The sequence below is a fragment of the Thiorhodospira sibirica ATCC 700588 genome (genome assembly GCF_000227725.2).
Taxonomy (GTDB): Bacteria; Pseudomonadota; Gammaproteobacteria; order Ectothiorhodospirales; family Ectothiorhodospiraceae; genus Thiorhodospira; species Thiorhodospira sibirica.
Genome location: NZ_MU255056.1, coordinates 2,158,511 through 2,339,068 on the forward strand (window position 1 = coordinate 2,158,511; position 180,558 = coordinate 2,339,068).

A 180,558-nucleotide genomic window follows, 5' to 3' on the forward strand; every position below is an offset into this window, starting at 1 on the left:
CTGGGGCTGGTGCTGGCCGTCGTTGTCACCGCCGCCAGCGTGCAAGACCGTGATGGGGCGCGCCAACTCCTGCGCCATCTCCCCGGTCATTGCAAAAAGCTGCGCAAAATCTGGGTTGACGGCGGCTACAGTGGACGCCTGGTTGACTGGGTTGCCCAGCGCTTTCGTTTCGTCTTGACGGGGGTCTTGCGTCCCAAGGAGCGCCGAGGGTTTGTTTTGTTGCCGCGACGCTGGGTTGTTGAGCGGACCTTTGGCTGGCTGAACCACTCACGCCGTCTGAGCAAGGACTACGAGCGCTTGATGTCGAGCAGCGAAGCCTGGATTTATCTCGCAATGAGTCGACTGATGGCTAACCGCTTGGTTTGAGGCGGTAGTTTCCAAACAGCTTCTTAGTCATGCTTGCGTGGCGACACCTTCCCGGTGTCGCGCCGGGAGCGAGCGCCAAGTCCCTGCCTGGCGGTTTTTTCCGGGCGGATATCCGGCATTTCATAAAAGCGGCGGCATCTGCATGATGTCGCCATACAGCATATACAGCATCCGGTAAATCTGATGACCGAACAAATTGCGGTGATCGGCTTGGGCTATGTGGGCCTGCCGGTTGCCTTGGGCTTTGCCCGGCATTACCCCGACACCATCGGTTTTGATATTGACCCGCAGCGGATTGCGCAGCTGCGCGCCGGGGTGGATCATACCGGCGAGGTCGGAAGCGAGGCATTGCACGCTGCCCCGCTGTGTTACACTGATTCACTGGAAGACCTGTGCGGCTGCAGTTTTTTTATTGTCACCGTGCCCACCCCCATAGACCAAAATCGCCAGCCTGATTTGCGCCCCTTGATCCGTGCCTGTGAGATGCTGGGGCCGGTGCTGGGCAAAAATGCGGTGGTGGTGTTTGAATCGACTGTCTATCCCGGTGTGACCGAGGACATCTGCGGCCCGATCCTGGCGCGCACTTCTGGACTGGTGCAAGGGCAGGATTTCAGTCTGGGCTATTCCCCCGAGCGCATCAATCCCGGTGACAAGGAGCATACCTTCGAGCGCATCGTCAAGGTGGTAGCCGGTGAGGATGCCGCCACCCTGGCGCGGGTGGCGACGGCTTATGGCCGGGTGATTGCGGCGGGAATTCATCAGGCCCCCAGCATCAAGGTTGCAGAGGCCGCCAAGGTCATCGAAAACACGCAGCGTGACCTCAATATCGCCCTGATGAATGAGCTGGCCCTGATTTTTGACCGCATGGGGCTGCGCACGCACGATGTCCTGGCGGCTGCACAGACCAAATGGAATTTCCTCCCGTTTACGCCGGGCCTGGTCGGCGGGCATTGCATCGGGGTTGATCCCTATTATTTGACCGCCAAAGCGAAAGCCTTGGGCTATTATCCGCAGGTCATCCTGGCGGGACGGCGCATCAACGATGGCATGGGGGCCTATATCGCCCAGCGCACCGTCAAACTGCTGATTGAGCAAGACCGCCCGATCAAACAGGCGCGCCTTGGCATTCTCGGGCTGACCTTTAAAGAAAATGTCCCTGATCTGCGCAATTCGCGCATTCCCGACATCATCCGGGAACTCCAACAATTCGGCATTGAGCCACGGCTGCACGACCCGCTGGCCAACCCCCACGAAGCGCAACGCGAATATGGGCTAACGCTCAGTCCGTTGGAGGACTTTGCGGCCCTGGATGGACTGATTTATGCCGTCACCCATCAGGCCTATCGCGATTTAGGGGCTGCCGGACTTTCGCGGATGCTGGCCACAGGGGCGGTGCTGGTGGATGTCAAATCGGCGCTTGATCCGCAGCATATCCGCGCCGATCTGGCCTACTGGAGCCTGTAGGATGCGTCGCCTAGTGGGCGTCTATCTGTGGCTGTTCAGCCGCCTGCCCTTGCGCTTGAATCATGCCGTAGGGGCCACTTTAGGCTGGCTGGCCTGGGTCTTGCCCACCCCGCTGAAACGTCGCTCCCTGGTGCATCTGGCCCGCGCCTTTCCAGACCGTGATCCGGCCTGGCATCGGCGTATCGCCCGCGCCAGCCTGCTGGAAACCGGCAAAGCCTTCAGCGAGGCACCGTTGTTGTGGCAGGCGGATAGCGCGCAATTAAGCCGCTGGCTCCATGGCATCGAAGGCAGCGAAGTGATATCTGCCGCCATCGCCCAAGGGCGTGGGGTCTGCTTTGCGGTGCCGCATCTGGGAAGCTGGGAGTTTGCCGGTTTATATGGCACAGTATTTGGTCCGCTGACCACCGTATACCGTCCACCACGCCAGGCCTTTCTGGAAAGCGTGCTACGCCAAGCGCGGGAACGCACCGGCGCCCGGCTGGTACCCGCCAATCGCAGCGGTATCAAAGCACTCAAACAGGCCCTGCAGAGCAAGGAACATATCGGCATCCTGCCAGATCAAGCGCCCAAGGGTAACAGTGGCATCCTCGCACCGTTTTTTGGCCAACCCGCCCGCACCATGCTGTTAGTCTCACGCCTCACCCACGCCGAACGCATCCCGATCGTGTTCGCCTTTGCGCAACGCCTGCCCCAAGGCCAGGGGTTTCGCTATCACTTTGTCAGCGCCCCTGACACGCTCTATAGCACAGACCCCGTCGAAGCGGTGACTGCCCTTAATCAACGTCTGGAAGAGCTCATCCGCCGCCACCCCGAACAATACCTCTGGAGCTACCGCCGCTGGCCGCGCACACGGCCTGATTCATCAGTTTGCGCGGGAAACCCCGGCCGCAAGGCCAAGGAGGGATAGCGCAGCACGCAAAGCGTGCTCCTGTTCCCGACGCCTCCTCTTTGGTAGCTTGCTCTCTTTATACATTGATGCTATCTATATTTTAACCGGCGGGCTGGCGGGGTTAGTCTGTGGAGAAACTGTAAGTCCGGTGTCTCTTTGAGGCATTTGGCAGGTCTCGGCGAAGCAGAAAGCGCTCAGCAGCAATGCTGGGAATCCCCCTCCTTCCTGCCTGCCGCGACGCACGCGGCTCAGGCAGGTAGGGCGGGGAGGATGTCAAAAGTGATACGCAGCGTGCGCCGCTTTTAGTGCGCTGCATACCTTAAATGTGGCGGTCAGGATGACAGTATGCTCATGCGCATTGATCGTGTGAGCCGCGTAACGCTTCAAGACGCTGAGACTTCAAAACAGGCTTTGTCTTGTTTGCCTGCCACGCGCTATACTATGCACCAGTGGGTTTGCTTTTTGCCCCTGACACGCACAGCGATCACAACCTTGATTCCCTCCTTTTAGCCATTTGTCCATGACCGAACGCTTTACCGTATCCCTTGAGGCAGAACTTGCCAACGCATTTGACGAATACCTCAGACGTTTGGGCAGCCGTAACCGCTCTGAAGCGGTGCGCGACTTGATCCGTGAGGCGCTCGTGCGTGAACAACTGGAAGCCCAGCCCATTCAGCCCTGCATCGGGGTGTTAAGCTATTTTTTTGATCACCATGCCCGCTCCCTAAGCAAACGCCTCACCCAAAGCCATCATGCGCACTATGATCTGACCCTGGCAAGTGTGCATGTCCATCTGGATCAGGATCATTGCCTGGAAACCGTTTTACTTAAGGGTAACAGTGATGCGGTGCAGGCGTTTGGGGAGTCGGTGATGACGCGCCCAGGGGTGCATCACGGCCATTTATATCAAATTCCTTTCGGCAAAAAGGGCACATAGTGCATGTCATGTCACGATGTTGTCCCACGCCGTCTCTACCTGTCATTGAACATACCGCCTGAGTGCATCCGAAATCCCCTGGCGCCGACGCGCCACACTAAACACTTATGAAAAACAAACAATTACGCAATATCGCCATCATCGCCCACGTCGATCATGGTAAAACTACGCTGGTGGATCGTCTGCTCCAGCAGTCCGGCACTTTTTCCGAGCGTGCGACCTTAAGTGAGCGCATGATGGATAGCAATGATCTGGAAAAGGAACGCGGGATCACCATTCTGGCCAAAAATACCGCGATTGAGTGGCGCGATTACCGTATCAATATTGTGGATACGCCGGGACATGCGGATTTTGGCGGCGAAGTCGAGCGCGTGTTGTCGATGGTGGATTCGGTGCTGTTGCTGGTGGATGCGGTCGATGGGCCGATGCCACAGACCCGTTTTGTTACCTCCAAGGCTTTTGCGATGGGATTCAAGCCCATTGTGGTGGTGAATAAAATCGACCGCCCCGGCGCCCGGCCTGAATGGGTGGTCGATCAAGTGTTTGATCTGTTTGATCGTTTGGGCGCGAGCGAAGAACAACTGGATTTCCCGGTGGTGTACTGCTCGGCGCTGAAAGGTTTTGCCGGACTAAGCCCAGACATCGAGGACGGCGACATGACGCCGCTGTTTGAGACCATCCTTGAAAAGGTGAGTCCGCCGGACGTGGATTTTGATGGCCCCTTCCAGATGCAGATCTCTTCGCTGGATTACAACAGTTTTCAGGGCTTGATCGGTATCGGGCGGATTACCCGTGGCCAGATCAAGAGTAATTCCCCGGTGAAGGCGATTGATCGGGAGGGCAATGTGCGTTCCGGGCGTATTTTGCAGATTCTGGGCTTTAAAGGGCTGGAGCGGGTGGAAGTGCCACAGGCCAATGCCGGTGACATCATTGCCTTTTCCGGCATGGATGAGTTGTATATCTCCGATACGCTGTGCGCCCCGGCGGCGGTTGAGGCGCTCAGAGCGCTGACGGTCGATGAACCCACCATGAGCATGACCTTTCAGGTGAATACCTCGCCGTTTGCCGGACGCGAGGGCAAGTATATTACCTCGCGCAATCTGCGTGAGCGCCTGTTTGAAGAGGTCAAGCATAACGTTGCCCTGCGGGTGGAGGAAACCGCTGATCCAGACAAGTTCAAGGTCTCCGGGCGTGGCGAGCTGCATCTGTCCATCCTGATTGAGAACATGCGCCGCGAAGGCTATGAACTGGGCGTCTCGCGTCCTGAAGTGATCGTGCGTACCCTGGAAGACGGCAACAAGGAAGAACCCTATGAAATGGTCACGGTGGATGTCGAGGAGGCCCATCAAGGCGCGATCATGGAAAAACTCGGCAGTCGGCGGGCGGAATTGCTCGACATGATACCCGACGGCAAAGGGCGGGTGCGGCTGGATTACAAGATCCCTTCACGCGGCCTGATCGGCTTTCAAACCGAGTTTTTAACCACCACCTCGGGCACCGGCATTCTCCACCATGTCTTTGACAGCTATGGCGAATATCGCCCCGGTCGGGTCGCCAAGCGCAATAATGGCGTGCTCATTGCTAACGGCGTGGGGAAATCGCTGGGCTATGCACTGTTTAATCTGCAAGAGCGCGGGCGCTTGTTCATCGGCCCCGGTGAAGAGGTGTATGAGGGCATGATCATCGGTATCCATTCGCGTGATAACGATCTGGTGGTTAATCCGCTCAAGGCCAAGCAGCTCACCAATATTCGCGCCGCCGGTTCGGATGAAAATATTCTGCTGACCCCACCCATTCGCTTATCGTTGGAGCAGGCTCTGGAATTTATTGAGGAAGACGAGCTGGTTGAGGTGACGCCTAAGTCCATTCGCCTGCGCAAGAAATTGTTGTTGGAGCATGAGCGCAAGAAGGCCTCGCGCACGGCGGCCTGAGAATAGCTTGCTGCGTTTGCTTGAAACGATTGCTTTGCCTCTATCACGAGTTTTTCCATGATGACGCACGCGCTGCACACCTTCCTTAAGCCATCGGCATGGTCGCTGTCCGCTGTGACGGGGATTTTTGGGGGAATGGCTTTATTTTTGCTGACCGGCTGTGCTCCCGGCCATCTGCTGGTTGAGCAAGGTGATCTCAACCAGCTGGATGCGCGCCTGAGTGTGGTTGATGAGGGTCTGCTTACGCTGTCGCAGGCACAGCAGCAGGCTGTGGAGGCATTGAATGCCCAGTGTCTGCAGGCGCAACAGGAACTGCAACACGCCTTTGCGCAGAATCTTGATGAGGTGCTGGCGAAAATTCCGGTGTGCCCGCCGCCGCCGGTTTGTCCACAACCGCTGCCGCCACCGCAAGCACAGAGTACCGCCCCGCCGCCCGCTCCAACCAGTCTGGGTGACAAGCAGATCATCGGCGCGATTGAGCAGGTCAGTATCTCGCCGCCCGGCATTGTTTTTACCGCCCGCATTGATACCGGTGCCGAATCGGCCTCGCTGGATGCCCGCGATATTCAGCCCTTTGAACGCGACGGACAGCGCTGGGTGCGCTTTGTGGTGGTTGATCGGGAGAGCCAAAAGCGCATTGAGCTGGAGCGGCGGGTATTGCGCTATGTGCGCGTGGTGCAGGCGGTGACTGACGAGGCAGAGCGCCGTCCGGTGGTGGAATTTCATCTGCAGCTGGGCACACTGTCGCAAACTGCCGAGTTTACCTTGTCTGATCGCAGCCATTTGCAGTTTCCGGTGTTGATTGGCCGCAATGTCTTGCAAGATATGATGTTGGTGGATGTGGCGCTGGAATACATCGCCCCCCTGCCTTCGCCCACGGATAACCCGACGCAGCCTTAAATGTCCCGGCCCCTGTTTTATTCCCTGATCGCCTTTCTTATCGTCACCGCCATCGGTACCGCCTGGCTGCGTCATATTTATACGCAGATTCCCTTCCTGCCCGGCGAACAAACCACGGCCTGGATTGTGGAGGCGCGCATTGATTTCAGCGCCCAGGGCGAGCCGGTGTTGCTGAGTCTGAATATTCCCGAAGATCCGCCGGGTTTTCAGATTGTCAGCGAGCAGACCGCCTCACCGGGTTATGGTTTCTCCATTGTTGAATATGACGGCGATCGGCGCGGCGAGTGGTCGATCCGCACGGCCTCCGGGCGCCAGACGCTGTATTACAAGATCAAGATTATCCCGGAACGCAGCGGCTTGAGCGGACCGCATGAACCACAAGCCAAACCGCGCATTGAACCGGTGTTTTGGGAAGAGTCCGCCGTTGTTGCCGCCGAACAGCTTCTGGGGCGGGCGCGTGCCCTTTCCAGTACACCACAAAGCATGACCCGCGAGCTGATCAAGCTGCTTAGCCAGCCTGAACCGGGACAAAATGCGGCCTTATTATTGACGCATCACCCGCGTGAGGTATTGCTGGAAAAATTACTCAATCAGGCGGGGGTTCCCACCCGCCTGGCGATGGGCTTGTGGCTTGAGGATGCACGACGCAATCAAACACTCACGCCGATGCTGGAGATTTATGTGGAGGGTCGCTGGATCATGTTTGATCCGCGCACCGGGCGTCAGGGTGTGCCGGAAAATCTGCTGCTGTGGCAGCGTGGCGGTCCCTCGCTGATTGATCTGATGGGCGGTGCGCGTTCGCAGGTCAGCTTTTCGATGATTCGCCAGACCATCCCCACGCTGGAACTGGCACATACCCAGTATCGCGAAAGTGGCTTTGACATTCTGGGGATTCACCGCCTGCCCATTGAAGAGCAGGGGGTGTTCAAATTGCTGCTGTTGTTGCCGATGGGGGCGCTGGTCACGGTATTTATGCGCATCATTATCGGCCTGCGCACCTCCGGCACCTTCATGCCGGTGCTCATCGCCCTGGCGTTTTTACAGACCTCCCTGCTGCAGGGGCTGATCAATTTTGTCGTCATTGTCGCCATTGGGCTGCTATTGCGCAGTTATCTTTCACATCTGAACCTGTTGCTGGTGGCGCGCATTGCCACAATTATTGTCATCGTCATCTTTATCGTCGCCCTGATCAGCCTGCTGGGCTATCAGTTGGGATTAAATACCGGCATGACGGTCGCCTTCTTCCCGATCATTATCATCGCCTGGACCATTGAGCGCATGAGTATCCTATGGGAGGAGGAAGGCCCGTGGGAGGTTCTGGTGCAAGGTGGCGGCAGCCTGCTGGTCGCTGTCGCCGCGTATCTTTCCATGACTCACCCTTTGGTCGGACATCTAAGCTTTAATTTCCCGGAGCTGAATCTGGTGCTGGTGGCGCTGATCATGCTCATGGGTCAATACACCGGCTATCGCCTCTCGGAGCTGTATCGTTTTCGTGATATTGAGCAGCATGTGCGTCGATGAACTGGCTCAGACATCTGCGCTGGCCGCTGATCAGCCCAAAGCGCCTCGCAGAGATCGGGATTTTGGGCATGAACGGGCGCAATATCGACTTCATCAGTCGCTACAATCCGCGCCACTGTTATCCGCTGGTCGATGACAAGCTCAAGACCAAACTGCTGGCGCAACAACATGGCCTGTCCACGCCCCAGCTGCGCCTGATCATCCAAAGCCAGCACCAGGTCAACCACCTTGCCCAGGCGCTGGCTGATTTGAGCGCCTTTGTGATCAAGCCGGCGCGTGGCTCCGGGGGCAAAGGCATCACCGTGATCACCCAGCGTGACGGCGAACAGTTCCTCAAAGCCTCCGGTCAGGCGCTGAGTCTTGGCGATCTGCAACGCCACCTGTCCAATATTCTTGCGGGCATTTACTCACTGGCTGGCGCCCCGGATATCGCCATCATTGAAGACCTGATCCAGCCTGACCCTTATTTTCGTGATTATTCCTATGAAGGCGTGCCGGATATCCGCGTGATTGTCTTTAAAGGCTATCCGGTGATGAGCATGTTGCGCCTGTCTACCCACGCCTCCGATGGCAAAGCCAACCTGCATCAAGGCGCCGTCGGCGTGGGTCTGGACATTGCCAGCGGGCGCGCCATCTATGCCGTACAGTTTGGGCGGCGCGTAGAACAACACCCCGACACCCAGCGCCCCTTGGTCGAAATCTGCCCGCCGCACTGGTCTACCATTCTCACCCTGGCCGTGCGCTGCCAGCAAATGACCGGCCTTGGCTATCTAGGCGCTGATATTGTGCTGGATGCCCAACATGGCCCCACCATGCTCGAACTCAATGCCCGCCCCGGACTGGCCATACAAGTCGCCAATGGCTGCGGCCTGCTGCCCCGCCTGCGCCACATCGAAGGCCTCAGCCAAGCGCACAACACCCCGCACGACTGCGTAAATTACGCCATGCAGCAATTTGCTACCTTCAAATAACCGCCGTCGCTTGGGGCGGCGCCCCAGCCCAGGGGCGGATCTTAATCTTTACCCGCCAGCAGGCGATCCAGGCGCTGTTGTTCCTCGGGGGTTAAGGTTGCTGCGTTGTGCGTCTGTGCGGTTTTATCACGGCTGCGGCTGCGCAGTACCCAGAATAAGGCGCCCAGGGCGATGATGAGCAGGATGATGGGGCCAAACCACAGGGCATAGGTCAGCGGACTCATGCGCGGACGATACAGGACAAATTCGCCGTAGCGGCTGACCATGTAGTCCACCACCTGTTCGCGTTCGGCGCCTTCCTTGACCATGCCGTAGATCTGGTTGCGCAGGTCGATGGCCAGCGGCGCGTTGGAATCAAACAGGCTTTCATTCTGGCAGACGGTGCAGCGCAGCTCACGCACCAGTGACTGATAACGCATTTCCTGTTCCGGATTCTCAAAGATCAGGATTTCGCGTGCGCCCAGCGGCTGCATCAGTACACCGATGACCAGCAGCAGAGCGCTTAACAGCAGGAGGGATTTCACGAGGAGGGCACCTCTTCGGCCAGTAGCTGGTGATACAGAGGGATGATGGTGTCACGGGCAATCTGTGGACTGATCGGGCCGATGTGTTTGTAGCGGATGATGCCCTGGCTATCCAGCAGGAAGGTTTCCGGGGTAGCGTAGACCCCCCAGTCAATCCCCACCAGGCCGCGCTCATCAAAGGCAATCGCGGTATAAGGGTCTTCACCGGCAGCGCGCAGATAGCGCAGGGCGTCATCGCGGGTATCGCGATAATTCAGGCCGTAAATGGGGATGCCGTATTTATCCAGCTCAACCAGTACGCCATGCTCATGGCGGCAGGATACGCACCACGAGGCAAAGACATTAAGCAGCACCGGCTCGCCGAGTAAATCGGTATGACTGACCTGTTTTTCCGGGTCATGCAGCTCGGGCAGGCTAAACGCCGGCGCTGGTTGGCCGATCAAGGGCGAGGGAATCTCGCGGGGATTGAGGCTTAAGCCCACCCACAACAGGGCTACGAGTACCACAAAGGCCAGCAGCGGCCACACAAAACGTAAACGCATGGGATTATCCTGTGCCTGAGGGCTTGGCGTTCGCCAAAACAGCGGGATCGGGGTGAGCAACGCTGGCCTGTGCGGTCTTGAGGCGATAGCGTCGATCTGCCGCCGCAATCAGTCCACCGAAGGTCATCAACAGACAGCCCAGCCACACCCAGTTCATGTAGGGCTTGTAGTAGACCCGCGCAATCCATGAACCATCCGGCAAGGGTTCGCCCAGTGAGACATACAGATCACGAAAGATGCCGCGATTGAGCGAGGCCTGGGTCATGGGCATTTCCTGGCTCGGATAGTAGCGTTTTTCCGGGTACAGGGTAGGGAGCTGGCGTTCGCCATCAAAGACCGTGACCTCGCCCCGGTCGGCGACATAATTCGGCCCCTGCACACGGCTGATGCCTTCCAGACGGAAATCATAGCCCGCCACGGTGATGGTTTCGCCGATGCGCAGATGCACATCACGTTCCTGATCATAGCCGATGACGAAGGTGATTCCGACTACCATCAGCGCCATACCAAAATGCGCCAACTGCATGCCGACATAGCCAAGCCCAAGACGGCGCACGCGCGGACTCTTAGCCTCATCATGCTCAGGCACAGGCGGTGTCTGACGCAGGCGCACAAAGACATCATGCACAATGGTGGCCATGATCCACAGGCCCAGGAAGGTGCCCATCGCCGCCAGCAAAGACCAGCTTCCCACCGCCAGCGGCCACAGCATCCCGACGACCAGACTGAAGGCCAGAATCAGGCGCAAACGCCGCAATACCTGTAGCGGATCGTCTTGTTTCCAGCGCACCGTGGGGCCAAAGCCCAACAGCAGCATCAGCGGCAGCATCAATGGCAAAAAGACACTTTCAAAGTACGGCGGGCCGACCGAAATCTTGCCCAGCCCCAGGGCATCCAGTACCAGCGGGTAAATGGTCCCCAGCAAGACCGCCGCACAGGCAACCACCAAGATGACATTATTGAGCAACAGCCCGGTTTCGCGTGAAAACATCCCAAAGGAGCCGCCCAGGCCGACTTTGGGGCCGCGCCAGGCAAACAGGCTTAAAGAGATACCGACCACCACCGCCATATAGCCCAGCAGATAGCTGCCGCGACTGGGGTCTACCGCAAAGGCATGTACTGAGGTGAGCACGCCGGAGCGCACCAGAAAGGCCCCGAGCAGGGTTAGCGAAAAGGTCAGAATGGCCAGCATCACCGTCCAGTTTTTGAAGGTGCCGCGTTTTTCGGTCACGGCCAGCGAATGCAGCAGGGCCGTGCCGGTCAGCCAGGGCATCAGGGAGGCATTTTCAACCGGGTCCCAAAACCACCAGCCGCCCCAGCCGAGTTCATAATAGGCCCACCAGCTCCCCAGCCCAATGCCCAAGGTGAGAAAGGCCCAGGCCACCGCCGTCCAGGGTCGCGACCAGCGCGCCCACGCCGCATCCAGGCGACCACCCAGCAGGGCCGCAATGGCAAAGGCAAAGGGCACCACAAAGCCCACATAGCCCATGTATAGGGTCGGGGGATGGAAAATCAAACCAGGGTCTTGCAGCATCGGGTTGAGATCGCGGCCATCCAGCGGCGCGGGGATTAAACGCTCAAAGGGGCTGGAGGTGAATACCATAAAGCCGATAAAACCCACGGCAACCAGACCCATCACCCCCAGCACCCGTGCCAGCACATCGGCGGGCAGGCTGCGGCTGAATATCGAAACCATGACGCTCCAAAAGCCCAGCATCAAGGCCCACAGCAGCAAGGATCCCTCATGACCACCCCACACCGCGGACAGCTGGTACTTCAAGGGCAAGGCCAGATTGGAGTGCGAGGCCACATAGGCCACGGAAAAATCATGGGTCAGGAAGGCGTGGGTGAGAATCAGGTAGGCGATGAACAAAAAGACAAACTGCCCCCAGGCTGCACTGCGCCCCACCGCCATCAAGGCCTGATCGCCACGCGCTGCACCCAGCAAGGGCAAGACGCCTTGTAACAGTGCTAAAATCAGCGCCAGAATCAGCGCCAGTAAACCAATCTCTGGCAACATTTACAGTTCCTCAGGCGGCATCACGCGGGCCTGCTCACGCTGCGCCTGCTTGATGGCCTCAGCCGCTTCAGGCGGCATATAGGTTTCATCGTGTTTGGCCAGTACCTGATTGGCGTGGAAGACGCCTCCTTCCAGCAAACGCCCCACGGCAACCACCCCTTGTCCCTCACGAAACAGGTCCGGGAGAATGCCGTCAAATACTACTGGCACCACCGCCGCTGTATCGGTGACATTGAAGCTGACACGGATACCCTCGCGCTGCACACTGCCATCCTCGACCAGACCGCCGATGCGAAAGGCCCGATCCAGCGGAGCTTCTTGCGCCAGCACCTGTGAGGGGCTAAAGAAAAATACCAGATTATCGCGAAAGGCATTGAGGGTTAATGCCACAGCCAGCGACACCCCACCAAGCCCGACCAGTACCGCGACCAGGCGTTTAGTACGTTGTTTCATTGTCTTTTTTCTCCTGATCTATAAGCCGTGCCATGCGCTGCAAGCGCTTCGTAACGGCTTTACGCCGAGAATACAAAAACAGGATTTCGCCGATCAGCAGCAGCGCGGCAACACCATACGCACCCCAAACATAGGGCGCATGAACCCCCATCTGCAAAAACTCAGGCATGTGGCGTCTCCTTGGTACGGGGAAGATTGAGGCGTTCGCTGACCCAGGCGGCATGTTTTTCCCGTTCCAGCAACTCCAGGCGGGCCCGCGCCAGCACGGCGGCAATGGAATACATCCAATAGGCAAAAACCATCACAATCACGGTGAAAAACATGATAGCCGCCATGCTCGGCGCACTGGTGGCCTTGATGGTGGCACCTTGGTGCAGGGTATTCCACCAATGCACGGAAAAATAGATGATCGGCACATTGATAATGCCCACCAGCGCCAATACCGCACTGGCATTGGCGGCACGCTGGCGATCCTCAATGGCCGCATGCAGGGCGATAAAACCCAGGTACATAAAAAACAATATCAATGAAGAGGTCAGACGCGCATCCCAGACCCAGAAGGCGCCCCAGGTCGGCTTGCCCCAAACGGCCCCGGTCCACAACGCCAAAAAGGCCATCAGTGCCCCGGTGGGGGCAATGGCCTTGGCCATGATTTCAGCGGTTTTGATGCGCCAGATCAGACCCACGGCGGCATAAATCGCCATCACTACATACAAAAACATCGCCATCCAGGCACTGGGCACATGGATGAAGATGATGCGATAGCTGTTGCCTTGCTGATAATCCGGCGGCGCGAGAACAAAGCCCATATACAAACCGACGACAAATAACACCGCTGCAAGGATGCCAAAGCCCCACACCAGCCGCCCGGTCAGATCATAAAACCGCGCCGGTGAGGCAAATTTAAACCATTGAATGGATTTTTCAGCCACCAATCACCTCATCAAATCATGGAACGCCGCTTACCAGAGTGGCGGCATCTTCCAGATGCCGCTTCAAAAAAAGCGACAGCTAGACGCTGACGCTATATTACGCGGCGGCATCTTCCGGATGCCGCTTCAAAAAAAGCGACAGCCAGAAGCTGCCGCTAACGTGTGGCATAACCAACCGCACTCAATCAAGCATGATACGCAAGGCTGCTGCGGTGGCCCACGGCGTGAGCATCACCGCCAGAATCAGCAAGGCCCCCAGCAGGGACAAATGCGCCTGTGCGCTCAGGCCATGCATCACCGCATCCACCGCCCCTGCGCCAAGAATCAACGTGGGCACATACAAGGGCAAAATCAGCAGCGAGATCAGTACCCCGCCGCCGCGCAGCCCCAAGGTCAAGGCCGCCCCGATAGCCCCAATCAGACTGAGAATCGGGGTGCCGATGAGTAAGGCGATGGCCATCATGAGAATCTCCTCGCTCTGCAGACCCAGCTGGATTCCCAAAAGCGGCGAGATCAAGACCAGAGGCAACCCCGTGATCAGCCAGTGCGCCAGCACCTTAGAAAGCACCAGGAAGGCCAAAGGTTCCGGCGCGATCAATAATTGTTCCAGTGAGCCGTCGCGGTAATCGTCCATAAACAGGCGCTCCAGCGCCAGCATGGTCGCCAGCAGCGCGGCAACCCACAGCACCCCCGGTGCCAGAATGCGCAACAATTGCGGATCCGGGCCAACGCCCAGCGGAAACAGCGCAACCACCACCACAAAGAAACCCACGACGGTCAAGGCATCCTGCGGACGGCGCAGCGCAAGGGTCAGGTCACGACGCAGCAAAGGCAGATTGATCAGCATTGTGCCGCACCCAGGTTAAGGGTTTTCACCGGCACGCCCACCTCAATGGTCTGATGGGTGGTCAACACCACCATTCCGCCCTGCCCCAGGTGATTTTGCAGCGCCTCCAGCACCAGGTCGATGACCTGCACATCCAGTGCCGTGTAAGGCTCATCCAGAATCCACAAAGGCCGCCCCTGCAAGAGCACACGCGCTAAGGCGACACGCCGCTTCTGACCTTGCGAGAGCACTTTAATCGGCAGGTCGGTGTACGCCCCCAAACCGATGCGCTCCAGCAGATCCTGCACCTTCTTTAAGGCGATATGCCCACCGTTTAAGCGATGGCCAAACAACACATTTTCTTCAGCGGTGAGTTCATCTTTCAAACCGTTGTGATGACCCAGATAGGAAAAGCTGCCGGCAAATTCCGTGTCAGTGGCACGAACATCACTGCCATACCAGCATACTCGGCCCGCCACCGGGCGTGTCAGACCGCACAGCACACGCAGCAAGGTGGTCTTGCCTGCGCCATTGCGCCCGCGCACATGCAAAATTTCGCCGGGATGGAGGGCAAAATCCAGTTGGCGAAACAAGGGGCGTTCACCGCGTTCTGCGGCCAGATCAATGGCGTGCAAGGCTGGCGTCGGCGCCGTGCCTGAAGCATGTAGCATATGAGAAGCATCTTGAAAATGGCAAAGAAGCGGAGCAAGCGGCATCACACCCAAGCCCCGGATCATCGCCCGAGGCTAGGGTGTGGCGTCGGGCATTGCGCGTATCGAGTTATTGCGGTGCGACAAACTCATCGGGCAAGGCAGAGCCGCTGCCGAAGAAAAATTTCTCCATCTCTTCTTCGATGAATTTGCGTGCCTTGGGGTCAATGGGGGTGAGACGATATTCATTGATCAGCATAGTCTGATGTTTGATCCAGCGCTGCCAGGCTTCTTTTGAAACCTGTTCAAACACGCGCTTGCCCAATTCACCGGGATAAGGGGGGATTTCCAGCCCCTCGGCTTCTTTGCCCAGGAGTACACAATTCACCATACGCGCCATTGCATCAAACCCTATGTTTATCAATTATTTTGAAAAAGTTGTGCCAACAGATTGGCCACCGGGGCGGGGACCCCCACGGCGATGGCATCGCTATAGTTATACCAGAGCCAACCGCCCGCTTCCATGATTTTAGCCGGATCGTGCGCAAGCCCAAGCCATACCGGGGTGATTTTCCAACGAAAATGACTGAACACATGGGTAAAAGGTTCCCAGGCTTGCAGCGTCTGCGGCGCCGTGCCCAGATGCGCAAGACACCACGGCGTGACCTCATCGAGCTGTTCTACCTGCGGAAAGGCCCACAGACCGCCCCACAAACCGACCGGTGGGCGCTGCTGCAACAACACCCCCTGCGGCCCCTGAATCATCAGCATCACCGTATGGCGCAGCGGCTGAGCACGCGCCTTGCGGGGCGTGGGCAGGCACTGTTGCTGTCCCGTAGCGCGAGCCTGACAATCCGCGTGGATCGGGCAGCGTGCGCACTGCGGACGGCTACGGCTACAAACCCCTGCCCCCAGATCCATGATTGCCTGCGTATACTCCGCAATACGCACCGTAGGCGTGTATTGCTCGGCCAAGGCCCATAAGGTATTCGCCACTGCCGTCTCGCCCGGCCAGCCGACAATCCCGCCATGTCGCGTCAACACCCGTTTCACATTGCCATCCAGAATGGCATAGCGCTGTTCAAAGGCCAGGGCCATGATCGCCCCGGCGGTTGAGCGCCCGATCCCTGGCAATGCCTGCACTTGGGCAAAATCTGCCGGCATCTGTCCGGCATACTGATCGCGTAATTGCTGTGCCGCACGGTGCAAATGCCGCGCACGGGCATAATAGCCAAGCCCGCTCCAGTGCTCCAGCACCGCATCCAGTGGCGCATCCGCCAAGGTGATAATCTCGGGAAAACGCGCCATAAAGCGCTCAAAATAGGGGATAACCGTGCGCACCTGGGTTTGCTGCAGCATAATCTCGGATACCCACACCCGATAAGGTGTGCGCGGCTGCTGCCAGGGCAAATCATGGCGCCCGTGCTGATCAAACCAGGCCAGGATCTTGGAGGAAAAACTGAGTTCGTTGGTAAGCATGGCGAGAGGCAAAAATATCCGCTCCTTGAGAAATCGTTATACACTATTGTCATTATCGCACTAAATCCGGAGGCGCTAGATGACGACGACTCAGACATACGGCTTGAGACAGCAAATCATTGAAATTTATGCCGGCGTATGGGGGGCGGCCCCTGATTGGCAGGGTCTGGATTATTGGTTTGAGGCTATAGACAGCGGCCGGATGAGCCGCATTGATATCGCCAGCAGTTTTTTTGAACAACCTCTGATTGCGGAAAAATATCAGGGATTGAGCGGCGATGCGCTGTTATTGGCCCTGTATCGTAATATCTTCAGAGTAGAAAGCCCGGATGCGGATGGCTTTAGGTATTGGCAGGGCGAGATCACTGCAAATCCGACCTTGCTGGGGTCGCAGATCGGTACCCTGGTTATCCAGATGCTGGACGGGATGCGCGCCAACGCCGAGGCTGCAACGACCCAGACGTTGTATGATCGCTTTATCAGTGCCAGCGAGCAGTTTTATACACAACAAAAAGCCGCCAATATTCCGTCTTATGCGCAGATGCGTGATGCCGAGCAGGGAGCGTTTTTGCACATTGCGGCACAACTGACGACGGCGCTGGATGCCCAAAGCACCCCGGCACAAATCAACGCCTTAATCGCTAGCGCCATGGATGATCTGCGAGGGCTGTTTGATCAAGCGCCTGGGCCGGTGGCGATTCACATCGCACACAATGGGGTTGCCAACCAGACCTTAACGGGCAGCCCGGAACAAACAGACATCTTTGTATTTTCAATCCATGCGGATAACAGCGGGGCTTTTGCCGCGTTTGGACAGGCGCGCATTGCGCAGTATGAGCTGCGAGACGGTGATCTGATCCTGTTGATTGATGAGCAGAATCAGTGGAATCAGCTGGCACAGATTACCAATAATGTGCAACCGCAGGCGGGTAATGCCTTGATTGAATTCAATCATGATGTCGCGGAGACTGCGCATACACAGTCTTTGCAGATTCTCGGCGCCCAAACCAGCGGGCCTTTCGGGCAGCGTCTCACCGACATTCATAACGTGACATTTGTGCTGGAAACGGCGCAGGCCATTGAGGCCGCAGGCGGTGTCAATGCATATATCAATCATGTACTTATCTAAGGGATTGTGGCATGTCTCATCTTGATAGTATACCGATCAGTTTACTGGAGCGCTTATATCCTATCAGTGAGTTATCATCTGAACATCAAAAGCACATCAGCGGCAAAGCCCAGATTGTGCCGATAAAAGCCGCACAAACTATATATGCTGCTGAGCAGCATCGCTGGCTTTTGTATGTTCTGGATGGGAAGGTGACCTTGTTTGCTGATGGGAAGGAAGAAACCATTGAACCCAACACGCTGCGAGCACGCTATCCCATTTTTGAGGAAGGCCGTCTCAAGGGGCACCTGCAAGCGGCCTCAAGCGGACGCTTACTGACACTGGATCGTAATCTTTACCATACCTTACGCGAACATCAAAGCAAACACAGTTATGAAGTGGAGGATATGGAACTTACAGAGATAGAAAATCAGATTTTTGTCGAGATGTATCATTGCTGCTTGGGTAAGGTATTGCGTTTGCCAGTATACCCGGATGTCAGTCGCAAACTGATCAGTGTTATCGATAAGCCGGAGCTTGAGGCGGCTTTATTGACGCGCATTGTGCAATTTGATTTAGGATTAACGGCTGGATTATTACGCACCGTGAATGCCAGTCTATATGGCGGAATCAGTCCTGCTGTACATACCCGTGAGGCCATCAGTCGTCTTGGCCTTGATAATACTCGCAAGACACTCAACGAAATAGCCTCCGTTTATCTGTTTAAAACCCAATCAATTTTACTCAAAAAACTAGCGCATGACCTCTGGAAAAGTAGCCTGCATATTTCAGCACTGAGTTATGCGATAGCCCGTCATGTGAATGTGGCGCATTTAGACCGAGAGCGTGCCATGCTGACCGGCTTTTTGGCAGATATTGGTAAATGGGGATTGATTGATTACCTGGCTCGCAAGGAGGCTGATTTTCCCGATGAAGAGCAGGCTCAGATAGTCGAACGACTGAATCTGATGGTTGGAGAAATGATCGCTGCCAAATCCTTAGGCCTGGGAGATGATATGGTGCAGGTGATCAAGGAATCACGTTGCTGGCAGCGCTTAGGCAGTGGTCCAGCGCCGGATTATACTGATGTCGTTTTGGCCGCCCGTTTTTATTACCTGACGACGCATGCCCCCAATATATCACTACCGCCCGCTAACACAGTCTCAGCCTTACAGCGTCTATCCCTGGATCATAATAGTGCAGCGTTGAGATCAACGCTATTTAAAACCGCGCAGCTTGAGATTAACCGTGTGACTACGTTTTTGAAAGAAAAAAGAACGCAAGGTAATTAAAAGCAGGATAGAGATAAAACGCTCTACCCTGCCTTTTCGCGCATCTTAATCCATATCCAAAAAGCTGCGTAGCATTTCTGAGCGTGAAGGATGACGCAGTTTACGCAGGGCTTTGGCTTCGATCTGGCGAATCCGCTCGCGGGTGACATCAAACTGCTTGCCAACCTCTTCCAGGGTGTGGTCGGTGTTCATGTCAATGCCAAAGCGCATCCGCAGTACCTTAGCCTCGCGTGGCGTCAGGCTGGAAAGCACATCGCGTGTGGTTTCCGAGAGGCTTTCGCGGGTAGCCGATTCGATGGGTGACATGACATTGCTGTCTTCGATAAAATCGCCCAGATGTGAATCTTCGTCATCGCCAATGGGTGTCTCCATCGAGATCGGCTCTTTGGCAATTTTTAGCACTTTGCGTACCTTATCCTCCGGCATTTCCATACGTCGGGATAACTCTTCAGGCGTGGCCTCGCGCCCCATTTCCTGAAGCATCTGCCGACTGATGCGATTGAGCTTGTTGATGGTCTCAATCATGTGTACCGGAATGCGAATCGTGCGCGCCTGATCGGCAATCGAGCGGGTAATGGCCTGGCGAATCCACCAGGTTGCATAGGTCGAAAATTTATAACCGCGCCGATATTCAAATTTATCCACCGCCTTCATCAGGCCGATGTTTCCTTCCTGAATCAGATCCAGAAATTGAAGGCCGCGATTGGTATATTTTTTCGCAATAGAGATGACCAAACGCAGATTGGCCTCGACCATTTCCTTTTTCGCCCGCCGCGCCTTGGCCTCGCCAATCGACATGCGTCGATTGATATCCTTGATTTCAGAAATGCTTAAGCCGGTTTCTTCTTCAATGGCAACGAGCTGTTTCTGAATCCGCAAAATTTCGTCTTTGTTTTGCTGTAAGGCCGCTGCATACGGTGTTTTTTCCTTAACCAGCCCGTCTAACCATTTGAGATTGGTTTCATTTTCCGGAAAGGAGTGTATGAAGTCTTTGCGCGGCATTTTGCAGCGATTGATGCAGGTATCCATCACGGCCCGTTCGTGACTGCGAATCCGTTCTACCACGCCATGCAAGTCGATGGTTAATTGATCGACCAGACGCGGTACCAACTTCATTTCCATGAAATAATGCGCCAATTCTTCGCGTGCCTGGCGATACTTTTCCTTTTGTTTTTTCTCGGCAAAGCCGACAGCGCGCTCATACATTTCACGCAATTTGCTAAAGCGCTCCTGTGCTTCTTCAGGATCGGGGCCGGCATCGACCAGATCATCTTCAGCGCTGGCGACTTCTTCGTCTTCCTCATCATTGCTGACGCTATCTACATCATCATCGCTGGCTTCCATCGCGGTGACGTTGTTTTCATCGTCGAGTAATTCGCTGTCAGGCGCTGAGGAATTCACCACATCACCCGTCGTTATGTCCATAAAGCCGACGAGGACATCGCTGAGCTTGATTTCCTCGCTTTGTACCTTTTCGTATTCGGCCAGCAAGGAGGCGATGGATTGCGGATAATGCGCTAAAGCAAACAGGACCTGCGCCAGCCCTTCTTCAATCCGCTTGGCAATCTGAATCTCGCCATCGCGGGTCAGCAGCTCGACAGTTCCCATTTCACGCATGTACATGCGCACCGGATCGGTGGTACGACCAAATTCACCATCTACCGAAGCCAGTGCTGCCGCCGCCTCTTCAGCGGCATCATCATCTGCGGTAACGCCGGTATCCGATAACAACAAGGTATCGGCATCGGGCGCCTGCTCGTGTACCGCGATCCCCATGTTGTTGATCATGAAGATAATATCTTCAATCTGCTCAGGGTCTACAATGGTGTCCGGCAGATGATCATTGACCTCTGCATAGGTCAGGAAACCTTGCTCTTTGCCTTTGGCAATAAGCTCTTTGAGTCTGGACTGCTGTTCTTCTTGATCCATAAACACCCGCTTGATCTGCAAGATCCACAGATTAAAATGAACCTGATAGTTTATCACACTTCGAGTTTTTTGTTTGCAAAAAATTCCGTCATTGTCAAGTTTTATCGTCTGCGGAGAGCGCATGGCGGACACTGACATGTGGCGAACGCATCTTGCGTTCGCCGTTTTAAAGCAGCATCTGGAAGATGCCGCCACAAAGCGACGACTGGAAGTCAGCGTCACCTTATGGGTGAGGGAAGTTGTCTTTGGGGGTGTTGGGTGAGGCGAAGCTGACGTGGATGTCGCGTTGCGGGAAGGGGATTTCCAGGCCGTGTTGGCGCAGCGCGGCTTCGATGTTCATGTGCAGTTCGTGCATGAGGGGCATGCGGTCGGCGAGTTCGCTGGCAAAGACGTAGACATCGAAGTTCAATGCGCTATCGCCAAAGCCGGAGAAGTAGACACGCGGTTCGGGGTCGTTGCGTACCAGGGGGTTGGTGCGCACGGCCTCTAAAATGGTTTGATAGGCGAGTTTGGTGTCTGAACCGTAGGCAATGCCCACGCGCAGGGTGACGCGGGTGATGGCATCAGAGAGCGTCCAGTTGATGACGCGCTGGGTGATGAGTTCTTTGTTGGGGACGATGATTTCTTTGCGATCCCAGTCGGTGATGGTGGTGGCGCGGATCTGGATGCGGCTGACGCGCCCGGTAAGGTTGCCGACGGTGACGGTATCGCCTACGCGCACCGGGCGTTCAAACAAGATGATCAAACCGGAGATGAAGTTACCAAAGATTTCCTGCAGACCAAAGCCCAGTCCCACGGTCAGCCCGGCAGCCAGCCACTGGATTTTCGACCAGGTAAAGCCCAGGGTACTAAAGACCAGCCCCAGACCGAGCAGGGCGATGCCGTATTGCATCAGGTGGGTGACGGCGTAGCGGCTGCCCGATTGCAGCGAGGTGCGTTGTAATAAAATAATCTCCAGCAGCGCGGGGAGGTTACGCCCCAAAACCAGGGCACCAATCGCAAACACCAGCGCCAGTAACAGGTCAGCCAGGGTGATCGGTTTGACCAGGGTTTCGTTGCCAACCTTGACTTCATGGCCCCACAGGTGAACGGCATCAAGAAATGACAACGCGGGCAGGACATCTGACCAGATCATCCATAGACCGCCAAAGGCCAGCAGGTATAAAAAGGCGCGCAGCAGGCGGCGGGTTTTTTCGTCCACCAGATCGAGGTCAATCGCCGGGGTTTCTGAGGGCGGCGCTTCGGCTTCTTCATGCGGGCTGCCGCTGTCGCTTTGGCCTTGTTTGGCCCGCGCAGCGCGGGCAGCCTCGCGGCGTTCCAGGGCCTGTTGAAAGGCAACCCGGCGGCGGGTCAGGGTGAGCCAGCGCAAGGTCAGATCGTGCAGAAAGATACCGGCGACCACCAGCCAGAAGGTGTTGACCATGCGCAGGGAGAGGGCCTGGGCGCTGTAGTAATAACCCAGCCAGGCCAGCACGGCCAGGGCCAATGGAATGCCAACCCCCAGCAGATACCAGAGATAACGCAACCGCACCAGCCAGCCCTGACGTTTTGCGTACGTAGGGGCTACGGCGCCGCCGCGGGGTCTGAGCATGTGCTCCATGAACAGGGCAAAGGCCAGCAGGGTGATGATGAAGGCAATGCGTCCCAACCCGGCAGCATAGAGCTCTGGGGCGTATGCGCTTAGCGTCGTCGCCACAAAGACTGCCGGGACGGCAATCAGGGTGAGCTGTTTAAGTTGGCGGCGTAAAATCCCCAGCGCATGGCTATTCCATAGAAAATGGCGAGTGGCTACGCCACGGGCATTGCACATGCGCAAAAACAAGGCCAGATTGAACCAGATCGGTGCTGCCCATAAAAAGCCCAGACCTGCGGCGCGGGTGAAGTCATCGGCCTCGGAGGCTGAGTACATGAGCCAGCCGGCAAAGCCTAACAGCCACGGGCCGGGCAGCGTCAATAGCAGGGTGAGCAGCAGGGCAAAGAGGGTGTGGCTGAAACGATCCAGATGCACACGTCCTACCTTGGCACCGACCTTTTCCAGGTGCGCCATCATGCGCGTGCGCAGCCATAACAGCGGTATGGCGACCAGCAAGGCCAGCAGCGACAGATGCGGACGCGCCCAGATTTCCAGTCCAAGATGATCCAGCGCCACCGACCAGTTGCGCGGCGATAACAGCCAGGCCGCCGCCTCAGCCACATCCCAGGCCATGTGCGGGATCAGGATGGCATGACTGGGTACCCACAGCAGGTGTTCGGCAAGAAAATCGGCATATTCAGTGGCGCGCTCAATCAGCAGGCGTTCAGCAAAGTCAAGCTCGCTCAAGGCGCGCAGATACATCGAGCGGGTGTGCGCCAGGCGTTCCAAAAGATCATGCTGGGTATGCAGCAAGGTGGTGAGTTCTTCGCGGATTTGCGCTATGGTCTGGGCCTCCGGCAACGGCGCCAGCTCGGTGTCCATCAGCCGCTCGACAGTGGCAGAAATCGCGCCCATTTTGCGCCGTTCATCGGCGGCCAGCAGATCAGCCAGACCCATGTCGGCAATGAGCCTGACCCGCTGGGCAGCGGCGGCGCGGTATTGGCGGATATCGGGGAGCGCATCGCGCTGCTCCAGTAGCACGCGCCCCAGGGTGACGCTTAAACCGGCGATGGCCAGTTTTTGCTGGGTATTGTGGAAGTCCTTTTCCAGGATTTGCACCTCGCGCTCCACCGCTTCACGCTGGCGGGTCGCTGCTTCCAGTTCGTGGGTGAGAATGGCCAGCTCGCTACCCAGGGCGGCATTACGTTCCGCCAGTTGGCGGATCACCGCCGGTCGATCCGCCAACGCACGCTCGGCAGAGGCGACCTGATGCAGCGCCACGGCGGCTTGGGTGCGGCGCAGTTCGTTGAGCGTTTCTTGCACCCACTGGACGCGCAATTCAGCCTGCTGCACCTCGCGGTTGGTCTGGTCGCGGCGCAGGGTGCTTAACTGGATGCGCAGCGGCAGGCTGGCGATTTCCTGTTCCAGGCGGCCAATTTCGGTTTCGCGATGATATTGGCGGGCCAGCAATGATAGACGGCGCGCCTCGCTGAGCTCAGCCGTCTCACCGGGCAGCGGTGTAGCACGCAGTTCGCTTTGGATTTCTTGCAGCGCCTGGCGGGCATCGGCGATACCTTGGCGGGCAGTGCTGGTACGCGGCTGAGCCTCGCGCAAAATCCGCTCCTGTTCGGCCAGGCGGGATTTGGCGGCGTTGAGCTCGGTTTGTTCAAGGCTTAGGCGCTGTTCCAGTTCGCTGATGGCCAGCGCTTGCAGGGCCTGGGTCTGCTCAGGCGTGGGTACGGTGGCGGCAGGGCTGCGTTCCTGTTGCTGGCGCAGGGCCTCGATTTCCTGCGGCGCGGTTTCCAGCGCATTGAGGTACATGGCGGTCGCCCGCGCATGGGTGCGCGCACTTTCCAGATGCCCTTTGGCGCGGTTAAGCAGCTCTTTGATCTGGGTCCGCACCCCCTCATCCAGGGCTGTATTGGCCTCGATTTCCTGCAGGCGTGTCTCAAGGTGGGTGACGCTGACGGTGTTTTCATAGGCCGTCTCTTGCGCCTGCGCCGCTACCATTAGCAACAGTACCAGCACACCCACCCACAGCGCGCAAAACCTCAGCAAAACCACCCCGCTTTGCATAGATGGGGTGGTTTTAAAGCGCGACACAGGCCAGATCCAGCGGCTGATCCAGGCGCTGCTGATCCAGCCATACCGTGTTAGCCTTAAGTTGCAAACGTCCCTGACAGAACAGCCGAACCACCGCCGGATAAAGGCGGTGCTCCTGGATCAAGACACGCGCTGCCAAGGTCTGCGGGGTGTCATCGGGTAAAACGGGGACACGCGCCTGCATGATCACCGGGCCGCCGTCGAGTTCTTGATTGACAAAATGCACACTGCAGCCGTGGACGCTCAAACCCTCTGCCAGTGCCCGCTCATGGGTATGCAGACCGCGCAGGGCGGGCAATAGCGAAGGATGGATATTCACCAGCCGCCCGAGGTAATGGGTGACAAACACGGGGGTGAGGATGCGCATAAAGCCCGCCAGCACCACCAGCGTCGGCTGATACGCCTCAATGGCCTGAATCAGCGCCTGATCAAAGTCTTCACGTCGGGCATAGGCGCGATGCGCGATCACTTGGGTAGCAATGCCTGCCTGCTGCGCCCGCTGCAAACCTAGGGCATCAGGCTGGTTGCTGATCACGGCGGCAATGCGCCCTGGGATAAAACCGCTGGCGGTGGCGTCGATCAGTGCCTGCAGATTACTGCCAGAACCGGAGATCAACACCACCATCGTCGGCGGGGCCGGGGTTTGTAACTGCTGGCTAAAATCTATCATTTTTTATAAAAACCTTGTCTTTTTGCGCCCGGTTGAGCTGTGCTTTGTTATGTAGTAGGCTGTCCTTGTGCGCTTTTGCACCGTCCAGACAGGCTACGGCTGGACGTTAATCCGTACGCAAGAGTTATGTAAGACCCGGTTTTTCCTGGCAATAGCAGTGACGGCGTATACAAATCCGTGAAATAGATTTTTAGTAGCGGTTGTACGGTCCATTGGCAAGCTTAGGCCAGCTGCACAGCAGGCGGGGTGTCTGCTGCGGTGGCCATGATGTCGCCGATATGAAAGGCACCAATCCCGGCCTGTTCAAAATGAATGCGGGCAGCCTCAATGCCTTCTTTGGGTAGAATCACCACCATGCCAATGCCGCAGTTGAAGGTACGCAGCATTTCCTCGCGGCTCACCTTACCGGCACTGCGCAGCCAGTCAAACACCGCCGCACGCGGCCAGGCGGCCTCATCAATCAGGGCTGCCGTGCCCTTGGGCAAGACACGCGGAAGGTTTTCCAAAAGCCCGCCGCCGGTGATATGTGCCAATGCATGAATGCGGTGGTGCGCGAGCAGTTGCAGCAGCGGCTTGACATAGATGCGCGTGGGCATCATCAGGGCATCGGCCAGGGTGGTGTTGCCACAGGGTGAATCCATATTCACCGAAGTGCTCTCCAGAATTTTGCGGATCAGGGAGTAGCCGTTGGAGTGCGGCCCGGAGGATGCCAGCCCTAGCACGGCATCACCGGGACCAACCCGCGAGCCATCGAGAATCGCCGCTTTTTCGACAATCCCTACCGCAAAGCCAGCCAGATCATACTCACCGTTGGCATACATGCCCGGCATTTCAGCGGTTTCCCCACCTACCAGGGCGCATCCGGCCTCGGTGCAGCCGTGGGCAATGCCTTGTACCACCTGCGCGGCCTGCTCCACATCCAGCTGGCCGGTGGCAAAATAATCCAGGAAAAACAACGGCTCAGCGCCCTGCACCACAATATCATTGACACACATGGCGACCAGATCAATGCCGATGGTGTCATGACGCTGCAGGCGCTGCGCTAGCTTGAGCTTGGTACCCACGCCATCGGTTCCAGACACCAGCACGGGCCGTTGATAGCGCTCCAGCGGCAGTTCAAACAAGGCCCCAAAGCCGCCCAATCCGCCGAGCACCTCCGGTCGCAAGGTGGCTTGGGCAAAGGGCTTAATGCGCTGCACCAGGGCATTACCGGCATCAATATCAACACCGGCATCGCGATAAGTCAGGCCGGGGGTTTTTGGTGCGTCAGGAACTGAAGGCATGGCGATGGTCTTTTATCATTGGGTTAGGGTTGGCAAGCGGCAAACGCCAAGGGATCATGCTGAAGTTTTTGGCGGCTGGCAAGTGAGGGCGTGTGCACGTCACGGCAAAAGACGATACCCTGACCGTTACGCGCTTTGTGTGCTATTTTAGCGAAAAACCGCGTGAGGTTATAGCCATTTGCGCCCGATGTACACCCCATCTCCCATCATGGCCTGCGTGCTCAGTCTTTGCCTGAGTGTCACCGCTTCGGCGGCCTTTGCAACAGAGCCTGCGTCTGTACCCGGTGACAGCACTACGCTGACCGCCTTAAGGCCCATCGCAGCAGACCCGCGTCCCTTATGGTTGTTATGGGGCACAGCGCTGCATACCCAGGCCCAGACACATGGCTTTATTCAGTCCCCGCCACCAGAAGAGCTGCCCTGGATGACGCCCTTGTATGCGGCGCTTAATGCCGGTGAAGTGCGCTGGTTATGGCCGCTGTTTGACCTGCAAGATCAGCTGGCAGTGCCATTGCCAGTGCTGGAAGCAGGTCACGAAGCGGCGGTTATGGACGCCTCGGTACGCTATCACGCCGATGGCGTGGTTATGCTCAGGCTGGAAATCGACGAGCACGGTGCCTGTCAGGCGCGCTGGCAAGCACACACGCAGGCGATGACGCGGCGCTGGCACACGCAAGGCCCCACCCCCCCGGCCTGTGTGCAGGAAGGGCTTGCATTACTGAGCAAACCTGTAGATGCCCTGTTTGCACCGATTCTGGCCGAGATTCCCGCCATTTCCGAGGACTCGCCGTCCGCTGACGAGCAGGTGATTCTCATTGCGATTGACGGCGTTCGCCATTATGGTGATATGGTGCAGCTGCGTCAGCTGATGGCAAGACAAGCGTCGCTGCATACCGTTAAAATCAGCGCAGTTTATCCGCAGCGGGTCATTTTCCAGGCCGTTGCAGCGCTTGCCCCCGAAGCGCTTGCGCAGGTACTGGCAACCTCGCCCACGCTCGAACCACTGCCGGAACATATAAATACCGATGCTCTGGCGGGGACACATCATCATTTTTTAGGTTTTAGGCTCATCCCGTGAATTGGCATTATCTACCAAACGTCATTACGATAGCGCGTATCGCCCTGGCCTTACCCATTGTCTGGAGCCTGTGGCAAGGCCAGTATGCGCTGGTCTTGTTACTTTTATTCATCGCTGGCCTCTCGGATGCGCTGGATGGCTGGCTGGCAAGGCGCTATGGCTGGCAAAGCCCCCTGGGTGCCTATCTTGATCCTCTGGCCGATAAGGTCTTGATGGTGGCAACCTACTTTACCGTAGCGCTCACCGGGCTGTTGCCGTGGTGGCTGGTGCTGGCGGTGGTGGTGCGTGATCTGGTCATTGTTGCCGGGGCCATCGGCTATCGCGGTGTCACCAAACAACTGGAGATGCAACCGCTGCTGATCAGCAAGCTCAATACCTTCATGCAGATTGTGCTGGTGTTATCAGTAATCATCAACGCCGGGGTATATCCCTTGCCGCCGCTGTTGCTGCACAGCCTGATCGGTATCGTACTGTTTACCACCTTAAGCAGCGGCGCGGCCTATGTCTGGCTGTGGTCACGCAAAACCGTGGTGTATCGCCGAAAAAAAAATGCAGCTCCTTTGCAAGAAGATGAGCCCCGCTAGCGAGACAGGTTACAAAACGCTGCATCAACCCAACAAGGAGGCCTTTTTTGCCATGAGCACTTCACACACTCCCGCTCCCACGCTTGACGATGTGTGGCGCGCATTTATGGAAACCGACCGTCGTCTTGATCAACGATTCCAGGAAACTGAGCGTCTGATAAAACAACTTTCGAAAAATCTGGATGAAAAATTTCAGGAAACTGACCTGAAATTTCAGGAAACCGACCGAAAATTTCAGAAAACTGACCTGAGATTCCAGGAAACTGAGCGTCTGATAAAACAACTTTCGAAAAATCTGGATGATAAATTTCAAGAAACTGACCTTAAATTCCAAGAAACAGACCGAAAATTTCAGAAAACTGACCTTAAATTCCAGGAAACTGATCGCCTGATCAAGCAACTTTCAAAAAACCTGGGCGAGCTAGGCAATCGACTCGGCGAGTTTGTCGAGCATCAGGTCGCGCCCGCTGTGGTGCGCTTGTTTCGCGCCCAAGGGATTGAGGTGCATGAGGTTTATCCAGGGGTGTCTGCCAAGCGCAACGGCGAGGCGCTGGAGATTGATCTGTTAGTGGTCAATGATGGGGCGTTGGTCGCGGTGGAATGCAAAAGCAAGCTCAGCACTGAACACATTGACGCGCATCTGATCCGTTTGGAAAAGCTCAAACGCGTATTGCCTTTATACAAAGATCATCAAGTGATGGGCGCCGTGGCCGGGATGGTCATCCCCACCTCTGTCGCAGACGAAGCCATCGCTAAAGGGCTATATGTGTTATGTCAAAACGGCGAACATATCGAGGTACGCAACCCGGCGGTATTCACTCCGGCGGTGTGGTAGTGTTGCGGGCGAAATTTTCGGCGGGAACGCCGATCGCTTGGCCGGGTGTGACTCGGCGCTTGATCAACCATCATCCCGCATGAACCGATGACTACCTACATTCTGCGCCGTTTATTATTGATGATTCCCACCTTGCTGGGGATTACCCTCGTGGTGTTTGTGGTGATGGCGGCGGCCCCCGGCGGAATCAGCTCGCAATCGTTGGTGGACGGGCTCAATCTTGAGCCGCAGGCCAAGAAGGCCATGGAAGATTACTATAACCGCATGTATGGGCTGGATCAGCCCGCCCCGGTGCAATATCTGCGCTGGCTGAACAACGTATCGCCCGTGGGTTTTGTGTTTGATGCGCAGGGACAGATGAGCGGGTTTTCCTGGGTTAAAGGCGTAGATCTAGGCCTAAGCTTTCGCTATGGACGCCCAGTGACGGATCTGATTGCCGAGCGCTTGCCCATTACCTTATTACTCAATGTGATCTCCATCCCGATCATTTATGTGATTGCCATTGCCGTGGGGGTCCATGCGGCAACCCGTCGGGGCAGTCGTTTTGATGTCGGCTCCGGGGTGGTGCTATTGGGCTTGTGGTCAGTGCCGACCATGCTTACCGGGGTGCTGCTCATTGGTTTTTTCGCCTCTGATCAATTCTGGCGCTGGTTTCCCACCGGCGGCATCAATCGGCGCGAAGCTCTGGACATGCCTTTTTTGCCGCATTGGGGCGCCTTGGGCGATGTCTTTGGGGTGCTGTTATTGGCCGGTCTAGGGGCCAGTGTGCTGGTTTGGCTCAGTCTGTTTGCCCGCGCCCGCTGGCGCGCATTGGTCATGGGGGGAATCGGGCTTGTGCTCGGTGGCCTCATGGCGCAGCAGTTGCAGCCAGATCATCTGGGGCTGTTGCATATTAGTCTGGCTTTGGTGTTTGCCCTCAGCCTTGGCGGGATTGCCGCCAGTGAGTTTGCGTGGTTACGCACCCTGACACTGGGCTTGCTCGGCTGCGCGCTCGGCGTGGCCCTGGCGGCACAGTTTAGCCAAGGCGTCTTTGTGCGCGGTTTCTTACTGGACCGGCTGTGGCATCTGGTATTGCCGATCATCTGCCTATCCTATGGCGGTTTTGCCTTTTTAGCCAAACTCACCCGCTCAGCCGTGCTGGAAAATCTCCTGGCGGATTATGCACGCACCGCCCGCGCCAAAGGCGTCGCCGCGCGGGATGTCTTATGGCGCCATGTATTTCGCAACTCCCTGCTGCCCTTGATCACCGTCGCTGCCACCCTGTTACCCAGCTTACTGGCCGGTTCTGTCATTGTCGAAACCATTTTCAGCATCGACGGCATGGGCAAGCTGGCGGTGGAGGCGGTGCGCACCCGCGACCGCGAACTGGTGCTCTCCATCACCTTAATCAGCGGCTTACTTACCCTGGCAGGCTACCTGCTTGCAGACCTGTGCTACGCCATCGCCGATCCCAGAGTCACCTATGATTGAGCCCTATCCTAAAATTCAGGCCCTACGGTGAAGTGGATGCGGAAGCGATCCAGCGCCTCTTCATCTAAGGGCACGGCAGTATCCAGGCGCACCAGACCGATGATGGGGGAGCGCCAGCGCAGGCCCAGGCCGATACCGCCTTTGATATCCATATCATTGAAGTCATTAAAGGCATTCCCGCCATCTACAAAAGCCGCCGCGCTGAAGTCTTTAAACAGGGTGCGTTCATATTCCAGGCTTATTACGCTGAGGTGTTTACCGCCGGTAATGCCCTCTCGGGGCAACAGGCTTTCGTAGCGATAGCCACGCACGCTGCGATCTCCGCCAGTGCGAAACTCATAATCCTCCGGCAGACGATTCAGCGAAGCCCCCAGCACAGACGCCGTGGTGGCATCGGTATAGCCCCAGTCGCTGCGGAAAATCAGGCGATCATTGCCAAAAACCGGACGGATGTGCATGGCCGCCAGGCGGGTTTGCCAGAAGCGCACATTGGAGCCCAGGCTTTCATGGGCACCGTGCAGGCTGAGATTGAGATAATTGCCGTGTGTGGTATGCAAGGGGTTGTCGGCCTGGCGATAGGTCCATTCGACGCCGGGTACCAGCGCCTTGAAGGCGGGCGCCAGCAGCGCCCGATCACTGCCTAATACGCTGGCGATATGCTCTTGCGATAGCGGTGGCAGGTTGCCAAACAGCACCTCGAACAGATCATATTCCTCTTCCACCCAGCTCAGGCTCAACCGCTCTGACCAATGCTGGCCGCGCAGACTGCGGTTACGGGGCAGGCGCAGACTGATGGCCTGGTGGGTGATGCGGGTTTGTCCACCCTCATCCAGCGAGACATCACCGTAATTCAAATCCTTGCCCTGGCGGCGGGCGGCCAGTTCCAGGTGATAACCCAGCCAGGGGTCTGCAGGCAGGGTGTATAAAAAATCCAGGGCGGCTTTGTTGCGCTGCTCGACCCAGACCCCGCCGAGGCGCATTTGGTGGCCGCGATCCCATAGATAACGCCGCGTCCAGTCCAGTTGTGTACCCACACCGCTGTCAGTACCCCAGCCCAGGCGTGCCCGGTAGCGGTTGCGCTTGAGCGGCTGCAGGCGGATCAGCAGCGGAATCAGGTCAGGCGTGGCCGGATCGGGGCTGAGGCGCTCGATTTCCACCTGGGCAAAATAGCCGCTGGCGCTGAAGATATGGCGCAATTCTGATTGCAAATCCAGGGTGAGCGGAGCCCCGCGCCGCACGGGAATCAGGCTGTGCAGATAGGCTTCATCAAAGCCTTCCTGCTCAATGTGAATCTCACCCACACGCAGCAGGGGGCCGGTTTCCACATGCAAAATAATCTGTGCGACATAGGTGTGCAGATCAACCGCCACCCGCTGTAGGCGGAACTGGGCCTGCAGATAACCGGCCTGTTGCAGACCTTGCAAGAGCTGTTGCTTGCCTTGTTCATAGCGCCGATGATCCAGCGTCTTGCCAAGGCCGGAGTGCAACTGCTGGCGCAGCTGCCTCAACAGCGGGGTGTCCTGGGCATGATCCACAAAGCGCAACTCAATCTGGTCAATCGGTATGGGCTCGCCGGGCGTAATCTGATAGTGTGCCTGCCAGGCCTGTCCCGGCTGTGACGGCGGGGTGAGGCTTCCAGTGATCTGTGCCTGATAATAGCCAAAGGGCTCCAAGGCACGGCGGATTTCTGCAAAGCCGCGTTGATGCAAGCGCTCGATCAATGGCGGCGATAATACCGCTTGTGTCTCTTGCGGCGCTTGCTGCTGGGCACGAACCAGACTCAACAGCCCTTGCACATTGCGCAGGGCTTCACCGCTTAAGCCCTCAAGACGCACTTCGATGCGCTCATTGAAGTGTTCTGCAAAATGCGCTTCATCGGCCCACGCGGGCCACCACAGCAGCATTGACAGGGCTGCGGTGAGCAGCAGGCAGCAGTAATGCACGCGAGGGTCGGACATCATCATCAGCGCTCAAGAATGTAGGAAAAGCTGAAAATCTTGTCAGCCTCGCTGATGTGTACATCCAGGCCCAGTTGCCGCAAGATGTCGTAGCGCAGGTTGAATTCATGACTGCGTTCCAGCAGGTTGACACCATAGCCCACATAGATGGCATCACTGAGATACACCCCATGTCCCAGCACCAGGGTCCCGGCATCCAGCCCTCGCCCGGAAATCAGATAACTGCGGATGGTAATGGCATCCAGCTGGGCGGGGCGGGAAAACAGGCTGATCTGGGTGCGCTCCAATGGGCCGCTTAGCTGCACCCCAACCGCTTGCACGGCATCGGCATCACGAATCCAGCGCACCGCATGGATATCCAGTTCCGGCGCTGTGACTAAAACCTCATTAAACAGAATACGCCCCCATTCCACCGCCAGATCCTGACCAAAGGCGCGAAAGGTGCCATCCACCACATACAGAATGCCTTGTGCCGTTGGAATCAGGGTGTTGTTATCCGGCGCATGCTGTAGCCGCACATGCCCCCCGAGGCGGCTTTTGAAACCGATGGCATCCACATGCACCGCCCGCCCGAGTACCACATTGATATCAGTGCGCAAGCGAAATGGGGTTTGCGGAGAAAGATCGGGTGCGCTGTCTGTTTGACCGCTGATAACCACATCCGGTGAGGCGGTGATCAGTGCAGGGCTGTCACTGCCCCCGGCCACTCCCAGCCCGGGCGTGATGGCGGCTACCGGAATAAATAACTCTCCTTCGATATGCAGGGCCTGCCGATCGGCCTTCAGCTCAAGTCTGGGCACTACGGTGGCACGCAGACTGGGCGTGTGCAACACGCTGAAGGCATTGCTATGGGGATTGGCGCGCAGGCGTTCATCCGCATCAATGCGCAGCTGTAGCTGCTGCTGGCGCAGATCGGCCAGCCCGGCCAGCACCACCCGCCCCTGACCGGAGCGCAGATGGCCATGGATGTTTACCTGCTGCGCCGGGGTGGTGCTGGGGGTGAGGGCTACCGTGATCTCGCGCAGCGCCACCCCCAGCAGCGGGATATCCGCCGCGCCTTCGTGTAGCTGAATATCGCCCCCCAGCTGCGGGTTGGCAAGGGTGCCACCGATGGAGATATCCGCCGCCAGACGCCCTTGGGTATTGCTGACGTTGGGCAAAAACACCTGCAGGACTTCCAGCGAAGGCAATTGGGCGCGTATCCCCGCCTGTATCGGCTGGGTCGGCGGCGGTGGCCAGTGCCGTAAACCCGGCAGGGCGAGCACCACCTGTGCCCTGCCTTGCGGCAGAGGCGCCAAAGACAGCTCCGCCGCCAGACCCGCCTCGGTCATCAGGGCCGTCAGCCAGCCGCCTTCATGCGGGATGCGATGCTCACGCAGCCCCACCGGCACGCGAATCACCCCTGAGGTTAAGCCCAGGCGGGCATCCACACGCAGCTGCCCGTCGGCATTCTGCTGACCTTCCAGGCGACCACTGAGGGTCCCGGTTATCGCGGGATGAAACAGGCGGGCAGGCAATTCAGATAAGTGCGCCTGCAGCTGGCTCTGTCCCTGCGGGATCCACTGCAGGCGCGTACACACGGTGGTGGCAACGGACTGGCGACCCGGATTGCAGCTGGGACATTGCACACAGGCTTCTTCCAGCGCAATCCCCTTCACACCCACGGCCAGCGCTGCCGGGGCCTGCATTTGCCAGGCGCGTAACCCATCGCTATCCAGATCAAGCTGCTGCACATGTCCCTGCCACGTCCAGTCCGGCAGTCTCAGGCCGCCGTGTAATTGCGTGCGCAGATGCGCGGTGGGTGATTGCAGTGCCAGCTGGATATGATGCGCCTGTACCTGCCCCTGGCTGTCGGCCTGCAGACGGCTCACTCGCTCTAATCCTGCCTGTTGCAGGCCCGTGGCCTCAAGCTGCCAGTTGAAGGCGCCTTGCGGATGCGCCCCTAGTGACACCTGCGCGTTTAGCTGCTCCAGCGCTACATCGGCCCATTGCAAGGATTTTGCCTGAATGCGGGCGTCAAGCTGTGGGCGTGATAATGTGCCATGAAACTGCCCCTGAGCATCCACCATGCCCGCAGCTTCCGGTAGCCACTTGGCCAAATCAAGCTGCGCCCGCCACTGCGCCACCGTGATCACAGGCTCAACGGCTTGCGCCTGGCCTGCGCTGCCGGGAAGCTGAAGCGTGGCGTTGTCTGCCTGTAACTGCCAGCTTTGTTGCGGATCACTCAGACGCAGATGCGCGATCTGATACGCCGCACCGCTGGCCTGTAGCTGTCCTGTGGCCTGCAGTGCCTGCCCGGCCACCTCGGCACTCAGCGCCGTCAGTGCCAGATCCCACACCGCTTGGCCACGCTCCAGACGGCCAGCAGTACGGGCCTGCAGCGATAGCTTTTGAGGCCAGGCGGCCTCCATGGCCTGAAGATCCAAATCCTCGGTCTGCACCTCCAGCGCCCAGCGCAATTCCGGTGCCCAGCCCAGCTCACCCGTGGCCGCAAGCGTACCATCCAACAACTCAGCGTGAAGCGCCTGAATCTGCATTCCCTCAAGATTACCCTGAGCCTGCAACGAGGCGGCAGACACCGCCAGCGTCGGGGTATGCACTGCCGTCTGCAGATGCAGGGTGTAATCGGAAAGCGAGCCTGTCAGGCGTAATTGCCCGTGTGGACTATCTGCCACCGCCAATGAGGCTTCAGCCTGCAATGGCCAGCGCAGCCCTTGCCAGCTCAGCGCAAGCGCCACCGGGCTTTGCTGCCACTCCGGCTGCAATAACCACTCGCCCCGCAACGTCACCTGCCCGGAATGCTGCGGACTGTGCAGACGCAAACCAGAGCTGGTCAGCTGGGCACCGTGCAACGCCACCTGACCGGATAAATGCGCCGAGTGATCTGTCGGCCACACCGCCAGATGTTGCGCCAGCCCGTCAAGCTGCGTGTGCAGGTTTAAGGTCATCTCCAGGATCGGCGACCAGACCAACGCACCACTGAGCGACACCGCGCCGTGCAGCCCCCATGCCGCCAGCGAATCCACATGCACCACATCCATCTCCAGACGGTTGCTGTGCGTCAGATAAAGCTGCGTATGCACCGGGCCATTGAGCACCGCAGGAAAGGCCGGAACCAGCGCCGCCAGTGCCAAATCCGCTGCCTGGGCATTCAGGGTCATCTCCAGCCGCTGTCGCCAGCGCAATTCACCGTCTGCCAGCAACGCCCCCTGTTCGGTTTGCACGCGCAAAGCCTGCAGCACGGCCCCGTCACGATCACCGTGCAACTGCGCCTGCCAATGCCCGGCGGGCAAATCCCCGCCACGATGCTGCAACTGCGCCCTGAGCTGATAATCCTGAGTATGCCCATACAGCAAAAGTTCAGCCTGTGCGACATGCAAGGCCTCAGCCGCTCCTCGCTGCACCACGGCATCCTCAATCAATAGCTGCAGATCAACGGAAAACGGGAGCAGCGGCAGCCTGAAACCGCTCAGCGCCTGGGGCTGGGATACCTCAGAGGTCGTTGTTTGCAGCGAAAGCATTGCTCCTTTAACCATCACCCGCTCAAGGTGTAGATGACGACGCCATAGCGCCATCGGCTGCCAACGCACCTCCAACCGCTCAATGTGCTGTTCCTGACCCTGTTGCACAAAGCGCAGGCCATTGAGCGCAAACGCATCCGCCAGACGCCCTTCCACAGATTCCACCTGCAACACCTCAGCCGGCACATGATGCTGCAACACATAAAAGACCACAGCATTGCCCTTTTGCGTCCCCACCAAAAACGCGGCACTGCCGATCAACAGCAGCACCAAGCCCAAGGTCACAGCCAACAGATACCACAGTGCGCGCGCAAGCATGTCGTGTTTTCTGGATATAAGGATAAAAAAAGATCAAAGGAATACGCCAGAGCGCACAAAGCCGCCCAGACACAAAAATAGCAGCCCATGTTAGAGCCAGATCAAGACCAAAGCAATCCGCTGTACGCGCTATTGCCTTGTCTTTGGGGCCCTTGTATTGTAGCAATGATGCGTATCATGACTTTCAATGCCAATGGCCTCCGTGCCGCCGCCCGCAAGGGATTTTTTAGCTGGTTTTTACAGCAGGATGTCGATATTTTGTGTTTGCAGGAGACTCGCGCCCAGCCCGAGCAGCTGCGCGACCCCCTGTTTCATCCACCGGGTTATCAGATACTCCATCATCCTGCCGAGAAAAAAGGCTACAGCGGGGTAGCGCTGTTTAGCCGTCTTGCAATCACGCAGACGCAAACCGGTATCCCGACAGCACCGGAATTTGATAGCGAAGGCCGCTGGCTGGAGGCGCATATCGGCCCGCTGACAGTGGTTTCCGCCTATCTGCCCTCGGGTTCTTCCAGCGAGGCGCGTCAACAGGCCAAATTCCGCTATCTGGAGGCGTTATTGCCCTATCTGCAAACACTGCACAAGGCGCAGCGCCCCTGCATTGTGTGTGGTGACTGGAATATTGCACATAAAATCATTGATATCAAAAACTGGAAAGCGAACCAGAAAAACTCCGGTTTTTTACCCGAAGAGCGCGCCTGGCTGGATCAGCTGTTTGATGAGGTGGGCTGGTTGGATGCCTTTCGCCTCAAGCAAACGGCGGGGGATCACTATACCTGGTGGTCCAACCGGGGGCGCGCCTGGGAAAATAACGTCGGCTGGCGCATTGATTACCAGATCATCACCCCTGATTTGGCACCGTGCGTAGAAGCGGTGACGATTTACACGGCGGCGCGTTTTTCCGATCATGCGCCTTTAATCATTGATTATGCGTTAAATCCCGACCCATTTACCCGGATAGCTGACCCTGCATGAATGCTTGGCTTGAGAGCCTAAAGAGCTATTACGACCGGCGTATGCTCACCCTGCTGGCGCTGGGTTTTTCCTCGGGCCTGCCGGCGCCGCTGGTCTTTGCCAATCTCTCCATCTGGCTGCGCGATGAGGGCGTAAGCCGCACCGACATCGGCCTGTTTGCCCTGGCCGCTACACCCTATGCGCTGAATTTTCTGTGGGCGCCGCTGGTCGATCGGCTGTCTTTGCCGTGGTTTAGCAAAACCTTTGGACGGCGGCGCGGCTGGGCCTTGTTTACCCAGCTCTGGCTGATGCTGGCGATTGGCCTGATGGCGCTGACCAGTCCGGCGCATAATCTGATGATGGTGGCGCTGGCGGCCTTGTTTGTGGCCTTTGTTTCGGCCACGCAAGACATTGTGATTGACGCCTATCGCATTGATATTCTGGAGCCGGAAAAGTACGGCAGCGGCTCCGCCGCCACCATCTGGGGCTGGCATTTAGGCGGCACGCTGGTCGGCGGTGCGGGGGGGCTTTATCTGGCGGCCACCTTTGGCTGGAATATCGCTTATGCGGTGCTGGCGCTGGCCGTGGGAATCGGGATGCTGGCGATCCTGCTGGCCGAAGAACCCAAGATCAAGCCAACGGCACAAACTCTGGAGCGCGAAGCGCAGTTGTTGGCGCAGGCGCGAGGCTGGCGCTTTATGGGGGGGCGCCTGCGAGAGGTCGTCGCCTGGCTCTATGTCAGCGTGATTGCGCCGTTTTGGGATTTTATGCAGCGGCGCGGTTGGCTGCTGATTTTAGTGTTTATCTTTGTATTCAAGCTCGGTGATGCCCTGCTCGGGCGCATGTCCGGGGTATTTTATCGGGAACTGGGCTTTGAACTGACCGAAATTGCCAACGTCGCCAAGGTCTATGGCCTCGGTGCAACCGCCATGGGCGTATTGATTGGCGGCTTTCTGGTGCATCGCTTTGGCTTGATGAAATCGCTGTTTGTGGCCGGCTTTCTGGCAGCAGCCACCAACCTCACCTATTCCTGGCTGGCGATGTCTGGCAAGAATCTGCTGATTTTTAAAATTGCGGTGATCACCGATAACTTCACCGGCGGCCTGGCAACCGTCGCTTTTGTGGCCTACCTGTCAAGCCTCACCAATGTCGCCTATAGCGCCACCCAATATGCCTTACTCGCCTCCTTGGGCAATCTGGCGCGCATCTGGTTTTCGGCCGCCAGCGGCTGGATGGTTGATCATCTGGATGGCGACTGGGCAGTATTTTTTGCCATGACGGCAGGCATTGCCCTGCTGGGCATTCCCTTACTGCTACTGCTTATGTGGCTTTTTCCCGCTCCCAAGCCCCAACGATAGGCGTCGCCACTGAAAGCGGCCCCGCTCAAGCTCGAGCCTGGCGGATCAGGACACTACCCGCAGCCTAAATAGGGTCGATGCTGGCCGCCAGTGCTTCCAGTTGTTTAATCTCGGGGTTCAACAGCCCTGCAGTCCGCGCCCGCTGCACGCTTTCCGTAGACAGGTACAAGGCGGGCTGCGCAAACCCGCCCGGTGGTTGCGCAGCGAGGGTGATCAAGGCTTTTTGCAAACGGATTTGCACCTCAATCAGGCCCGCCCCATCACGCGCCAAAGGACGCAGCGCATCTTCAAGCATCTCGCCTTCGCGTACCGGGGGCAGATGCAGGCGTGGATAAACAACGTCCGGGGTCTGTGCGGGCTGCCAGTGCGACAACACCCTGACCAATCGCCCGATGACCTCAATCGCCGTACCTGGATCATTCACGGCGGGAGATAAGGCCCGCGAGGCAATTTCAGCCAAGACAATCAGCCCAAAGCGTGGATCCTGGTCAAAGGTGCGGGCATTGGCACAGCTAAAGGCGGCGCGCACAGCCTCCGCGTCTTCATCCGACACGCTCGCTCCTTCGATCCATAGCAAAGGCACCCGCTGATGCACAAAGCATCCCGGCAAGGCGGCAAGATAAAACTGTGCTTTCAGCGTCTCGGCAGACAGCGACAATGCCGCCAGATCAATATGTTGCACATAGCCCACCTTCACCGCATACAGCGGCGTGGCCGTTGGCGGGGGTGCGGTGTGCAGCGGATGCCCGCCCAGATAGGGATTGGCGGCCCGGGCGGTGAGCGCCTTGATACTGACCTTTTCGACCCGATCCAGGGTATCGCTCAACCGTCCAAAGCGCATCAGATGCGTCATCCAGCGTAACAGCGCAATGACCACCAGACTCACCACGGCCACCGTGGCCACAAACAGCAACAACCGCCCGCCGCCATCATAAAACCCGGCTTTAAGCGCAAGAATGCCGACCAGACTGAACAAAAAAGCCCCGAGAAAGGTGGCCAGTACATATTGCGTGGTGCGGTCTTCTTGCAGCAATTCCGTGGCTCTGGGGGTCGCATTACCAGCAGCAGCGGCAAAGGCTGAAACCGAAATAGACAAAGAAAAGGTGGTCACTGCCAGCATGGAAGACGCCAGGATATTGAGTACCTGGTTCACCGCCTCCATACTAATCACCTCTTGCAGCGTTTCAGGCATCCACGGCGAAAGCCACTGCGCCAGGATGGCGATCAACACCGCCACTATGGCATAGCCTACAACACGCACCCAGACCTTGCGCAGATGTTGCTTTAAAATCCAGCCCGTTTTGGAAACCATATTCACTCAATATCGTTACTTGGAAAGATCTCTAATAGTGCCCAACTCAAAACCGGCCAAGACGACTTTAAGGAGGGGCTCCGTAGGAGCGGGGTGGTTCTTTGTAAAAAAACCTTACCCCCTCCCCGCCTGCGGCGGGACTCCTCCTTAACAGGGGGAGAATCTTTAACCGCTACTGAGTGCAACTCGGCGCTCCGGCTAGGCAGGTGTCAGCAACATGCAGTCGCCGTAGCTGTAGAAGCGATAGCCCTGGGTGACGGCGTGGCGGTAGGCGTGCATGACGTTTGTATAGCCTCCAAAGGCGCAGACCAGCATCAAGAGGGTGGATTCGGGGAGGTGAAAGTTGGTGAGCATGGCATCGACCACATGGAATTCAAAGCCAGGGGTGATGAACAGTCGAGTATCGCCGGATAAGGGCTGCAAGGTGCCGTGCTGGGAGGCGGCTTCGAGGGCGCGTACGACGGTAGTACCGACGGCAATGACCCGCCCGCCTTGCGCTTTGCAGTGTTCGATCTGTGCCAGCAGGTCGGCGCTGACTTCTACCCATTCCGGGTGCATGATGTGTTCTTCAATCTGCGCGGTGCGTACCGGCTGAAAGGTGCCGGCGCCCACATGCAGGGTGAGAAAACCCTGGGCAACGCCCTGCTGTTTCAGCGTTTCGAGGATGCCTTCATCAAAATGCAGGCCCGCCGTGGGGGCGGCCACGGCACCCGGAATGTCGGCATAGACGGTTTGATAACGGCGCTGATCGGCGGCTTCATCGGCGCGCTTGATGTAGGGCGGCAGGGGGACATGCCCGTGGCTTTCCAGCAGTTCCAGCAGCGGTTTGCTGTCAACGAAGTTGAGCTGGAAGAGATCACCCTCGCGACCTTTGACCACCGCTTCGATGGCATCTTCCAGCCACAGGCGTTGTCCTTTGCGCGGGGCCTTGCTGGCTTTGACATGCGCGAGCGCGTCGTGTAACCCGGTGATGCGCTCAATCAAGACCTCGACCTGACCGCGTGAATCCAGCTTGTGGCCATGCAGACGGGCGGGGATGACGCGGGTGTTGTTGAATACCAGCAAGTCGTGCTTGCGCAGTAACTGGGGCAAGTCGGTAAACGTTCGGTCACTGAGCGCACCACTGGCCCCATCCAGGCAGAGAAGGCGCGATGCGGTGCGGGTTTTGAGGGGAAACTGGGCAATCAATTCAGGGGGGAGGTCATAGGAAAAATCGGTCAGTTGCATGCGCGTACGCCTTCAAGAGGTAAGAGATAAGCAAGCCTTGCCACCGGCTGCATGGCATGGCGGCAAGGCTTGGCAAAGTGGGTGCGACAAAAAAGAGGGTCAGCGTGTTGTGATGGCGTGTGTGCCTTGAAAAATCCAGGTGCGAATAATCCAGAGCTGATCATAGGTCTCTTTCATGTCCGCAGGAAAAGGATCAAAGGGCTTGGCCAGATCCACAATCCGGCGGGCGGCATCATCCAGCACCTGTTCGCCGGAGCTGGTGGCGATGCGGGTTTCCAGCACCTCGCCGGTGTGATTGAGCAACACATTGACGACCAGGGTTCCGTGCAAGCGCCGCCGCCGGGCATCGTCGGGGTAATTCAGATTGCCGATGCGCTCGACGGTATTGACCCAGCTATCCAGGTAGGCAGCTTCTACGGCGGTTTTGGTGCTCACGGAATCCATGAAATGCACTCTGGGGCGCTCCGCATAGCGCTGATCCCGTTCAGCAATTTCAGCGGCGAGGCGCGCCATTTCCAGGCTGCGTTCGGCAAAGCGGTCAGCAGGCGGCAATTCATGCGGGGCCTGCTGTTGGCGGTCTTGTTGGGCCAGCAGTGCCGGCGCTTGTCCGACCAGCACTTGCTGCGCCTGTGGATCGGTTGCCCTGGGGGTTGTGGCCTGAGCCGCCTGGGTGTGCGCCAGGCCGTCTGTGGGTAGTGGCTGCACGGCGCTCAACGGGGCACTGGGGCGCAGGCTTTCTTCCAGCGTACCGCTGCCGAGTTGATCTGCCTGGGCAATCAGCTTTGCCTGTTCGGGCGACTGGTCGCTGGCGGTTTGCACCAGGGTGACATCCAGATGCGCGCTGTGCGCAGGCGCCCGCCCTTGGGCAAAGCCAAAGGAAACGCCGAGAATCAGCACCGCATGTACCGTGGCCGCCAGAAACAAAGCCAGCCCCAGACGATCAACCGGTGTCACGGAATCCGCAGCAAAGGTGTTCATGGGCGCGTGATTAGCTCAGCAACACGGCAAGCACCAGACCCAGCAGGGCCAGCCAGAGATACCATTGCACCTGTCCGTTGTGCAGATAGGCCAGCAGGCGCGCGGTCAGGCGGGCGGTGGCGGCGGCCAGATGCAGGCTGCCATCCAGCAGACGCTGATCACTCCAGCGCCACAGCAGGTGTTGCGCGATAAACTGCAAGGGGGTGCGCAGGGTGCGCTGATAGAGCGCATCGACATAATAGGCATTGGTCAGCAGATTCTGTAGGCCGAAGGCCATTGGCGCGCCTGCCGGGGCCGGTTGATAACGCGACCCGCCATAGCGCCAGACGGCCAGACCCAGACCCGCCAGCGCCAGCGCAATGGCTAATCCGGCAACCCCGCCATGCCATCCCGCCAGCGCGGGCATGATGGCGGGAGCGGGTAACAGGGTGTGCAGATAGCCGGGAACTGCCCAGAATCCGGCGACGAGCGAGCCAGCGGCCAGGAGTAATACCGGGATATTCATGTTCCAGGGGGCCTCATGCAGCTGTGCCCTGAGTGCAGGCTCAGTACGAGGTTGCCCTAAAAATACCAGCCACAGCAGGCGGAACATATAAAAGGCGGTCAGAAAGGCACTGAGCGCCGCCAGACCCCACAGCACGCCATGTCCGCCCTGACTACTGGATAAGGCAAACCAGAGGATTTCATCCTTGGAGAAAAAGCCCGCCAGCGGGGGCAGCCCGGCAATGGCGGCGGTGGCGATGGCAAAGGCGATAAAGGTCAGCGGCAAAGCCCGCGCCAGTCCGCCCATTTTGCGGATATCCTGCTCGCCCTGCAGGGCATGAATCACACTGCCCGCCGCCAGAAACAGGCAGGCTTTAAAAAAGGCATGGGTGAACAGGTGGAAAATCGCAACCCCATAGGCGCCCACCCCCAAGGCGATAAACATAAAGCCTAATTGCGAGACGGTGGAATAGGCCAAGACCTTTTTGATATCGGTTTGCACCAGGGCCACGGTGGCGGCAAACAGGGCAGTTGCCACGCCGATACTGGCAATGATGGCCAGGGCCAGCGGTGCGGCTTCATAGACGCCGCTCAGTCGCGCCACCAGATACACCCCGGCGGTGACCATCGTGGCGGCATGAATCAGGGCCGAGACCGGAGTTGGCCCGGCCATGGCATCAGCCAGCCACACATGCAGGGGAAGCTGTGCGGATTTACCCATCGCGCCGATAAATAACAGCAGGCCGATTACGGTGGCGGTGATGACCGGAATGTCTTCGTGGAGAAAGTGTTGCTGGATGATGTCCAGTTGCAGGCTGCCCACCAAGCTAAACAGGGCAAAGATGCCCAGCAAAAAACCGGCATCGCCGATACGATTGACGATAAAGGCCTTTTTCCCGGCCTTGGCATTGAGCGTGTCCTTAAACCAAAAGCCGATGAGCAGATAGGAAACCAGCCCCACGCCTTCCCAGCCAACAAACACCACCAGCAAGGAATGCCCCAAGACCAGCAACAACATGAAAAATAAAAACAGGTTGAGATAGGCAAAATAGCGGGCATATCCGGCATCGCCTTTCATATACCCGCTGGAATAGAGGTGGATCAGGCTGCCGATGCCGGTGACAATCAAGGCCATCAAGGCACTCAGGCGATCCAGATAAAGATCAATGGCAAAGTGATGTTCGCCGATCACCGCCCAGGTGAATAAAGGCTCAATGAGCGCCGCTTCCGGATGAGCTTCCAGGGCCCACAGCGCCCGCACGGCAAAGCCAAAGGCCAGCAGCGGCAATACACAACCAATCAGCGTCACGGCTCGCAAGGCCACAGGATCACGTCGCCCGGAAAGCGCGATCAAGCCGTTGAGCACAAAACCCAGCAATGGCAAGACAACAATCGGGGAAAGCAAGGCCATCAACAGATCACCCCTTCAGATCGGCATACAGGCCGGGATCAAGGCTGCGCTTCTGGCGCACCAGCAGCACCACAATGGGAATCGCCAAGGCAATCTCGGCAGTAGCGACCACAAACAATAAAAACACCAATACCCCGCCGGATACGGCCGCCAGCTGATAGCTAAAGACCACCAGACTCAATAACACCGCATTCAGCATCAACTCCATAAACATCAGCATAATCAGCAGATTGCGGCGAATCATCAGCCCCAGCAGGCCGATGGAAAACAGCGCCAGACTTAAGCCCAGCAAGAGATTGAGCTTATCCATCGTGGCTGACCGCCGGGGCTTTAAGCACTGCGACCACCGCCACCACCGCCACCACCAGCAGCACCGAGGCCAGCTCAAAATACAGCCAGTAGTCATTGAGAAACACCTGCGCAAACTGTGCCAGCGCAAAGGGGTGTTCTTCGCTGGACAGCGTGCCTAAGCCCTCGTGCAGACTGGGTTGCAGATGCACAGAGAGCACCAGCAGCACGGCCACAAAGCCCAGGATACCCGGCCATTTCATCTTGGATAGCGGCAGGCGCAGCACCCGGTCTTGCCGATCCAGCAGCATGATGGCATACACCATAAACACCATCACCGCGCCGACGTAAATCAGCACCTGGAATATCGCCACCACATGCATGTACAAGGCCGCATACAGCGCCGCCAACGACAGCATGGTGGCAATCAGCGCCAGGGCCACGCGCATCGGATGCGTCTGGGTCAGCATCAGGGTGGCGCTCCCCAAGGCCAATAGTGAAAATAGCACAATCACCAGGGTGTGTAAGCTCAGCATGATCTTTATGTCTATCGGGTTAGGCGGAGGCGGCCAGCAGACGCTCGATATCCGGGGCGATTTTTTCCGGGGTGGTGGCCGAGGCGTAGCGTTTCACCGGCTGGCCGGAACGATCCACCAAAAATTTCGTAAAATTCCATTTCACCGACGCAGAACCCAAAAAACCTTTGGTCTGCTGTTTTAGAAAGGCAAACAGCGGGTGAGTCTGTGGCCCATTGACTTCAATTTTGGCAAACATCGGAAAACTGACCCCATAGTTTACCTGGCAAAACTGACCGATGTCCTCGGCACTGCCGGGCTCCTGATGGCCAAATTGATTACAGGGAAAGCCCAGCACCTGAAAGCCCTGCCCGGAAAAACGCTGCTGTAAGGCCTCAAGCCCGGCATACTGCGGGGTAAAGCCACAGCGGCTGGCGGTATTGACGATCAGCAATACCTGCCCCTGATAGGCACTCAAGGCCTGCGGTGTACCATCCAGACGTTCGGCACTGAAGGTATAAATGCTTTGCTTCATCAGCGTTCTCCAGATTAGGATTTGCCAGACTATCTGGCCAATCACGACGCCTGTACAATAGCATATTGCTTCGATTCGTTAAAAAACATCAAATACACCGAATGCCGACAGGCCCGCAACACCGGCTGCATTGATTGACTCGTTGCTTCTGCCATTTATTGTAGAGACACATACGCTCATGTTTTCCTTGCTTTTTTGGCGTGAAACCCTCACGCACATCCGGCGCAGCACCGTCCCTGTGATGCTTTTAGCCGTGCTCTCGCCCAGTCTGTGGGCCCAGGCGGCGCCAATCCAGACCCTGCCGGCGCCGATTGCGCAAGCCATGCAGCGGCATAATATCCCCGCCAGTACGGTGGGTATCTGGGTACAGGAAATCGGGGCCAATGCCCCCATCCTGGTGCATAACCCCGATACGCCACTGAATCCGGCCTCGGTGAGCAAACTTCCGGCAAGCTTTGCCGCCCTGGCTGAGCTTGGTCCCAACTATACCTGGAAGACCGAATTTTATACCAACGCCCCCATTCGCAATGGCGTCTTGCAGGGGGATTTATGGATCAAGGGGCATGGTGATCCCTTCCTGGTGGCCGATGAAGTTTGGAAAATGCTGGGTGCCTTACAACGACGCGGCATCCGGCGCATCGAAGGCGACCTGGTGTTTGATCTGAGCTACTACAACCTGCCTTATGAAAATCCGGGGGCCTTTGATAATCAACCGTATCGCGCCTATAACCAGACACCCCATGCGCTGCTAACCAACTTCAATACCATCACTCTGGAGATGGAACCCGAGGGCACACAGCTACGCGTGGTCACTGATCCGCCGCTGGATGGGCTGCGCATCGATAACCGCGTACAACTGACCGATAGCAAGTGTGAAAGCGGGCAAAACACCATCAGCTACAACGTCGTGGAATCAGTCAGTGGGGTGCGCCATATCGTGCTTGAAGGGCGCTATCCGCGATCCTGTGGGCGTTATCGACTGGTACGCACCGCACTTGCGCCCGAGGCCTACACCAATGCCTTGATCCGTGCCCTCTGGAAGCAATGGGGCGGGGAGATTCAGGGCGGCTGGCGTACCGGCACCTGGTCTAATCCGCGCAGCCGTCCCTTGCTGGTGCATGAATCGCGCACCCTGGCCGAGGTGATCCGCATGGTCAACAAGTTCAGCAACAATGTCATGACCCGGCAAATGGCCCTGGCGCTGGGGGCTGAAATGTACGGCGCCCCCGCGACCTGTGACAAGGCCTCTCGCGCCGTCCTCAAAGTGCTCAACGATCATGGCATCGATACCCAGGGCATGGTCATGGACAATGCCTCAGGGCTTTCGCGCAATAATCGCATCAGCGCCCGTCAACTGGCGCAGCTTTTATGGATTGCCCGTGAACACACCTTCATGCCCGAGTTTGTTTCCTCGCTGGCCCTGGTCGGTCAAGATGGCACGGTGCGCCGTCGCTTCCAGAGCGGCCCGAAAAACGGGCGCATGCATCTTAAAACCGGCACCTTGAACGGCGTGTCTGCCGTCGCGGGCTATGTGCGCAGCAACAGCGATAAAAACATGCTGGTGGTGGTGCTGATCAATCACCGTGAGGTTCAGTGGGGCAGCGGTCGCGAGCTGCAAAATGCGGTGCTGGCGTGGGTCTTCAATCACTGAGTCGCGTGCAAAAAACGGTGACATCGTGGGATTTTTTGTTAAGATTCCCTCTCAATGTCTCTAAAAACCATTAAGGTCATCACCCTATGCAAGCAGAAGAGAAGCAACTTATTGACGGTCTTTTTGATCGCTTACGTCAGGCGGAAGAGCAAACCGGGCCACGTCATGCCGAAGCTGAGGCCGTGATTCAGGACGCCGTGCGCCGCCAGCCCGCTGCACCCTATTACATGACCCAGGCCATCCTTATCCAGGAACATGCCCTTGAGCAGCTTAACCAGCGGGTACAGGAACTGGAAGAAGAACTCAGCCGCCGTCCACAACAAGCCAGCAGCGGCAGCTTTCTCGGCGGTTTGTTTGGCGCGGGCAAGGCAGAGCCTGCCGCCGCCGCCCCGGCAGTGCCACAACGGCGTTTTCAGCCACCACCCGGCGTGACGGTTGGCGGACAACATGCACCGAATGCGATGGCCGCAGGCACACCCGCCGCCGGCGCTCAACCGGCCCAAGGGGGCAGCTTCATGGGTTCGGCCATGCAAACCGCCGTCGCAGTAGCGGGCGGTCTGGTGATCGGCAGTATGCTGTCCAATATGCTATTTGGCGATGATGGCGCGGATGCGCTGGCAGAAGGCGCTGATTTAGCCGGCGATACGCTGGCAGACGCCAGTTCTGCGGTGGAATATGATGATATTCCGAATACCTCCCTGCCTGAAGACGATGGCGGCGGCTTTGCCGATATGGATTTTGGAGATTTTGAGGACTAAGCCAGCGGGTATTGCAGTTCCCCTCCTTGCAGCATGGTGACACCTTTCCGGTGTCGCTTTAAAACCGGCGAACGCAAGCTGCGTTCATGACACAAGGAGGGGCGTCTTTTTCAGCGGTATTCATCCCTTTGCATCGGTGGCCCGATTTCCCCATGTTTCGACCCCTTGAGCTGTATATCGGCCTCAAATACACCCGCGCCAAGCGGCGCAATCACTTCATTTCCTTTATCTCCTTGATCTCCATGCTGGGCATTGCCCTGGGGGTTACGGCACTGATCACCGTGCTATCGGTGATGAACGGCTTTGAGCGCGAGCTGCGTGAGCGAATTCTCGGCATGGCCTCACATGCCACTATCTCGGAATTTAATGCCCGCCTGCGTGACTGGGAATCGCTGCTGGGGAGCGTTGCACAGCATCCCCGTGTGGTTGGCGTGGCGCCCTATGTACAGGCGGAAGGGATGCTGTCCAGCGGGCCGCAGGTCAGCGGTGTTTTGCTGCGTGGCATCCTGCCTGAATGGGAGAAACAGGTATCCGATGTGGATCAGCACATGGTGTTTGGTGCCATGGAGGATCTACAGGGCGGGGCTTTTGGCATTGTATTAGGGCGTGAGCTGGCGGTTCTGCTGGGGGCGGGTGTAGGGGATCGCGTTACCCTGGTCACGCCACAGGCCGCCGTGACCCCGGTGGGGGTATTGCCCCGCCTGCGGCGTCTGACCGTTGTGGGCATCTTTGAGATCGGCATGTATGAATATGATCGCGGCACCGCCTTTTTACACCTTGACGATGCCCGCCTGCTGTATCAGATGGATGAGGAAATCAGCGGGCTGCGTCTGAAACTGGATAATATGCTGCAAGCCCCGGCCATTGCCCGCGAGGTCGCCGCCACCCTGCCGGGTTATTATTGGGTCAATGACTGGACCCGCCAGCACGCCAATTTTTTCCGGGCGGTGCAAACCGAAAAAGTGGTGATGTTTGTGATTTTGTCGCTGATTGTGGCGGTGGCCGCCTTTAATATTGTCTCCACGCTGGTGATGGTGGTCACTGACAAACAGGCCGACATTGCCATTTTGCGCACCCTGGGACTTACACCGCTGTCGGTGATGGCGGTGTTTATGGTGCAGGGTACATTGATTGGGTTGATCGGTACGCTGCTCGGGGTGCTTGGGGGCATCAGTCTGGCTCTGAATGTGGAGGTGATTGTGGCGGGCATCGAGCAATTATTTAATGTCCACTTTCTGCCGCCGGATGTGTATTACATCAGCCGCTTTCCCTCGGAATTGCGTCAGTTTGATGTGTTGCGTGTCGCCGGGCTGGCCTTTGCCTTGACCGTGATTGCCACGCTGTATCCGGCCTATCGTGCCTCGCGCACCCATCCTGCCCAGGCGCTGCGCTATGAATAAACACCCAGACCCAGGCCAGGCCGTTTTGCAGTGCCAGCAGCTGGTCAAGACCTTTCGTGAAGGCCCCTTGCATGTAGAGGTTTTAAACGGGGTAGAGCTGTGCGTGCAGGCCGGAGAAAAGGTCGCCATTATCGGCGCCTCGGGCAGTGGCAAAAGCACCCTGCTGCATCTGTTAGGCGGCCTGGATACCCCGGATCGCGGTGAAGTGATCATCTGTGGTCAGGCCATGCACCGCCTTGGATCCGCGCAGCGCGGCCACCTGCGCAACCGCCATGTCGGCTTTGTCTATCAGTTTCATCACCTCCTGCCCGAATTCACCGCCCTGGAAAATGTCGCCATGCCGCTGGTCATCGGCGGCAGCTCCGCCAAAGGTGCCAAGGCCGAGGCATTACAGCTGTTACAGGCCGTAGGCATGGGCGAACGCATCGCCCACAAACCAGCAGAGCTTTCCGGCGGCGAACGGCAACGCGTCGCGATTGCCCGCGCCCTGATCACCCAACCCAAGATCGTGCTGGCGGATGAACCCACCGGCAACCTGGATCGAAACCGCGCCAAGGCAACCTATGAACTGATGCTGGAACTCAACCAGCGCCGGGGAACCGCCTTATTGATGGTCACCCATGACCCGGAACTGGCCGCCTGCATGGATCGGGTGTTATTACTGAGCGAGGGCCGCTTACAGCCCACGAGCATACAAAAAAACACCGCGCACCCGGAATAAATCGCCATCCTTCAGGGCGGCGCGGCGGTCAATGCGATGGCGTCTTGATCAGCGTTTGTGCATGGCGCATGAGAGAGATCACCGCATTCCCCTTAAAGGCGCTGTCAGGGCGATCATAAATATTCAGCGTGCGCTCGTCACGATGTTGACTCTGGCGCATGATTTGCCAGTTTTGTGCTTCAAGCTCACGCGCTGCGGTGATAAACCCGGCGCGCAGAGAATGCGTAGACAGTTGCGCCCAGTGCGCAATGCCAGCAGCGCGGGCGCGTTCTTTGATGATCCGGTTCGCACTGGGGTGCGTGAGTGGCGTGTGGCGCAAGGTGCGATTGCGATCAATCCCGCGAAAAACATAACCCTCATGGATTTGGCTGGCCGCCAGCCAGGCGCGCAGCGCCGCCAAAGGGCATAACTCAGGCGCGCCCTCGACAAACGCCTTGGCGGCGCGGTGTTCATTGAGTGGATCCGTCTTGGTCGGCCCCATGTGAATCAATAACCCCTCATCCACCCATTGCAGCTGTGCCACCTTAAGCGCGCTCAATTCCGATTGGCGAAAAGCGCCGAAAAAGCCCAGCAACAGATAACAGCGATCCCGCAAAGCCCGTTGATCCTGCCCACAGCCTTGCACCATCTTCCACAACTGCTCCAGCTTCAGCGGCGGCACCTGCTGCGTTTGCCAGCCCTGCTGTTGCGCATGATGGCGATGAATCCCACGCAACACCGCCCGCACCTGAGCATCTTGCGTGGGATCGGGGGCGTTGAGCAGCCGATGCGCAAAGGACAGCGCCGCCACACGGTGTGATAGAGTGCTGGGTGCCAGACACTGGGCATGATCGCTGAGATACGCAGCAATCATACGGCTGGACGTAGGCAAAGGCTGCGCAATCCCGCACCAGGCGCAAAAATGCTCAAGCCCGGCGCGATAGCCGCGTAAGGTATTGTCCGCCCAGGATTGGCTCAGCCAGTATTGCGTATTCTGCGGATTCACCTGCCGGGCCTGCGGCATCATCTCCACCAGCCAGGCGGGAATATCTCTTAGCGGTTCAGTGGTAGACATAAAGCTAACCTGCGATGCGTTGAATGTTTGCACATCATCGAGCTGTATTTGGATATAAACATAAAGAAGAAAATGGCTTATAGTGCCTAAACGGCGTTGTGTAAACAATGCCAGGTACACTCTAAATTGCGAGGTTATGCCCATGTATTACATTGTCAATACGACCCAATCCTTTGCTCATACGGTCGCTGCCTTGGAAGCGGCGGTCAAGCGTCACCACTTTGGTGTGCAGCATATCCATGATATCGGCACCACCTTGAGAAACAAGGGGATGGAGTTTACCGAGGAGTGCAAGGTGTTTGAGGTGTGCGATCCGGTCTATGCGACGCAGGTCCTGGCGCTGGATTTGCGCATCAATATGGCATTGCCGTGTCGTATTTCGGTCTACACTGAAAACGGGCAAACCCGCGTCGGCTTTATCAAACCCACGGATATGCTTAGCAGTTTGTCAGATCATCCGGCATTGATGGACATCGCCACCCATGTTGAAAATGCCATGATGCAGATGGTGGATGATGTCCGTTAGGCATGTTACCAGCCGCCTTGTCGATCGGCTTTGTTGAGTTCGATGAGGTTCATCAGTTTGCGCGGGAAACCCCGGCCTTCAGGCCGGGGAGGATGTCAACTGCAGGATGTTCCCAAAGGTCACATGCGGCTGTCTTTTATCGCGCATTTCAAAGCGCTATAGCGCTTGGTGACGTTCGCTTTCCGTGGGAGCGCGCAGCACCCGCTCCGCCCTGGGGTGGGAGCCCCAAAACTCTCCCCCTGCCAAGGGGGAGTCCCGCCGCAGGCGGGAATGGGGTTGGTTTTTTAAACACATAACCACCCCGCCCCTGACGGGGCACCCCTCCTTGAAAAGGAGGGGAGTTTTTGACGTGACGGCCACCCTGGGAGCGCGTAGCACCAGCTACGCATTAAATACGCTAAACCCCACGAGGCCTGCGGCCTCGATGCGCAGCTGGTGCTGTGCGCTCCCGGTTACTCCACGTCCCACGCTTTTAACTGTTTGAGCACATGAAGATTCAAGGCGCGCAGGTTGGAAACCCGCCGTCCGTCGATGTTGCGCTCGTGGGGTTGGTCACTGAGCAAGATGCCATGCGCCCGCAGTTCCCGTTTAAACGCGGGGATGGAGTATTTCATTAACCCCTGAGCGGTGTCGCGCTGTTCTCCCAGATATTGCAGGATGTGGTTTAAACGCACCAAAACCACGGGTTGATCTTCGATGCGATCTCGGTGGAAGGTGGTGAATTCGCCACGGCTGACGGCTTGTGACCAGTGTTTGAGAATGGCCAGCCACGGCGGGTCTGCGGGGGTGAATGCGTCTGTGGGGATAGCGTGTGGAACATCCGTGGAAGGCGGTGGTGGCGGGGGTGTGGATGAAACGGGATGGGCGTTTATATCCGCTTCCACAGCTTTTCCACAGCGGACAAGGTCATGGTTTTTTAAGTCAATGACGGTTTTCAGTAAGGCGATCTGCTCCTTGAGTCGCTGGTTTTCCTGGTCGAGCTGCTCGCAAAAAAACGAGATTGGAGAATGCTTTAGCTTGGGTTTTGGAGCGGCAATTAGTCTGAGATGATGTTCCCGAAACGCCTGAATCACCCGCAATTTGAACGCTGGACTGATCCACATGGCGTAGTCAATCAGCAGGTCTTTATCGGCATAGGTACCGGGATGATTGCCTCCGTTGATGGTTTTTACCGGCTCAAATGGCGCTGCGTCATCATTACTCAGATCTGTGTAATGTATAAGCGCCTGGATTAAATCTCGCGTCTGCTGTAGCCGCAGCCATAAAAAGGGTTCGTGCCTACGTTCGCCGCCCGAGGCTTTATGCAGATCAGTGATGCGGTAACGGCCTGCGCTGTCTTGCGCGATGGCTACGCCGTTAATGGTCAGGGAGATATGAGGATTATCAGAGGTGTGAAACATTGTATTGCCAACTCCATACAGATTCGGGAAAACCCGGCCCAGATGGGCGCGGGGACTGTATGGGTTAGCAGACCGGGCACAAGTAACCGGCGCACCTTGCGGCGCCCCACACACTCACCCGCATGGAGAGGTGCGCATGATGGAACAGGAAAAAACCGCAATGCGGTTTTATTGCATGTCCACTTGTGCTGAAGGGCTGCTAAACCCGCGCAGCGGTAAACCGCCACCGCGCTACTTTACCCAAGCCCCCGGCCTAAAGCAACTTCCATGGCCGGGTCTGCGTAGGCGAACCACGGCGGCATGAAGGAGAGTCGGGATCGATCAAGGCCACCCGCCGGGACCAGGGCTCCACTTCGTTAAACTTTGCCTTGCGGGTCTTCTTGGCGTGCTTTACAAAGCCCGCCTCGTTCAAGCCCAACGGTTTCATCGTGCGCTCTGTTGCTCCGTGAGGTGGGTTCAGTGATTATCCCAGGCGGCGGGACTTAATCAGAGGTTCCTTAGTGGTAATCAGTTCATTCTACTTCGTCGGGCCCAGCTTCAGTCCATTTAAAGCAGATCCTGTATTGATCGTTCACTCGAATCCTGTGTTGCCTCTTTTTGTCGCCAGACAAAGCTTCCAAACGTTTACCCGGAGGAACTTTCCTATAACATACCCTAGTGTACGCTTCCCCTCTTTTGTTCGCGTGTGCCGTAGCTTGCACCACAGTCTCCGCTCCACCAGAAGCGCAACACTCGGTAATGGTGGGTGGTTAACCCTTACCATGCCGGGACTTTCACCCGACCAGATGCGCCACGCTTTGCGCGGCGCGCTAACGCCTAGCTCAGCCGAGAAGCGCCGCATCGCGGCCCGACGTCGGCTGGAACGCCGTGTTATGCCTGTTTTTAGTTAATCGGCGCATCTCATATTTGGCGTAACTATTCTGTGCCATTTTGAGTGGCACTCCTGACAGAGGTAAGAGCGTGGCCATTTTTCGGACTCACCACCAAATAAAGCGTATGGCGCCCAATGGTGATTCTCTGCGCCTTCTTTACCGCACACCTCACAACTTGGAAGCTTCCAAGTTGTTTTTATTTCGCACGGTTCAACTCCTGCGTCAATCACAGACTGGCACGCAACGAAATGCGTTGTTCTGTGAGAGCAGTATCCACAATAGAACACACAGACATTGTGGCCCCCTGAATTCTTGGCCTTGCCTACCAGCCATTGTTTCTCAAACCCGCATTCAGGGCAAGGATAGTCGGGCCACTCAAAAGGTTTTTTGCCATGAAAAATTTCCCGTTCCGCGCTGGAATCACTATTGGCCCATGCAGTAATACTTATCTGCATGGACATGAAATTATCATGATCTTTTGCAATGACTGTGGAGCAATCGATCCTGTCATTATTTATAAATTACCTGGTGAAAAAGAGACGGCTATTAATGCTTGGAATCATAGGCAGTCGCAGTAGGAACGCCGGTTACCCGACGTGCGGTTTTCCCGCACCGGGCTCCTCATTCATACTCACACGCGCAGAGGGTACAATGTACCCTGTAGATATTTTCGCCAGGAAGGTTTGCCTCTTATAATCGAGCCCTACATTGTCCCGAAGAGGTTGTCTTTGACGAATATGCATGACTGTCACCCCCTTATCGAGTTCGATCGCCTCTTGGATGAGATCAAGAACCTCTTCTTTGGTTTCCGCTGCCGCGATGCACCCCCGGAAGATCAGGGACATATGCACCAAAACTGCTCGGGCCTTTCTCAATACTAACATCGTCAGAAAATACCCTGCCCCGACATTCCGCATCAATTTTCATGACATACTTAATACGCGGGTAGTCCTGAAAATGGTAGTGCTGGATGTGGTAAGATGTAGTAAGATGTAGAGGAAATGGGTTCTAAAGAGCAAAAAGCCATGCAGTGTCCTTCGTGTCATTCAGAGAATGTGATTAAAAATGGCCGTATCCATAACCACAAGCCGAAATTCGCGTGCAAGGCGTGTGGTCGGCAATTTGTCGAAAATCCCCAGAATCGAATCAGTGAGGATAAAAAAGCGCTGATTGATAAACTCTTATTGGAAAGAATTTCACTAGCCGGTATTGCTCGGGTGGTTGAGGTTTCAGAGCGTTGGCTACAAAGCTATGTGAATCAAAAATATAAAGAAACCCCTCGAAAGGTGCAGGTAAAAAAAAACCTAAAGGGAAGCTTGTGATCCAATGCGATGAACTGTGGTCTTTTGTAGGAAATAAGCATAACAAACAATGGGTTTGGTTAGCAATCGATCAAGAGACGGGCGAAATTGTTGGCGTGTTTGTCGGGGATCGAAGTCGGCAAGGGGCCCAAGGGCTTTGGGAGTCGTTACCTGCGGTGTATCGTCAATGTGGTGTGTGTTACACCGATTTTTGGGAGGCCTATCTGGGGGTATTGCCTACACAACGCCATCGGGCCGTTGGAAAAGAAACCGGCAAAACCTCTAAAATTGAGCGCTTCAATGCCACATTAAGACAACGTGTATCTCGCTTCGTCAGAAAAACCCTGTCATTTTCAAAAAAGCTCGAAAACCACATCGGCGCTATCTGGTATTTCGTTCACCATTACAATGAAACCTTGTCTGTCGCTGCTGATTGACTATTCACTATCTTGTGCAGGACTACCCGAGGTGTTTGTGGTGAATTTGATAGTGGCTATATCGCCTGATACCTCAATCGAGTACGTGTAAATGAATACGTTCGGCACCAAGACTTCCCCGCTGGTCGTTGCCACAGGTGAGCTGAGGTCAGCAATCAGTGGATTGCCACCGACGAGCAGTGATTCCGTGTTCCCATTGACGAATTTGGTTTTGTCAAAACTGAGGTAGACCCCATTGTCAAGACAAAAGGTGGCCGAGTTAAAGTTATCGCCTGCCCCTCACTCTCAGCTGCACAGCGCTGCCCTGATGCCGCAGATTCACCGTCGGTAGGCGTCACCGCCCCGGGCCGTATTTGTCTACGATCAATGCACCTCCTCCCTGCCGGGTCCTGTAGACCGTTGCTGGCGTCTCGTCGGCCTGTGCTTGGTGCGGGCGCTCTTCGTTGTAAAATGAGAAGTCTTCCAGTAGCCCAAGAGTCACCTCACGCAGGTCAGCGTCGCCTTTGAGGTCGGTGTCCTCATGCTTCACCGTTCGCCAGAGCCGCTCTACGAAGATGTTGTGAAAGGCTCGCCCTCGGCCATCGATGCTGATCGTCATGCCTTCACGCTTGAGCACGCTGGTGAATGGCTCCGCCGTTTTCTGAGCGCCTTGGTCGCTGTTGAAGACTTCAGGAGGGCGGTTCAGCCGCAGGGCTTCCTCAAGACAGTCGAGGCAAAAGCTCGCATCGATGGTGTTGCTGAGCCGCTCACTCAAGACCTTTCGGCTGTACCCGTCGATGATCGCGACCCGGTCGCAAAAGCCTCGCGCTAGCCGCACGTACGTGATGTCAGTGCTGCAGGCCTGGTTGGGCCGAATGACCTGAATGCCACGCAACCGGTACGGATAGACTTTGTGCTGCGGGTGCGGGCTGCGGGTGTGAGGGCCCGGCGCGATCGCCGCCAGTCCCATCCGGCGCATCAGTCGCTGCACGCACTTGCGGTTGACTTCATGGCCCTGTGCCCGCCGCTCGGCTACTATCCGGCGGTTCCCGTAGAGCGGTCGCCGCGTATAGATTTCGTCGAGCAGACGGCACAGCAGCAGCGCCGTCGCGTTCTCCTGTGATGGATGGCGATGCGCGTATACGGTCGCTCGAGCTACCTCCGCCCGCTCACACTGCCGCACGATGGAGCGCGCACCCTCCGCCTCAATCCAGCCCTGGCGGCTCATGGCAGGGTGATCCCTGTTTTTTTTGAGCCAGTCCCCGTCCAGCTCCATCTTCAGGCGGCCCATCTCGCTGTAGAGCCGATCCGGCGAGTCCTGCTCCGCTGCCGGTTTCGGACCACGCTTGCCCTCAAAGCGCGTACCTGCCTGCTCAACGATTGCCTTCTTCCACTTGCTGACCTGCACCGGGTGAACCCCGTAGGCTTGACCCATCTCGTTGACGGTCTTGACCCCATGGATCGCCTCACGCCCGACCTTGGCCTTGACTCTCGGCGTTGTATGTGTTCCGCTTCTTCTTTTCGCTCATCTCTTCGCTACCCCATGCTGGAGGCTTTGTCATCGCTTAAGCTGTTGTCCAGATTTCGGGGTCCACTATCTTTGTCGGCATCCCTGGCCAGCCAGACACCTGCAACACAGGGTCGTAAGTTAATGGCGGCAGCGGTGTTGTATGTGGTGGCGGGGTGTCGATCAGGTTTTGTGCATAACGCGCCAGAATCACCAGCTCATCTTCGATGGTTTTAATGTGTAGGTTGATTTTTTCACTCACCGAGTGGGTGGAGTGAGTCAGCAAGGATTCATAAACTGCCTGCAGTTGTGTGGCAGTAATCTGGGTTGATTGCTGACTGAAGCCCTGCAGCTTTAAGTGAACTAACGCCAGTGAAAATACAGAAAGCAACACCACCGTCAGGGTGGCAAGCAGCATCATGCGCTGGCTGTAGTTGGCCTTTTTGAGAGGTGGTATGGTTTTCATTGCCAGGCTCCTCTGGCCTTTTTTCTGTTGGTATCAGGCACAGAGATGGCTAAAATGACGGCAATTTATCCAAACCCGCCGCCAGCGAATACACAAAAAACGAAATGGGCCTGCACTGAATACGAAAATGCCTCTTCGGGGCTTTGTTTTCCCTATATTTTGCTAATTCAATCCTATGAATGCTTGCTCCCAGCCTGCACCACGCCTTTTGTTTGGTGATGCCAAAGCCTTGAGTCAACGTAACTTTCAGGCGTTGGCTGATCAGTTTTCTCCCACGAGCACACGGGATGAGTACGACACTTCCAGCACGGCAAACTTTTTCTACAAAGGCAGTTCGCTGGCCATGGACGGGCTCATTTTTTACCATTCCGTCATCAGTAACTTGTTTGTCAGCACTCGCCTTGACCATTACACGTTGAGCCTTGTCTTTACAGGTAAAAGTCATGTGCAAGAGGGTCGCCGTGGGTATGCCATTACTGCTGCTCCTAAAAACCTAAACAAAGTTGCTTATGCGATTTTTAGGCACTTCGCTCTCCGTTGATAACACCCTTGCGGGCGAGCAACTGGAGTCCTGGTTGAGCAGTCCCAACCGAATGGCCGGTCAACACCGGCAACATGGGCGGTTTCAGCCGTCGAAACCCAGCTTGCGCCATAAAACTTGCCTCGGCGTTCATCCTGAACAGAGAACAACTTTGCGATTCGACTTAGACCCCGACCATGGAACGCGAAACCTTCGCGCTTGTAGATAACCTATCTACAATGGAGAATTCTGATAAAGAATGAATAAAAAATCAAGAACTGTTTTTTGCTCCCACTAAAGCCGTGCTGATACCGCCAGGCATTCCCTTGCAGCGTTGGATCAGCCCGGAATGTCTGGCCATAAACCTTTGCATTAGCTTTGACCTTAACCGCCTGAATCGTGTCAGCCTCGCCATGCAAGGTGGCGAAGGTTTACCGGTGACACCAACTCACTTGAGCACCGTAAAGCTCCAACATGGCCCCATCAACTTGCGGCAACTGTTCCAGCAATTGATCCAGAAAATTGACGCCCTGGATGCTAATCCTGCATTACTCGCTGCTTCAGGCTTTGATGACCAGGTTTATCGTTCATTGGTGATGGCCCTGCAACCGAAAGTATTCCTCAAGGAGTATGTAGCGGAAACAGACGGTCTTGCAGCACAAAGGATCAGTGCGCTGAGCGCCTTTGAGCGTTATGTCGAGGAGTATCTGTTAAGCCCCTTGTCATTGACTGAAATGGAAATCATGCTCGGTATTTCAGCGCGTGCGCTGCAGTACGCCTGCCTCAAACGCCACGGTTGCTCACCGATGACCTACATACGCAACCGCAAACTGGATTATGCCTATCAACAGCTGCTGCACCGCCAAGGCAGTACCAAACTCGCGGATCTTGCGGCGGAGTTATATTTTTCCAGTCAATCCCGGTTCACCCGCTATTTCCGTGAGCGCTTTGGCATAAAACCATCAGAACTGCTGGCAGGCCCTGGCAATCTGTCGGATTTAATGCCCGAGATGAGATAATAACCGTCAGTGCATATGGCTCGTGGATTGAGCATGAGCAACTGCCGCTGATGCCGTTGCCTTGCGTTTCATGGTGTTTTTGCTGGCCGGTACGGGGTAGGTCAAGGCATCCCATAAACTCATGTTTGACATGAGGTTGCGAAAGGTTATAACCGTTGCATTCAAGCTGTTTTCACTGCGGTCTGCCCAATCCCTCTGGGGCGCCTTATCAGGCGGTGATTCTGGGGGAGTTGCGCACGTTCTGCTGTCCCGGTTGCCAGGCAGTGGCGCAGGCCATTGCTGCTGGGGGGCTGGAGGCTTATTACCGTCAGCGCAGCGCAAGCGCTCAGGCCGTGCCTGTGCCGTCTGCAGAGCAACAGCAGCGTCTAGCGCTGTATGACCATCCGACGCTGCACGCCCGTTTTGTGATCTCGCAGCCCGATGGCACGCAGGAGACGGCGCTGCTGCTGGAAGGGATTGTCTGCCCGGCCTGTATCTGGCTCAATGAGCGCCATATCGGTGCATTGCCAGGGGTGCTGGAATTTTCGATCAATTACACCACGCACCGGGCGCGGGTGCGCTGGGACCCACAGCATATCCGCCTGAGCGAGATTCTCGCCGCCATTCAGCAGATTGGCTATCAGGCACACCCTTATGACACTGAGCGCCGCCAGGCCGCCTTTGAGCGGGAACGCAACGCGCAGTTGCGCCGCCTGGCGGTGGCCGGACTGGGCACCATGCAGGTGATGATGCTGGCGGTGGCCTTGTGGTTTGGGGCCAATGATCCTACGCAAGGCGAGATCATGCAGTTTTTACGTTATACCGCGCTCGTCATCACCACGCCGGTGGTGTTTTATGCCGGGAGCATATTTTTTCACAATGCCTGGCGTGATCTTCAGGCCCGGCGAGTGGGCATGGATGTGCCCATTGCCCTGGCGATCGGCTCAACCTATCTGGCCAGTGCCTGGGCCACGCTGGCCGCGCACGGTGAGCACGTCTATTTTGAATCGGTCAGCATGTTTGTCTTTTTTGTGCTGCTCAGCCGGTATCTGGAGATGATGGCCCGCCAGCAGGCCGCTCAGGCCAGCGAGGCGCTGGGCAAGGCCGTGCCCGCCATGGCATTGCGGATTCAGGCCGGTGAAGAGTGCTGGGTGGGGGTTGCCGAGCTGCGCGTCGGGGATCAGCTGCGCATCCGCCCCGGCGACCCCATTCCCGTCGATGGGCGGGTGCTTGAGGGGGACTCGGCAGTCAACGAGGCGATACTTACCGGCGAATCCTTACCGCGAAGGCGACGACCGGGAGATGCTCTCATCGGCGGCAGTATCAACATGAGCAGCCCGCTGGTGATGGAAGTTACGCATGTGGGTCAAGACACCGTGCTGTCGGCAATGCTGCGCTTGCTGGATCGGGCGCAGAGCGAAAAGCCCCATCTGGCCCAATGGGCACAGCGCGGCACCGGCTATTTTGTCAGTGCTGTGCTGCTGCTGACGGCCGTCGTTGGCCTGATCTGGTTTTTGTGGATTGATCCGACGCGGGCGTTTTGGGTGATGGTGGCGATGTTGGTGGTCAGCTGTCCATGCGCCTTGGCGCTGGCCACACCGGTGGCGATCACCGCAGCGGTCGAACGACTCGCCAAGCAAGGGGTCTTGGTCACGCGAGGCCATGCCTTGGAAACCCTTGCGCAGGTGCAGCAGATCATTTTTGATAAAACCGGCACCCTGACCACCGGCCAATTACAACTTCAATATGGCCATTACTTTGATCCAGCGCACACGGAGCCCTATTGTCACGCTCTGGCCAAGGCGCTGGAACACGGCAGTGAACATCCGGTGGCCCAGGTGTTTCAGGCTCTGTCGCCTGAGATAACCATCCGGCTGGACGATCAGCAGCGCGCCGTGACCGGCGCCGGCATTGAAGGTCGGCTCAACGGTCAGGCCATCCGCATCGGCTCCCCGGCCTTTGTGCTGGAATTGGCGCCCCGCAGTCCGGCACTGATCCGCCAACTGCATGAATATGCACAACAATACCCCGCCGCTACGCCCGTCCTGTTGGGCAACCGTCAGCAAGTGCTCGCTCTGTTTGGTCTGAGCGACACCTTGCGCAGTGATGCCGGGCAGGCGATCCGCCAGCTTCAGGCACACGGTTTGGCGGTGCGCATCCTCTCCGGCGACAGTCATGCCGCGACCCAGGCCATCGCCCAACGCTTGCAGATTGCGCAGGCTCAAGGGGAATGCACACCCGAGGATAAAGTCCGCGCCCTGCAGGCCGCCCAGACACAGGGCCACATCGTGGCCATGGTCGGCGACGGCATTAACGATGCCCCGGTACTGTCACAGGCCCATGTTGCCATTGCCATGACCAGCGGCGCCCATCTGGCACAAAATAACGCCGATATGCTGCTATGTTCTCAACAGCTGAGCGCCTTGCCACAGGCGGTACACAAAGCCCGGCAAACGCTGCGCATCGTGCGCCAGAACATCACCTGGGCCATCGGCTATAATCTCATCGCCATCCCTATTGCCGCCACCGGCCTGCTCACCCCGTGGCTTGCCGCCCTCGGCATGTCCGCCAGCTCCCTGCTCGTCGTTCTTAACGCCTTACGCTTGCGCAAATGATCCTATAGAAGGTCGCTATCGCCGATAGCAAAGTGGCCCATGGGATACAGCGGCTAAGCCATTACCGTGATATGACTGCCGGGAATATTGGGGCTTGGAAACATCGCTTGGATGCGTTCCAGCAGGCTTAGCTGTAATTTTTGCGCCCCAAATGTGCGCACTTTGGTTTCATGAAAAATGGTGTGCAGATTGAAGTCAGTATTGCCTGACTGCGCTTTTTCGCGCTGTTTTTGTAAATTTTCTTCAGCCAGCTCGCGCCGCGCCTGCAGTTCCATGGCCCCGGCTTTGGCGGCAACCTGATAATCTTGCGGCGAGGGATCGACCGGGGCCAACGCCGCACGACGAATCGCCTGAGCCTTGGTGATGGTGGCTTGCGGATCATTGGGCACCGGCGAGACATTGATACTGACCTCACCACCGACCGCATAACGCCGTCCATCTGGGCCCACCCTATATTCATAGCTGGCCGGCTTGGTGACATATTGCCCGCCAGCGACCACATGCGCCATTTCATGCGCCCGCACCGCCTGATCACGCACCCGCAGCTGCTCCACCTCGCGCTGTTCCTGTGGGCTTAGCTCGCTCAGGATGCGCTCGCCGGGCGTTTGTGCCTGCTGTTCTTGCGGCTCTTCTTCTGCAGACGCCTCAGCAGGACTTTCTCCTCCCGGCTTTTCCGTCTCGGCACGCTGAGGCAGCGGTGGTGCCAGGGAGGCACTCTGCTGCCCATGTGGATGGTCAGCCGTTTGCTCTGGCGATGTCACCTCTGGAGGTATCACCGCTGAGGATGTGACCGGTTTGGGAGCGGGGCCGCGCAATAGGTGCGGCATGGCGCTGACTGAATAGATTTCCATGGAAATGACCCTCCGCTAAATCATCAAAGCGTTATCGCTACACTGTGGGACGTTTTAAAGCTTCTTCAACCGCCATGCGGCTGGCCTGACCCTGTAACACTTCAATCAAGGCCAGCGCAAAATCCATCGCCGTACCGGGACCCCGCGAGGTAATGACATTGCCATCCATTTCCACCGGCGCGCCGGTCAATTCGGTGTCTGCCAGGTGCAGCGATTCCAGCACACCGGGATAACCTGTGGCACGACGCCCATCAAGCAGGCCCAAGGCCGCCAGAACTTTGGGCGCCGCGCAGATGGCAGCGACATAGCGCCCCTCGTGATGCAGCTTTTGAAGCAGCGCCCGGATGCGCGGATCATGGTTGAGATAATCCGAACCGGGCAAGCCACCCGGCAACACCATCAAATCATACTCGCCGCTGGCGGCCTCTTCGAGCGTGGTATCCGGAATCAAAACGGTCTGATGCGAACAGGTCACCGGCCCGCCTTCCAGGCCAGCGGTGACCACCTCAATGCCTGCACGGCGCAACAGATCAATCAGGGTAACAGCTTCAAGTTCTTCACAGCCTTGGGCGAGGGGGATAAGGACGCGTGCCATAGGGTTTTCTCCGGTTTGCTTTGATATAGACAGTTTTTGCCACGGTTTTGATCGGGGTGCGGCCATCGACAAAATACAACAAAGCCTCACGATATTCATAGATCCCACGTTCACAAAGGCTTCAGCGTTATGGTCATCCGTGCAGACCACGATACGAGCGCGAGCACGCACCTCTCGTATAGAATCCTGAGCGCGGTTTGTCCAGTACATGCGTCATCCCCGTTTGGTGTTGCGCAGGAAAAAACGCGGCTTCTTTGGGCATTAGGCGGTGCAAGGCCTTATAATAGGCCGCATTTGCGCGCAGGCGGCGCGTGGTGTCTTTAAATTTTAATTTTCAGGAAAGCAAACCATTATGTCCGATATTCAGGCCCTACCTAAAACGAAAGATGCCTTGCATGCCCTGGTCGAGCAGGTCTTGCACGAGGCCCGGTTGGCCGGTGCAACGGCGGCGGAGGCGGCGGTAAGTTGTAATACCGGGCTTTCGGTGAATGTGCGTCTGGGTGAGGTGGAGACGCTGGAATATCATCAGGATCAAGGGGTGGGGGTCACGGTGTATCTGGGGCAGAGCAAGGGCAGCGCCAGTACCTCGGATCTCAGCCCGGCGGCCTTGAAAGAAACGGTGGCAGCGGCCTGCAGGATTGCCCGCTATACCGCCAATGATCCCTATGCCGGTTTGGCGGATGCAGCGTTGATGGCGTATACCTATCCGGATCTGGATCTGGATCATCCGTGGTCGTTAAGCGCAGAAGAGGCGATTGCCTTGGCACGTGCGTGTGAAGATCATGCGCGCAGTGTGGATGCGCGCATCACTAATTCTGAGGGAGCGGGTGTGGATTCTTTCCGGGGGACGGCCGTGTATGGTAATTCCCACGGCTTTATCGGCGGCTATACCAGCACGCGCCATGCGCTATCGTGTACGGTGATTGCGCAGCAGGATGAGGATATGCAGCGCGATTATTGGTACAGCGTTGCGCGCCAGGCCGAGGGTCTGGCGTCTGCCCATGAGATTGGCAGCAAGGCCGCCCAGCGGGCGCTGAGTCGTCTGGGAGCGCGGCAGCTGTCCACCCGGCAATGCCCGGTATTGTTTAGCCCGGAGGTGGCGCGCTCGCTGATTGGGCATTTCATCGGTGCGGTGCGCGGCGGCAGTTTGTATCGCAAGGCTTCATTTCTGCTGGACAGTCTGGGGACGCAGGTCTTTCCGGCGCAGGTGCGTATTCATGAGGCGCCGCATATCCCCATGGCGTTGGGCAGTGCGCCCTTTGACGGTGAAGGGGTGGCGATTACGGCGCGCGATCTGGTGCGTGATGGTGTGGTGCAGGGCTATGTGCTCAGCGCCTATTCGGCACGGCGTCTGAATATGCAAACCACCGGCAATGCCGGCGGCGTGCGCAATCTGAGCATCGACCCCACACATCTGGATCAGGCCAGTCTGCTGGCGGAGATGGGCACCGGCCTGCTGGTGACGGAGTTGATCGGCCAGGGCGTCAATAGCGTTACCGGGGATTATTCGCGGGGAGCCTCGGGCTTTTGGGTGGAAAACGGGGTGATCGCCTACCCGGTGCATGAGATTACCATTGCCGGTAATCTGCGCGAGATGTTTATGCACCTTGTCGGCATCGGCGGTGATATTGACCCGCGCGGCAATATCCGCACCGGCTCGCTGTTGCTGGAACGCATGACCCTGGCCGGGGAATAACGGTGGCGGATGCCTGATACGTTCGCCAGGACAGCATCACCGCGACATCGGGTGCTATTACACACTATCTGAGTGAGGCTTTAAGGTGGAATTTTTAGTTAAAAGTGGTAGTCCGGAAAAACGCCGTACCCCAGCCCTGGTCGTTGGGGTGTTTGCCAATCGCAGCCTGTCGGAGAGCGCTGCGCTGCTGGATCAGGCCTGTGGCGGTATGATCACCTCGGTGTTGCGCCGGGGCGATATGGAAGGGGAAACCGGCCAGGTTTTATGGCTTTATGATCTGCCCAATATCAGCGCCGATCGGGTGCTGTTGATCGGCTGCGGCAAGGCCGAGGCGCTTAATGAGGCCACCTTTGCGCGCATTCTGGCGGCCATGACCCGCGCCTTACAGCAAAGCGGAGCGGCTGAGGCGGTAAGCTATCTGTGTGAGCTGGCGGTCAAGCAGTATGATATGCAGTGGAAATTGCAGCAATCGGTGCTGGTCATCGAAGACACCCTATACCGCTTTGATCAGTTCAAGCAGAAAAAGGAAGATACCAAGCGCCCGCTCAAACGGGTGATCTTTGGTCTGCCTACGCGCAATAATCTGCCCCAGGGGGAACAGGCGGTGCGCGAGGCCAGTGCGATGGCCACCGGGATGCGTCTGACCAAGGATCTGGGCAATCTGCCGGGGAATATCTGCACCCCCAGCTATCTGGCCGAACAGGCGCAGCAGCTGGCCAGGACGTATACAGATCTTGCGGTGAGCGTACTGGAGGAAGCTGAACTTGAAGCGCTGGGGATGCAGGCGCTGCTGGCGGTCACCAAAGGCACCGAGCAGCCGGCCAAGTTCATCATCGTGGAGTATCGCAAGGGTGAGGCCAAAGACAAGCCGGTGGTGCTGGTCGGCAAAGGCGTGACCTTTGATAGCGGTGGCATCTCGCTCAAACCGGGGGAGGCCATGGATGAGATGAAATACGATATGTGCGGTGCGGCCAGTGTGTTGGGAACCCTGCTGGCCTGTGCCGAGCTGATGCTGCCGATTAACCTGATCGGGGTGATTCCAGCGGTAGAAAATATGCCCAGCGGCAAGGCCACCCGTCCGGGCGATATTGTCACCACCTTATCCGGACAAAGCGTGGAAATCCTCAATACCGATGCCGAAGGGCGCCTGATTTTGTGCGATGCGCTGACCTATGTCGAGCGTTTTGAGCCGGAGGTGGTGATTGATATTGCCACCCTCACCGGGGCGTGCATTATTGCCCTGGGGCATCAGGGTTGTGCCTTGTTCAGCAATCAAGCGGCGCTGGCGCAGGATTTGTGCGAGGCCGGGCAGCAGATGTATGACCGCGCCTGGGAGATGCCGCTGTGGGAGGAATATCAGGAGCAGCTCAAGAGCAATTTTGCCGACATGGCCAATATCGGTGGCCGTCCTGCTGGTAGCATCACCGCCGCCTGCTTTCTGGCGCGCTTTACCAAAAAATATGCCTGGGCGCATCTGGATATTGCCGGGGTAGCCTGGAAAAGTGGCAAGGAGAAGGGGGCAACGGGGCGGCCGGTACCGCTGTTATTGCGCTATTTGCTCAATCGTTTGCACAGCCGCGCACACGGATGACCCGCGTTGATTTTTATGTGCTGCGCTCACATGATGAGCACAGCCGTCTGCTAACCGCCTGCCGCCTGATTCACAAGGCGTTTACACAAGGCTTGCGGGTGCATGTGTATACTCAGGATGAGGCCCAGACCGAGGCGCTAGATCGGCTGTTGTGGAGTTTTCGCCAGGATGCCTTTATTCCACACACCCGCGACCCGGCCAGTGCAGACGAGTGGGTCTGTCTGCATCATCAGCAGCCACCGCAGCACCCGACGGCGGTGCTGCTGAATCTGGCGGTGCAGCGGGCACCGTTTGCCGTACATATCCCGCGCATTATGCATATTGTCAACGAAGCGCCCGAGATCCGTGCCTCCGGGCGCGAATACTACCGCTTTTACCGTGATCAAGGTTGTGAACTCAACCATTATCCCCTGGAATCATAATGGAAAAGACCTACGACCCCCGTACTATTGAACAAGCCCTGTATCAGGAATGGGAGCGTGCCGGGCGTTTTCGTCCCACCGGGCAAGGCCAGGCCTATTGCATCATGCTGCCACCGCCCAATGTCACCGGCACCTTGCACATGGGCCATGCCTTTCAGGATACGCTGATGGATGCGCTGATCCGCTTTCAGCGGATGCAGGGTGCTAACACCCTCTGGCAAGGCGGCACGGATCACGCCGGTATTGCCACGCAGATGGTGGTGGAGCGCCAGCTGGCCAAGGTCGGCAAGACGCGCAACGATCTGGGGCGCGAGGCCTTTTTGGAACAGGTGTGGCAGTGGAAAGCCGAATCCGGCGGCCAGATTACCCGCCAGCTGCGCCGCCTGGGCGCCTCCATTGATTGGGAGCGGGAACGCTTTACCATGGACGAGGGCCTGTCACACGCCGTGCAGGAGGTCTTTATCCAGCTGTATCGCGAAGGGCTGATCTATCGCGGCAAGCGCTTGGTCAACTGGGACCCGGTATTGCATACCGCCGTTTCCGACCTGGAGGTAATCTCTGAGCCTGAACAGGGGCATCTGTGGCATCTGCGCTATCCTCTGGTCGAGAGCGAGGGCTATCTGGTGGTCGCTACCACCCGCCCCGAGACCATGCTGGGCGATACCGCTGTCGCGGTTAATCCGCAGGATGAACGGTACCAGCATCTCATCGGCAAACGGGTCAAACTCCCGCTGACCGGGCGCGAGATTCCCATCATTGCCGATGATTATGTAGACCCCGCCTTTGGCTCAGGCTGCGTAAAAATCACCCCGGCACATGATTTCAATGATTATGCCGTCGGTCAGCGCCACGATCTGCCCCTGATCAATATCTTCACCGTCGATGCCAGCCTCAATGATAACGCCCCGCCTGCCTATCAAGGCCTGGATCGTTATGCGGCGCGCAAGCGCATTGTCGCAGATCTGAAGCAGCAGGATTTGCTGGAGCGCATCGATCCGCACAGCCTGACGGTGCCGCGTGGGGATCGCTCCGGCGCGGTGATTGAACCCTTTTTGACGGATCAATGGTATGTGCGCGTGGCGCCTCTGGCTGAACCAGCGATTAAAGCGGTCGAAGACGGGCGGGTGCGCTTTGTGCCGGATAACTGGAGCAAAACCTATTTTGAATGGATGCGCCACATTGAAGACTGGTGCATCTCGCGCCAGATCTGGTGGGGACATCGCATCCCCGCCTGGTATGACGAATCCGGGCAGGTGTATGTCGGTCACAGCGAGGCCGAGGTACGCAGCGCGCATGGGCTACCTGCCGAGAGCAAACTCAGCCAGGACCCGGATGTGCTGGATACCTGGTTTAGCTCGGCGCTGTGGCCCTTTTCCACCCTGGGATGGCCTGCGCAAACCGAGGAACTCAAAACCTTCTACCCCACGCAGGTATTGGTCACCGGCTTTGACATCATCTTTTTCTGGGTGGCCCGCATGATCATGATGGGGCTGAAATTTATGGGCGAGGTGCCCTTTCGCGAGGTCTATGTCACCGGCCTGATCCGCGATGCCCAGGGGCAGAAAATGTCCAAATCCAAGGGTAATGTGCTTGATCCCATTGATCTGATTGACGGCATTGATCTCAAATCCCTGCTGGCCAAACGCACCACCGGCCTGATGCAGCCAGAGATGGCGCCTAAAATTGAAAAAGCCACCCGCAAGGAATTTCCCCAGGGCATTCCGGCCTTTGGCACCGATGCGCTGCGCTTTACCCTGGCCTCCCTGGCCTCGACCGGGCGTGATATTAAATTCGATCTGGGACGCATTGAGGGCTATCGCAACTTTTGCAACAAGCTGTGGAACGCGACGCGCTATGTGTTGATGAACACCGAAGGCCACGATGCCGGGCAGGCGGGCGGTGAGATGCACCTCAGTCTGGCGGATCGCTTCATTCTCAGTCGTTTGCAACACACCACCGCCGAGATGACCCGGCAACTGCAAAGCTACCGCTTCGATCTGGCCGCGCAGACCGTGTATGAGTTTACCTGGTATGAATACTGCGACTGGTATCTGGAACTGTCCAAGCCGATTCTCAGTGGTGAGCATAGCCGCGAGGCCGCCCGGCGGGGCACCCGTCACACCTTGCTGGCGGTGCTGGAAAGCATTCTGCGCCTGCTGCACCCGCTGATGCCCTTTATCACCGAAACCCTGTGGCAGCAGGTGGCCCCGCTGGCCGGGATTGAGGGCGACTGCCTCATCGAGCGCCCCTACCCGCAGCGCGACGAAGCCCTCATCGACCCGCAGGCCGAAAGCGAGATTGAATGGGTCAAAACCTTCATTCTGGGGATGCGCCGCATCCGTGCGGAAATGGACATCTCGCCCGGCAAACCTCTGCCGGTGCTGCTGGCAAACTGGCGTGCCGAAGATCAGCAGCGCTTCAACGCCAGTCAGGAATTTATCGAATTTCTCGCCCGCCCGGCCTATGTGGACTGGCTTGAGGATGATCATGCGCCGGAATCGGCCATCGCTCTGGTCGGCGAGATGCGCCTATTGATCCCGCTGGCCGGGTTGATTGATAAAGATGCCGAGATTGCCCGCCTGGATAAGGAAATTGCCAAGCTTGAGAAAAACCTGCAACAAAGCGAGGCCCGGCTTGCCAGCAGCGGCTTTGTGGATCGCGCCCCTGCGGAAGTGGTTGCCAAGGAACGCCAGCGCGTCGCCGAGATGCAGGCCGCCTTGCGTGAACTCAAGGCCCAGCAAGAAAAAATCAGCCAGCTTTGATAGCTGCAAGACTCCCCTCCTTTTCAAGGAGGGGTGCCCCGTAGGGGTGGGGTGGTTATTTGAAGCGCCGAGTTGTACTCGGCCCATCGGAACACGGGCTAAAAGCCCGCCGAGTAAAACTCGGCGCTCCCCTCCCCTTGGCAGGGGGAGAGTTTAGTGAAACCAAAACCCAGCAAAAAACACCATGTCAAGCTTATGTGAACGTCTCAGCGCGGTACAACAACGCATCCAGCACGCGGCCATCGCCTGTGGGCGTAAGCCCGATGAGATTCACCTGCTGGCGGTGAGCAAAACCCAGCCGGTTGAGGCCATTGCCGCCGCCTGGGCCTGTGGACAACGCGCCTTTGGGGAAAACTATGCCCAGGAGCTTTATGCCAAGGCCACGGCCTTAACGCCAGAGATGGGGATTGAATGGCATTTCATCGGCCCCGTGCAGGCCAACAAAACCCGTTTGATTGCGGCAGTAGCTGATGTGGTACATGCGGTGGAGCGTGAACGCATCCTGCAACGCCTCAACGACCAGCGCCCGGACGACAAAGCCCCGTTACAGATCTGTTTGCAGCTCAATGTCAGCGGCGAGGCCAGCAAATCCGGGGTCAGCCCCGCTGAACTGCTGCCGCTGGCACAGACCTGCATGGCATTGCCCCGCCTGCAACTGCGCGGCCTGATGGCCATCCCCGCTCCCAGCCCCGATATACAACAGCAGCGCCAGGCTTTCGCCCAGCTACGTCAGGCCCTGGAAGCACTCAAGGCGCACGGCTACCCGCTTGATACCCTGTCCATGGGCATGAGCGATGACCTTGAAGCCGCCATCTGCGAAGGCGCCACCTGGGTACGCATCGGCACGGCGATTTTCGGCCAGCGCAGTTATCCCCAGGCCTAAGCGGCGCAAATCGCCCCACTGCTCAGGCCAGCAAGGTCGCCTTGAGTTTTTTCATCGCGTTATTTTCCAGCTGGCGAATCCGTTCAGCCGACACGCTGTATTGCGCCGCCAACTCATGCAGGGTCGCTTTTTCATCACCCAGCCAGCGCTTGGCGAGAATATCGCGGCTGCGCTGATCCAGATTGTCCAGCGCACGATGCAGACGTTGTTGATAATGCTGCGCCCACTCGGAGTGCTCCAGACTCAGCGCCGGATCGGCCTGCTCATCGGTCAGCCATTGGGCCGGGGACAAATGCTGCGCATCTTCCTGCTCTGGATCAGGATCAAAGCTGACATCCTGCCCGGCCAAGCGCGATTCCATCTCCATCACCTGCGCCTCCGAAACTCCAAGATCGGCGGCCACCGCAGCCACTTCATCCTGACGTAGCCAGCCGAGGCGCTGCTTGGCACCCCGCAGATTGAAAAATAATTTACGCTGCGCCTTCGTCGTGGCCACCTTGACAATGCGCCAATTGCGCAGAATAAATTCGTGAATCTCGGCGCGAATCCAATGCACCGCAAAGGAAATCAGGCGCACGTTTACGGATGGATCAAAGCGTTTCACCGCTTTCATCAAACCGATATTGCCTTCCTGAATCAGATCACCCAACGCAAGGCCATAGCCGGAATAGCCACGGGCGATATACACCACAAAGCGCAAATTGTGTAATACCAAGGCCCGCGCAGCATCCAGATCATTGTGTTCACGCAACCGCGTCGCCAGGTCCTGCTCCTGTTGGGCATCCAGCACCGGTAACTGATACACAGCGTGCATATAACTGTCCAGATTACCGACTGGCACCGCCAAATGGGCTTGCGTGCGGCTCAGGGCTGTGCTCATAAACGACCTCCGCCTCTCAGATAACTTAAAAAACCATTGCAAACAACGCAATCGGCGCGCTCAGCGCATACCGTATAACGCGCTATATTAGCACTCACTGGCAAAGAGTGCTAATAAAATCCAAAGTTCCCTCATTGCCCACTCACTACACATCCGCCGTACTGCGCGGTTCATTGCATGTTGGTTTATGACATTGAACCGACAAAGCCCCAAAATAAAAAAGGCCACGTATTGACGTGGCCTTGGGTACTGGCTGGGGGACTAGGATTCGAACCTAGGTTGACGGAGTCAGAGTCCGTAGTCCTACCGCTAGACGATCCCCCAAAAATTGATCAGCGCTTGCTGTACTGCGTTGCGCGACGGGCTTTGCGTAGACCCACTTTCTTACGCTCAACTTCACGCGCATCGCGGGTCAGGAAACCGGCGGCGCGCATTTTACCACGCAGGGTTTCGTCATACTCAACCAGAGCACGGGCGATCCCCAAACGGATGGCACCAGCCTGACCGTTAGCGCCACCCCCGGTGACGGTCGCATAGACATCAAAACAATCCTGGGATTCAGCCACATGAAAGGGTTGACGTACGACCATGCGTGAGGTTTGACGCCCGAAGTATTCATCCAGCGGCTTGTTATTGACAATGATTTTGCCATCGCCTGGACGAAGGAAAATACGTGCAGCAGCGGTTTTACGTCTGCCGGTGCCGTAGTTTTGGGAAAGAGCCATGGTGCTTTGTTATCCTGATCAGAGTTCCAAGGGTTGCGGCTGCTGCGCGGTGTGTTTGTGGTCAGCGCTTGCAAAGATTTTCAGCTTGCGCATCATTGCACGCCCCAAGGCATTTCTGGGCATCATCCGCTTAACCGCAAGCTCCAGTGCCCGCTCCGGCGCACGTTCCATCAACTGGCTGAAGTTCATCGACTTCATATTACCCACATAACCACTATGGCGGTAATACATTTTGTCGTTGGCCTTGTTGCCCGAGACGCGAACCTTAGCCGCATTGACGACCACAATGTAATCACCCGTATCCACATGCGGCGTGTACACCGGCTTGTGTTTGCCACGTAGGCGCGTTGCGATTTCGCTGGCAAGCCTGCCGAGCGTTTTGTCGCTGGCATCGACCAAAAACCAGTCACGTTTGACTTCAGCGGGTTTTGCGCTAAAGGTTTTCATCGTCTTTAAGTTTTACGCGAGAAAATCTGGGCTACAACAGCCTTGGACATCAATGGCCACCGGCTGCACAGCACAAAAGCCTTCCCGCTTCCTCCGTTAACAGTCTTGGGTTGAAAAATCTTTTCCCCCGGCCCTCGCGCAAAGGCTAAGGTCACACTTCCTGGGGATATGCACGAACCAAATATCCTTATGTTTTCAGGCAAATAAACCCGATACACAGCGCGTGCCGATATTACTTTATGATAGGGCTAGCAAACATCGCCCCACACAGAATCGCGAATTTTAAACATAAATACCGCATAAGGCAATCATTGCCGCGTTTTCTGAGTAAACCCGCCAGGTAAAATGAATCAGCCCGCCTTGCAAAACACCTCGGCAGTCGCGTGAAGCCCGGTGCGCCATGCTCCCTATTAAAATCCCGCACGGCACAGCGCCGACCTGTGTCGAGGTTTTATGGCATCGCCTGATCCATCAATGTCCGTGGTAATACGGCGTACCGGCGCCGAATTGTCCGGTTTTCGGGGTGTTTTTCGTGGCGGTGATGCAGTCCCTCAGTGCTTTTGCCAGTGCGGCGCCGGAGGGATAGCGTTTCTCGGGGTCTTTTTGCAGGCATTTGTTAATGATCAGGTTGATCAGTGGCCCAAGTTCCGGGCGCTGTTCGGTGATTGGTACATGCGGGGTTTGGGTGATTTGATAGACCAGCCCGGCCATGGTCTCGGCGGTGAAGGGGAGGCGGGCACAGAGCAGATAATACAGGGTCACGCCCAGCGAAAAGAGATCACTGCGCCCGTCCACCCGCTGCCCCGAGATTTGCTCAGGAGACATGAAGGCGGGGGTGCCGAGCACGGTGCCGGTGCGGGTTTTGCTGTTATCCAGCAGGCTGGCGATGCCAAAATCGGTGATTTTCACCACGCCGGTGTCCGGGTTATACATCACATTGGCGGGTTTGATGTCACGGTGGATCACCTGCTGCTGATGGGCGTAATCCAGCCCGTCGGCAATCTGGGCGCCGATGTCTAACACCTCGGCAATGGGTAGCAGGGTTTCGACTTTGGTGTAGGTGTCCAGCGCCACGCCTTCGAGAAAATCCATGGCGATAAAGGCAAGATCATGCTCTTCGCCCACATCGTAGATGGTGACAATGTTTTTATGTGTAAGGCGCCCGGAGGCCTCGGCCTCACGGAAAAAGCGCGTTTTCACCTGATCCAGCACTTCCGGATCAAATTCACGGTTTAATGCCAAGGTCTTGATGGCCACTTTGCGGCTGATCTTGGGGTCAGCGCCGAGATAAACCACGCCCATCGACCCGCGTCCCAGTTGTCGCTCAATCTGATAGCGCCCGATCATCGGTTTTTCCAGGCTTTTATCGTCAAGCACCAGATCTTTGCCGCGATGCTGATGCACGGTCTCGGGACTGAGTTTGGGGGCGCGGCTGTCTGCCAGGGGTTTGAGGCGCTGGAAACGCACCGTGATGTCGCGATAGTGCGGGTCCATGGCGCTTAAATGGCGGTATACCTCCAGGGCGCGGCCATACAGGCGACGCCGCTCAAAATCCTGTCCTAGCAAATAGAGCTGCTGCTTGATCATCTCATCTTGCTGGGTGCAGCGTTGATACAGTGCAAAGGCTTGCTCCAGTTGCCCCTGTGATTGCAGATGGGCGGCGAGTTGCCGATATGCCTCGGATGCGTTGTTACGATCGGCATACAGGACCGCGTGGAGCCTTGCGTAAAGTTGCCAGCTTCCCAGCGCCAGCAGGATCAGCAAGGCCGGCAATAACAGCGGCACCATCACCTGTGCCCACAGCATCAGCAGGGCGCTGCACAACACCAGCAATAACGACACTCCCAGCGGCGCCAAGGCATCGGGCAGGCGGGTGTAATAGGACAGTGGCAGCAGTAACAAGGCCAGTGCGGTGGCGATGAGCAATATCCGTTGCAGTCCTTCGCCCCAGGCAGGCTGATATAGCACGGCCCCGGTGGTGGCGGTGTGTACGTTCCACGCGCTCCAGATGGCGGCAGGCAGAGTGAGGCCCTGATAGGTCAGATAATGCGCCTGTGGGCCGCTCACCGGGCCGATGATGACGCTACGATCGCGCAGTTGTGAGGGATCAATGCCGTGAGTCAATAAAGATTGCAGCGTGTGCGTTTTGAGCAAGCCGTAACGCGGATCACGCTTGGGCGACAGCGGACGTAACTCCATTGCGGCCCCCATTGGTAGCCAGTGCGAGCCTATACGCACTCCACGCCCTTGGCGGAATTCAATATTTTGTGGTGTCTGGTGCAGGCTCAAGGCCGTCATCAATACATCAAATCCAGCCAACCAGTCGTGATCGGTTGCGATGAGGCCGGGAAAGCCACGAAACCCAGGATAATAACTGCCGACGATGCCCACCCCGCTGACGGCGGTGAACAGAGGCTCTGCGGCGGTTGCAGGTTGCCAGCTCAATGGCATTTCACGATGGGCGGTGAACAGTGGCCCAAGCCAGGGACTTGTGTACCAGGCGCGTTTGACAGGGCTGCTGAGGGGGGGCAGGACGCTGGCAATCGGGCTGTCTGAGGGGGTGGGGTGGGCATAAACGGCCAGCACTACCTGCCCATGTTGCTTGATCTGTGCAGACAGGGCCTGCTGTTCGGCGGGGGTGGCGTGTAAATGTAGCGGCAGATGCAGGCCGATCACCCTGGCTTGGGCCTGATGCAACACCGCCAGTGCCTCGGTCAGGCGCGCATAAGACCACAGTCCCTCCGTGTGTGCGTGCAGGTCACGTTCATCCAGCGCGATGAGCACAAGCTGCTCAGCCGCATCGGGGACGGGCAATAAGGTGCTGGTTATGGCAAAAAAACCCTGATCCAGCCCGCGCAAAGGGCCGTAACTTCCCAGCAATAACAACACGCCCAGCGCCACCACCATCACGGAGCGGGGGCTGTATGTTTGTAATTGCCTGAGCAGCGGTTGCTTGATCATAAAACCATTTTCGGGGTGAGCAATCCGCCCATAATACAAAAGCTTTGGGATCGACGCTACCAGCCAGCGCGTCAAAGCCTGAAAACGCCGAGCGGTATTTCTGTGGCTGTGTTGTAGAAAGCTAAAGCACTCCTGCAAAAAACCTTCAGCTTTTTCTTTCCCGGCCGATATATCTGCCAAGCCGTTTTGAACATTGCGCGTCTCGCGACGCATGACCGCCCGTCCAACACTTTGGCTTTTTCGCGGAGTCACCGATGAACCCCCTATCCTTGCTATCCTCCTCGCCGCCCGGTTTGCCAAGCTTGGGTAAACGCCCGGCCCAGGCCCCCGGCCTTGGCATTGCACCCGGCTTGCAGCTGCGCCCACCGAATACGGCGTTCACGCCGCAGACGTCCCCGGCTGCTGCAGACCTCCTGGCAAAGGCTTATGAAAAACTGGCGACCCGCTTTCAACCGCCGCAAGCCGCACAGCATGAAAGCGCCGCGCCGCAGCCACCCGCCACGGATTACTCCCCCGATGCCGTCGCACAGCGCATTCTGGGCTTTGTCGGCCAGCGCCTGGAACAGGAAAAAGCCAATGGCGCTGATGTGCAGCGCTTGCAAAACCTTTATGAGCAGGCCACCAAGGGCATAGCGCAAGGCTTGCAGGAGGCGCGGGGCGTGTTGTCCAAGGCCGGTGTATTCAATGGCGACATTCATAAAAACTACACCGCCACGGAGGAAAAACTCAAAGAAGGTATGCAGGCATTGCATGAGCGTCTGTTTGCCCCACCGCCACAAGCGGGTGTGTCTCAGGGAATACATAAGCACAGCGCCCTGTATGAATCACGCAGCTTTAGCCTGGAGGTCAAAACCCAGGAAGGCGATGTGATCAAACTCAATGTAAGCAGCGCCCAGGGGCAGGCGATGACACACTCCGCCACGCAGCAGGCTGGGCTTGCCGGAATGCAGCTCAACATCGCGCAAAGCAGTGCCTTCCAGCTTGATTTCAGTGTCGAGGGTGATCTTAACGACAAAGAGCAGCGCGCCTTGACCGAGCTGTTTGGGAATATCAATAAGCTGGCGGATCGCTTCTATCAGGGCGATATCGAACAGGCTTTCAAAAAGGCGCTATCCATCGGCTATGACGGCAGCCAGATTGCCGGTTTTGCGCTGGAATTGCGCCAGACCCAGGTCTATCAGGCGACCGCCGCCTATGGCAACGTGGCTAAACTCGGCAATTCGCAGGCCAGCGCCGCCCAAGGCTTCATGCCCTTGGCCGATTTTGCCCGCGACATCATGGGCACTGCTGAGCAATTGCGCCAGAGCCAGACCTTCGAGCAACCTCATGCTATGCTCAACACGCTGCTCAAGGAAACCCTGCCGCTGCATGGCCAAGACAGCGAAGGCCCGAAGCAGCACCTTAATCAATTACTGGATACCCTGCTTAAACCCAACACACTCAGCACTTGAGCGCGGCAAGTTGTGGCTGGGTGAGTAGCCATAGCAGTTGCGCTTGTGACTGATCCAGACCTTCGCTGAAATGCAGGGCGCAGGCGGCGCCCTTTTTCATTTCCACCGTCACCGGGGCGTGCGGGCATAGCAGCCAGGCAATCCATTCCGAGAGGTTGGGTTCATGGCCCACCACCACGACAATGCCGCTAAAGCCTGCCGCTTTGAGCCAGCCGATTTGATGTGCGGGGTCGGATTCCGGGGCGAGGTGTTCGGATTTCAGAGACTGCTGCACCGTGAGGGATTGGGCCAGAATATCTGCAGTTTGCGCGGCCCGCACATAGGGGCTGGTGATCAGATAATCCACCGGCCCCAAGAGCTTGGCTAAACTGGCACTGGCCAGGCGGGTGCGCTCCATGCCTTTGGGGGTCAGCGGGCGCAGGGAATCGGCCTGACCCGTTTTGGCAAATTCCTCACGTTCCTGGGCCGGGCCATGGCGAACCAGAATCAAAGACAGGGCCTGTGGGTGGCCGCCGGTATGTCGTTTGGCGCGCACTGTTTTCATCATCAAAAAACCATCTGCTTATAGTGATTGATCAAGCCGTTGGTGGAGGCATCATGGCTGTCGATAGGCTGGGGATGTTGCAATTCGGGCAAGATGCTATTGGCCAGTTGTTTGCCCAGCTCAACGCCCCATTGGTCAAAGGAATTGATGTTCCAGATCACCCCTTGCACAAAGATTTTATGCTCATACAGGGCAATCAGGCTGCCCAGGGTACGCGGGGTGAGGCGCTGAAACATCAGGGTATTGCTGGGCCGATTGCCCGTAAATACCCGATGCGGCGCCAGTTCGCGGATGCGTGCCTCGGGCATACCTTTGGCGTGCATCTCGGCGTACACCGCCTGCAGGCTACGCCCTTGCATCAGCGCCTCGCTTTGTGCCAGACAATTGGCCAGCAGGATGGCATGATGTGCGCCCTGCGGGTTGTGTGACGCGCAGGCCACCAGAAAATCACAAGGAATCAGACGGGTTCCCTGATGCAGCAGTTGGTAGAAGGCATGTTGTCCATTGGTGCCCGGCTCGCCCCAGATCACCGGGCCGGTGTCATAGGCCACAGTATGCCCATCACGGCTGACACTTTTGCCGTTGCTTTCCATATCCGCCTGTTGCAGATAAGCGGGAAAGCGATGCAGATATTGATCATAGGGCAACACGGCATGACTGCTCGCGGCAAAAAAGTTGTTATACCAAATCCCCAATAGCGCCAGAATTACCGGCAGGTTGTCATTCAGCGGGGCGTGTGCAAAATGCTGATCCATCGCATGGGCGCCACTGAGCAGGGCCTCGAAATGTTCAGGCCCGATGAACAGGGCAATGGACAGACCAATCGCCGACCACAGGGAATAGCGCCCCCCCACCCAATCCCAGAATTCAAACATCTGCTGCGGGTCAATGCCAAAGGCCATCACCCCCTCGCGATTTGTGGACACCGCGACAAAATGGCGCGCAATCGCCTGCTCATCGGGGCAGGCCTTCAGAAACCAGGCACGGGCAGTATGCGCGTTGGTGAGGGTTTCCTGGGTGGTAAAGGTTTTGGAGGCAATGATAAACAGCGTCGTCGCCGGATTGAGCGCTTTGAGTGTCTCGGTGATATGGGTGCTGTCCACATTGGAGACAAAGTGCATCCGCAGGCGCGGGTGTCCATAGGGCTTGAGCGCCTCACACACCATCAGTGGCCCCAGATCCGAGCCGCCGATACCGATATTGACGATATCGCAGATCGGCTGGCCGTCAAATCCCAGCCACTGACCACCGCGCACCGCCTCGGCAAAGGCCGCCATGCGTTTGCGCACCGCCAAGACCTCGGGCATCACGTCTTGTCCCTGCGTCATGACCACCTGCCCCGGCGGACAGCGCAGCGCCGTATGCAGCACCGCCCGCTGCTCGGTACAGTTGATGGCTTCCCCGGCAAACAGCCGGGCCCGCATCCCTTCGACATCGGCCTCCCGTGCCAACGCCAGCAAATGCGTGAAGGTGGTTTCGGTGATACGATTTTTGGAAAAATCCAGCAAAATATCTTCAAAACGCCGCGAAAAGCGCGCAAAACGCTGCGTATCCTGGGTAAACAGCTCGCGCAGATGCAGGTCTTTTATGGCATGGTAATGTGTACTCAGGGCCTGCCAGGCAGGGCTTTGATGTATAGGCATAGCATGTGATCCATTCAGGTTTTAACATTCCGCATGAGGCGCGTTCAACGAATTAACGATGCACGTCCTGAGTGTTTGTATCTGGCATGACCTTGGGGTTAGCCCGGTTGATGATGCGGGCACTGATCGGGACTTGCTGGGTATCCAGCGCCTGCTGATTACGCCGCCGCGATTCGTGACGCAGACGCCAGACATAGCCACCCAGCGCCCCGCCAGAAGCAGCCATCAAGACCACCCCCAAAGACATCAGCTGGGTTAGCAGGAGCATCCCCCCCAGGCCCACCACCCCCACCACCGCTGTGCCGACCTTCATATTGGCCTTGGCCTGAATCCGTCCGGTTTCCTTGCTGGCCGCCTTGCGGGCCTGTTCCACCGCCTTGGCGGTTTCCCGCTCGACCTGCAGCTTTTGGCGGTCGCGCTCACGGCTGAGATCCTGTTTCGCCTTGGCCAGCGCGTCCTTATGCTCGGTTTCCATTTTCAACAGGGTTTCGCGGTGTTCGGCGCGGATTTTGAGGATTTCCTCTTTATATTTGGCATCCAGCTTGGCGCGAATCTCGCGGGCATCCCCCCAGGCCAGACTGGAAAGCCACAGGGTCGCAAAAAAATTAGTGGTCAACAGCAGACCAGCAAAGATTACCGCCATCTCCAGCGAAGGCATCTGCCACCAGATAGCCATCATCGCTGCGGCAATGATTTGCATCAAGGTCAAACCCAGGAAGTATTTCACCGCCATGGACACTCTGAACCGGATCAAGGTCATTCTCCACGCGCGCGCTGCACGCGGCTGGTTTAGGTTTAAGAAGTAGTATGGCACCGTTATTGATCAACATGGCATCGTGGCCCGTTTAGTTTAGCAAAACTTGACCCTTACGCCGCTCACCCCAGCGCCGATGTATACGATCATCAGGCGTGGCATGGGGCCAAGTGTGCCAAACCGTGTGATTATTCAGGAGGACGCCATGCCCTCATGCCACTCATTCGCCGGATTCAATCACGCGGCGCAAACGGGCGGGAAGGTACAGGCGCATCGCTGCACCGATGCGCTGCTCGTGACGTTGCCATAAAATCCCCAGACCGATGATGAGCAAGCCGCTGAAAGAAAGAAACACGGGGAACAGGAGGCTGTCAGCAAAGACGCGATAGGAAAGATAACCCAGATAGCTGAATACGCCGATGGCGCCAAAAATCACAAACACCCGGCGGCGCAGCATGGTGCCGATCAACAATAGCCCCACATTGATCAGGCAATAGGCCAGTTTGGCCAGTTCACTTTCCGAGCCGCGCAGGCTCAGGCCAAACCAGAAGGCTAGCATCCCAAACAGATACAGCCAGAACGCATAATCCAGGTCGCGGCCATAACGCATATCCACGCCAAAGGCCAGCAGCAGCATCCCCAGACCAAACCAGAGGGAAAAATCGCGGCGCAATTCCCAGTTCATTTGCATATCAAACAAAAACGGCACCAGATCCATGCTCAGATACCAGAGCGTAATTGCCACCGGAAAAATCAGAAAGGGCAGGCGATAGCGCCAAAAAGCAATGGCGGCTGCGACCAGGGTGGCCAGTTCCATAAAGATCCAGCGCCAGGAGATGATCTCGTGATAATTGCGATAGATCGCATCATCGGGCCACAGCGAAAGGGCTTTTTGCAGGCCATAGACCGCCAGCGGAACCAATGCCACGCCAAGTGCTGCGGTCAATCCGGCAGGAATGCGCAGATCCCGCGCCAATAAATATTCGGTCAGGGCAACGGCGAGGACGCCATATAATAGCGCAATGATGAACAGCCCCAGACCGCCGAGCAGCTCCCAGGCCAGGGTCATAAACAAGGTCATGGCACTGATGGCCATCATGCCGCCGAGATAATACAGTACATGGGAAAGCTGCAAGGCGGGGCGGTGACGTCCACGTGCCTGCCAGAATTGCCACAACGCCTCGGCTTGTGAAGCCTGCAGCAAGCCTTGATCTACCGCACTGTCGAGATCACCCCGTTGAATACGCATCGCTCGCCCCTCTCGCAATCACTGTGCTGCCAAGTCTGCACCGCAATACACAACGGGCGCAATCTTTATTTTTAAGAGGAATACATGATGTTTTTCTCCATCCGCACCAAAGTTTTTCTGACGCTGCTGCTGGCAGTGTGTCTGGTGGTGTTGGGAATGCTGGCACTGATGCGCTGGTCGTTTGAGGCAGGCTTGGTGGAACTGGCTGAAACCCGCCAGCAAGAACGCATTACACACATCCGCGAACGCTTGAGTCAGCTGTATTTGTATCATGGCAGTTGGGAGCCCTTGAAAGCCAACCCCGCGCTGTGGCTAGGGATTCTCAGTGGGCGTGGTGAGTTTTTGCACTATCCCGGCTGGGCGCATGACCCGCCGGCCAGAATGCCCGGCTGGTTACGCTATCATCCGGAGGACCCCCCGCATGCCTGGCCGCCGCAGCGTACCCTGCAGGCGCAACAACAGGGCAGACGGCATCGCCCCCTGGAATTGCGCCTGATGTTACTTGATGCACAAGGGGCTATCATTTATGCCCGCCCGGAATTGTTGCGCGAGGCTCGACGCATCCCCATTGTGCTGGATACGCAGCGCATCGGCGAACTGGCCTTGCTGCCTGGGCCTTCCATTTCTGAATTGGGCGAGCTGCGCTTTCGTGAGCGTCAACGCAATGCCTTGTTATTATTTGGCCTCTTTATGATGATGCTCACCGCCGCCCTGGCCTTTCCGTTGGCCAAACATCTGGTGCGCCCGGTGCTGGAATATCAACACACCACACGCCGCCAGGCCTGCGGTGATTACAGCCAGCGCGTCGCCGTCCACAGCCGCGATGAGTTGGGACAGCTAGGACGTGATATCAATGCCTTGGCCGAGACCCTGGCGCGTAATGAATTGGCCCGGCGGCGCTGGATTGCCGATATTTCTCATGAATTACGCACCCCCTTGAGTCTGTTACGGGCACATATCGAAGCCTTGCAGGATGGCGTGCGGCCTTTGGATCAGGCGGCGCTGGACTCACTGCATCAGGATGTGGAACGTCTGGGGCGACTGGTTAATGACCTGCATGAGCTGTCATTGTCGGATCTGGGGGCTTTAAGCTATCGCAAGGCGCACATACAACCGGCCGTGCTGCTGGCCGAGGCCGTCGATGCCTTGCGCCCGGCCTTTGCTGAAGCTGGGCTGGCACTCGCACTTGAGATCACACAGACCCACCCCGTCAGCGTGCTGGCCGATGCGGGGCGCCTGGCACAGCTGTTTAACAACCTGCTACATAACAGCCTGCATTACACTCAGCGCGGCGGACAACTCCTCATCCGCCTGCACCACGACAAAACCACGCTGTCTATTGATTTTCAGGACAGCGCCCCCGGCGTTGCCGACAGCAGCTTATCGCGTCTCTGTGAACCGCTATACCGGGTAGAAAACTCACGCAATCAACAAAGCGGCGGCAGCGGCCTGGGCCTGGCGATTTGCAAAAACATCGCACACGCCCACGAAGGCACGATCCAGGCACACCACTCACCACTGGGCGGCGTCTGGATACAGCTGCAACTGCCGCTTTGCAGTGCATCTTGATTCGCAAAGGTGGCCTTGACTGTAAAACGGTTGGCGAGCGGCTGTCAACCCAATTCAGAAAAGTCTGTCAACCCAATTCAGAAAAGTCCCCTTTTGTGCAAAGCAGAAGTGTCCCCCGTAGAATGCGTGGTTATGGTGTTTGGGCTGGTGCCGGAGTGATGTTGCCCCGACCTCTCCAAGGGTGGTCCGGCGCCGGTTTGTAGGTTGGCTTGGCGGTCTGTTTTGCCTTGGCCTGGTCGACGCTGTGGTGGACACTTTTTTCATCATCCAGCGGTGTGGGCGGTTCGCCCTCAGCCAACAGACGGTAAGGCATGATGTGCCCCTGGTGCAGGAGGGTGATGGTGCCGTCGAAGGCCTCGCAGACGGTGAGGGTGGCACCCCGCAGGCGGTAGCCCTTGCCCTGTCCCTGAAGCTGATATTCCCGGTTCTTGAACTGGAAGCAAAGGTTCTTGGAGAGCTTACGGGTATGGTGCAGGCAAAGGATGAGGGCCTGCTCCTCGGGGCTGTGCAGCACCGGTCGGTGGGCATCCTGGGGGCTTTGTGGCTCGACGGCGAAGCGGGCGTTGAAGTCGGCCATGAAGGTGGGGAGGAAGGCGTTGGCGGCGTCGATGTCCGAGATCTCACGCAGGCGCAGCTCCTTGACCAAACGGTCTTGCAGGGTCTGGTTGGCCCGCTCCACCCGCCCCTTGGCCTGAGGCGTGTTGGCATGAATGGCGGCGATGTCGAGGGTCTTGAGGGCGCGGGAAAACTGGGTCAGCTCCCCGTCGTGCTCAGGATGATTGACACGGAAGATGCTGTGTTTGTCTGAGTAGAGGGCCACCGGACGTCCGTGCTGATCCAGGTATTGCTGTAGGGTCTCCATGTAGGCCTGGGTGGTCTCGGCGGGCACGAAGCGCAGGGCCATCAGGCGCCCTGTGGCGTCGTCGATGAACACAATCAGGGTACAGCGCGGGCCGCGCACCTCAAACCAGTCATGGGGCGAGCCGTCGATTTGAATGAGCTCCCCCAGGCAGGGGCGGCGTGGACGGCGCTGATGAATGCGGGCTTGCTTGCGTTGCTTGGGCTGCCATAGCCCATCGGCCACCATCCACTGGCGCAGGGTCTCGACCGAGAGATGATGACCATGGCGCTCGGCCAGCTTTTCGCAGGCCAGGGTGGGGCCAAAGTCGGTGTAGTGCGTCTTGACCAAGGCGAGCACCTCCTGGCGTACTGTCTCGGCAATGGCGTTATTGGGACGTCGGCCACGGTGGCCACTGCGTAGCCCTGTCGCCCCATGCTCACGATAGCGGCGAACCAGGCGCTTGACCTGGCGCACGCTCAACCCCAGGCGCTGGGCCGCCTCGGCCTGCCGCAGATGCTTGTTCGCCACCGCCTGAATCATCTCTAGTCGGTCAATTTCTTTGTGACTCATCGTAATGTGCTCCTTCGTCATGCGTGCCCCTCCCGCTTAAATATAAAGGGGACATTTTAGAATTGGACGAAGGGGACATTACTGCTTTGGGCTAACACATTGGCGAGCGGAGTCTTGAATTTTCTCTGGTGTTTCGTATATGATACTGCGCCTTTCCTGCAGCAAGGCCGACGTAGCTCAGATGGTAGAGCAACCGATTCGTAATCGGTAGGTCCGCAGTTCGATTCTGCGCGTCGGCACCATACACACAGCTATACATGCCTTCCATTTGATGCGATCTGACGCCTTGCTTCTGGCGTTGTCTGCGTTTTACCTGATCAGGCCCTCGTCATGTCATCTCTTCATCCCACTCCAGACTATATTTCACTGGCGCACGGTAACGGCGGGCGCTTGATGCAGGCGTTGATTGCCTCGGTGTTTATGGCGCCTTTGGGTATGGATACGCCAGAGATGCAGAGTGATGCGGCGCCGCTGGTATTACCGGAGGGGGTTGTGGTGGTGACCACCGATGGGTTTATTGTCAAACCCTTGGAGTTTCCCGGTGGAAGCATTGGTTCGCTGGCGGTGCATGGTACGGTGAACGATCTGGCGGTTGCCGGGGCTGATCCCTGTTATTTGACCCTGAATGCCTTGATTGAGGAGGGGCTGGAGTATGCGCTGCTCAAGCGTCTGATTGAGGATTTGGCGCAGGCGGCAAAAGCCTGCGGGGTGCAGGTGGTGGCTGGGGATACCAAGGTATTGCCCAAAGGCGAGGGCAGTGGTTTGTATCTGGCAACCACAGGCATCGGAGTCAGGCCGGTCGGGCTGCATTGGAACATGGCGCAAATTCAGCCCGGTGATGTGATTTTAGTCAGCGGGCCGGTGGGCGATCATGGCACGGCGGTGATGCTGGCGCGTGAACAATTTGGCCTGCGCGGCGAGGTGTATTCTGACTGTGCCAGCGTGGTGCCATTGGCGCGGGCATTGCGCGAGCTGCCGGGGGTGCGTTTTCTGCGCGATCCGACCCGTGGCGGTGTGGCGACGGTGGCCTGGGAGGTGGCCAAGGGCGTGGGATGCACGGTACATTTGCAGGAAAAGGCGATTCCACTGCGTGATCCGGTAGCAACCGTGTGCGAGATTTTGGGCTACGATCCCTATTATCTGGCCTGTGAGGGGCGGGTGGTGGCGGTGGTGGCGCCAGATCAGGCGGCCACGGTGCTGGTACGCTGGCAGGCGCTGGCGCAAGGCGCAGCGGCGGCGATCATCGGCACGGTGGAGGCGGGACGACCACAGGTAATTTTGCATACAGCGCTGGGCGGGCAACGTATTTTGCCCGAGCTGGAAGATGATCCCTTGCCGCGTATCTGCTGAGCATTCATCCACAAAGAAAATCCAAGCGGTGGGCAGTTGGCTACACCGCCAGCGCGGTGGGGCGCTCTTTGAGCAGGGTCTGGACGTGCTGGAGCAAGTCGGCTTCCTGGTAGGGTTTAGCCAGATAGCGGTTGACGCCGATTTCCAGGGCGCGGGCGCGGTGTTTTTCGCCGGTGCGTGAGGTGACCATGATGATCGGCAGGTGGCGCAGGCGGCTGTCATTGCGGATATGGCTGGCCAACTCATAGCCATCCATGCGCGGCATTTCAATGTCGAGCAGGATGATGTCGGGCAGGCTTTCCTGTAATTGCGCCACAGCATCCAGCCCATCCTTGGCGGTTAAGACCTCATAATGATGGCGTTTGAGCATACGCGAGGTGACTTTGCGAATGGTGATGGAGTCGTCCACAACCATCACGGTGCCTTGTATCGCCATCTCGATGCTCGTTTCAGAATTGGCAGGGGCCAGGGCCTGGCGATAATCCAGACGCAAACCGGAACCCATGCGCACCAGGGCCGGAATATCCAGAATCAAAATGACCCGTCCATCGCCTAAAATCGTGGCCCCAGAGATGCCCTTGACCTTGCCGATCTGTGGCCCCACCGGTTTGACCACCACTTCCCGACTGCCGAGCAGGCTATCCACTTGCAGGGCGATGCGGTTTTCGCCAGAGCGCACCAGCATCATCGGAAACATCGCCTGCGGATACAGCAAACGCGGCTGCGAAACGCCCAACAAAGCCCCCAGATGTTTGACTTCGTAGCGATGCCCGGCGTAGGGATAAAGCGGGTTTTCGCTTTGATAATAGGCGGTGAGTTCATCGGTGCGGATGCGCACGATGCCTTCGATGCTGGATAGGGCAATGGCATAAATATCTTCACCGGCCTGTACCAGCAGGGCCTGATTGATGGCCAGGGTAAAGGGCAGGCGAATGGTAAAGGTGGTGCCTTGGCCAAGCACCGTATCAATGCTCATGACCCCGCCGAGTTGCTTGATTTCGGTATTGACCACATCCATGCCCACGCCCCGCCCGGCAATTTGGCTCACTTTCTGCGCGGTGGAAAACCCAGATTCCAGGATAAACTGCATGATCTCCTGATCGGGCAAGACCTCCGCAGGCGAGAGCAGTCCCAGCTTGATGGCCTTGGCCCGCACCAGTTCCACGCTGATCCCGCCGCCGTCATCTTGTACCTGAATGACGACCTCAGAACCTTCGCGGTTAACCCGCAAACGCACACTGCCCACGGGCGGCTTGCTGCGCTGGGCGCGAATGTCCGGGGCTTCAATGCCATGAGAAATCGCGTTGCGCAGCATGTGTTCCAGGGGGGCAATCATGCGTTCCAGCACAGAACGATCCAGCTCGCTGTGCTCGCCATCAATGAATAATTCAGCCTGCTTGCCCAGCTCGCCTGAGGTTTGCCGCACGATGCGTCGCAAGCGGGTGGTAAGGGTGCCAAATTGCACCATGCGGGTGCGCATCAGGCCCTCTTGCAGGTCGGTGCTGATGCGTGATTGCTGCAACAGCAGGGTTTCGGTGTCACGCACCTGTTCGGCCAGGATTTCCTGAATGCTGCTGAGATCACTGACGCTTTCGGCCAAGGCACGGGAAAGCTGCTGAATGTTGGAGTAGCGATCCATCTCCAGCGGATCAAAGGTGGGTTTGCTTGCCTGGGTCACGCTGGCAGAAGAGGCTACCGGCGGTGCTGTGGGCGTTTCGCTGGGTTTTTCACTGCCGGGCAGGTGCCCGGCGTTCAATGGTGCGGAGCTGGGGCTCGGCGCGCCCAAGGCGGGTGGCAAGGCTTCATGGCGAAACAGAATCTGGGATTCGGTTTCCATCTCCAGCTTGCGCAACTGCTCACGCAGGCGCAACACGGTTTGCGCAAATTCGGCCAGATTGAAGCCAAAGCTGGTGATCTGCTGCTCCAGGCGCGAGTGATAGATGTTCACCTCGCCGGCATAGTTGACCAGATTATCGAGCACATCAGAACGCACCCGCACCAATTCTTGTGCGTTAGCGCCCTTGGTTGCCGTGTCCCCCCGGTCGGGGGTGGCAACTGTTTCCCCGACCGGCTCAGATTTTCCCGGCGCGTGCGCACCAGGAACAGCGATTGTAGGTGGTGAGGCACCCGCCGGAGGGTGCGTCGTCGTTGCTGCCTGACCGCTGCGCACGCCTTCCAGCAGGACAACCATCGCGGTGTCTGGATAGATCGGCTGCTTTTTTTGTGCCTGTTCAAGCATGGCGCTAAGACTGTCCATCGCTAGATGAATCACGTTGAGCAGGGCTTTATCGGGCGAGCGCTGACCTTCAGACACGGCAATCATGAGGGTTTCCACACTATGGCTCAGGGTGCCAATGTGGGTAAAGCCGGCCATGCGTGAGCTGCCCTTGAGGGTGTGCAACTGGCGCTGTAAGTCGGTGATGATGTCACGGCTGCCCAGATCCATGGACCAGGCCTGCAGAATCTGTTCGGTTTTTTCCAGAATCTCGACGCCTTCTTCCAGAAAGATATCGACCAGTTCCTGATCTTCGTCGTAGGGCTGGTTAGGTTCGTGTGCCGGTGAAACCTCTGCGGCAGGGGCAACCGCAGGGGCAGAGGCTTCCGGCGCAGCCACCGGTTGCGCTACATCCGCTGGGGTTGCCGGTATTGGCGCTGCGGGTATTGCGGCGGCGGCTGGCGGTGTCTCAGGGCTTGCCGGGGGCGGCGGTGGTGCGGGCGTGGCTTTGGTAGCCGTCGGCGCCGGGGCGGTATAGGCGATATGGCTGTGACTGGCCGGCTCGGTCAGTTCAGGCAAGGGCTTGAGCCAGCTTTCCACCGCTGACCACGCGGCATGGTCATGTTCCTGGCGCTTGAGTTCCGTCTCCAGCAATTGATCAATGGCCTGCTGCAGCTCGGGGTTTTGCGGGATGGGGGTGTCGGTACTGGCCAGCGCGGCCAGCACCTGACGAATATAGGTGATGACCTGCTGTAATAAGGGAAAGGCCGTATCGGGAAATGGCAGGCCGACTTCCGCTCGCGCCTTGGCATAGCGTTCAATCGGCGCACACACCACAGAAATCGAGGGCACCTCGGCGGTGCGCGCACTGCCATTGAGGGTATGCAAGGCGCGCAAAAATTCCTGCTTGATGGGTAAATCACCAAGACTGGCAATGGAATCTTCCAGCAGCACGGACAGGGTTTGCAGATGCTGCTCGGTCTCGTTACGGAAGATGTCAAACAGGCCAGCATCCATTTGCGGTGTTGGCGCGGGGGGGCTTAAGGTGGCTTTTTCACTGCCGGGCGGGTGCTCGGCGTCCCATGGTGCGGGCGCTGCCGGGGTGGCAAGGGCAGCCGCTGCTTCGGGCGATACCTCAAGCAACGCTGCGGCTTCGGCGTCTGCTTCGCCCAGTGTCGCGGCATCCCTGTTTATATTCCCTAGATCACTGGGCGGCTCCGCGTGATCCCTTGTCGATAGGGCTACCTGAGGGGGTTGCGTATCCATCAATACAAAGGGCGCATCTTCCAGATCGCTGCCCAGGATCAGGGATTCGCTGTGCGGCGTGGGCGCTTCCTCTGCAGTGGCCTCAGCGGGCGCTGTTGTGGCGCTGACCTCGGCGCTGCTGTCTGGAGTGTCGCTTGTCGCTGCAGCGGAGGTAACGGCAGGGCTGTCGTCTTCTGTGGTTTTCGCCGCGGCTGGAATAATTCCCGCCAAGGTGCGGGCACTGATGATCAACTCGCAGGCCCGTGGCAAAGGTACGCTGTCTGCGTGCTCCAGTTGGGCCACCAGCTTGGGAAGGGTGGCGAGGGCTTCATCCAGGAGCTCAAAAAGCGCCGGGCTGGGGCTTAGGGATTTATCAATCACCCGACCCAGCAGATATTCCAGGGCGTAGGAAAACTCACCGATGAGCTGTGCCCCGACCAGACGGCCACTGCCCTTTAAGGTGTGAAAGGAGCGCCGAATCGTATGCAGCGCCTGTTCATCACTGGTATTGACACGCCAGCGGGGCACGTAGTCATACAGCCGCTCGATCTCCTCTTGTACTTCTTCCTGGAACACTTCCAGGATTTCGGGATCGGCATCCCCAGCCAGCACGGCATATTCCGCCGGAAAGGTGGTGGTGGGTTGCGACATGGCAAGGACTCCAAGCTGATCCTGTCGATAGGCTGAAACGCTGGCTGCATCCGACTCAGGCACCGCCGTGGCGACCGCAGCGCGGGGGCTTGATGCGCTTAAGTGCGCCAGACTCTCGCGTAAAAACGCAAGCCCGATATCCGGGTCATCATGGCCCTCGGCCAGGGCCTCCAGATAAAAATCAAGGCCGGTGATGGCATCTGCCAGGGTATTGAAGGTGGTTTCATTGAAGCCGTCCGGACCACATAAGACCAGCCCTTGCATGGCTGTTTGCAAGGTGGCCAGAAGCTCGGCACCGCCTTGCAGATTAAGAATTGCCAAGGCCCCGCGCACCCCGTTAAGCAATACCGGAACCTCCGCCAGCAAGGCAAACTGCTCCGGGCGGCCATAAAAGCCCAGCATCAGGGCCTTGGCCTTGTCCATGTCCTGACGCATCTCTTGCAGCAGACATAAAACCACAGCGCGTGATTCCCCCGCCGACATGCCGACCAGGGTTTCTGGCAGCGTCTGCTGATAGGGACTCGGTGCCCGGCGTGAGGCCAGCAGGGTATTGATCGCGGCCTCAATATTGAGCATCTCGCCGGCGGCCTGCATCAACAAGCGTTCATCAAGCTGCTGGCTTTGGGTAAGTCCTTCAATGATGCGCGCTTCACGCAAGGCCAGCTCTCGGGTTTCCTGCATCCCCAGCATCTCCAGGGTATCGGCGATGCGTTTTAATCGGCCCACCAAAGGCAACAGCTCATCCACCGGGCGCTGTGAGCTGTGCATGAACATATCCAGCATATCCTTGACCTCAGTGAGGTCTTCGCGGATGGCCTGGGAAACGGTGGAGAGCAAGGCCAGATTCGGGCGACGGATGCTTTCCATCAGCATCTGCAGATTTTCGCCCTGGGGGAGCAGATCATGCAGACGGAAGGCCTGCTTGACCGAGCGCACCCGGGGCCCTTCTGAGGTACTGCGGGCGATGTAATACAGCAGGGTTTTAATGAGTTCTGCAGAGACCGAGCGGGCAAGCTGTGCCTCTCCCTCCTCCGTGAGCAGACGCAAGGCACGATCAATATGGCTTAGCAGCTGCTTGACCGTGGCATCCAGGGCCAATCCCTGTTGGGCCAGTGATTCCGCTAAGGCGCCGCCAATCCAGAACAGGCGACGGGACGGCGTTTCGGCGGCGGCACGAAAAAGGTGATCAAACACTCCCACCATACGCCGCAAGGCGGTGTCTACCTCTTCATTGCGCAACACACCGAGCAGACTCAGCTGAAAGGCACTGCGGGCGCGCTTGGCCAGTTCCGGCATCGGGCCGCTGGGCACAGCGGCCTGCGCCTGGGGAACCTTGACCGTCTGAATATCCGGGAAAAATAGAACGTGTGCAGAAAGGGGTGAGACATTGCGCAGGGTGCGCAGATCGTTGAGCAGTGGCAACAGCACAATGGGGGCGTCCTGATGCCCCATCTGGATATGTTCCAGATAATCAGGCAGTTGCAGGATGCCGCGCATCAAGGCCTCAAAGGCATCGTCGGGTTGCGTGACCTCGCCACGGCGCACGCTATCGAGCAATAGCGCCATTTCCTGCACCAGCATCGCCGCCCCGGAAAGCTCCAGCATCTGCAAAACGCCGTGGCCCTGATTGAGCAGCAGCAGGGCCTCATACAGACGATCGGTCTGGTGGGTATCCTCCAGATAACACTCAAGCGCAGCACGCGTCTCATCGAGAAGCGCGTCAAGCTCCTGCCGTACAAAATGCAGGGGATTGTAAGCTGTGCTTGCGTCCTGGGTCACGGCAATGGGTGTGCAGTTATCAGCAAAATTAAGGGTGTCGTTATCGTTGTTGAAATCGCAAAATCACGGCTTCTTGCGCGGCCCGCTGATGGTATCCAGTACCACCGTTTCCAATTGCGCCGATTGCGGTAATTTAAAGCCCGCAACGGATTTGCGCAACTCCGAGGCCAGATTCGCCAGATTACCAATCGACAAGGCGGTTTCATTGGTGCCATCCGAGGTTTGCATGGTAATTTCCTGAATCACATTCATGGTAGCAGATATATTTTGCGCGACCAAGGTTTGCTGACGCGCCGCCTCGGTAATGGTGGCAATCTGCTGGGCCAGCTGGCGCGAGACGCTTTCAATTTCGGCCAAGGCATCACCGGCATTGAGCGCAAGTCCGGTACCGCTGACCACATCCGAGGTAGAACGCTCCATCGAGATCACCGCCTCGCGGGTATCGGCCTGAATGGTCTTAACCAGCGCCTCGATCTGTTTGGTGGCATTGGTGGAACGCTCGGCGAGGCGCTGCACCTCATCGGCCACCACGGCAAAGCCACGCCCGGCCTCCCCGGCGGAGGATGCCTGAATCGCCGCGTTCAAGGCTAGAATATTGGTTTGATCAGCAATGTCGTTGATCAAGCTGACAATATCGCCAATTTCCTGCGAAGATTCCCCCAGCCGCTTAATCCGTTTGGAGGTTTCCTGAATCTGCTCACGGATGGTATTCATGCCATCAATGGTCTTATGCACGGTCATCGCGCCCTTGCTGGCCAGGGTCACGGATTTGGTCGCCACTTCGGCAGAAATCTCGGCACTGCTGGAAACCTGCTTGATGGATTGCGCCATATCGCTCACCGAGGAGGAGGCCATGGCAATCTCACGCGCCTGATTATTCGAGGCCTCCGCCAGCCGCAAGGCGGTGGCCTGGGTCTTGACCGCCGCCGTGGAGACCTGCATGGCGGTGTGGTTAATGGTCAGCACCAGACTGCGCAGCGCGTCAATGGCATAGTTCACCGCATCCGCAATGGCCCCGGTAATATCTTCAGTGACGGTGGTATGCACCGTCAAATCTCCTTCGGCCAGATTGGTCATCTCATCGAGCAGGCGCAAAATCGCCCGCTGATTGCGGCGGTTTTGTTCGGTGGTTTCAGCCAGACTACGGCGAGCATCCTGATACAGCAGATAGCCCATCATCAGCAACACCACAATGGACAACACCCCAAAGGCAAAGCCGGTGAGCATCCAGCTATCCAGTCGCCGCCCCGAAACGGTCAGGGCGCGCTCCAATTCCGTGGTAGAAGCCAATAATTCGCTACTGAGCTGCTCGATCCGGCGCACACTGTCATTGACCTGCGACATCTGCGGGGCAATATCGGCAATGGTGCGGATGCGCTGGCGCAGCCCCACAAAAATCGCCTCGGTTTCGCGCAGGCGGTCGCGCACCCCTTCATCCTCAATCCGGCTTACTCCCAGCTCCGTTGAACCCTGCAACAAGGCCTGCAAAGACTGCACAAACAGCGCCAGATCACGCTCGAAGCGCTCAGCCGCCTGGGAAACCCCTTCCCCCCCGGCCAAAACCTGCCCCAGATCGGCCTCCATGCGCTGAATGAGCATCAGCTGCCGGGTTGCCAGATACAGCTGCTCGCGATTGGCATTGGTACGCAGCAAGGTCGCCACCACCGCCTCGGAACGGCTAAACAGCTCCGGCATGTTGTTGCGTACCACCAAGGTATAATCCGCCACCGAGGTGACGCTGGCCTGTCCGGTGATGATGGCATTGATGCTGGCACGATAGACCTGCCAATGACCGCGCACCTGCTCAAGCGCCTGATTGACATGATGGCGCGGCGAGGCTGGGGCATGGGTCGCCAGTTCGTTTAAGAGCGTGTCAAAGCGATTGCGCAAATCGCGCAATTCCACAAAGGCATCGGGCACCCCGCGCGCAGATTCCAGCGCAAGGGTGGCAATGCGCTGCGATAACAGACGTTGTTCCGAGGCCAGCAGGATTTGATGACGGTTTTGATGGGTCTGCGAGGTATAAAAAACAAAGGAGAGAACCGTCACCAGCATGGAGATGAGTAACAGTCCTAACAGGGCAATCAGCGAGCGATTAATCCCACCGCTTTGCAGCTTAGCACTTAAGGACCATTTCTGGATCGTATCTCTTAACGCCACATATCACCTGCCTGTTAACAACGGAGGAAGCTCGCCCGGGTCTAAGCCGATGTTCAAGCCGATATATTGAGAAAGTCGGTATGCCTGACCAGACGCCAAGGACTAAAGACAGGATAATGCTGCTCGGCCTGCTGATACGCCCCCACCAAAAAGGCCTGCAGTCGTGGGGCATCCGCCACCGCAGGAACCTGCGCCAGACGGTCTTTTTCACGAAAACGTTTCATGCCAATCACCGCCTCCACCAGCAGCCCCACATACACCCCGGCATGTTGTACCACCAGCAGGCGCTGGCGTCTGGGATTTAACACTAAATTCTCGCCAAACAAAAAGCCCTGCAAATCCATCACCGGCAAGAGATTACCGCGCATATTGCCAATCCCCAAGGCCCACGGCTTGACACTGGGAACGCGGGTCAGCTGTGGCGGAGTCACAATCTCGGCAATCTCATCCATCGGGGCAAGCAGCTCATGCGCGGCGACGCGAAAGGATAACCCGCGAAAGGACAAAACCCCTTCATCGGGGGTCGGATGGCGCGCCACCCGTTGCCGACACAGCGCATCCAGCTGGCTTAAATAATCAAAGGGATGGGAGCTTACACCTAGGTTTCGATTCGCTAACATTTACATACAAACCCTCCTAGAAAGTTCAGTTAGAAATAGGGTTTACATACGCTTTAGCATACCCTACTATGGCCTTAGCCCGAGAACCAAGGGCTGTTCTAGTTCTTTAATGAGTTTAGGTTTGCGGTTATCTGGGCAAGTCTCAGATGTAAAACCTAAAGCGTACTCAAGAACTTAGCGCTAGATGTTTATTCATCTGGCTTTGGCGGATCGGCCCATCCTCACTTGAGGGTGCGCGCTAATGTTTGTTAGCGAAACTCGATCAGGTCACACCAAGACCCTAGCCAAGCAGTGTCTTAATCCGCTCAATCAGGTCAGCTTCTTTGACTGGCTTGATCATGTAATCCTTCGCCCCCTGACGCAGCGCCCACACCTTGTCGGTTTCCTGATCCTTGGTCGTCACCACAATCACCGGAATCGGCGCCGTCTGGCTATCCTGAGCCAGTTGCCGGGTGGCCTGAAAACCATTAAGCCCCGGCATGACGACATCCATTAAAATTAAATCCGGCTTTTCTGCCAGCGCCTGCGCAACCCCCTCCTCGCCATTGCTCGCCGTCAAAACCGTATAACCATTGCGCTCCAGCAAGGTTTTCAGCACGTACACCTCGGTTGGCGAATCATCGACCACTAAAATGCGCTTCATGATTTTATTCCGGGGCTTTTATCGTCACGCTTGACATGCTGCTTGATGGCATTGAGCAGATCATCCCGGGTAAACGGTTTGGTGAGGTATTGCTCCGAGCCGACAATGCGCCCCCGCGCCTTGTCAAAAATACTGTCTTTGCTGGACAGCATGATCACCGGCGTTTTGCGATACAGGCTGTTATGTTTGATCAACGCACAGGTTTGATAGCCATCCAGACGCGGCATCATGATATCGACAAAGATGATGTCGGGCTTGTGTTCGGCAATCTTGGCCAGAGCCTCAAAGCCATCAATGGCGGTAAACACCTCGCAGCCATTTTTGCGCAGCAGCGTTTCAGCCGTGCGCCGGATGGTTTTGCTATCATCAATGACCATGACCTTCAGGCCGGTCAGATCAACGGGCGTATCAGTGCTCTCCGTCGTCATCTCGTTCACACATCCCCCACAAAATGGTTTTGCAACTCACCCAAGACCGCCCAAGCGATACATTCACCGTTTGGCCTACCCTGCCTATGATAGTGCATAAACCGTATCATGCCAAAGCCTGCATGGTGAAACCAGCGGTCCATGAAAATCGATCCGTGAATCCGTGTATTATAATCACCGGCTATACCCCGGTCTGATCGACTCACCTTCGGCTAAACACACGGCGGCTCCTTGCCGGTGTTGTGGGCAGTGAACCAAGCATAATGAGGATATCCGTGAAGCTTAAGTGGCGCTTGATGATTTTACTGATTTTTGTGGGTGCGTTCGCTTCGGTGATTTTTAGCGTGGCCGCGTATCAAAGTTTACGCCACAACCTGATCCATGGTGCGGACAAACGCCTGGAAACTGCAGCGTATGCGGTCGCCGAGCTGTTTTCGCCACAATATCACCGTGCGATTACCGATGCCGGCTCTGTCGATAAAGCCCAGTTTCTCACCGGCATCCAGCAGCTCTCACGCTACGCCAATCGCACGGGCATGGCCTACGTCTATACCTATATGCTGTTTGACGGCAAAGTGGTCACCACCGCCACCTCCGCCACCGCCGAGGAGCTGGCCGAGGGCACCCATGATGTTTTCTTCCAGCACTATCAAACCGCCCCGGATGAGGTGTATGCCGCCTTTGCCGATGGCCTGGTTCGTTATCTCACCTATGAAGACCGCTACGGCGAGTTTCGCTCCATCTTTTTACCGATGGAAACCGGCGATGGGCGCTATTTTCTCATCGGTGCCGATCTCGACCTTGAATACCTGCAAAACAATCTGCGCATCCTGCTGCTGATCGCCATCGCCATTGGTACCGGCGTCTTCATCCTGACCTTGCTGCTGGCCTTTATCGGCGCCCGCCCCTTGGTACAGCCTTTGGTCACCTTGTGCAATTTGACCGAACACCTGATGGAAAACAGCTTTCAGCTCAACGCATCAGAGGAAAACGCCTTACGCCAGATGGGACAGCGACGCGACGAAGTGGGAACGCTGGCCAAGGTGCAAATGGAAATGGTGCTGCGCCTGCGCCGTTTCTTGCAGGAATTGGAAAAAGAAGTAGCGGCCCGCGAACGCACGGAAAGCGAGCTGGCCATTGCCCGCTCCATCCAGCTCGGCATGCTCCCGCAAAAAGGCCTGAATGCCTCCGCCGCACAGCAATGTGAGCTGGATGCGCGCATGATCCCGGCGCGCGAAGTGGGGGGAGATTTTTATGATTACTTCATGCTTGACGAACACCGCCTGTTCCTTGCCATCGGCGATGTTTCCGGCAAAGGCCCTGGTGCTGCATTATTCATGGCCGTCACCCGCACCCTGATCAAAAGCCACGCGCTCAGCGGTGGCCTTAGCAACCCGGCTGCCCTGCTCAACCTCGTCAATAACGAACTGGTGGAAGACAACCCCAAGAATCTCTTTGTGACCGTCATCGCCGGTGTCCTTGATCTGCAAACCGGCATCTTCACCTATGCCGACGGAGGCCATGATGCCCCCCTGATCGTGCGCGCCGACGGCCATATCGAAGATGTCTGCAAAGCGCCGGGGATTGCCCTGGGGGTTTTCCCTGAATTTAGCTACCAGGAAACCACCCTGCAACTCTACCCCGGCGATGTTCTCATCCTCTTCACCGACGGCGTGACCGAGGCGATGGGACCACAAGATACGATGTTCAGCCGCAGCATCCTGCGCCAAACGCTGGCGCGCATTGAGACCGATCCGGTCACCGCCGAAATTACGCTAAACCGTATCCTCGAAACCCTGGAGCAGTTCTGCGCCGGTGAAGATCAATCCGACGACATCACCCTGCTTGCCGTCAATCGACACGGGGCACTGGCCTTAAGCAAGCTTTCCAACAAAGCGCCATTGCAACCCGCTTGGTCTTGAAAATAACAGAAGTTGAGCAGCGCTCAGGATCACTGCTCCAGCGACTTGTGTGATTTGAGGTGAGGATATAGCGCCGCCAGATGTGCGATCAAGGCGGCGCTGAGCCAGCCAGCGATGAGCGGCCAGGCGCTGTCAAGTAAGGCGCTGCGCAGTGCCAGCAGCAGACAAAGCCCGGAGACGAGATTGCTGAACAGATCCCAGGGAATGGCGCGCCCCCGAAGCCGGAAATAAACGCCCAAGGCGATGATCTCCACCACCACCAGGCCCGCAATCAGTTCAACGATGCGGGCATTGGCGAACAGTGCGGCCATGATGGTGGTCGGCTCAGCCATCGGTTTTCTTGGGTACGCGAATCAGGCCCAGCAGGTGCGCCGTATCTTTGAAAAAGATTTTGATATGCGCCAAGGGGCTTTTGCGGGTGAGTTTTTTGTGCATGTACGATTCCCAGGTCAGGCGCTGGACATCGGGATCTTTGCACATCATGACAAAGCGCTCGCGGCGTTTGTCGTTGGCATACCAAAAATGCTGCATGATGCCTAGAATCCAGAAAACACGCCCGTGATCCTTGTGGAAACGCTTGCGCGCCAGTTTGAGCTTGCTGGCATCCCCGGTGGTGAGATAGGCATCGACCGACTCTGCTGCCAGCCGCCCGCCAAGCATGGCGTAATAAATACCTTCGCCTGAGGCGGGGGCCACCACCCCGGCGGCATCGCCTGCCAGCAGCACATCACGCCCATTATCCCAAACCCGCAAGGGCTTGAGCGGGATCGGTGCGCCTTCACTGCGCAGGGTTTCGGTTTGATCCAGGCCCGTATCCTTACGCAATTCGGCCACCGCCTGACGCAGCGAAAACCCCTTGTGCGCGCTGCCAACACCGACGCTGATGGTGGTGCCATGCGGGAAAATCCAGGCATAAAAATCCGGCGAGAGCTTGCCCTGATAATAGACATCACAGCGGGTCGGATCAAAGTCCACCGCCTCACTGACTGTTTCAGGGGTCTTGATGATTTCGTGATAGGCAAACACATAGCGCATTTTTTCAGCCCCTGGGATGCACTGGCGGGCCACCGTGGAATTAGCCCCATCCGCCCCGATCACCGCCCGCGCCCGCACCTGTTCAGGCTCGCCGGTCCGGGCGTGGTATTGAATCACCGCCGTGCCATCGTCATCGCGCAACAGGCGGTCAAAGGTTCCGGTGCATCGGACGGCGCCATTTTCAGCGGCGCGCTCGCGCAACCACTCATCAAAAGGCTCACGATCCACCATGCCGACATAGCCATTTTCAATGGGCATATTCACTTTATGATTCGACGGTGAGATCATCCGTGCAGAGGCCACCGTGGCGACCAGCATATCCTTGGGAATCTCAAATTCTTCCATCGCCCGTGGCGGAATCGCGCCGCCGCAAGGCTTGATCCGTCCGCCGCGATCCAACAGCAAAACAGAACGTCCCAGGCGGGCCAGATCAGTTGCAGCAATCGCCCCGGCGGGCCCACCACCGATCACGACCACATCAAAGGTTTGTGTAGGATTGCTCGACATTATTCTCACCGTTGTTGAAATCATGCAAAAAATTCTCTATGGGTTAAGCCGCAACCCATCCGCTGGGGTGCGTGTTTGGGCGGCACTGACACGCGCAGCGAGTGCCCCGGCCAAAAGAAAAAGCAGCGCCTCTGCGGTAAATACGGTGGCATAGGCCAGTACGACGGAATCGAACAGATAGCGCGTCAGGTCGATGGCGGTGGTGCCCAAAAGACTGCCCAGGCCAAAGGCTACGGCCTGCGCCGCACCCCATAAGCCCATGCGCAAGCCTTCGCGGCGCTCGCGTCCCCGGCCGACCAGACCCATCATTGACCAGATGGCCGCCACGGCAAACACTCCCAGCCCCGCTCCCAGGAGAAACACACTCAGACGCAAAGGCCAGGCCGGGCCGATAAAACCGGCCAATGCCAGACCAAACAGCCCCAGCGCGGAGGCCAGACACCCGGCAATCATCCAGCTACGCATCGAACCGATGCGAATAAAGCCCAGCGCGCCACCGACAAAGGCCACCAGAATCATCCCCGTCAGGATGCCGATGTTTTGAATCCCGGACAGCGTGGTGGATTCGCCAGGCGTATAGCCAAATACCGCCCCGGCAAAGGGTTCCAGAATGAGATTTTGCGCGCTGTAGGCAAACATGGAGACAAACACAAACAGCGCAAAGACCCGCGCATCTGGCTCTCGCCAGACCTGCATAAAGGCCTGACGAAACGGGGTCTTGGCCGTTTCGGGCGTTGGCGGTGCGCCATCCGTCGGCGCTACGGCAGGCGGACGCGCCGAGCCCTCAACCCCCCACAAAGCCAGCACGGTGATGCTAAAAGCGACAGCCCCAACGCTGGCAGTAATCATGAATAAGCGCTCATAACTAAAGGGGTCAAGGATTTGCCCTACCACGATGGTCGTCACAATAAAGCCTGTCAGCGTCATCAACCACACAATGGTTGCCGCCCCGGAGCGTTTGTCCGGATGCACCCGCTTGGCAATCAGTACCAATAACGACGTTCCTGCTGCCCCAACGCCCACGCCAATCACCACAAAAGACAGCACTGCCAGGCCAATCCCTAAGCGGGTATTGTGTTCCATCAAGGCAATCGCCGCCGCCGCGCTCGCCGCCCCCGCCGCCAACAACAACATCCCACCCAAAATCCACGGGGTACGCCGTCCGCCCAAATCCGAGCCATAGCCCAGGCGCGGTCTGAGCATCTGCACGCTGTAATACAGTGCCACCAAGGCCCCCGGCAACATCGCCGGGAGCATCAGCTCCACAATCATCACCCGGTTAAAGGTCGATGTGGTCAACACCACCACCGAACCGAGTGCGGCCTGCACCAGCCCCAGACGGACGATGCCGCCCCAGCCAAGCAGTGACTCTGGTGCGCTCATACCACCACGTTGCGCAAGGCAAAGGCGGTGACCATCATCCCCAGCACATACAGGCTCACCCCGGTGGCGTTATACCACGGTGCCAGCTCCCGCGGCTGGCGCAACAGACGCACCATCAGCACCGCCTGCACCGCCAAAAGCGCCGCCACGGCAGCGGCATGAACCGGCTGATGCCAATAAAACAGCAGCCCCACCACCACAATCTGCGGAATGGCCATGGCAAAGCAGGCGACAATCCCGGCCTTTTCCGGCCCCAGACGCACCGGCAGCGAACCCAGCCCCATGCGGGTATCGCCCTCAATGGATTTGAAATCATTCAGGGTCATAATGCCATGCGCCCCGGCGCTGTACAAAAAGGCCACCAGCAGAATCGGCCAGCCTGGCATCCCTGCCGTGCCCAGGGCCGCCGTCAACATCACCGCCGCCCCGGTCACCCACGCCAGGCCCTCATAAGAAATCGCCACTGCCGAATTGCCCCACCAGCCATTGCGCTTGAGGCGAAACGGCGGCGCGCTATAGGCCCAGGCCAGCGCCAGACCGATCACCGTCGCCACCAGCACCACCGGCCCCAGCACCGCCGCCAGCAACAAAGACAGCAGCGTCCAGATAATCGCAATGTACAGCCCCCAGCGCCCCGGCACCCGGCCGGAAGGAATCGGGCGATTGGGCTCGTTAATCTTATCAACGTGACGATCAAACCAGTCATTCACCGCCTGACTGGTGGCACAGACCATCGGCCCGGCCAGAATAATACCCGCCACAATAAACAGCCAATGCGCCTGCAACGGCATCCCGGAAGACACCACGCCACAGGCAAAGGCCCACATCGGCGGAAACCAGGTAATGGGTTTTAACAGCTCAACAACAGCAGAAGGTTTTGGATACGCCATGAGAAAACAGTTCTAGTGATGACTTGATAGAGAAAACGGGCACAGCGCCCACGAGAGAGTGCCACCGACAACCACCGGGGCACACAGCAATACCAGCCGCATAACAACGCAAACCGGGGTAAACTATACAGGCTTTTTTTGCGAGTCAACCAAAACTTTGTTAACTCTCATGGGAGCGCCGAGCCCCGCCCGGCACAGTGACACAAACGCCGGTTAGCGCCGTGCCTGCAGGCGTGTGGCGCGCTCCGGATAGTTCAGCTCCAACACCCGCAAGGCATCATCCGCCAGCGCATACATGGCCAGTTTGCGGTACGCCTTGACCATCGTATCCAGCGCATCAGGAATGGACTCAGAGCCCTGAAAATTTTCGATCACATAGCGGGCACGCTGCGCGGCTGCCAGATAGGCACCCCGGCGCATATAATAATCCGCCACCTGGATTTCATAGGCCGCCAGCAGATTGCGCAGATAGATCATGCGCTGGCGAGCATCCTCGGCATAGCGGCTCTCGGGATAGGTGCGTACCAAGGTGCCAAAATCCTCAAAAGCCTGGCGCAATGGGGTTGGATCGCGGCGGGCAGAATCCTGCGCCACAAAGCGATTGAGCAGGCTTTGATCCCGCTCGAAATTAGTCAGCCCCTTTAAATACCAGGCATAGGGAACGTGCGCATGGCGCGGATTCATCTGGATAAAGCGATCCAGTGCGGCAATCGCCATCTCTGGCTCTTTTGCCTTATAGTAGGCATACGCCACCTCAAGCTGCGCCTGGCTGGCATAGCGGCCAAAGGGAAAGCGCGCTTCCAGAATTTCAAAATATTCCACGGCCTGCGTGTAGTTGCCGCGATTGAGCGCGCCTTGGGCCTCATGATAAAGCTGGCTTGCAGACCAGTTTTGCGTGGGATCATCACGCAGTGAGGCACATCCGCTAAAAAAAAGCGTCAAAGCGAAACATGATATGGTGAGATAATAGACAGAAGCTAAGCGGCGCATAGTGTGTATCAGGTTAGACCCTTGGGATAATGTTGCTTTTGAGTATAACCCAGCTTTTAAATTTTCGCTCTGCCCACCCATAGATCAAGGCTGCATATTCCATGTCCCGACTCATTTTGGCCTCGGCCTCACCGCGCCGCCAGCAGCTGCTCGCCCAGATTGGCGTTCGCTGTCAGATGTATCCGGTGGATCTGGATGAAACGCCGCTCGCGCATGAAACACCCGCTGCCTTGGCAACCCGTCTGGCACTGGCTAAGGCCAGCGAGGCACAACGGCGCTTGCACACCACTGAAGTGGTGTTGGGCGCAGATACCGTGGTAGCCATCGACGGCGAAGCTCTGGGAAAACCGGCACAGCAAGCCGAGGCCATCGCCATGCTAACGCGTCTGTCCGGGCGGGAGCATCAGGTGTTTTCTGCAGTCGCTGTGCGTTATGAAAAACACGAGGCGGTTTGTCTGGTGACCACACAGGTCCATTTCAAATCGCTAACATTGCAAGAAATCACTGATTACTGGGCCAGCGGTGAGCCAATAGACAAGGCCGGCGCATACGCCATACAAGGTTTAGGAGCATTATTTGTGAAGTCGCTTACAGGCAGCTACAGCGCGGTGGTTGGGCTGCCGTTATTTGAAACCGGTCAATTGCTGAACTCATTTGGCATCCCCGTGGGAAAAGGATATGCAAGCCAATGATAGGCACCGAATTGATCATGAATGTAATGCCCCAGGAAACCCGCGTGGCCCTGGTAGAAAACGGCATGTTGGTGGAGCTGCATATCGAGCGCTCGCGCCGCCGTGGCCTGGTCGGCAATATCTATAAAGGGCGCGTGTGCCGGGTCTTGCCGGGCATGGATGCCGCTTTTGTAGACATTGGCCTTGAGCGGGCCGCGTTTTTGCACGCCTCCGATGTCGCACCCATTGAGGAAGAGGAATTTCCCGATGGCAACGGCCACGGCAACAAGCGTGGAGAATCCATCCAGCGCCTGTTGCGTGAAGGCCAGGAATTGCCGGTACAGGTGATCAAAGATCCCCTGGGAACCAAAGGCGCCCGCCTCACTACCTACATCACCATCCCCTCACGCTATCTGGTGTTGATGCCCGGCAGCGGCAATATTGGCATCTCCACCCGCATTGACGAAGAAAACGAACGCATCCGGCATCAAAGCCTTGATGCAGGAACTGGCCATCGAAAGCAATGATCATCACGGCTACATCGTGCGCACCGCCGCCGAGGCCGGCGATGCCGAACTGATCCGCAAGGACATGGCTTTTCTGCGCAAACTCTGGACCTCCATCAACGAACGCTTGGCCGGTGCCAAGGCAGGCACCGAAATCCATGTTGACCTGCCCCTGGTCTTGCGCATCATGCGCGAATTGGTCGGGGTAGAAGTCGAAAAGATTCGCATCGATTCCGCCGACACCGCCCGCAAAGTCATCGCCTTTGCCGAGGAATATGTGCCGGAAATGGCCGCTCGCGTGGAAATCTATGCCGGTGAGCGCCCCATCTTTGACCTGTACAACGTCGATATCGAAATCCGCAAAGCCCTGGAGCGCAAGGTTGATCTCAAATCCGGGGGCTATCTGATCTTTGACCAGACCGAGGCCATGACCACCATCGACGTCAACACCGGCGGCTTTGTCGGCCATCGCAACCTGGAAGAAACCATCTTCAAAACCAATCTGGAAGCCGCCCAAGCCATCGCCCGCCAGCTACGCCTACGCAATCTGGGCGGCATCATCATCATCGACTTCATCGACATGACCGAAGAAGAGCACAAACGCCAAGTGCTGCGTGCCCTGGAAAAGGGCCTGGAACGTGACCACACCAAAAGCCAGATCTGCGAGGTATCTTCACTGGGCCTGGTAGAAATGACCCGCAAGCGCACCCGCGAAAGCTTAGAGCATGTGCTCTGTGAACCCTGCGCCACCTGCGGCGGACGCGGCTATCTCAAATCTGCAGAAACCGTGTGCTATGAACTGTTTCGGGAAATCCTGCGCGAAGCCCGCCAGTTTGATGTCAAAGAATTTTTAGTCCTGGCCTCACACTCAGTCGTCGATCTACTGCTCGATGAAGAATCCGCCAGCGTCGCCGAACTGCAAGCCTTCATCGGCATCCCCATCCGCTTCCAGGCAGAAAATCTCTACACCCAGGAACAGTTTGATGTGGTCTTGCTATAGCCTGCCTTGCAGATCCATCTCGAGTGGTCGCACCGAACGGGAGCTTACACCTAGATCGTCCCGTTCGCGCTCATCAGTTTGCGCGGGAAACCCCGACCTTCAGGCCGGGGAGGGATAGCGCAGCACGCAAAGCGTGCTCCTGTTCCCGACGCCTCCTCTTTGGTAGCTTGCTCTCTTTATACATGGATGCTATCTTTATTTTAACCGCCGGGCTGGCGGGGTTAGTCTGCACAGAGAACGTAAGTCCCGTGTTGCTGTAAAGCGGCATCGGCTGGTCTCGTTGAAACAGAAAGTCCTGATCGTGAGGTTAGGAATCCCCGTCCTTTAGGGCGGGGAGGATGTCAACACCCGGATCAAGCGCCGATCTTTAGAACCTGTGCAAATTGTAAAAGACCTTGGGGGGAGCGCCTGCAGCGTACAAATCGCCAAGCGCAGCGAATTGCATACCTTCAAGGTCATCCCCACGCGCTGGGTGGTAGAGCGCAGCTTCGCCTGGCTGGAAAAGCACCGGCGACTTTGGAAAAACGCTGAGCGCAAGCTCAACACCCGCTTACCATTTATTCACCTGGCCTTCCTGTGCCTCTTGCTCAAGAGACTTTGAACAGGTTCTAAGCTCTCGAAGTAGACTGGATGGATAGATCACCGCCACACAAAAAACGCCAGGGATCACCTGGCGTTTTGCGTTGTGTGTTAAAGCACGCTTAAAAACTCTGCCACTCCTCACCACCGCGCTCAGAGCTTGCACTCTGGCGATGGGATGGCGAGGGTTTGGGCAGGGCAGCGGTTTTGGCTGGGGTACGTGCAGGCACAGCGCCGGTGTGAGCGTTGAGCTTGAAAAAGCCCATCATTTCTTGCAGGTTTTGCGCCTGTTGTCCCATGTTTTGGCTGGCCGCTGCTGTTTCTTCGACCAGGGCTGCATTTTGCTGGGTGACTTCATCGACTTGCATGATGGCCTTGTTGACCTGTTCAATACCCCCGGCCTGTTCTTTGCTGGCGGCGGCCATTTCGGCCACGATGTCGCTGACTTTTTTGACGGCGGTGGCGATGTCTTTCAGGGTTGCGCCTGAACGCTCGACCAATTCGACCCCATCTTGCACTTTATCCACACTGTCGGTGATCAAGACCTTGATCTCTTTGGCCGAATCCGCACTGCGTTGAGCGAGGTTGCGCACCTCACCGGCAACCACCGCAAAGCCGCGTCCCTGCTCGCCCGCCCGCGCCGCTTCTACGGCGGCATTGAGTGCCAATAGGTTGGTCTGAAAGGCAATTTCATCAATGACGCTGATGATGTCGGCAATCCGCCGACTGCTGGCGTTAATCGCCCCCATCGCGACAATGGCCTGATCTACCACTTCGCCGCCCTGTTCGGCATGGTGACGGGCCACTCGGGCCAGTTCATTGGCCTGTTCGGCATTTTTGGCGCTTTCTTTGACGGTGCTGGTCAGTTCTTCCATGGAGGAGGCGGTTTGCTCGATGGCTGAGGCCTGTTCTTCGGTACGCTGGCTCAGATCAGAGCTGCCCTGGGCAATTTCTGCGGCGGCTGAGCTGACCTGTGCGGTTGAATCAGTGACCTGCATGACCATGGCTTGGAGTTGTGCCACCATTTCATCCAGGGCTTTGGCCAAATCGCCGATTTCATCGCTGCGCTTGAGATATTGCGGCTCAATGCGCTGGGTCAGATCGCCCTCGGCAATGGTTTTGGCAAAATTGACGCCATAAATAAGCGGTTTGGAGATCATGTTGGATAGGATGATGCCAATCAAAATCCCCAGGACGATGGTGATGACAACCCCGCTGGCAATCACCTGGTTGCTCAGATTCTGCGTGGCGATCATGCTATCGGCGGCATCGCGGGCGGCTTCAAAGGCCAGCTTGATAACATCTTCCCCCAGGCGTTGCATGGTTGGCAGAATTTCCTGAGTCAGGCGGTCGTCATTGACGATCCAGGTCGCGGCTGCCTCAAAATAGGCCTCGGTGGCACGCCGGGCGGCATTGACCTGGGCATCACGCCCCTGCGGGTCGAGCTGGTTATAGTAGCCGTCCAGCTGGGTGCGCATCACCAGCATTCGCTGATAAAACTCGCGATTGCGATACAGCCGCTCCTCTTTTTCGGCATTCATGATCTCCAGGGCGGTGATATACACGCGCAGGGCTACTGACTCCTGGGTGTTTTGGTAGTATTGTTCGGCCAGCGTTACCACCGTCTGGCCGTTTTCGGCCATGCGGGTGACGGCGGTGGCATTGGCACGCAAGGCCGCCACGCCCGCCTCATAGCCTTTGCGATATTCCAGGGTGGCACGCCGTGCCTCGCGGGAACGTGCCAATAAATCGGCATCGCGGGAATGCCTGTCAATGGTATCCAGCGCCTTGATAATCGTATCGATGTTTTGCATGGCCTGCTGATAGCTGCTGTCTTGCTCATTGAGCAGGTAATTTTTCTCTTCCTCAATGGTGCGATAGGCATAGCGCTCTACCTGCGTGGCCTCAACCAGCCCGTCAAATTTAGCGCGGATATCGTTTAGATTAACAATCGCGGTTACGCCCAGAATTGACAAAATCACCAACACCGCCAAAAATCCCGTCAGGATTTTTAAACGGATGTTCATGCGCAGCGCCCGAGCGCCTGGTGCAGAGTTCATGGAAGCCATCCTCTCAAGATAAAGCAGTTTTTTATTTGCATTGGTTTGGGGGAATTGTGTGGTGTGCGAAAATCTCAATATTGTCCAGTATGACGACCCCTAAATTAAACCAGCAAACAAAATGCCATCTTTTTGAGCGCCGGTGGCGGTACCTTCCCGGTTAAAAAAAGTGGCCTCAAGAAGAGGCCGCTCTATGGCAGGCCGACCGACTTCCGCCTTTTAACGACGGCGGGCCGCTAACAGTGCCTGCTCAAAGCTGCCGGTGTCGGAGAAGTGCGCTTGTGCCGCCTCCCAGCTGCCAAACACCTCCTCAATGCGCAGCAGTTCTACACTGGGGAACTGTTTGGCATGGGTGGCGCTGACCTGTGGATCAGTGACCCGATAATAAAAACCTGCCAGAATTTCTTGCGCCGGTGGGCTGTAGAGATATTGCAAGTAGCGTTGTGCCAGTTCCTGGGTGTTTTGGCGGGCGACGACACGATCAACCACCGCAACCGGAAACTCCGCTAAAACACTGCGCGAGGGGACGATGACGGTAAAGCGATCGGCGCCGTGCAGCTGGCGAATCAGGTTGACTTCGGCTTCAAAGGTGATCAGCACATCGCCGATGCCACGCTCGGCAAAGGTGGTGGTGGCACCGCGTCCGCCGGTGTCAAAGACCTGCACATTGCCGACGAAGCGACGGATAAAATCCTCAATTTTGGCTTGATCATCGGGCCATTGCTGTTGTGCAAAGGCCCATGCGGCAAGGTAGGTATAGCGGCCATTGCCAGAGGTTTTGGGGTTGGGGAAAACCAGGCTGACATCGGCACGCACCAGATCATCCCAGTCTTTGATGCCTTTGGGATTGCCCGCACGCACTAAAAAGGCGGGCAGGGAGTAATACGGCGAGCTGGCATTGGGCAGGCGCTGTTGCCAATCCGGGGCAATCCATCCGGCGTTGACCAGCGCATGAATGTCGGTTATCTGGTTAAAGGTGACAACATCAGCGGTCAGTCCCTGCAAAATCGCACGCGCCTGCGCAGAAGAACCCGCGTGAGATTGGCGAATCGTGACGGTTTTGCCGGTTTCTGCGGCATAAGCCTCCACAAAGGCCGGGTTAATCGCCTGGAATAACTCCCGCGCAATGTCATAGGAGGCATTGAGCAAACGATCCTCTGCCTGTGCCGTTGACAGCATGATCAAGCCAAGAAACACACTGAGATAAATGCTTTTTTTCATACATAATTCTCACGATTTGATGATTAACAAAGCTCTGCACATTGATGTCTTAGGCACAGCGCAAAGCGGGTGCGTTACAACCGGTGAGCAGGACGCGCAAAAAGTTCATGCCTTGTGGCCAGGGACCAAAACCCGAGGCTTCGTTGATATGTCCAGCGGCACCGATATTGACCATCGGGCATTGCCAGGTTTTGGTCCAGGCGTGGATGCGGGCAGGATGCATCCAGGGGTCATTTGTGCTGGCCACCAGCAGCGCCGGAAACGGCAAGGGGTGTGCCGGGAGAACGGACGTTAAATCCGCCTCAGGGGATGCCGGTTCACGCAGCCCCTTCGCGCTAAAGTGCTGCGGATCGGCCGGGGCCACCAATAAAACCCCGGCCATGCGCTCGCTGTGCTGATAAGCCGCGCTTAAGGCGACCAGACAGCCAAAACTGTGCGCCACCAGACATACGGAGGATGCAGACTGGGCTATCGCGTTTTCCAGAGCATGTCGCCAAAGATCGAAGACGGGCTGTTCCCAGCACACACCGCCTAAGCGCCGTGTCCCGCTGATATGCTGCTCCATCCAGGTTTGCCAGTGGCCAGCACCGCTGCCCTGATAGCCTGGAACCATCAAAATCTGTATTGCCATCATCACACCTCATGCCACACGTCTGGATCATTCATAAAGATAAGAAATGTAACAGCATTCGCCGGGTGGAGAAAAAGAAGAAATCCTGCAATGCTTTGCAGGCAGGGGAATATTGAATTTTTCCCGAGTCGTGGTCATTTTGCACAAAAAAACCGCTATCAACGGCGGCGTTTTATAAAAACCTGGGGGTTGATATGCGATGGCTTAAAGGCGGTCACGTCGCGCCTGTGCAATGGTTTTTAGCAGGAGGGTGAGCAGTGCCAAGGAAGCTAACAGCGAGGCGGCAGCAAAGGCCCCGGCAATGTTGTAATCATCAAAGCTTTGCTGCACATACAGCGGCAGGGTATTGGTTTCTCCACGAATATTGCCAGAGACCACGGCAACCGCGCCAAATTCTCCCATGGCGCGGGCATTGCACAAAATCACACCGTAAATCAGCGCCCATTGGATGGTGGGTAAGGTGACGTGCCAGAAGGTTTGCCAGCCGTTGGCCCCCAGGGTTAGTGAGGCTTCTTCTTCTTCGCGTCCCTGGGCCTGCATGAAGGGAATCAGTTCTCGCGCTACAAAGGGGCTGGTGACAAATACCGTGACCATGACAATGGCGGCAACGGAAAACACCAGTTGCACATTGTGATCATACAGCCATTGCCCAAGCCAGCCGCTGGTGCCATAGAGCAGCAGATACATGACACCGGCAACCACCGGCGAAATCGCAAAGGGGATGTCGATGGCGGTTTGCAGGATGCGCTTGCCACGAAACTCAAAGCGGGTAATCGCCCAGGCGGCGGCAACCCCAAAGGCCGTATTGACCGGCACGGCAATGGCGGCGGCAAGCAGCGTCAGTTGGATGGCGTGCAGCGTTTCGGGATGAGTGACATTGCTGATATACATTGCCCATCCGCGACTGAGCGCCTGGGCAAACACGGCCAGCAAAGGGGCGACAATCAGCACCAAGGCTAGGGTCACGCCGCTAAAGATGAGCAGGCGTCGTCCCCAGGGATTGTCAGGGCAGGCCTGATGGCGGGCGTTGTGAACCACAAAAAGTCTCCTGGGCGGGTGTTAACGCTGGCGGTAGGCCCAGCCTTGCAAGAGGTTGATGACAAATAACATCACTAAGGCAGCTGCCAGCACCACCGAGGCTATGGCGGCTGCAGCGGCATAATGGTATTCCTCCAGGCGGATCATGATCAGCAGCGCCGTGATCTCGGTATGGTAGGGCAGATTGCCGGCGATAAAGATAATCGCCCCAAATTCACCCAGACTGCGCGCAAAGGCCAAGGCAAAACCGGCCAGTAAGGCCGGCACCAATAACGGCAGAATAATCCCGCTAAAGATTTGCCAGGGGCTGGCACCTAAACTGGCGGCGGCTTCCTCAGCGGCTGTGTCCATGTCTTCAAGCACCGGCTGCACTGCCCGCACCACAAAGGGGGTACTGGTAAAAATCATCGCACTGATGATGCCCAGCTGGGTATAAACCACCGTGATTCCCAGTGCCTGTAACCATTGTCCAAACCAGCCATTTGGGCCTAGCAGATAGGTCAGCGACAAGCCTGCCACCGCCGTGGGCAGGGCAAAGGGCAGATCTACCATGGCATCTAGCAATCCCCGCCCCCAAAATTCATAGCGGGTGAGAATCCAGGCCAAGAGCAACCCTAAAAACAGGTTAAAAATCGAGGCAATCAGCGCCGAGCTGAGTGTGAGTTTATAGGTTGCAACCGCCCGTTCGCTGCTGATAATACGCCAAAACTCCGCCCAGCCGGGACTGGCGGCCTGGCTCAGTAAAGCGGCCAGGGGCAGCAAGACCACCAGACTGATAAACAACAAGGTGGTGCCCATGGTCAGACCAAAGCCGGGCAACACCCCGCGCACCCAGGGCTTACGCCGTGCAATCATGCCTGCAATCATTCTCCGCCTGGCGTGCTTGTTTCAAACCTTAAACAAATCGTCAACGTGCCCTACCGTCAGGATACTTTCTGCCCAGTGTTCCAGCTCGTCCAGACTGGCAGTCTCAATACGTGCGTGGGCCCACGCGGGGATCTCGCCAAACTTCAGCACCATCAATTTCTGCAACAGTTCTTTTTTTCCTTGATGCAGGCCAATTTCAACGCCTTCTTCGCGGCCTTCCTCGCGGCCTTCCTCGCGACCTGCCTGACGACCTTCATGGCGTCCTTGATCAATCAGGGCTTGATTCCAACGATCTACCTTATCTGCCAACATGTCATACACTCCGTAAAAATCATCGGTCTGTAGGTATTCTTCTTCCCATTGCAGGCCCAATGAGCGGCTTTTGCGCAGTAAAAAGCTGTGTTTGAACCACAATGCAAAATCTTGTTTGAGCTGTTGATCGGCCTCGCGTTTGAGGACTTCAAGGAAAGCCAGGCCCTTGGCTTTGAGTTCTGCCTCACTGTTGACCTGTTCGAGTTCAAACAGTGCCTGCACGCAGTTTTGCAGGGAGCTGGAATAGTGGGGGTGGCGGATGATGGCGCCTTGGTCCAGGAGCAGGTAGTGTGTTTCCGGGCAAAAGCGGTGCAAGCTTTTGGGGGTATGCGGGTCCAGTAAATTGCGCACATTTAAGGCGGCATTCCAGGGTTTTTCGCCGCTGTAGATGACGATAGGCAAAACCGGCGGCAGGTGCTTTGGGGCGGTTTTGCCGTTTTCTACGGGCGTGTTTTTGCGTTGCTGTTTTTCCAGATCCTGATACAGCAGGGCCAGATAGCCCATGATGCGCACCGCCATCATGGGGTCAATGGTGCTTTGAAATTCCAGCAACAAGACATACAGCCAATGGTCGGCCAGGCGCACTCGCCAGATGAGGTCGCTTTCGCGGGTTCTCAGGTCGTCACTGACGAAGCTTTTATTGATCAGCTCCAGGGTGTTGAGTTGCAGGTGTGTCAGCAGGGCTTTGGGGGCAAAGCCTAACAACAGGTCTGTCATCATCTGCGGATGCGCAAACAGGCGTTTGTAGCTGTGGTCGTGGGGGGTATGTGACCAGGCTTTGTGGTTAGGATCTTTGCGCATGAGCCTTGATGATCGTGTGGCGCGGGCGGTTTGCTACGTGTGCTCAGAGCCTGCCCGCGCCGTGCCGGGTTATTCAGGGTTGGTGATAACTGGAAAATAGCTGTGTATTGCCTTCCAGATCGAAACTGAGCACATGATATGGATCAAAGCGCTCGCCCATTTCCATGCCCGGTGAGCCGATGGGCATACCGGGCACCGATAAACCGCGCACCATGGGTGCTTCTGTCAACAGGCGCTGAATATCTTGTACCGGGACATGGCCTTCGATCAGGTATCCGTCAATAAAGGCGGTATGACAGGAACCGAGTCCTGCCTGCAGACCGCCTTGCTGTTTGATGCGATCCAAGGCGGCATGGCTGACATCGACCGCCTCAACGCCAATGCCTGCCGCTTCTACATGACGAATCCAGTCATCGCAACACCCACATTGCGGCGTCTTAAAAACTTTCATGTCCTGTGTGCTGTGAATCATTTGTCCAAAGCTGGATTGGGGATCAATGCGCAGATCCGCGCTGGCGGTGGCACCAACACAAAGGCATACGAGCGCGACAGCGCATAAACGACGGTAGCGGTACATGATGTATAAATCCTCATGAAGAATGGATGAAAACAGGGCTATTTAGACAAACACATGGGGCTTACGGATGACAAGCTGCACCGTGTTATCCGCAGCTATATGCAGGGCCGCAAAACGCGCCTGCGTCATATCTGCCGGGATAAGTGCCTGGGTTGCGTGCAGACGCAATGCCAGACGCACATAAGGCCCGATCATGGCGATTTGCTCCAGGGTGGCCGTTAATGCCGATCGGGTATCATCAGGGGGCAGCACCTCGATGTCATGCGGGCGAATATACACCCTCACCGCGCCCTCATGCGAAAGCCCTGGTGCGGCGGTGCCCACAACCTGATCGCCGCAATAAATTACTCCTTGCCGGAGGTGGGCAGATATTTGATGTGCCTGACCCAAAAAAGTGCAGACAAAGGGGTTCGCTGGTTGATCATACACCTGCTGCGGGCTACCGCTTTGCTCAATACGCCCCTGATTCATGATCACGATATGATCCGAGATTTCCAGTGCTTCTTCCTGATCATGGGTGACAAACAGGGTGGTCACTGCAATCTCACGGTGTAGCTGTTTAAGCCAGGCACGCAGCTGTGCACGCACCTGTGCATCCAATGCCCCGAAGGGCTCATCCAGCAACAACACCCTGGGTTCAACGGCCAAAGCCCGGGCCAAGGCGATCCGCTGGCGTTGCCCGCCGGATAGCTGCGCAGGTAAGTGTTTGGCCGCCCATGCCAGCTGTACCAACTCCAGCAGCGCCATGACCCGCTTGCGAATCACCGGCTTACTGGGCCGTTCGCGCCAGGGTTTGATCTTAAGTCCATAGGCGACATTATCAAACACCGTCATGTGCTTAAAAAGCGCATAATGCTGAAAGACAAAACCCACCTGGCGGCGACTGACATGCAGATGGCTGACATCCTCACCGGCAAAGCGAATCACCCCCTGATCAGGCGATTCCAGCCCGGCAATAAGGCGTAGCAAGGTGGTTTTACCCGAGCCAGATGGCCCCAGCAAGGCACTCAGACGACCGGCGGGAAAGCGCAAATGGATATGATCCAATACCTGAAAACGGCCAAAGTGTTTGCCCACATCACTGAGCTCAATGGACAATAACGCATCCCCGCTCATGCTACCCCCCGGCTTGGGTGATGTTTGGCCAGCGCCTGTAAGTCGGTATGCGTGGGGGGATGTGGCCAAACCTCAATCTGCGCCGAGCGGATATGCGAAAAACACAGCTCGATAAAACGATAGGCAAATCCACGCAGATAATAGCCACGTCGCAGGGCAATGCGCGTGGTATTCATATCAAACAGCGCCGCGCTCTCCAAAAGATGCAAACCATCATCGCGCAGGCTGCTGTAGGCCATCGGCGCGATGATGCCAATGCCTAAATCCAGGCGTACATAGGTTTTGATCACATCGGCATCCATGGATGATAAAACAATATCCGGTTTCAGGCCGGCCCGCGCAAAGGCCCGGTCAATCTGCGAACGTCCTGCAATGCCTTCGTGATAGGTCAGAATGGGGTATTGGGCCAAGGCCTCCAGACTCAGCTCAGGCAGCTGCGTCAAGGCATGCTCACGCGGCACCACCACACAGTGTCGCCAGCGATAGCACGGAAACGATCCCAAATCAGCGACATCCGCCAGGGCCTCAGTGGCCACCCCGACATCCGCCCGGCCCTCAACCAGCATGGCCTTGATTTCACGCGGATTGCACTCATGCAAGACCAAATGTACCTTGGGAAACAGGGTTTTAAAGGCAACCACCACCTGCGGCAAGGCATAACAGGCCTGGGTATGCGTGGTGGCCACAATCAGCTCGCCTTGCTCGCAATGCCTGAAACGGCAAGACAGATTTTTGATGTTTTGGGTATCAAGCAACATCCGCTCGACGATTTCCAAAAGCTCCCCACCGGCCTCCGTCAATCCCAGCAGGCGCTTGCCCTTGCGCACAAAAATCTGCACGCCCAATTCCTCTTCCAGATCCCGGATATGCTTGGAAACGCCCGATTGTGAGGTAAACAAGGCATTGGCAACCTCGGTCAGATTGAAATTGCGCTTAACCGTCTCGCTGATGATCCGTAATTGCTGAAAATTCATAAAATTCCTGTCACGGCGATGCGGCGCCCGGCGGGCGCATCCATTGGGCCAGATAACGCGGCGAGGGTTCGCTCAGATAAGACGCCACAAACTGCCCCAAACCCTCGGGATTTAGCTCATCTAGGCGTCCCTCCAGCACGCTTTCGGGATAAGCCCGCGCCCACCTAAACACGGCGCGATCCGTCACCTGCGTGACCCACAAACGCACCGAGTGCGCGTGTAGTTGCGCCCATGGGCTGGCCGATTCCTGCGCTGTGCGGGCCAGGGTATCTTTATCCACACAGACCCAGCCCACGCCAAGTCGCGCCAATAAGGACACATCAAGCTCATCGGGTAACCCGGCAGCCGCCAGGTGATACCCGCGCGCCACAAAATTTTGCGCCGCATAACGCACATGCGGGTCCTGCTGCAAGGATGCTGTGGGTAATTTAAGAATGATCTGCCCAGGCGCCATGCCTAATTTTTGCAAAAGCGCTTCAAAGATCAAACCATGCTGGTCCTGCACCGCACCCACATGACGCAAATGTACGGCCAGCGCCAGATATTCGCGCCGATCGCGTGTTTGATTGAGGTGATAGAGGGTATGCAAGGTGCGCAGGAAACGATCCAGAAACACAATATCATCGACATCGGTGGCATGGATATAAATCGATTCGGGGTGCATCCAGCCGCCGTGCCCGGTTTCAATCATGAAATGCCCAAACCGCCCAAAGAGCGGATACCCCCTCGGTGTGGCATACACCAAGGCCAGCTGATAGGGAATCAGGGTAAATCCGGCAACCTGGGCACCGATGCGCCCGTGGCTGTAAACAAAGCGGCTATGACGACCCAGGGCCGCCTGTGGATGCTGTTTAGGCAGGTGTTGGTTTAGGTAATGGACAACCTCGGTCAATGGCATGGCAACGTGCTCTCGTCAAGAATCTATCAGAATTGCGATCAAATAACCGGCCGGAGTAACACCCGGCATCCACACAACAGACTCGACAAGGCATAAACATCATCAAAACTCCGAAAAAACGAGACACAGGCTCTGCATGGAACACCTAACTATTTAGCCACAGCGGCCTGTGCCACACAACGCATAAATCCTGCGATCTTTATCACTTTTTTTGCTAAAGACGCCGACTCGTTACCCGAAAACGGGCGGCATCGCTACCGGGAGCGCGGAGCACCCGCTCCGCACCGGGGTGGGAGAGCTCCAGCGCTCCTGTTTTATTATAAGACGTGGCGGCAAAGACTCTCCCCCTGCCAAGGGGAAGTCCCGCCGCAGGCGGGGAGGGGGTCAGTTTTTTAACACATAACCACCCCGCCCCTGACGGGGCACCCCTCCTTGAAAAGGAGGAGAGTTTTTGACGTGGCGACACCTTCCAGGTGTCGCTTGAAAACCAGCGAACGCAAGATGCGTCCGCCACGCTGTGGCGGCATCATCCTGATGCCGCATGAAAAACACAGCGACGGCTGCCTGCCTGCCGCCACGGTGATGACTACGCCGCTTGCTGGCCTAAGGCCGCGTCAATGCGCGCCAGTAATTCCGGGAAGTGTTCTGCATAATACAGCGGCTGGGTTTCTCGCGGGTTTTGTGCGCTGGTTTCGTTGCGTCCATAGCGTAAACCCGCTTCGGTGAGATGTTTAAAACGCTTGTTGTCGCTGCGGCTGTAGCGGCTATGGTGCTGTTTGAGCAGGGCGGTAAGGGATTGCACCACGGGTTCTTCGCTGTAGGCGGGGAGAAATCCGGTATCCAGTCCTTCACTGGCGCCAAGTTCATGGAGCATTCGCAGGATGCTGGGTTGGGAGGGTTTGAGAATATGTACCGAGGTTTTGAGTAATTCGCCCTTGGCGCAAACCCGCTCAATTAGGGGTGTCACCGGGCTGGGTGGGAAGAAGACGGTGGCGGGTGGGGAAAATGGCGGTGAGGCGGTGGCTGTCTGCTGGGCTTCGAGTTCTTGCCAGCGTTGGATGACTTTGAAACGGGCTTTGGCGTCGTAGCCGGTGAGCAGTGTCAGGGTGTGGTTTTTGTCGAGGTGGTAGGCAATAACGTAATTTCGCGCATCCCGATCAAGGCTAATGCCTTGAATTTCCTCATGGCTCAAAACTGAGCCATCCTCTTTGTAAATATGATCCAACATTGTGCGTATATCGCGGCAAGCATTTTTATATGGCTTTTTACTTTTTGATCTAATGACCGCTACATCATTATTCACTACCATTTGTGGGGCTACCAAATATCCATGTGGAACATCACCGCACTAAGCCGCCGCCGGGCCAGACATTTAGCCCGAATGATCGGCGTGCTGGGGGTTTGCAGCCTGATCATTTTGCCGGTCGATGAAGATGCAGGGCTTTATAACCTCTACCAGCGGCTGCAGCTGATGGCCTATGACCAGACGCTGCAGTGGCTGCCTCGCCCGCACGCTACGTGCCGCTGTTCCGCCGCTGGTGATTGTAGATATTGACGAACGCTCGCTGCAGCGCGAGGGACACTGGCCCTGGCCGCGTGAACGTCTGGCGACGCTGCTGATGCGTTTGCAGGCTGCCGATGTGGCGCTGGTGGTCTTTGATATCCTCTTTGCCGAGGCCCAACACAACCCGGTGGAGCAAATATGGCCATATCTGGATAATCCTGGCCTGCAGCAGGCCCTGGAGGCATTGCGCCCACAGCTGGATCAGGAGCGCACATTCAGCGAGGCTCTGGCACAGCAGCCCAGCGTACTGGGCTATGTCTTTCGCCCCCTGGATCAGACCCCGCCCACAGGCCAGCTCCCCGCCCCGCTAGCGCTTGTCCCCCCTATTGACACATTGCAGCTCCCTATCCCCCCCATGCAAAGCTATTCCGCACCTCTGCCGATCTTAATGCAGGCCGCCGGAAGCGCGGGCTTTTTTAGCTTGCATCCCGACCGATGGCCAGGGGCAAATGCTGGTGCCCTATCGTGGGCCATTTGGCCACTTTCCCTATGTCTCCGCCGCCCACGTTCTGGCCGGTGAGGTTGACCCGCACATGCTGGCCGGGGCCATCGTGCTCGTGGGCACCACCGCGCCGGGTCTGTTTGATCTGCGCGCCATCCCTCTGCAAGCCGCCTATCCCGGCGTAGAAATCCAGGCCAACGTACTCACGGCCATTCTGGGCGAAGCCTATCTGGTGCAACCCAGTTGGGCGCCTGGCGCACAAAACGTGTATTTCCTGATGGCCGGGCTACTGCTGGCACTGTTATTGCCGTCATTGAGCGTCGTGTGGCAACTGGCGCTGGCTGTGTGCGTGGGGCTGGTGATCGTAGGGCTTAACACCACGCTGTGGATCTGGCACGGCCTGGTGCTTGACAGCGCCGGGCCGCTGCTATTGATGGCAGTCTTGCTGGTCTTCAACATGGGTTGGGGCTTTTTCTTTGAAACCCGTACCCGGCAACGCCTTAAAAATATGTTTGGGCAATACGTGCCACCCGCGCTGGTCGAACACATGAGCGAGCGGCCGGGGCAATTTGGCTTTGCCGGACAGTCCCGCGAGCTGACGGTATTATTTGCCGATATTCGTGGTTTTACCCAGCTCTCCGAGCAACTGCGCGCCGATGCGCTCAAACAGTTTCTCAATCAGTACTTTACCCCGATGACGCGGATCATCTTTGCCCAGCAGGGCACCATCGACAAATACGTCGGCGATATGATCATGGCCTTCTGGGGTGCCCCGGTAGACGACCCCGAACACGCACACCATGCCATCGAGGCCGCCCTGGAAATGCTCAACGAAACCCAACGGCTCAGCCAGAGCTTTATCCGCAAAGGCTGGCCACAGGTGCGCATCGGCATCGGCATCAACACCGGCCTGATGAATGTCGGCGACATGGGCTCCCAATACCGCCGCGCCTATACCGTCCTGGGTGATGCCGTCAACCTCGCCTCGCGCCTGGAAAGCGCCAGTAAATATTACGGGATTGATCTACTCGTGGGGGAGCGCACTCACACGCTGGCACAGCCGCATTTCCTCTGGCAAGAAGTAGACTGGGTCCGGGTCAAGGGCAAGCAACAGGCCGTCCGGATCTATCAGCCGCTGTGTCGTATCGCCAAGGCAAGCCCGGCACAACACGCACAGGTCCAACAATTCCAGCAATTTTTACACGCCCTGCGCCAGCAACATTGGCAACAGGCCAGCACCCACCTGCACGCCCTGCAACAAAACCACCCCACAAACGCCCTATACAGCCACTACCAGCAACGCCTGCACACCCTGCACACCCTGCACACCCTGCACACCCTGCACACCCACCCCCAGACTGGGACGGCAGCTTGACCTTGCACGAAAAATAAAACATCGCAGATGTGTTCTGCGGCTTCATGCGAGGCTGCCGCCACATGTGGCGGACGCATCCTACGTTCGCGGGGTATTTATGCGGCATCAAGATGATGCCGCCACCACCCCCAAATCCGCTATACTGCTGCTGTTTTTTGCTCCCCCCAACAACACCCCCGACACGGAACACGGAGAAGCAAACATGTCAAACACCCCCAACCACCTCTTCCAACCCAAACTGCTCGCCCGCCACATAAACCCCAACGCCACAATCCCTGCCGCCCACCTCGAACAACTACACAACTGGCAAAGCCACATCGAACAGGGAGCCATCGCCAAACAAAAAGAAGAAGCCCTGCAAGGCGTCTTCATCGAACGCATCCTCAGCGGCATCCTCGGCTACCAATCCTTCGGCGGCAAAGGCCCACACTACACCGTCGCCAAAGAATACTGGCTCGGCCGAGGCAAAGCAGACGCAGTCCTCGGCCACCTCCACCACGACAAACAACACGACCAAATCATCGCCGTGTGCGAACTCAAAAGCGCCAAAACCCACAACCTCGACGCCATCATGTCCGGACGTGGCAAAACCCCGATACAACAAGGCTGGGAATACGCCCACGACGCCAAAGGTTGCCAATGGGTCATCGTCAGCAACTACCTCGAACTACGCCTCTACGCCGTAGGCGAAACAACACACGTCTACGAACACTTCGCCCTCAACCGCCTCACCGACCCCGCAGAATACACCCGCTTCATACTCTGCCTCGCCGCCGACCAACTCCTCACAGGCCGCACCCGCGAACGCCTAACCCAAAGCCAACAAATCGACCAAGACATCACCGCCCAACTCTACCGCGACTACAAAAACCTGCGCGAACGCCTCCTCACCCACCTCATCCACGACAACCCCGGCCACGCCCCCGCCAGCCTACTCGCCCCGGCGCAAAAACTACTCGACCGCGTCCTCTTCATCGCCTTCGCCGAAGACCACGGCCTCATCCCCGACAACAGCATCCACAACGCCTACACCCACGCCAACCCCTACGACCCCCAACCCATCTACCAAAACTTCAAAGGCCTGTTTCGCGCCATCGACCAAGGCAGCCACCCCCTCAACATCCCCGCCTACAACGGCGGCCTCTTCGCCGACGACCCCCAACTCAACCACCTCATCATCAGCGACAGTCTCTGCGAAGGCTTCAAAGTCCATGTTACGGATAAACACGCAGCTGCATATTGAATGGATCCCGGCCTGGAAATAGCTCGCCACCCGCTTGGGCAGCTTTTGCAGTTTGCGAAGATGGGACAGTGCGTTCTGTTTCAATATTTGGATGCTTTATGCCCCGCTTAATGCTGTGAGATGACCCGTGAGAGAGGCTTGAACCCCTTTTCCCTGGCAAAGTGACCGACGGTGGTGTGAGCGCCAAAGACAAGCGATTGTTGGTAGTTCCCCAAACTTGGTGTGCCGCAAGCAGATGTTACTGCGGACTTTTTGAACTATACTAAGGGTGTCAGTCCAAGTAATACGATCCACATTAAACGCATGATGGCCAACGAGAAGCTGACCCGTGCCATCAGCGGCGTAGGCTTTGGGATATTTCGCTGGCAGATGGAATACAAGGCCAAGCATTGCAGGACGCATTTGTTGATAGCGGGCCGCTGGCGTACAGGCAGCCCGGTGTTCGGTGTGTGGCTGGAAAACAAAGCGTTGATGCTGCAAGACCAGTACTGGACGTGCCCGCATTGCGGTACCCACTATGATCGAGACATCAATGCAGCACGAAATTTAAAACGGCTGGCAACCGAAACTGCCCTACCCGTGGCGAGTCCGACCGGCAACGGCGGCGCTGCTTCTGGAATGGTTCCAGGCGTAGTCGGGGAAGTGACGCCTGTCAGAGACGAATTCGGTCAACAAGACGGTTCGGGGCAGGAAGTGAACGGTGCGCACTTTGGCGCACGTTTTTGAGGGCAGGATTCGTTATGGTTATCACACCTGTTGTTGTTGACGCCCCGATGTTAACCCCGCCGCCGCTGGCAAATGCTAACGAGGCTGAGGTGCAACGGGTTGGTGGTGGGGGCACTGAGATGAAAACCGAGGCTCCGCGCCCGGTGGTCAGTGCGCAAGAAGGCGAGGCCTCGCGCCGCAGTGAAACCGATGCGCCTTATGAGAGTGGCATCAACCCCAATGTTGATCAAACCCCGCAAACGCTGGCTGCCGAGGCGCGGATGAATGCCGCCCGGGAGCAGGCCTTTGCTGGTTATAGCGAGGCCGATAATGCCCCGCCGCCAGCCAGTAATGCACAGATCAATCAGCAGCTGCAAGGCACCTTGGCCGCGTCAAATGCGGATAATGGCAGTGTGATTGATATGATTGCCTGATTTTTGCAGGCTTTGGCGGATCATTGATGACAGCTGGCGTTGTTGCTGCGTTTCTGGCGCTTTTCTTACCCACAGCAAGTGTCTTGCTGTGGGTTCGTTGTTTTTGGGGCAGTGCTCAGCCGGGGGCGTGGGCCTTGGCGCTGGCATATAGTTATACCTTGGGGCTGTTGCTCAGCACCGTGTTATTGCGGGTCTGGGATTTTATCGGTCTGGGCGTGTCGGTATCGTTAAGCCTGGCTTTCTGGGCAGTGCTGGGGCTTGCCGCGCTATGGTTCCGGCGCCGCTGTTTGCTGCGTTTGGCGCGAGCGATGGCGTTGCCTTGGCGCGGCGTATCCACTGCAAGCCTGTGCGTTGGCAGTTTGCTCCTCGCGCTGATTGGTGTACGGCTGATCTCGCTGGCGCTGGAGCTTTGGTGGCAGCCGGTGTTTGCCTGGGATGCCTGGACCACATGGACACTGCGCGCCCGCGTGTGGGCTGAATATGGGGCGCTGGTGCCGTTTATGTCGGTAAGCGCTTGGCTTGAGCAAGCTTCGCCGGTGGGGTATCCGCTGGATGCCGCCCATTATCCCCTGACGGTTTCCCTCATCACGACCTGGATGCTTTTGGTGCTCACGGAGCCCCATGCGGGTCTGATGCATCTGCCGTGGCTGGGGGCATGGCTGGCGTTATTGCTGGGCGTTTATGGCCATGCCCGTTATTACGGCCTGCCGGGCTGGCTGGCGCTGGTGTTGATCTATGTGCTGGCCTCCTTGCCCTTGTTAGGTATGCATGTGGCATTGGCCGGCTATGCTGATCTGTGGATGGCGCTGGTGTTGCTGCTGGGAGGGCTTGCCTGGTGGCGGTGGTTGTGGCAAGGACAGGCCGTGGATTTCTGGCTGGGCTTGGGGCTGCTGCTTTGGCTGCCGCTTCTGAAAATTGAGGGCTGGGTGTGGTTATTGCCGTTTGTGGCGGCATGGGGGGTGGCCCGTGTACCACGGCGTTTTTATTTAATTACCGCAGTGGGTGGGTTGCTGCTGCTTGCCGGGTGGCTCAGTGGCGGAGTGCAGTTGAGTCATGTACCGATCATCGGCACGCTGCATCTGACGCCTTCACTGATTGCGGTCGGCGAGTCCTTCCAGTTGCAACTGGGCTTTAACCGTCCGGCACTGGAGGCGCTGATACGGCATCTGTTTTTGTGGGGACAGTGGCATCTGCTGTGGTATGGCCTGCTCCCTGGCGCGGTATTGCTCATGCTGGCCAGTGTGTGGCAGCCGACCTTGCGGGCGGCGAGTGTGACGGTGTTTGCGCTGTGGGGATTATTGCTGTTGCTGTTTTTATATACCCATGCCTCCATGTGGGTGATCAGCGGTACGGCGGTTAATCGTCTCTTGTTACACAGTGTGCCCCTGGCAAGTTTTTTTGTAGTGTGGGGCATCTGGCACCTGAGGCATGGCAGGCTCGATGCGAATGCAGCCCGCCATACCTCGCCCTGACCCGTTGCGCGACAAGCCCCGCCGTTCAGGGCGGGGAGGATGTCAATCAGGTTTTGTTCATGTTGCGCCCATAGAAGATCTCAAACATCTCCCGCTTGAGCAGTTTTTCAATGCGCACCAGTTCACGCGGGGTGTAGTCATTGACCCCCATCCCAAACAGATAATTATTGATGTCAAAGTTTTTCAGCAGCATCTTGGTGTGAAAGAGATACTCCTGATACACATTCACATCCATGATCTGGTAACGCTCCTCGGTATCCTTGGACAAAAAGTTTTGAATGGACGTGATTTTGTGGTCAATGAAGTGCTTTTTGCCGCGAATGTCGCGGGTAAAGCCGCGCACCCGATAATCCATGATGACAATATCAGACTCAAAACTGTGGATCAGGTAATTCAGCGCCCGCAGCGGTGAAATGCGTCCGCAGGTGGACACATCAATATCTGCCCGGAAGGTGCTCAGGCCGCTTTGTGGATGGCTTTCCGGGTAGGTGTGAACGGTGATGTGACTCTTGTCCAGATGTGCCAGCACCGTCTCGGGCAGCGGGCCGGGGCCTTCCTCGGTGTAGCCGATTTTTTCGGTGGCAATCGGCTCCTCAGAGATCAGCATGGTGACGCTGGCCCCTTGCGGATCGTAATCCTGGCGCGAGATATCAAGCACATTGGCGCCGATGATGTTAGCGACATCCGTAAGAATCTGGGTGAGCCGGTTGGCGTTATAGGCCTCGTCAATATACTCAATGTATTCGCTGCGATGCTCCTCGGTGCGGGCATAGCAGATATCGTAAATATTGAAGCTCAAGCTTTTGGTTAAATTATTAAAGCCGTGTAGCTTCAAGCGTTTACTCATACGTCCAACCATTGATAACTACCTCTCCACCGCGCAAAAACGCGCATTGTAGACGCTGGGCGCTGTCAGTCAACACGCCAGAACGGCATTAATGTTTTTATTCTGCCTTGGGGAGCGTGCTGTCTTGAAGGGTGAACTCATGCGTGATTTTGGCGGTGGCCCCGAGCATGATGGAGGCTGAGCAGTATTTTTCGATGGAGAGGTTAATCGCCCGCTCAACCTGTTTTTCTGACAGGCCCTGTCCGGTGACGGTGTAATGGGCATGGATCTGGGTATAGACTTTGGGCTCGGTATCGGCGCGCTCGGCGCTGAGCGATACCTCACAGCCGGTCACCGGCTGGCGTGCCTTTTGTAGAATCTGCACCACATCAAAGCCGCTGCAGCCGCCCATCCCCAGCAGCAGCATTTCCATCGGGCGCGGACCAAGATCGCGGCCTCCGACCTCGGGCGGGCCATCCATCACAACGGCGTGTCCACTCCCGGTTTCACCGACAAAGGTCATGTGATCCAGCCATTTGATGCGTGCTGTCGTAGTCAATGCAGAAATCTCCAAAGCGTCGTTAGTGTGATAAATGATGTTTAAGAACAAAGCGCAGGGTGTTGCATGTGTTAACACATGGGCCTTAAGCGATGGGTACGCCTCGCAAGCATTGCGCCCAGAATGGTCCCGCTGCTCATGCCCACGGCGCAGGCCAGCAGATCACCCACCGAAAAAACACCGGGGATCAGGCCCAAAAACTGCAAACTTTCATAGCCCAAGGTCAGCAGCGGGATACTGCCAAGCCACAGCCAGGCGCTATAGCCGCGTACACCCCACCAGATAAAACTGATCAACACGGCATAGGCAAACGCCCACAGGCCATTGGGCAGGGCAAACAATATCCAATCCGGCAGTGTTGGAATCCAGCGCTGCGCCATCTCACGCCCGATCTCCAGCCATGATCCGAGACCGATGTCTTTGAGAAACCGGGTGAAATAGATGTCGTGCGGACGCCAGAAAAGATAAATTATACCACCGAGTCCCAGCGCCACACCGCATAAAACACCGATGAGCACTAAGGGCCGCGTCTTTTGTCCAAGGCCCGGCGATGCCTCAGCGGGCGCGGTAAGCATACCGGGCAAGCCACACAGACAACAGCAGTGCGCCGAGAAAGGCTAGTAAGGCCCAGGCGGCCAGGGACAAACCCAGAATGACCGCGCCGTCATCTTCACACAGTCCAGTGGCCATAAACAGGCTGGGAGCATAGAGACTGAGCCATTCGACAAAACGCTCCAGCAGGGTCAATTCTGCCCCGGCACACGACACGGTACCCGCCGGTTGTTGTTGCAGCCAGACCTGATAAGCGGCGACCCCCGCGCCTAATACCGCAAGCCCGCCGGTGAGCCACGCAATGACACGCCCCCCCATCGCGCCCAGCAGCAGCGCCATGAAGGCCAGCGCGGCCAACAGCATAAAGAGGAGGCGCTGAAAGATACACAGGTGGCAGGGATCAAGGCCGGCCCAATGCGTCAGGGCAAGGCTGAGCAAAACGATCACCGTGCTGATCAGGGCAAACAAAGCCCAGAGCGGTCGGGGACGAAGTAGATTGATCATCATAAAACGATTGAAGCTTAAATCCGGTTGCGATTAAAATGCGGGCATCATGTAAAATATTAACTAACTGATAATAAATGAAATTGAATCTAAATACCACTCTTGTGCAGAGCGCGGCTGGGTGGTTTTGCTAACATTTTCCTTGAGTTTTATCTCGCTGGAGTCGTGTGCATGTCTGTTGTTGCCATCTATCCCGGAACCTTTGACCCGATTACCCACGGGCATACGGATATTGTACGGCGGGCGGTGAAGCTGTTTGATCGGGTGATTCTCGCGGTGGCGGCCAGTCCGTCCAAACGCCCCACCTTTTCGCTGGAGGAGCGGGTGATGCTTGCCAAACAGGCCCTGCAAGGATTTCCCCAGGTTGAAGTGCTGGGCTTTGAGGGGCTGCTGGCGCATTTTGCCGCACAACATCAGGCGCAGGTCTTGTTGCGCGGCTTGCGGGCGGTGTCTGATTTTGAACATGAATTTCAGCTGGCCAGCATGAACCGGCGTCTCGCCCCTGAGCTGGAAACCTTGTTTTTGACCCCGGCAGAGGCCTTAACCTATGTGTCTTCCAGCCTGGTGCGCGAGATTGCCTCTCTGGGCGGTGATGTGTCCGCGTTTGTTTCTCCCGTCGTAGATGCTGCACTCAAGGCGCGCTTGCGTTAAGATGCGCACCCTGCTTTAAACACATACTGTCTGCTTCTCACAATTGTTAATGATATTTATTATCAATTAACTAACGGATGGCTGGCTCGGCGCGTTTATCAGGCTGAACCTTTTATGTTGGCTTCTTTCTCTAAAATGAAAATCACGACACGAGGATATTGATCATGGCTTTGATGATTACTGATGAATGCATTAATTGTGATGTGTGTGAACCAGAGTGCCCTAATGGCGCTATTTCACCGGGCGATGAGATCTATGTGATTGAGCCGTCGCTGTGTACGGAGTGCGTGGGTCACTACGATACCCCGCAATGCGTTGAGGTGTGTCCGGTCGATTGCATTCCCAAGGACCCCAAACATGCCGAAAACCACGATGAACTAATGGCGAAATATCAGCGTTTAAACGCCGCAGATTAAGGGATGGATCAAATGGCACAGGTTTTGGCCTGTGCCTTGTGCGCAGGATGCCCGTTCAGCGCATGCGTGTTCAGTCAGGATTCAGGCTCACTGTGTTAGCGTGTCACGATCTATCATAAAACCGTGATCGGAGGTCGCTATGATGACTACATCCCGCTATGCTCTGAGTTTGGGCTGTTTAATCCTTGCTGTGCTGCTGTTCTCGCCGTCCAGTATTGCCAGCCCCAGAGGCGGCTATGGTGCGGGTGATACTACCATCATCCATATCTATAACTACCCCGCGCCTTCGTCATCATCACGGCGCGGGCCACCCCCGCAGGCGCGTGATTTTTCCCGCCATGACACCTGCTATCGCGGACGCGATTGCCGCCCCTCTCGGCAGAACAGCTATCGCCCGCAGCGGCCTTCCACCCAATATTTTATTTACGAAGCGCCCCGCCCGGGCAGTCGCTCCTCGGTTGACCTCAATATGCGCTATCGTTCCACCTACTAATGCGGGTGACGCCCGATGAACCGATCTATTTTTGCAGGACTTGTTGTGATCATAGTTGCCAGCCTGTGCATGACCAACGCACAGGCGTATGAGCGGCGCTTTGAGCGTGGCTACGAGACAAGCCGCTCGGCGGTACATTATGATCGGGCGCGGGTGGTGGCAGTGCGCCCGATTCGCCAAGTCACCCGTACCGCCATACCCCGTCAGGTCTGTCATCACCAACAGGTGCAGCGCAGTTATCGCGAAGGGGCTGATCCTGGGGCTTATATGATTACCGGCACCATTATCGGCGGAGTGTTAGGTAACCAGATTGGCCGGGGTAGCGGCAGAAAAGCCGCCACCGTCGCGGGAACGGCCCTGGGTGCCGTGATTGGCCATGATATGGGCCGCCAACGGGGTCATGCTCAGGTGCATGAATACTACCCCCAGCGCCACTGTTATACCGAACACCGCTATCTTGAAGAAGAGCACATCGTCGCCTATCGCCTCACCTATGTGTATCGTGGTCGGGAATACACCGAGGAAATGGATTATGATCCAGGCCCCTATGTTCAGGTGCGCGTCAATGTCGCACCCGTGCGTTAACCCTTTGTTTTGGTGAAATCAATATGCAAACACAGCATGAATCCACTCAGTGCAGACCAGCGCCCTGGCTTGCGTACATGCTGTGTGCCTGTTTGCTTATCCTTGCCCCAACGCTGTCTGCAACCCCCGCTGAACCCACCGCACTACACCTCGCCCAGGCCGAGCTGTCGCTGGATCAGGCCGTAGCACAGGTGCAAACGCAGGTCGAAGGGCGCGTCCTCTCCGCACAAACCCTCTCCGGCCCCCACGGGCCGGAACATCACATCCGCATCCTCACCGCAGACCAGCGCGTGCGCAACCTGGTGGTCGATGCGCGCACCGGCCAATGGCGCTGAACGCTCACCGTTACACCACCGCACACGCCGACCAAAAAACCACCCCGCAATCCGTATAAAATACAGGTTGTAGCCAAGGTGTGACGGCGGTTATATACTTTATCGCAGCGCCACGCGCCAGCGTGGGATCCATGGAAAACTCTGCCGGGCGGGTGAGCGGCGATCCATGATCCCGGGCTGGTGAGCGGCGATCCATGATGCCGGTCTGGTGACCGGCAATCCCCAGCTGACCGGCGTTCCATGAGGAACTGATGATTCCATACACAAGCACCGCGTGCGTGCCCAATGCCTTACTTCCCCAGCAGTCTTTGTCCCAGCTTTGTCAGTTACTCGAATTGCCGCCGCCGCTGCAGGAGGTTATGTTGAGCGGTTTGTGTCTGGATTCGCGCAAAATTGTGGCGGGTGAGGTGTTTTTGGCACTGGCGGGCAGTCAGCAGCATGGCTTGCAGTATGCTGCCCAGGCGCAGGCGCTGGGTGCCAGCGTGATTTTGTGGGAACCCGCCGAAGGGGTGAGTGCGGAAGCGGCGCAGGCGCTGGGGATTCCTTGCATGGCGGTGCCGGAGTTATCCCGGCGTTTGGCTTTGCTGGCGCATCGTTTTTATGGTGAGCCATCACAGGCGCTTAAGCTGATTGGCGTTACCGGGACCAATGGCAAGACCTCGGTGACGCAGTTTTTAGCGCAAATTCTGGATGGTGAGCATATCCGCTGTGGAGTGATCGGTACGCTGGGTGCCGGGGTGCCGGGTGAGTTACAGGATACCGGCCACACTACGCCCGACAGTCTGAGTCTGCATAAAACGCTGGCGCTGTTGCGCGCTCAGGATGTGCGCTATGCCACGATTGAGGTGTCTTCTCATGCGCTGGATCAGGGGCGGGTTGAAGGCGTTGCCTTTGATCTGGCGGTGTTGACGCAATTGGGACGCGATCATCTGGATTATCATCTCACCCTTGAACAGTATGCGCAGGCCAAGGCGCGTCTGTTCCATTGGCCGGGGCTGGAAGCCGCTGTGTTGAATCTGGATGATCCCTTTGGTCAGCGGCTGGCGCAGGCGGTGTGTCATAAAATCCCGGTGATCGGCTACGGTTTGCAGGCCAATACACAGGGGCATGAGCAAATTTTGGCGCAACAGATTCGCTATTTACCGCAGGGTATCGCCTGTGAGATCAGCAGCCCTTGGGGCAGCGGGGTGCTGGAAACACCGCTGTTGGGGCGTTTTAATCTGTATAACAGCCTGGCTGTGCTGGCGGTGGCCTTGCAGTTGGGGATGCGCTTTTCCGATGTGATGGAGCGGTTGCATCATCTGCATCCCCTGCCGGGACGCATGGAGGTTTTTCATCAGCCGGGGCGTCCGACGCTGATGGTCGATTATGCCCATACCCCGGATGCGCTGATTCAGGTTTTACAGGCCTTGCGCGATCATCAGCGCGGCCGGATCTGGTGTGTCTTTGGCTGTGGCGGGGGACGTGATCGTGGCAAACGCCCCTTGATGGCCCAAGCCGCGCAGGCCTATGCCGATGCCATTGTCCTCACCAATGACAACCCGCGCCATGAAGACCCGCAGCAGATTGCGCAAGAGATTTTGCAGAGCTTTAACGGACAGGTTCCGGTGCTGTGTGAGCTTAACCGCGCCCGGGCCATTGCGCTGGCCTTTAGCCAGGCCGAGCCATCAGATACGGTGCTGATTGCCGGGAAGGGGCATGAGAGCAGCCAGTTTATCGGCGATCAAGTGTTCGCCTTCAGTGACCGCGCTATCGCCGCGCAGCTGCTCAGTTAAGCACATCATTCATAACAGGACATTATTAATCATGTATTTTCATCCTGCTGAACTGGCGCACCATACCCAGGGACACTGGCTGTCACCCCCGGCCGATGTGTGCCTGCAGGCGTTGGGCACCGATACCCGCAAGCCAGCACCCCCAGTCCCGGCCCTGTTTGTGGCGCTGGCGGGCGCACGGTTTGATGCCCATGCCCTGCTTGAGCAAGGCCCAATCCCTGAGCGCTATGCGGCAGTGATGGTGTCGCGGCCCTGTGCCATCGCGCTGCCGCAGTTACTGGTTGCCGATACACGCCGGGCCTTGGGGCAACTCGCACGGGCCTGGCGGGCGCGTTTAGCGCTGCCGCTGGTCGCCCTCACCGGCAGTAACGGCAAGACCACGGTCAAAGAGATGCTCGCCACTATTTTGCGCCAGCGTGGCCCAACGCTGGCAACTCAGGGCAATCTGAATAATGACATCGGGGTGCCGCTGACCTTGCTAAGCCTGCAGGAGCAGCATCAGTATGCCGTGATTGAAATGGGAGCCAATCACCCCGGCGAAATCGCTTACCTGACCCAGCTGGCACAGCCTGAAGTCGCGCTGATTACCAATGCTGGCCCGGCGCATCTGGAAGGTTTCGGTTCCATTGAAGGAGTGGCACACGCCAAAGGAGAGATATACGGCGGTCTGGGAGCCTCCGGGGTGGCGGTCATTGCCCTGGATGAACAGTACGCCCCACTCTGGCAAAGCCTCAACACCCAGCGCCGCTGGCTGGGCTTTAGCCTGCGGGGGCATCCACAGGCCACGGTTAGCGGACAACGACTCAGCGAACAGCAGCTCCAGCTGTGCGTTGATAGACAGACGGCGGCGCTGCGCTTGAGCCTGCCGGGACAGCATAATCTGCATAATGCCCTGGCGGCGGCCACGGCGGCACATGCCTTGGGCATCGACCTCGCGCATATTATAGACGGGCTGGAGACGGTTGCCGCCGTGCCGGGGCGGGTGCAAATCCAGCACCGCTCGCTTGACCGTATCCACGGCGGGGCGCTGTGCCTGGAAATCATTGATGACAGCTATAATGCCAACCCGGCCTCGGTGAAAGCCGCGATTGATGTACTCAGCCAGCAAACCGGAACGCGGATGCTGATTCTGGGCGATATGGGCGAACTGGGAGCGCAGGGTGAGGCCCTGCATCATGAAATCGGCGTGTATGCGCGCAGTCAGCAGATAGACCACCTCTGGGTCACCGGCCCCTTATCCGCACATACCGCACACAGCTTTAAACAGCCACAGGCACACTATGCCAGCAAAGCCGCGTTGCTGGAAGCCCTATGCGCAACCCTGGAAGCACAATTGCATCAGCCCGATGGCCCCAGCCACATCAGCCTGTTGATCAAAGGCTCACGCAGCCAGCAGATGGAACAGATCGTGACAGCCCTTTTAACGCATGACTTCAGGAGCGCGGACCATGCTGCTCATCTTGATTGATTACCTGAGCCAGTATCACACCGGCTTCAATGTCTTCCAATACCTCACCCTGCGCGCCATTCTTGGCGTACTCAGTGCCTTGATCATCGCCTTTATCATCGGCCCCTGGATGATCCGCCGCCTCACCCGCTACAAAATCGGCCAACAGGTGCGCACCGATGGCCCCAACAGCCACCTCAGCAAAGCGGGAACGCCGACCATGGGCGGAGCCTTGATTCTGGTGGCGGTGGCCATCAGCACCCTGCTCTGGAGCGATTTAAGCAACCGCTTTGTCTGGGTAGTGCTGATTGTCACCCTCTTATTCGGCCTGATTGGCGGCTGGGATGACTACCTCAAGCTCCGCTACGGCAACAGTCGCGGCCTCAGCGCCCGCCACAAATTCTTCTGGCAAAGCCTCATCGCGCTGATCACTGCGGTTGTGCTGTATCACACCGCCCAGACCCCGATTGAAACCACCCTGATTGTGCCGTTTTTTAAAGACGTCTTAATCCCGCTGGGTCTGTGGTTTATTCCGCTGACCTGGCTGGTCATCGTCGGCTCTAGCAATGCCGTCAACCTCACCGATGGCCTGGATGGCCTGGCCATCATGCCCAGCGTACTGGTTGCCGGGGCCTTGGGCGTATTTGCCTACGCCACCGGGCACGCCATCTTTGCCAATTATCTCGGCATACCGCATGTCCCCGGCGTGGGCGAGCTGGTCGTGTTTGCCGGGGCCATCGTCGGAGCCGGGCTAAGCTTTTTGTGGTTCAATGCCTACCCCGCACAGGTTTTCATGGGCGATGTCGGCGCCCTGGCACTGGGTGCGGCGCTGGGCGTACTGGCTGTCCTCACCCGTCAGGAAATCGTCCTGATCATCATGGGCGGAGTGTTCGTCGCCGAAACCCTCTCCGTCATCCTGCAAGTGCTCACCTACAAACTCACCGGACGGCGCATCTTCCGCATGGCCCCACTGCACCATCACTTTGAACTCAAAGGCTGGCCAGAACCCCGCGTCATCGTGCGCTTCTGGATCATCACCGTCATCTTAGTACTCATCGGCCTGGCCACCCTGAAAATCCGTTAAACAGCGGCGTGCGAGGGGAGCCTTTTTGGGAAAAGCCTGTATCGGCGAGGGGACGAGCAGAGTGCAACAGATAGCGGCATATTGAGAATGCCGCTACGAAAAAATGGAAAAATGGCGTGAACCTAACCTGCCAGAGCGAAGCGTTGACCGACCTCGTGTACAGTATCGACCAGCACAGCGACGTTTTCGGGGTCAATGTGCTGATGAATGCCATGTCCCAGATTAAAAACATGACCGCTGCCGGGTCCAAAGCGTTCGATCACCGCGGTGGCCTGTTCGCGCACCCGCTCCGGTGAGGCATACAGCACACAAGGGTCCATATTACCTTGCAGGGCGACGTTGCTGCCGACCCGCGCCCGTGCCTGAGCGATATCCACGGTCCAGTCAAGGCCCAGGGCATCGCAGCCGGTATCACTCATAGCCTCCAGCCACTGACCACCGCCCTTGGTAAACAATACCACCGGCACTTTGCGCCCGTCGTATTCACGGATCAAGCCCTCGACAATGCGCTGCATATAGGCCAGCGAGAAGTCCAGATAAGCCTGATGGGCGAGATTGCCACCCCAGGTATCAAAGACCATCACAGCCTGGGCACCGGCCTTGATCTGAGCATTGAGGTAAACAACCACCGAATCGGCGACCACAGACAGCAGATGATGCATACTTTCAGAGTCGTTGTACATCAGCCCCTTGATGCGGGCAAATTCTTTAGAAGAACCGCCTTCCACCATATAGGTGGCCAGGGTCCAAGGGCTACCGGAAAAACCGATCAGCGGCACCCGGCCATTGAGCTCGCGGCGGATCACCCGTACAGCATCAACCACATAACGCAGCTCCTGTTCTGGATCAGGCACACCCAAGGCACGAATCTGAGCAGCGGATTGCACCGGCTTTTGAAAGCGCGGCCCCTCACCTTCGGTAAATTCCAGGCCCAGACCCATCGCATCCGGAATGGTGAGAATATCGGAAAACAAAATCGCGGCGTCCAGGGCGAAACGATCCAGCGGCTGCAGAGTCACTTCACAGGCCAGCTCCGGGTTTTTGCACAGATCCATGAAGCTGCCCGCACGGGCCCGCGTGGCACGATACTCTGGCAGATAACGGCCTGCTTGACGCATAATCCAGATGGGCGTGGTGTCTACGGGTTGGCGCAGCAAGGCGCGCAAAAATCGATCATTTTGAAGTGGGGGCATCGGCTTTATACTTTTGCTCGTGGATATAAGGTTATTGATAAGCTCAACAGGAGCGGCGAGGGGTACTTGGCAGGTTTTCAATCCATAAACGGGTTGCCCGACCCGCCGAGAACAACTCGGCGATCCGACCCAGTACCCGGCGGCAAGCGATGTTTAGTACAAACGCTCGCGGCGGGAGACCTCCTTGGCAACGCGCTTGGCTTGACGCTTGACCGCAGCAGCGGCTTTGCGCTTGCGGACTTCGGTGGGCTTTTCGTAAAACTCGCGGCGGCGTACCTCGGTCAATACACCGGCTTTTTCACAGGTCCGCTTAAAACGGCGCAGGGCAACTTCAAAGGGTTCATTTTCTTTGATGCGAACGTGAGGCATCAGATCACCGTATCCTTAAAAATAGAGAGATGTTTTTACCAGGGTTGCACCTTGCCAGGCAAGGTGTTAACCGCTAATTGTACAACCCGACGGGATAAAATGCCAAACACAAGAATCCTGGGAATCGAGACCTCTTGCGATGAAACCGCTGTGGCGGTATATGATCACAGGCAGGGGCTGCTGGCCCATGTACTGCATTCGCAGATTGATTTACATGCCTATTATGGCGGCGTGGTACCAGAACTGGCCTCGCGTGATCATATTCAGCGCCTGCTGCCTTTGGTGCGTGAGGCCCTCAGTCAGGCGCACACCCAACCTGCCGAGCTTTCTGCGATTGCCTATACTGCCGGGCCGGGCCTGTTGGGGGCTTTACTGGTTGGCGCTGGCGTGGCCCGCAGTCTGGCCTGGGGTTGGGGGCTGCCCGCCTTGGCGATTCACCATCTAGAAGGGCATCTGCTGGCGCCGCTGTTAGAACCAGACCCGCCCGCCTTTCCGTTTTTATGCCTGCTGGTTTCCGGCGGCCATACCCTGCTAGTGGATGTGCAGGCGCTGGGGGTTTATCGCATTTTGGGGGAAAGCATCGACGATGCGGCGGGGGAAGCCTTTGATAAAACCGCTAAACTGTTAGGGCTGGGCTATCCCGGTGGGGCAGCACTGGCGGCGCTGGCGCTGCAGGGCGAGCCGGGGCGTTTTAGCTTCCCGCGCCCGATGACCGACCGGCCAGGACTGGATTTCAGCTTTTCCGGCCTGAAAACGCACGCATTGACCACCCTGCGCGGGCTTGCCGGCACAGATCAGGACCGGGCCGATGTGGCGCATGCCTTTGAAGCTGCGGTGGTCGATACCTTATGCATCAAAACCCGGCGGGCACTGCAACAGATTCAGGCGCAGCGCGTGGTGGTTGCCGGTGGAGTCGGCGCCAATCAGCGCCTGCGCCAGCAGTTGGCAGAACTGGCACACAGCGAAGGTGCCAGCGTACATTATCCGCGCATTGCCTTTTGCACCGATAATGCCGCCATGATTGCCCTGGCAGGCTGCCTGCGTCTTGCGCATGGCAGTGATCCTGATCTCAGTATTTGCGCTCAGGCGCGTTGGGATCTCAGCAGTTTACGCGTCTAAATCGCACGATGTGCATTCAAAAACTAACGGTGGAGGCTGTATCTGTGAAACGTTTATACCCCATGACCCTGGCCGTCCTGACGGCCCTGTTTTATGCCCTGCCTGCACTGGCCGATCTGCAAATGACGGTGCAATTTACCGACCACCTTTCCGGTGAGAACGAGACCACCGTGTTATATCTGGGCAAGGATAAAATCCGCGCCGAACAGCAACACGATGCGCTGAATCTGGTGCATATCACCCGTGCAGACAAAGAACTGATCTGGATGCTTAACCCGGAACAAAAGCGTTATGTAGAAATCAGCATGACGCAGATGCAGCGCATGGAGCAAGAAGCCCAGACCTATCAGGACGCCAGCCGGGCCATGCTGGAAGACTACATGGAAGGACTGAGCGAAGAAGAAAAAGCCCAATATCGTCAATACCTGGGGATGGACGAGGAAGAAATCACCCCCACGGAATACCGCAAAGGTGCTGAACAGACCATTGGCGCATGGCGCTGCACCGTCTATGAGGGATTGCACAATGGCCAACGCATCGAACAACTCTGCACCGTACCGCTGCAAAGCCTGAGCATCACCAAAGACGATTTTGAAACCTTCTATGCACTCTATGCCCATTCGGGCGAGGACAAGTCCTATGGCTGGGACTGGGCCAAGATGGAGCGCATCGGCTTTCCGGTCAATACCGTGCAGTTTGAAAATGGCCAGGCCGCTGCAACCACCACCTTTCTCGCCATCGAGAAGAAAAATCTGCCCGCCAGCCTGTTTGAAATCCCCAGCGGCTACAGCAAGGTCTCCATGATGGAGTTTTATACGGAATGATGAATCCAAACGACCAGCGCTATGTGGGCATTCATGATGATCTGTACGGTGGCATGACGCCGATTGGCGGTATTATCAAGGATGCCTGGGTGTTTGGGCTGATCCCTGAAACGGAAAGTGGCGCGGGCTGGACAGCCGCTGACATGCAAAAAGTATATGATCAGGTCAGCGCGGCCTGGGCACCCTATGGCCATCTGGTCAGTCAATTGCCCGCTGACCTGCGTGAGCGTCATGCGCGCATCCACGAGGCCGCCATTGCCACGGCCAAGGCGCAGGGCTGGGAGCCGGGGCGTGACTTGGATAGCGAGATGGAATCGTGACGGTGACGCGTACTGATACCATATCCGCCGCCTGGCTTAAGCGGCTTGGCCTGGCGGGGCTGCTGATCATGGCGCTGGGCTTTAATTTTGGTGCCAGTATGCACAGCATCGGCCTGGGGCTGGTGTTGCTCGCTTTTGTAATACAGCCCGCAGCCTGGGGCTGGATGCTGCGTCAGCCGGAGTTTTGGCTGGCGGTGCTGATTGCCGCGTATGTGCTTAGCAGCGCCTGGCTGTGGAGTCTCAGGCTGCCAGAGACTGCAGCCCTGCAATGGGAACATGCGGAAAAATGGCTCAAACTGCTGCTGTTTTTGCCGCTGGCGTGGTTTTTGAGAGGACAGCGCGAGCTGATCTTCGTTCTGGGCCTAGTCTTTGTGCTGGGGATTGTGCTCAGCGGGGTGGCTGTTTTCTGGAATGTCTGGCTCAACGATGCGCCGTGGCCGTTTCGTTTTGGCGGCTATCAGGATCGCCCCATTGCCTATGCCTTTTATGCCGTCATCGGCCTATTGATTCTGCTGGCCAGCCTGCCGGAGCTGTTTGTGCGTCTGCGCGCCAGGCACTTGGGGCTGCGTCTGGCAGTCTATGCGCTGCTGGTGGCCATTGCCCTGTTTTTGCTGTGGGCCATTCTGGCGAGTCTGTCGCGTGGCCCGGCGTTGACCTTGCTGGCGGCGGCGGCGAGCCTGATGTTTTTCTGGCCCATATTGCGCAAACAAAGCCGCATCGCCAAACCGCGCCGTTTGGCCCTGATTCTGCTCTTGCTGCTGCTGAGCGCGGGGCTTTTATTTCACGGTCTGGTGCGGGATCTGGGTGAGCGCGTGGTGGGTGAGGCCGATACCCTGGTGCATGTGGTACGCGGGGCCGAGCTCAAGGCGCAGGATCGTGATAACACCTCCCTGCGTCTGGGCATGTGGGCCTTTGCCTATGCGCATTGGCAGGAGCATCCCTGGTTGGGCAACGGCCCCGGCAGCCTGCGATTCAAGGCGCTGCAAGACGAGGCACAGCATCCGCTGATGATGCATGCCCCCGGTGAGCCCTTCGACGATCTGCACAACGCCTATATGCAGCTTTTATTTGAATTTGGGCTGATCGGGGTATTGCTGGCGCTGGCCATGCTGAGCTGTCTGCTGTATCGCATCTATCTGGCCTGGCGTCATGCCCAGCTAGACGGCCTGTTTTTCGCGGCAGTGCTTGCCGGTATCGTCGCGATGCTGGTGTATAGCCTGACCGATTTTCGTCACCTTAACCACGACTGGCGCGCCTTCTGGCTGTTAAGCAGCGCGGCCATGCTGGCTTTAGGTAGCCACTTACCTCTCCAAAACCATCGCTAAAAACGCTTCACGCAGTTGCCTACATGGGGGTGTTTGGTGGAGCTGTGGCGCATTTCGCGGGCGTGGGCGAGAGTTTGTTCGGTGATGTCAATGCCGCCGAGCATACGCGCAAGTTCTTCGATGCGCTCGGCCTCGTCCAGGCTGCGTAGCTGGGTATGTGTCTGGCCGTTGCGGTGTTGCTTGCTGACATGGAGATGATGATGCGCCTGTGCGGCCACTTGCGGCAGGTGGGTTACGCAGAGCACCTGGCGGTGTTCGCCCAGGGCGCGCAGTTGGCGCCCGACGATTTCAGCGACTGCGCCACCGATACCAGCATCCACTTCGTCAAAAATCAGGGTCGGGGTAGCCAGCACATGGGCGGCCACCATCTGGATGGCCAGACTGATGCGCGACAGTTCACCGCCAGAGGCGACTTTGGCTAAAGGGCGGGGGGCCAGGCCGGGGTTGGCGCTGACGCAAAAACTCAGCGCATCCAAACCCAGCGGGGAAAAGCGCTCGCGGCTCAGGGGGCTAAGCTCAATGGCAAAGCAGCCGCCGGGCATTCCCAGCCCTTGCATGGCCTCCGTCACCGCCGTCTCCAGTCGGGCGGCGTGCAGCGTCCGTGACTGGCTCAGAGCCTGGGCGTGGCTGAGATAGTCCTGCTCGGCCTGCGCCGCTGCTTGCGTCAACGCCTTGAGGTCATGGGTGTGTGCATCGAGCGCGGCCAGTTCGCTGCTCAAGATCTCCTGCAGATCGAGTAATTCGGCGGGGTTGCGCTGATGCGTGCGGGCCAGGGAATGAATCTCCGCCAGCCGCTGTTCGATCCATGCAAGCCGTGCCGGATCAAGCTCCAGACGGTCCAGATAGCGTCCCAGATTTTGCACCGCTTCGTTAATGTGGATCAGGGCCTCACTGAGGTTTTGGGTCATGGCGGCCAGAGTTGGATCAAACCCTGCGGCTTCACCCAGCAAGGCATGGGCCTGATGCAGGCCGCGCTCAATGCTGTGTTCGCCGACACTTAGCAGCGCATAGGCGCCTTGTGCGGCGGTTAATAAGGTTTGCGCATGGGCCAGGCGATGATGTTCCTGATTGAGTTCGCGCAGTTCGTCGGCAGAAATTCCCAAGGCGTGCAGTTCGGCAAGCTGCAAGGCCACCCATTCGCGCCGCGCCTGCTGGTCTGCCTGACGGGCCTGTCGCTGGCTCAACTCGGCGTGCAGCTGTTGCCAATGGGCGTGGGCGCTTGCCGTGTGTTCCAGCAATGTCTTGTGTGCGGCGTAGGCATCCAGCACCTGGCGCTGCATATCCTGCCGCAATAGCGATTGATGCGCGTGCTGGCCGTGAATATCCACCAGCCATTCACTGAGGGTCTGCAGATTTTGCCGGGTGGCGGGCGTGCCATTGATCCAGGCGCGGCTTTTGCCATCGCGGCTGATGCTGCGCCGCAGGATGCAGGTCTCCTCGGCCTCCATGCCTTGAGTTTGCAGCCACGCCGGTATGCTGTGGGTTTCAGGTAACGCCAGCGTCACGCTGATTTCCGCCTTCTCGGCGCCTTCGCGCACCATACTGCTATCCGCCCGATCGCCCAATACCAGTCCCAGTGCATCAATGAGGATGGATTTACCCGCCCCGGTTTCGCCGGTGAGTACGGTCATGCCTTGCGCCAGCTCAAGTTCGAGGGTGTCGATAATCGCAAGGTCACGAATGTGCATTTGCAAAATCAAGGACGCTCTCCCCAGCCCAGTTTGGCACGTAAAATACTTAAATAATCATAGCCCACGGGATGAATCAGGCGCAGTTTGCGCGGTTTTTGGGTGATCAATAAACGATCCTGGCGCTTGAGCTTGATGTCATTTTGTCCATCGAAAGACACCTGAGCACGGGTACGGCTGTCATGATTGACGCGGATTTCGATGCAGCTTTTAGTGTGCACGACTAGGGGGCGGTTACTCAGACCCTGCGGGCAGATCGGCACCAATACCATCGCATCCAGGCTGGGGGCAATGATGGGGCCGCCACCGGAGAGGGCATAGGCGGTAGAGCCGGTGGGGGTGGCGATGACCATGCCGTCGGCCCGCTGGGTATTGACGAAATGGCCATCAATCCAGGTGTCAAAATCAATCATTCTCACTACCCCGCGAATGTGCAGCACCACGTCATTGAGCGCGCTGTAGCGGGCAATGCGCTGTTCCTCGCGGTACACCTCGGCGCACAGCATGGCCCGATAATCCTGCACATATTCACCCGCTAAAATCTCATCCAGGCGGGAGGCCATTTCATGCGGCGAGACATCCACCAGAAAGCCCAGCCGCCCGATATTGATGCCCAGCAAGGGCACCCCGGCATCGACGAGCGCCCGGGCCGCCATCAAAAACGTGCCATCACCCCCAATGACAATGGCAAGATCGGCCTGTTTTGCCAGGCGAGCCAGGGTGGTCGGCTCCCCCCCTAATGGCTGCCTTAGCACCGTGACCGCGCTGGCATCCAGGAGAATGTGGCGGTGATGGCCTTGCAAATGACGGATCAGGCGCGGCAAAAGGTGCGCAAGGCGCTCATCGTCACGCTTGGCAATAATCCCAATGGTTTGAAAATGCGGTATCGCCATACTCAAGCTAAATCAATTATGAAGCGTGGCGGGTGCTACGCGCTCCCAGGATACCGCTACGCCCGGGCGGCATAAAAGTTCTGAATGTAGGCTGCAAGGCGTTTTTCGGCAATCGCCTCACGCAGTTCATGCATCAGGGTCTGGTAGTAATGCAGATTATGCAGGGTATTGAGCTGGGCACCGAGAATTTCCTTGCATTTATCCAGGTGGCGCAGATAGGCGCGTGAGTAATGGCGACAGGTATAGCAGGTACATGATTCATCGATCGGGCGGGTATCGTCCTGATAACGGCTGTTGCGAATGCGCATCACTCCCTGGCGGGTATATAAAAAGCCGTTGCGGGCATTGCGCGTCGGAATCACACAATCAAACATATCCACCCCCCGGCGCACCGCTTCGACAATATCTTCAGGGCGTCCCACCCCCATCAGATAGCGTGGTGTCTGCGTTGGCATCTGTGGCATTAACGCATCCAGCACCGCATGGCGCTCCTCGGTGGTTTCACCCACGGACAGACCGCCGATGGCATAACCGTCAAAACCGATGGCCTGCAAGCCTGCCAATGACTGCTGGCGCAAGGCGGGATACATTCCGCCCTGCACAATGCCAAACAAGGCCGCCGAATGATCCCCGTGCGCCTGGCGTGAACGCTGCGCCCAGCGCAAAGATAACTGCATGGACTGCTCAGCCTCGGCATAGGTGGCCGGATAGGGGGTGCATTCATCAAAAATCATCACCACATCGGCACCCAGCAGGCGCTGCACCTCCATCGAACGCTCCGGGGTCAGCCACACCACCGAGCCATCGACTGGCGAACGAAAACGTACCCCTTCCTCAGACAGCTGGCGCAGCTTGGCCAGTGAAAACACCTGAAAACCGCCAGAATCGGTCAAAATTGGCCCCGACCAGTGCATAAAATCATGTAAATCACCATGCGCCTGAATAATCCCGGTCCCCGGACGCAACATCAAATGAAAGGTATTGCCCAGAATGATTTGCGCCCCGCTGGCCTGTAACTGCTCGGGTAACATCGCCTTGACAGTGCCATAGGTGCCCACGGGCATGAAGGCCGGCGTATCCACGACGCCACGGGCAAAATGCAGCCGTCCGCGTCGTGCCGGGCCATCACTGCCGAGGGATTCAAAGCTGAGATACGATCTGTGCATGAAAAATCTACTAAGGTTGGAAGTGAGGTTAAAGGCCATCGCCTGGGAGCAGGAACAGACACATCCATGCAGACAGCACGTATGCATGATGAACCGCCCACGGCGCAGCAGCCACGGCCGGGGCTGGCACACGCAGACCATGGCATCGCCGCTGCGCCTTGATGATGGCGGATGGCGGATGGCGGCGCGGCAACCTTAGCAACTCAGCGGCGCGCAAACAAGGCGATCAGGCGTTGCGCAATCACCTGATAAACCTCCAGCTGGGCCTGTTGTTGCAAGCACTGGGCAAAACGCGGCACCCATTGACTTAAATGGCTCCAGATCTCCAGCCATTGTGCGGAATCATGGGCGGCCTCTTCTTCCAGATACCAGGCGGCGTAAACCAGCTGCAAGGCCAGATGATCCGGCGGACAGCCCTGCGTTTTAATGCCTGCCTGATGGTAATACTGCGCCAACGCCGCCAGCGTGCCACCGAGCACCGGCTGTTGCCAGGCAGATTCACACGGCGAACACAGCGCCTGCTTTCCAACCAGTAAGCGCTGATGCTCAGTCTGCCACAGCGCCTGCATCTGACAGCTTAAATCCTGGGCTGCAGGTATCAACCAGCACCAAGACTTTGCCAGCTCGGCAATGGCCTCGGTGGTATCCGGGCGCGGCGCATACAGCAAACCGCTTAGAATATATAGCTCATCGACATCCAGATGATTACCAGGAAAACGCTCTGCCACTGTAACCCCTCACACTGATTAACCTCAGGTTGTATTGAATATTGCAAGACGCCATGAGACTAAACTATGGAGTGTTACGTTCATTATGAACATCAAAAAACCACAGGAACTTGAGTGCCGTCAAAAAATCCTTTCAACGGCTTGCCTTGACGCATCAAATAATCTGCTTGGCTGGAATACCTCCTCATTGATTCAAACCCGCTGACACGGCGTCATTCAGGCAGTGGCCTGAGCAGATGGGGATGGGCGGCGTCATAAGCGCGCTGCAACAGACCATCAAGCGCCTTGCGCAAAAAGCAAAGCGCAAAAATTAACTAAATTATTGATTTGTAATACATTAAAAGAAAGCTTAAGCTTTCCCACAGGATTTCAGGAAGCGGGTTAATGTTGCGGTCTGCGGTTTCTGGGGCCTGCCTCACAGGCCGTTCATTCGCGTTGTTTGTTCAGCGTACATTAAGGAAGCGTCTGCTAATTTGCGTATCCAAGAGCGCTGTGCTATATCAAACATAAGGCGCTTTTGGTTTTTGGTGTGGCGTTGATTTGGTGCTTCGCCTTTAACGGAAAGCAGCCTGATCAGACCCTTGGGGGTCAGGGCCGGATGCCCGGTGGGTGGAAGGCTCGTTGTTAGCAGTCGCTCAGTATGCGACAAATATCCTTGATATTTCGGCACGTTCGCCGAATTTTTGCGGAGTTGTAAATAATGAAAACTATGAAAATCCTGTTTGTCGGTTTGGTTGCCCTGGGTCTGTCCGCGCCGGTATTGGCTCAGCAAAACACCGCTACCACGATTCAGTCCGGTGGCATCAACACCAGCGTGACGGGGCAGCGCGGCGATGTTAATGACGCAGTGACGGTGCAGGATGGTCGTGACAACCTGTCGATTACTGATCAGCAAGCCAATACCCGTAGCGGCGTTAATCGTGCCGGTACGGCGCAGTTTGGTGGCGTCAATGAGGCCCACACCATTCAGCGCTAAGCTGAGCAGTAAATATCCTGTTATCTCAATATTTTGACCAAAATTTTGCGGAGTGATGATTGATGAAAACCATGAAAATCCTGTTTGTTGGTTTGGTTGCCCTGGGTCTGTCTGCGCCGGTATTCGCTCAGCAAAACACCGCTACCACGATTCAGTCCGGTGGCATCAACACCAGTGTGACCGGGCAGCGCGGCGATGTTAATGATGCGGTCACCGTACAGGATGGTGCTGATAACCTGTCGATCACCGACCAGCGCGCCAATACCCGTGACGGCGTGAACCGTGCAGGAACGGCACAGTTTGGTGGGGTCAATGAGGCCCACACGATCCAGCGCTAAATCGTGCGTGTGACTATAAAGTTTTGCTTTGCACTGTGGTAAGTCAGCCAGGATTAGCCGACCTATGCGGGTCGGCTCTGTTTAGGCTGAAGTAATCAAGCCCAGGGATTAGCCATTTCACGCACATTTTTTACTTTAACTGCATAGGAGGTGCGGCGATCCTTTGAAGGTGCCCTTTCCAAGGTTTGCCCGTTATAATTTGTCAACTACCCCACCCTGAAGGGCGGAGCTTTGAAAGCAAGCTAGGTTGACCAGCCTAAGCCCTGTTAAAGGGGCTACGTGTACAACAGGTCGTTAAGACTCACCGGCGGATGCTTCCTCAGTCTGCCGCTCTGAAAGGTCAGGATCATGCTGACGAAAGGTAAAACGTCGAAGGTTTTGATCGCCGTGCAAGCGGGAGCCGGTTGTACACATTGGCGAGGGGAGCGACCACGCCGCGAGGCGTTGTCCGTCACCAGGCCCTTACGGGCAGAGCCTCACGGCCCGGCAGGTGAAAGGCCTGCACTTATTTCCGGCGGCTGCAAGCGCGTAGCTGCTATCCCTCCCCGGTCTGAAGGCCGGGGTTTCTCGCGGAGAAACTGATGAAGATCCTTACCAGCATTTGCATTTTACTGCTTTTGGCAGCCAGTTCTGTGGCGTATGCACAAGCCCGCTTTGACAGCATGGGGCGTCCGTGTATTGATGCCAGTGTGCAGGGTGATAATACCAATAAATCGCACATTCAGCAGGATTGTGATGTTAATATCTCCCGCACGGTTCAAGCGGGACAAAGCAATGAGGCCGCCACCCAGCAGCACGGTCAGGTCAATGATTCCATGACCTATCAACGCGGCCTGGATACCCCGCTGAGACGTTAAATGCAATAATCTCAGTCGTTGTTTTTTCTGCGGCAATGTCATCAGGCATTGCCGCCCGTTTGTTTTTGGGCATTATTGAAAAGGCCGCTCTATGAAATCAAAAACACATGTTTTACGTCTGGGCACGGTGGCGATTGTGGCAATGAGCGCCAGTTCCATCAGCTGTGCCGCGCCCGAGGTCTATCAGCAGGGCAACTCCACGGCGGTGATTGATCAACGCGGCGGTGGTAGCAGCACAACCCAGGTGATCAGAACTCCCGAAGGTCAGCAGGTTATCAGCCGTGACGGCAAGAGCAGCAGCGTCACCATTCAGCAATCCGGCCCGGCGGGTTCTTCACACAGCACCACCAGCACAGGAAATGCCGTTACCCCGATAGATGCGCAACAGCGTTTAGAGCAACGCACCAGTCAGGCGCGTACCCCTGTGGAAGCGCAAACCGATGCAGTACGCACCCGCGCCGACCAGACCACCGCCGAAGAGGCTAAGGAACGGGCGTTTTGGCGGATCTTTCGTTAAGTTTTTTAAACCGAGAGGAATAGCCCGATGATGGGTTGTAGGCAAAACCGCGCCGCATCATCGCGGCGCTTGTGGCATGTGGCCGTCTATGCTGCGCTGGGATGGCTTATCAGTACAAATGCGCTGGCACAATCCCACAGCAGCCTGGATGGGCTGCAGTTTATCCAGAGCCCATCCCCGGTCGCGATTCATCAGACCAACCCCGTCAATACCTTTATCGTCATTCAGGAAGAAAGGCTTTCTGAGGCCGCTATCACCCAAGCCGGTGAATATAACCGTGCGGTAGTGATTCAATTGGGTCACGATAAACAGTCCGTAATCCAGCAACACGGGCCATTCAATCAGCTACTGGTGTTGCAGGTGGCCCAAAGCGATCAGGATATCCATCGCGCCCATCAGGAACAGCATGTCCCAGACGCCGGTGAAGACATCAGTGGAGCCAGCTATGCCTTTTTGTGGCAGACCCTGCGCGGTGAAACCGCAACGCCTCTGGATCAGCGGTTAAGCACCCTGACCTTGCAGGAAGCCGGTGCCGTGGCAGGTAATTTCGTCATGGCGCCACAGCTGAACCGGGTCAATCTGCGCCTGCTGGAAAATCACGCTACCTTGCTTTTGTCCTCCTTGCAATTACACCTGGATCAACAACGCTTTGCGCACACCCGCTGCAATGCCGCCAATGAACACACCTGCAAAACCGCACCCTGGTTTATGGGGCTGGCTTATCAGTACAGTGATCATCAGCCTGTAGTCGGTGTCGCCGGATTCAAACAAGACTTGTATACCCTCTATGCTGGCCGCCAGTTTTCCCTGGCGGACCGGCTGCATCTGGGCTTTGCCGTCGCCTACAGTGAGTCTGAAAGCGATACCCGCCGCCTGCCAGGAAGCATGAGCATGACCGGCTATCAAGCGGCCGCCTTTGCCACCATACTGGGCGAGCGGGCTTATCTGGATATGATCGGCGGTGGCGGTGTGTATGATATCGACGGTCAGCGCTTCAGCGGTTTGTCTCCGGTCAATGCCAGCCTTGACGGTTGGGGCTATCTGGCACGGCTGCAAGGGGGATATCTGCTGGGTGAGGGCGCCATGCGCATGGGGCCTTTTGTGGCCGGAACCTATACCCACAGCCAGACCGATGGCTATCAGGAACGCGGTGATCTGCTGCTGACCCAGCGCATGGACAAACAAAACCGGGCGCAATTTCTTGGTGCCTTGGGCTTTTCCATGGATCGCCAGGATCACTGGAATGGTCGCAGTTTACACAGCTTCCTGAAGGCCGAAGTAGAGCAGGAATTTCGCGTGGGTAGCACCCGCGTGAGCCATACCCACTTTAGCTTTAATCCCGATGACAGGTTACTCACCCCCTTTGATGATGTCGCCGGGCACAGCTATGGACGCCTTTCCGGCGGTGTCAATCTGGCGCTGAGCAAACACAGCCAGGTTTCGCTGGCAGCAGCGACGCTGATTGATCATCCACAGGTGGATCGCTACCAGGTACAGGGGCAGCTGAATCTGTCATTTTAGTGCGCTTTGCGTATCCTCAATCCAGCCGGTCAGGCTCATGGAGCAGCAGGCGGGCGTGATCTTTACCTCACGCCCGAGCCCTTTGGCCAAGGCCACCATGCCCTCGGCGGGGTGGGCGATACCATCCAGACCGGCCATCACCGCATAGCCATCCATATACAGCTTGGCCTCGCCGGGTGGGCGGGCACAGCCCAGCAGCAAGGGAATTGAGGCAAGCTGTTGCCGTGCTTTCAGAAAAAAGGCCCCGACCTCATGTGGATCGGGGACCTTGAAAGGACGGTGTCCTGGCGCATAAAAAGGCATCACCACCACCAGCACTACCGCATCGGGCAGATGGCGCGTGAGCATTTCCAGCGCCGCCCACTCGCCCAGCAACGCCCCATAATGCAAGCCAATCACAATATGTGGCACCACGCGCATGCGGGTGTTCACTAGATTTTCCAGGGTCTGCTCAAAATCCTCCACCGTGCGGCGCAGGTGATACACCTGGGTGATGGTGTCCTGGGCGCCGATCACATCCATCATTGCCACATCAATGCCGCAATCTTCCAGGGCCTGGGCTGCTTGGGCATCGACCAGGGCAGCATGTACCCCGATGCGAAACTCTGGAAAACTATCCTTGATGCGCCGTAAGGTGGCGTAATACGGCGCATACTCCACCTCATTGCGGTGATTTGAGCCGCCGGTGAGCAGCATCCCCTGCGCACCCTTGGCGACGATCTCATTGACCACCTGCCACAAGACCTCCGGGGTGCGCGCCGGGATCATCGGTTTTAGAATCTGCGCCTTGCAGTGATCACATTGCAGCTTGCAGTCCGCGCCGGTAATGGAAATCGCCGGCCAGGCATTCTTATTGCTGCAGGCGCTGATTTCTGAAGTCTGGTACGCCTTAAAGGTGGGCGTATAAAAGTTGATCGGCGGCGTGTGTGCCCAAGCGCGCTGGGTATGTCTGGCCTGTAAATCTGCCAGAAGTGCCGGGTCCCAGCACATATCCTCCAGGCCTTCAATCTCGGCAAGCCAATCCATCCCGTTTAGCATCAAGCGACCTCATGTGGATAAATGAATTAAAAATCAAAGCAAATCAGCCTATTAAAACCTAAAGACACCCGTTACCCGGGGGCGGTTTTTTTACAGCCACCGCCGGATCATGCTACCCTTAAACGCGTTTCCTGCCATTGACCCCGCCTCATTTAATCCATTTTCAATCCATTCCTCACACCAAAGGAGAACTGTCTATGTGTGGTATTGCTGGCATTTTGCATGGTGCCCTGGACAAACCCATTGATCCTGAAACCTTGGTGGCCATGGCCGCAATTCAACATCACCGTGGCCCCGATGGATTTGGCTACAACATTCAGGCAGACCGTGCCGTGGGCTTTTCTCATGCGCGCTTGAGCATTATTGATCTGGACAACGAACGCGCCCGCCAGCCCTTTGTCTCTCAGGATGGCCAGCTACTGCTGGCGGTCAATGGCGAGCTGTATGATTACAAGCGCATTCGCACTGAACTGACCCTGCGTGGGGCGAAATTTCGCACCAAAAGCGACTCTGAAATCGTGCTGCATTTATACCAGCAGCTGGGCCTGGAAGACATGCTTTTGCAGCTGCGCGGCGAGTTTGGCCTGGCCCTGTATGACCGCAAACACGACCGCCTGATGCTGATTCGTGACCGTTTCGGGGTCAAGCCGCTGTATTGGACCCAGGTTGGTGAAACACTGGTGTTTGGCTCGGAGCTCAAAGTCTTGTTTGCCCATCCGGAGGTGCCCCGGCGTTTTAGCACACCGGGACTGTATCATCAATTGATGCAGACCATGGTACCCGGTAGCACCGCCTTTGCAGGCATTCATCAGGTCAAACCGGGGCATGTGCTCATGGTTGAACGCCAGCATGGCCGCCTGCAGATTCGCCAGCAGCGCTACTGGGATATGGACTTTCCCCTGCTCGAAGAGCGCCACAGCGGTCCTGTGCACGACGAGGCCTTTTATACCGAAGGCGTGCGCAACCATCTGATGCAGGCGGTGCAGCTGCGCCTGGAGGCCGATGTGCCCGTGGCCTGTTACCTCTCCGGCGGCATTGATTCCTGCATCACCCTGGGGCTATCCGCCGCCAGCCAACAGTCACCCGTTAAAGCCTTCACTATCGGCTTTGATAATGTCGATTATGATGAAACTGCGATTGCCCGGGAAATGGCCGAATCGGTGGGCGCTGACCAAGACATTATGATGCTGGCGGCGGATCACCTCTATGACAATCTGGTCGAGACCTTATGGCATAGTGAACGCACCATCTACAACACCCTGGGGGTCGCTAAATTATTGATGAGCCGCCATGTCAACCGCGCTGGCTATCGTGTCGTGGTCACGGGCGAGGGCTCCGATGAATTATTCGCCGGCTACCCCTCATTCCGTCGGGATATGTTCCTCTATGGCCTGGACACCCTTAGTGCGGCTGAACGTGCCAGCTGGGAGCAATTACTGGCCGAAAGCAACCAGCTATTTCGCGGCGCCATGCTCGCCGAGCAAGCCATCCATGACCCGGCGCTGGATCAGCGGGTGGGCTTTACGCCCTCCTGCCTGCAGCCCTGGCTGGCCAGCGCGGCACACGTTCCCGGCCTGCTGGCCCCGGATTTACGTCAGGAGATGCAGGGCTATGAGCCGGGTCGGGCGATTGCCGAACAGCTCGATGCGCACATGCTGGAAGGCCGTCATCCACTGGATAAGGCACAATATGTGTGGATCAAGACCATGCTGGAGGGGCAGATTCTCACCTGGGGCGGTGATCGCGTAGACATGGCCAACTCCATGGAAGCCCGGCCCCCGTTTCTGGATCATCATCTGGCTGAATTTGCCGCCCATATTCCGCCCGCCTTGCGCATCCGTGGGCGCACCGAGAAATATGTGCTGCGTGAGGCCATGAAAGGCCTGCTGCCCACGGTGCTTTATGAGCGCGAAAAATTTGCCTTCATGGCCCCACCGGCGCACACCGACCCCAAAAAATGGGCGGCCTTGCGTGGCCTGGCTGACGAATACCTGTCCACCCAAGCCATCCAGCAGGCCGGTTTGCTAGACCCGCAGGGCGTTACCGCGCTGTTTGCCTTACACGAGGCCCCAGATACCAGCGCCTCCACCCAGGTACAGCTAGACGCCGTTATCAATCACCTGATCGGCGTACAGGTTTTACATCAGCACTTCATCGCGCAAGACATTCCCCGCCTGGCCCGAGAACGTGCCAAGGCGCTGGGCTGGCATCCTTAACAGGCTGTTGAAAGGCTTGGGCGTGGTTCAAACCCGGAAGTGCGGTGGTGGACAGGCAAAAGCGACACCGAACGCTTCGCCAAGGCGCTGCCGCTGCACGCAGCAACCGATGCCTTGCTGGTTAATGGGTGCGAGCTCATCAGCACCCTCGAAGACGAGCGAGTGCTGTAAAAACAAGGTTTTGCCACATCCCATGATGTAAGCGCTGCGGGTCGTGCCCGATGGAAAATAGAGAACAAAAACAACAATACCCTCAAAACCAAGGGCTATCACGTTGAGCACACCTACGGCCACGGCAAAAAGCACTTGCCCATCCTGATCATCTTGGCTGCAGGGGTGCCACGGGCGATATCGGCCACTGTGTGAGCACCTGCCCTCACACCAGGGCTTTTTCAACGACCTGTGCATGCGCTCCTGCGGCCTGCGTTTCCCCTGTGGGAAAGCGATGCTCACCTTCATGATCAAAGCCCTTGATCAACCTTTCTCGCCCCCAACCATCGGCCATAATGCGAATTGCTGCGCCGCGTCTTGCACGCGGTTGGATGCGGGGTGTCGTGGTATTATAATGGCCTTCGCTTCCTCCCTAATCATTCCTGCGAACGTCCTTTAAGGTTTAATTCCATGCTTAGCGATGTTAAAAAAGTAGTGCTGGCCTATTCGGGCGGCTTAGATACCTCGGTGATTTTAAAATGGTTGCAGGAGACTTACGGTTGCGAGGTGGTGACTTTTACCGCCGATATTGGTCAGGGTGAGGAGCTTGAGCCGGCGCGGGCCAAGGCGCAGCAGCTTGGGGTAAAGGAGATTTATATTGATGATCTCAAAGAAGAATTTGTGCGTGATTTTGTGTTCCCGATGTTTCGCGCCAATACCCTGTATGAGGGGGAGTATCTGCTGGGCACCTCGATTGCAAGGCCGTTGATTGCCAAGCGTTTGATTGAGATTGCCAATGAAACCGGCGCGGATGCGATTTCGCATGGGGCCACCGGCAAGGGCAATGATCAGGTGCGTTTTGAGTTGGGTGCTTATGCGCTCAAGCCGGGAGTGCGGGTGATTGCGCCGTGGCGTGAGTGGGATTTGACCTCACGCGAGCGCCTGCTGGCTTATGCTGAAACTCATGCGATTCCCGTGGAAATGAAGCGTGGCAAGCAGTCACCTTATTCGATGGATGCCAATCTGCTGCATATCTCCTATGAAGGTGGCCCGCTGGAAGATCCCTGGACCGAGGCCGAGGAAGATATGTGGCGCTGGAGCGTTGCGCCAGAGGCGGCGCCTGACCACGCGCAGTATCTGGAAATCCAGTTTGAGCGCGGGGATGCGGTGGCGCTGGATGGGGTGCGTAAAAGCCCGGCCACCTTACTGGCTGAACTCAACCGCATCGGCGGCGCGCATGGCATTGGTCGTCTGGATCTGGTGGAAAACCGCTATGTGGGGATGAAATCGCGGGGCTGTTATGAAACCCCCGGCGGGACGATTCTGCTCAAGGCGCATCGCGCCATTGAGTCCTTAACCCTGGATCGTGAGGTGGCGCATCTCAAAGACGAATTGATGCCGCGTTATGCCAGCCTGATTTATAACGGCTACTGGTGGAGCCCGGAACGGCGCATGTTACAAAGCATGATTGACGCCTCGCAGGTGCATGTCAACGGGGTGGTGCGGCTGAAGCTGTATAAAGGTAATGTCATTGTGGCCGGGCGCAGTTCTGCCCAAGACAGCCTGTTTGATACGCACATTGCGACCTTTGAAGACGATGCCGGGGCTTATCATCAAGGCGATGCAGAGGGCTTTATCAAGCTCAATGCGCTGCGTTTGCGTATCGCCGCCCAGCGTGGTCGTTAGTATGTAATGATGTGGCGGCGGCGTGTAGTCGTGTGGATCGCCGACTTGCAGTCGGCTGGTCGGGACATGGAGTAAAAATTAGCCGAGTACAACTCGGCGATCCGAATCAAGATGATGTCGCTTTAATCACCGAACGCAAGATGCGTTCGCCACGCTGCGGAATACTTTAATGACTGAGCTTCGACATGACTGGCGTCTTGAGGAAATTCTGGATTACCTTGAGCGGCCCTTTAATGATCTTTTGTGGACGGCGCACAGCATCCACCGCACCCACTTTAACCCCAATGCCATGCAGATCAGCAGCCTGTTATCCATCAAAACCGGGGGCTGTTCGGAAGATTGCGGCTATTGTTCGCAAAGCGGCCACCATGAGGCCAGTGTCAGCAAAGAACAGCTGTTACCGCTGGAGCAGGTGGTGGTGGCGGCGCGTCAGGCCAAGGCACAGGGGGCCGGGCGTTTTTGCATGGGGGCGGCATGGCGCAGCCTCAATGAAAAACACCTCCAGCAGGTGATCGAGATCGTGCAGGCGGTCAAGGCACAGGGCCTGGAGACCTGCATGACCTTGGGGATGCTGACTCAAACCCAGGCGCAGCAGCTCAAAGCGGCCGGGCTGGATTATTACAATCATAATCTGGACACCTCGCCGGAGTTTTATGGGCAGGTGGTGACTACGCACACCTATCAAGACCGCTTAGACACCTTGAATCATGTGCGTGAGGCCGGGCTGAAAATGTGTTCTGGCGGGATTCTGGGCATGGGTGAGTCGCGCCAGGATCGGGCGGCACTGTTACAGCAACTGGCGAATCTGCCCGCGCATCCTCATGCCGTGCCGATCAATCATCTGGTGAAAATCGCCGGCACGCCGCTTCAAGAAGCGCCGCCGCTGGACCCGCTGGAATTTGTGCGCACCGTGGCCACGGCGCGTATTGTGATGCCGCGTTCCTATGTGCGCCTGTCTGCCGGTCGGGCGCAGATGAGCGATGAATTGCAAGCCCTGTGCTTTTTTGCCGGAGCCAATTCAATTTTTTACGGCACTAATCTGCTGACCACACCGAATGCCGAACAACACGAGGATCAGGCACTGTTGGCACGTCTTGGCATGGACAGCGCGGCCTGAGGATGGATGGGCATTGAAAAAAACTCCCCTCTTTGTTCAAGGAGGGGTGCCCCGTCAGGGGCGGGGTGGTTAGTTTTTACCGCTTACCCCTCCCCGCCTTGCGGCGGGACTCCCCCTTGTCAGGGGGAGAGTCTCTGACTTTGCGCGGAAGCTCTCTAGCGCACCTTGACCTTGACCAGTTCGTTGCCGTCGGGGTCAACCATGTGGACCGCGCAGGCGATGCAGGGATCAAAGCTGTGGATGGTGCGCAGGATTTCCAGCGGCTGGTCTTTAATGGCCAGCTGGTGGTTGTGCATCAGTGCCGCTTCATAAGGGCCAAACTGGCCCTGGGCGTCCATGGGGCCGGCGTTCCAGGTGCTGGGGACGACTGCCTGATAGTTGCTTAAGGTGCCGTTTTCTATCACGGAGTAATGCAGCAGCGCCCCACGCGGGGCTTCCATGATGCCCACGCCTTTGGCCTGACGCGGCCAGGTTGAGGGGTCCCACAGGGCATCGTTGTGTACTTTCAGATCCCCGGCGCGAATATTGGCCACCAGTTCGTTATACCAGCCCATCATCATATCAGCGATGAGTTTGCTTTCCAGGGTACGCGCCGCCGTGCGGCCCATAGTGGAAAACATCGCCTCCAGCGGCAGCTCCAGCTTGCCCAGCGCCATATTGGCCAGCTCACGGGTCGGTTCATGGCCGCCGGCATACAGCACCAGCACGCGGGCCAAGGGGCCAACTTCCATCACCTTGCCGCGCCAGCGCGGGGATTTCATCCACGAGTAGGCTTGATCGACATCCAGATGTTTGTAGGGTGGTGTAGGGCCGGTGTAATTAAGCTCGGTTTCGCCCTGATAGGGGTGTAATCCCTGCGCCTTGCCCACGCTGTAGTCATACCAGGAATGGGCGATAAATTCCTGCACCTCGGCAGGGTTTTCAAAATCCACCGGATGCAGGGTGGATAAATCACGATCCAGAATCGCCCCGGCGGGGATGGCGAAGGTGGCCGGATCAAAACCGGGGCCGCTGGGGAAGTCGCCACAGGTGAGGAAATTGCCGACCCCTTCGCCGCGCTCAAACCAGTCTTTGTAGAAGCTGGCAATGGCGAGGGTGTCGGGGATATACACCTGATCAACGAAGCTTTGCATCTGGGCGATGATGTTTCTGATCTGCTCCAGGCCCACATCATTGAGTGCTGTGGCCCCGGCGCCTCCCTGGGCGGCACTGATGGGGGTTGGCGCCCCGCCGACTAAAAAGTTGGGATGCGGATTTTTACCGCCGAGAATGGCATGTAATTTAGCCGCTTCGCGCTGCCAGGCGAGGGCGTCAAGATAATGCGCCACCGCCATGAGGTTGGCCTCCGGCGGCAGACGATAGGCCGGGTGGCCCCAGTAGCCGTTGGCAAAGATGCCCAGCTGGCCGGATTCCACAAAATTCTTGATGCGCTTTTGCACATCTGAAAAATAACCGGCCGAGGAGCGCGGGTAGTTGCTCAGCGATTGCGCCAGTGTTGCCGTGGCCTGTGGATCAGCCTTCAGTGCCGAGACCACATCGACCCAGTCCAGTGCATGCAGATGATAAAAGTGCATGACGTGATCCACCACATACTGTGCGCCGATCATCAGGTTGCGGATCAGCTGCGCGTTGTGGGGGATGTCATAGCTCAATGCGTGTTCGATCGAGCGCACCGAGGCAATGCCATGCACCAGGGTGCAGACCCCGCAGATGCGCTGGGTAAAGGCCCAGGCATCACGCGGATCACGCCCTTTGAGGATGGTCTCAATGCCGCGCACCATGGTGCCGGAGCTGTAGGCGTGGGTGATATGGCCTGCATCATCGGTTTGTGCCTCGATGCGCAGGTGACCCTCGATGCGGGTAATCGGGTCAACGACAATTCTTTCTGCGCTCATTATTTGTCCTCAATCAGGTTATCAGCGACCAGTTCCAGCAGGCTTTCAATCTTGCGGCCCCAGGCGAGGTGTTCGCCACTATCATCAAAATTTTGCCGACAATTGGAGCAGCTGGTGAGCATCAGGTGGGCGCGGGTGCTGTCCATTTGTTTGAGCTTGAGCTCCATCGCCTTGTAGCGCAATTCATCCGCCCGGTGAATGGTGATCACCCCGCCGCCGCCGCCACAACACCAGTTAAAATCGCCGCTGCTGGCCGGTTCCCGCAGCTCAATCCCCAGGGCTTCAATGATTTTGCGCGGCGCTTGCGTGGCACCGCCGCGCCGTGAAACCTGACAGGGGTCGTGAAAGGCCGCTGTTTTGCCGACGGTTCTAAGCTTGAGCTTGCCCTGTTCCACGGCATCGGCGAGAAACTCGCTGATATGCACCACCGTAAAGGGCAAAGACTGGCCATACATATTGGCGCCATGCCAGCGCATCGCCTGATAGGCATGGCCGCATTCTGGCAGTAGCACCGTTTTGGCCTTGATCTTGATGGCGGTGTCGATGATCTTTTGCGACATATCCTTTTGCCAGTCCAGATTCCCCGAGAGCAGGCCGAAATTGGTGGCCTCATAGCCCTCGGTATGAAACGTCCATGAAAGCCCGAGATAATTGAGCACCTTGGCGGTATCGGCCATGGATTTGGGATATTTCTGAATCTCGATGGATGACATGCAGACCAGAATATCCGCCTGCTCCTTATCGATATACATATCGACTTCGTGTTCATCCTCCATCCAGCGGATGCGCTCCTTAAAGACCTTGGGATTGGCACCCAGCGGACTGCCCTCTTCCTCGGCCTTGAGCGCCACCGCCCACAGCTCATGCGGCACCAGACCGGCATGGAACATGGCATGACGGGCCATGCCCACCAGTGAGGCAATATCAATGCTCATCGGGCAGGCCAGGGTGCAGCGTCCGCACATCGTGCAGGAGTCATAAATCAGCTCCTGCCAGGCTTCTAGTTCTTCAACCGTGACCTTGTGCTTGAGATTGAATAATTTATAAAAGAAGGCAAAGGGCCCGGCCTCGCGCTTATACGCCTGTTTGAAGGGTTCAATCTTCCAGATCGGGGTGTATTTGGGATCGCCGGTGGTCACATAAAAATGACAGGCATTGGCACAGATGCCGCAATGCACGCAGGATTCCATATAGGTCGCGGCAACATAGCCAAAATCCTTGGCAAAATGCTGCATCGCCTTTTTGACCCGTTCGGCATCGCTCATCTCGCCCTGGGTGTCATAGCGCACCATCGGCTTTTTGAGGCCGAAGCGCTTGGATTCCATGTCCACAGCATGTTCAATGATAGGATCAGTCACGACAGGCCTCCTCTACGGGCAAAACGAACAGCAGTGGTCCAGCGCGATACCATCAGCCAAAAACCGTGCATCAGCTTGCCAAAGGGCAGATAGATCAGCAGTAGCTGAAAGCTGAGAATATGAATGGCGAGCATCAATTCATAATTGGGGATCAGATTGGCATTGACCAAAAGCCCGGTGACGACCGGGGCGATGGTGACAAACCAGGCAAAGTAATCATCAAAATTGGACATCATGCGCGTGACCGGATTGAGGATGCGCTTGATCAGAGCCACCATCAGGGCTGCTACGGTGATGCCGCCGACAAAGAAGATGACATTATTGGGCAGGCCTGGCCAGCCAAAGCCCAGAATATCCTCAAAAAACAGGATATGCGGCACGAAAAACAGCAGCACGATAAAAAATCCCAGGTGAAACACATAGCTGATCCAGTATTGCCCCTGCACCTTGGGGGCAAATTCCGGATACGGCAGCACCCGCACAAACACCGCCCGCAGCCCCCGCTTCCAGACACCCTGGGTCACACGCGGCTGCGAATGATCCGCTTTATGCCGCAAGCCCCACACCCCGACTAAGCGCCACACCATCCCAAAAACAAAAATAATCAAGGCCCATTGCATCGCCGGGCCACGGGCGAAATCCAGTAAAGTCACACTCATTCCCCCTTCGCAATCGTGTCTTGGTGGCGACGCGAAAGCACCGCCACGCCTGCACCAACCGCCGCACCCGCAGCGGCCGCAGCGGCCAGTCCGGCAGCATTGCCCCAGTGGGTTGCCGACAGTGGTTTATAAAAGCTGTCTTTGTCCCAGAAACGCGGTTCCGAACAGCCCAGACAACCATGCCCGGACTGAATCGGGAAGCTTTGCCCCTGATTCCATTTAATGGTCGCACAGGCGTTATAGGTGATCGGACCTTTGCAGCCCAGCGCATACAGACACCAGCCCTTGCGCGCCCCTTCATCATCAAAGCCACGGGCAAATTTGCCGCGCTCATACAGGGGCCGACGATAGCAGCGGTCGTGAATGGTATCGCCGAAAAAGGCCACCGGCCGCCCCAGACGATCCATCTCCGGCAGGCGTCCAAAGGTCAGAAAACTGGCGATGGTGCCGGTCATGACCTCCGGAATTGGCGGACAGCCCGGCAGATTGATCACCGGCTTATCTTTAATAATCTCATCGACACCGACCGCCCCGGTGGGATTGGGCCGGGCCATCGGCAAACCGCCGTAGGCCGCACAGGTCCCCACCGAAATCAGCGCCGCAGCGCCAGCGGCCACCGTTTCCAGGGTTTCCAGATTGGTATGGCCGTCGATGGTGGAATAAATGCCGCCGTCTTTGAGCGGAATCGAGCCATCGACAATCACCAGATACTTGCCCCAGTTCTCCTGCATGGCCTGATCACGCGCATCTTCAGCGGCGCGACCGGCCGCTGCCTGCAAGGTGTGATGATAATCCAGGGAAATAAAATCAAAGATCAATGATTCAATGCTGGGGGCATAGGAACGCAGGATCGACTCGGTACAGCCGGTACACTCCTGAAATGATAGCCAGATCACCGATTGGCGCCGGGTGGCGGCCAGGGCATCGGCCATCACCGGGGCCATGGAGGCGGGTAGCGCCATGCTGGTGGCCATCGCGGCGCAAAATTTCAAAAAAGTACGGCGACTGATGCCTTGACGCCTAAGCTCATCGCCAAGTGTATCTGCTTTTTTCATCGCTACAATCTCCTCATTATTATCACGCAGGGTCTATCCCCGCGTTTTATTCTGCGCTCAGTTGCTGTTGTAACAGCGCCACTGCAGCACATAAATCATCGTGATGCGTCATCAACATCAACGGCAATGCCGTGATTTCCAGATACTCGGCAACCAGGCGCTCATCGGCCCCGAAATCACGCAGCCACCACACCCCGGCCACCGCCGTTTCAAACACCTCCGAGCGACCGGAGGCCTCAATCAGGGCGCTGACCTCGCCGCGTCCGAGCAGCTGTTGCAACTGCTGATAATCGGCGGGCGACAAAGGCAAACCGTGCAGATCAATGCGCTCCCGCACGCTGCGCCCCGCACAAACCGCCTGCAAGAGCTCCCAAACCTCGTGCAGCAGCGCCTTGGGCATCTCGCTGGGCCCTTCCTGGGGCGGCGCTATCTGAATGGGAATATCATCAAGGGACATGCTGCCACCGTTGTAAAATATGTTTAACCGCCTCAGCCGCCTGCAGCATCCCCGCCTGCACCGCTGCGCTGGGTTGCTCTCCCCAGTCCAGCGAAAGCGGCTGAATTCCTACCAAGGCCCGCCGCCTTGGCAGGCGATCCTCCAGCAAAGCCACCGCAAGCAGATCGTTTAAGCTAACCTCATGCACACTGCTTTTCTTGCCCGTGGAGACAAACTCATCCATCGCCGCATCCTCAAACACCCGCACCGTACCCGCCGGGGCCTCAAGGTTGGCGGTATCCACCACAATCAAGGCATGCGCCTGTACCACCGCATCGGCCAAGGCAAAGCCCAGCGTACCGCCGTCCATCCATTGCACCCCAGGAAAGTCCGCACTGTGTGCGGCCAGGGTGCGTACCACATACACCCCTGCTCCCTCATCACTTAACAAGGTATTGCCCAGGCCCAGCACCAGGGTGTGGGAACATGGCGCGTCGATTAACGCAGTTGGCATCGCAATGGGCATCGTTTGGCAAATCATTGAGGTGGCAACGCTTCCATCGGTTATGTGTTTGTTCATCGGGCAGCCTCTGCAAGGTGCCGCCCCGCGTATTATGCGCAATAATGTATTTTCTTATAATAATTTAAGATGTGTGAAAATAGTTATATTCCAATACATTGAATTGCAATATAGCCCAGATTGGGCAATGCGTCTTGGCACAGCGCATGTTATCTTGATATAAATCAATGCACGTCTTGCAAGCCTACCCCAAAGCCCTGGCTAAGCCCTTATTTTCATTGTCTAAACGAGTATTCTTGCCATGTCATCCAAACATTTGCTGATCGGGCTTTTGAGCCTGTGTCTGCTGGGCACGGTGTCTGCCGATACCCACACCGCAGCCCACACCATTCATGTGGTGGACGATCATGGGCGCAGCGTGCGCCTAGCCCAACCGGCTCAGCGCATCATCTCACTGGCCCCCAATATCACCGAAAACCTCTTTGCCATCGGCGCGGGCGCGTTGATCGTCGGCACCGTAAGCTTCAGTGACTACCCGCCCGAGGCTGAGGAGCTGGCGCGGGTGGGCGCCTACAACCAACTGGATCTGGAAGCGATTGTGGCCAGTCAGCCTGATCTGGTCATCGCCTGGTCAAGCGGCAATCCGCGTCCGCAGATTGAAACGCTGGAACGCTTAGGGCTAACCGTCTATTACACCGAACCGCGCCGCTTTGAAGATATCGCCACAACCCTGCACCGCTTTGGCCAGCTCAGCGGCCATACAACCCAGGCAGCGGCAGCCATTGCGCAATTTGAAGCGCGGTATCGCGCCTTGCAAGCAAAATATGCCCACCGCCCTCGGGTGCGACTGTTTTATCAGGTCTGGGAACAGCCCTTGATGACGATTAACCGTGAACACCTGATTCAACAGGCCATTGAAACCTGCGGCGGGGTGAATGTCTTTGCCGATCTGGAGCGCCTGATTCCACGCATCAGCCATGAGGCCGTGATCGCGCAAAACCCGGATGCCTTGGTCGGCGGCGGCATGGGCGAGGATAACCCAGCGTGGATGCAAGCCTGGCGCCAATGGCCACACCTACAGGCCGTCGCGCAAGGGCATTTGTTTTTTATCCCGCCCTCCTTACTACAACGCCACACCACCCGCATCCTCGACGGCACGGCTTTACTGTGCGAACAACTCGAACAGGTGCGCCAGGCAGCCAACTCCCACCCGCCTTAAAAACGTAGCGGACGCCTCTTGCGTTCACTGGTTTTTAAGCGATACCTGGAAGGTATCGCCACGGCGTGGCGCTCCCATAAGCACTCCCAGAAGTTCAATGCCCATTTTGTTAAAATCACCCAACGAATAATCCCACGGGAGAGAGTCAATGCCACAGACTGCCACACACCTACCCATCCTTATCGCGGATTACCTCGAAGGCGAACAGCACAGCGACATACGCCATGAATACATCGCCGGTCAGGTCTTTGCGATGGCCGGCGCAAGTGAAATTCATAATCGTATTTCGGGGAATCTTTTCTTTCATCTGCGCGCCAGTACCCGAGGCACGTCGTGCGGGGTATTTATCGGAGACATGAAAGTACATGTCGCCAAGTTTGAGAGTTTTTACTACCCGGATGTGCTGCTCACCTGCGCAAGCGATGACCGCGAGCCATTCTACAAAACCGCCCCCTGCCTCATCGCAGAAGTCCTATCCCCGACCACAGAACTGACCGATCGCCGCGAAAAGCTCATCGCCTATCGCACCTTAGCCGCCCTGCACTACTACCTGCTGATTGCGCAAGAAAAGCGCTGCGTTGAGCTATACCAGCGCAGCGCCTCCGGACAATGGCTCTATCAGGTCTATGAACAAAGCGGCGAAATTGAACTGAACTGCCCACCCATCCAGCGCATCATTACACTCGATGAACTCTATGAAGATGTCGTCTGGAACGATGCAGAACCTGCCATGCGTGACGGCGGCTTCTAGCCGTCGCTTTTTCTGGGAGCGGCATCTGGAAGATGTCGCTACGTTTTTATGTCAAGCTCAGGCTTGGCAGTCCCAGGGCGGTGCTCCCAAGAGGTGTGTGGCAACGTCCAGAGGTCGGGGCAAAATTGAAGAGTCTTTCATTGTATGGGCAGCGTAGGTTTGTATTTGGGGAGCGCTTGATCGACAATAGGCGGACTAAAACCTCTTTCAGATGGTGTGTTGCAAGGCTATGCCGCGTAAAATCAAGACCCTGTTTGGCCATAAACTCACCCGGCAAACGGTGCGCCGGGCGAAGCAATGGACGGCCTCATTAAGTATTGGCCTGGTATTGTTGGTGGTGTTTTCGTTTCTGCCCGACTCCATGGTGCGTGATCTGCCCAAAGAGGTGCAGGAATCGGTGGAGCTGGCGGAGGATGTGCGCCGTTTTGTGGTGCGCACGGTGGGCGAGGGCGGGGCCTTTACCGGTGATGCGGCGCTTGAATTGCTCTACATTTTTCGTGCGATCTTTCCCAAGGAACTGCGTGATCTGCTGCCCAGCCGCGACGAGATTTATATTCCCGTCGCACCCGGCGAGTTACCCCGCACGGCGGCAAGCTTTAGCCTGGCGCGCCAGGCGCTGTATGAGCGGGTGGACCATGATCGCCGTTTGACCCTGTATTGCGGCTGTCGCTATGACCGTAACGGTCAGGTTGATCTGAAGAGCTGCGAGCTTGAGGAGCTTCAATCCATCGAGCGGGCGCGCCGCGTCGAGGCAGAGCATGTCTTCCCCGCCTCTCAGTTTGGCAATTTTCGCCCATGCTGGCGCGAGCCTGAATCTTTTGCCCAATGTCGCAGCAGCACCGGCAATGTCTTGTCCGGACGCGAGTGCTGTTTGCGCACCGATGCCACCTTTGTTGCAGCGCACAATGATTTGCATAACCTGTTTCCGGCGGTCGGCCATATCAATGGGCAGCGCAGCAATTATACCTGGGGCACCACCCGTTTCGGCGAGCGCTATGGCGCGTGTGAGATGGTCATCAATTCCCGCCGCCGTGAAGCCACGCCACCCGAGGCGGTACGCGGGGCGATTGCCCGCAGCATGCTCTATATGCGCGATACCTATGGCTTTCGTCTGAGCCGTCAGGATGAAAAACTCTACACCGCCTGGAATCGACAATATCCGCCCGAGGCCTGGGAAATCACCCGTAACCAGCGCATTCGGGTCATTCAGGGCATGAGTAATCCCTATATTGAGAATTATCAGCGCATGAGTGGTACCTAGCCCGTGGGCGCGCCCGGCGAAATACACGCTGGCCTGGGCTCAGGCTTTGCCCGCATCGGTATTGTTACTGCATCGGATCGTGCCAGTGCGGGTGAATATCAAGACCGTGGCGGGCCTGCGGTGATCGCGTGGTTCAGGCAGGCATTGCCCCAGCCTTTTGAGGCGGTGTCGCGGATTGTCGCCGATGAGCAGGCGGCGATTGAGGCGGCCTTGTGTGCGCTGTGTGATCATGAGCCGTGTCGTTTGGTGATTACCACCGGTGGTACCGGCCCGGCGCGGCGCGATGTCACCCCCCAGGCCACCGAGCGGGTCTGTGACGTACTGCTGCCCGGTTTTGGTGAGCAGATGCGTCGGGTCTCGGTGCAAACCGTGCCAACCGCCATTTTGTCGCGCCAAACCGCCGGGATTCGCGGCCAGTCCCTGATTATTAACCTGCCCGGCAATCCAGCGGCGATTGATGTCTGCTTGCAGGCAGTCTTTCCGGCGCTGGCGCATTGTCTGGAATTGATTGAATCAACCTGAGATTTTTTTTAATGAATACCAATCCCCTGCTGGCGCTGGATGATCTGCCACGCTTTGCCCATATCCAGGCCGAACATGTACAGACCGCGATTGATCAGGTATTGGCGGATAACCGTGCCGAACTCAAACGCCTGCTGGATCAGCCCGGTCCACCGAGCTGGGCGAGCCTGATTCATCCGCTGGATCTGCTGGAAGAACGCCTAAGCCGCGTCTGGTCGCCGGTACGTCATCTCAACTCGGTGCATAATTCACCGGCGCTGCGTGAGGCCTATAATGCCTGTCTGGCGAAATTGACCGACTACAGCACCGAACTAGGGCAAAACCGGCAACTTTTTGAGGCGTATCAGGCCCTGTCTGAGGGGGCGGAATTTGCCACCCTGGATGCCACCCAGCAAAAGATCATTACGGATGCACTGCGTGACTTTCGCCTCAGCGGGGTGGATCTGCCCGAGGCACAAAAACAGCGCTACAAAGCCATTGCCCAGCAGCTGAGCAGCCTGCAATCGCGTTTTGAGGAAAATATCCTGGATGCCACCCAGGCCTGGCGTTTACACCTGAAAGAGGTAAGCGCCCTGACGGGTTTGCCGCCCTCGGCCCTGGCCCTGTTGGCGCAAAATGCCGCCCAGGCGGAGCTTGCAGGTTTTGTGCTGAATCTGGAATTTCCCTCCTATTACGCCGTCATGACCTATGCCGATGACCGCCAGCTCAGGGAGCAGGTGTATACCGCCTATGTGACTCGTGCCTCGAATCAGGGACCGCATGATGCGGCGCTGGATAATTCCGCGCTGATGGATGAAATCCTCAGACTGCGCCATGAGCAGGCGCAATTACTCGGCTATCCGCATTATGCCGCGCTGTCGCTGGCTACCAAGATGGCGGACAACGCTGAGGAGGTGATGCGCTTTTTGCGCGATCTGGCCCAAGCCAGCAAGCCGCATGCGCAGCAAGAACTGGCGGAATTACAGCGCTTTGCCCGCGAGCAGCTGGGCATCGACAGCCTGGCCGCCTGGGATATCAGCTATGCCTCGGAAAAACTGCGCCAGCAGGCCTATGCGCTGTCGCAGGAAGACCTCAAGCCCTATTTCCCGGTGGATCGGGTGCTGGACGGATTGTTTGCATTGCTGGAGCGGCTGTATCAGGTGCGCGTTGTGTCCAAAGATGGCGTAGAAACCTGGCATCCGGAGGTCCGCTTTTATGCCATCGAAGACCCCGACGGCACGCCCCGCGCCTATTTTTATCTGGATCTGTATGCGCGGGCACACAAGCGCGGCGGGGCCTGGATGGATGTCTGCCAGAACCGTCTGCGTGACGGCGCGCAGCTGCAATTGCCGGTGGCATATATGACCTGCAACGGCACCCCGCCGGTCGATGGAAAACCTGCGCTGTTTACCCATGATGAGGTGATTACCCTGTTCCATGAGTTTGGTCATGGGCTACATCACATGCTCACCCGCATCGACTATCCGGCTGCCTCGGGCATCAATGGCGTAGAATGGGATGCGGTTGAACTGCCCAGCCAGTTTATGGAAAACTGGTGCTGGCAGCGTGAATCGCTGCTGCGCCTGTCAGGTCACTACGAAACCGGCCAGCCCCTGCCCGAGGAGCTGTTTGCACGTCTGTTGCGCACCCACCACTTCCAGGCGGGATTACAGATGTTGCGTCAGATTGAATTTGCCCTGTTTGATATGCGCATCCATGCCGCAGACCCTGCGGTACAGGGGGCCGAGATTCAGGCGATACTTGATGCGGTGCGCGCTGAGGTTGCCGTGCTCAAACCACCGGCCTTCAACCGCTTTCAGCACAGCTTCAGTCATATCTTTGCCGGGGGCTATGCGGCAGGCTATTACAGCTATAAATGGGCGGAGGTATTGTCAGCCGATGCCTTTGCCCGCTTTGAAGAAGAGGGTCTGTTCAATGCCCGCGTCGGGCAGGATTTTTTACAAAAAATTCTGGAACGCGGCGGATCACAACCCGCGCTGGCGCTGTTTCGTGATTTTCGCGGACGCGCCCCACAAATCAGCGCACTGTTACGCCATCATGGCCTTGGCACCCCCGCCGAGAATGTCGCGAGCGCGTGATAACGCAATGCCCGCACCCACACGCACTATGAGGTAAACCGCAATGGATGAAGCCCTGCAACGCCTGCTCAAAGCGGAATCGGAGGCCGAGCGCATCACCCGCGAGGCCGATGCCAAACGTGAACAGATGCTCAACGAGGCCCGCGCTGAAGCCAAACTGGCCGAGCAGCGTCTGGAAGAGCGCATCCCCGAGATTCGCGCCTCCTTTGTAGACAAAGCCAGCCGCAGCGCCGAACAGACCCTGACCGAACTGCGCCGCCGCTATGACGAGCGCCATGTCGAATTACGCACCGCCGCCCAACAGCATGAGCGCGAGGCCATCGACGCCGTGGTGGCCATCCTGCTCAATCCACAGCAACGCTAAGCCCATGCTCACCGCCGCCGCCCGTTATGCCTTTTTGGACACGCGCATCTCCATCTTAAGCGAGCGCTTGATACAACCGGCGATGTTCACCGCCTTTCTGCATACCCCGGAAAGCGAGCAACGCGCCTGGCTGGGTGCCATCGGCGTGGACTATCAACCCGGTACGCCCTTCGATCCGCAACGCCTGGAACGTGCGATGAATGCCGCCCTGCTGCGTGATGTCGATCAGATCATTCGCCCCTTGGATGGCGAGGCCCGTGAATTTTTCAAACACTGGGCGCATCGCTTTGAACTGTCTAACCTCAAATTCATCATCCGGGGCCGCTTGCACGGCCAAACCCCGCAGAGCATCAAGCAGGAACTGGTCACTCTGGGACAGCATGAGCGTCTGCCGATTGATCAGCTGCTGGCGGCTGAAGATATTCAGGAACTGCTGCGCCTGCTGGAACAGCAAAGCCATTACGCCGAGATTGCCCGTCAGGCGCGCCGTGCCCTGGAAGAGCATCACGACGCCTTCATCCTGGAGGCCACCATTGACCGTCATTTCTTTGCCGGGTTAAGTAAACTCGCCCAGCACTACAAAGGTGCCGGTCATGCGCTGTTGCGCGAACTGGTGGGAGACTTGATTGATCGGGTCAATCTGATGTGGCTGCTGCGTTATCGCTTTACCTATGGCCTGCAACCGGCGGAGGCTTACTATTTGTTGGTACCGACCACCGGCCGCCTGCGCAGCGAAACCCTGCTGGCCATGGCTGAGGCAGACAGTTTTGCGCAAATGCGCCCGCTGCTGCCACGCCATCTGGCCCAATGGATCGGCGAGGCCGAACATATCAACGATATTCACCGCCATGCCAAACGCGGCGCGCACCATCGCGCCGAGGCCATCCTGCGCCGCACCCGTTTCAACCCGGCGCGGGCCTTAGCCTATCTGATGCTGCGGGAAAGCAACCTCAACCGCCTGGCCTCAGTTATCCGGGGATACGCCCTGCAACTGGACACGGCCCACATTGCCCACGCCGTCGGCATCACCACCGATCCAGCCAACGCCGCTTAGCCCGGCATACCGATATTACAGCTCACGCGAAGACGCCAAGCCGCGAAGTGTTATGCTTTTATTGTCGTGGTTCGCGCCTTCGCGTCTTCGCGTGCAGCAACTAAAATGAGCGATAGGCTCCGTCCCATCAATGAAGAGGGGTTAATTTGGCAAAGGCCATGTCCAGTAATTTGCTGCCGTGGCGGCTAAACTGGACTTCGATGCGGGTTTTTTGCGGGTTGACTTCAAAGCGGGTGATCACCCCTTCACCGAATTTTTTATGCGTCACCCGTTGGCCCAGCGCCAGACCCTGGACCATCTTGACCGGTGTTTCGGATGTCTCGGCGGCTCTGCTCTGGCGCGGCATTTTTTCAGCCGCACTGACATAGCGGCTATATTGGCTTGCGCTTTTCATGGGCGGGCGGGCGCTGAAACTGCGGCGTACCTGCAGGGTTGAGCCGACGGGTTGTAGCAGGTTTTCCGGGAGTTCGCCGAGAAAACGCGATGGCAGGCAGTTGATGGTTTTGCCATACACCCGCCGCGATTGCGCATAGCTTAAAACCAGACGCTCGCGGGCCCGGGTGATACCCACATAGGCAAGGCGGCGCTCTTCTTCTACGCCGATCTCATTGGGGGTGTTGATCGCCATATTGTGCGGAAACAGCCCTTCTTCCATGCCTGCCAGAAATACCAGGGGAAACTCCAGTCCCTTGGCCGAATGCAGGGTCATCAATTGCACGGCGTCTTGAGGTTGCCCGCTTTGGGTGCCGTCAGTCTGGCCGGTGTCCAGGGCGGTGTGGGATAAAAAGGCCAGCAGGGGCGTCATGTCGGGATAATATTCCGGCTCAAACGCAAAGCTGCGGGCGGCATTGACCAGCTCATTGAGGTTATCCAGGCGAGATTGGGCCTTTTCGCCTTTTTCGCTGCGGTAATGTTCGCGCAGGCCCGACTGTGTGATGACGATATCCACCTGTTCATGCAGCTTAAGCTTGGCACATTGTTGGTGGATTTGCGCCAGCAGCTGGCAAAAACCAAGCAGAGAATGGGCGGCGCGTGGCGTCAGGGCGTTGAGTGTCTCACGTTGACAGGCCGCCTGAAATAAAGAGACGCCTTGCTGGCGGGCATGGGCGCGTAACTTTTCCAGGCTGCGTTCGCCCAGCCCGCGCGGTGGTTGATTAACCACCCGTTCAAAGGCGGTGTCTTCATCAGGCTGTGTCACCAGGCGCAGATAGGCCAAGGCATCGCGAATCTCGGCGCGATCAAAAAAACGCTGACCGCCATAGATCCGATAGGGAATGCCTTGCTGGTTTAGCGCCTCTTCAAACAGGCGTGACTGGGCATTGGAGCGGTATAAAATCGCTGCATCCGTATAGGCGCGGCCTTCGCTGCCCCATTGTTTGATGGTTTCGGCAACATAGCGCGCCTCTTCCACTTCGTTGAAAGCCGCATACAGGGCCAGCAGTTCGCCGGCCGGATCTTGGGTCCATAATTCTTTGCCCAGGCGGTGGGTATTTTGCCGAATCAGGGCATTGGCGGCGCTCAGGATATTGGCCGTGCTGCGATAATTCTGCTCGAGGCGCACCGTTTTGGCGTGTGGAAAATCACGACTGAAGCGCTGGATGTGTTCAATGCGTGCCCCACGCCAGCCGTAGATGGATTGATCATCATCGCCTACCGCAAAGATGGGATTTTCCTGACCCGCCAGCAGACTTAGCCAGTGGTATTGAATGGTGTTGGTGTCTTGAAACTCATCCACCAGAATATGCGCAAAGCGCTCGCGGTACTGCGCCAGCAAGGCTGGTTCGCGTTGCAGTAGCTGCAAGGCGCGCAGCAACAATTCCGCAAAATCGACCACGCCATTGCGGGCACAGGCTTGTTCATAATGGGCGTAGATCTGAATCAATAGCGCTTCACCGACCCGCTGGGTGTGGGCATCCAGATCGTGCGCCCTATAGCCTTCATCCTTGCGCGCATTGATAAACCATTGGGCCTTGCGCGGCGGGCAACGCTCCTCGTCGATGTCGAGTTCTTTGAGGATGCGCTTGATCAGGCGCAGCTGATCATCGGCATCCAGAATCTGAAAATCGGCAGCCAACTCGGCTTCGCGATGATGAATCCGTAACAGCCGATGGCCCAGACCATGAAACGTCCCGACCCACAGGCCCTGCACCGGGATATTCAGCAAAGCCTCCAGGCGTTCGCGCATTTCATGGGCCGCCTTGTTGGTAAAGGTGACCGCCAAAATATGCTGGGGTTTGACCTGCTGGGTCTGAATCAGCCAGGCAATGCGGTGTACCAGGACGCGGGTTTTGCCGCTACCCGCTCCCGCCAGTACCAGTACCGGCGCCAATGGGGCGGTAACTGCCTCGCGCTGGGAGGGATTGAGGGTGGCTAAAGGGTCGTTTGGGTTATTCATAAGCAAAAGCAATGGTCCAGTAAAATGATGTCAACCCAGCTCTGGGCACTGAGCTGTTGGGTTGCCGCCGCCACAGCGACCAGACAGTTGGCCTGGGTCAGGGAGGTGAGGCGGTAGGAATCTTGATCGTTAAGAAGACGCACACACAGATGACCGGCTTCGCTGCGACTGTATACCCCACGCGGGTATTCCTCGCGTCCGGATTTTTTGTGCCAGGCATGCGTCAATTGTGCAGGAAAGCGCGGTAAATGCTGATAGCCCTGTCCGGCAAGTTTGAGCAGCGCAGGTCTGACGCACAGCATGAAGGTCAGCAGCGCCGAAACCGGATTACCCGGCAAGCCAAAAAACCAGGCGTGCTGTATCTGTCCAAAGGCCAGCGGTTTGCCGGGTTTGAGGGCAAGACGCCATAAATGCAGGGTGCCCAGCTCGGCCAGCACCTCAGGCATCCGGTCGGCCTCACCCACCGAGACCCCGCCGGTGGTGATGATCACATCCGCCTGCGTACTGGCGTGCTGCAAGCGCTCCCGCAGCGCGGCGGGCGCATCGGGCAAGGTGCCCATCTCCACCAGCACCACCGGCAAAGTTTCCAGCGCCGCCTGTAACAGGGGGCGATTGCTGTCATAGATCTGCGCCTGGGTCCGCGCCGTTCCCGCCTGGGCAAGCTCATCCCCACTGCTAAACAAGGCCACGCGCACCTTGCGCCGCACCAGCACTTCCGTGATGCCTTGTGAGGCCAACAGCCCCAGATCGGCGCTGTTGAGGCAACGTCCGGGCATACACACGGGGTCTGTGGCCTGAAATTCCTCGCCCTGACGGCGCACATGTTCACCGGGGCGTGGGGGCGCGGGGATACTGACTTGATCATCGTGGCGCGTCACCACTTCCTGCATCACCACGGTATCAGCCCCTTGCGGCAGACCGGCCCCGGTCATGATGCGCACGCATTCGCCGGCCTTGAGGGGATGAGGATAGGCATGACCGGCGAGCGCCTGGCCTACACAGCGCAGACGGGTGGCACCGCGGGGTGCAATATCCACCGCCCGCAGGGCATAACCATCCATCGCCGCATTCGTGTAGGGTGGCGAATCCTGGCGTGCCGTCAGGGTCTGCGCATTGACGCGTCCGCGTGCCTCAGATACAGGCACGATCTCCTCACCCGGCAGGGCAATAATGGCTTGATCTATCTGCTGCAAGGCCGCTGCAAGGCTGATCAGGGACTTTGAGGGGTTATCCATGTCATTTTCTCATAAAGCGGCTGGAACGCTTGAGCTCGGTAAGGATGGTGCGTTCGATGCTATCCAGATCTTCAATCCGCACTTGCGCCATATCGCTAATCCAGGCGGTGTTTTGATGGCGTTTGCGGGAAAAATAATCCAGGATGAATTGTTCTGATAAAAGGACAAAACGAATCGCCTGCGCCGGATCAATCTGCAGAAATGGATTGCGGGCAATCTGCATGGCCGAGGTTTCCTGCTGCTGACAATAGCGAATCAACAGCGTGTACAGGTGTGTGCGGGTGTTGCCCAAATGGGTGACGATCTGTTCGCGCACATCCGGATGCAGACTGGCATCCACCAGGGCATCCAGCCACAAGGTCAGATCATTTTCCGAAATCGCCGCCTCATTGGCCTGGCGCTGGGCCACCAGGGCCATGATCTGCGCCTGTAACAGCTCCGCCTCCTTATTGGCGCTGCTGCGGCGCAAAGTGCGTTTCCATAGACTCTGGGAACGCTCCAGTTGCTCACGCAAGGCATCAATTTCCAGCGAAAGCGTGAGCGTATGCTCGTCAAGTTGCTGAATCTGTTCAGTCTTGGCCTGCATTTCAATCTCGGTCACGAGCAGACGCAGGCGGTAATAATGCGCCAGCAGGGCCTCAATCCGCGTGATGTGTACCTTGAGCGCCTGGAGTGCGCTGCGAAAGCGTTCGGCATAGGTTTCATAGCGATAACTCTGCCGTCCCAGCAGGGCTACAGCGGCCTGCAGGTCTATTTTTTCCGCACGAATATCGAGCAACAAGGGATTGACGGCCTTGATATTGGCGGTCAAGCGGGCGAGCACTTCAGTGTGCTGGGTCTGCTTCCATTCGCCATACCACTGGTCCAGCTCGCTGAGTTTGTTGTGAAAGATGCGCAGATTGGCGGTATGCCCACTCGCCTTGGAGATATCCAGGGCCGCCAATACCTCATCACCGTGGCGAGCCTGAATTTCCAGGCGTTGTCCCAGATGAAAGCTATTGGCCGCCATCACCAGGTTTTCTACCGCGCTGCGTGAGTAAATCGGTGCCTCCTCAACGATATCCAGAGGGATATGATCGGGCAGTTTTTCCGGCGGTAATTTTGCCAGTGCCTCCGGCGGCAGGCTTGCCACCATCTTGCGAAACAACTCCATCGGGATGGTCGGCGGATCAAATTTATCATTCATGGCGGCAGGCAGTGCGACAATAGACAGGCCTTGAATCCATGCATTCTGCAGCATCAACACGCCGCAGCATCGCATCATTGACCGTGTGCCATCCCTGCGCTGCGCCGGGGCTCAAGCGATCCATATTCCACAGACGGCGTTAACACACATGCAGGGCGCAGACCGGGGGCCCTCCTGACCCAGATCGGCATGGCACTCACGCATCGCCATGACCGAATACCGGCGCGGGATGTGTCTGGGCAAAATCCAGCATCCGTTGGGTTGAGCGCAGTGCTTTGAGGCGAATGTGCTCGTCCACCTGAATTTCGTGCTGTCCCTTTTCTAGAACCTCCAGCAGATTATGCAAGCCATTCATCGCCATCCACGGGCAATGCGCACAGCTTTGACAGGTGGCGCTGTGTCCCATCGTCGGCGCCTCCAGCAGGGTTTTATCGGGAACCGCCTGCTGCATTTTGTAAAAAATCCCCTTATCCGTCGCCACAATCAGCGTCTGATGCGGCAACGCCCTGGCAAAGGCAATCAATTGCGAGGTCGAGCCCACGCGATCCGCCAAGTCAATGACATTGGCCGGGGATTCCGGATGCACCAGAATCGCCGCCTCGGGGTGTTGCTGTTTGAGGGCAAGCAAGGCCTGCGCCTTAAACTCCTCATGCACCACACACGCCCCCTGCCACAGCAAAATATCCGCCCCGGTTTGCGCCTGCACATACGCGCCGAGATGGCGATCCGGGGCCCAGATCATTTTTTCCCCGCGCGCGTGCAGATATTGGATCAGTTTCACCGCAATGCTTGAGGTGACCACATAATCCGCCCGCGCCTTGACCGCCGCACTGGTATTGGAATACACCACCACCGTGCGCTCAGGATGCGCATCACAAAAGGCGATAAACTCCTCGGCGGGGCAATCCAGATCCAGCGAACACTGCGCCTCCAGGGTGGGCATCAGCACCCGCTTTTCCGGACTGAGAATTTTTGCCGTTTCGCCCATAAAGCGCACGCCCGCAACCACCAAGGTCGTCGCTGCATGCTGATGGCCAAAACGCGCCATTTCCAGCGAATCCGAAACACAGCCACCGGTTTGCTCGGCCAGGCGCTGCAGTTGCGCATCCACATAATAATGTGCTACTAACACTGCATTTTGCTGTTGTAGCAGTGTCTTGATGCGTAGAATGACGGCCTCGCGGGTGGCGCTGTCATAATGAGGGACGCTGGAGAGAATACCCGCCGTCAGTGGAACGCTAAACGCATGTCGCGATAAGGGATGATCTTGATTCATGAAGCCCCGACCAAAAGCGTGTGCCAAAGCGGGCAGTTTAAGCCAAAAACCCGGATACCAGCAATTGAGCGACAAAAAAGCGTTGCTTGTCTGCCCCGTGTACCATGCGTTAACCCGATAACAATGAGTACCTTGCAATGTCTACGTTTGATATCACCAATCTTTACGAAGCCCGCGTCATTCAGGCGGTACGCCAATATGCCAAGGAGCATTTTCCGCCGGATCAAGCGCCGGATTCTGACCTTCTGGAAGACGTCGTGTGTCTGGCGCTGAATCAATTACCGGCGCGCTATGTACGTCATCAGGTATATGCCATGTTCTATCTGAGTGGTGCCGAGCAAAAACGCATTGATCAAGCCATTAAGCAGGCCGTGAGCTATGCCTTTGCGCACGTCGCCCAGGATTTCCGATCAAAATAAGTACGGCAAAGGTTTAGAGCTGTTCGCGTATCATCTGCGCCAGCTCGTTGGCCAGTCGTTGCACCTGCGTGCGCTCGCGTCCTTCCACCATGACCCGGATCAAGGGTTCGGTGCCTGAAGGCCGCAACAGGACGCGCCCCTCCTGACCGAGGTGCTGCTCTGCCTCACGCACGGCGGCCTGCACAGACGGAGTTTGCACAACGCTGGCGGCATTAAGATTGCCAATCGGCACATTGATCAGAATCTGCGGAAACTTGCGGATGCGCTGTTTGAGTTCGGCTAGGCTTTGCGCGCTGCTGCACATCACCTGTAACACCTGCAACGCGGCAATGATGCCATCGCCGGTGGTGGTGCGATCCCGGCAGATAATATGGCCCGAGGATTCCCCGCCCAGCATCCAGCCTTCCTGTTCCAGCGCTTCCAGCACATAACGGTCCCCCACTGCAGCGCGCCGAAAGGGAATGCCTTGCGCCTGAAGGGCTAACTCCAGGCCCAGATTACTCATCAGGGTGCCCACCACCCCGCCGCCCAGATGGCCGTCACGCTGCCGGGCAAAGGCGATGATCCCGAGAATTTCATCCCCATCAAGCACCTCGCCCTGGGCATCGACCATGATCACCCGGTCGCCATCACCATCCAGGGCAATCCCCAGATCCGCCTGATGACTGAGCACCGCCTTGCTCAGATGTTCAGGATACAGCGAGCCGCAGCCTTCGTTGATGTTAAAGCCATTGGGCGCAATCCCCACCGGGATGACCTCGGCGCCGATTTCTTCAAACACATGCGGGGCAATGTTATAGGTCGCCCCATGCGCACAATCCACGACCATGCGCAGACCGTGCAAGGTGGTGCCGAAAGGAATCGTACCTTTGCAAAATTCAATATAGCGCCCGGCGGCATCGCTGACCCGCTCGACCTTGCCCAGATCGGCTGAATCGACGATCTGCATCGCCTGCTCAAGCTGCGCCTCAATGGCATACTCCAGCTCATCTTGCAATTTGCTACCCTGACTGGAAAAGAACTTAAAGCCATTATCAAAAAAAGGATTATGCGAGGCGCTGATCACAATTCCCGCCTGCGCCCTGAAGGTGCGGGTCAGATAGGCAATCGCCGGGGTTGGCATCGGCCCCAACATACGGCTATCCACCCCGGCGGCTGACAGCCCGGCCTCCAGGGCAGCCTCAAACATATAGCCCGAAACGCGGGTATCCTTGCCAATCAACACCAGGCCCTGCCCATCAGGTACCAACACCCGCCCCACCGCCCACCCCAGCTTAAGGGCAAAATCAGGGGTCAGCGGCGCCTGTCCCACCCGTCCACGAATCCCATCAGTCCCAAAATAGCGACGTTCCACGCGAATCACTCCTCAAAATTAGTGGCGGCATCATCTTGATGCCGCTTGAAAACCCGCGAACGCAGGATGCGTCCGCCACATAGGGCGAACATATATCTCTGCAAGCACAGCCTAATCTGCAAAGCGCTTCGCTTAAAGACGCAGCACGCGCACCAAAACCACGCCATTGTGCGCAAATAACAGCTCATATTCACCAAGGCGGGGGAGTGAATCCTCACGGGTCAGGGCGATTTCGCCGACCTGCGGAGTGCGGCGTTCAATGACCCGCTGGGTATAGACATTAAAGCTTGGGGTGTTGAGCCGCCACATGACGATTGCTTCATCAGAAAAGGCTCGCGCTGCCTGTGCGGCCGCATAAATCGGGCCTTGCTGAATTGCAGAGATGGCAGGCAATACCAGCCCTGCGGTACCGATATTGAGCAATAAACCCAGTAACAGCAGTCTATAGCCTTGGGTGTTGCGGCGCAGTGTGGCGAACATGAAATACAGGCTTATCCCCAAGGCAAGGGCAAAATACAGCCGCCATAGCAGGGAAAAATGCGCATGATGATCGGTCAGCAGGCCCAACACATAGGCATCGCGCAGCTGCGGTTTAAGCCAGCTCAGCAGATCCGGCACAAGCAGCAAGAAGGCAAACATCAGCACCGCTGGTAAAAACAGCCAGGCACGGCTTTTCAGCGTCTCCAGATGCAAGGCCATGAGAATCAAAAGCGGCGTCACCCCGTAGAGGATGTAATGGGGCAATTTTGTACCGGACAGCGAAAAAAGCACCAGAACCACCGCAAACCACACCAGCAAGAAGGCATGCAAATCCTGCCGATACACCCAGCTTCGCCGCATCTCCCACAGCGTGCGCACCAGCAGACTGCTATAAGGCAACAGGGCTACCAGCAAGACCGGCAGATAAAAAAAGAGCGGGCCGCTGTGGCCGTGCATCGGTGCCTGAAAGCGCCCCAGGTTATGCTCCAGCAGAAAGCCCAGCAAAAAGCCCGGCCCCTCGCGCCAGGTGATGGTCAGATACCACGGCAGCACCAAGGCCAAAAACAGCCCAAGGCCCAGCGGATTGAAGGCCGCCGCCAGCCATGCCCGCCCCTGCCCCTTGAGCAGATAAAACAGCAGACTGGCAAGCAGCGGAATCACCACCGCCACCGGCCCCTTGGTCAGAAAGCCCAGGCCCATCGCGATAAAGGCCAGATAAATATAACGCGGCTGGCGGCGGGTGTAGTGCAGGTAAATGGCAAACATGGCGGCGGCAATCAGCAGATTGAGCAGTCCATCGGCAATCGCTGCCTTGCCCACCACGGTAATGGCAAAGGCGCTGGCTCCCAGGGTGGCGGCAATCAGGCCAGTGCGCGCATCGCCCAGCCGCGCACAAAAGGCATAGATCAATAGCATCCAGGCGGTGGAGGCCAGCGCCGAGGGCAGACGCAGTGCCCATTCCTGCAGGCCAAACAGGCTGACACTGAGGGCCTGCAGCCAATAGATCAAAATAGGTTTGTCATAGCGCGGCTCGCCATAGAGATAGGTTGCGATCCAGTCACCCCGCGCCAGCATATCGCGGGTGGCCTCGCTGAAGGCACCCTCATCCAGATCAAACAAGGGGAAGGCATGCAGATTGAAAAAAAACGCCGTCCATAAAGCCGCCAGCAGCAACAAGGCAAGGCTGCGGTGCAAGGCCAAGGGCGGCGGGCCAAGCCGTGGATGCCCGGCACTCATACGTTATGACTCAGTACCATCAGCTGATACGGCCCGACGACCAGCTCCTGGGTGGCGGTGACGGTGCGCCCGGTGTGAAAATCCACCATGGTTTTGCGCATCCCCATCTGGCGCAGGCGGCGGGCCTCCAGACGTTGTTCAAATTCGCTGAAATTAGCCAGCACAAATACCGCATATTGCTCATTGCTGCGAATAAAACCAAAGACCTGGGCATTGCCGGTATCAACGATTTCCGTCTCGGCCCAGGCAAAGGCGCGGTTTTGGGCGCGTAGCTGAATCAGGCGCAGCAGACCCTGATAGACACGCCCTGGAATGGTGCTGGGGTCGCGGCGTTGTTCGGCGTGCTCCCAGTCAAAGGCACTGCGGTGCATCCAGCGTGAATCACCGACCTTGATCGGGTCACTGCCATAGTCGTAATTATTCAGTTGGGCGACCTCATCCCCCAGGTAAATCAGCGGGATGCCGCCAATGGTGAAGATGACGCCATGCAAGAGCAGGATGCGCTGGATGGCCAGCTCGATTTCCTGCGGATCGTTTTCATCAATGCCTTTTTCCAGACCGCTGAGCGAGGCACAGCTACCCGATACGCGGGCATCGCCAGTGAGCGGATTTTCCTGAAACGGCGCGCCTCGGGCAAAGCTGCCGGGATGGCGGCCAGTATAAAAACGGGTGAGAAAGCGGCGATGTTCATCCGGATCAAAGCCGGCGGCGATGATGTCTTCATCGGCAAAGGCCCAGCCGATGTCGTCGTGACAGCGTACATAGTTGACCCAGGCGCAGCCATCAGGCAGGGCAAAGCTGCGCTGCATGGCCTGGCGCAAGGCACGCACATCCCGCGTGGCCAGGGCATCCCATAAAAGCGCCATCAACTGCGGGTTATACGACAGCGGGCACTCTTCTTCGCCGATGTATTTGCGGACCTCGTCAGGATGGACAATGGCCTCGGATTTGAAAGTCATGGCCGGGGCGGCAATGTTGACCACCGCATTGAAGGCCTGAATCAACCAGTGCGCTTCGGGCAGATTCTGGCAGTTTGTGCCCAGCCGCTTCCACACAAAGGCCACCGCATCCAGGCGCAGGATTTCCACCCCCTGATTGGCCAAAAACAGCATCTCCTCCATCATGCGGTTAAAAACCACGGGGTTTTCGTAGTTCAGATCCCACTGATAGGTGTGAAAGGTGGTCCACACCCAGCGCTTGATACGGCTTAAGTAGGTAAAGGCGCCTGGGTGGTCATCCGCAAACACCTCCGGCATGTTGCGCTCGTAGGCATCGGGCAATTCACGGTCGGCAAACATCCGGTAATAGGCCTGATATTCACGGTCACCCGCCAAGGCCCTCCGTGCCCATTCGTGCTCATCCGAGGTGTGATTGAAGACAAAATCCAGGGTCAGCGAGATCCCGTGATGACGCAGCTCGGTGGCCAGCTCAGCGAGCTGCGTCAGGGTACCCATCGCCGGATCGAGCTCGCGGTAGCTGCTGACCGCATAGCCGCCGTCATTATCCCCTTGGGGCACCTTAAACAACGGCATTAAATGCAGATAGGTGATGCCCAGCTCGGTTAAATAGGGAATGCGTTCACGCAAGCCGTTGAGATCACCGGCAAACAGATCGACATAACACATCGCCCCAATCATGCGGCTCGATTGATACCAATGCGGATCGGCCTCACGCAGCGCATCCAGCGCCTTGAGTTGCGCCGGACGCGCCAGCCACATCTCGGTGGCGGAGGCCAGCACGCTTTCCAAATGATAAAAAAAATCATAGTGACCGCCGTACAGCGCAAACAAGCGCTTAAACAGCTGGGGAAAATGGCGCTTGAGGCGCTCGCTGTAGGCCTCCCATTCTGCCGGGTCGGTGCGCGGGGCAAAGCGGGCCTCTATGCGTGGAAGTAAGCGCTTGAAAGAACGCAGGCTTTGCTCTTCCAGCCAGACGGGGTCACTGGGTTGAATCTGCCGTATCATGATATTTGGATGTTAGAATGAATGATTGCCTTGCACAAAACACAGGCGCCGAATCCGAGACATCGCCGAAAACTCAGGCGCTGCGTGCCGCACATGGCGTCATACACCATACCACATGAGGCGGGATGACCCGAAAAACCAGGGATTTTAAACCAGCGCCGATGCTGCATAGCAGAAAAAATCGGTCTTTTTAAGGTAGTATCTACGCCCGGTCAATTTATCACAACTGAGGATTTACTATGACTAAGCGCACCGTCACCCTGACTGACAACGCTACCGGCAAGCAGGTGGAATTGCCGGTACACGAAGGCACGCATGGCCCGGCGGCCATTGATGTTCGCTCGCTGTATAAGGAACTGGGCTATTTCACCTATGATCCCGGCTTTATGGCCACCGCCAGTTGCAGCAGCGCCATTACCTACATCGATGGCGACAAAGGGATTTTGATGTATCGGGGCTACCCGATTGAGCAGCTCGCCGAGCATAGCACCTACCTTGAGGTCTGCTATCTCTTGCTCTACGGACATCTGCCCACCTCGACCGAACTCAGTGACTTTTCGCGCATTGTCAAAGAGCATTCCATGCTGCATGAGGCGTTGCGCCGCTTTTATGGGGGCTTTCGCCATGATGCCCATCCGATGGCGATCATGGTCGGCGTGTTTGGCGCGCTGTCAGCCTTTTATCATGACTCCACCGACGTGCAAAATCCTAGACATCGCGAGATCTCGGCGCATCGCATGATCTCCAAGATGCCCACCATCGCGGCCTGGTCGTATAAATATGCCCTCGGCCAACCCTTTATGTATCCGGATAATTCGCTGGGCTATACCGAAAACTTCCTGCGCATGATGTTTTCAACGCCGACGACCGCCTACAAGACCAATCCCACCTTTGTGCGCGCCCTGGATCTGATCCTGATCCTGCATGCCGACCATGAGCAAAACGCCTCCACCTCGACGGTGCGCCTGTCGGGCAGCTCCGAGGCAAACCCCTTTGCCGCAGTGTCTGCCGGGATTGCCTCTTTGTGGGGACCGTTACACGGCGGTGCCAATGAAAGCGTCGTGCGGATGCTCAGCAGCATTGCCGAAAGTGGCAATGTTAATCAGTACGTGGCCCGCGCCAAGGATAAAGATGACCCCTTCCGCCTGATGGGCTTTGGTCATCGCGTCTATAAAAACTTTGACCCACGGGCTAAAATCATTCGCAAGATGTGTCATCAACTGCTGGCGGAACTGGGCGCAGAAAATCAGCCGCTGTTTGAGGTGGCCCTCGAACTGGAGCGGATTGCCACAGAGGATGAATATTTCATTGAGCGCAAGCTCTATCCCAACGTGGATTTTTATTCCGGTATCATCTTGCGGGCGATGGGTATCCCGCTCAACATGTTCCCGGTGATCTTTGCCCTGGCGCGTATCGTGGGCTGGATTTCGCACTGGAACGAGATGATGCATGATCCTGAATCGCGCATCGGGCGCCCGCGCCAGCTCTACACCGGCGAACAGCCGCGTGATTATGTCCCGATTGAACAACGCTAATACATTTATCCATAAGGAGTTTTTATGAGTATTGATCGTATTGTCTTTGCTGTCGCCGGTGGTTTTATCCTGCTCAGCGTGTTGCTGGCTTATCTGCACAGCCCCTACTGGCTCTGGTTTACCGCCTTTGTTGGGGCTAATTTACTGCAATCGGCATTTACCGGTTTTTGCCCTCTGGCCATCATCCTGAAAAAGATGGGAATGCAGCCTGGGCAGGCCTTTCATTAAGCTCAGGCGGTCGGCGTTTGCAGCGCCGACCGGTGTTTGATGGCAAAGCGACCTCTGATTGGTGTCACTGGCCCGGATCGTGGCGGCCTGGCGGCCTGGTGGTGTATCGCGCTGGCCTTGTATCGCGCCGGCGCACGGGTGCAGCGGATCACCCCCAGGCGTACATTAGATCTTCAGCAGCTGGATGGACTGGTCATCAGTGGCGGTGCCGATGTCAGTCCAACGCTCTATGGTCAGCCTAAAATTGCCCTGGTTGCGGAAATCAAGGCCCTGGAACAAGGGTATCTCAATCGTCTTGGCGCCTTGCTGCTTTACCCCCTGCTATGGGGATTGCGGCGTAGTCTGATCACCCATGCCCCCGGCGGTGATGAAGCCCGCGACCGGATGGAATATCGCCTGCTCAAGCTGGCCTTGGCGCAGCGGCTGCCGGTATTGGGCATCTGTCGCGGGATGCAGCTGTTAAATGTCGTCTGTCAGGGCAGTTTGCACCAAAACCTGCAAGGTTTTTACCGCGAAGCGCCGCAAATCCGCACCGTGTTGCCGCGCAAAGCCGTGATCGTGATCCCGCAAACCCGCCTGGCGCAGATCGTTGTGCACACCCGGCTTAAGGTCAATGCACTGCATCATCAGGCCATTGACCGCCTGGGACAAGGGTTGTGTGTGGCGGCCCAGGAAAGCAACGGGATCACGCAGGCCATTGAACACCGTGACTACCCCTATGTTTTAGGGGTGCAATGGCATCCGGAATATCTGCCACAAAAACCAGAGCATCAAGCCTTGTTTCATGCGCTGGTAGAGGCCGCCCGCAACGGTTCTGCCAGCGCCGCATGATGTTCGCCCTACTTTTTTAACCACAGACCCCTAAGGAGGAGCGGGACAGGACGGCCTGATCATGGCCGTGCATGGCGCTGCGTCATCCCCCTGGGATCAAGGCCAGGATTTCCCGCATAAACAAATGATGTCAGGCCCGATTATTTTTGGTGAAGTGTTATTTGACTGCTTTGAAGATCGCGCCATTCTTGGCGGGGCGCCGTTCAATGTTGCCTGGAATTTATGCGGCTTTGGACAGGCACCGCTGTTTATCGGTGCGGTTGGGCAGGATGAACTCGGTCAACAGGTACGCTCCATGATGGATACCTGGGGCCTGGAAACGCAGGGCTTGCAACACTGCGCAAGCCATCCCACCGGACAGGTCCAGGTTCATCTCGAAGGCGGGGAACCCTCATATGACATTCTGGCTGATCAGGCCTACGACCACATCGCCGCCGCCCCTGCGATTGCGGCAAGCCAACAGCGGCGCCGCGCCATTTTGTACCACGGCACCCTGGCCCTGCGCAGCCAAACCTCCCGCGCCACACTGGAGGCCCTGCACACCGCTACCGCCCGCCCGATATTTCTGGATGTCAACCTGCGCAGCCCCTGGTGGGAGCCGAAAAGCCTTCCTGCCCTGTTAATGCGTGCCACCTGGGTCAAGCTCAACGCCCAGGAACTGACCTGGCTCACCCCTGAACACCTCCCGGACATGCCCACCAAGGCTTTATGGATGCAAGACCGCTACGGACTGGATGCCGTGATCCTCACCTTGGGGGCACAAGGCGCTTTAGTGGTCAGCAAAGAAGGACAGTGCATTCACAGCCCGGCAGCCCCTGCGCCAAACGTATTGCGCGACACCGTCGGCGCCGGCGATGCCTTCAGCAGCGTCGTCCTGATTGCCTTGATGCAGGAATGGAGTTGGGAAAAAACCATTGCACACGCCGCGCAGTTTGCCGCCAAGGTCTGCACCCTGCACGGCGCCATCACCAGCCAGCGCGCCTTTTATACCGAAACAGCAGAACAATGGAAATAATAGATACGGCGATGAGCGCATAGGAGACTAGAAGAGCGTTGTTTAAGGGTTGGCGGAGAGGGTGGGATTCGAACCCACGGTACGCGCAAGCGTACAACGGTTTTCGAGACCGCCCCGTTCGACCACTCCGGCACCTCTCCACATTCCTTAAACACCGGCACTGCCTTGGGTTTTATAAACCCAGTAAATGCCAAGCGAGTTATTTTACTACACAAACTGTCTTTGGAAAAGAGAGGAATCAAGGCGTGTTAGCCCAAAGCAGTAATGTCCCCTTCGTCCAATTCTAAAATGTCCCCTTTATATTTAAGCGGGAGGGGCACGCATGACGAAGGAGCACATTACGATGAGTCACAAAGAAATTGACCGACTAGAGATGATTCAGGCGGTGGCGAACAAGCATCTGCGGCAGGCCGAGGCGGCCCAGCGCCGTGGGGTTGAGCGTGCGCCAGGTCAAGCGCCTGGTTCGCCGCTATCGTGAGCATGGGGCGACAGGGCTACGCAGTGGCCACCGTGGCCGACGTCCCAATAACGCCATTGCCGAGACAGTACGCCAGGAGGTGCTCGCCTTGGTCAAGACGCACTACACCGACTTTGGCCCCACCCTGGCCTGCGAAAAGCTGGCCGAGCGCCATGGTCATCATCTCTCGGTCGAGACCCTGCGCCAGTGGATGGTGGCCGATGGGCTATGGCAGCCCAAGCAACGCAAGCAAGCCCGCATTCATCAGCGCCGTCCACGCCGCCCCTGCCTGGGGGAGCTCATTCAAATCGACGGCTCGCCCCATGACTGGTTTGAGGTGCGCGGCCCGCGCTGTACCCTGACTTGTGTTCATCGA

The 180,558-nt window shown here is 57.3% G+C and carries 157 protein-coding genes, 3 tRNA genes and 4 pseudogenes; 76 read left to right on the top strand and 88 right to left on the bottom strand.

Features of this window, described 5'->3' with window-relative positions; all coding sequences use genetic code 11:
- The 8 genes from THISIDRAFT_RS10110 to THISIDRAFT_RS10145 form a co-directional block, all read left to right on the top strand.
- Positions 1 to 366 (top strand): transposase (locus THISIDRAFT_RS10110; protein ID WP_246585371.1); only part of this gene is annotated, 366 nt, incomplete at its 5' end.
- A gap of 183 nt (positions 367 to 549) precedes the next feature.
- Positions 550 to 1,830, top strand: a complete 1,281-nt coding sequence (locus THISIDRAFT_RS10115; RefSeq protein ID WP_006787032.1) for a nucleotide sugar dehydrogenase — start codon at positions 550 to 552, stop codon at positions 1,828 to 1,830.
- 1 nt (position 1,831) lies between these two features.
- On the top strand, positions 1,832 to 2,737 hold the full coding sequence (locus THISIDRAFT_RS10120) for a lysophospholipid acyltransferase family protein (RefSeq protein ID WP_006787033.1): 906 nt from the start codon (positions 1,832 to 1,834) through the stop codon (positions 2,735 to 2,737).
- A gap of 502 nt (positions 2,738 to 3,239) precedes the next feature.
- The gene (gene nikR / locus THISIDRAFT_RS10125; RefSeq protein WP_006787035.1) at positions 3,240 to 3,656 is read left to right on the top strand and encodes a nickel-responsive transcriptional regulator NikR; all 417 of its coding nucleotides are present in this window, start codon (positions 3,240 to 3,242) and stop codon (positions 3,654 to 3,656) included.
- A 107-nt stretch (positions 3,657 to 3,763) separates the two neighbouring features.
- Positions 3,764 to 5,587 carry a translational GTPase TypA gene (gene typA, locus THISIDRAFT_RS10130; protein WP_006787036.1) on the top strand — a complete coding sequence of 608 codons (1,824 nt, stop codon included), beginning with the start codon at positions 3,764 to 3,766 and terminating at the stop codon, positions 5,585 to 5,587.
- Between the two features lie 57 nt (positions 5,588 to 5,644).
- The gene (locus THISIDRAFT_RS10135; RefSeq protein ID WP_006787037.1) at positions 5,645 to 6,487 is read left to right on the top strand and encodes an ATP-dependent zinc protease family protein; all 843 of its coding nucleotides are present in this window, start codon (positions 5,645 to 5,647) and stop codon (positions 6,485 to 6,487) included.
- Positions 6,488 to 8,008 carry an inactive transglutaminase family protein gene (locus tag THISIDRAFT_RS10140; RefSeq protein ID WP_006787038.1) on the top strand — a complete coding sequence of 507 codons (1,521 nt, stop codon included), beginning with the start codon at positions 6,488 to 6,490 and terminating at the stop codon, positions 8,006 to 8,008. It abuts the gene before it with no gap.
- A complete protein-coding gene (locus THISIDRAFT_RS10145; protein ID WP_006787039.1) occupies positions 8,005 to 8,979 on the top strand; it encodes an alpha-L-glutamate ligase-like protein in 975 nt (324 codons plus the stop codon). The genes THISIDRAFT_RS10140 and THISIDRAFT_RS10145 overlap by 4 nt, the downstream gene beginning before the upstream one ends.
- A 41-nt stretch (positions 8,980 to 9,020) precedes the next feature.
- Here the strand turns inward: THISIDRAFT_RS10145 and THISIDRAFT_RS10150 are convergent, their stop codons facing one another.
- The 10 genes from THISIDRAFT_RS10150 to mutY form a co-directional block, all read right to left on the bottom strand.
- On the bottom strand, positions 9,021 to 9,503 hold the full coding sequence (locus tag THISIDRAFT_RS10150; protein WP_006787040.1) for a cytochrome c-type biogenesis protein: 483 nt from the start codon (positions 9,501 to 9,503) through the stop codon (positions 9,021 to 9,023).
- Entirely contained in the window at positions 9,500 to 10,045 is a 546-nt protein-coding gene (locus tag THISIDRAFT_RS10155) for a DsbE family thiol:disulfide interchange protein (RefSeq protein ID WP_006787041.1), read from the bottom strand. Before THISIDRAFT_RS10155 ends, THISIDRAFT_RS10150 begins: the two co-directional genes overlap by 4 nt.
- Positions 10,046 to 10,049: 4 nt before the next feature.
- Positions 10,050 to 12,065: a heme lyase CcmF/NrfE family subunit gene (locus tag THISIDRAFT_RS10160; protein ID WP_006787042.1), complete on the bottom strand. Its 2,016-nt coding sequence runs from the start codon at positions 12,063 to 12,065 to the stop codon at positions 10,050 to 10,052.
- Positions 12,066 to 12,518 (bottom strand): cytochrome c maturation protein CcmE, encoded by a 453-nt coding sequence (gene ccmE / locus THISIDRAFT_RS10165; RefSeq protein ID WP_006787043.1) that lies wholly within the window; start codon positions 12,516 to 12,518, stop codon positions 12,066 to 12,068.
- Entirely contained in the window at positions 12,502 to 12,687 is a 186-nt protein-coding gene (gene ccmD, locus THISIDRAFT_RS10170; RefSeq protein WP_006787044.1) for a heme exporter protein CcmD, read from the bottom strand. The genes ccmE and ccmD overlap by 17 nt, the downstream gene beginning before the upstream one ends.
- Entirely contained in the window at positions 12,680 to 13,450 is a 771-nt protein-coding gene (locus THISIDRAFT_RS10175; protein WP_006787045.1) for a heme ABC transporter permease, read from the bottom strand. Before THISIDRAFT_RS10175 ends, ccmD begins: the two co-directional genes overlap by 8 nt.
- Positions 13,451 to 13,631: 181 nt before the next feature.
- Positions 13,632 to 14,297, bottom strand: coding sequence for a heme exporter protein CcmB (gene ccmB, locus THISIDRAFT_RS10180; protein WP_006787046.1), 666 nt, complete (start codon positions 14,295 to 14,297; stop codon positions 13,632 to 13,634).
- Positions 14,291 to 14,947 carry a cytochrome c biogenesis heme-transporting ATPase CcmA gene (gene ccmA / locus THISIDRAFT_RS10185; protein ID WP_006787047.1) on the bottom strand — a complete coding sequence of 219 codons (657 nt, stop codon included), beginning with the start codon at positions 14,945 to 14,947 and terminating at the stop codon, positions 14,291 to 14,293. Before ccmA ends, ccmB begins: the two co-directional genes overlap by 7 nt.
- 109 nt (positions 14,948 to 15,056) lie before the next feature.
- On the bottom strand, positions 15,057 to 15,326 hold the full coding sequence (locus THISIDRAFT_RS10190) for an oxidative damage protection protein (protein WP_006787048.1): 270 nt from the start codon (positions 15,324 to 15,326) through the stop codon (positions 15,057 to 15,059).
- Positions 15,327 to 15,346: 20 nt separating this feature from the next.
- Positions 15,347 to 16,417, bottom strand: a complete 1,071-nt coding sequence (gene mutY / locus THISIDRAFT_RS10195) for an A/G-specific adenine glycosylase (RefSeq protein ID WP_006787049.1) — start codon at positions 16,415 to 16,417, stop codon at positions 15,347 to 15,349.
- A gap of 67 nt (positions 16,418 to 16,484) precedes the next feature.
- On the opposite strand from mutY, the gene THISIDRAFT_RS10200 reads away from it, so the two are divergent.
- Positions 16,485 to 17,534: a DUF4214 domain-containing protein gene (locus THISIDRAFT_RS10200; protein WP_006787050.1), complete on the top strand. Its 1,050-nt coding sequence runs from the start codon at positions 16,485 to 16,487 to the stop codon at positions 17,532 to 17,534.
- An 11-nt stretch (positions 17,535 to 17,545) separates the two neighbouring features.
- Positions 17,546 to 18,805, top strand: a complete 1,260-nt coding sequence (locus THISIDRAFT_RS10205) for an HDOD domain-containing protein (RefSeq protein WP_006787051.1) — start codon at positions 17,546 to 17,548, stop codon at positions 18,803 to 18,805.
- A 45-nt stretch (positions 18,806 to 18,850) separates the two neighbouring features.
- On the opposite strand, the gene rpoD is transcribed toward THISIDRAFT_RS10205, so the two are convergent.
- From rpoD to purM, 4 genes are all read right to left on the bottom strand, one after another.
- Positions 18,851 to 20,734: an RNA polymerase sigma factor RpoD gene (rpoD, locus tag THISIDRAFT_RS10210; protein ID WP_040851941.1), complete on the bottom strand. Its 1,884-nt coding sequence runs from the start codon at positions 20,732 to 20,734 to the stop codon at positions 18,851 to 18,853.
- A 223-nt stretch (positions 20,735 to 20,957) separates the two neighbouring features.
- Positions 20,958 to 24,410 carry a mechanosensitive ion channel domain-containing protein gene (locus THISIDRAFT_RS10215; RefSeq protein ID WP_050984866.1) on the bottom strand — a complete coding sequence of 1,151 codons (3,453 nt, stop codon included), beginning with the start codon at positions 24,408 to 24,410 and terminating at the stop codon, positions 20,958 to 20,960.
- Complete coding sequence (purN, locus tag THISIDRAFT_RS10220; RefSeq protein WP_006787054.1) at positions 24,397 to 25,080, bottom strand: phosphoribosylglycinamide formyltransferase; 684 nt, start codon at positions 25,078 to 25,080, stop codon at positions 24,397 to 24,399. The genes THISIDRAFT_RS10215 and purN overlap by 14 nt, the downstream gene beginning before the upstream one ends.
- A 221-nt stretch (positions 25,081 to 25,301) precedes the next feature.
- Complete coding sequence (gene purM, locus THISIDRAFT_RS10225) at positions 25,302 to 26,363, bottom strand: phosphoribosylformylglycinamidine cyclo-ligase (RefSeq protein WP_006787055.1); 1,062 nt, start codon at positions 26,361 to 26,363, stop codon at positions 25,302 to 25,304.
- A 187-nt stretch (positions 26,364 to 26,550) separates the two neighbouring features.
- Here purM and THISIDRAFT_RS10230 point away from each other — a divergent pair, with 187 nt between their 5' ends.
- From THISIDRAFT_RS10230 to THISIDRAFT_RS10245, 4 genes are all read left to right on the top strand, one after another.
- On the top strand, positions 26,551 to 27,441 hold the full coding sequence (locus THISIDRAFT_RS10230) for a DUF2066 domain-containing protein (protein WP_083824584.1): 891 nt from the start codon (positions 26,551 to 26,553) through the stop codon (positions 27,439 to 27,441).
- On the top strand, positions 27,438 to 28,025 hold the full coding sequence (locus THISIDRAFT_RS10235) for a CDP-alcohol phosphatidyltransferase family protein (protein ID WP_006787057.1): 588 nt from the start codon (positions 27,438 to 27,440) through the stop codon (positions 28,023 to 28,025). Before THISIDRAFT_RS10230 ends, THISIDRAFT_RS10235 begins: the two co-directional genes overlap by 4 nt.
- A 52-nt stretch (positions 28,026 to 28,077) precedes the next feature.
- A complete protein-coding gene (locus THISIDRAFT_RS10240; RefSeq protein ID WP_040851947.1) occupies positions 28,078 to 28,860 on the top strand; it encodes a hypothetical protein in 783 nt (260 codons plus the stop codon).
- Positions 28,861 to 28,947: 87 nt separating this feature from the next.
- Positions 28,948 to 30,330 (top strand): ABC transporter permease, encoded by a 1,383-nt coding sequence (locus THISIDRAFT_RS10245; RefSeq protein ID WP_006787059.1) that lies wholly within the window; start codon positions 28,948 to 28,950, stop codon positions 30,328 to 30,330.
- 8 nt (positions 30,331 to 30,338) lie between these two features.
- Here THISIDRAFT_RS10245 and THISIDRAFT_RS10250 read toward each other — a convergent pair whose 3' ends face one another.
- Complete coding sequence (locus THISIDRAFT_RS10250) at positions 30,339 to 32,294, bottom strand: autotransporter assembly complex protein TamA (protein ID WP_040851924.1); 1,956 nt, start codon at positions 32,292 to 32,294, stop codon at positions 30,339 to 30,341.
- The gene (locus THISIDRAFT_RS10255) at positions 32,294 to 36,127 is read right to left on the bottom strand and encodes a translocation/assembly module TamB domain-containing protein (RefSeq protein ID WP_006787061.1); all 3,834 of its coding nucleotides are present in this window, start codon (positions 36,125 to 36,127) and stop codon (positions 32,294 to 32,296) included. The genes THISIDRAFT_RS10250 and THISIDRAFT_RS10255 overlap by 1 nt, the downstream gene beginning before the upstream one ends.
- Positions 36,128 to 36,295: 168 nt before the next feature.
- Between THISIDRAFT_RS10255 and THISIDRAFT_RS10260 the strand changes: the two genes are divergently transcribed.
- Together THISIDRAFT_RS10260 and THISIDRAFT_RS10265 are read left to right on the top strand one after the other, a co-directional pair.
- Positions 36,296 to 37,102 (top strand): exodeoxyribonuclease III, encoded by an 807-nt coding sequence (locus THISIDRAFT_RS10260; RefSeq protein ID WP_006787062.1) that lies wholly within the window; start codon positions 36,296 to 36,298, stop codon positions 37,100 to 37,102.
- Positions 37,099 to 38,439 (top strand): AmpG family muropeptide MFS transporter, encoded by a 1,341-nt coding sequence (locus THISIDRAFT_RS10265; protein ID WP_006787063.1) that lies wholly within the window; start codon positions 37,099 to 37,101, stop codon positions 38,437 to 38,439. The genes THISIDRAFT_RS10260 and THISIDRAFT_RS10265 overlap by 4 nt, the downstream gene beginning before the upstream one ends.
- 64 nt (positions 38,440 to 38,503) lie before the next feature.
- Here THISIDRAFT_RS10265 and THISIDRAFT_RS10270 read toward each other — a convergent pair whose 3' ends face one another.
- The 7 genes from THISIDRAFT_RS10270 to THISIDRAFT_RS10300 form a co-directional block, all read right to left on the bottom strand.
- Entirely contained in the window at positions 38,504 to 39,751 is a 1,248-nt protein-coding gene (locus THISIDRAFT_RS10270; protein ID WP_006787064.1) for a DUF2254 domain-containing protein, read from the bottom strand.
- Positions 39,752 to 39,949: 198 nt separating this feature from the next.
- On the bottom strand, positions 39,950 to 40,978 hold the full coding sequence (queA, locus tag THISIDRAFT_RS10275) for a tRNA preQ1(34) S-adenosylmethionine ribosyltransferase-isomerase QueA (RefSeq protein WP_006787065.1): 1,029 nt from the start codon (positions 40,976 to 40,978) through the stop codon (positions 39,950 to 39,952).
- A 99-nt stretch (positions 40,979 to 41,077) separates the two neighbouring features.
- The gene (locus THISIDRAFT_RS10280; RefSeq protein WP_006787066.1) at positions 41,078 to 41,956 is read right to left on the bottom strand and encodes an energy transducer TonB; all 879 of its coding nucleotides are present in this window, start codon (positions 41,954 to 41,956) and stop codon (positions 41,078 to 41,080) included.
- A gap of 10 nt (positions 41,957 to 41,966) precedes the next feature.
- Positions 41,967 to 43,850 carry an NADH-quinone oxidoreductase subunit L gene (nuoL, locus tag THISIDRAFT_RS10285; RefSeq protein ID WP_006787067.1) on the bottom strand — a complete coding sequence of 628 codons (1,884 nt, stop codon included), beginning with the start codon at positions 43,848 to 43,850 and terminating at the stop codon, positions 41,967 to 41,969.
- Between the two features lie 7 nt (positions 43,851 to 43,857).
- On the bottom strand, positions 43,858 to 44,160 hold the full coding sequence (gene nuoK, locus THISIDRAFT_RS10290) for an NADH-quinone oxidoreductase subunit NuoK (protein ID WP_006787068.1): 303 nt from the start codon (positions 44,158 to 44,160) through the stop codon (positions 43,858 to 43,860).
- Entirely contained in the window at positions 44,153 to 44,674 is a 522-nt protein-coding gene (locus THISIDRAFT_RS10295; protein ID WP_006787069.1) for an NADH-quinone oxidoreductase subunit J family protein, read from the bottom strand. Before THISIDRAFT_RS10295 ends, nuoK begins: the two co-directional genes overlap by 8 nt.
- Before the next feature lie 19 nt (positions 44,675 to 44,693).
- Complete coding sequence (locus THISIDRAFT_RS10300) at positions 44,694 to 45,188, bottom strand: glutathione peroxidase (RefSeq protein WP_006787070.1); 495 nt, start codon at positions 45,186 to 45,188, stop codon at positions 44,694 to 44,696.
- A 178-nt stretch (positions 45,189 to 45,366) separates the two neighbouring features.
- Here THISIDRAFT_RS10300 and dacB point away from each other — a divergent pair, with 178 nt between their 5' ends.
- The 4 genes from dacB (at position 45,367) to lolD (ending at position 49,718) form a co-directional block, all read left to right on the top strand.
- Positions 45,367 to 46,839, top strand: a complete 1,473-nt coding sequence (dacB, locus tag THISIDRAFT_RS10305) for a D-alanyl-D-alanine carboxypeptidase/D-alanyl-D-alanine endopeptidase (RefSeq protein WP_006787071.1) — start codon at positions 45,367 to 45,369, stop codon at positions 46,837 to 46,839.
- Positions 46,840 to 46,925: 86 nt separating this feature from the next.
- On the top strand, positions 46,926 to 47,597 hold the full coding sequence (locus tag THISIDRAFT_RS10310; protein ID WP_006787072.1) for a DUF2076 domain-containing protein: 672 nt from the start codon (positions 46,926 to 46,928) through the stop codon (positions 47,595 to 47,597).
- A 152-nt stretch (positions 47,598 to 47,749) separates the two neighbouring features.
- The gene (locus THISIDRAFT_RS10315; protein ID WP_006787073.1) at positions 47,750 to 48,997 is read left to right on the top strand and encodes a lipoprotein-releasing ABC transporter permease subunit; all 1,248 of its coding nucleotides are present in this window, start codon (positions 47,750 to 47,752) and stop codon (positions 48,995 to 48,997) included.
- Positions 48,990 to 49,718, top strand: a complete 729-nt coding sequence (lolD, locus tag THISIDRAFT_RS10320) for a lipoprotein-releasing ABC transporter ATP-binding protein LolD (protein ID WP_006787074.1) — start codon at positions 48,990 to 48,992, stop codon at positions 49,716 to 49,718. The genes THISIDRAFT_RS10315 and lolD overlap by 8 nt, the downstream gene beginning before the upstream one ends.
- Positions 49,719 to 49,746: 28 nt before the next feature.
- On the opposite strand, the gene THISIDRAFT_RS10325 is transcribed toward lolD, so the two are convergent.
- A complete protein-coding gene (locus THISIDRAFT_RS10325) occupies positions 49,747 to 50,772 on the bottom strand; it encodes a tyrosine-type recombinase/integrase (protein WP_006787075.1) in 1,026 nt (341 codons plus the stop codon).
- 142 nt (positions 50,773 to 50,914) lie between these two features.
- Between THISIDRAFT_RS10325 and THISIDRAFT_RS10330 the strand changes: the two genes are divergently transcribed.
- The gene (locus tag THISIDRAFT_RS10330; protein ID WP_006787076.1) at positions 50,915 to 51,298 is read left to right on the top strand and encodes a DUF302 domain-containing protein; all 384 of its coding nucleotides are present in this window, start codon (positions 50,915 to 50,917) and stop codon (positions 51,296 to 51,298) included.
- A 452-nt stretch (positions 51,299 to 51,750) separates the two neighbouring features.
- Here THISIDRAFT_RS10330 and THISIDRAFT_RS10335 read toward each other — a convergent pair whose 3' ends face one another.
- Entirely contained in the window at positions 51,751 to 52,698 is a 948-nt protein-coding gene (locus THISIDRAFT_RS10335; protein WP_006787077.1) for a KilA-N domain-containing protein, read from the bottom strand.
- Between the two features lie 512 nt (positions 52,699 to 53,210).
- On the bottom strand, positions 53,211 to 53,402 hold the full coding sequence (locus tag THISIDRAFT_RS14855; protein WP_336245408.1) for a type II toxin-antitoxin system RelE/ParE family toxin: 192 nt from the start codon (positions 53,400 to 53,402) through the stop codon (positions 53,211 to 53,213).
- Positions 53,403 to 54,595: 1,193 nt separating this feature from the next.
- On the opposite strand from THISIDRAFT_RS14855, the gene THISIDRAFT_RS10345 reads away from it, so the two are divergent.
- Positions 54,596 to 55,308, top strand: a protein-coding gene (locus tag THISIDRAFT_RS10345) for an IS1 family transposase (protein WP_139063993.1) whose coding sequence is annotated in 2 segments (ribosomal slippage) — positions 54,596 to 54,866 and positions 54,866 to 55,308 — 714 coding nt in all. Because the reading frame shifts where the segments join, the coding sequence is not laid out codon by codon here.
- A 334-nt stretch (positions 55,309 to 55,642) separates the two neighbouring features.
- Here THISIDRAFT_RS10345 and THISIDRAFT_RS10350 read toward each other — a convergent pair.
- The 3 genes from THISIDRAFT_RS10350 to THISIDRAFT_RS10360 form a co-directional block, all read right to left on the bottom strand.
- Positions 55,643 to 56,816, bottom strand: a protein-coding gene (locus THISIDRAFT_RS10350; RefSeq protein ID WP_246585372.1) for an IS3 family transposase whose coding sequence is annotated in 2 segments (ribosomal slippage) — positions 55,643 to 56,776 and positions 56,778 to 56,816 — 1,173 coding nt in all. Because the reading frame shifts where the segments join, the coding sequence is not laid out codon by codon here.
- Between the two features lie 36 nt (positions 56,817 to 56,852).
- The gene (locus THISIDRAFT_RS10355) at positions 56,853 to 57,260 is read right to left on the bottom strand and encodes a hypothetical protein (protein ID WP_006788949.1); all 408 of its coding nucleotides are present in this window, start codon (positions 57,258 to 57,260) and stop codon (positions 56,853 to 56,855) included.
- A 49-nt stretch (positions 57,261 to 57,309) separates the two neighbouring features.
- Positions 57,310 to 57,705, bottom strand: coding sequence for a hypothetical protein (locus THISIDRAFT_RS10360; RefSeq protein ID WP_221913997.1), 396 nt, complete (start codon positions 57,703 to 57,705; stop codon positions 57,310 to 57,312).
- 488 nt (positions 57,706 to 58,193) lie between these two features.
- Here THISIDRAFT_RS10360 and THISIDRAFT_RS10365 point away from each other — a divergent pair, with 488 nt between their 5' ends.
- Together THISIDRAFT_RS10365 and THISIDRAFT_RS10370 are read left to right on the top strand one after the other, a co-directional pair.
- A complete protein-coding gene (locus THISIDRAFT_RS10365; protein WP_139063926.1) occupies positions 58,194 to 58,799 on the top strand; it encodes a helix-turn-helix domain-containing protein in 606 nt (201 codons plus the stop codon).
- 155 nt (positions 58,800 to 58,954) lie between these two features.
- Entirely contained in the window at positions 58,955 to 61,393 is a 2,439-nt protein-coding gene (locus THISIDRAFT_RS10370; RefSeq protein ID WP_006785999.1) for a heavy metal translocating P-type ATPase, read from the top strand.
- A 53-nt stretch (positions 61,394 to 61,446) separates the two neighbouring features.
- Here the strand turns inward: THISIDRAFT_RS10370 and THISIDRAFT_RS10375 are convergent, their stop codons facing one another.
- A complete protein-coding gene (locus THISIDRAFT_RS10375; RefSeq protein WP_006786001.1) occupies positions 61,447 to 62,244 on the bottom strand; it encodes a putative metalloprotease CJM1_0395 family protein in 798 nt (265 codons plus the stop codon).
- 37 nt (positions 62,245 to 62,281) lie between these two features.
- The gene (locus THISIDRAFT_RS10380; RefSeq protein WP_006786004.1) at positions 62,282 to 62,839 is read right to left on the bottom strand and encodes a DJ-1 family glyoxalase III; all 558 of its coding nucleotides are present in this window, start codon (positions 62,837 to 62,839) and stop codon (positions 62,282 to 62,284) included.
- A gap of 352 nt (positions 62,840 to 63,191) precedes the next feature.
- Here THISIDRAFT_RS10380 and pmbA point away from each other — a divergent pair, with 352 nt between their 5' ends.
- The 5 genes from pmbA to THISIDRAFT_RS10405 all read left to right on the top strand — a co-directional run bounded on the left by pmbA (position 63,192) and on the right by THISIDRAFT_RS10405 (position 70,193).
- Positions 63,192 to 64,535, top strand: a complete 1,344-nt coding sequence (gene pmbA, locus THISIDRAFT_RS10385) for a metalloprotease PmbA (RefSeq protein WP_006786006.1) — start codon at positions 63,192 to 63,194, stop codon at positions 64,533 to 64,535.
- An 85-nt stretch (positions 64,536 to 64,620) separates the two neighbouring features.
- The gene (locus THISIDRAFT_RS10390; protein WP_006786008.1) at positions 64,621 to 66,126 is read left to right on the top strand and encodes a leucyl aminopeptidase; all 1,506 of its coding nucleotides are present in this window, start codon (positions 64,621 to 64,623) and stop codon (positions 66,124 to 66,126) included.
- The gene (locus THISIDRAFT_RS10395; protein WP_006786009.1) at positions 66,123 to 66,548 is read left to right on the top strand and encodes a DNA polymerase III subunit chi; all 426 of its coding nucleotides are present in this window, start codon (positions 66,123 to 66,125) and stop codon (positions 66,546 to 66,548) included. Before THISIDRAFT_RS10390 ends, THISIDRAFT_RS10395 begins: the two co-directional genes overlap by 4 nt.
- Positions 66,548 to 69,310 carry a valine--tRNA ligase gene (locus THISIDRAFT_RS10400; protein ID WP_006786010.1) on the top strand — a complete coding sequence of 921 codons (2,763 nt, stop codon included), beginning with the start codon at positions 66,548 to 66,550 and terminating at the stop codon, positions 69,308 to 69,310. The genes THISIDRAFT_RS10395 and THISIDRAFT_RS10400 overlap by 1 nt, the downstream gene beginning before the upstream one ends.
- A 184-nt stretch (positions 69,311 to 69,494) precedes the next feature.
- Entirely contained in the window at positions 69,495 to 70,193 is a 699-nt protein-coding gene (locus tag THISIDRAFT_RS10405; protein ID WP_006786011.1) for a YggS family pyridoxal phosphate-dependent enzyme, read from the top strand.
- 22 nt (positions 70,194 to 70,215) lie between these two features.
- Here the strand turns inward: THISIDRAFT_RS10405 and rpoH are convergent, their stop codons facing one another.
- The 5 genes from rpoH to THISIDRAFT_RS10430 form a co-directional block, all read right to left on the bottom strand.
- Positions 70,216 to 71,073 (bottom strand): RNA polymerase sigma factor RpoH, encoded by an 858-nt coding sequence (rpoH, locus tag THISIDRAFT_RS10410; RefSeq protein ID WP_006786012.1) that lies wholly within the window; start codon positions 71,071 to 71,073, stop codon positions 70,216 to 70,218.
- Positions 71,074 to 71,323: 250 nt separating this feature from the next.
- A tRNA-Gln gene (locus THISIDRAFT_RS10415) sits at positions 71,324 to 71,397 on the bottom strand.
- A gap of 8 nt (positions 71,398 to 71,405) precedes the next feature.
- Entirely contained in the window at positions 71,406 to 71,798 is a 393-nt protein-coding gene (gene rpsI / locus THISIDRAFT_RS10420; protein WP_006786013.1) for a 30S ribosomal protein S9, read from the bottom strand.
- 18 nt (positions 71,799 to 71,816) lie between these two features.
- The gene (rplM, locus tag THISIDRAFT_RS10425; RefSeq protein WP_006786014.1) at positions 71,817 to 72,245 is read right to left on the bottom strand and encodes a 50S ribosomal protein L13; all 429 of its coding nucleotides are present in this window, start codon (positions 72,243 to 72,245) and stop codon (positions 71,817 to 71,819) included.
- A gap of 471 nt (positions 72,246 to 72,716) precedes the next feature.
- Positions 72,717 to 75,386: a protein kinase domain-containing protein gene (locus THISIDRAFT_RS10430; RefSeq protein ID WP_159098491.1), complete on the bottom strand. Its 2,670-nt coding sequence runs from the start codon at positions 75,384 to 75,386 to the stop codon at positions 72,717 to 72,719.
- A gap of 74 nt (positions 75,387 to 75,460) precedes the next feature.
- Between THISIDRAFT_RS10430 and THISIDRAFT_RS10435 the strand changes: the two genes are divergently transcribed.
- The gene (locus THISIDRAFT_RS10435) at positions 75,461 to 76,657 is read left to right on the top strand and encodes a DUF5610 domain-containing protein (protein WP_006786016.1); all 1,197 of its coding nucleotides are present in this window, start codon (positions 75,461 to 75,463) and stop codon (positions 76,655 to 76,657) included.
- Here the strand turns inward: THISIDRAFT_RS10435 and sixA are convergent.
- The 4 genes from sixA to THISIDRAFT_RS10455 form a co-directional block, all read right to left on the bottom strand.
- On the bottom strand, positions 76,647 to 77,204 hold the full coding sequence (gene sixA, locus THISIDRAFT_RS10440) for a phosphohistidine phosphatase SixA (protein WP_006786017.1): 558 nt from the start codon (positions 77,202 to 77,204) through the stop codon (positions 76,647 to 76,649). The two genes, THISIDRAFT_RS10435 and sixA, sit on opposite strands and share 11 nt — an antisense overlap.
- A complete protein-coding gene (gene pgi / locus THISIDRAFT_RS10445) occupies positions 77,204 to 78,844 on the bottom strand; it encodes a glucose-6-phosphate isomerase (protein WP_006786018.1) in 1,641 nt (546 codons plus the stop codon). The genes sixA and pgi overlap by 1 nt, the downstream gene beginning before the upstream one ends.
- A gap of 52 nt (positions 78,845 to 78,896) precedes the next feature.
- On the bottom strand, positions 78,897 to 79,598 hold the full coding sequence (locus THISIDRAFT_RS10450; protein ID WP_139063927.1) for a hypothetical protein: 702 nt from the start codon (positions 79,596 to 79,598) through the stop codon (positions 78,897 to 78,899).
- A 220-nt stretch (positions 79,599 to 79,818) separates the two neighbouring features.
- On the bottom strand, positions 79,819 to 80,847 hold the full coding sequence (locus THISIDRAFT_RS10455) for a hypothetical protein (RefSeq protein ID WP_006786020.1): 1,029 nt from the start codon (positions 80,845 to 80,847) through the stop codon (positions 79,819 to 79,821).
- 84 nt (positions 80,848 to 80,931) lie between these two features.
- Here THISIDRAFT_RS10455 and THISIDRAFT_RS10460 point away from each other — a divergent pair, with 84 nt between their 5' ends.
- Positions 80,932 to 82,416: an ATP-binding protein gene (locus tag THISIDRAFT_RS10460; protein ID WP_246585373.1), complete on the top strand. Its 1,485-nt coding sequence runs from the start codon at positions 80,932 to 80,934 to the stop codon at positions 82,414 to 82,416.
- Between the two features lie 130 nt (positions 82,417 to 82,546).
- On the opposite strand, the gene THISIDRAFT_RS10465 is transcribed toward THISIDRAFT_RS10460, so the two are convergent.
- Entirely contained in the window at positions 82,547 to 83,848 is a 1,302-nt protein-coding gene (locus tag THISIDRAFT_RS10465) for an ISNCY family transposase (RefSeq protein ID WP_006786022.1), read from the bottom strand.
- A gap of 145 nt (positions 83,849 to 83,993) precedes the next feature.
- Between THISIDRAFT_RS10465 and THISIDRAFT_RS10470 the strand changes: the two genes are divergently transcribed.
- Positions 83,994 to 84,069: transfer RNA gene (locus tag THISIDRAFT_RS10470), tRNA-Thr, on the top strand.
- Between the two features lie 88 nt (positions 84,070 to 84,157).
- Entirely contained in the window at positions 84,158 to 85,177 is a 1,020-nt protein-coding gene (gene hypE / locus THISIDRAFT_RS10475; RefSeq protein WP_006786023.1) for a hydrogenase expression/formation protein HypE, read from the top strand.
- 40 nt (positions 85,178 to 85,217) lie between these two features.
- On the opposite strand, the gene THISIDRAFT_RS10480 is transcribed toward hypE, so the two are convergent.
- From THISIDRAFT_RS10480 to THISIDRAFT_RS10500, 5 genes are all read right to left on the bottom strand, one after another.
- The gene (locus tag THISIDRAFT_RS10480) at positions 85,218 to 91,067 is read right to left on the bottom strand and encodes a hybrid sensor histidine kinase/response regulator (RefSeq protein WP_006786024.1); all 5,850 of its coding nucleotides are present in this window, start codon (positions 91,065 to 91,067) and stop codon (positions 85,218 to 85,220) included.
- Between the two features lie 63 nt (positions 91,068 to 91,130).
- On the bottom strand, positions 91,131 to 93,122 hold the full coding sequence (locus tag THISIDRAFT_RS10485; RefSeq protein WP_139063934.1) for a methyl-accepting chemotaxis protein: 1,992 nt from the start codon (positions 93,120 to 93,122) through the stop codon (positions 91,131 to 91,133).
- A 158-nt stretch (positions 93,123 to 93,280) separates the two neighbouring features.
- Positions 93,281 to 93,847: a chemotaxis protein CheW gene (locus THISIDRAFT_RS10490; protein ID WP_006786026.1), complete on the bottom strand. Its 567-nt coding sequence runs from the start codon at positions 93,845 to 93,847 to the stop codon at positions 93,281 to 93,283.
- A 280-nt stretch (positions 93,848 to 94,127) separates the two neighbouring features.
- A complete protein-coding gene (locus tag THISIDRAFT_RS10495; RefSeq protein WP_006786027.1) occupies positions 94,128 to 94,490 on the bottom strand; it encodes a response regulator transcription factor in 363 nt (120 codons plus the stop codon).
- Entirely contained in the window at positions 94,487 to 94,918 is a 432-nt protein-coding gene (locus tag THISIDRAFT_RS10500; RefSeq protein WP_006786028.1) for a response regulator, read from the bottom strand. The genes THISIDRAFT_RS10495 and THISIDRAFT_RS10500 overlap by 4 nt, the downstream gene beginning before the upstream one ends.
- 275 nt (positions 94,919 to 95,193) lie before the next feature.
- Here THISIDRAFT_RS10500 and THISIDRAFT_RS10505 point away from each other — a divergent pair, with 275 nt between their 5' ends.
- Positions 95,194 to 96,840 (top strand): PP2C family protein-serine/threonine phosphatase, encoded by a 1,647-nt coding sequence (locus tag THISIDRAFT_RS10505; RefSeq protein ID WP_006786029.1) that lies wholly within the window; start codon positions 95,194 to 95,196, stop codon positions 96,838 to 96,840.
- Positions 96,841 to 96,869: 29 nt separating this feature from the next.
- Here THISIDRAFT_RS10505 and THISIDRAFT_RS10510 read toward each other — a convergent pair whose 3' ends face one another.
- The 5 genes from THISIDRAFT_RS10510 to THISIDRAFT_RS10530 all read right to left on the bottom strand — a co-directional run bounded on the left by THISIDRAFT_RS10510 (position 96,870) and on the right by THISIDRAFT_RS10530 (position 101,645).
- Entirely contained in the window at positions 96,870 to 97,172 is a 303-nt protein-coding gene (locus THISIDRAFT_RS10510; RefSeq protein ID WP_246585374.1) for a hypothetical protein, read from the bottom strand.
- Positions 97,165 to 98,382, bottom strand: coding sequence for a geranylgeranyl diphosphate reductase (locus tag THISIDRAFT_RS10515; protein WP_006786031.1), 1,218 nt, complete (start codon positions 98,380 to 98,382; stop codon positions 97,165 to 97,167). The genes THISIDRAFT_RS10510 and THISIDRAFT_RS10515 overlap by 8 nt, the downstream gene beginning before the upstream one ends.
- Before the next feature lie 36 nt (positions 98,383 to 98,418).
- Complete coding sequence (locus THISIDRAFT_RS10520) at positions 98,419 to 99,765, bottom strand: BCD family MFS transporter (RefSeq protein ID WP_006786032.1); 1,347 nt, start codon at positions 99,763 to 99,765, stop codon at positions 98,419 to 98,421.
- Entirely contained in the window at positions 99,762 to 100,655 is an 894-nt protein-coding gene (gene chlG, locus THISIDRAFT_RS10525) for a chlorophyll synthase ChlG (RefSeq protein ID WP_006786033.1), read from the bottom strand. The genes THISIDRAFT_RS10520 and chlG overlap by 4 nt, the downstream gene beginning before the upstream one ends.
- Before the next feature lie 213 nt (positions 100,656 to 100,868).
- Entirely contained in the window at positions 100,869 to 101,645 is a 777-nt protein-coding gene (locus tag THISIDRAFT_RS10530; RefSeq protein WP_006786034.1) for an outer membrane protein assembly factor BamD, read from the bottom strand.
- A gap of 101 nt (positions 101,646 to 101,746) precedes the next feature.
- Here THISIDRAFT_RS10530 and THISIDRAFT_RS10535 point away from each other — a divergent pair, with 101 nt between their 5' ends.
- The 3 genes and pseudogenes from THISIDRAFT_RS10535 to THISIDRAFT_RS10545 form a co-directional block, all read left to right on the top strand.
- On the top strand, positions 101,747 to 102,337 hold the full coding sequence (locus tag THISIDRAFT_RS10535; RefSeq protein WP_006786035.1) for a Maf family protein: 591 nt from the start codon (positions 101,747 to 101,749) through the stop codon (positions 102,335 to 102,337).
- Positions 102,334 to 103,822: pseudogene (gene rng, locus THISIDRAFT_RS10540) on the top strand (ribonuclease G). Before THISIDRAFT_RS10535 ends, rng begins: the two are co-directional and overlap by 4 nt.
- A 409-nt stretch (positions 103,823 to 104,231) precedes the next feature.
- Positions 104,232 to 104,423 (top strand): annotated as a pseudogene (locus THISIDRAFT_RS10545) (transposase); the annotation flags it as partial.
- Between the two features lie 100 nt (positions 104,424 to 104,523).
- On the opposite strand, the gene THISIDRAFT_RS15115 reads toward THISIDRAFT_RS10545, so the two are convergent.
- From THISIDRAFT_RS15115 to THISIDRAFT_RS10600, 11 genes are all read right to left on the bottom strand, one after another.
- Positions 104,524 to 106,461 (bottom strand): methyl-accepting chemotaxis protein, encoded by a 1,938-nt coding sequence (locus THISIDRAFT_RS15115; protein WP_006786039.1) that lies wholly within the window; start codon positions 106,459 to 106,461, stop codon positions 104,524 to 104,526.
- A gap of 219 nt (positions 106,462 to 106,680) precedes the next feature.
- Positions 106,681 to 107,682 (bottom strand): thiosulfate ABC transporter substrate-binding protein CysP, encoded by a 1,002-nt coding sequence (gene cysP, locus THISIDRAFT_RS10555; protein ID WP_006786040.1) that lies wholly within the window; start codon positions 107,680 to 107,682, stop codon positions 106,681 to 106,683.
- Positions 107,683 to 107,731: 49 nt separating this feature from the next.
- Complete coding sequence (locus THISIDRAFT_RS10560; RefSeq protein WP_246585376.1) at positions 107,732 to 108,316, bottom strand: RBBP9/YdeN family alpha/beta hydrolase; 585 nt, start codon at positions 108,314 to 108,316, stop codon at positions 107,732 to 107,734.
- Between the two features lie 201 nt (positions 108,317 to 108,517).
- A complete protein-coding gene (gene cysW, locus THISIDRAFT_RS10565; RefSeq protein ID WP_006786042.1) occupies positions 108,518 to 109,351 on the bottom strand; it encodes a sulfate ABC transporter permease subunit CysW in 834 nt (277 codons plus the stop codon).
- Between the two features lie 21 nt (positions 109,352 to 109,372).
- Positions 109,373 to 110,206 carry a sulfate ABC transporter permease subunit CysT gene (cysT, locus tag THISIDRAFT_RS10570; RefSeq protein WP_040851235.1) on the bottom strand — a complete coding sequence of 278 codons (834 nt, stop codon included), beginning with the start codon at positions 110,204 to 110,206 and terminating at the stop codon, positions 109,373 to 109,375.
- 33 nt (positions 110,207 to 110,239) lie between these two features.
- Positions 110,240 to 111,331, bottom strand: coding sequence for an Rpn family recombination-promoting nuclease/putative transposase (locus THISIDRAFT_RS10575; RefSeq protein WP_006786044.1), 1,092 nt, complete (start codon positions 111,329 to 111,331; stop codon positions 110,240 to 110,242).
- Between the two features lie 73 nt (positions 111,332 to 111,404).
- Positions 111,405 to 111,908, bottom strand: a complete 504-nt coding sequence (locus tag THISIDRAFT_RS10580) for a DUF411 domain-containing protein (protein ID WP_006786045.1) — start codon at positions 111,906 to 111,908, stop codon at positions 111,405 to 111,407.
- A 42-nt stretch (positions 111,909 to 111,950) separates the two neighbouring features.
- Positions 111,951 to 113,024 (bottom strand): sulfate/molybdate ABC transporter ATP-binding protein, encoded by a 1,074-nt coding sequence (locus THISIDRAFT_RS10585; protein ID WP_006786046.1) that lies wholly within the window; start codon positions 113,022 to 113,024, stop codon positions 111,951 to 111,953.
- Positions 113,021 to 113,998, bottom strand: a complete 978-nt coding sequence (locus THISIDRAFT_RS10590; protein ID WP_006786047.1) for a CysB family HTH-type transcriptional regulator — start codon at positions 113,996 to 113,998, stop codon at positions 113,021 to 113,023. The genes THISIDRAFT_RS10585 and THISIDRAFT_RS10590 overlap by 4 nt, the downstream gene beginning before the upstream one ends.
- A 10-nt stretch (positions 113,999 to 114,008) precedes the next feature.
- A complete protein-coding gene (locus THISIDRAFT_RS10595) occupies positions 114,009 to 114,896 on the bottom strand; it encodes a hypothetical protein (protein WP_006786048.1) in 888 nt (295 codons plus the stop codon).
- Positions 114,897 to 115,482: 586 nt separating this feature from the next.
- The gene (locus THISIDRAFT_RS10600) at positions 115,483 to 116,088 is read right to left on the bottom strand and encodes a Rha family transcriptional regulator (RefSeq protein ID WP_246585377.1); all 606 of its coding nucleotides are present in this window, start codon (positions 116,086 to 116,088) and stop codon (positions 115,483 to 115,485) included.
- A 286-nt stretch (positions 116,089 to 116,374) separates the two neighbouring features.
- Here THISIDRAFT_RS10600 and THISIDRAFT_RS10605 point away from each other — a divergent pair.
- The 6 genes and pseudogenes from THISIDRAFT_RS10605 to THISIDRAFT_RS10630 form a co-directional block, all read left to right on the top strand.
- Positions 116,375 to 117,143: pseudogene (locus THISIDRAFT_RS10605) on the top strand (CHASE2 domain-containing protein); the annotation flags it as partial.
- 306 nt (positions 117,144 to 117,449) lie between these two features.
- A complete protein-coding gene (locus tag THISIDRAFT_RS14865; protein ID WP_246585425.1) occupies positions 117,450 to 118,277 on the top strand; it encodes an adenylate/guanylate cyclase domain-containing protein in 828 nt (275 codons plus the stop codon).
- A gap of 97 nt (positions 118,278 to 118,374) precedes the next feature.
- On the top strand, positions 118,375 to 119,520 hold the full coding sequence (locus THISIDRAFT_RS10615; RefSeq protein WP_221913998.1) for a type IIL restriction-modification enzyme MmeI: 1,146 nt from the start codon (positions 118,375 to 118,377) through the stop codon (positions 119,518 to 119,520).
- A gap of 252 nt (positions 119,521 to 119,772) precedes the next feature.
- A complete protein-coding gene (locus THISIDRAFT_RS10620) occupies positions 119,773 to 120,246 on the top strand; it encodes a zinc ribbon domain-containing protein (RefSeq protein ID WP_139063930.1) in 474 nt (157 codons plus the stop codon).
- Between the two features lie 14 nt (positions 120,247 to 120,260).
- Positions 120,261 to 120,659 carry a hypothetical protein gene (locus THISIDRAFT_RS10625; protein ID WP_006786054.1) on the top strand — a complete coding sequence of 133 codons (399 nt, stop codon included), beginning with the start codon at positions 120,261 to 120,263 and terminating at the stop codon, positions 120,657 to 120,659.
- Positions 120,660 to 120,685: 26 nt separating this feature from the next.
- Positions 120,686 to 122,131, top strand: a complete 1,446-nt coding sequence (locus tag THISIDRAFT_RS10630) for a hypothetical protein (RefSeq protein WP_006786055.1) — start codon at positions 120,686 to 120,688, stop codon at positions 122,129 to 122,131.
- A 46-nt stretch (positions 122,132 to 122,177) separates the two neighbouring features.
- On the opposite strand, the gene speD is transcribed toward THISIDRAFT_RS10630, so the two are convergent.
- The 4 genes from speD to THISIDRAFT_RS10650 all read right to left on the bottom strand — a co-directional run bounded on the left by speD (position 122,178) and on the right by THISIDRAFT_RS10650 (position 124,575).
- Positions 122,178 to 122,990, bottom strand: coding sequence for an adenosylmethionine decarboxylase (speD, locus tag THISIDRAFT_RS10635; protein ID WP_006786056.1), 813 nt, complete (start codon positions 122,988 to 122,990; stop codon positions 122,178 to 122,180).
- Between the two features lie 85 nt (positions 122,991 to 123,075).
- Positions 123,076 to 123,516, bottom strand: a complete 441-nt coding sequence (locus tag THISIDRAFT_RS10640) for an OsmC family protein (RefSeq protein ID WP_006786057.1) — start codon at positions 123,514 to 123,516, stop codon at positions 123,076 to 123,078.
- Between the two features lie 71 nt (positions 123,517 to 123,587).
- On the bottom strand, positions 123,588 to 124,091 hold the full coding sequence (locus THISIDRAFT_RS10645) for a hypothetical protein (RefSeq protein WP_006786058.1): 504 nt from the start codon (positions 124,089 to 124,091) through the stop codon (positions 123,588 to 123,590).
- Positions 124,072 to 124,575, bottom strand: a complete 504-nt coding sequence (locus THISIDRAFT_RS10650; protein WP_006786059.1) for a disulfide bond formation protein B — start codon at positions 124,573 to 124,575, stop codon at positions 124,072 to 124,074. Before THISIDRAFT_RS10650 ends, THISIDRAFT_RS10645 begins: the two co-directional genes overlap by 20 nt.
- Positions 124,576 to 124,743: 168 nt before the next feature.
- Here THISIDRAFT_RS10650 and coaD point away from each other — a divergent pair, with 168 nt between their 5' ends.
- The 8 genes from coaD (at position 124,744) to mraY (ending at position 131,358) form a co-directional block, all read left to right on the top strand.
- Complete coding sequence (coaD, locus tag THISIDRAFT_RS10655; RefSeq protein ID WP_006786060.1) at positions 124,744 to 125,223, top strand: pantetheine-phosphate adenylyltransferase; 480 nt, start codon at positions 124,744 to 124,746, stop codon at positions 125,221 to 125,223.
- 164 nt (positions 125,224 to 125,387) lie between these two features.
- Complete coding sequence (locus THISIDRAFT_RS10660) at positions 125,388 to 125,639, top strand: YfhL family 4Fe-4S dicluster ferredoxin (protein WP_006786061.1); 252 nt, start codon at positions 125,388 to 125,390, stop codon at positions 125,637 to 125,639.
- Between the two features lie 139 nt (positions 125,640 to 125,778).
- Positions 125,779 to 126,132: a hypothetical protein gene (locus THISIDRAFT_RS10665; RefSeq protein WP_006786062.1), complete on the top strand. Its 354-nt coding sequence runs from the start codon at positions 125,779 to 125,781 to the stop codon at positions 126,130 to 126,132.
- A 45-nt stretch (positions 126,133 to 126,177) separates the two neighbouring features.
- Complete coding sequence (locus THISIDRAFT_RS10670; RefSeq protein ID WP_006786063.1) at positions 126,178 to 126,717, top strand: glycine zipper 2TM domain-containing protein; 540 nt, start codon at positions 126,178 to 126,180, stop codon at positions 126,715 to 126,717.
- A 92-nt stretch (positions 126,718 to 126,809) separates the two neighbouring features.
- Complete coding sequence (locus THISIDRAFT_RS10675; protein WP_246585378.1) at positions 126,810 to 127,052, top strand: PepSY domain-containing protein; 243 nt, start codon at positions 126,810 to 126,812, stop codon at positions 127,050 to 127,052.
- Between the two features lie 251 nt (positions 127,053 to 127,303).
- Positions 127,304 to 128,827, top strand: a complete 1,524-nt coding sequence (locus tag THISIDRAFT_RS10680; RefSeq protein WP_006786065.1) for a UDP-N-acetylmuramoyl-L-alanyl-D-glutamate--2,6-diaminopimelate ligase — start codon at positions 127,304 to 127,306, stop codon at positions 128,825 to 128,827.
- A gap of 31 nt (positions 128,828 to 128,858) precedes the next feature.
- Entirely contained in the window at positions 128,859 to 130,295 is a 1,437-nt protein-coding gene (locus THISIDRAFT_RS10685; protein ID WP_006786066.1) for a UDP-N-acetylmuramoyl-tripeptide--D-alanyl-D-alanine ligase, read from the top strand.
- Positions 130,276 to 131,358, top strand: a complete 1,083-nt coding sequence (gene mraY / locus THISIDRAFT_RS10690) for a phospho-N-acetylmuramoyl-pentapeptide-transferase (RefSeq protein ID WP_006786067.1) — start codon at positions 130,276 to 130,278, stop codon at positions 131,356 to 131,358. The genes THISIDRAFT_RS10685 and mraY overlap by 20 nt, the downstream gene beginning before the upstream one ends.
- Before the next feature lie 122 nt (positions 131,359 to 131,480).
- Here mraY and hemE read toward each other — a convergent pair whose 3' ends face one another.
- Entirely contained in the window at positions 131,481 to 132,551 is a 1,071-nt protein-coding gene (hemE, locus tag THISIDRAFT_RS10695; RefSeq protein ID WP_006786068.1) for a uroporphyrinogen decarboxylase, read from the bottom strand.
- 153 nt (positions 132,552 to 132,704) lie between these two features.
- Positions 132,705 to 132,920, bottom strand: coding sequence for a 30S ribosomal protein S21 (gene rpsU / locus THISIDRAFT_RS10700; RefSeq protein ID WP_006786069.1), 216 nt, complete (start codon positions 132,918 to 132,920; stop codon positions 132,705 to 132,707).
- 99 nt (positions 132,921 to 133,019) lie between these two features.
- On the opposite strand from rpsU, the gene tsaD reads away from it, so the two are divergent.
- Genes tsaD through THISIDRAFT_RS10720 form a run of 4 tightly spaced genes read left to right on the top strand, consistent with a single transcriptional unit; the run spans position 133,020 to position 136,508 of the window.
- Positions 133,020 to 134,039: a tRNA (adenosine(37)-N6)-threonylcarbamoyltransferase complex transferase subunit TsaD gene (gene tsaD, locus THISIDRAFT_RS10705; protein ID WP_006786070.1), complete on the top strand. Its 1,020-nt coding sequence runs from the start codon at positions 133,020 to 133,022 to the stop codon at positions 134,037 to 134,039.
- Between the two features lie 44 nt (positions 134,040 to 134,083).
- Positions 134,084 to 134,863: a DUF4412 domain-containing protein gene (locus tag THISIDRAFT_RS10710; protein WP_006786071.1), complete on the top strand. Its 780-nt coding sequence runs from the start codon at positions 134,084 to 134,086 to the stop codon at positions 134,861 to 134,863.
- Entirely contained in the window at positions 134,860 to 135,183 is a 324-nt protein-coding gene (locus tag THISIDRAFT_RS10715) for a hypothetical protein (RefSeq protein WP_006786072.1), read from the top strand. The genes THISIDRAFT_RS10710 and THISIDRAFT_RS10715 overlap by 4 nt, the downstream gene beginning before the upstream one ends.
- Before the next feature lie 2 nt (positions 135,184 to 135,185).
- Positions 135,186 to 136,508 (top strand): O-antigen ligase family protein, encoded by a 1,323-nt coding sequence (locus tag THISIDRAFT_RS10720; RefSeq protein WP_040851202.1) that lies wholly within the window; start codon positions 135,186 to 135,188, stop codon positions 136,506 to 136,508.
- Here THISIDRAFT_RS10720 and recN read toward each other — a convergent pair.
- The 4 genes from recN to THISIDRAFT_RS10740 all read right to left on the bottom strand — a co-directional run bounded on the left by recN (position 136,505) and on the right by THISIDRAFT_RS10740 (position 140,983).
- Positions 136,505 to 138,196, bottom strand: a complete 1,692-nt coding sequence (gene recN, locus THISIDRAFT_RS10725; RefSeq protein WP_246585379.1) for a DNA repair protein RecN — start codon at positions 138,194 to 138,196, stop codon at positions 136,505 to 136,507. The genes THISIDRAFT_RS10720 and recN overlap by 4 nt on opposite strands.
- Before the next feature lie 8 nt (positions 138,197 to 138,204).
- Positions 138,205 to 139,089: an NAD(+) kinase gene (locus tag THISIDRAFT_RS10730; RefSeq protein ID WP_006786075.1), complete on the bottom strand. Its 885-nt coding sequence runs from the start codon at positions 139,087 to 139,089 to the stop codon at positions 138,205 to 138,207.
- 56 nt (positions 139,090 to 139,145) lie between these two features.
- Positions 139,146 to 140,255 carry a tRNA guanosine(34) transglycosylase Tgt gene (gene tgt / locus THISIDRAFT_RS10735; protein WP_040851204.1) on the bottom strand — a complete coding sequence of 370 codons (1,110 nt, stop codon included), beginning with the start codon at positions 140,253 to 140,255 and terminating at the stop codon, positions 139,146 to 139,148.
- Between the two features lie 203 nt (positions 140,256 to 140,458).
- Positions 140,459 to 140,983 carry a molecular chaperone TorD family protein gene (locus THISIDRAFT_RS10740; RefSeq protein ID WP_006786077.1) on the bottom strand — a complete coding sequence of 175 codons (525 nt, stop codon included), beginning with the start codon at positions 140,981 to 140,983 and terminating at the stop codon, positions 140,459 to 140,461.
- A 700-nt stretch (positions 140,984 to 141,683) separates the two neighbouring features.
- Here THISIDRAFT_RS10740 and THISIDRAFT_RS10745 point away from each other — a divergent pair.
- The 5 genes from THISIDRAFT_RS10745 to THISIDRAFT_RS10765 all read left to right on the top strand — a co-directional run bounded on the left by THISIDRAFT_RS10745 (position 141,684) and on the right by THISIDRAFT_RS10765 (position 145,192).
- Complete coding sequence (locus tag THISIDRAFT_RS10745; protein ID WP_006786078.1) at positions 141,684 to 141,959, top strand: hypothetical protein; 276 nt, start codon at positions 141,684 to 141,686, stop codon at positions 141,957 to 141,959.
- Positions 141,960 to 142,021: 62 nt separating this feature from the next.
- Positions 142,022 to 142,297 carry a hypothetical protein gene (locus THISIDRAFT_RS10750; protein ID WP_006786079.1) on the top strand — a complete coding sequence of 92 codons (276 nt, stop codon included), beginning with the start codon at positions 142,022 to 142,024 and terminating at the stop codon, positions 142,295 to 142,297.
- A 581-nt stretch (positions 142,298 to 142,878) separates the two neighbouring features.
- A complete protein-coding gene (locus THISIDRAFT_RS10755; RefSeq protein WP_006786080.1) occupies positions 142,879 to 143,154 on the top strand; it encodes a hypothetical protein in 276 nt (91 codons plus the stop codon).
- 91 nt (positions 143,155 to 143,245) lie between these two features.
- Positions 143,246 to 143,671, top strand: a complete 426-nt coding sequence (locus THISIDRAFT_RS10760; RefSeq protein ID WP_006786081.1) for a hypothetical protein — start codon at positions 143,246 to 143,248, stop codon at positions 143,669 to 143,671.
- Positions 143,672 to 143,698: 27 nt separating this feature from the next.
- The gene (locus THISIDRAFT_RS10765) at positions 143,699 to 145,192 is read left to right on the top strand and encodes an autotransporter outer membrane beta-barrel domain-containing protein (RefSeq protein WP_006786082.1); all 1,494 of its coding nucleotides are present in this window, start codon (positions 143,699 to 143,701) and stop codon (positions 145,190 to 145,192) included.
- Here THISIDRAFT_RS10765 and THISIDRAFT_RS10770 read toward each other — a convergent pair.
- The gene (locus THISIDRAFT_RS10770) at positions 145,184 to 146,230 is read right to left on the bottom strand and encodes a radical SAM protein (protein ID WP_006786083.1); all 1,047 of its coding nucleotides are present in this window, start codon (positions 146,228 to 146,230) and stop codon (positions 145,184 to 145,186) included. The genes THISIDRAFT_RS10765 and THISIDRAFT_RS10770 overlap by 9 nt on opposite strands.
- Positions 146,231 to 146,427: 197 nt before the next feature.
- Here THISIDRAFT_RS10770 and asnB point away from each other — a divergent pair, with 197 nt between their 5' ends.
- A complete protein-coding gene (gene asnB / locus THISIDRAFT_RS10775; protein ID WP_006786084.1) occupies positions 146,428 to 148,446 on the top strand; it encodes an asparagine synthase (glutamine-hydrolyzing) in 2,019 nt (672 codons plus the stop codon).
- Between the two features lie 27 nt (positions 148,447 to 148,473).
- Here asnB and THISIDRAFT_RS10780 read toward each other — a convergent pair whose 3' ends face one another.
- A complete protein-coding gene (locus THISIDRAFT_RS10780) occupies positions 148,474 to 148,752 on the bottom strand; it encodes a hypothetical protein (protein ID WP_040851208.1) in 279 nt (92 codons plus the stop codon).
- Between the two features lie 315 nt (positions 148,753 to 149,067).
- Between THISIDRAFT_RS10780 and THISIDRAFT_RS10785 the strand changes: the two genes are divergently transcribed.
- Positions 149,068 to 150,282: an argininosuccinate synthase gene (locus THISIDRAFT_RS10785; protein WP_006786086.1), complete on the top strand. Its 1,215-nt coding sequence runs from the start codon at positions 149,068 to 149,070 to the stop codon at positions 150,280 to 150,282.
- Positions 150,283 to 150,451: 169 nt separating this feature from the next.
- Complete coding sequence (bioB, locus tag THISIDRAFT_RS10790; RefSeq protein ID WP_006786087.1) at positions 150,452 to 151,399, top strand: biotin synthase BioB; 948 nt, start codon at positions 150,452 to 150,454, stop codon at positions 151,397 to 151,399.
- A 155-nt stretch (positions 151,400 to 151,554) separates the two neighbouring features.
- On the opposite strand, the gene THISIDRAFT_RS10795 is transcribed toward bioB, so the two are convergent.
- From THISIDRAFT_RS10795 to THISIDRAFT_RS10820, 6 genes are read right to left on the bottom strand one after another with little or no spacing between them, the layout of a single operon-like run.
- Positions 151,555 to 153,294, bottom strand: a complete 1,740-nt coding sequence (locus THISIDRAFT_RS10795; protein ID WP_006786088.1) for a nickel-dependent hydrogenase large subunit — start codon at positions 153,292 to 153,294, stop codon at positions 151,555 to 151,557.
- A complete protein-coding gene (locus THISIDRAFT_RS10800; RefSeq protein WP_006786089.1) occupies positions 153,294 to 154,652 on the bottom strand; it encodes a (Fe-S)-binding protein in 1,359 nt (452 codons plus the stop codon). The genes THISIDRAFT_RS10795 and THISIDRAFT_RS10800 overlap by 1 nt, the downstream gene beginning before the upstream one ends.
- Positions 154,649 to 155,311 (bottom strand): hypothetical protein, encoded by a 663-nt coding sequence (locus tag THISIDRAFT_RS10805; RefSeq protein WP_006786090.1) that lies wholly within the window; start codon positions 155,309 to 155,311, stop codon positions 154,649 to 154,651. The genes THISIDRAFT_RS10800 and THISIDRAFT_RS10805 overlap by 4 nt, the downstream gene beginning before the upstream one ends.
- Positions 155,308 to 156,366, bottom strand: a complete 1,059-nt coding sequence (locus tag THISIDRAFT_RS10810; protein ID WP_006786091.1) for a hydrogenase small subunit — start codon at positions 156,364 to 156,366, stop codon at positions 155,308 to 155,310. Before THISIDRAFT_RS10810 ends, THISIDRAFT_RS10805 begins: the two co-directional genes overlap by 4 nt.
- A 46-nt stretch (positions 156,367 to 156,412) precedes the next feature.
- Positions 156,413 to 156,823 (bottom strand): hydrogenase expression/formation C-terminal domain-containing protein, encoded by a 411-nt coding sequence (locus THISIDRAFT_RS10815; protein WP_006786092.1) that lies wholly within the window; start codon positions 156,821 to 156,823, stop codon positions 156,413 to 156,415.
- On the bottom strand, positions 156,813 to 157,316 hold the full coding sequence (locus tag THISIDRAFT_RS10820; protein WP_139063931.1) for a HyaD/HybD family hydrogenase maturation endopeptidase: 504 nt from the start codon (positions 157,314 to 157,316) through the stop codon (positions 156,813 to 156,815). Before THISIDRAFT_RS10820 ends, THISIDRAFT_RS10815 begins: the two co-directional genes overlap by 11 nt.
- 307 nt (positions 157,317 to 157,623) lie before the next feature.
- On the opposite strand from THISIDRAFT_RS10820, the gene THISIDRAFT_RS10825 reads away from it, so the two are divergent.
- The 7 genes from THISIDRAFT_RS10825 (at position 157,624) to THISIDRAFT_RS10855 (ending at position 164,571) form a co-directional block, all read left to right on the top strand.
- Positions 157,624 to 158,541: a cobalamin-binding protein gene (locus THISIDRAFT_RS10825; protein WP_006786094.1), complete on the top strand. Its 918-nt coding sequence runs from the start codon at positions 157,624 to 157,626 to the stop codon at positions 158,539 to 158,541.
- 148 nt (positions 158,542 to 158,689) lie between these two features.
- On the top strand, positions 158,690 to 159,292 hold the full coding sequence (locus THISIDRAFT_RS10830) for a Uma2 family endonuclease (protein ID WP_006786095.1): 603 nt from the start codon (positions 158,690 to 158,692) through the stop codon (positions 159,290 to 159,292).
- A 229-nt stretch (positions 159,293 to 159,521) separates the two neighbouring features.
- Complete coding sequence (locus THISIDRAFT_RS10835) at positions 159,522 to 160,553, top strand: endonuclease (protein ID WP_006786096.1); 1,032 nt, start codon at positions 159,522 to 159,524, stop codon at positions 160,551 to 160,553.
- 3 nt (positions 160,554 to 160,556) lie between these two features.
- Complete coding sequence (gene mog / locus THISIDRAFT_RS10840; protein ID WP_006786097.1) at positions 160,557 to 161,075, top strand: molybdopterin adenylyltransferase; 519 nt, start codon at positions 160,557 to 160,559, stop codon at positions 161,073 to 161,075.
- 11 nt (positions 161,076 to 161,086) lie between these two features.
- Positions 161,087 to 163,153 carry a M3 family metallopeptidase gene (locus THISIDRAFT_RS10845; protein ID WP_006786098.1) on the top strand — a complete coding sequence of 689 codons (2,067 nt, stop codon included), beginning with the start codon at positions 161,087 to 161,089 and terminating at the stop codon, positions 163,151 to 163,153.
- Between the two features lie 43 nt (positions 163,154 to 163,196).
- Entirely contained in the window at positions 163,197 to 163,517 is a 321-nt protein-coding gene (locus THISIDRAFT_RS10850) for an ATPase (RefSeq protein ID WP_006786099.1), read from the top strand.
- A 4-nt stretch (positions 163,518 to 163,521) separates the two neighbouring features.
- Positions 163,522 to 164,571 carry a V0D/AC39 family V-type ATPase subunit gene (locus THISIDRAFT_RS10855; RefSeq protein WP_006786100.1) on the top strand — a complete coding sequence of 350 codons (1,050 nt, stop codon included), beginning with the start codon at positions 163,522 to 163,524 and terminating at the stop codon, positions 164,569 to 164,571.
- Positions 164,572 to 164,698: 127 nt separating this feature from the next.
- Here the strand turns inward: THISIDRAFT_RS10855 and uvrD are convergent, their stop codons facing one another.
- The 4 genes from uvrD to nadA form a co-directional block, all read right to left on the bottom strand.
- The gene (gene uvrD, locus THISIDRAFT_RS10860; RefSeq protein ID WP_006786101.1) at positions 164,699 to 166,966 is read right to left on the bottom strand and encodes a DNA helicase II; all 2,268 of its coding nucleotides are present in this window, start codon (positions 166,964 to 166,966) and stop codon (positions 164,699 to 164,701) included.
- Positions 166,963 to 168,201, bottom strand: coding sequence for a molybdopterin molybdotransferase MoeA (moeA, locus tag THISIDRAFT_RS10865; RefSeq protein WP_006786102.1), 1,239 nt, complete (start codon positions 168,199 to 168,201; stop codon positions 166,963 to 166,965). Before moeA ends, uvrD begins: the two co-directional genes overlap by 4 nt.
- 1 nt (position 168,202) lies before the next feature.
- Complete coding sequence (locus THISIDRAFT_RS10870; protein ID WP_006786103.1) at positions 168,203 to 169,441, bottom strand: kinetochore Spc7 family protein; 1,239 nt, start codon at positions 169,439 to 169,441, stop codon at positions 168,203 to 168,205.
- A gap of 142 nt (positions 169,442 to 169,583) precedes the next feature.
- On the bottom strand, positions 169,584 to 170,663 hold the full coding sequence (gene nadA / locus THISIDRAFT_RS10875; protein ID WP_006786104.1) for a quinolinate synthase NadA: 1,080 nt from the start codon (positions 170,661 to 170,663) through the stop codon (positions 169,584 to 169,586).
- A gap of 137 nt (positions 170,664 to 170,800) precedes the next feature.
- On the opposite strand from nadA, the gene THISIDRAFT_RS10880 reads away from it, so the two are divergent.
- On the top strand, positions 170,801 to 171,082 hold the full coding sequence (locus tag THISIDRAFT_RS10880) for a late competence development ComFB family protein (RefSeq protein WP_006786105.1): 282 nt from the start codon (positions 170,801 to 170,803) through the stop codon (positions 171,080 to 171,082).
- Between the two features lie 13 nt (positions 171,083 to 171,095).
- Here the strand turns inward: THISIDRAFT_RS10880 and glmM are convergent, their stop codons facing one another.
- From glmM to THISIDRAFT_RS10895, 3 genes are all read right to left on the bottom strand, one after another.
- Positions 171,096 to 172,436: a phosphoglucosamine mutase gene (glmM, locus tag THISIDRAFT_RS10885; protein ID WP_006786106.1), complete on the bottom strand. Its 1,341-nt coding sequence runs from the start codon at positions 172,434 to 172,436 to the stop codon at positions 171,096 to 171,098.
- Positions 172,437 to 172,568: 132 nt separating this feature from the next.
- Complete coding sequence (locus THISIDRAFT_RS10890) at positions 172,569 to 174,152, bottom strand: ArnT family glycosyltransferase (protein WP_006786107.1); 1,584 nt, start codon at positions 174,150 to 174,152, stop codon at positions 172,569 to 172,571.
- Positions 174,149 to 176,116 (bottom strand): alpha-amylase family protein, encoded by a 1,968-nt coding sequence (locus THISIDRAFT_RS10895; RefSeq protein ID WP_006786108.1) that lies wholly within the window; start codon positions 176,114 to 176,116, stop codon positions 174,149 to 174,151. Before THISIDRAFT_RS10895 ends, THISIDRAFT_RS10890 begins: the two co-directional genes overlap by 4 nt.
- A 239-nt stretch (positions 176,117 to 176,355) precedes the next feature.
- Here THISIDRAFT_RS10895 and THISIDRAFT_RS10900 point away from each other — a divergent pair, with 239 nt between their 5' ends.
- The 4 genes from THISIDRAFT_RS10900 (at position 176,356) to THISIDRAFT_RS10915 (ending at position 179,725) form a co-directional block, all read left to right on the top strand.
- Complete coding sequence (locus THISIDRAFT_RS10900) at positions 176,356 to 177,651, top strand: citrate synthase (protein ID WP_006786109.1); 1,296 nt, start codon at positions 176,356 to 176,358, stop codon at positions 177,649 to 177,651.
- 24 nt (positions 177,652 to 177,675) lie between these two features.
- Positions 177,676 to 177,879, top strand: coding sequence for a YgaP family membrane protein (locus THISIDRAFT_RS10905; protein ID WP_006786110.1), 204 nt, complete (start codon positions 177,676 to 177,678; stop codon positions 177,877 to 177,879).
- 39 nt (positions 177,880 to 177,918) lie between these two features.
- A complete protein-coding gene (locus tag THISIDRAFT_RS10910; protein ID WP_006786111.1) occupies positions 177,919 to 178,710 on the top strand; it encodes a gamma-glutamyl-gamma-aminobutyrate hydrolase in 792 nt (263 codons plus the stop codon).
- Between the two features lie 61 nt (positions 178,711 to 178,771).
- Positions 178,772 to 179,725: a carbohydrate kinase family protein gene (locus tag THISIDRAFT_RS10915; protein ID WP_006786112.1), complete on the top strand. Its 954-nt coding sequence runs from the start codon at positions 178,772 to 178,774 to the stop codon at positions 179,723 to 179,725.
- A 50-nt stretch (positions 179,726 to 179,775) separates the two neighbouring features.
- Here THISIDRAFT_RS10915 and THISIDRAFT_RS10920 read toward each other — a convergent pair.
- Positions 179,776 to 179,865: transfer RNA gene (locus tag THISIDRAFT_RS10920), tRNA-Ser, on the bottom strand.
- A gap of 182 nt (positions 179,866 to 180,047) precedes the next feature.
- On the opposite strand from THISIDRAFT_RS10920, the pseudogene THISIDRAFT_RS10925 reads away from it, so the two are divergent.
- A pseudogene (locus THISIDRAFT_RS10925) lies at positions 180,048 to 180,558 on the top strand (helix-turn-helix domain-containing protein); the annotation flags it as partial.

Bases quoted from the DNA above. Each gene is read 5' to 3' on its own strand.
- THISIDRAFT_RS15115 (WP_006786039.1), bottom strand. From the start codon at position 106,461: ATGAACTCTGCACCAGGCGCTCGGGCGCTGCGCATGAACATCCGTTTA.
- ccmB (WP_006787046.1), bottom strand. From the start codon at position 14,297: ATGCTGATCAATCTGCCTTTGCTGCGTCGTGACCTGACCCTTGCGCTG.
- THISIDRAFT_RS10240 (WP_040851947.1), top strand. From the start codon at position 28,078: ATGAGCACTTCACACACTCCCGCTCCCACGCTTGACGATGTGTGGCGC.
- THISIDRAFT_RS10495 (WP_006786027.1), bottom strand. From the start codon at position 94,490: ATGAAGCGCATTTTAGTGGTCGATGATTCGCCAACCGAGGTGTACGTG.
- THISIDRAFT_RS10435 (WP_006786016.1), top strand. From the start codon at position 75,461: ATGAACCCCCTATCCTTGCTATCCTCCTCGCCGCCCGGTTTGCCAAGC.
- tsaD (WP_006786070.1), top strand. From the start codon at position 133,020: ATGCCAAACACAAGAATCCTGGGAATCGAGACCTCTTGCGATGAAACC.
- rpsI (WP_006786013.1), bottom strand. From the start codon at position 71,798: ATGGCTCTTTCCCAAAACTACGGCACCGGCAGACGTAAAACCGCTGCT.
- THISIDRAFT_RS10890 (WP_006786107.1), bottom strand. From the start codon at position 174,152: ATGAGTGCCGGGCATCCACGGCTTGGCCCGCCGCCCTTGGCCTTGCAC.
- lolD (WP_006787074.1), top strand. From the start codon at position 48,990: ATGAATAAACACCCAGACCCAGGCCAGGCCGTTTTGCAGTGCCAGCAG.
- THISIDRAFT_RS10580 (WP_006786045.1), bottom strand. From the start codon at position 111,908: ATGTACCGCTACCGTCGTTTATGCGCTGTCGCGCTCGTATGCCTTTGT.
- THISIDRAFT_RS10490 (WP_006786026.1), bottom strand. From the start codon at position 93,847: ATGTTAGCGAATCGAAACCTAGGTGTAAGCTCCCATCCCTTTGATTAT.
- THISIDRAFT_RS10850 (WP_006786099.1), top strand. From the start codon at position 163,197: ATGGATGAAGCCCTGCAACGCCTGCTCAAAGCGGAATCGGAGGCCGAG.
- THISIDRAFT_RS10375 (WP_006786001.1), bottom strand. From the start codon at position 62,244: ATGGAAATCTATTCAGTCAGCGCCATGCCGCACCTATTGCGCGGCCCC.
- purN (WP_006787054.1), bottom strand. From the start codon at position 25,080: ATGATAGATTTTAGCCAGCAGTTACAAACCCCGGCCCCGCCGACGATG.
- nuoL (WP_006787067.1), bottom strand. From the start codon at position 43,850: ATGGCCTTGCTTTCCCCGATTGTTGTCTTGCCATTGCTGGGTTTTGTG.
- THISIDRAFT_RS10325 (WP_006787075.1), bottom strand. From the start codon at position 50,772: ATGTCTACCACTGAACCGCTAAGAGATATTCCCGCCTGGCTGGTGGAG.
- speD (WP_006786056.1), bottom strand. From the start codon at position 122,990: ATGGTTGGACGTATGAGTAAACGCTTGAAGCTACACGGCTTTAATAAT.
- THISIDRAFT_RS10770 (WP_006786083.1), bottom strand. From the start codon at position 146,230: ATGCTAAACGGGATGGATTGGCTTGCCGAGATTGAAGGCCTGGAGGAT.
- THISIDRAFT_RS10530 (WP_006786034.1), bottom strand. From the start codon at position 101,645: ATGCGCCGCTTAGCTTCTGTCTATTATCTCACCATATCATGTTTCGCT.
- THISIDRAFT_RS10665 (WP_006786062.1), top strand. From the start codon at position 125,779: ATGATGACTACATCCCGCTATGCTCTGAGTTTGGGCTGTTTAATCCTT.
- rpsU (WP_006786069.1), bottom strand. From the start codon at position 132,920: ATGCCTCACGTTCGCATCAAAGAAAATGAACCCTTTGAAGTTGCCCTG.
- THISIDRAFT_RS10560 (WP_246585376.1), bottom strand. From the start codon at position 108,316: ATGATGGCAATACAGATTTTGATGGTTCCAGGCTATCAGGGCAGCGGT.
- THISIDRAFT_RS10630 (WP_006786055.1), top strand. From the start codon at position 120,686: ATGACAGCTGGCGTTGTTGCTGCGTTTCTGGCGCTTTTCTTACCCACA.
- THISIDRAFT_RS10255 (WP_006787061.1), bottom strand. From the start codon at position 36,127: ATGCTTGCGCGCGCACTGTGGTATCTGTTGGCTGTGACCTTGGGCTTG.
- cysP (WP_006786040.1), bottom strand. From the start codon at position 107,682: ATGAAAAAAAGCATTTATCTCAGTGTGTTTCTTGGCTTGATCATGCTG.
- THISIDRAFT_RS10745 (WP_006786078.1), top strand. From the start codon at position 141,684: ATGAAAACTATGAAAATCCTGTTTGTCGGTTTGGTTGCCCTGGGTCTG.
- THISIDRAFT_RS10870 (WP_006786103.1), bottom strand. From the start codon at position 169,441: ATGCTGCAGAATGCATGGATTCAAGGCCTGTCTATTGTCGCACTGCCT.
- THISIDRAFT_RS10660 (WP_006786061.1), top strand. From the start codon at position 125,388: ATGGCTTTGATGATTACTGATGAATGCATTAATTGTGATGTGTGTGAA.
- THISIDRAFT_RS10760 (WP_006786081.1), top strand. From the start codon at position 143,246: ATGAAATCAAAAACACATGTTTTACGTCTGGGCACGGTGGCGATTGTG.
- rplM (WP_006786014.1), bottom strand. From the start codon at position 72,245: ATGAAAACCTTTAGCGCAAAACCCGCTGAAGTCAAACGTGACTGGTTT.
- dacB (WP_006787071.1), top strand. From the start codon at position 45,367: ATGTTTTCCTTGCTTTTTTGGCGTGAAACCCTCACGCACATCCGGCGC.
- THISIDRAFT_RS10715 (WP_006786072.1), top strand. From the start codon at position 134,860: ATGATGAATCCAAACGACCAGCGCTATGTGGGCATTCATGATGATCTG.
- THISIDRAFT_RS10380 (WP_006786004.1), bottom strand. From the start codon at position 62,839: ATGGCACGCGTCCTTATCCCCCTCGCCCAAGGCTGTGAAGAACTTGAA.
- sixA (WP_006786017.1), bottom strand. From the start codon at position 77,204: ATGATGAAAACAGTGCGCGCCAAACGACATACCGGCGGCCACCCACAG.
- pmbA (WP_006786006.1), top strand. From the start codon at position 63,192: ATGTCCGATATTCAGGCCCTACCTAAAACGAAAGATGCCTTGCATGCC.
- THISIDRAFT_RS10575 (WP_006786044.1), bottom strand. From the start codon at position 111,331: ATGCGCAAAGATCCTAACCACAAAGCCTGGTCACATACCCCCCACGAC.
- THISIDRAFT_RS10855 (WP_006786100.1), top strand. From the start codon at position 163,522: ATGCTCACCGCCGCCGCCCGTTATGCCTTTTTGGACACGCGCATCTCC.
- bioB (WP_006786087.1), top strand. From the start codon at position 150,452: ATGACTGAGCTTCGACATGACTGGCGTCTTGAGGAAATTCTGGATTAC.
- THISIDRAFT_RS10200 (WP_006787050.1), top strand. From the start codon at position 16,485: ATGACGACGACTCAGACATACGGCTTGAGACAGCAAATCATTGAAATT.
- THISIDRAFT_RS10250 (WP_040851924.1), bottom strand. From the start codon at position 32,294: ATGATGATGTCCGACCCTCGCGTGCATTACTGCTGCCTGCTGCTCACC.
- THISIDRAFT_RS10355 (WP_006788949.1), bottom strand. From the start codon at position 57,260: ATGAAAACCATACCACCTCTCAAAAAGGCCAACTACAGCCAGCGCATG.
- THISIDRAFT_RS10330 (WP_006787076.1), top strand. From the start codon at position 50,915: ATGTATTACATTGTCAATACGACCCAATCCTTTGCTCATACGGTCGCT.
- THISIDRAFT_RS10895 (WP_006786108.1), bottom strand. From the start codon at position 176,116: ATGATACGGCAGATTCAACCCAGTGACCCCGTCTGGCTGGAAGAGCAA.
- recN (WP_246585379.1), bottom strand. From the start codon at position 138,196: ATGCACATTCGTGACCTTGCGATTATCGACACCCTCGAACTTGAGCTG.
- mraY (WP_006786067.1), top strand. From the start codon at position 130,276: ATGCTGCTCATCTTGATTGATTACCTGAGCCAGTATCACACCGGCTTC.
- THISIDRAFT_RS10455 (WP_006786020.1), bottom strand. From the start codon at position 80,847: ATGCGTATTCAACGGGGTGATCTCGACAGTGCGGTAGATCAAGGCTTG.
- THISIDRAFT_RS10820 (WP_139063931.1), bottom strand. From the start codon at position 157,316: ATGCCAACTGCGTTAATCGACGCGCCATGTTCCCACACCCTGGTGCTG.
- hypE (WP_006786023.1), top strand. From the start codon at position 84,158: ATGTCATCTCTTCATCCCACTCCAGACTATATTTCACTGGCGCACGGT.
- THISIDRAFT_RS10310 (WP_006787072.1), top strand. From the start codon at position 46,926: ATGCAAGCAGAAGAGAAGCAACTTATTGACGGTCTTTTTGATCGCTTA.
- THISIDRAFT_RS10680 (WP_006786065.1), top strand. From the start codon at position 127,304: ATGATTCCATACACAAGCACCGCGTGCGTGCCCAATGCCTTACTTCCC.
- THISIDRAFT_RS10460 (WP_246585373.1), top strand. From the start codon at position 80,932: ATGATGTTTTTCTCCATCCGCACCAAAGTTTTTCTGACGCTGCTGCTG.
- nadA (WP_006786104.1), bottom strand. From the start codon at position 170,663: ATGAATCAAGATCATCCCTTATCGCGACATGCGTTTAGCGTTCCACTG.
- THISIDRAFT_RS10405 (WP_006786011.1), top strand. From the start codon at position 69,495: ATGTCAAGCTTATGTGAACGTCTCAGCGCGGTACAACAACGCATCCAG.
- tgt (WP_040851204.1), bottom strand. From the start codon at position 140,255: ATGCACAGATCGTATCTCAGCTTTGAATCCCTCGGCAGTGATGGCCCG.
- THISIDRAFT_RS10295 (WP_006787069.1), bottom strand. From the start codon at position 44,674: ATGCTGAGCTTACACACCCTGGTGATTGTGCTATTTTCACTATTGGCC.
- nikR (WP_006787035.1), top strand. From the start codon at position 3,240: ATGACCGAACGCTTTACCGTATCCCTTGAGGCAGAACTTGCCAACGCA.
- THISIDRAFT_RS10815 (WP_006786092.1), bottom strand. From the start codon at position 156,823: ATGTCCCTTGATGATATTCCCATTCAGATAGCGCCGCCCCAGGAAGGG.
- THISIDRAFT_RS10115 (WP_006787032.1), top strand. From the start codon at position 550: ATGACCGAACAAATTGCGGTGATCGGCTTGGGCTATGTGGGCCTGCCG.
- THISIDRAFT_RS10500 (WP_006786028.1), bottom strand. From the start codon at position 94,918: ATGACGACGGAGAGCACTGATACGCCCGTTGATCTGACCGGCCTGAAG.
- hemE (WP_006786068.1), bottom strand. From the start codon at position 132,551: ATGCCCCCACTTCAAAATGATCGATTTTTGCGCGCCTTGCTGCGCCAA.
- THISIDRAFT_RS10590 (WP_006786047.1), bottom strand. From the start codon at position 113,998: ATGAATTTTCAGCAATTACGGATCATCAGCGAGACGGTTAAGCGCAAT.
- THISIDRAFT_RS10515 (WP_006786031.1), bottom strand. From the start codon at position 98,382: ATGTCGAGCAATCCTACACAAACCTTTGATGTGGTCGTGATCGGTGGT.
- ccmD (WP_006787044.1), bottom strand. From the start codon at position 12,687: ATGCCTGAGTTTTTGCAGATGGGGGTTCATGCGCCCTATGTTTGGGGT.
- THISIDRAFT_RS10650 (WP_006786059.1), bottom strand. From the start codon at position 124,575: ATGATGATCAATCTACTTCGTCCCCGACCGCTCTGGGCTTTGTTTGCC.
- THISIDRAFT_RS10825 (WP_006786094.1), top strand. From the start codon at position 157,624: ATGTCATCCAAACATTTGCTGATCGGGCTTTTGAGCCTGTGTCTGCTG.
- THISIDRAFT_RS10730 (WP_006786075.1), bottom strand. From the start codon at position 139,089: ATGGCGATACCGCATTTTCAAACCATTGGGATTATTGCCAAGCGTGAC.
- THISIDRAFT_RS10625 (WP_006786054.1), top strand. From the start codon at position 120,261: ATGGTTATCACACCTGTTGTTGTTGACGCCCCGATGTTAACCCCGCCG.
- uvrD (WP_006786101.1), bottom strand. From the start codon at position 166,966: ATGAATAACCCAAACGACCCTTTAGCCACCCTCAATCCCTCCCAGCGC.
- THISIDRAFT_RS10795 (WP_006786088.1), bottom strand. From the start codon at position 153,294: ATGAGCGCAGAAAGAATTGTCGTTGACCCGATTACCCGCATCGAGGGT.
- asnB (WP_006786084.1), top strand. From the start codon at position 146,428: ATGTGTGGTATTGCTGGCATTTTGCATGGTGCCCTGGACAAACCCATT.
- THISIDRAFT_RS14865 (WP_246585425.1), top strand. From the start codon at position 117,450: ATGAGCGAGCGGCCGGGGCAATTTGGCTTTGCCGGACAGTCCCGCGAG.
- THISIDRAFT_RS10830 (WP_006786095.1), top strand. From the start codon at position 158,690: ATGCCACAGACTGCCACACACCTACCCATCCTTATCGCGGATTACCTC.
- THISIDRAFT_RS10155 (WP_006787041.1), bottom strand. From the start codon at position 10,045: ATGCGTTTACGTTTTGTGTGGCCGCTGCTGGCCTTTGTGGTACTCGTA.
- THISIDRAFT_RS10915 (WP_006786112.1), top strand. From the start codon at position 178,772: ATGGCCGTGCATGGCGCTGCGTCATCCCCCTGGGATCAAGGCCAGGAT.
- THISIDRAFT_RS10140 (WP_006787038.1), top strand. From the start codon at position 6,488: ATGTCCCGGCCCCTGTTTTATTCCCTGATCGCCTTTCTTATCGTCACC.
- THISIDRAFT_RS10160 (WP_006787042.1), bottom strand. From the start codon at position 12,065: ATGTTGCCAGAGATTGGTTTACTGGCGCTGATTCTGGCGCTGATTTTA.
- THISIDRAFT_RS10805 (WP_006786090.1), bottom strand. From the start codon at position 155,311: ATGAGTGTGACTTTACTGGATTTCGCCCGTGGCCCGGCGATGCAATGG.
- THISIDRAFT_RS10145 (WP_006787039.1), top strand. From the start codon at position 8,005: ATGAACTGGCTCAGACATCTGCGCTGGCCGCTGATCAGCCCAAAGCGC.
- THISIDRAFT_RS10485 (WP_139063934.1), bottom strand. From the start codon at position 93,122: ATGCTGGTGACGGTTCTCTCCTTTGTTTTTTATACCTCGCAGACCCAT.
- rpoH (WP_006786012.1), bottom strand. From the start codon at position 71,073: ATGAGCACAGCCCTGAGCCGCACGCAAGCCCATTTGGCGGTGCCAGTC.
- THISIDRAFT_RS10880 (WP_006786105.1), top strand. From the start codon at position 170,801: ATGTCTACGTTTGATATCACCAATCTTTACGAAGCCCGCGTCATTCAG.
- THISIDRAFT_RS10270 (WP_006787064.1), bottom strand. From the start codon at position 39,751: ATGGTTTCCAAAACGGGCTGGATTTTAAAGCAACATCTGCGCAAGGTC.
- THISIDRAFT_RS10535 (WP_006786035.1), top strand. From the start codon at position 101,747: ATGTCCCGACTCATTTTGGCCTCGGCCTCACCGCGCCGCCAGCAGCTG.
- THISIDRAFT_RS10910 (WP_006786111.1), top strand. From the start codon at position 177,919: ATGGCAAAGCGACCTCTGATTGGTGTCACTGGCCCGGATCGTGGCGGC.
- THISIDRAFT_RS10765 (WP_006786082.1), top strand. From the start codon at position 143,699: ATGATGGGTTGTAGGCAAAACCGCGCCGCATCATCGCGGCGCTTGTGG.
- THISIDRAFT_RS10685 (WP_006786066.1), top strand. From the start codon at position 128,859: ATGTATTTTCATCCTGCTGAACTGGCGCACCATACCCAGGGACACTGG.
- chlG (WP_006786033.1), bottom strand. From the start codon at position 100,655: ATGGCGTATCCAAAACCTTCTGCTGTTGTTGAGCTGTTAAAACCCATT.
- THISIDRAFT_RS10135 (WP_006787037.1), top strand. From the start codon at position 5,645: ATGATGACGCACGCGCTGCACACCTTCCTTAAGCCATCGGCATGGTCG.
- THISIDRAFT_RS10360 (WP_221913997.1), bottom strand. From the start codon at position 57,705: ATGACTTTTACCTGTAAAGACAAGGCTCAACGTGTAATGGTCAAGGCG.
- THISIDRAFT_RS10900 (WP_006786109.1), top strand. From the start codon at position 176,356: ATGACTAAGCGCACCGTCACCCTGACTGACAACGCTACCGGCAAGCAG.
- typA (WP_006787036.1), top strand. From the start codon at position 3,764: ATGAAAAACAAACAATTACGCAATATCGCCATCATCGCCCACGTCGAT.
- THISIDRAFT_RS10520 (WP_006786032.1), bottom strand. From the start codon at position 99,765: ATGAGCGCACCAGAGTCACTGCTTGGCTGGGGCGGCATCGTCCGTCTG.
- THISIDRAFT_RS10280 (WP_006787066.1), bottom strand. From the start codon at position 41,956: ATGAACACCTTTGCTGCGGATTCCGTGACACCGGTTGATCGTCTGGGG.
- rpoD (WP_040851941.1), bottom strand. From the start codon at position 20,734: ATGGATCAAGAAGAACAGCAGTCCAGACTCAAAGAGCTTATTGCCAAA.
- THISIDRAFT_RS10365 (WP_139063926.1), top strand. From the start codon at position 58,194: ATGCAAGGTGGCGAAGGTTTACCGGTGACACCAACTCACTTGAGCACC.
- THISIDRAFT_RS10465 (WP_006786022.1), bottom strand. From the start codon at position 83,848: ATGACGAAGGAGCACATTACGATGAGTCACAAAGAAATTGACCGACTA.
- THISIDRAFT_RS10205 (WP_006787051.1), top strand. From the start codon at position 17,546: ATGTCTCATCTTGATAGTATACCGATCAGTTTACTGGAGCGCTTATAT.
- THISIDRAFT_RS10395 (WP_006786009.1), top strand. From the start codon at position 66,123: ATGACCCGCGTTGATTTTTATGTGCTGCGCTCACATGATGAGCACAGC.
- THISIDRAFT_RS10785 (WP_006786086.1), top strand. From the start codon at position 149,068: ATGCTTAGCGATGTTAAAAAAGTAGTGCTGGCCTATTCGGGCGGCTTA.
- THISIDRAFT_RS10120 (WP_006787033.1), top strand. From the start codon at position 1,832: ATGCGTCGCCTAGTGGGCGTCTATCTGTGGCTGTTCAGCCGCCTGCCC.
- THISIDRAFT_RS10585 (WP_006786046.1), bottom strand. From the start codon at position 113,024: ATGAGCGGGGATGCGTTATTGTCCATTGAGCTCAGTGATGTGGGCAAA.
- THISIDRAFT_RS10230 (WP_083824584.1), top strand. From the start codon at position 26,551: ATGTACACCCCATCTCCCATCATGGCCTGCGTGCTCAGTCTTTGCCTG.
- THISIDRAFT_RS10300 (WP_006787070.1), bottom strand. From the start codon at position 45,188: ATGAAGCAAAGCATTTATACCTTCAGTGCCGAACGTCTGGATGGTACA.
- THISIDRAFT_RS10335 (WP_006787077.1), bottom strand. From the start codon at position 52,698: ATGTTTCACACCTCTGATAATCCTCATATCTCCCTGACCATTAACGGC.
- THISIDRAFT_RS10835 (WP_006786096.1), top strand. From the start codon at position 159,522: ATGCCGCGTAAAATCAAGACCCTGTTTGGCCATAAACTCACCCGGCAA.
- coaD (WP_006786060.1), top strand. From the start codon at position 124,744: ATGTCTGTTGTTGCCATCTATCCCGGAACCTTTGACCCGATTACCCAC.
- THISIDRAFT_RS10905 (WP_006786110.1), top strand. From the start codon at position 177,676: ATGAGTATTGATCGTATTGTCTTTGCTGTCGCCGGTGGTTTTATCCTG.
- THISIDRAFT_RS10315 (WP_006787073.1), top strand. From the start codon at position 47,750: ATGTTTCGACCCCTTGAGCTGTATATCGGCCTCAAATACACCCGCGCC.
- moeA (WP_006786102.1), bottom strand. From the start codon at position 168,201: ATGGATAACCCCTCAAAGTCCCTGATCAGCCTTGCAGCGGCCTTGCAG.
- THISIDRAFT_RS10615 (WP_221913998.1), top strand. From the start codon at position 118,375: ATGCGGCATCAAGATGATGCCGCCACCACCCCCAAATCCGCTATACTG.
- cysT (WP_040851235.1), bottom strand. From the start codon at position 110,206: ATGATTGCACGGCGTAAGCCCTGGGTGCGCGGGGTGTTGCCCGGCTTT.
- THISIDRAFT_RS10400 (WP_006786010.1), top strand. From the start codon at position 66,548: ATGGAAAAGACCTACGACCCCCGTACTATTGAACAAGCCCTGTATCAG.
- THISIDRAFT_RS10755 (WP_006786080.1), top strand. From the start codon at position 142,879: ATGAAGATCCTTACCAGCATTTGCATTTTACTGCTTTTGGCAGCCAGT.
- THISIDRAFT_RS10260 (WP_006787062.1), top strand. From the start codon at position 36,296: ATGCGTATCATGACTTTCAATGCCAATGGCCTCCGTGCCGCCGCCCGC.
- queA (WP_006787065.1), bottom strand. From the start codon at position 40,978: ATGCAACTGACCGATTTTTCCTATGACCTCCCCCCTGAATTGATTGCC.
- nuoK (WP_006787068.1), bottom strand. From the start codon at position 44,160: ATGGATAAGCTCAATCTCTTGCTGGGCTTAAGTCTGGCGCTGTTTTCC.
- THISIDRAFT_RS10645 (WP_006786058.1), bottom strand. From the start codon at position 124,091: ATGCTTACCGCGCCCGCTGAGGCATCGCCGGGCCTTGGACAAAAGACG.
- ccmE (WP_006787043.1), bottom strand. From the start codon at position 12,518: ATGAAACAACGTACTAAACGCCTGGTCGCGGTACTGGTCGGGCTTGGT.
- THISIDRAFT_RS10510 (WP_246585374.1), bottom strand. From the start codon at position 97,172: ATGGCTGAGCCGACCACCATCATGGCCGCACTGTTCGCCAATGCCCGC.
- purM (WP_006787055.1), bottom strand. From the start codon at position 26,363: ATGCCTTCAGTTCCTGACGCACCAAAAACCCCCGGCCTGACTTATCGC.
- THISIDRAFT_RS10845 (WP_006786098.1), top strand. From the start codon at position 161,087: ATGAATACCAATCCCCTGCTGGCGCTGGATGATCTGCCACGCTTTGCC.
- THISIDRAFT_RS10595 (WP_006786048.1), bottom strand. From the start codon at position 114,896: ATGCCATTGACCGAGGTTGTCCATTACCTAAACCAACACCTGCCTAAA.
- THISIDRAFT_RS10245 (WP_006787059.1), top strand. From the start codon at position 28,948: ATGACTACCTACATTCTGCGCCGTTTATTATTGATGATTCCCACCTTG.
- THISIDRAFT_RS10265 (WP_006787063.1), top strand. From the start codon at position 37,099: ATGAATGCTTGGCTTGAGAGCCTAAAGAGCTATTACGACCGGCGTATG.
- THISIDRAFT_RS10750 (WP_006786079.1), top strand. From the start codon at position 142,022: ATGAAAACCATGAAAATCCTGTTTGTTGGTTTGGTTGCCCTGGGTCTG.
- THISIDRAFT_RS10810 (WP_006786091.1), bottom strand. From the start codon at position 156,366: ATGAAAAAAGCAGATACACTTGGCGATGAGCTTAGGCGTCAAGGCATC.
- pgi (WP_006786018.1), bottom strand. From the start codon at position 78,844: ATGCCTATACATCAAAGCCCTGCCTGGCAGGCCCTGAGTACACATTAC.
- ccmA (WP_006787047.1), bottom strand. From the start codon at position 14,947: ATGCTACATGCTTCAGGCACGGCGCCGACGCCAGCCTTGCACGCCATT.
- THISIDRAFT_RS10190 (WP_006787048.1), bottom strand. From the start codon at position 15,326: ATGGCGCGTATGGTGAATTGTGTACTCCTGGGCAAAGAAGCCGAGGGG.